The sequence below is a fragment of the Enterococcus sp. CWB-B31 genome (assembly GCF_020567645.1).
In the GTDB taxonomy this organism is placed as follows: domain Bacteria; phylum Bacillota; class Bacilli; order Lactobacillales; family Enterococcaceae; genus Enterococcus_L.
This window is the reverse complement of sequence record NZ_JAJDJW010000007.1, coordinates 1-163,220: the sequence shown is the minus strand read 5'-3', so window position 1 is coordinate 163,220 and position 163,220 is coordinate 1. Positions and strand designations below refer to the sequence as shown.

The following is a 163,220-nucleotide window of genomic DNA, read 5'->3' as shown; positions in this document are numbered from 1 at the left end:
AACCTCCAAATAATTTATAGTTATTTGGAGGTTTTTATGTTCATTGAATTTCGGTAATTATAGGTATCCAGCACATGTCGTTTTCGTTTTAGCGATACTTCTGTATAAATCTGAGTGGTTACGATGCTGGAGTGCCCCAGCAGCTCCTGTACTTCTCTTATGTTGGCGCCATTGTTTAATAGTTCGGTTGCAAAAGTGTGTCGTAGATAATGAGGTGTTGCGGTACTTTCGATATTTGCCAGCCTTAAGTATTTTGAAAAAATATCTTCAATGCCATAGATAGAAAGCTGCTTTCCATATTTATTGACGAAAAGACTGTTGTCTTTAGGATGGAACCTGTCTCTGATTTTTAAATAGGCTGCGATGGCTTCTGCTGCTTCGTTGCTGGAAAGGTAGATTAACCGCTCTTTTCGATTTTTTCCATGGATTAAAAGTGAGTGATCAGATTGATCGTAATCATTTAGCTGGATATTGCTAGCTTCGCTGATGCGAATACCTGTTGAAATCAGCAGTTCCAAGAGTGCAGTATCCCGTATGCAGTTCCCTTTTTGATAAGAGCTGACTGTCGGGTTATGTATTCGCTCATACATTGTTGATAAAAGATGATTGATTTCTGTAATTTTTAGAGTTTTTGGCATCTTTTTTGGAATAGGATAACTTAAACGTGCTCCTTCAAACTGCTGGTTTTTCACAACTACTTGATTATTTAACAAGTATCTATAGAACATGCGGTAAGTGATTAACTTCCTTTTTAAGGAGGTTGCTTTTAGTTTTTTCTTGTGATTGAGTTCGTTGATAAAGGGGAGGATACCGTCCGTCAATTCGATATTTTGCAGGGTACAGTAGTCATTTAAAAGATAAAGATCTGATTTATATGCTTTGATTGTTCGTGAAGACAAATTGTGATATGTTCCTTTGTATGTTAAAAATTTTGAAATCCATTGTTCCATAAAAAAACCTCCATAACTTTTTATTGATAAGTATAATCAAAAGTCATGGAGAAATACTGTATATGAAATGTGTCTTACCTTTATTTTTCAAATTAAAGGTGAAGGGTAGCATAATTTTAATTGTTTTGTCTAGGTTATGCCGCTTGGATATACTCTGTTAGAGCTTCCAATAAAGCATCAGCTACCTGCTGTTGATAGCTTTCTGTCATAAAGGTCCACTGATCGTAGTCATTGTTCATGTAACCCAGCTCTAAAAGCAGTGATGGACGGGTATTTTCACGTAGAACCTGATAATTTCCGACTTCAACGCCGCGATTTTCTAGTGGAAGTGTAGAAGCTAAGGCGTCATTTACTGTTTCCGCCAGTCCTTTATAGGTATTGTAATAGTAGTAGGTTGTAGTTCCAGAAGCATCATTCATATATTCCGTTGAATCATAGTGAAGACTGATAAAAAAATCAGCCTGATTATCAATACTGTCCGCACAAATATCATCCAGTGATTCGGTAATATCTGAATCTCTAGTCAAAATGACCGTAAATCCGGCAGTCTCAAGTGTTTCCTGAATCACCTGAGCGGTAGAAAGGGTAACGTCTTTTTCATAATAATACTCATCGTTACTAAGCGCACCAGTGTCCTCACCACCGTGGCCGGGATTCAGAACAACAACGGCATCTTCCAGAGAAGTAGGTGTGACTGGTACATCTATTGAACATTTTTCGCTGTATAAGCTGGAAACATAGCCTTCATATTCATTGTTGACAATCACGTGATACCAGTCGTTTTCAGTATTCAAGTATTCCATATACTCGCCTCGAGTAACTAGAGCAATTTCTTCACTGCTGCTGTCGGGCTGGCTGTATAATGGACTATCCTCAGGTCCCATCTGCACAGCGGTGATCATCGTTTGATTAGCAGAAGTTTTGGCAGCGGCCAGTTGAGTTTGTGTTACCTCAAAAGCTGTTTCCTGACTGGCAGCGCTGCTTTTTATTATCGGGGACTGTAATCTCAGATAGTAGAAAGCAGAACTGACACTCAATAAAACTACTAGTAAGAATAAGGTATTTAGGTATTTTTTCTTCATCGATGGAACCTCTTCATTCTGTGGGATAAATTAAAGATACTTGGTTAAGCTTAAAGATGACTTAAAATAATGGAGAACAACGCTTGAGGTTTAGCACTCATTTCGCTAAAGTAGACATAAAACAAATGAAAGTGGGGAAGATGAAATGGAAGCGACATTAGAGTATAAATTGATTTTAGCTGAAAATCAGCAGTTGGAAAGTAAACGGTTATTGTTGCGCCCGCTTTCCATGAGCGATGCGGGAGATATGCATGAATATGCGTCAGACGAAGAAAATACCAAGTATGTTTTTCCTACCCATAGAGATTTTACAGAAACAAAAGTAGTCATTGCAAATTATTTTATTGCTGATCCATTAGGCAAGTATGCGATTGAGTTGAAGAAAAATAGAAAAATGATCGGCTCAATTGATCTGCGGGTAGATATGCTGAACAAGAATGCGGAAATTGGTTATACATTAAATAAAAAGTTCTGGGGACAGGGACTGGTGCCGGAAGCTTGTATTCTTTTAATGGCATTTGGTTTTGAAAAACTGCAGCTTCAACGAATCTTTGCTAAATATGATGAAACAAATCACAACTCAGGGCGAGTGTTGGATAAAATCGGGATGAAAAAAGAAGGACGATTACCAAAATCCAGAATTGATAAAGATAAAATAGTGACGGATATTATTAAAGGATTAACAATTGAAGACTGGGAAAAGAACAAAGAATCAGGGAAATATTGATAGTAATAAATTGAAAATAGCTGTTTAAATGACAAAAAATATTTGTGGTTTTCAGCTCAGGAAGCCTGCTGACATTAAGAAAAGGACTGTTATAATAATAAAAGAAAAGTAAGCAATGTCGGAATAATCGGAGATGTAAAAATTCTGTTGATAGATGGATCATTAGTTTCTTTTTAGAAAAGTCAGAATAGAAAGGAAAACTTGTAAAACAGTGAAAATTGGGCAAAAAATCATTGAAAAAAGGTGAGAAAACTGCATAAATTCATTGACATTGCAGGGAATAGAAGGTATTATGTTAAATGGTATTGTTTGCCCCACAAGAGCCCCGGAAACTCAAGTGTATGTCAAACATCGAAACGAAAATTGGAGGAAAGAAACGTGCGTACAACATATATGGCCAAAGCTGGCGAAGTAGAACGTAAATGGTATGTAGTAGACGCAACTGATGTTCCTATGGGACGCCTTTCAACAGTTGTAGCATCTATACTACGTGGAAAAAATAAACCAACATTCACACCACATGTGGATACTGGAGATTTTGTAATTGTCATCAATGCTGACAAAATTAAATTAACTGGTAATAAAGCTTCTGATAAAATTTACTATCGTCACAGCCAATACCCAGGCGGTTTGAAATCTGTTACTGCTGGAGAACTGCGTGAGAAAAATTCTCGTCGCTTGATCGAAAATTCAGTAAAAGGCATGCTTCCTAAAAACACTTTAGGCCGCAAGCAACTTACTAAGTTACACGTATACGGCGAAGCTGAGCATCCACATGCTGCACAACAACCAGAAGTATTAGATATTACAAACCTAATTTAAGGAGGGAAATTCATTGGCACAAGTTCAATATATCGGCACTGGCCGTCGTAAAAATGCAGTTGCCCGCGTACGTTTAGTACCAGGAACTGGTAAAATTATTGTAAACAAAAAAGATGTTGAAGAATATATTCCACACGCTGACTTGCGTGAAGTAATCAATCAGCCATTCGGCGTTACTGAAACAAAAGGCGCTTACGATGTAATCGTAAACGTAAACGGTGGAGGATACGCTGGACAATCAGGTGCGATCCGTCACGGAATCGCTCGTGCATTGTTGGAGGTAGATCCTGACTTCCGTTCAGCTCTGAAACGCGCTGGGTTACTTACTCGTGACGCACGTATGGTTGAACGTAAGAAACCAGGTCTTAAGAAAGCTCGTAAAGCTTCACAATTCTCAAAACGTTAATATTCGCTTTATATCAACGATTTGGACGTTTCGCAACTTAGTTTGTGAAGCGTCTTTTTTCATTGTTGACACCATTTAGGGCAGTATCCTTTTGAATTAACTTACGATAGGCTATTTCCCCAACAGGCATTTTAATGACATTCGGTGTGTTCACATAAGTTTTTGTGATTGTAGTATCGCTATGGGTTAGGGCTTTTGAAATCAGTTCTAAAGAAGTGCCGGACTGTCTAGCTAAGGTTGCCCCAGTATGTCTTAATTTATGAGGTGTAGCATGAGCTAACTGTTGATGTCTACGCTTAACGGAATTGATACGATAATTGAGATAATCAATGTGAACAGGAACGTTGACATTGTCTTTTCTAAAAGAAATTTTAATTGAGTCTTTTGGAGAGCTACAATGTTTTGTAGATAAAAATTTTGAAGAATGTAAATTAGTAAGTTACCATTCTGGACTTTTTAAACTTCGGGATCTTATATCAGAAAGTGAAAATCTTCCTAGTATAGCTCTTAAAGGTCTAGATATTTTTGGGAGAGGATTAATAAGGATAGATAATAATTCTTTAGAGACAAACTCCTTTTCAAATGATATCGAAAAGCTTCTTAAAGAGGCTCGTATAAGAGAAGAAGTAAGGGGTCATGGACTTACTAAAAAAAAGCGCATAAAAAATATATCAATGAAGAATTTACAGAGAAAATTGTAAGTATTTATGGGACTTTATCGGATTCAATACCTGGTAAAGATGAAACTATTGCTAATCTATCTCAATATATTGAAAGTAGTTTAGCTTTTTCTGGTAATCAGGATGCAAAAATATTTAATGAGGTTATTGAAGTTGCTGACAAAGTAATCCAATCATTATTATCAATAGTCATTTTTATGAATTATAACAATCTAGATAATAGAATGAATACTTACAAATTAAATTTGATTATAGACTCACTAGGAGAACCCTTCAAGAGTTATAAATTCAAATATTTAAGTGATGTTATCTTAAATATTTGAAAATTTTCATAGCTCCATCTCTCTCACTATATTTTTTACCATCTTTTTAACTTTCTGGTTGTATATTTTTAATCCATCAAATAGAGAAGAACGTAAAGGAGAGTACCGGCAAAGAACATTCTCTATCTTGTATAGGTTAGTAATAAAGTTGAATACTATCAAGAAAAAATTATCCATTTTTTGAGGTTTTATCATGTTGCTGTTTATGGATACTGACTATTTTAATATGGACAATTTGATTTTTGGTATTATTTTTGATATGATGGTTGTGCGAAGCGATATTAATTTTTACAATGGAACACAAAAACCACTCTACTGCGAATAGAGTGGTTTTCTTTTACAATCGTTGCGACTTCGAATGTGTGGGTTAGAAGCAACTTGCTTTTAGTCTTTGTCTTTCTCATCTAACCAGTGAGAAATTAGTTGAATAACTAAACCTACAAAAATAGGCGCAATGACTAGCGATATTAATTTTTCCAATGGAATCACCCCCTTGGGGGCAAGTTGCCAAAATGAGTATAGCATATTATGTATTAGAAAGTGAATTTAAATTTTATGGGTGAGGAATGGTTATAGAAATAGTCGTGTTCTGATTCACGTGTATTCTTGGGTACGAGAGCTTTAAAATGTGTTGAAGTTCATTAAAACCCTACCTGTTGAAATATTGTTTAACTCATTGATATTAAAGGATTTTTCAACTGTTTCAAAATATCTGACATGCAACCAGGTCTTAAGAAAGCCCGTAAAACTTCTCAGTTCTCAAAACGTTAAAAATACCTATATATCAGTATTTTCAAGAGGTGCCAAGAAATTGGTGTCTCTTGTTTTTTTTGAAAATAGAGAACACTTTACAGAATTGTACTTCTTTAAAAGTGGAAGGAACGTTAAAATTAATTGGTTCCCTCCATAGTTTAGTGCTATTTTATTTAGCTTCTCGTGCTTCGTTTAGTCGTCTTTCGAATGTTTCATGAGTAGAAAGATTGACAACATTTGATGTGTTTCCATTGTAAAGCGTATGTTTCACTTTTGCGATCTCCTAAGTTAATTGTAAGAAGTAACAGTAAAATGTATTAAGTTCATATGATCAAAGTTTGAAAATAGTTGATCTACTTAGTGAAGAATTGACGAGGTATCCAACTTCTGGATTTTCTGGACGTGAATTTAATAATGAACGAATCACTATTTTTCAGTCTATGTGCTCCAAATTAATTGAATTGTATCAAAAACTAGATCAAGATGATTATTATGATTGGTTTGAAAAATAAATTTTAAAGAATTATATATATTATTTATTATTGTATATTAAGGATTAAAAGAATGTATAATAACCTATTTTGTTTTTTTGAAATGAACAAAAATTGGATATAAACAACTAATCGATAGGAAAATATTGGTTCTTGTTAATTAGTTATGATAAACTTATTTTAGTGTTGACATAACACAATTTTGAGTAAAGAGGTATTTATATGAATATCAAGTCTCAATCCATGAATGGTTATAGTAACACAGGTGTTGGTGCTGAAGCCATCAACTATGCTGCTGGATGTTGTTCATGCTCATGTTCAACATGTACATGTACGTGTTCCGCTTCAACTGCTACTGAAACAAAAGAATAGGGTTAGAAATGAAAGGGGATTCATTCCCCTTTTTTAATAGGTGGTGTATACAAATGGATTCCATTTTAACGATAAACAAATTGAAAATAGAAAAGAGCAACAAAGTAATATTGGATATAGATCAAGAAATAGCAATTCTACCTAAAGATAAAGTAGCAGTTTTAGGGGAAAACGGTGCTGGAAAAACAACGCTAATCAATGCTATTTTAGGAGAAATTAATTTTGAGGGAAAGATAGTAAAAAACTTTGATAAACTAAGTTGTGGAATTGTTTTTCAAGAAAACTCTTATAATGATTTACTAAAAGTTAATGAACTAATAAAGCTTGTTCTACCTTTTAAAAAAGAGGAATTATCTCATTTTTTAGAAAATTATGAGTTGGAGGACTTGAAGAAAAAGTATATTAAAGATCTTTCTGGTGGAGAAAGACAACGACTGACACTAAGCCTAGTGTTGGAAAGCAACAAGTCAATCTATTTTTTTGATGAGCTTACATCAGGCTTAGATTATAAAAAAAGACTTTCATTATTAGCTATGATGAAGAGAAAAGTAATTAATCGAACAGTTATAAATGTAACACATTATTTTGACGAAATTGAAAATTGGGCGACAAAAATTCTTATGCTAAAACAAGGACAGCTAATTTTTTTTGGATCCGTGGTAGATTTTTTCTCAAAATTCGCACATTATTCTATCGTGAAAATTGATTATAATGAATTTTCAAAATTGAACGAAACCACTATTAAAAGTGTAGATCACACTGATACTGGAGATGGTGAAGCATTTATTTGTTCAAGTCCTGACCTTCAAATAGATATAGAAAAAACTTTTGAAGAGAACAGCATAAGTTACACTGTCATTAAACAAAGTATATACACAACTTATTTAGTCGCCTATTCAATGACTGAAACTACAAGCAAATTAATTACGGAGGTGAGAAAATAATGAGGTATTTAGGGACGAGTATTAAGTTACAATTTCGTATTCCAGTATCCATCTTTTTTTCATTATTGTTTCCGTTAATTATGATGTTTGCGATGGTTACATCATATGGGAATTTTGATATAGGTAATGGGTTTCATTTTGTAGATAAATATTTTTTAATCAGTACAGGTATGGGAATGATGCCAATCTCTCTGATTAGTTTTCCTATATGGTTAGGTGAGAGTATTCAAAATCAAAGTTATAAACGTCTGGAGTATTTTGGATTAAGCACACACAATATGATTGTTTCAGATGTTTTCTCTTACGCGTTATTAACCTTGTTGAGCGTTGTCGTCAATATTTTATTTGGTTTTTTTATGTATGGATTGCATATTCCAAGCATCGGTTATTTCTTGTCGTATATCGTACAATGTTTATACTGTAACTTTGTTTTACTTATTTTTGGAGCAATAATTGCACTGCTGGTAAAAAACACGAGGATATTGATGCCAATAGGTATGGTTTTGTTATTTAGTTCTTATATTTTTACAGGTGCGTTTTCTTCGTTTTCAGATCTTCCAACGTCATTTCAATCAATTGGAAAATTTATCCCAATGAAATATGTTATGAATGACTTTTTTGATGTTTGGGCTGAAAAAAAAGTGTTTATTCAAGATTTTTTAGTGTTGAATACTATTTTAGGAGTAGGCTTAACATGTATTCTAATTGCTATTTTTGTTGTAACACAAAAGAAGAAAAATTAAATTGGTGAAAGGAGGAGATACATTAATGAAAAAGAAGTTTAACAATCCAACGACTCGTGTTATCGTATCTATTATTTTAGGAATTATTTTAGGAGTTTTCGTTTGCTTTATGGCAATTCGCTCTGGATATACTTATGTTAAAGGTTCTTCTTTAACTGAATATAGTGTAAACATCTTTGGTTTTACTATTTTTGATATTCAAAAAGTGGGGAACGAATTTAAAGGAACACCAAATAATAGTAATATGATGTTTATCGGGATTATATTTTCAATGGTGTTAGCCATCGTAACCGAAGTTGTTACAGCTTTGAAAAATAGAAAAAGGAAGGAGGACGACAAATGATTGATTTTGAGAAAAAAGTTTTTTCATTAAAAATATTTACTGATACACCATTTGTATTTATGATCTCTCTCGGTGACATGATTATACCTCCTGATTTTAAACCCGTCGAATTCGACGGGTTTAAAAAGATTACCCATACCTTGTGGATAGCTGGTTTAATTTTTAGTTCATATTGAAAGAAAGATACGAAAGCTAATCTTCAAACCCACACAATGTATAATTGGCTAAAGCTTCTGATTCATGCATAGAAATAACTGAATTTGCGTTCCTTAAGCCACGACAAGTGCTTGAATAGTGGTATTTTGTTCCAGATTCAGGAGCAACATAAACAAGATGCTCTGTGACTTGCTGAGCGGCTGTCTGAGCCTGTTCGTCGGCTATTCTTTGCTGTTCAGCCGTCGCAGCCTGAGCCTGCTCCTGAGCTATTCGTTCCTGTTCGGCTGTTATTCGCTGTTCCTCTGCTAATTTAGCAGCTTCGGCTGCCTGGGCTTCAGCACTGACGAGTATCTCATTGACAGCAATTAGTCTTTCCTCTAATGACTTCTCTCCACCTGCTTTTTCCAATGCACTTACTGCTTGATTGTAGTTATCACGTGTAGGATTTTGTTCAGCGTTCTCTACACCCTTTTGAGCTGCTTCTAGTAACGCTGTAGAATTGTCAGAAGAAGAGGGCTCGGTGCTTTCCTTTTCTTTTGACGTTGGTTTTGTTTTTTCTTCTTGTTTAGGACTATCTGAAACTGCTTCTTTCTCACTTTTAGGAGCCGTTACATTGACAAGTAAAAACGATATTACTAAAGCAATAATAGAGTAATTCCTAATTTTTTTGTTTGGTCTTTTCTTAATGAAATACCACACAGACACAGCACTAAGAACAAATATCAGACTAAATAAAGTTGCCACTTTTTACTAACCCCATTTCATGATATAATTAGTTGCTATCATGAAATGTATTTCATTTTTGACGCTCTTAACCGCCGCCAAGTGGGAAGAGCGTTTTTTCCATGGTATGAAAATTTTTAGGCAATTGGGCGGGGCAGAATATTTCCCGAAAATTAAAGATAGAGTGAAATCTTCTCCTGTTTTTTTAGTTGGTTTAGTACAAAATACCTGTAGAGACCATTGAGTATAAACCTTGAGGCTCCACTTCTTAGGAAATGGTGGAGAGACAGAGTAATCATCCTTTAGCTATAAGAAACCTCCTAACTTTCAATAGTTATCCTCCTAATATTTCGAGCTTACGTTCGATTTTATCGTATCTTGTATCTAATTATAACCAATTTTTGACTGGAGTTTCCATATTTTTATAAAATCTTTGATCGATGAGCTTTTTTAGTGTTCCATTCCATTTTGAAATAAGGTTCATTAATAGAAAGCCATTTTTTAATGTGTTCGCCTCCTGGGACTAATTTGAATAGTTTAAAATTATTTATCCGATTTGGTTAGTGTTTAAGTCAATTGTATTCATTTCAAACTAGTGTTGCATCTCGGAAATAAGTCGAACAATACTGAAAATATGAGCAGCTCCAGGGAGGTATCAATTCACAGCTATTCATTTTATGAATAGTGTTCCTTTTTAGTATGACAGGAAATAGCGTGTAGGTCGATGATTTTTTATTTTCATTCTGTTTGGTGAGGTGTTAGCCCTCATGTGTGTTTGTCACAACCTCTTTTTTTGAATCCTCACCCAAATCCCCGCCTATTCCCCACCGGTATTTTGCATCAGAGATAATTGTCGATCCAAATTCTGTTTTATGGTTGAAACTCGAATATAGCCAACTTTCATTTTATTCACCTAAACTTTTACATATTTATTTTATACGTATTATTTACAATGAAAACATTATATCGCAAGCATCATGGAGTGCCAGCACAAGGTATACCATAAATGAATAAAATCTATTGCTCTATACTTCAAAAGATGTATAATATAGTCTTACAACAAAAGATGTATGAAACGTCAGAACGGAGTTAGGGATGCAAGATATTCGAGAACTGGGTCTAATGACCTTTAGCCAGGCCAGTGAACGATGGGGGAAAGAAAGGAGCTATGTGCAGCAGCAGTACAATAAGTATCCAAAAAAATTTCTTGTTGGAACTGTTGATCTGTTGAAATCAGAAAAAAAAGATAGAGGTACATATGTTATTACTAGACAAGGTATGGAGTATCTGACTAGTAAAACTGAAGAAGAAGCAAATAGAGCTCTATGGATAGTTATTGTGCAGCATGGAACTAATATTATTGATGAACATGCTTGTTCTTCTGAAAGAGAGGCTGAGGAGCTAATGAAGAAGATTGCTATTTCAAAGGTTCAAGCAAGCAGTGCAGCTGAGACTATTCATTGGAATTATTTAGATCAACAGAAGAAAAATTACGGTGTGAAGATTCCAGGGGGACTAATGGTTTACTACAAAAAGAAAACATAAGGGTGAGAGAATGGAATGAACACTGGAAGAGATTCAATTGGATTTTGAAAAAAGAAAGGGTACTAAAGGACTAGCTGAGGAATTGGCAAATAATGAAGCTATGTCTTTGTATCGAGAAATTCCTGCGGCAAGAACGGATCATGATTAACTATAGTCGTAAATAAAATAGGCAAACGATCGGATTTCTAAGTGAACAACAGATTATTTTTCGCTCCAGATTTCACTAAAATGGATATAGAGGTGATAAAAATGTCAACATTGGAAGAAGCAATTCTAGAACTAGCAGATGCAAAGTGCACGAATCTGCAATTAGACCAGTTAGACCGATTTTTCTTTGACACACCTGAGATTGAGAAATTGTTGAAGGTAAGCAGAACACAAGCTAGCCGAGCAGCTAACCGACTTGTTGAAAATGGGTTGTTGGTTAAAGTGAATACAAGGCCGGTTTTGTTTTTAGCCAAAGAGACATTTGAGCAGCACTTTAAATTAAATTTGAATAAGGAATATGAACGAGTGCAGGAAATCGCCGAATTGATAAAAAAGGTGCCAGCTGAACGAGTTTTTGAACAAATGATAGGTTGGGATAAAAGCTTATCTGAAGCATTGGAACAATTACGAACAGCTGTCTATTATCCTGGGAATGGATTGCCAATCATGCTGGCAGGAGATACGGGAGTTGGAAAAAGCTATTTTGTACAAGTAATGTATGAATATATGATTAAAGCTGGCATACTACTATTTGATGCTCCTTTTAAAGTATTGAACTGTGCACAATATTACAATAATCCAGAATTATTGTCGGGATTTTTATTTGGTTACACAAAAGGAGCTTTTACCGGAGCTTATGAGAACCATATTGGATTGTTGGAGGAAGCTGATCAAGGATTACTTTTTTTAGATGAAGTCCATCGTTTAAATGCTGAAGGACAAGAGAAGCTTTTTACTTTTATGGATAAAGGAAGGTTTACACGAATTGGTGACATAAAACCGTATAAAGCTAAGGTGCGTTTAGCGTTTGCAACGACAGAAAAATTACAGGGATTTTTGCAAACGTTTTTAAGAAGAATTCCGATTCATATATACGTTCCAAATATGGAGGAACGGGGAGTTATGGAAAAGCGTCAAATGCTTGAGTACTTATTTGATAAAGAAAGTCGCAAGCTGAACCAACCGATTGAGGTTACACCACGAGTAATGAATATTTTAATGCAGACACACTATGAAGGAAATATTGGAGAAATTGAGAATACGATCAAATACTCCTGTGGTAGTGCCATTGCTCGTAATGAACAGACTCAGGTGAAAATTCAGTTTCGGGACTTACCTCAAAAAATCTATGCTCGTAATACCAAACAAGAGCAATGGTCGACCTTTGAAGGATCTAATCTTATTTTTTCCGGTTCTCATGAAAGGAGGCCGGTTTCCAGTCGAGCTAAAGAACTGACCAGTTTTATTTCTCAAGTGGTACTGCTATATGAACGTTATGATACTGGTGAAGAAACTTTTTATGAATTGAAAAAGCAATGGTCACAACAGGTGACACAATTTATGGATGAGCTAGTGTACCAGGATAACTATGCTAACCATATGTCATTGGAAAAATTCATTTCAACGACAATGCAAGAGATTTTTAGGGAACTAGATTACCAAACAAAATTTCGCTATGATGGAAATTTTGTACTGTTTTTCTCTCATTATATTTATCGGTATGTATTAAAGGGAGAAACTGATCAGTTAACTTTACCTGAGGGTTTAAAACAATTGGTTACTGAGAACTATCAATTAGAGAGAGGTGCAATAAATAAACTATTACCAGAAGTAGATAAGAGGCTCGATTTAATTTTTAATGAGGTAGATCGTTGTATGTTTGTCCTTTTTTTATCAACTCTAGAACAAGCCGAACAACAAGCTGATTTGAATGCCCTTATTTTGGCTCACGGATATGCGACTGCTAGTAGTATTGCCAATGTTTGCAATCGAATGCTGGGTAATGCAACATTTTCTTCCATTGACATGCCGATTGAGGCTGCCTTGAGTGACATTAGTGAAAAAGTTCGTTTATACATAGAAGAAAATTTGGTTAATCGTGGATTAATAATTTTAATTGATATGGGTTCTTTGAACATGATTTATGATCAGTTGAAGCAAGATATTGAAATTCCGATTCTGTTTATTGATCAGCTGGGAACCTTGCTGGCTTTGGAAATCGGCAATCTAATTCAGCAAGGCAAGGAGCTGTCGGAGATTGCAGATCGGATGAAAGAGGTTGCTGCACCGAACGTTCAGCTCTTTCAACCGCAACGCAGTAAACAGAAAGCAATTATTACTACCTGCTTTACTGGAATTGGGACAGCTGTGCAAATTCAAAAGCTATTGTATGACTGTTTAAAGGGTATAGTGGATATTGAAATTATCCCAACTGAATTTCATGAGCTTAAGGAGAACGGCATCAGTTCGGCTGTAATTGCCAAGTATGAGATTTTGGCAATTATAGGCACTGATGATCCACAAGTACCAAAAGCAAATTTTGTCTTTCTAGAAACCATTATTTCCGGTGAAGTTGCTAGTGAAATCGCAGAAATTTTCCAACGGACCTTGGCTGAGGAAGATATTCTAGAAATTAATAATCGTCTGGTGAAAAACTTCTCTTTAATTCGAGTGATTGATTATTTGACTATTCTGGATACTAAGAAAATTCTGGAACTCGTGGAAGGCTGTATTCGACAACTGGAAACGCGCTTGTTTTTGGAATTGTCCAATGCTCGCAAAGTTGCTATGTACGTGCATATTAGTTGTATGGTGGAACGTTTGATTCGTCATTCTGAAATTATGGACTTTCCTGATTTGGAGAAATTCTCTTATGAGCATCAAAAGGAAATTCAAGTGATTCAGGAAGTGTTTAGTGTGCTGGAGAAGATATATAGTGTGACAGTTCCTCTCACAGAGATCGGATATATACACAATATCCTTTATAATCCGTAGCGTGCCAATTAATGGCACGCTTTTTGCTTTGTAGATAGAAGTGAAGGAGGGATTTACTTGAAATATTTAATTGCGACACATGGTGAGTTTTCAAAAGGAATCATTGACAGTGTCCAACTAATTATCGGGGAAGATATAACGATTGATTATTTCTGCATGACAAAGTCGAAATCTTCTGAAGATGCTTTTCAGGAAGTAAAACAATATTTAAAAGGGATAGAGGAGGAACCGTTAATTGTTTTAGCGGATATGTTTGGCGGCAGCGTCGCAAATCTTTTTGCGGAATTTTTATTAGAGGGATATGATTTTCAATTGGTTACTGGAGTAAATTTACCAATGTTATTGAATCTGTTCTTGTCAGAAGGCCCAATAAAAGAACGAATCAACAATAGTTTGGAGGAAGCCAAAAAAGGAATTTTACATGTGAATGCATGTATCGAAAATAAAGGAGGCGTTGAGAGTGACAGTATCATTATTGAGGATTGATGACCGGCTGATTCACGGACAGGTTGCTTTTGGTTGGACCTCATCATTAGGGATTAACACTATTTTAGTTGTAAATGATGAAGCCAAGAATGACCAGATGAAGGCCATGGCATTAAATTTGGCAAAGCCGAGCAATGTAAACTTGTATATTCGCAGTATTGAGGAATCTGGTGAAATTATCGAAAAATTCAGTCACTCAAAAAAGAGCAATGTCTTAGTTTTAGTAAAAAATACAGTTGATGCCCGCAAGTTGATCGAAAATACTGGTAATGTCATCAAAGGAATTAATATTGGCGGTTTACGCTATTACGAAGGCAAACGGAAGCTGACGGACTTAGTGGCGGTTAATGAAGAAGATGTTGAAAATCTGAAAGCGATTCATGCATCTGGAGTGGAAGTTGAATTTCGAATGCTGCCAAGAGACAAACGTAAAACATTGGAGGATTTTGATTTATAAGAAAGGAGAAAGTAAATGGTAGCACAAGCATTAATGCTGGGGCTGATAGCAGGGGTCGGAATTTTGGATGGACGAATTTTTGGACAAATGATGTTTGATCGACCACTAGTGACTGGCTTTTTTGTTGGGCTGGTTTTAGGAGATGTAACACAAGGAATTATTATCGGTGCTCAACTAGAATTAATTTGGATGGGGATTGCGGGGATTGGTGCTGCAACACCACCTGATGTAGTAACTGGAGGCATATTGGGAACAGCATTCGCTATTCTTTCTGGAAGCGGTGTTGAAGTAGCGTTGGCGTTGGCAGTCCCAATAGCTGTGTTAGCACAGTCTTTAGGTGTTGCGGTAAGGATTGTCAATACTTATTTTGCCCACAAAGCAGATACGTATGCTAAAGAAGCAGATTATAGAGGATTGGCTATTTCTATATGGATTCCGGTCTGTCTGTTTTTCTTAAGTACTTTTTTACCAACTTTTTTAGCAATTCTTTTGGGTGCGGACCAAGTTACTAATCTCATAAACGCAGTTCCTGAGGTTATCTTAGATGGAATGAGTATCGCTGGTGCCCTATTACCGGCAATTGGTTTCGCTTTGTTGATGGATATGCTCTTTTCAAAGAAAATGGCACCATTCTTTTTCATCAGTTTCTTGGCTGCCGCATATGGCGGCTTGAATATTACTGCAATTGCTTTGTTTGCGGTCTGTTTAGCATTTATCTTGCATTTTTATATCGAACCGGAAAAAGAAACATCTGATTTGACTCAGGATAACTTAACGGAGGGAGAGATTGACTTTGACTAAGGTAACAAACAAAGAGCTTCGTAGTGTTTTCTGGCGTTCATTTGCCTTACAGGGCGCATTTAACTATGAGCGAATGCAAAATATTGGTTATTGCTATTCTATGATTCCAGTAATTAGGCGCTTATACGGCGAGAAAAAAGATCAATCAGAGGCACTAATTAGGCACCTTGAAATTTTTAATACCACGCCAGCCGTGGTTCCAGCCATCATGGGAATTACCACAGCGATGGAAGAAGAAAATTGTGACAATGCTAATTTTGATGAGCAATCTATCAATGCTGTTAAGGCGTCATTAATGGGGCCATTAGCTGGAATTGGAGATTCAATTTTTTGGGGAACTTTGCGAATTATTGCTGCCGGTATTGGTGTTTCAATTGCGAAAGACGGTAGTGTTTTTGGACCGATACTATTCCTTTTGATTTACAATTTCCCAAATTTTCTTGTTCGAATTTTTGGTCTGAAACTAGGGTATCAGGTTGGAGTCAGCTCACTGGAACGCCTTCAAAAAGAAGGGCTGATGGATAAGATCATGTCCATAGCAACCATTATTGGATTATCAGTTGTAGGCGGTATGGTAGCGACTATGTTATCGATATCTACACCATTAGAATTAAAAATCAGTGGAGCTGAAATTGTTGTTCAGGATATTTTGGATCAGATTTTACCTAATATGCTTCCGCTGATCTTTACCTTTGTGATTTATAGTTTGATTAAAAAGGTTAGTGTTACCTGGTTGACTATTGGAGTCATCGTTTTTGGAATTTTGATGCACGCTATTGGAATTTTATAAAAAAGGAGAATAGATAAATGGCAACAATTGAAAGCTACATGCTGGAAACACCTGATAGAATGGAAGCTATCATTGAGAATGCTCGGGAATTATTCTCAGAAGTAAAGAAAGCCCGTATTAAACGAGTCATCATTACTGGATCAGGCACAAGCTATCATTCAGGTTTGCAAATGAGTCAAAAAATGCGAGCTTTACTAAAAATGGATGTTTGTGCAATGTATCCATTTGAAATTACAGATACGACTTTTTTAGCAGACAATGAACAAACTTTAGTTGTTGGAATTTCTCAAGGGGGAAGCAGTTACTCAACCTATAACACAATGAAGCTGGCTAAACATCATGGCTGTATGACGGCTTCCATGGCAGGTGTAGATGAAGCCTTTATCGATGAAGTAGCGGATTATGTTTTAACTGTTTCTTGTGGCGAGGAGTTGGCAGGGGCTAAAACTAAAGGGTTCTATTGTACTAAATTGAATTTATTATTGTTCGCTTTGTACATTGGTTTAGAGAAGAGGACTGTCTCAGAAGAAATTTTCAATAGGGAAATTACTGAAGTAAGAGAAGCAATAAAACATTTTCGTGCTGTTTTTGATACATCTGAAATATGGATTGAGAATCACAAGGATTCATTAAAAGAAATTAGAGATATCCGTATCACTGGACCGGCTTCATTATATGGAGATATCTTGGAAAGTGCATTGAAGCTGCTGGAAACTATGCGTTGTCCAGTTACAGGGTATGAATTTGAAGAATTCATTCATGGGATTTATAATGCCATTGATAATGAATCAACTGTTTTCATTTTAGACATTGGTAATGAGTCCCGATCAGATGAAATGAAAAGAATATTATCTGGTTGGAGCAAAACAATATACTTATTTACTAATTATGAATCAGAGAATGCGGATCTAGTCTTACCAACTGTGAATAATAAAGAAATGCTAACCTTTAACTTTATAATACCATTGCAATTAATGTGTGCTAAGATTCCAGTTCTTCGAGGAATAGATCCGTCTATACCGAAAGATCCTCAATTTCATATGAAATTAGGTAGTAAGAAGTTTAATAAGTAGACAGAGCTATTTTTTAACTTTGTAAATGTCTGCTATTTACGATTTTACGTTGCTTAATCCTTCCAGTGTATGTTCTTTCATTGTCTACACCTTATTTTTCTGTCTATTTAATTGCCGCTTGTCTATCTGATGATTTCATGTAGTAGAAGAGAATTTCTGGGATCAATATAAGCCAACACCAAAAAGAGATGTTATATAAAATAATAAGTAAAAAGAGTAACAGACAACATAATATTCTACCCCTATCTAGGATAAAGAAATAATTCAATCCCAGATAGGGGTATTTGGGATTGAAAAAGAGGAATGAAGCTCAGCAAGGAAGAAGACTTAGAGTGTGCAGGAAGCTCCCTCAGATACAAAAATCAGTATACGGAATGCAGCAAGGTATTAGGAGGTACGTCAAAAAATGATATGCCAAGTATAAGACAGTGTTTATTATGCAGACATTTCTAATAAAAAATCAAAAAATCCGTTTCTCAAAAGGATATATTTTTGAGTTGTTATCCACAAGTATGAAGCCAATTATGTTACTGCTTCACTGGTCTGTAGGTTAAAAATATTTTTTATTATGAAATTTCTATAAAAATATTTCTTTGTTTTTTCTCATTCTATCTATTTTATTCTCACAGAAACTCTTTTTTTGTTAAAAAAATGAAAAAAATATATATAGACTTTCAATATTTGTTGTTTTAAAATGAATTTAATATAAAAATAAAAAATAAAAAGAACAGAATAGTATATTTGGGTATATATATTTTTTTGATTGGAAATAATATATTTTTCTATCTAAAAGAGTGTTTTATAGTCTTGGAGATGATAAAAAATATTTTTTTGTTTATTATAAATAGGGTTTTTAGTCTGTACTATTAAATTAGTTGTATTAGTTCGTCAGCGGTTTATTTGTTGGTCTATAGATTAAACATAAGTTTTTTCATTATAAACCCCCCATAAAATCAAGTGTTTTCGTTGTTCTTTTTCATTTTGTCCAATTTATTTTCGCGGATATTTTTTGTGGAAAAATAGTATATATACTTTAAATATCTATTGTATTAAATTCAAAAAAAGGAAAAGGAGGAATCAATTATGAATGTAGGTGTTATTAGTTTATCAATCAAACTTGAAGAATCCTATTCAGAAGAGCTAAAAAAGAATGATATTAATGTGGTTTCCTTGACGATAGAGGACTTTGAAAAAAGAGAGTCTGAATGCGATGGTCTGATTATTTGTGAAGATGCCGTAAAGGATATGGCTCGTACATGCAGTATTTTATTAAAATTAAAAAAGAAACCAAATGCACTTGTGTGGATATTTTCTCCCAATCTGCAGAAGTCCATGCGAAGTATTTATTTACAGTTGGGTGCTCTAGGTACGATGTCTGAAGATTATGAATCAGGGGAACTGCAATTGTTTATCGCCAATAATCTGAATAAACATAAAGTAAGTCGAGTTTATGGAATAGACTATTCGACATTGAGTGAGGAAACTACGGCAGCCACGAAAAAGATTCAGTTAATTCCTAGAAATCAGAGTGTAAAAATTAACGGAGAAAGAGAGATTCTTTTAACACGCTTGGAATACAAAACAATTGAGCTGCTTTACGAACGTAAGAACAACACAGTCACTTATAAAGAGTTATTCAAATTAATTTGGAATGAAGGATTCAATGACGAGAAGCATCAAGTGGCTAATAACGAGAAGCATCGAGTAGCTAATTTAGTTTTTCGTTTACGGGAAAAAATTGAGGCAGATGCAGTAAAACCAGAGATTATACTTACTGTACGTTCACAAGGCTACATGTTGAGTCTAAAAGAATAAGAATAGCTATTGAACAAAACACTTTGAAGAACATCGCGAAGTGTTGCACTTTGTATAGGATGGAAAAACGTCAGTTGGAGCTGGAAATACAGCTAGTATAATGGTGACGCTATCATTGAGCGTGCCGGAAACAATTAACATTTATCCGGTTCAATATACCACCACATTAACATAGAGTTTGGAAGCTGCACCAACAGAATAAAGCAGCGCTTAACATTCGGCAAATTGGAGTCATTCCATTTGTATATATATCACACAAAATCTAGGAGGAACAAAAATGAAATTAAGAAAATTATGTGCAATTGCTTTAGTGGCAACAATCGGAGCAGCAACAATCGGATCAGCAGCAGCAAGTGCTGACGAAAGATCTCTAGGATCAGAAGGTACTGTAACTGTAAGCGGCGGTATCATTGACCCGGAAGATCCAGGCAGCATCATTGACCCGGAAAATCCAGAAGGACCTGGAATCGATCCGGAAACACCAGAGGTAATACCAAACCCGGATATTGAAAGCAAAGGGATTATTGCAGTTTCTAATCTAAATTTTGGCAGTGTTGAAGTTGGGACAACCTCTGTAAATGCTAAATCTATCGCCTTAATTGATGAGGACGGTGTAGAAACGGGTGAAACACGTGGTAACATCGTATCCTTTGGTGATGTGACTGGTAACTACACAGGGTATACAATTACCGGTGAATTGACAAGCCAATTTACAAACGGCACAACAACACTTGATGGCGCATCAATCACATACACAAACCCACTATTGGCAACATCAGGAACAGGAACAATTGCAGCAGCAGTTCCGGCATCCGTTGTATTGAGCACAGAAGAAGGTGCACAAACATTTGTTTCTGCAGGAGAAGGCGAAGGAAGCGGTCTATGGACATTGGAATTTGGTCAAAGCGCAACTTCTGAAGCAGGTACTCCCGGAACAGCTGAAGACGCTGTTCAATTGGATATTCCTTTAAGTGTTGCATCTGCAATGACTGTAGGAACCTATACTGCAACAGTTACTTGGACAATGGGTGCTACTGCATAATAAAGAATCATTAGTCTTATGGGGGAAATATGAAAAAAATCACTAGACTATTAGGCGTAGTAACGTTTGTGCTGGCGATAGGATATATATATGGAGCAGAAACGCCAATTGAAGCTGAAAACAGCGGATTTTCTCCAATACCAATCGAATCAAAAGTACCAATTTCTATGGAACGAACAGCTATAGAACATGTCCAAGCTGATGAAGAAAGCAACCTATTTACTGGGGAGATGGCAATGGTTTCAACGATGGATGAGTTTAAAGAGGCTGTGAGCAGGTCTGAGGTTTCAATTATTTCAGTACAAGAGAATTTAGTTGGAAGTTCAGCAAGTAAAATGGCGATAAATCGTTCATTACTAATTCTAGGGAATGACCACACATTGGATTTTACAAATAATGACTTCTTTTTTCAGCTAGAAGAAGTAACAGAACCTTCTGTTTTTCGTATGGAAAATGCAACGATTACCAAAAATGGAATGTTTCTGTGGGTATTGTCTTCTGTAGAAGATAGCGAAAACTGGACACTTGAATTGGAAGATATTCAAGAAGCGGGTTGGTATGGTAAGCAATTAGCTAGTCTTCCTCAAGGAGTGGTTCGATTCACTGGAGGAGTTTCTAACTTTACGCAACCATCATCAACGACATTCATTGAGTCAAAGGAAATATTCGTTTCAAATAATGCAGAAGTTGTTATTAATCGAGATAGCACAATATTCTTCTCATCTGATGCAACGATAGCTTCTCCAAAAGTGATAATTGAGGAAGGTGCATTTGTATCAATTACAGCATCAGGCCCAGAGAATGTAATTGATTTGCGTGGGGATGATTCAGAGATATTAATACAAAATGATGCTTTTTTGACGATAAATTCTGCAGGAACGAATAGTGCTGCAGGAATGAAGAGTGCTATCGCATTAGTTGGAGCAAAACCAAAAGTTTCTGTCTTATCAGGAGGAAGTTTAGTAATATCCAGTACAAATAATAAACTAGGAATCTCTTTAGATGGTGAAGGACCAGAAATACAAGTTGATGATGGAAATATGTCTATAGATTCTACAGTGACATCAATTTATTTGAACGGTAAAGAGCCAAAAATAATTGCTCAAGATAGTAATATAATAGTTAAAAGTACAAGTAGCCATATTAAAGATAGTGGTATTTTTTTAACAGGAGATGATTCGCAGTTTCTATTAACTAATAGCATCCTTGATATGAAATTAGTTTCTTGTCAAGGAATTACCATGGGAGGTACTGCTCCTGAGATGAAATTGAACAATAGTGAAATAACAATAGATACAGATATAAGTATTTCTCTAGAATTTGGAGAAATAAACTTGGTGGGTAGTGATCCTGCCCTTTTGTTAGAAAATAAGAGTAAGATCAATATTGATTCAACAGGGAGTAATACGAATATTCTGGTTAAGGGTAATAATCCAACTTTGAAGCTATCAAATGAATCTGGGATAACTATTAATGCTGCAAGTGAATATGACAGGGGCAATAATGCTGCTGCGATTCGTGTATCCGGTCCATCACCATATCTAGATATTAGCGACAATTCAATATTTGATATCAACATTACATCTGGTAAGAAAAAAGGATTGGAAATCAGTGGAGCTGATTCAGACATTTCTATTGTTGCTAGTGAGCTTATAATTAAAACCGCTGAACAGCAATCAATGGCACTACACGTTGCTGGGCTTAGGGAGGTCATACTAGACAATGGGAATGCACTAATTAAAGATAGCAAAATCCATACTCCTACTGGGCATATATGGTTAGCTGTAGGTGAGACATTAGCTATAGATAATTCTGAAATCATTACACCTATGTTGACGTATACTTCCAAGGATACAACAATAAAAAATCATTCTTACCTCAAACTTCACCAAGATGATGCTAACAATGGTGACCCTTGGAACAGTTTTAATGCAGTTTTACTAAGCATTAAGGGTGGTGCTTTAAACATCCAAACCAATTCTGTTGTAGATATTCATAAAACCAGTAAGAGTATGGCGGGTACAGTGAATATGAATGCAGGAATATATTTCAATGAGCCTGGTATTGTGACTGTTGAATCAGGAGGGAAATTATCTGTTTACAATAAAGGACAGGGTGGTCCAAGAGATGCTTTTGGGAATGCAGGTGTAGTAATTAACCAAGTTGCTATTGATGTGCGCTGTGGTCTCATTGTAAAGGACCCAGATAGTGAGATAAAAATTTATTCAGAAAATGGTGCCGCAGTTAGTTATCTGCATGCGCACGATTCTCTTAATGTGGAAATAGAGGTATCTAACTATGGTTCTTTTGAAGCACGAGGAAATACAGCTACAGAGTACTCTGGCATTTTCGAATTTGGATATATGACCGTGATACTTGATAGCCCGTCATTTTTTGATTTTCGGAACGATAGTCAAGGTGGTGGACGAGTATTTTCTACAGGTACTAATTCACAACTGACTGGTATCAATAGTGATTTGGCTCTTTGGAAAAGTAGATCCGATTTAGACGGTGATCCATACTTGAGTTTTAATACTCTAGACTTTCAATTTAGTGGGCCTAATTTTAGTACGTTGGTATCCACTAGTAATGAAGAAGAGCTGAATACTTCAACTATTGGCACGACAGGCTTACAGGACTATGCCCGAGTAAGTTCAGGAAATGCAGTTGATATTGAAGAATCAGTTTTAACAGTGGCGTTTGTTAATGAGGAAAACCAGATGATGCCTGGATATACTTTGACAATTGGGGAAGGTCAAACCATTGATACTGCTTTAAATGTGGGGGATGTGATTGACTTAACCGGCAGTGAGTTCCAAGCAGTTCAGGATCAGCTGACAGCGCTGGAAACAGCAGGGTATGAGATCAGTATGCGACCGGAGAATGAAACCAATTTCTCTATTACAGAGACTGCACAGACAGTGACCTATAAAGTCACAGGGCAGCTGTTTCTAAAATCAGCCCCGTCAACCGTTGACTTTGGCAGCATCACGTACAATGCGAAGGTGCAGCGAGTAGACAATCCAAGTACGGATGGTGATTTGGTGGTTACAGATACTCGTGCCAATCAAGCCGCTGGCTGGACATTGTATGCCGCATTAACTACAAACATGAAAAATGATGAAACAGGTTCTGTAATGAACGAAGCGCTTTGGTATGTGGACAGTGCAGGAGAGGAAATCTCTCTAACATTGGATTCCGGCAATCAGCCTATTTATACCAATGCCTCTGGCGGTACCTTTGATGTCACTGGCACATGGGGCGATACGTCAGCAGATCCTGGATTGAAATTAGTTGCAGACCCAACCAAAACCACGGTATCAAGTATCGGCACCTATTCTGGTGTAGTGACTTGGACAATCATGGCTGAACAACCGTAGAAGGGAAGGAAAAAATGACTATAAGAAAAGCTTTCCTCCTGAGTCTTGCCCTGTTCCTGGTTGGTATAGCTGGGTTTTCGCCAACTGCATCGGCAACAATGGGTGCCGGAGGGCAAGTCAAGACTAAAGGACAAATTACATTTTATGAGGGGACTATTGAATCATCACTACCAGAACCATCGACCGCTGAACCAGCACAAACTTCCAGCAGCCGTGCAGCAACAGTAACAAAACCACAAGGAGGAGGAACCCTTCCCAGCACAGGTGAAATCGTACAAAAGTACAGCCTGATGGGAGCAGGTTTAATCGCGGCGTTGATCTCCTTCTTCCTCTTCCGTCGGAGAAAGAAGGAGGAGCTATGAAACTTATTACTTATTTCAAGTGTTCGCTTGCTCTGCTTCTTTTCGCCGGTATGACGGCAGCTGTTGGAGAACAGGCCTGCGCCTCCAGTCTGGACGGCAGAGGTTCTGTAAACGTGGAAGGAAAGGACATCAGTCTGCCTGTTGATCCGGAAAAGCCGGGGAACGAAGTCGATCCCGGTGAAGGATCATCCACCACCGGTGATCTCAGAATTGACTTTGTTTCCAGTCTGAATTTTGCGGCCGCTGAAATCACAGAGACTAATCGAACGTATGATTCATTGGCCCAGCTGTTTTACAGTGATACAGTTGCTCGCGGGTATTATATCCAAGTGAGTGATTTTCGTTCGGAACCCTCCGGCTGGTCGTTAACCTTGTCACAGGATACACCATTTACCAGCTCAATCATTCAAACACTTGAAGATCAGAGCTTAAAGGGAGCGGTCTTGTCTTTTGGCAATGGCTGGGCAAATTCAGATGGAAACAGTCAGATACCAACGGTTAGTCGAGATACTTTAATTATCAATGAAATGAACACAGCGTATACCGTGGCAGTTGCTGGAAGCGGTCAAGGGAAAGGGGTTTGGACGATTGCCTTTGGCGCATCGGGTGAAAATACTTCGAATCAGGAAAACACTCTGACTGCGTTGACGGATAAAAATGGCAATGCCATGATTGATCCACTCTTCAACAAGCCCAGCTACAGTAATTCAGCGGTATCACTAAGTGTACCGGAAACGATTAATATTTATCCGGTTCAATATACCACCACATTAACGTGGAGTTTGGAAGCTGCACCAACAGAATAAAGCAGCACTTAACATTCGGCAAATTGGAATCATTCCATTTGTATATATATATCACAAAATCTAGGAGGAACAAAAAATGAAATTAAGAAAATTATGTGCAGTAGCGTTAGTAGCAACAATCGGAGCAGCAACAATCGGAGCAGCAGCAGCAAGTGCTGACGAAAAATCTCTAGGATCAGAAGGTACTGTAACTGTAAGCGGCGGTATTATTGACCCGGAAGATCCAGGCAGCATTATTGACCCGGAAAATCCAGAGGGACCTGGAATCGATCCGGAAACACCAGGGATAATACCAAACCCGGATATTGAAAGCAAAGGGATTATTGCAGTTTCTAATCTAAAATTTGGCAGTGTTGAAGTTGGGACAACTTCTGTAAATGCTAGATCTATCGCCTTAATTGATGAGGAGGGCGAAGAAACAGGTGAAACACGTGGGAATATCGTATCATTTGGTGATGTGACTGGTTCGTATACTGGGTATACAATTACCGGTGAATTGACAAGCCAATTTACAAACGATACAACAACGCTTAATGGCGCATCAATCACATACACAAACCCACTATTGGCAACATCAGGAACAGGAACAATTGCAGCAGCAGTTCCGGCATCCGTTGTATTGAGCACAGAAGAAGGTGCACAAACATTTGTTTCTGCAGGAGAAGGCGAAGGAAGCGGTCTATGGACATTGGAATTTGGTCAAAGCGCGACTTCTGAAGCAGGTACTCCTGGAACAGCTGAAGATGCTGTTCAATTGGATATTCCTTTAAGTGTTGCATCTGCAATGACTGTAGGAACATATACTGCCACAGTTACTTGGACAATGGGTGCTACTGCATAATAAAGAACCATTAGTTTTATGTTTTATTGGGGTAAGCTGGTAATTATTTACCAGCTTGCTTTTTCAATCAATGTATATACATAGAACACATCTCTTGTTTTCACTATAAATAAAAATGATGAGGTTAATTATAATGAGGAAAGACTTTCAGAAAAAGAATGTAAATAATTTTTTTAAGGTGTTCATCAGTTTCTTTCTGCTGAGTTTCACAGTGACAGCAACGAACATAACTGCTTGGGGAGCAGAGGCAGAAGGGGAATCTTCTTCTATAGGGGGCTTTACTTATAGTCTTGAATTTCCGGAAAATCAACTAAACCCGAATCTGGGCTATTATCAGCTAATGATGACCCCTGGTCAGGAACAGAGCCTCGCTGTTATTCTTAGTAATCCAGGCTCAGAAGCAATCACTGTCAATCTGGCATTGAATGGCGCCAAAACCAATAAAACAGGGGTTATTGAATATGCCAATCGTGACATTGAAAATGATGCATCATTGGCTTTCGCTTTTGAGGACTTGGTAACGGGTCCTGAATCGGTGGAATTGGCAGCCGGTGAGACAAAGCAAGTGACGCTTACTGTTAAGATGCCTGAAACCAGCTTTGAAGGAGTCATTGCCGGTGGCCTGCAAATGATGAAGGCGGGGCAGACAGAGGACGCAGACTCTAGCGGAGGGTCTAAGGTTGTCAATCAGTATGCCTATGTGGTGTCCATTCTATTACAAGAGAGTGACACAGAGCTTGTCCCTGATCTTCAGTTTAACCGTGCCTATGGAGGACAGTTAAACTATCGCAACTCTGTGTACATTAATTTTTCTAATGTGATTGCGGCGTATTTAAATGATTTGACCGTGGAAGCACAGGTGATGAAAAAGGACAGCAATACCGTTTTGTATGAAGCGAAAAAGACCTCTATGCGAATGGCGCCAAACTCCTTTATGGAGTTTCCGGTTAGTATGAATGGGGAGCGAATGGAAGCCGGCTCTTACACGACTCATGTTCTGGCCACTTCTGGGGAACAGCGCTGGGAATGGACGGAAGACTTTGAGATTACAGAGGATGAAGCACAGAAATACAATGAGCGGGATGTCGGTCTGACGCAGGAAACAGGAATCAACTGGCAGCTGATTGCACTCATTGTGGGCGGCTTTGTCGCAGCAGTTGTGGTGATCTTTGGATTGATTACTCTTTTCCGCAAAAAGAAACAACGAGATATGCAGACCGCAAAAGGTACGCAGAAAAAACAACCGTCAAAGAATAGTCATACTGGAACACTCAAGAAGAAAAGACGTTAAAGAAGAGTAGGAGTACTGAAAATGACAATACTTGCTTGGATTATTATGGGAGCTGTGGCTGGAGCGATTATTTTCCTGCTGCTGACCCTTTACTTTTTAGCTCAGATCTTTTTTCAAAGTCAGAAGTTAAAACGATTGCCGAAACGACCGCCTAAGAATAAGAAAAAGCGAAGAAGATGGACGGCTGCCATCGCAAAGCTGAAACAACGACGCAAACGGGCGCTGCTTTTCGTCATTGTTCTATTAATATCGGCTGTTGCTTGTGGAGGCGGCGCAGGCTATGCCAGTTATTATCAGTCGATTAATTTGTCTTCTGGTGATTCTGCGTTAATTGTTCGCTCGTATTATTTACTTAGAGATTTCAAAGCAGAATTGACGAAAGCTGCCCAGCAGGAAGAGACAGAGGTAGCTTCACAGCAGAACATTCGCTATTTGGCGACCACCTTGGCGGCTTATTCTACCAAGAAGGCCAGTACTGTGAATACACCGGAGGGGCAATCGGCTCTAAACCGGTACTATGCCTCCTTGTCTGAGCTAGGGATGAATGCAACAATGATGAGCGGAAATTTTTACGGGAATGGTGAATTGGCGGAAGAGTTTTTGGCAGACATTGAGAAGACGATCACCTATGAGACAACTGCTTTTGAGTATTACAAGGTGAACCAGTCCGAGCTTGAGGAAGAAGGAGCCAGTGAGGATGAATGAGTCGAGAATTAAAGCAAAAGAATTCGCCTCATCAACGAAGACCCTCCTCCCCTCAAAACACCCCAAGCAATAAAAAAGGGGAAGTCGGGAAGCACTCGTCCGCCAAGAAGAAAAGAAAACGACCGGCACTTGCTTCTGCCAGCCAAAGCCGTTCAGGAAAAGCAAACAGCAGACCGCAGAAAAAGGCTGTTGCAATGACCGGCCAAAAGAAGCGTTCGAAACCGGTAACCAATGTGTCTTCTAATCAAAAGACATTGGCGAAACGACCGGCTTCAACGAGGAAAAAGAAGCTACGGGAGAGTAAAAGCGCCCCCAAAAGAGTCTTGCGTAAAAAGCGAACCCTGTTACACCGTATGAGAACAGGGGCAGGGGCGCTGTGGGCGGCATTCCTAGCTGCGGTGCTTCTTTTCCTGTTTGTCAGTTCGTTATTTGTTAAAATCACCAAAGTTTCCGGCTACAGCATGATGCCGACATTACAGGATAATCATACGGTTCTGGTTCAAAAGACGAAAGCAGTTAACCGGTTTGATCTGGTACTGTTTCGTCGGGGAGAGACGCAGCAGGTTCGCCGAATTATTGGTTTGCCGGAAGAACAGATCAAGTATTCAGAGGATTTTCTTTATGTGAATGGTGAGGTAGTGGATGAGAAATTTATCATTGATGAAATCAATGAAGCCCAAAAAAATGGGGGACAGTACACGGCTGATTTTGATCAGTATGATATCAGCCGGGAAGCGGTCATCCCCAAGAATTGTTATTTGGTTTTAGGAGACAACAGAGAATATGGGTATGACAGTCGAGATTATGGACTGATTGACAAGGAGCAGGTGATAGGGGTTGTTCGCATGCGTTTATTACCTTTGAATGACTTGACGGCTTTCTAAAAAAGAGACAAGAACAAAGTAAGTGATTGCGTATGGAGGCGAAAAGATGAAAAAAATTACTAAACTGCTGCTAGTAATAACATTCTTATTAACAATAGGGTATTTGTATAAACCAGCAATACCGATTGAAGCTAAAAAGGATGCCCCCCTTTCTATTCAAAGTGAGCCAGAGATACTAACGCTTAGGAATCAAGCAACTGTAGAAACTACACAAGTAGGCACTAATGGTCAAGCAGCTGAAGAAATTGATCCATTTACTGGTGAAATAGCAGAAGTTTCGACAATGGATGAATTTAAGGAAGCTGTGAGCAGGTCTGAGGTTTCAATTATTTCAGTACAAGAGAATTTAGTTGGAAATACAGGAAGTGAACTAGCGGTAAATCATTCACTGCTAATTCAAGGGAATGGACACACATTGAATTTTGCACATAATAATCTTTATTTTCAATTAGGAGAAGTAGCTGAATCGTCTGTTTTCCGTATGGAAAATGTAACGATTACAAAAAGCGTTATAATGCCATTGGTGAATGCTTCAGCAGAAGCGAGTGGAAATTGGACATTTGAATTGGAAGATATTCAAGAAGTAGATGCGAATACCATGCAATTAGCGGCTCTCCCTCAAGGCGTTGTCCACTTCACTGGAGGTAATTCCAGCTTCATACGGTCGCAATCGACGAGAACATTTATTGAAGCAAAAGAAATAATCGCATCAAATCATGCAGAAGTTGTTATTAGCCGTGGAAATACTGCAGTCTTTTTCTCAGCTGAAACGGTATCTTCTCCAAAAGTAACAATTGAGGACGGCGCATCTGTCTCAATTACAACAGCAGCACCAACAGCAGGTGTGGGGGCTACAGCTAATACAATCGATTTACGTGGCAATAATCCAGAGCTGTTAATACAAACAGCCGCTTCCTTGATGGTGAGTACCATAGGGACAACAACTTCTCCTACAAATACGAATGGTAATACTATCGCATTAGTTGGAGCGAACCCCAAACTCTCTGTTTTTTCGGGAGGAAACGTAACAATATCAAGTACCGCAGCTAAACGCGGAATTTTTTTATTTGGTGATCAGCCAAGCTTAGTAATGCAACTAGGTGAATTAAATGTTACAGCAACAACAGGTCAAGGAATTTGCTTATCTGGCAAGGAGCCAAAAATAATTGCTCAAGATAGTAAAGGAATAATTGAAAGTACTAGTGGACAACGGATTAACCTGCAAGGGGATGATTCACAGATACTGCTAACTAATAGTGTATTTGATATGAAAGCAACTAATGGTCAAGGTTTTTTCATGGGAGGTACGACTCCTGAGATGAGATTGAACAATAGTGAAATAATAATAACAGATAGAGACGATTCTAATGGAATAAACTTATCAGGCGCTGACGCCGTTCTTTTATTAGAAAATAAAAGTACGATTAATATTGTGGGTAGAGGAGCTGGGACTATTAACTCGGATATTAGAATTGGAAATGCTGAGTCTAATCCGATATTAAAGTTATCAAATGAGTCTAAAATATCTATTGAGAGCATGGGGCGTAGTGGGAATGCGATTTATTTATCGGGTGAAAAACCGCAGGTAGATATTAGTGATGGGTCAATACTTTCTATAGATATTGTATCTGGTAGTAAAGCAGGATTATTTGTCCAAGGAATGAACGGAGATATTTCTATTGTTGATAGTGAGATTATGGTTAAAACAGCTCGAGAGGCATCTGCAATAGAAAGTACTAAGTCAGAAACAGGGAATACTGTAATTAAAGATAGTAAAATACATATTCCAATGGGGAATTTATGGTTGATGACAGGAGAGACATTAACTATAGATAATTCTGAAATTGTTTCACCCCGGCTATTTTACAATGCCCTAGAGACAGTAATAAGAAATTATTCTTACCTCAAACTTTATCATGATGGCAGCACTTCATCCATTGGTAATAATCTCCTGGAGGGGATACATGAAGGCGTCATGGGATCTGACAGATTGTCAAATACTACTTTAAGCATTCAAACCAATGCTGTTGTGGATATTAGCAGGACCGATGGAAAAGTTAATAATAATAGTGGATTAAGAAATGCGACTGGTGCTGTGGTGACTATTGAATCAGGTGGGAAGTTATCTGTTTACAATAAAGGAGATGGTGTGCCTAGTGATAGTCAAAATGCGGCTCCTAATGCGGCTGTAGCGTTTAGAGGTAGTAATGGTAATGTGCAAAGTGGTTTCATTGTAAGGGATATGGGAAGTGAGGTAAGAATTCACGCAGAAAATGGTGCGGCAATCACTAACTCATGGTACCTCACTAAATTTGATATGATGCTGGAAGTATCGAATTATGGCTACTTTGAAGCACGAGGAAATACAGCTACAAATAATTCAGGTACTTTCAATATTGCAGCTGCGGACATTGTATTTGATAATCCATTGTTCCTGGATTTTCGGAATGATCGTCAAGGCGGCGGACGAGTGTTTTCTACAACTAGTAATTCACAACTAACTGGTATCAACAGTGACTTGGCTCTTTGGGAAGGCGGTTCAGATTTAGACGGTGATCCATATTTGAACTTTAGAAAGTTAGATTATCAATTTAGCGGGAGTAATTTAACTGAATTGGTGTCTACCAGCAATGAAGAAGAGCTGAATACGTCAACGATTGGTGCGACAGGCTTGCAGGAATATGCACGAGTAAGCTCAAATAATGGGCGCTGGGCAATCGCAGATGAATTACGTGTACCAACCAATGCAGATAAGCATATTTATGGACGTGTGAGTGTTCCTGTAGGACTGGAAGTAACTCGTCCAGCATGGACTGATGAAGCAGAAGTAATCGTAGAAGTGGAACGAAAGAATGGTTCACTGGAAGAATATACTGCTACCACTGTGGGGCATACTAAGGACGAAGTTGGACTCAGCGTTTACGGTGAAGAGCCAAGAGGAGGACTCTTTGACATTGAATTAGATGAATTCCTGAAAGCAGGCGATAAAGTTCGTATCAAGGAAGTAAAGCTGGTTTCAGACGAATTAACTCTGGGAATGGAAAATCTGATTCTTACAGATACGGTGGAGGTGTTCCCAATTGTACCACCAAAACCAGCAGAATTTTCCTCGAAAATGATTGGAAAAACGGCTGCCGGCATTCAGGGACATTCTGAAAATAAGGAAGTGGAAGTGACGGCTGCTCATAATGGGCAAGCCTTTGACACCTCTGGTGTAACAGTGGATGATGATGGGGATTTTACCATTGACTTAACGGCACTGACCTTGGAAGAAGACGATATAATACAAGTGTTTTTACGAGATAATGAAGGATTGGCAGGCAACGCTGGTGTAATTGCCCCGCCTGCAACCAATAATGAGCGTGGAAATATTAACCCGGCAGAATCCTTTGATTTTCATGATACTACATTTGAGCCTGCCGCAACCCTTATGGTTACCAGAGCATCCGTTTTAACAGCAGTGTTTGTTAATGAAGAAAATCAGGTGATGCCTGGCTATACTCTGACAATTGGGGAAGGTCAAGCCATTGATACCGCTTTAAATGTGGGGGATGTGATTGACTTAACCGGCAGTGAGTTTCAAGCGGTTCAGGATCAGCTGACAGCGTTGGAAACAGCAGGGTATGAGATCAGTGTGCGACCGGAGAATGAAACCAGTTTCTCTATTACAGAGACTGCACAAACGGTGACCTATAAAGTCACAGGGCAGCTGTTTCTAAAATCAGCCCCGTCAACCGTTGACTTTGGCAGCATCACGTACAATGCGAAGGTGCAGCGGGTAGACAATCCAAGCACGGATGGTGATTTGGTGGTTACAGATACTCGTGCCACTCAAGCTGCTGGCTGGACATTGTATGCCGCATTAACCACAAATATGAAAAATGATAAAACAGGTTCTATAATGAACGAAGCCCTTTGGTATGTGGACAGTGCAGGAGAGGAACTCTCTCTAACATTGGATTCCGGCAATCAGCCTATTTATACCAATGCTTCTGGGGGAACCTTTGATGTCACTGGTACATGGGGCGGTACGCCAACAGAGCCCGGATTGAAATTAATTGCAGACCCAACCAAAACCACGGTGTCAAGTATCGGTACCTATTCTGGTGTAGTGACTTGGACAATCATGGCTGGACAACCGTAGAAGGGAAAAATGAGCATAGGAAGAGCTTTCCTCTGGGGTCTTATCCACTAACACCATTAGTAATACAGATAAAATATACAAAAAGACAATTTGATAGATTTTGGGATAGTGGTATTACTTGTGTTTATCTTCTTTAATTGGAGAAAACCAGAGAATCAGATTTATAGTGGAAATTTAAGGAAGAATAGTACAAGTTAGAACTTATTAATGGGGAGGTATGAAAGAAATGAAAAGAAAGGTACTTTGTGCTCTTTTTTTGATGATAATTTATTTTTATTGTGGTCAAGGAGTTGCTGCAGCAGAGAAAGGTGCTGATAAGATCCCTAAAGGAGCTATCCAAATTGAGGGATTGTTTACTTCGCCTAATGGGAGTGGAATTCAGGTCAATAATATTAATGATCCTAGTCAAAACGGCGGCTTTCCATATACAGAACTTAAATTATCAGGAAGAAGTAATTGGGTGTCTGTTTGGTCAGAAAGTACATATCGTTTAGATTTTACTAAATCTTTCAACGGAAGAGCGTATGTGAATTTTGGTACAACGAAAGCAGATGGGTTTGCGTTTGTCATGCATAATGATCCCAATGGTAGAAGAGCCCTAACAACAGAGAATAATGAATCAACTGATGGTCAGAATTTAGGCGTGTATGGGGCTGCCAGAAGCTCTAAATCAGGTTTTTTGGGGACTACGCTTCATACACCAGAAGAAGGTGCAATAAAAAATTCTGTAGCTGTGGAATTTGATTTATATGCTAATAGAGGAGACACCTCTGTATATGATGTGAGAGAAAGTAATGGACCGCATGTGGCTTATTCTTTTCCTGGAAATTTAGAAAAAGGGTATCAAGCTGTAGGACCTGGATTAGCAGATGAAGGATGGTGGTTTACAGGTTTGTTAAAGGAAACCAGAAATGCACGAATAAAGCATTATCAGACCTATTCATTACCAGGTATTTTAGGAGATCGTATTCAAGATGGTACTTGGTATGAGTTTATTTATTCGTTTGAAACAGGGACAAAATCATTTTCTTATCAGTTAAGGAATCCTGTTACAGGAAAAGCAACACCAATTGTCAAAATTCCTTGGGCAGATTTGAACCAAGAGCTGAAGTTGGCTACGAATGGATATAAAGCATATTGGGGATTTTCAGCAGCAAATGGGATATTTCAAGGAGAAACAGCTTTTGTATTTACGCAAGTACCTGTTGAACTAAGTGGTGAAGTAAAGAGTGATGTGGTTCTAAAGGATGGAACTGGACAGGAGAGTTCTGTTGTAGTTGCTGAAACAGATGAATTGGGCTCGGTTTTTGTGTCATCTGATGATAGTGTTAGTTTAAAAAGCACATTTTCTGTAAGAGGGGAACTACCTTATGAGGTATCTCAATGGAATGGAATTGTAGAGGCAGGGATAGTTGAAAATGAAGGTGAGGAAGTATTAATTAGCTATATTAGGCGTAATGGAGCTGGAGCAGTCATAGGATCTACTCAACATAAGTCTGCAATACTGGATGTTGATGGACAGATAAAAGTGGCGTTTAATCCAGGTGAATTACGGCTGTTGTCAGGTGAAAGTGTAGAATTTTTTATTGATAATATAAAAATCAGAAGATTCGTAAACAATCATTTTAAGACCAATTTTATGAGTTATATCGAAGGGAGAGAACTGAGCAGTGTTTCTAATTTTCAGAGCTTCTTTAGTCTCCCTGCATATTTCTGGGTAAATGCGGAAGATCGACGTGCTGAACTTTCTTGGACTCCACAGAATTCAGTAAAAGAAAAAGAACTAATAACCAGTGGAACCGATGTTTTAACAATCCCGTTTTATTGGAAGGACCCTGACACAGGAGACTCGTTGAATTTTGTTTTGGCGAAAGAAGGAGGAGCTGTAATAGATACTTGGGGTGCTACTGCACTTGGTAGTGAGTCATTCGTTGCTGCAAGTTTAACAATTCCTCAGGAGCGGCTTGAGCAGGGACAAAATGTGTTTACGTTGGACGTATACAATAGTGAACTGTTGCCATCGTTCTCACAAGATCAAATTATTTTAATTGTGAATGTTCCTCAGTCAGCGCAAGTCAAGGTTGAATTTATAAATGAAGAAAACCAGGTGATGTCAGGCTATACCCTGACAATTGGGGAAGGTCAAACCATTGATACTGCTTTAAATGTGGGAGATGTGATTGATTTAACCAGCAGTGAGTTCCAAGCGATTCAGGATCAGCTGGCAGCACTGGAAACAGCAGGGTATGAGATCAACGTGCGACCGGAGCATGAGACCAATTTCGCTATTACAGAACCTGCACAGACGGTGACCTATAAAGTTGCCGGGCAGCTGTTTCTAAAATCAGCACCGTCAACTGTTGACTTTGGCAGCATCACGTACAATGCGAAGGTGCAGCGAGTAGACAATCCAAGCACGGATGGTGATTTGGTGATTACAGATACTCGTGCCAATCAAGCCGATGGCTGGACATTGTATGCCGCATTAACTACAAACATGAAAAATGAAAAAACAGGTTCTGTAATGAATGAAGCGCTTTGGTATGTGGATAGTGCAGGAGAGGAATTTGCCTTAACAGTGGAGTCTGGCAATCAACCTATTTATACCAATGCCTCTGGTGGTACCTTTGCTGTCACTGACACGTGGGGGGACACGCCAACAGAGCCTGGGTTGAAATTAATTGCAGACCCAACCAAAACCACGGTGTCAAGTATCGGTACCTATTCTGGTGTGGTGACTTGGACAATCATGGCTGGACAACCATAGAGGGGAAAATAGGGTACCTGCGTTACAGGATAATAATACGATTTTTCAAGAGACGAAAGCGATTGACCGGCTTGATCTGATACTATTTCGCTAGGGAGAGGGAGAGACACAGCAGGTTCACCGAATCGTTGGTCTGCTGGAAGAACAGATCAATGATTCAGGGAATTTTCTTTATGTGAATGGTGAGGTAGTGGATGAGAAATTTATCATTTGAATGACTTGACGGCTTTCTAAAAAAGAGACAAGAACAAAGTAATTAATTGCGCATGGAGGCGAAAAGATGAAAAAAATTACTAAACTGCTGCTAGTAATAACATTCTTATTAACAATAGGGTATTTGTATAAATCAGCAATGCCGATTGAAGCTAAAAAGGATGCTCCCCTGTCTATTCAGATTAAGCCAGAGGTACTGACTCTTAGGAATCAAGCAACTGTAGAACGTACACAAGTAGGCACTAATGTTCAATCAGCCGAAGAAATTAATTCATTTACTGGTGAGACGGTAATGGTTTCAACGATGGATGAATTTAAAGAAGCTGTGAGCAGGTCTGAGGTTTCGATTATTTCAGTACAAGAGAATTTAGTTGGAAGTTCAGCAAGTATGATAACGATAAATCGTTCCCTGCTAATTCTAGGGAACGACTACACGTTGAATTTTAATGGTCTTTATTTTCAATTAGGAGAAGTAGCTGAACCGTCTGTTTTCCGTATGAAAAATGCAATGATTGCCAAAAGTGGAACGACTCCACTGGTGAGCGCTTCAGCAGAAGCGAGTGGAAATTGGACACTTGAATTGGAAGATATTCAAGAAGTAGATGCGAATACCATGCAATTAGCTGCTCTTCCTCAAGGTGTTGTCCACTTCACTGGAGGTAATTCCAGCTTCATACGGTCGCAATCGACGAGAACATTTATTGAAGCAAAAGAAATAATCGCATCAAATCATGCAGAAGTTGTTATCAGTCGTGGAAATGCTGCAGTCTTTTTCTCATCTGCAGCGGTATCTTCTCCAAAAGTAACAATTGAGGACGGCGCATCTGTCTCAATTACAACAGCAGCACCAACAGCAGGGTGGGGGGCTACAGCTAATACAATCGATTTACGTGGCGACAATCCAGAGCTGTTAATACAAACGGCCGCTTCCTTGATGGTGAGTACTATAGGGACAACAACTTCTCCTATAAATACGAATGGTAATACTATCGCATTAGTTGGAGCGAACCCCAAAGTCTCTGTTTTTTCGGGAGGAGACGCAACAATATCAAGTACCGCAGCTAAACGCGGAATTTTTTTATCTGGTGAAGAGCCCAAAATACAAGTTGATGATGGAAAGATTTCTACAAGTTCTGCTACAAGGGAAGCAATTTTTTTATCAGGCAATCAACCAAGTGTAATGATGGAATTAGGCGAATTAAACGTTGTGTCAACAACAGGTAAAGGAATTAATTTATCTGGCGATCAACCAAGTATAGTGATAGAACTAGGTGAATTAAATGTTACAGCAACAACAGGTGAAGGAATTTACCTATATGGCAAGGAGCCAAAAATAATCGCTCAAGATAGTAAAGGAATAGTTGAAAGTACTAGTGGACAACGGGTCAACCTGCAAGGGGATAATTCTCAGGTATTGCTGACTAATAGTGTATTTAATATGAATGCAGCTGTAACTGGCGGTCGTACTTTTCTTATGAACGGTACGGCTCCTGAGATGAGGTTGAATAATAGCGATATAGTAATGACAGGTATGACGGGAATAGGCTTGTTAGGAACAGATGCTTCTCTTTTGTTGGAAAATAAAAGTAAGATTGATATTAATACGGGAGGTTCTGTGATTAATGTTGATGATATTAGCATTGGAAATCGTACTTCTAATCCGACATTGAAGCTATCAGGCGGGTCTGAAATATCTATTAATAATCCAGGTAGAGCTGGTCGTGCGATTTATGTCAATGGTGAAGGATCGCAGGTAGATATTAGTGGTGAATCAACAATTGATATTACAGCTGAGGATAAAGACGGAATACTTTTTTGGGGAGACAATGTAGATATGTCTATTGTCGATAGTGAGGTTATAGTTAAAGCAGCCCTAGATCATTCTGCCATAGGAGGTTCTTTAGGAGAAAAAGGGAGTACAGTAGTTAAAGATAGTAAAATACATGTTCTATCTGGACAGTTATGGTTTGTGGCAGGAGAGACGATAGTCATAGATAATTCTGAAATTAATTCACCTCGATTCCTTTACAATGCTCTAGAGACAGTGATAAAAAATCACTCTTACCTCGAACTTCATCATGATGGCACGCGTTCAGGCTCTGGTTCTCAGGTAACGCATCCGATTGAGGCTGAAATATTGCAAGGAGTCATGGGAAGTAGCAGATTGGAAGCTATAGAAGTAATCATTCAAACCAATGCTATTGTGGATATTCAAAGAACTGATTACAATACTTCTACTCAATCTGGAGGCTTGAGAAATCGGACTGGTACTATTGTGACTGTTGAATCAGGAGGGAAATTATCTATTTATACTGAAAAGCAGGGTACTACTACACACCGTGTCGATGCTGTGAGGTTTGTAGGTGATAATGGTAATTTGCGAAGTGGTTTCATTGTAAGAGATATGGGGAGTGAAGTAAGGATTCATGCAAAAGATGGTGCGGCAATCACTAATGTATTGGGTTTTACTAAATTTGATGTGGACTTGGAAGTATCTAATTATGGTTACTTTGAAGCACGAGGAAATACAGATTCCAATTTGGCTATTTTCGATATAGGAGCTGCGAACATTATATTTGATAATCCATTGTTCCTAGATTTTCGGAATGATCGTCAAGGCGGCGGACGAGTGTTTTCTACAACTGCTAATTCACAACTAACAGGTATCAACAGTGACTTGGCTCTTTGGGAAGGCGGTTCAGATTTAGACGGTGATCCATATTTGAATTTTAGAAAGTTAGATTATCAATTTAGCGGGGTTAATTTAAGGACACTGGTATCCACCAGCAGTGAAGAAGAGCTGAATACGTCAACGATTGGTGCGACAGGGTTGCAGGAATATGCACGAGTAAGCTCAAACAATGGGCGCTGGGCAATCGCAGATGAATTACGTGTACCAACCAATGCGGATAAGCATATTTATGGACGTGTGAGTGTTCCTGTAGGACTGGAAGCAACTCGTCCAGCATGGACTGATGAAGCAGAAGTAATCGTAGAAGTGGAACGAAAGAGCGGTTCACTAGAGGAATATACTGCTAAAACTGTAGGGCATACTAAGGACGAAGTTGGACTCAGCGTTTACGGTGAAGAGCCAAGAGGAGGACTCTTTGACATTGAATTAGATGAATTCCTGGAAGCAGGCGACAAAGTTCGTATCAAGGAAGTAAAGCTGGTTTCAGGCGAATTAACCCCGGGAATGGAAAATCTGATTCTTACAGATACGGTGGAGGTGTTCCCAATTGTACCGCCAAAACCAGCAGAATTTCCCTCGAAAATGATTGGAAAAACGGCTGCCGGCATTCAGGGACATTCTGAAAATAAGGAAGTGGAAGTGACGGCTGCTCATAATGGGCAAGCCTTTGACACCTCTGGTGTAACAGTGGATGATGATGGGGATTTTACCATTGATTTAACGGCACTGACCTTGGAAGAAGACGATATAATACAAGTGTTTTTACGAGATAATGAAGGGTTGGCAGGCAACGCTGGTGTAATTGACCCGCCTGCAACCAATAATGAGCGTGGAAATATCAACCCGGCAGAATCCTTTGATTTTCATGATACCGCATTTGAGCCTGCCGCAACCCTTATGGTTACCAGAGCATCCGTTTTAACAGCAGTGTTTGTTAATGAAGAAAATCAGGTGATGCCTGGCTATACTCTGACAATTGGGGAAGGTCAAACCATTGATACTGCTTTAAATGTGGGGGATGTGATTGACTTAACCGGCAGTGAGTTTCAAGCAGTTCAGGATCAGCTGACAGCGCTGGAAACAGCAGGGTATGAGATCAGTGTGCGACCGGAGAATGAAACCAGTTTCTCTATTACAGAGACTGCACAAACGGTGACCTATAAAGTCACAGGGCAGCTGTTTCTAAAATCAGCCCCGTCAACTGTTGATTTTGGCAGCATCACGTACAATGCGAAGGTGCAGCGGGTAGACAATCCAAGCACGGATGGTGATTTGGTGGTTACAGATACTCGTGCCAATCAAACCGCTGGCTGGACATTGTATGCCGCATTAACCACAAATATGAAAAATGATGAAACAGGATCTATAATGAACGAAGCCCTTTGGTATGTGGACCGTGCAGGAGAGGAACTCTCTCTAACATTGGATTCCGGCAGCCAGCCTATTTATACCAATGCCTCTGGGGGAACCTTTGATGTCACTGGTACATGGGGCGGTACGCCAACAGAGCCCGGATTGAAATTAATTGCAGACCCAACCAAAACTACGGTGTCAAGTACCGGTAACTATTCTGGTGTAGTGACTTGGACAATCATGGCTGGACAACCGTAGAAGGGAAAAATGAGCATAGGAAGAGCTTTCCTCTGGGGTCTTATCCACTAACACCATTAGTAATACAGACAAAATTATACAAAAAGACAATTTGATAGATTTTGGGATAGTGGTATTACTTGTGTTTATCTTCTTTAATCGAAGAAAACCAGAGGATTTGATTTATATAGATGTAATGTGAATAATTTGGTTTCACTTTTTCTGCTGTCATAAATTAGATCATCTTACTATAAGACTGGGACAAATAAATACTCCCATATACCAATATCAAATCGGATTTATTCTGGTAAAGAATAAGAGGTATGAGAGGAAGTTGTTCCAGTTGATTAGAAGGATAGGATTGGATAGTCAGAAAAATGAAATATAGTATGCCGTCTGACACAAAAAAATAGAAAAGGGGGGGAGTTGAAAAAATATGGAAATCAGAAAAAAAAGTTTGACAGCTGTTTTGTCTATTGTACTTACAGGTTTAGTATTCCAGTGGACCTTGAGTACTCCGATTAAGGCGAATGAAGAGGCCGTCAAAACTGAAATAAGCTCCAGCGGAACAGATTTACTGCAGCAGGATATAATACCTGCAGCAGACAGCAGCATGCTGAGAAATGAGGTGGAGAAAGAGCGGACAGAGACTTCTGAAGCTCAGGAAGAAGCTGAAAAAGAGACAGAAGAAAGTGCTGTTTTTCCGGTGGAGAAGAGAGGAGTAAATCTGTTTGCAGCCGATACGGCAGAAGTCACTGACTGGCAAACATTTGTTGAAGCCTTAGCTGATTCAAGTATCACAACGATTTTATTAGCAAATGATATCCAGCTTACAGGCACACTCAATAACTATGAGGGTCTGTTTGATAAAGATTCTGTGAATCTTGATACTGGTTACCAGTATCTGTTTGTCAGTAGGCCTGCGATTTCCAGATCACTGGTTATTGACGGAAATGGACATACCTTTGATTTTGGAAATCTAGCAATCGGCTTTATGAATGCAGCGACAAATACTTCTAGTTATTGGGATATTACGTTGCAAAATATCAATGTGAAATCTAATAATTATTACGCTCCGTTTTTCTATCCAGTTTTAGCTGAATCAAAAGGGATGACAAGTTATCTAAGTAATTCAAAACTGACTTATGGTGAAAAATACAAACATACTCGTTTCGTTGATACTTACGAAAAATTAAATGTAGCTTTAGCAACCATTAGTGTAACCAATATTCAATTTGTTGATGATATCGTTGTTCCTTTAGGTCGTAATGACACATCCAGACAAGTAGCGAATATAAATAATGCTGCAGAACGGTTTGCATATAGGAATTCGTCAAGCAATACTAATGGCGGTACAACCTTTATTTATTTTAATGCTTTAGGTATTGCAAGGGATGTTGTAATTGAAGGCGATGGTTATACATGGGATCAAGGATCAATAACCTGGTGTTTTACAAATAGAACGATGACTACTACGTCCAAAGCTTGGGGTATCACTTTACAAAATATGAACACCTTCCATGGTAATTATTGGGGAATAATGGAGTTTTGGGATTTATCCAATGCTTATCAGTCAAGAACGACAGTTAATTACATTGACTTTACCAATTTTGGTTCACAGCTAATTGAGTCTCAACGTTCAAAAGTGTCTTTTGGTGGAGATGTACATGTGCAGCAAGTTGCTACATATACTTCAGTTAGAAAAGATGGTTCTGTTATAAGAGATTTTGATGTCAATTATACTCATAATCAGACGATCAGTGTTGCTGCAGCAACTATTGCACCCAATTCTAATGCATATTTCTCTGCTTTAAGTGGAGTGCCAATCCATTTAAGAGAAAGCGGTAATCTTGAAATTGGTGAAAATGCTGTCGTAACAGCTGTTAGAGAAAGCGAAACAGGAAACCCTGAGAATTTTACCCAAGGGTACGCATCTGTAATAGATATCAGCTCGGGTAATTTTATTATAAGAAGTGGAGCAAAAGTAACAGCTGTCTCACATCATACTGTTCAACCTACTGTCGTTTATATGGAAAATAGAAATTCCAATTTACTTGTTGAAGAAGGGGCTGTTTTATCAGTGATTACTGATAGATACAGTGATTCTACTAATGGTGCCCGATATAATCCTTTTTATATGGCAGGCGGTAAAGTTTCAATTTCAGGAACGTTAAATATTACTGGTGAAAATATGGTGAGATCAGGTACACATTTATTTTATGCTAATGCAGCAGTAGATTTTGAAATTGCATCAAAAGGGATACTAAATATCATTAGTGATAGCACTTCTACAAGTCAAAATTTGATGTATTTAGGTAATACTTCATCAAGTTTTAAATTTTCTGATGCCGAAAGAGTTAATTTACAAAAAACAAAATCAATAAGCGGTTCTAATGGATTGATTTATATGAGGAATGGCGGTGTACTAAATGTTTCCGTTCAGAATGTATATCAATGGGCTGATGGAAACATGGCAACAGGAGTAGATGGTGACGAAGGTTATACTTACTCTTATATACCAATGTCAAGCATGCTTTTAACCTATAATGGCTATACTCCAACGATAACCTCTGCCAACTCTATGACAAATGCTACACTGAACAGCTTTAGGGCAAACTTTACAACTCGAAGACAACAGCGTGTGCTGTTTACCCGAATTCCAGATCCAAGTGTCTCCATTCATAGTATCTCGAATGATAATCCTGATGATCCGGGCTCGTATACAGTGTATGGGTATGCAGTTCCGGGCACCTACATTCGACTTTGGGAAGAAGCACTGAACGGGACGACTTCCGCAAAAGAAAAAGGGGTTAATGATACGATTGAATCAACCGTTGAAGATACCGGAATGGCGCAGGAAACGCGTGATAACTTTACTGTTCAGGCGGACAGTGACGGCAACTGGTCGTATACAATCAGCTCTGGAAATTATTTCACTGCTGGAAATGTCATCCATGCGTATGGGTTCGCCAATCTGAAATCAGAAGAACCGACACAGGTTGTTTTGGATAAGACGCCGCCTACAGCCACACCGGTGACTTTCTATATCAGTCAGGGAGATGATCTGCCTGATCCAAGTGCGTTCGTGAAGGATGCAGCGGATACCAGTCCAATCAATACCGGCTTTGATTATGCCTATACGGATGAAGCAGAAGCTGAGCTCCAACGAAACACTGTAGGCACACACACCATTAAAATCAATGTATCGGATCGGGCCACAGATGCAGACGGCAATGCTGCACCGAATACAGCGGTGATTGAAGCGACATTAATTGTTTATGAAAAAGCTTCAGGTGTTACTGCCGATGATTTAGAAGTAGCTTATGTCGATATTCGAGACCTGACGGATGCAGAATTAGCAGCATATATTCTGGCGAACAGTCAGCCGGAAGCATTTAATATTGCTAATGGTACGTTCACTGATTTAACAGAGTATGTTCAGGTTAGTGATTTTGGCGGTTTGAATGAGTACGGTAATTTACAACCGGATACGCCGTATGTGGTGACGTTAACGGTGCCGGCAAACGCAGCAACAGGGTTGTCTACGCCATTAACAACAACGATTCAGGTCGTTGTCATCAACATGGATGCCGTATTGACCGTTCAGTTTGAAGATGAGAGCGGAACAGTATTATCCGGCTATACCCTGACAATTGGGGAAGGTCAAACCATTGATACTGCTTTAAATGTGGGGGATGTGATTGACTTAACCAGCAGTGAGTTCCAAGCGGTTCAGGATCAGCTGACAGCGCTGGAAACAGCAGGGTATGAGATCAGTGTGCGACCGGAGAATGAAACCAATTTCTCTATTACAGAGACTGCACAAACGGTGACCTATAAAGTCACAGGGCAGCTGTTTCTAAAATCAGCCCCGTCAACCGTTGACTTTGGCAGCATCACGTACAATGCGAAGGTGCAGCGGGTAGACAACCCAAGTACAGATGGTGATTTGGTAGTTACAGATACTCGTGCCAATCAAGCTGATGGCTGGACATTGTATGCCGCATTAACTACAAACATGAAAAATGATGAAACAGGTTCTGTAATGAACGAAGCGCTTTTGTATGTGGACAGTGCAGGAGAGGAGATCTCTCTAACATTGGATTCCGGCGGCCAGCCTATTTATACCAATGCCTCTGGGGGTACCTTTGATGTCACTGGCACATGGGGCGGTACGTCAGCAGAGCCCGGATTGAAATTAGTTGCAGACCCAACTAAAACCACGATGTCAAGTATCGGTACCTATTCTGGTGTAGTGACTTGGACAATCATGGCTGGACAACCGTAGAAGGGAAAAATGAGCACAGGAAGAGTTTTCCTCTTAAGCCTTACCCAACAACACCATTATTAATATGGATAAAATTATACAAAAATATAATTTGATAGATTTTGGGATAGTAGTGTTGAGAGTGTTTGTCCTCTTTGATCAGAGAAAACTGGAAGCGTTGTAGAAATAATTACCTATATTAAGCTTTCATTTAACTGGGATCTGTTTTGAACAGAGAAAAATTATATTGACTAGGGTTTATGTACATAAATGTTTTAATTGAGGACATGTAGGGAGGATTTGCTTCTGTGATCTGGAACGTAGACATTTAGTGTTGTACAACTCTGTCAGACCGAAAGCAGAAAGGTTTTTTCTGTTAAATTTAGTGTCGCAATTCAATCTTATCTCAGAAAATAATATGTTTTTATCTAAAAATAACTATGGGGCTGAAAAAAGTATGTTTACTTTCATCAGTCTCATTTGTTATTTTTTTATGTTCAATTTAATCAAATAAAGATCATTATGTGAACAGATAGTGAAGGATTTGTAAATGAACAATTCTATTTGTTGGCAAAAAGTGAATTAAAAGAAAGTTTTGTGTATCTATAAATAAAATATAAATAATTACTTGTATGAAAAAGAATGCTGTTGTATACTTTATTCACAGGATGGATCATTCATTTTGTAAATAAAATTTAGGAGGATTTACTTATGACAAACGCAGGCAGCTGGACTATTCCGGAAACTCCAATGGTTAGTAACGAGGTAAAAGAAATTCTAGAAGAAGCAACAAGTAGTATACGTGGTTCAATTTTTGAACCATTTGCTTTAATAGGCACTCAAGTTGTTGCTGGTGTGAAGTATAAGATCCTTTGTAAAGTAACTCTTGTTGCTCCAAATTCTGAACCAAAGCTTTCAATCGTTACAATCTATAAACCATTAGATGGTAAGGCAGAGCTGGAAGAAATGACTGACATTTAAATTTTTCTTGTGTAGAACAAAAATAATTTTAAAGGTGGTAATTTAATATGGAAATCTTGACGAATAATATTCAATCAGAAGTAACTCTAGTTTCAAATGCAGATGGACGTTTAGAATTATTTGCTATAAACAAAGACGGCTCAATGTATCAAGCTTGGCAAACCAAAGTAAATGGGGGCACCAAGTGGGAATCTAAAACGATTGCTGGACCATTTGACGGAAATGTCTTTGCAACAACCAATCAAAATGGCGGACTCGTTATTTCTGTTTTAAAGAAAAATGGGGATCTTTTTATCTCGGAACAAGCAACACCAAATTTTGCTCCTTGGAAAAGTATCACTATCTCTGGTCCTTTCCAGAAAAATGCAATGATGAAGCAAAACAAAGATGGTCATTTAGACTTACTTGCAGTTAAGAAAAATGGAGATCTGTTCCAAGCTTGGCAATCAAGTCCTAATGGGAAATGGATTGTATAAAGGAAGGCTGCCATTCTTTGCTAAAAAGTACAGAGAATAGAGTTTAGATAAAAGGAGCTGCACAATAATCAGAATTATTTCTGGGATATTGTGCAGCTCCTCTTTGTACAATAGGGAGATTTTAAGATGAGCTTTATATACTTATAAAAGCAGCAGCTAAATAATCGGGTGTTCAGAAAATAATCATTTCTGATATAGTACTTAAATTCTACATGTAACTTTTTACCTGCTTTGATAGCAGTTTCATAGGGGACTTTAAAACTAGCATTCACTGTATCATTTTCTATTCTTGCAATAGTACTTTGAGGTTTACCAACTTTTTCAACCAATTATCAAAACGTTACTCTTTGTATTATCAAGGATTTCAAGATACTTTCCATATTCTGGAGGGTGTCTTTTTTTGAGTTTTTTTACTAATATCTTGACCGATTTAAAGCTAAGTTATGTTTCTAATTCAAGAAATGTGAAGTATATCCAATAGTATTACATATGAGACTGCTGGATACATGCCAATATAAATTAACAGCGATTGTCAGTTGTCTAGCATTTTGCTGGATCAAGAGGCAGACTCCGCTTAAAGCTTGAAAGATTCACATTCAAAGCTTGTTGTCTGCATACAACTATTTCTTTGTATATGGAACTGTGACATCCGTTTGTCGCATCCCAAAATTTTCCCTTACCAGACTGATCTTATTTAACAGTAATAGAGTAGATTAATATCCGGACATAACACTAATCGTCTATTTTAGATTTACTGTCTCAAATTCCTTTGATCAGCCACTGTCAAAATATGAGGCTTCGTTTAATAATAAAGCTGCTTTTTTACCAAGTGTTAGTAAAAGGGGCTTTAATTTTTAATTTTTGATTATCGTAGTAAGATAGAGGAAATCCATAGGGAAATGCACAATTTTGGTAATCCTGCTCTGCTTTAGTACATTATTAGTTTTCATTTTGAAATTAACAGAATTAATAATGAAATAGTTTTGTGTTGGCAGCGTTTGCATTACTTCCGTTTTAGTTGGAAGAAATCTCCACTTTTTAATTTATTGGCAAGGGCATATACTGAAATCAGAAAGGAACCTACTTCTATGAAAACAAGAACAGTTGAATTACTTCAAAGAATCAGCGCATCTGAATATCCAATCAAAGCAGAGGTATTGGCAGCTGATTTTAATGTAAGTCAGCGTACGATTCGGACAGAGATTCTTGAGGCTAATGAATGGCTGACCAGTAAAGAATTGCCTGAAATTCTGACCATCCGCAGTAAAGGGTTTTTGCTGAAGATGACTTCGGAGGAAGAGAAGGTACTGGAAGCGGCTCTGTTAAACCTAAATGGAGACCTGTTAAACCGGAATGAGAGGACCTTTGATATCGTCCTGTCTATCGCCTATGAAAAAAATCCTGTGTATTTGAACCGCAAAGAAGAGGAATTTCAAATTTCTAAAAGTACCATGGATGAAGATATGCGTCGGCTGAGAGCAGATTTATTGAAATACGGAATAGAAATTGTCAGCTATGGAAAGCAGGGGTTGTCCTATAAAGGTCCTGAACGCTCCATACGAACAATGATTTACGATTTGATTAATCAGAATTTGGGTATGATCGACTTCTCGAGGAGTAAAGATTCCAGCGTAACACCAGCACAAAAGGTTTTTAACAAGTATTTCAATATACAAGAAATCCAAAAGCTTGCCGAGATTTATTCTGGTGAACACCCTAGGCAGGAAAATGATATCTACAAAAATCAAATTCTTCTGTTCACTCTGATCTGGATTCAGCGGGTAAAAAAGCATGAGCTTATCTCAGCAGTAAGCTGGAAAAATGCGGAATTTGAAGATGATGTCTTCTCTGATTTTATTGATAAAATTATTAAAGGCTATCAACTGGAAGATGTGCCGCAAGTAGAACGTAATTATATTCGTTTTACAATTGAAACATTTAACACAAGAGACATATCAAATACGCTTGAATGGGTTCAAGCTCAGTTACTCACAATCCAACTGATTCAATTTGTAGAAAATGAGACACATATTCCTTTTAATTCAAAAGAAGAAATGCTGTGCGAGAATTTGTACAAGCATATAGCGGCTCTTATCGTCAGAATCAAAAATGATATTCAGGTTTTTAACCCGTTAAAGGATAACATCAAAGCTAACTATCACCCTATCTATCGTGCTGTGATGCAGTTTATTCCGACTCTTGAAGAAGTAGTTGGCGGGAAAGTCATTGAAGATGAGATCGCCTTTCTGGTCATTCATTTCTCCACTGTTGCCAGCGCAATCAATCGTGATCTGACATATATTTATAAATCTGTTGTGGTCTGTAACCACGGTATAGCTACAGGCAATCTGCTTGCAGAAAACCTGAAAGAGAAATTTCCTCAAATTGAGGTTGTTGCGGTGTTGAGCTCCAAAGAAGTGAAGCTGGTGGACAAGCTGGATGTGGATTTGGTGTTTACTACGTTTAATGTAGCTTATCAGAACAAGCCGGTTCTGGTCATTGATCCAATTCTTACGGATGCAAATATTCCGATAGTTGGAGAGTTTTTAAAGAAAAATAATGAGTTTCAGCGATTGGAGCCGCATGGAAATGAATCAACAGAGCTGTTTGCGAATATTCTAACGATCATTGAAGAAAGCGGTGGCCGGGTTAATCGGAACATCTACAGCAAGCTGGAGGCGATATTTGAGAGGAACAGCTTAGAAATAAATAAAAGGGAGATCCAACCAATGTTAAAAGACATCCTGACAGACAATCATATTATGATCAAGAAAAATGCATCGACGTGGCAAGATGCTATTGAGCTGGTTGCAAAACCACTGGTGAAAGACGACATTATTGAAAAACAGTACGTTGATGCCATGGTTCGTGCCGTGGAAGAATTCGGACCGTATATTGTGATTGGCAAGCATTTGGCTTTGGCACATGCAAGACCGGAAGACGGTGCCAAGAAGCTGGGTCTCAGTGTTGCTACGATTGAGCACCCGATTAATTTTGGAAATCCAGACATGGACCCGGTGAAGATCATCTTCTGTCTGGCAGCAGTTGATTCTTATTCACATCTAAATCTTATGAAAGAATTGATTGCCTTGATTAATGATGAATCGAAGCTGAATCAGCTGATCAACTGTACAAACATGACCCAGTTCAAGCAGCTGCTGTTTTCGGAAGCGGAAGAATAACAGGAAGGAGGAGGATCGTTTAAGCTTAAGTATTGGGCAGATAAAATCGATTCAAAGCCAATAACGATGGAAATGAAGTCAATAATCGGAAAAATATCAAGTCACCGGAATAAAGAAACTGTGAAGTTATCTGAGTAGTTTTTACAAATAAGAAAAGGGGCAGGAAAACATGAACAAATTAAATATTTTATTCGTATGCGGAGCAGGATTGGGCAGCAGCTTTGCGGCACAAATGTCAGCAGAGGATGTATTAAACAAACTGGGCGTAGAGGCAAAGCTGGATCACTGCGATATTTCATCGGCTGCTTCCATGAAGCCGGATGTGATTATTACAGCTGAGAATTTCCGTTCCCAATTTGAAAAATTTCAGGTAGATCCTAAAACGGCAATGATTTATCTGAAAAATATTGTTTCTAAAGATGAGATTGAGGAAAAAATTACTCCAGTCTTAAAAGACAAAGGGGTTATTTAAAAAAAGAAATGAGGGGAAAGAGAAATGGGGATTATCAATTTTATTATCGAAAACATTTTGACACAGGCATCGATCACCATTGCGTTAATAGCAATGCTGGGTTTGCTTCTGCAAAAGAAGTCGGCAGGTCAGGTGATTTCAGGTACATTGAAAACTCTTTTAGGCTTTCAGGTACTGAGTGCCGGCTCAAGTATCATTGTGGGCAGTCTGACATATTTTGGTGAGATATTTACTGAAGGCTTCCAGATGCAGGGGATTATTCCTTCAATTGAAGCGATCAATGGACAGGCAATGAATGATCTAGGGTTGGGCAGAGACATTGCGTTAACATTTCTGGCAATTTTTGTGTTTAATATTTTACTGGCCCGCTTCACGAAATGGAAATATATTTTCTTAACTGGACAGGCAATTTTATGGATGGCTACGATGACAACAGTGTTTGGGTATTTTGCCGGTTTACGGGGATTTGTTCTGATTCTGGTTGGCGGCTTTGTCGGCGGAGTGTTTGCCATTGCGATGCCGGCTGTTGCTCAACCGATTATCCGAAAAGTTACCGGGTCCAACGATATTGCTTTAGGACATTTTTGTACGATTGGTTATTTATTTGAAGCCGGGGTTGCCAAGATTTTTGGTGAAAAAGGAGAAAATAAAAAATCCATTGAAGATATCAAGCTGCCGTCACACTTTGAGTTCTTACAAGATACGTATTTGTCCGTGATGGTTGTTATGGTTCCGCTATACATTATTACAGCAGTTTTTGCAGGAGAGTCATTTGCTTCTGAATTATCTGGCAGTCAAAACTATATTATGTTTGCATTTCTTCAGGCAATTCAGTTTGTTGTTGGGGTTTATGTGCTGCTGGCGGGTGTTCGTCTGCTGCTGGGAGAAATTGTACCGGCATTCCGGGGGATTGCAATGAAGCTGGTTCCCGATGCTATTCCGGCATTGGATTGTCCGGTATTCTTCCCGTACAGCCCAAATGCAGTCATACTGGGATTTATCACTACAACGATTGGAACGATTATCGCGATGTTTACACTGCCGATGTTCGGACTTGCCATGATCCTTCCGGGAATGTTAACAAACTTCTTTGCAGGCGGAACTGCAGGGATTTTCGGAAATGCTGTAGGCGGACGAAGAGGAGCGATTATCGGCGGGATTGCGCACGGCTTCTTTATCACATTGCTGCCGGCACTGCTGGTTACCATTTTCAATTCAATGGGCTTTGTTAATGCAACAGCAACTGATGTGGATACTGTCGCAGCAGCTCTATTGTATGCATGGCTTTTGAGCCCGATTTTGAAAGCATTTTAAACTGAAAGCAGGGATATCCAATGTTCGGACTTTTTAAAAAGAAAGAAAAAAAAGAACCGGAGAAAGAAGTAGAAGTTCTGTCTCCGGAGGCAGCGGAAAAAATTCGATCAGAGATCAACCGATTGAATCAGGAAATTTCAACTACCCAAGATAATAATAAACTGGCAGAGCTTTTTGAGCAAGTGGGACTTAAACTGTCCGATTTGAATGAAAAAGATCAGGCAATCGAACAGCTTGAAAAAAGCTTGGAAAATAAAAAGAGTATCGGCGACGGATATAAGAAGCTGATGAGCCTGTATAACGAAAAGCGGGCGGAAGCAGCACGGGCCGGGGATGATCAGGGGATCGACTACTATATGGGAAAAATGGATGAGATGCGGCAAATTGCCAAACAAGTAACGATTAGCGGAAATCAATAATTATAAATAAGAGATAAGGCGGATTTGATTATGTATACAACTTTAAAGGAAGTCACTAAAACAGCAGAAGAACTGAATTTTACAGTCGGAGCGTTTAATACACATAATTTGGAGATGCTGCCGGATATGCTGAGAGCAGCAAAAGAAATGGGTGCACCCATTATTATTCAGACTAGTGTGGATACAGCAAAATATATTGGAATGAACGTATTGGTTAATGTCGTGAAAGCTATCGCTGATGAGGAGATGGTGGATGCGGTTCTTCATTTAGACCATGCCCGCAATTTTGATGATATTAAAGAGGCAATTGACAGCGGGTATACATCTGTAATGTATGACGGGTCTCATTTACCCTTTAAAGAAAATATTCTAAAAACGAAAGCAGTTGTTGAATATGCTCATGCAAAGGGTGTGTCTGTTGAGGGGGAACTGGGAACGATTGGCGGTACGGAGGAGGGAATCCACGTAGCAGAGGATGATAAAGTCTATACGAAGCCTGAGGATGCTGTAGAATTTGTAAAAGCAACAGGTGTGGATGCGCTGGCCATTGCCATAGGAACGAATCACGGTCAGTTTAAATCTAAAACAGAAGTAAACATTCCTTTGTTAAAAGAAATTAATGCAGTGGTAGATGTTCCTCTGGTGATTCATGGCGGAACAGGGGTTAAAGAGGAAGACTATCCTGAGCTGATCAATAACGGGATTCGTAAGTTTAATGTGGGCACGGAGCTGTTGGTAAATTGGACAAAAGCAGCGAAAGAGTCGTTCAGCCAAACCGAGGTCAATAAATCCCTTCGTCATAACGTGATTCCGGCAAATGGAACAGTGAAGGAAATTGTTTCTCATAAGATTGGTTTATTTATGAATCTGGAAAGTCCAACTAATTTGGGGAAGTAAGAAAAATGAAAAAGTATTTCATTCTTCTAGCCGGTAGTCCCGGCACAGGGAAAACATATCTTATGAACAAGCTTCGTGAACGATTTCCGGATATGTATGAAATCACATTAGACGAAATCAAGGAATATTATGCCGATTCAATTGGTTTTGATAATTTGGAAGAACGGGCTGAACAGGAACGAAGTAAGGTGTATCCATTCTATTATAAGGCTTTGGCTCTCTATATGGAGGCGGGAAAGAAAGTCGTTGTTTCCGAGTATCCGTTTAGCGACAAACAAAAGGGGCAGCTTCAAAAGATGGCAGAAACATATGGCTATGAAGTCGTTACAATCAGACTGACAGCAGATTTCGATGTGCTGTGGGAACGCCGTTATACGCGTGACCGTGAACATGAACGTCATCTGAGCTACATCATGGATCATTATCATTATGGAGATTCTCTGGACGATCGGAGACTGGCGACTAACCACATTACAAAAGAAGCCTTTAAAAAGATTATTTCAGACAGAAATTATGATGCATTTGAATTGGGGACATTGTACGAGTTTGACGTAACGGACTATGAAAAGGTAGACTATACGTCGTTGCTGGATAAATTAGAGCAGCAGATAGCGAATGACGAATAGGTGAAACTGAAAGCAGAGGATGACAACAGCAGGACTGTGTCATCCTCTGTTAATTTTATATTCAATCACATACTGCTATTTCACTGAAGCTCCAAGATTTTCCGCCAGCTCATTCAGAGCAGCAGCGTCACGAATCAGGTAATAGTTTTTATGCTTCTCCAATATATTTGCTTCACGAAAGCTGGTAATGGTTCTCAGAAGATGCCGGTAGCTTACGTTTAAGATAGCTGCGCAGGTTGTGAGCTGAAAAGAGAAGGTCTCATTCTTCTGGTGTGCTAAAATAAATTTGGCCAGGCGGATTTCGACAGATTCAGTCAGAGAATTTGCTAGATTGATGCCTGAGTTTAATCGGTAGCTGAGAAGCTGGCAGATATTTTGCAGGAAACGAACATCTTGCTGCAGTGCTGCTCGATAACGATTTAACGGGATACAGACGCAAATGCTTGGAGTAACAGCCTTTACACTGCTTTTTGGCAGAAGTTCCCACAAAGAGGAGGCCTCTCCCAGTGGAGTTGCCGGTGTGGCATAATCGATACAAATATTTTGTGCATCAGTAGAATAAGAATACACCATGACTGTTCCTTTAACTAAAAAATAAAGAAAATCAGAAACGGTTCCGGTATGTATAAGATGTTCGTCTTTTTCAAAAGAGTATAAAGAAGCCATCGCAAAAAGATCTGAATCCATGTAGGACTGAAGATCATGACTTTCGATATATGAAGACAATCGTTTCGCATCCTTAATTTTTTTCATGGAAAGTCTCTCCTGTGCTTTTTCTTTATTATAACGTAGAAAGGATTTAGTCTCAATGCGAACGATAATGATCTTTTTTTGTAAATTGTATGTAAAAATCGTGTAAATGTGACGTGTGTCACTTCAAAAAGTTTCATTTCTTGATATGATTTAGAGGTACTAGAAATCATTTTCCAACAGGAGGAGAAAAAATGCATTTTAAGAAATTGGCTAAGGTGTTTATGGGGATTATACTAGTAGCGGCTTTATCTGGGTGTAATTCAGGAAACAGCAACAGTTCAGATGAGTCAAAGAAGGACAAATTAACTGTTCAATTCGTGCCGACAAATAATGACGGCAGTATGGAAGCAAAAGCAAAACCATTTGCCGAATATTTATCAAAGAAACTGGATCGTGAAGTAGAGGTAACCTTGGCTACTGATTATTCAACAATTGTCGAAGCGATGGCTTCAGGACAGGTTGACATAGGAATTATGCCGCCTGCAGCTTATGTTCAGGCCAAAGATATGGATGCAGCAGAGGCTATTTTAACTTCACAGCTAGGGGATTATGATCAGGAAACCGGCTTGCCGTTAGAGGGGGAGCTGACAAATACCTTTAAAGGAGAAATTCTGGTTCGGGCAGACAGTGATATAAAGAAATTAACGGATTTAAAAGGGAAGAAAATTGCAGCATTGAGTCCTAACTCAGCCAGCGGATATATCTATCCAGTGGCGGAGCTGAAGGATGCAGGCGTTGATCCGACAACCGATGCAACGATCACAACAGTCAATGATATTCCAAGTGAGATTACGGCTGTATTAAATGGGCAAATGGATGCAGCATTTGTGTTTGAAGGCGCCAGAAATGTATTTGCATCAAGCTTTTCTGATAATGATTTGTTTAAGGACTTAAGCGTACTGTATCTGACAGAAGGGGATATCCCGAATGATGCTATTGCTGTTCAACCGGGAATGGATGAGACACTGAAGGCAGAAATTAAAGAAGTCTTTCTGGGGATGAAAGCTGATGAAGAAGGTGCTGAAGCGATGTCATTGTGGGGACATCAGGGCTATGAAGAAGCGGCAGATTCTGCTTATGATACGATTCGAGCATATACTGAAAAAGCAGCAGAATAAATGAGTAATTGGTCTGGGAAAGGCTGCGGATTCTCGGACACATGCGATAAGGAAAAATTAAATAACCGGCGGGGCAAACATTCATAAGTGTGTTTGTCCCGACCTCATTATAAAAGAGGAAAGTTCATGATTATTTTTGACAATGTTTCAAAGGTTTATCCAAACGGTGTGAAGGGTCTGCAAAAGATCAACCTGACAATAGAAGAAGGGGAATTTGTTTCAATTATCGGGTTAAGTGGTGCCGGCAAGAGTACGCTGCTGCGCTCCATCAACCGTCTGGTACCCATTACAGAAGGGGATATCCGTGTTAATGGAACCTCAATTACCAAAGCAGGCAAGAAAGAGCTGCGGCTGATTCGCCGACAAATCGGGCTGATTTCACAGAGCTTTAATCTGGTGAAACGAAGTACTGTCCAAAAGAATGTCCTGTCCGGAAGGCTGGGCTATTATTCTACGTTAAAAAGTATTTTTGGATTGTTTACAAAAGAAGACTATCAGCGGACAAAAGATGCGCTGGAAACAGTTGGTTTGTCAGATAAATTACATACACGCAGTGATGAGCTGAGCGGAGGTCAGCAGCAGCGGGTTTCCATTGCCCGTGCATTGGTACAGCAGGCACCTGTTATTTTGGCGGATGAACCAGTTTCGTCATTAGATCCGATTACGACACAAAAAGTAATGCAGGATCTGAAAAGTATTAATCAGACAATGAATAAAACCGTGATTGTCAATCTGCACTCAGTACCGCTGGCAAGAGAATTTTCCACACGCATTATTGCATTGAATGCAGGGCAGGTGGTTTTTGATGGGAATCCTGAGGAACTGACAGAAGCTCGTTTGGAAAAGATTTACGGCAAAGCTATTTTTGAAGAGGACAGGGAAAGCATATGAAATTGAAAGAGACTGTACATTTTAACTGGTATAAGCATTTACTGCTGCTTCTTTTTTTGCTACTCTGTTTTCAGGGAAGTGTCTGGATTACGGGAGCTGATTTTTCAAAAGTCATTTCAAATTCAAGCCAAATGACGGCTTTTTTGTCGCGATTTATTCACCCTGATTTTGGTTATTTGCCCAGGCTGATCAGTCCGATGCTCAAAACTCTGGCAATGTCGCTGCTAGGGACTGTTCTTGGTGTAGTTCTGGCTATACCAGTCAGTTTCGCAGCTACAACGGTAGCCACAGACAATCGCCTGATTTCAACGATTATTCGTTTTTTTCTTGGCTTGGTCCGTACGATTCCTACGCTGCTCTTAGCCGCTCTTTTTGTTGCGATCTTTGGGATAGGTGAAGCGACTGGTGTCTTGACGATTGCTGTTTTTACATTTGGAATGGTTTCCCAATTGATGTTTCAGGTGATTGAAACGATTGACTTTGGACCGCTGGAGGCAGCAGCAGCAGTTGGCGCCAATAAAATACAGACAGCTGTCTGGTCAGTAGTCCCGCAGGTAATCAATCAGTTTATCGGGTATGCTTTTTATGCATTTGAAGTGAATGTCCGTGCATCGACTATTCTAGGCTATGTTGGTGCGGGGGGAATCGGTGTGATTTTGAATTCTTCTCTGGCGTTGTTAAAATATGAGCGTGTTTCAATCATTATTCTTACGATTTTAGTAACTGTAACAATTGTCGACAAACTAAGTGAACGGGTTAGGAGGTCGTTCAAATGATGATTCGTGAAATGAGCAAAAAAACGATACTGTCAATCAGTGTTCTGATTGCTCTCGTTGTGATTTCAGCTGTGAGTATTGATTATTCTGGATTAAGTACTTTTTCGCTTTCGATGGGAATGGATGTATTAAAAGGACTGAGTCAGCCGGACTGGCGCTTTTTCTACGACGGCAGCGGGGAAGATTTGGTCAGTCTTTTGCTGCTGACAATCGGTATTGCCTGTCTGGGGACAATGATTGCCACTGTTCTGGCTATTCCGTTAACGTTGCTGAGTGCCGTCAATCTATGGTCTGCACATCCAATGGTTACAAGAGTCGGCAAGTTTGTCTGTAATGTGTTGCGTGCTTTTCCTGAGCTGGTTTTTGCAATTATTTTTGTAAAAGTGGTTGGACCGGGTCCGTTTGCCGGTGTTATGGCAATTGGTGTTCATCAAATCGGCATGCTGGGAAAACTGTTTACAGAAGAAATGGAAGCAATGGATGAACGGTCGGTGGAAGAAATGTATGCAGTTGGCGCCAATTTTTGGCAGACCTTGTTTTCTGTCCGTTTTTCTTATCTGCTGCCGATTTATAGCTCGCTGGCGCTGAATCATTTTGAAATCGCCGTTCGGAGTGCAGCAACGCTTGGGCTGGTCGGTGCCGGCGGAATTGGTGCGCCCTTAATCTTTGCGATTCAGACGCGCAGCTGGGAGAAAGTCAGTATTATTTTGATTGGAGTGGTTGTTACTGTGTTTATTTTGGATCAAATCACTGGAATTATTAGAAAGAAATTGAGATAACCATGAACATATTGCATATATCAGATATTCATTTTCGCAGAACCTACGAAGCATGTGAAGAAGGGTATAAAGGAATGCTCGCTAGTATGCAGAGTCCTTTGATCCCTTTAGCACAATGTTTGGAGCGTGTTCAGCAGCAGACTGTGCTGGATATTGTTATTATCAGCGGAGATCTGACAGAGGATGGAGAGGCAGAAGACTATCGTTTTTTTAAAGAATGGCTGTATGAAGCATTGGGGAATACGGATGTGATCGTTACTTTAGGAAATCATGATATCAAGAGACACTTCCGCTCAGGCTGGTGTGAGGAAGAAGCATCCGACTTACCTTATAATCAGGTTGTGGACTACCCTGATTTCACTGTTCTGGCTTTTGACAATTCATGTTATGCTCAGGCAGATGGTTGTGTAAATGAAGAGCAGTTTCAGTGGCTGGAAATGACGCTGAATAAACTAAAAGACCGACCAATTATTTTGGTGACACATCATCATCTTCTGTCGCAGCAAAGTGCTACACCAAAGTGGTCGGGAACCGACCGATTTCTTGAGCTAGTTGCACCCTATGATATTCGTTGTATATTAAATGGACATACTCATCATCCTTTTATAGGAAGAATTAACGGGATTCCATATTATACGGTTGCCGGCATGTCGTTTATCGGAGAAGATGAGGGTGCTGGAATTGTTCGCTTTGAAGAAGGATATGGCTATAATTTGTACCATTTCGAGCAGGGAGAGATGACAAGGCAGCTGTCAGAAAACTTCAAACCGGGTCATGTGCTGAAAACCCTTGATTTGAGTGTGTAAGCCATACAGCTTGTGCTGAAAGAGATTTTTTCGAGTGTCTCTAATTTTAGTTGTTGCAGAGCTGCAGACTTTTATGTGAATAAAAGCAAAAGATACAAACAGGAATCTGAAATACAAAGGTTCTTAGACTTATAGTATTTGGAAAACTCAAATAAACGACGGGACAGAAAAAACAATAAGCTTCAAGCTTTTGTCTCGAGGTTTGGAACGAAGTCCTTCAAAAACTTAACGGCTTTGCCATTTAGAAATTGATGAGATCGAAACGAAATGTAGTGTAGTGAAACTCATAGAGACAGCGCTGAACATTTCTGTTTCTGCGGTTATTCGAGACAAGCAAGAGGCTGTCTCGACTGTTTTTCTTTATCTATTTTAAAGGAGCGATTAAATGAAAATTACTTTTCTTGAAACAAGTGACATGCATGGGTATGTCTATCCAACTGATTATATAAGCAAGCAGGATTTGGCGATTGGCGCAGCAAAGGTTGCCGCTAAAATGAAAGAACTGCGTGAACAAGCTGAAGGACCGGTAATCATGATTGAAAATGGCGATTTTATTCAGGGGTCTCCTTTGAGCTACTATGTTGCAAAAAAAAGGTCTTCAGCAAGTGAATTGACAAGTGTTATAAATCATATGGGGTATGATGTTCAGCTGTTGGGCAATCATGAGTTCAACTATGGAAAAGCATACTTGAAGAAAACACTCAGCAGCTATACGGCGCCTATTTTGGCAGCCAATATCCTCAATGAACAGGGGGCGCCTTATTTTGGACAAGGGTATACGATCCTTGAAAAAGAGGGAATAAAAATTGCTGTCCTGGGACTGACAACACAATACATCCCCCACTGGGAACAACCAGAAACAATTCAGGGAATGCAGTTTGAGAGCATTATCCAAACGGCTAAAAAATATATTCCGAAGCTGAGACAAATGGCTGATCTTGTGATTGTTTGTTATCATGGAGGCTTTGAAAGAGATTTAGAGACTGGGGAAGCAACAGAAGTGCTGACCGGTGAAAATGAAGGCTATGCGGTGTTACAGGAAGTGGCGGGAATTGATGCTCTTTTTACAGGACATCAGCATCGACAAATCGCTGCGTTCTTAAATGGTGTACCTGTTGTTCAGCCAGGCTATCGAGGCAGTCATATCGGAGAGATTCAGTTAACGGTGGAGAAGAAGGGGGAGAAAGTGGTTGTTGTTGACAGCAGTGCGGCTCTGCACTCAGTTGAGAATACTGCGGCTGATCCAGAAATTCTTACTTTAGTCGAATCATTGGAAGATGATTTGGACAAGTGGCTGGATCAGCCTCTGGGACAGGTTGAAGGATCGATGCAGATTACAGATCCCATGCAGGCGCGTCTCGTTGAGCATCCTTATGTAGAATTTATCAATCATGTACAAATGGCTGCCAGCGGCGCTGAGATATCTGGAACAGCACTGTTCAACAATGAAGGAAAAGGCTTCAATCAGATAATCACCATGCGGGATGTTATTACTAACTATGTTTATCCTAATACTCTGGCGGTGATAAAGATTACCGGAGCCGAGTTGCGGGAAGCTTTGGAGCAAACGGCAAATTATTTGGCAGTTGAGGATGGGAAGATTATTTTTAATCCTGCATTTATCAAACCAAAGCCGCAGTATTATAACTATGACATGTATGAAGGTATTGATTATACGATTGATATGAGTGAGCCGCCGGGACAAAGAATTACTCAGCTCTTATTTTATGAAAAAGCAGTTACTCCGGAGCAGGAGCTTGAAGTAGTTGTGAATCAGTACCGTGCAGTTGGCGGAGGCAATTACAAGGTGTTTAATGCAGGAAAAATTGTGCGGGAGATTCAAATCGATATGACAGAATTGATTGCTGATTACTTAAAGCAGCACCCGATAATTAAAGCTGAAACAAATCAAAATTTTCAGGTGGTTTTAGGTAATTAAGAATCATTATACCGAACAGAGTGGTCACAGTCTCTTGAAGGACTCCGTTTTGGTTCTCAATACAAAGTGATACGCTCTCATAAGCTTTTTTGGCAATTTTCAGCTTGTCCTTTTTATGGTGTCGAATCACGAAGAAAGAAGTGATTCGATGTCTTCTCGCATAAATGCTTGGTACAGTTTAGAGCTTACAAGCGGTGAGCATCCCTGTTCTTAGTTCTCGGAGCTAAGTGCTTTTGTCATAACTTTTGTACGAAACAAGAAAACATACTGGATTGAGCGCAGGTAGGGCATCGAGCCTTGTTTGTCATTCATTTCAGTGTGTTTTTTTAATCCCGTTAATTCGAATGATTGAAGAGATGATATAATGAAGGGAGGACATGACAAAGTTATGGAATAAAAATCAGGAGAGTGGATTGGTTATTCATTCGAAAGCGTGAGGTGATTACATGGAAACAAGTGGTGAAAATGATTATTTAATTGTTGGAAAACAGCAGCCGTTTGAATCAATAAAGCAAGAGAATATGAATGCTTTAACATCAGTGAAAAGTTCAAATGTACTGCCATCGGAGCTTGTCTCACGTTTCGATCTTTATCCAGAGAATAAACGACGTCCTGTTAATAAGACGCTTTTTAAAAATGACTATTTTCAATTGACCTACAATGTAAGAGAGGATTCCATGGCGCTGTCTTCCAGAGGCGATCTTGTATATTCGGCGATTCCTTATGATACTGCCAGAAACTATATTCAGCGCGCAGCAATCCAGTATTTGCTTCATCCGGAAGAAGTACAGCGATATATTGAATCACATAAAACCAATCTGGAGAAATATTTAATGCTGAGTATTTTTCAGGTGATGAATAAGCGAGTAGACAAGGACTCTGCTGAAGTTGTTCAGGCCTATAACGCAATTTTTGAACAGCCCTTATTTATGATCCAAATTCTGGGGCGGTTGCTGCAGCATGATGAAACAGGTCCTCTTTCCGCAAATCTTCCCGGGAAATTTTTATTTACTGAAAATGTGAAAACGGGAATCTCCGGCTATATTTCAGAATTCCTAAATTTTGTTGTACAGCTGACGCACGCTTTGCCGATTACAACAGACGGGAAAAATATCCAGTTGCTGGAAACCGCTGTGCAGACACATCTTTTTGATGAGCACACGATGTATAAACGACTGACGTTTGATTCCGATATACAACCGGCGCTGGCGCTGCTGCCTCAGGAAGTGAAACAGACGATAGAAGAATCGATGCTTGTTACGAAAGAATCTGTGCCGGCAAATAATAAACCGCTGTTACGTTCAGAATATGGAAAAGAGCTGTCTGAGATACGAAAAAATTATGTTGCACATAGTACTGATCCAAATAAGCTGATGAAATACTTTGAAAATGTGCATTCAACGGAAAATACAAATCTTGTCAATGTGGTTTCTGACATGCATACAATTGACGGCAAGTTTCCATTTACGAACAATCACTTCAATATTCTGGTCGGAGATATTTCGGATTCTCATGTAGAAAATGAAGACATTCGGGGAATTTATGTTCTGGGAAACCATGAACTGGTGGATGTCTTGCCGGACAGTCGATACAAAAAAGGTGAACAGTGGGATAAATGGCGGCCGTTTTTCGAAGAGCACTGGTTCAAAGTACTTTTGGTCAATCCGGATGAGTCCTGGTATTTGCTGCCGCCGGGTGATCATGTTTATTATGAGGTGGTAAAAGGAGAAGTTGAGAAACGTTTTCCTCGAGTCAATCTGCTGAATAACAGCAGTCTTGTTCATAATGGCATTCGCTATATAGGGCTTACTATTCCTGTTGCACAGGTCAGACGAAAAAAACAGCAGCAACGCTTTATTCTCAAAACCTTAAAAGAATTGCTTGCTGAAGATTATGAGATACCCACTGTTATCGTTTCGCATGCGCCTCTGTTTAATGAGCTCAGCATGCTTTCGCCGAAAAGTAATGCATACAACAAGGAATATGTTTGCACAGAGCCGGAAATTGAACTCCTGTTTGAACAATACAATATCCTCGGGGCTGTCCATGGGCATCACCATATTCCTCCATCTTCGGGCAGGTTCAAGAAGGTGATATTTGCCGGAAAAGAATTATTTGTGGTGTGTTCCATCTACTCAAGTATGAACACAGGGTTTGATTTGATGAGCTTGATTGATTCGAGCAGGGGATACAATGGAAATTAGAAGATAAGATTAATAAAGGTTGTATGAGTGCTGCTCATAAATAACAGCCGCTGAATTTAGAACAGCAATTTTTCCGGGGAGTATTGTTTTGTGTGAGTTAGGGCTGCACTAAACTGGAGAGGAGATAGGCACTTAATCTGAAATTGTGCGTTTCAAGTGTTTATTATTTAGTTATAGAAACAGCAGAGCTTGGGAGGGGCAGGAAAGGTGTTCCAAGCTCTGCTGTTTAATTAGTATTACTGGTTTTTAAGTAAGATTAATACCTAGATTTTTCTAGTATCAACTCTTTAATAGGACACTCTCAATGATTCTTATTTAGCTAAATGATTCAGTTCAGGGACCATTTTTTTATTCTGATAATTTCTATAAAAATAGAATGCAATGATATGAAGGAGCAAATTCAGCAGTAATATTGCCCACCAGTAAGGTGTGATCAGTTCAAACATGTCTTTTGAAAAAAGAAAAACAGCAGCAAATCCGCCAAAAAAATTGACCAGTGTTGTTATTGTAATATTCACTGGTGCTGTCCAAGTACCATAGTTCCAAATGTAAGGATAAATGATACCGAAAATTGCAGCTATAATAATTGAAATTCCTATGATAGACCAAAAACTGCTCAACTTAACGGTGGAGTTCCCGTATACGAGTGTTGTAATTCCAAGTACCCAAATAGTTGTTAGAAAACTGGTTTGCATGAATTGATTTTTTAATTCTTTAAACATTGAAATTCCTCCTTGATTTGTTTTGCATAGTGACGGCTGACGATGTGTGTTTGTCCATTTTTTGTGTGAACTTCAAGTCGGGCATACTGCCCGTTGTTAAAGGCTGCAACTTCTGTTAAATTCAACATAACAGAGTTGTTGATTCGGATGATCCCATTGATAGATAGTGCCTCGAATTCCTTGAGACGTCCTTTTGCATAGAATATTTTCTCATCAATTGTATAAATTTTTGAAAGATGATCCATTGCCTCGATCAGGTAAATTTCAGAATAGTTGATTGTTGACTTTCGTTCATTCATAGGATTAATGACTTCAAGTTTAGGATATCCATTTAAATTTAAATCCAGTTTTGTGGTTAAGTGTTGATTTTGAGGATTTAATTGTATGCCAATTTCATTTAATGAATAATCTTTATCCCAAAAATAATTAATTTTCATTGTTTACCTCCTTTCATAATCAATATACCCTCTGAGCGCATTTATTACTTCTTATTTGTATTTAGTTGCAAAATTTAGATGTTTGTTGCAAAAAATCTTATATAAAAAAGCTGAGAGAATAGTAGATTTTAGGCAGTAGTAAAAGTATCATCTGTGCTCATTTCTGAAATAAAGTTGCAGATTCATTTTTTTCTGACCATGATTAGCTCAGTGGAAAAATGGGAGCTTTTTCATATTTGGCGCGACAATTGGCTTATTAAGTGAGTGTACTTTTTGCTGCAGCGGCTATTGTAACAATTATTTTTATTATTCTGAAACAGCAAGCAGAAGAAAACTAGATAGACCAAATAGAGCTGCAGGACTGTTCAACAAGTGAACCTTCCTGCAGCTTTCTAATAAAGTATGGAATAGGAGCTGCCACTCAATCCTGGAGAAAACTTAATTATTCAAGTTTAAGCGCTTTCCAAACATCAAAACTTTGTTTCATTCCTTTGACGTTGTGAACACGCACAATTTCCACTCCCTGATTGGCTGCGAATAGAGAGGCGGCAACAGAACCGAAATCCCGATCAGCCGGATTTTTTTCACCGGTTAATGCACCGATTGTTCTTTTTCGGGAGATACCGTACAGTAAAGGAAAATTCTGAAAGCGGAAAGCAGCGGGATTTCTCAGAATTTGCTGATTTTCTTCTGGTGTTTTATCAAAACCAAGTCCCGGATCAAAACAGATACGATTCTCTACAATTCCATGTTTTTGACACAATTCAAATTTTTCCTGATAGAAATCCTGAATATCCTCTTGAAGTGATACAGGTCTGCGTGGACGTGAATGCATGATTATCAGCCCGATTTCTGAAAAAGCCGCTGCAACTTCGACCATTCCCGGAGTATCCAGACCACGTACGTCATTAATGATTGTTGCACCGGCAATGACCGCTGCTTTAGCCACTTCGGGAAAATACGTATCGATTGAAATGGGAAGCTCTGTTTCTTTGCGGATTGCTTCAACTAGGGGAATGACTCGTTCAAGCTCAATCTCGGCTGGAACTTCCTGATAGTTCGGGCGGGTAGACTGACCGCCGATATCGATAATATCCACACCAGTTGCGATCATCTCCTGTGCGTGCTCCAAGGCGGTCTCTTTTTTATGGTAAAGCCCGCCATCTGAAAAAGAATCCGGTGTGGTGTTCAGAATACCCATGATTTGAAAAGGACGTGAAAAATCAGTCATTTAAAAACCTCCATTTCCAGTAATTTTTGAAATGCCTGTACCCGGGGACTCATCAAGAGACGTTCTTCCTGTGGAAGTTGGGCAAAGGTTTTCTGTTTTTTTGGTAAAAAAATGATGGAATCAAAGCCGTAACCGTCATCTCCGCGCGGTGTTGTGATTTCTCCTGATATTTCTGCCTCGGAAAAAACTTCTTCTGCCTCATCGTGATAGACTAAGCAAGCGTGCAGCGTACATTTTCTGGAAATATCAGGCTTGTCGGTAAATAAATTCAAGAGCTCAATATTTTGTTGAGCGGGATCATTACTGGTAAAAAAGCGCTGCGTTTTAACGCCTAAAATATCCGGAAAAGCAGATAGTTCAAGACCGCCGTCGTCTGCCAGGACAGGCAGATCAAGGTACTGAGCATAGCTGCGGGCCTTCAAACGGGCATTTTCAAGGTAGGTTGCTCCTGTTTCTTCCAGAGGAACATGCGTATCCCCAATATCTTCTAAAGAGAATAAATGTATTTTTTCTTCCAGCTGAAAAAGCCGTAAAGCCTGTCTCAATTCGGAAGCTTTTCCCTGATTATGTGTTGCATAAATGATGTTCATTTTTCGATTGCCCGCAGGAAATCATGCTTAGCTTCCAGTTCTTCTTTGAAAATGCCACGATAATGAAATGTTTTCGTCAAACTGTTGGGAGACTTAACGCCACGCATTGCCATACACATATGCTCCGCTTCAATTGCAACTGCGATTCCTTTTACCGGGATATGTTTCTCCAAATTTTCAGCAATCATCACGGTTAAATCTTCTTGAACACTTGGACGTTTGGCGCAATAATCTACCAGTCGGGGCAGTTTGCTCAGTCCAAGTACTTTTTGTCCATAGGGAATATAGGCAATATGAACCTTTCCAAAAAACGGCAGCAGATGATGCTCGCACATGGAGTAAAAATGAATGTCTTTGACCAGAACCATGTCCTCCTGATTGCGGCTGTCAAACAGCTTGTAGTCGGAAAATTCCGGTTCAGTTAATCCGCTGAAAATTTCCTGATACATCCGGGCTACACGAGCAGGTGTTTCTTTTAAACCTGGACGATCCGGATCTTCGCCTACCGCTCCCAAGATGTCGCGGACAGCTTTTTCGATGATTGCCTGCTGCTTATCATTTACCATTCCAAGTCACTTCCTCTCACTTTCTCTGCATTCCCGCTGATATTTATCCACTCGACCAAATCTTTTCCAAAAATTTTTTGATTATAAATATCTTTGAGCGGAACCAATACAAAAGAACGCTTTGTCAGTTCAGCATGAGGAATGGTTAAATTCTCTGCCTGAATCTGCAAATTATCAAATAATAAAATATCCAGATCAATGGTACGCGGTCCCCAGTGAATCAGCCGTTTACGCCCTAAATCTGCTTCGATCTGCTGGATACAAGCCAACAATTCCTGCGGTGATAAATCTGTTTCAATCTTAACTGCTGCATTCAAAAAATCATCCTGATCTACATTGCCGTAAGGCTCTGTTTCATAAATCTGAGAAGAATCCATGACGGTAATGCGGGGATGTTCTGCCAGTGCCTGACGGGCATTTTTTAGATTCGCCAATCTATCTCCAAGATTGCTGCCTAAAGCTATAAAAACGATACTCAAACACTAAACCTTCTTTCCATTTCAATCTCGATATTATCAAAAACACCGGGCATTGGGACACTGTATTTACGGACACGAACCATAGCACTATCTAATTGTGTTCCATAACCTGCTTCAATATCATCTAAAATTGCTGAAACTAGGGCTTCCATTAAATCGTAAGAAGAATTATTTACCCGAGAGGCAATCTTCTCATTTACTTCAGCGTAATTGACTGTATCAGCCACATCATCACTATGTCCGGCTTTACTCAAAGAAAGTCTCAGCTCAACATCGAATTCCAGTTGCTGGCCTAACACCCGTTCTTCAGGCAGTACCCCATTTTTGGCATAAAATTTTAAGTTATTGATTCGAATCTTATCCATTTCCTGTCCCTCCTTTTTGCTCGATTATATCATATGAGAAGGAATGAAGGTGAAATGAGAGCCAAGGTTTTTTTGATAAAAAGTAAGGAGGGTGTTTGCCTGGCTTTTATGTATTGTTAAAGAATTTCAAAATTTACTTTGCGAACTTTCCATTTTTATGTCATAATCAACTGATGTTTTCTTACTCGATAGAGAGTGAAGTTTGATTGACAAAGGTGGTGCAGAAAATGAATACAAAAGAGAAAATGCTGGAAATTATAAAGAAGAAGCAGGGCGGCGGCAGAGCAAAACAGATGGAGACGCCAAAGAATGACCGCAAGAATATGCGAAAAGGTCCGAAAATTTTTAATAAGTAAGCTGAATATTTGTTTAAGTTATAAGGTGAAGCAGCGAACCTATTCTTAATAATTTGCTTCGCAATTGAAAAAAAATGAAAATTTTTGATATGGAACTGATAGGCTGATTATAGCCGCTTTTAACAGCATACAAGTAACAAGCAGCACTTTCCAAACGATGGAAGGTGTTTTTTTTACAGTGATTGCTTTCCTAGATGAGCATGGTCTGCTGTTAAATTCAAAACGTTTTCTTGTGTATTCGGTAAAAAATCTAAGCAAAAATATTTTCTAAATATATACTTGCTGATAAGCTGTGGGTAAGTTGTTAACAGGGCATAAAAAAACGGGTTGTTGTGTACGTTTCTAGTGAGCGGACTATTTATTTACATTCGCCGGGTGGAAAGCTTTATTTTAAAAACAGATTTTATTATGCAGTAAATGAAGCTGTATTGTTGAATGAAATTACTTTTGATACAGTGTTTTTTGGAGCTGCGGGACTGGAAAACAGTATTATCAGTTCTGACGATCTGGGAGGTGTATACTTAAAAAAACGGTGTTAAAGAAAGCCCAAGATAAAATCTTTCTTGCAGAAAATAGCAAGCTTGAAAAGACAACGGCATATTCCTTTGGAAAGCTGAGTGATTTTGATTATTTTATAACAGATAGAAACTGGAAGGATCAACGCTGTCTCTCATTACTTCCGGGTTAGAAATTATTTATTAGAGGGTGACGATAATGGGAACAGGCGGTAGCAATATAAAGCTGGTTATGAGTGATATTGATGGTACAATTTTGGACTCTGCACATAGAGTGGATGATGGATTAAAGGAAACGCTGGAACAGTTAAAAGAGCAAAAGGTTCCTTTTATTCTGGCTTCTGCACGTTCACCCAAAGGAATGTATTCATTGGCAGAAGAGTTGGGTATCAGGACAAGTCCGCTTGCCTGCTATAATGGCGCATTGGTTTTGAAAGAAGCGGATAGCGAATCCCATCAGCCTATTCTCAGTCATGAGATGAATAAGACAGAGGTGGGTGTGATTGTTGATATCATTAAAGATAGGTTTCCGGAGATTACGATTAACTTGTATTCCGGAGAGGACTGGTATGTCGATAAATACACAAGATGGGCTGAGATTGAAGCAGGTATAACAAAGGAAACACCAATTGAAAAAAATGTGCAGCTGCTGATGTTGAGTGCAGAGATGCCTGTTCATAAACTTTTGTTGATTGGAACACCGCAGGAAATTGAGCGTCTGCAAGCGTATTGTCAGGCATTGAAATTGGAAAGCAGTTCCTTCTACCTTTCAAAGGAAAATTATTTAGAGGTGACACATTGCGATGTCTCAAAAGAGAGAGCTTTACTGGAGTTGGCGTCGTATTATCAGGTTGATTTGGAGGAAACAATGGCAATTGGCGATAACTTTAATGATATCCCAATGCTAAAGCTCGCAGGACTGGGAGTTTCAATGGCAAATGCTCCTATTGAAGTTCAGGAGGCTGCGGATATTAAAACCTTCAGCAATAATGAAAATGGCGTATCAAAGGCTTTGCAAAAGTATGTTCTGGGAACAAAATGAGTTGTACAGAAATTCGTTCCAAGTAACCCTCCAAGTACTTTGTACCCAATGTGCTCATAAAAAGTTTCTGTAAAAACTGGTTCAGTAGTGCTGTTCGAACTGGAGTTTTTTCAGCTGGATTTTTTGAGATAGGAATGCATTCAACAGTTGAAAAAATCAGTGATGATTTGTACGTTATTTCCCCTGCACTGATAGAGGAAGAAACCTTATCAGAGCTGAAAACATACCGTGTAAAAAGATAGGGTATCTTGTATTTTGCAGAATATAATGGGGAAGTTTAATAAGAATTAGAGGGTGTGGATTGAATAATGATAGCTCGAAACTATGTTATAATAATGCGGTAGGAAAGTTTGTGACGGTGGCTACTTCTTGAGGAGGTGGTGCTTATGAAAGTAAGTGCTAATTCTAGGAAAGGAGAACGCCTTTTGTCAGCATTAGAGACAATCCAGTTACTATTCAGCTTTAGCATGCTTGTTATTGTTTTAGTCAATCTGATTGTCAATCTGCTTAAAAATGACAAAAAAAATAACCGTCGTTAAACTTTAGCGAGTTTACGGTTATCTTTTTAACAAAAACCATGCTGCCGTCTTAAGTGGTTCTACGTTAAAGGGGATATGTTAGAGCATATCTCCTTTTTCATTGATATTATAGCACAATTTCGTATCTGAAACTACTTTTTATATCATCGAAAGAAAGTAGTGAAAGAATTGATAGCGACAGATCTGTTAATAATATTGCAAGTAGACTTCAGTTATTTAGATATCTCTGAAGTACTCCTGGAGGTTGATAATCAATTTTATCAGATAGCAGCTATTGAAGACAACAAAGAGTCAATAGTTCTAATTCCGGATACGAACAAATTCGGAACAGAAATAAAGTTGGAAAATTTTATAACTAAATTGATGTTAAACAAAGCTGGTGTTCTTTATAAAAAATATAAGTAATTGGAAAAAATTTACGGATATCGTGTACGCTGTAGAATACGGAACAGTATCAGAACAGAAATCGGCTTTTTTACTTTAGAAGGAATTCCCGATGTTTCTTACAGGTTTGAGTATGATGAACAGGGTACAGCTATACTTAAAGAAGAATTTTTTGCAAATGCTCAACCTGAATTTGCAAAAATTAAGATACTACAAAAAAATAGTAGCAGGTATAAAGACATTCAAAAGTTACTTAATGATTATCTTAAAAATAGTCAGTAACTGGAGCCGGCAGCTGAATCAGATTCAAAAAGGATAGTTCGAATTCCTAGCAAAAATTCTCCTGCAGTAGCTGAGGATTTACCAGGATATTTTTTCTATAGATGAACGGTAAAAATTCCTGAAGCTGAAAATAGTTCGGTTTCTAAAAAAAGATCAATTATGTAGTATTAGGAGATATATATTTTATTTGCATTTTTTTAGCTATGTAAATTAGAAAAGATATTTTTATTTAAAATTATCCATACTTATTGACACGTTTTTATGATATAATCAAAATGTAAAAAAATGAAGGGAAATTATATCATGAAAAAGAGAATTATTGGACTATTAATGTTTGGTTTCAGCTTAATCGTTAGTGTTTCATTTGTAGAAAGTGTGGAAGCAGCTAACTATAAAGAACCAGCTCCCACCGAAATACCTACGAATGATGTTGAAATCGTTACTTATGGACTGGAAGATTCAGATTCTATTGTTATGCTGTCCGACGGAGCGGTTATTCATGGTGAGGTAGAGATGCGTCCTAGTATTGATTCTAACATTGTAACAGTAGTTAATAGTGATACTGATCCACAGGCAATAACAGTTGAAGAATTCAAAGATGATCCTTCAAAATTAGTACCAAAACAAAAAAAATAGTTTGCTGAGAGGACCGGATACCCCTAACTATGTTTATGAATTAAAAGCTAATGCTTCTTACAGATCAAATAGTTTTAGTGGTAGTGGATGGATTTTTTCAGGATATTATTTTTATGCTGCTTCTGGTACCGGAGAATACTTATTATGGCAAACTTTTCGTGATTCTGCTCTAATTGGAGATCAGGATCAAGCAAAAATGACCTATCTTTATGGGGGAAATGGTATGGGGGAGTATGCTATTTACCCAGGGTATCAATACTATTGCAAAACTAGATCAGGTTTGATGGCTTATTACTCAAAATATCCAGTTAGTGGATCCTACTATTTAGTTTGTAATTGGTAAAAAATATATTGGTTTCAAAAAATAAAGATGGAGGGACTAGCATGAAAGGAAAACTCATTAAAAGAATACTTTTTTTAGCGGGTCTAATTGCTTCAATTAGTTTGACGTTTTTTTTAAGTAGATATGCGTTCTTTGCTGATGAGATATCAACAAATTCAGGAATTGTTGAAGTAGAGGAAGTGCAGGAAGTACAAGAAGTCAAAGTAGAATCTGAAACAAATGCAACCATTTTAGCTGCTGTTGAAGAGGCTAAAATATATGGTAAAGATGTTTGGTACACAGATTACTACAACCAGCTGGGAGAACAAGCTACCTTTCTTGTTATGCCGAATGGTGGTTTCTTAAATGGGGAAGGATCAGTCCGGGAAACTGGTGAAAGCTGGAATACTGATGTTGATCCTGATGCCGCAACACTTAAAGAAATTAGGGAAGCAATTGAGAATATTGATTATTAAATGACTATGAAAAACACGCTCTATGATAATTTAGGGCGTTTTTTTTATTTAGGATATAGATAGTCTGAAGTAAAAGATATTACAATAGGTTTGGTACTTAATAAATCTTTTCCATTTTATTCTGAGATGCAGGAGTTGACAGCCTATTGCTCAAAAATTTAGTTTATATAATCAGTAACTGAAGATGATCAATGGGACAGTAGCGTGATCTGGAATAATAATAGAATGAGTTCAAATGAAACAAGCTATGTGGACTGAAATTCTAGAAGAAAAAAGGAAAGCGTGATTTCTGATGGAAATATACAGCAGCTTATGGCCGTTTATACACGAGAAGATTTTAAAAGGTTCTACAGAAAAAGCATAACTCAAAATGTACTTGGGAAAGATTATCAGCTGTTAATTGAAGAGTATCTCAAAAAGAATGAAATTGAAAGGAGCAAGAAATGAATTTATTTGATTTAGCTCTAAGAATACTATTTATAGCAGTTGTGTTTACAGTTATTTTCACTATAAAAAACATTCAAGAGAATAAGGAAAAAATGATACTTCTTCAAAAGGATCAATAGTTGATAGTATAATTTGATTGGCTAGTGGATATCAACTAAAAACAAAGACTTTGCTAAGAAGGGGAGAAAGAAAAATAATGCGGAGAGAAACTCAACTAGAAAAGTTAGAAAATAGTATTATTTAAGGTAAAGATCAGGATTGTGACATAGTATGTTTTCATTTGAGAAACGTTTTATTTTTACCTTCTTTTTTATTCAGAATCAGTTTTGAAAAAGAATTTATCACCTAATTATTTAGAAATCAGCATATAAATAGTTGACAACCTTTTTCTAGTTTGCTACTATCCAACGGAGCAAAACGTAATCATTACGCTTTGTGCAAATAAAACGTAAGATATGAAGGAGTGTACAAATGAAACGCAAGCTTATTTTGGGATTATCTATTTTATTTTTAGCTGGATTTATGAGTGCCTGCTCAGTAAATGGGAAAGGCTCTTCTGAAGAGGAACAGAAAGAATTAAACATTCTGACGAGTTTTTATCCGATGTACGAGTTTACGAAAAATATTGTTGGGAATGAAGGAACTGTCGATATGCTTGTACCTGCTGGAACAGAAGCACATGATTATGAGCCCTCTGCCAAAGATTTGAAAAAATTACAGGATGCAGACGTCTTTGTTTATAACAATGAAAATATGGAATTCTGGGTGCCGTCAATGGAAACAACCTTTAATGACGGGGATGTTCATGTTATTAAAGCAACTGAAAATATGCTGCTGCTTTCAGGGGGAGAGGAAGAAGATCATGATCACTCTGAAGAAGACGGACATTCACATGAGTTGGATCCTCATGTCTGGCTGGCACCTAGTCTGGCAATAGAAGAGGTGAAAGAAATTCGGGACCAGTTGATTGAAATTTATCCGGAGAGAGAAGCAATCTTTACTGAAAATACAGAAGCGTATTTGAAAAGACTGACTGACTTAGATCATTCTTACAAGGATACTCTGGGAGCTGCCAGCCAAAAGAGCTTTGTTACACAACATGCAGCTTTCGGTTATTTGGCCGTAGAATACGGACTGACACAGGTTCCGATTTCCGGATTGTCTCCAAGTGAAGAGCCCTCAGCGACCAGACTGGCTGAGCTGAAAGATTTTGTAACAGAAAATGATATTCAGTACATTTATTTTGAGGCAAATGCAACCGACTCTATCGCACGTACGCTGGCTGAAGAAGCGGGTGTTGAGCTGCTGGTATTAAATCCCCTTGAAGGCTTGACGAATGAACAAATTGAAAATGGAGAAGACTATATCTCTGTTATGGCAGATAATCTGGAAGCACTAAGTAAAACAATAACAGGTGAAAATTCAGCACTGGATTCTGTATCTGCTAAAAAAGAAAAAACAGTTTACAATGGTTATTTTGAAGACAGTCAAATAAAAGATCGCCCATTGTCAGACTGGTCTGGAAGCTGGCAGTCTGTTTATCCATTTGTATCAGATGGAACCTTTGATCAGGTTTTTGACTATAAAGCAAAAATTAATAAGGATAAGACTGCAGAGGAATACAAAGCATATTATGAAGCCGGTTATGCGACAGATATTGAAAAAATTGAGATTACAAATAACAAGATGACATTCATCAATTCAAAAGGTGAACATTTTTCTTCTGAATATAAGTATGCGGGTTATGAAGTATTGAGCTACAAAGGTGGAAATCGAGGCGTGCGCTACTGCTTCGAAGCACTTGACCAGGACAATGGAGCATTCCGATATGTTCAGTTTAGTGATCACGCCATTGAACCGACTAAGGCAGAACATTTCCATATTTATTTTGGAAATGAAAGTCAGGAGGCTTTATCGTCAGAATTGGAAAACTGGCCGACTTACTATTCAGCTGATTTAAGCGGAAAAGAAATTGCACAGGAAATGCTGGCACATTGATCGCAGATTAGGAATTCAGCAAGATACTGTTGGAATTTTGAGAAGACATACGAATTTCTGCAGAAGTTGCAGAGATTAAAAGAATAAAAAAAGTTTGGTTAAAAGAGGTTGTGACAAACACTCATGAGGGCTGTCGCCCACATGAGTGTTTGTACCGACCTTTTTTGATGTGTCCATAAATGCAAGAGGAGGAACTGTGAATCAAGGATTTATAGAGAGCTGTTTGGCATTATTATTACAAGGGGAAGTTTATTTATTATTGCTTGCCGACAGCTATTCTTTTTCCTCTCCCATGATTTCTTTTGGAAATCTGTCAGTGATAAACAGAAGAGAAAACGACTGCTGACGGTAATCATCACATATTGTAGAGGCAGAGAGAAATCAAAATCAACGCAAAAAATTTTTTTTTAGATTATGGTACCATCAAAACTTTTAACGCTTCTCCGCTCATAGTCCAGTGGAATGCTTCTTCCCAGTTTTCCAGCGCTGTTATTTTTGAAACGAGCGGAGTCAGATCGTTCTGTTCTTGTTCCAGCCATTGAACAGCGAGCTGCCAGGAGCTGGGCTTCTGAGTTCGAGAGCCGATCAATTCAATTTCTTTGTGAATAAGAAGGTCCATACTAATGGGATTCATATTCTCGGCGAAAAGTCCTTCTTGAATGATCCGGCCTTTCTTTTTAACAATTTCCATTGCCTGATGAAGAGCATGAATATTTCCAGAACACTCGAAGACCTGATCTGCTCCATAGTCTTCAGTCAGGCTCATGATAGAATCTTCAAGAGGCTGATTTTGACTGTTGATTATATGAGGAATACCAAGTTCGTGAGCAATTTGCAGCCTTTTTTCGTCTTGATTGATTCCGATCAAAATCACCTCTGCACCTAATGATTTCAAAACCAGTGAAAGAATGATTCCGATTGGGCCGGGACCGAAGACGGCAATTTTTTCTTCAGAATAAACAACTGTTTTTTCTTTGACCGCATGCATACAGCAGGCGAGCGGTTCCAGCATTGCAGCTGAGTAGAGGTTGACCGCTTTGGGCACCTGATGACAACGGTCGGCTTTAACAATAATGTATTCAGCGAAGCTTCCATCTACCTGAGTACCCAAACCTTTGCGCCGGCTGCACAAGTTATAGTCCTGTTCATAACAGTAGCGGCATTTTTCACAAACTTCATATGTAGTCTCACTGACTACGATATCTTCGGGGTTGAATTTCCTGACATCACTTCCGACTTCTGTCACTTCACCAACGAATTCATGACCTAATGTCAGTGGTATCTTTTTGTTATATTCTCCTTTGAATGCATGAATATCTGAACCGCAGATACCTGTAAGCAGTACACGGATTTTTAGTTCATCTTTTTTTGGATAAGGCTCATTAACAGTGATATATTCCATGTTTCCATATCCTTCAGCAGTTTTTCTTAAGGCTTTCATTTTTTATGGACTCCCTTCTGGATATTCGAGGTGGGTGTTATTTTAATAGATAGAGAAGGGTGTTTTATTAGATGATAAAAGCTTATCATGGAAAAATTTTTTCTTCAAGATTATCACTGTCACAATTCTTTTGATAGCGATTCCAAAGGGATTGTGCTTGTGAAAAAATGTGAATGAAATATAATGAGCGTGTAGAGGTGAGAGGGATGAATAGAAGGATTAACAAGATTATATTAGATGCTTTACACGAGAAGAAAGAAACACTTCACAACTATGCAGAATTATTTAAAGTTTCCGATCAAACCATACGAAATGATATTAAAGAAATTAATTATTATCTGGAAAAAAGTAATCAGATAAAGATTATTTTCGATGAGGATGGCTATCTCCAAATGGCAGATGAAGTGGATTTGCAGGAATTGCTAAAGACCTATGCTTCGTTTCAAAACTATCATCTGTCACAGGATGAGCGGCGAACGATTCTTGCTATGCTGCTGGTAACGAGTTGTGACTATATAACGACTTATTATTTGTCAGAATATGTTTTGGTCAGCAGAAATACGCTGGTGAGCGATATTGAAGAATTGAAAATCTGGTTTAAACGAAATGGACTAGTATTGCATTCCTATGTCGGCAAAGGTTACAAGGTGCAGGGGAATGAAGCTAAAATCCGCCATGCCATGATGAAGCTGATTATTTTCAATGGTCTGTTTGACAATGATTATGATTATGCGCTTGGCTTTGAGAACAATATCTTTCAAAACCTGTTGCTGGATATCATTGATAAAGATACCCGATATCAGGAAATTGCCCAAATGCTGTTGGAAAGTGAGAAGGACCAGGGACTTCAGCTTTCGGATTTCTCTTATCAGGAGGTTGTCTGCTATCTGCTGATCATAGTTGAACGCCTTTCTTTGGGATTTACTATTCAAAATGCCGAAGAGTTGTCAGATGTAAAGGAGAGTTCGAAATCATCCTTTGCTGAAGCAATTGCAGAGAAGCTGAAGGAAATGTATTCCCTGGCTATTTCAGAAGACGAACGAAGCTATCTGATTTCCATTTTGAGAAGTAAAAGTTATATCAAAAACAACAGCAGAAAAATTGATTCAATTGAAACGCAGATACTGATCAATGAATTTATTTTTAATTTGTCGAAGGACTTGAATATTAAATACTATTTGAATAGTGATTTATTTGATTTGCTGGAAAACCATTTAAAGCTGCTTATTTATCGAATTAAATTGAAAAGTAATGTGAAAAATGGTTTGTTTGAGGAAGTTTATCAGGCGTACGCGGATATTTTTCCACTGGTAAAAAAACACGTCAAGCCGATTGAAGAATTTTTGGAAACAGAGATTACCCAGGATGAAATTTCATTTATTGTGATGTATGTTATGGCAATTTTAGAAAATAATATCAATAATACTTTTTTTAAAGAGACAATTCGTGTGAGAGTGATCTGTAATTCCGGCAGAGGAACAGCCCAGCTGATAGAGATTAAGCTTAAAAAGGCATTTCCGCAAATAGATATCGTTTCAGTGGATTCTTCTCATATACTGCAAAAAATCCAGCCGGAAAATCAGGATTTAATTATCACCACAGTCCCTCTTCAATTTGACAAATCACCTGTGCTGTTAGTCAACCCTCTGCTGACAGAGGATGATATTGTTGCTATTCAAAAAGTTATCTATCGGTTTACACCCCAGGAAGCAGAATATAATGCACTCCCATTAAAAGACAGACAGCTGCTTCAAAGCTGTTTGCCGATTATCGAAAAATATGTTGAAGAAGAGTACCATCAAAAATTTGTCAGCGAGTTGGAAGAACTGTATCGTCTAAATCAACGTAAAAGAAGAGTAGAAACAAAAGAAATCAGTCGATTGTCTGATGTACTTACGATAGATCGAGTGGTTTTGGACAAGTCAGCCGGAGACTGGCGGGAAGCTGTTGAATTAGCTGGAAAGATTTTGCTGGAAGATCAGCTGATAGAGCAGAGATACATTGAAAGTATGATCCAGATGATTGAGGAACATGACTCCTACATCGTTATTTCTCCGGGCGTTGCCATTCCTCATGGTGAAGCAGCAAATGGAGCGATTCAAATCGGAGCCAGCTTTCTTCGGCTAAAGGAGCCAGTCAGATTTAATCATAAGCAAAATGATCCGGTAAAATATGTAATCGCTCTCAGTATTCCGGAAGGGAAAACGATTGGAACCTGTTTATATTATTTTACAGAAATTTTGGCAACAGAAACATTCATTTTAAGAATGGATGCTTGTGAGCAGCCGGAAGAAGTACTGATTGAATTGAAAAATATGGAAGATAAAGTGATGGGGTTTTCAAATGAAAAAAATACTATGTGATGATAAGCAAAAATTTATGTATTGTATGTTCAATGAAACAGAAAAAGAGAAGCTGTTGGAGGCGATGAGTCAGGTGCTGTTTGAGTATGAGTTTGTAAAAGAAAGTTATTTTGAAGCAGTTGTTGAACGGGAAAAGCACTTTCCTACAGGACTGCCGACGAAAGGAATCAGTGTGGCGATTCCTCATACGGATTGTGTTCATGTGAAAAAAGAAGGCTTTTTGGTCGGAGTACTTAATCAGCCGATTTCTTTTGAAATTATGGCAAGTACACAGGAATATGTGGAAGTGGAGCTGGTTTTCATGCTTGCCATCAAAGATCCGAAAAAGCAGGTTGTTATGCTGCAGCGTTTGATTGCACTTTGCCAGGATGAAGAAAATTTACAGTTGTTGAAGTCAGGTGAGAATGTTGCGGAGATTGAAAAACTATTACAGACAGTCAATTAGAAGGAGATGAATTGAGTATGTTAGAAATTATCAAATCTGCTGTAAACTATGTACTGGATTTGGGTGCCACAGCGATGCTGCCGATCATTTTAACTATTTTCGGACTTATTTTGGGACAGTCATTAAGCAAATCTTTTAGAGCAGGGTTAACTGTTGGTATTGGGTTTACAGGATTGAATCTGGTAATCGGACTTCTTTCAGATTCTGTGGGGCTTGCTTCACAGGCAATGATTGAACGGCTGGGGCTGAATTTGGATATTCTGGATGTCGGCTGGCCGATTGGGGCGGCAATCACATTTGCCACACCGATTGCAGTACTGCTGATTCCGGTGATCTTCATTTTTAATATTGTGCTGCTGCGATTTAATCAGACAAAAACGATGGATGTTGACCTCTGGAATTACTGGCATCTGATCTTTCCGGGAGCCATGATTTATTATGCGACAGATTCAATCTGGATTGCAATTGTCTGTGCACTGATCAATGCATTTGTTGTCTTTAAGCTTGCGGATTGGACAGCACCAGCTGTAGAGCACTTTTTCGGACTGCCGGGGATTTCTCTGCCTCATGGGGAAACTGTCAATTTTGCGCCGGTGACATACGCATTGAATAAGGTTTGGGATAAAGTTCCGGGAATTAATAAAATTGATATTAATGCAGATAATTTAAAAAACAGACTAGGAATTTTTGGTGAACCCATGATGATCGGTCTGATACTTGGGATTGGGATGGGCTTTTTAGCAGGCTATGATTCACAGGCTATTATTCAACTGGGGATTCAAATGTCTGCTGTTATGATTTTGATGCCGAGAATGGTTGCATTGTTGATGGAAGGTCTTTCTCCAATTGCAGAAGCAGCTAAAACATTTATACAAAAACGCTTCCCGGGAAAAGAAGTCTATATCGGTTTAGATGCAGCGGTTGTTACTGCGCACCCGGCAATTATTACTGTTGCTTTACTGATGGTTCCAATTACTATTTTTCTGGCAGCGGTGTTACCGTACAACCGTTTATTGCCATTTGCCGATTTAGCTGTACTGCCGTTTACGATCATCTGGTCAATTGCGGCCTCTAAAGGGAACATCTTCCGAGGTCTGCTGAATTCGATTGTGTCTATTTGTCTGGTTTTGTTTATTGCTACAAATCTGGGAGAGTTGACAACGATAATGGCTCATGCGGTCGGATTCTCTTTTCCGGAAGGTGCAACAATGATTTCCGGTATTGACATGAGCAGCCACTTGACTCTTTGGATTATGCTGAAGCTGATTGATCCTTCAAATATTCCGGCCTTTATGGCAGGTGTTATCGGTCTGCTTTTATATGGAGGTCTGTGGTACTGGACCAGAAATGATATTAAGAAACAATTCGGACTGGATAAACCGAATGAAGCAGCTATAGAAAATCTGGAGGTAGAAGAAAATGAATAAGAAGCATGTATTAATTGCCTGCGGTACAGGCGTGGCAACATCTACAGTGGTCAGCATGAGAGTGAAGGAAGAACTGGAGAAGAACAATATTCCGGCAATCGTTGAACAATGCAAGGTCGCTGAGCTTCCTTCAAAAGTTGGGAACGCGGATTTGGTTGTTACCACAACAGCATACACAAATGAGGATATCCCTGTAATTCGTGCCCTGTCCTTTTTAACAGGAGTAGGTATTGAAGAGGATGTTCAAAAAATTGTCGAGATTCTTAAGTGAGGAAGTGTCAGCAGTGAAAACGATGCAGGGAAAAGTGGCGGTTGTTACAGGTGCTGCAAAAGGAATCGGGAAAGCGATTGCAAAAAGATTTGCTGAGGAAGGAGCTAATACCGTCATTGTTGATTTTGATGCTGAAGCAGGAAAACAGACTGCTCAGAAATTTTCGATAGACTATGCCGATTCATTGTTTGTTCAGGCAGATGTATCGAGCGCAGAAGATATGATGAAGGTACGAAATAAAGTTGTTTCTGTCTTTGGCAGGGTTGATATTCTTATTGTTAATGCGGGAATCAGCTATCGGCATACAGTTGATGATATTTCAATTGAGGAGTGGCAGCAGGTGCTGAGAATTAATCTGGATGGCTCTTTTTACACAATTAAAGCTTTTTATAAAGATTTTCAAACGAATCAGGGGAAAATTGTGTTTATTACTTCCGGATCTGCGATTACAGGCACAGGAGGGGGCGTACATTACGCCTCTTCGAAAGCCGGACAGCATGGGCTGATGAGAGGGATTTCCAAAGAGCTGGGGCCTAAAGGAGTTAATGTGAACGCAGTGGCACCACGAGTGGTTCAGACAGATATTTTAGATATTCTGTATCCTGACGAATTGAGCAGGAAGGAATTGATTAAAAAGATTCCGATCAGTCGTATTGGTCAGCCTGAGGATATCGCAAATGCTGCGTTCTTTTTAGCTGGACCGGAGAGTTCCTATATTCATGGACAAATTATTTTGGCAGACGGCGGGAGAACGTATTGAGGAAGGGTGTATATGAAAACTATTTTAGTAGCCGCAGGCACATCAGACAATAAACGTAATTTTGCTGTAACGTTCATTCAAAATTATTTAAATGAACAGGATGTAGAAGCAGCAGTAACAGGAAAAAGCATTTATAAAGTCTCTGAGCTTGATCTGGAGGTTTCCGCAATAGTTGTTATCGGTCAGCCGAATTTTCAGACGGATGTCCCGGTTATTGACGGGACAGCTTTTATTACAAAGTTTGGGATGGAAACCTGCTGCGAACAGATAATAAACGCACTTTAACGGATGAATCAGGTGAGGAGGAAAAAAAGAATGAATATGTCAATACCAAATGAAGCGCAGTTATCAGATGAACAGCTCAAAGAAATTTTTGAAACGATGTGGACGATTCGTTTTTTTGATGAAAAAGTTGATCAGCTTTTTGCTAAAGGAGTGATTCACGGAACGACCCATCTGGCAGTCGGACAGGAAGCAACTGCAGCTGGCAGCGGAGCTGTGCTGAGAAAAACAGATTGGATTACAGCCACGCACCGGGGACATGGACAAACGATTGCCAAGGGAACAGATATTCAGGCTATGATGGCTGAGCTTTTTGGACGTACAACGGGAACGAACAAAGGAAAGGGCGGCTCCATGCATATTGCTGATTTGGATACGGGAAACCTTGGTGCAAACGGAATTGTCGGCGGGGGCTTCCCAATTGCAACAGGAGCAGCACTGACTTGTAAAATGAAGGGACAGGATACGATTGCTCTGGCTTATGCAGGCGATGGCTCCACGAATGAGGGAAGCTTTCATGAATCACTGAACCTGGCCGCAATCTGGGATTTACCAGTTGTTTTTTTCATCGAAAATAATCAATATGGCATGAGTGGTTCAGTGAAAAAGATGACTCGAGTAGAACATCTTTCTGATCGGGCGACGGCTTATGGAATGGAAGGTGTGACGATTGACGGCAACGATCTGATTGAGGTGATAAATACAACCTGCAAAGCAGTTGAGAAAGCCCGCAGAGGAGAAGGGCCAACCTTGATTGAAGCATTGACCTATCGGTGGAAAGGACATTCTAAATCGGATGCCAAGAAATATCGAACAAAAGATGAAGAGGAAGATTGGCGAAAAAATAAAGACCCGATTCAGCTGGCAAAAGAACGATTTATTGAATCGGGAATTTTTACAGAGGAAGAAGCAGAAGCAATCCGTCTGCATGCGAAGCAGGCTATTGAAGAAGCCGTCGTATTTGCTGAAAAAAGTCCAATGCCGGCACTGGATACATTGTATGAAAATGTCTATGCGGATTAGGAGGGAAGGCCAATGAGAGAAATAACCTATGCTGAGGCGGTTAGAGAAGCCTTGTCTGAAGCAATGCGGGAGAGTGAAGATGTATTTATGCTGGGAGAAGATATCGGCATATATGGCGGTGCCTTTGGTGTCAGTCGAGGGATGGTCGAAGAGTTTGGCGAAGAGCGCATTCGTTCTACACCAATCTCGGAATCTGTGATTGCAGGAGCATCAGTTGGTGCTGCGATGACTGGAATGCGTCCAGTTTTCGAAATTCAATTTTCAGATTTTGTAACAATTGCACTGGACCAAATTGTCAATCAGGCAGCTAAAATTCGTTATATGTACGGCGGAAAGGCCAAGATTCCATTAGTCATGCGGACCCCCGGCGGTTCTGGGACAGGAGCAGCTGCACAGCATTCTCAGAGTTTGGAAAACTGGACGGCTCACGTGCCTGGATTGAAAGTGATTCAACCGGCAACGGCGTATGATGCCAAAGGACTGCTTCATGCGGCAATTGAAGATGATAATCCGGTGATGTTTTATGAACATAAGCTGTGCTATCGGACATCTTCTGATGTGCCGGAAGGAAAATATACAATTCCTATTGGGGTAGCGGATATTAAAAGAAGCGGTTCAGATATAACTATTGTTGCGACGGGAATTATGGTGCATAAAGCATTAGAAGCAGCGGAACAATTAGGAAAAGAAAATATTGAAGCAGAAGTTATCGATCCGCGCACGCTGGTTCCTTTGGATAAACAGACGATTATTGACTCAGTGATAAAAACCGGTAAAGCAGTTGTAGTGACAGAAGCAGTCAAGCGCAGCGGATTTAGTGCTGAATTGGCTAGTGTGATTGCGGAAAGTGAGAGCTTTGATTTTCTGGATGCGCCGATTATCCGACTTGCAGGTAAAGAAGTGCCTATTCCTTATCATCCGGAGCTGGAAAAACTGGCTGTTCCACAGGTAGAAGATATTGTCGCTGCCTGCCGTGCATTGAAGGAGGGAGTTTGATGGCACATGAAGTATTAATGCCTAAACTGAGCTCAACAATGGCTGAAGGAACGATTACCGTCTGGCTGAAGGAAGAAGGAGATTCCGTTGAGATTGGCGAAGCCATTTTTGAAGTCATGACTGATAAAATTGCCATTGAGGTGGAAGCGTATGAAGAAGGTACGTTGCTGAAGAGGTATATTGGCGACGGTGAAAGCGCACCTGTCAATGCGGTTATTGCCTATATTGGCGAAGCCGGAGAAAGCGTACCGGAGGAGATGCCGAGAGTGAGCGGAGGCGAAAGATCGGCTGAAGAGGAAGCGCCTTCTGCAGACACACCAAAAACTGATAGTGAAGCAATGAAATCAGAAACGAGCCAGCCAACTGAAAGCAAAATCCGTGCCACTCCGGCAGCCCGCAGAGCGGCCAGAGAAAAAGGGGTTGATCTTAAAAATGTGACAGGCTCAGGACCTAAAGGACGGATTCAGGCGCTGGACGTACAGAACTATCAGGTACAAGCGGAACCATTAAAAGAGTATGCAGGAACAGGCAGATTTTCGAAGGCAGCAGCAGTTTTGCCGTGGCAGGGAATGCGCAAAACTATTGCAGATCGGATGCTGATCAGTAAACAAACAGTACCGCATGTAACGATGAATGCAGCTGTTGATATGTCTGCAGCAGTTAAGCTGAGAGAGCAGCTGCTGCCAATGATAGAAAATCAGACGGGCTATCGCCTTTCTTATACAGAAATTATTATGAAGGCAGCCATGGTTGCGCTTAGAGAATTTCCAGTATTCAATGCACATGTAAAAGAAGATGGCATTCATCTATTTGAAACAGTGCAGTTAGGTATAGCTGTAGCTGTTACGGAAGGGCTTGTCGTTCCAGTTATTTCAAATGCTCATCAATTAGGCTTGGGACAATTGACGAAACAAACAAAAGAACTGACTCAAAAGGCACGTGATGGAAAATTAACCGGAGAAGACATGGAAGGCGGGACCTTTACCATTAGTTCTCTGGGAGCGTCCAAAGTTCAGACCTTCAATCCAATTATTAATGTTCCAGAAGCAGCTATTTTAGGTGTGGGCGGGATGAATGCAGCTTGGGAAATGAGGAGTGTAGATGGAATCGAACATCCGATAAAAGTACCTGCGCTCCATCTAAGTTTATCCTTTGATCATCGGGCGGCAGACGGTGCGCCTGCAGCAGCCTTTCTTTCCAGAATTGTTGAGCTGCTGGAAAATCCAATGGGACTGTTACTATAAGGAGGCTCATCCATGATAAAAGAAACAGAAACAGTAGTACTTGGTGCCGGACCAGGCGGTTATGTCGCAGCAATTCGAGCAGCTCAGCTGGGTCAAAAAGTAACAATTGTTGAAGCAGAGCATATTGGCGGTGTCTGCTTAAATGTGGGGTGTATACCCTCTAAAGCGCTGATTACAGCAGGACATCGCTATCAGGAAGCTCAAAAATCTGACTTTTTAGGAGTCAAAGTCAATAAAGCAACACTTGATTTTGCAAAGACCCAAAAATGGAAAAATGAGCAAGTTGTTAAAATATTGACAAATGGCATTCGTGCATTGTTGATGAAAAATAAAATTTCCATCATAGAGGGATATGGTATTTTTACAGGAAGCCATGAACTTTCAGTTACAACGGCGGCAGGGCAGGAAACCATTCGCTTTCAGCAGGCAATTATTGCAACAGGAAGCTGTCCGATTGAGATAGCAGGATTTTCTTTTTCTGAGAGAGTGATTGATTCGACTGGCGGCTTAAACTTAAAAGAAGTTCCTGAATCTTTAGTTGTAGTCGGAGGTGGATATATAGGTTGTGAATTGGCAGGTGCCTATGCAAACCTGGGTGCAAACGTAACGATTGTGGAGGGAAGTCCTCATCTATTACCATCATTTGAAGCAGATATTCAGCAAATCATTGAAAAGAGCTTTCAGCGAAAAGGCGTCAGGATTATCACAAATGCCAAAGCTAAACAAGCTGAATTGCAGGCTGATCAAGTTGAAACGGAGATCGACTATTCAGGGGAAATAGAAAGGCTTATCAGTGATTATGTTATGGTCACTGTCGGAAGAAAACCAAATACGGAGGGACTGGGACTGGAAAAGCTAGGTCTTCAGACAGACAGGTACGGACTGCTTCCTGTTAATGAGAGGTATCAAACAGAAGTGGCTCACATTTATGCAATAGGTGATATTGTCGAGGGCTTGGCTCTGGCACATAAAGCCAGCTATGAAGGTAAAGTTGCTGCTGAAGTGATTGCAGGGAAAAATGTGGTAAAAGATTATCGTGTCATCCCGGCAGTTTGTTTCACAGATCCTGAAGCAGCAACTGTCGGCCAGACTGTTGAGGAGGCAGCAGCAGCTGGAATAAAGGCTGAAACAGCAGTTTTTCCCATGCAGGCAAATGGCCGGGCCCTTTCTCTGAATGCCACAGAAGGCTTTATTCGATTAGTGTATGAATCTGAAACTCAGCTGCTTTTGGGAGCTCAAATAGTTGGCGTAAATGCCAGTGATTTGATTGCAGAAGTAACGCTGGCGATTGAATCCTATTTGACTTTGGAAGATATTGCACTGACCATCCATGGACATCCGACACTTTCAGAAACGATTATGGATGCTGCAGAGGTTGGATTAGGGGTGCCGATTCATAGATGACATACAATACTTGACAGAAAATAGTTAGTGATCATATAAGTTCTCCGGAAATGAATAAAAAATGTCTAAGGCTCATATAGTTACAAGAGGCAGAAATAGAAGATTCTCAGGCTTATCTGGGAGTCTTTTTTTAGCTTTACAAGAATCTTTTATACGGCTTGTTATAATGAGTAGGAAGAAATGAAGTAACAGCTAATTAGTAAAATGTAGGTTGAAGTGTGATGGAAACTTTTTCATTTCTGTGCAACCATTTCCTGTATTTCTTACTCTAATCAATATAGGTTAAAAGTTAAGGTTCTAGGTTTACAGATGAAGACATTGAGTTCTATAATATGAACTTTATACTTAAAAATGGTGATGGCAGTATTTTAGTAGATTTTTTCAGTGGATTGACGATAGAGACAGATAAACAGCTGTATTTGTTTTCTGTAATTACACCGAATTCACATTTTGATAAGAGTACGAACCTGTTGGAATTGACCTATCAACTGCACTCGGATTCCGGGAATGTACCGAAGCTTGAAAATGCAACAGTGGAAATCACAGGAATAAAAGCAGTTTATCAAACGAATGATGATGAACCTGGAGAATATCAAATGATAACAGAAGAAATTGAAGGATCATGGAAATTATCAATTGACACGGGAAAAATCAATACGTTTGAGGCCGTTGATTTTCTTCCAACAGACAGCAAAAAAGCAGCAGGTATTCGGGGAACAGCTTACCCAAGTTCATTTATACTGCTTAGTGAAATACCATTTACTGAGACAAACTATTTTGATGACATGCGAATCGTTACAGTGATGGATGGCGTAGAAGAAAGCTATCCGCTGACGCAGACTTCACTTGTTGAAGAAAACGGAAAAGAATATACTCAGTTTATATTTGATTATCCCAGATATGATGAGGCGAAGATATTGAAAGTTAACTATTTGGATACTGCCACAATGGAGGAAGTATCAATTGAACTTGAACAACGATAAGTTATCTATTTATTGGCATAGTAAAAATACAGCTGTTGTTGCTAAGCGATTTTATACCGTTTTAAAATATCTCAAAATTCTTCTGAAAAAGCTTGTTGTTTTTTTGAGATATAGTTGAAAGAAGCAGTTGGAGCCGAAAAAAGAATGACAGACTATTGCGAGTAACCAATCTGATCATTTTTTGAATCGAAAGTAAATGAATATGGATCGGGCTTTTCAATTCATGTCAGGGGTTCTATTCAGAGTTGCCCAATCTTTTTTATTTTTCCTTTTTGCAGGTTTGTCAGAGACAAACCAAAATCTGCTGTATTTGATATAATGGATCAGTAGAACTCTTAGGAGTGAGGTATCAACAGGTGAGTCTGCCGGATAACAGAACAGCCTTATGTATCTGTGCTATAAAATTAAAGAATATGACTGCTTAAGTTGGGACTGGCAGGTTTGCCTAATTCCTAAAAAGAGGTTCTCTTTATTATTCAAGCAACAAATAAACCTTAATAAAAATTAGGGCGTGTCTGAAAAGTTAGTGGTATTCGAATTTTTCAGTGATTTTTGTTGAAATCAAGGAAGAAAACACACCTTATGTGGTTCATAAGCGAGTATTATGGCGAGGAGTTCAATAAAAATCATCAAACTATTCGCCGCTTGAGTTTTCAGACACACCCTAGTATTCTGGAGGTGCAGTTTAATGAATATACTGGCAAAAATGGCTGGACTTGGAAGTTTAACAACGAATGAAAAAGTACTGGTTGATTTTATTCTGACAAATCCCAAAGAAGTTATCAATTGTCGACCTGCGGAACTGGCTGCGCAAGCCTTTGTTTCTGTTGCAACAATTTACAGGCTGATTAACAAGTTGGAACTAAACGGAATTGGTGAACTGAAAATTGAAGTTGCCTCAATTCTTAGAACATCCGCTCAAAAAGAGGAAATTGATTATGATTTTCCGATTTTGGAATCTGATACGCCTTTTCAAATTATGCAGAATCTTAGTAATATCTACGCCTATACGATTGATGAAACGGTAAGCTTTGCTGATCCGGAACAGCTGGCGGCTGTTGGTCAGGCTTTACTGAAGGCAAAGGTGATTGATGTGTACGCAGCTTCTGCAAATGTGTTTTTTGCAAAGAATTTTAAGTTTCAGATGCAGGAAATCGGGGTGCTGATTAATGTGCCGGAAGAGGATTACATTCAGCGGCTTTCAGCAGCCAATAGTAATAAAGACCATGCTGCAATTGTTGTTTCTTTTGGCGGAAGAGGTCAGACCGTGAAGGAGGTAGTGAAAATACTAAATAAAAATGATGTTGAAATCATTTTAATCACATCAACGCAGGATAACCCGCTGGCTGAATATGCGGCACATAAACTGTATTTGGCTTCAGCAGAAAATCACTACAATAAAGTTTCTTCATTTTCGACAAGGTTCTCATTGCTGAGTATTTTTGATATGCTGTATTCGATTTACTTTAATCATAACTATGATAGAAATATCCGTTATAAACTGAAAAACTATCAAAAAATGAACAGAAAACTGGAATAATTTTTCAAAAACAGAGCTGATTTTATTTAATCTGAAAAAAACTTTCAATCTTCTCAGATTCTGTCTTTTCAATGTTTTTGAGAGCTATAATCTTCCTAAAAGGAGGCTGGATTTATGAATATCGAAGCAATTATCTTGGACATAGATGGAACATTATTGAACGACCAGAAAGAAATTACAAAGAGAACAAAAGAGGTACTGATCTCCGCCCAGAAAAAGGGTGTGAAGCTGATTCTGGCTTCAGGCAGACCCACGACTGGAATGTTGACATATGCGGAGGCGCTGGATATGCCAAAATATCACGGCTTGCTGGTTTCATATAATGGGTCAAAAGTGATTGACTGTCATTCAATGAAAGAGCTGTTTAATCAGGCAATGTCTGTTGAAGAGGGAAAAGCGGTTCTTGAACATATGAAGCAGTTTGATGTTAAGGTAATGATTGATAAAGAAGATTACATGTATGTGAATGATGTGTATAATGAAAAACTCGTCTATCGCGGAGAAGAAATTAATATTATTCAATATGAAGCACGCGGAGGTAATTATAAACTTTGTGAGATATCTGATCTGGCAGCATTTTTGGACTATCCTATCAATAAAATACTGACAGCCGGTGATCCGGCTTATATGACTGCAAACTACAAAAAAATGATGGCACCATTTGAGAATATTTTGAACTGCATGTTTACAGCAGACTTCTATTTTGAATTTACAGCAAAGGGGATTGATAAAGCTAAAGCTTTAGATACAATATTGAAGCCACTGGGCATCCCTCATGACAAGATGATGGCTTTCGGAGATGGACATAACGATCTTTCCATGATTAATTATGTCGGGACTGGTATTGCAATGGAGAATGCTGTAGATGAACTGAAAAAAGCATCGCAGCAAGTGACATTGTCAAATAATGAGGAGGGGATTGCACACATCCTTGAATCTCTGATTTAAATGGTTTTTAAGTGAGTCCAGTTAAGTGGGCGGAAACATTAAAAATAGAGAAGGCGTACGCAAAAGCATGGCAGAGTAGGTACATTTAGTTGGCTAAATCTGCACTGAAAAGTGTATGTCTTCTTTTTAATAAGCTGGATCTTTTTATTTAGAAATGATTAAAGGCTCTTACGTGTAAGGTCTTTAAATGAGAGGAATTAGGAAGTGCTGATTAATTTTATAAAAAGGAAAATATAAAAAGATAAATTTCTTCTGAAAATAGCTTTTAGAAGAAACTCAGGTTATCTTTAAAAGGATGCAGCTCATTTGTGTTAGTGCGTTGACTGGATTAAAACTAAGATATGCTTCTTGTCAAAGAAACGTACATCAGGTACATCCCTAACTGGAGTCAAACTAGCTGTAAAGCAGTACAACACTTAACTGAGCTTGTTTCTTTCAAGGAATACTTATTGAAGCTGTGCATTGCAAACTTCTAATAAGGCTATATATTTAACCCCATTTATCCTCTATCCAGGCTTTGCATACCATCTCACTAGATGTTCCTGCAACAGTGGCAAATCCTTGTATCTACGAGCCTCACTACGCTACACTACACTTCGTTTCGATCTCATCAATCTCTAAATGGCAAAGCCACTAAGAATTGAAGGACTTTATACGATTCTCGATACAAACGCATCTACTTGGAAAAGTGTTGGCATGTCTTATATGTGCTTATAAGACATGCAACGAGCATTCGAAGAAGCGTAGAAGTATGTTTTTAATACAGGTTTAAAGCTGCTCCTTTTTGTCATTGAAGCATACAAATTAACATTTTCTATCTTTGAACATCATTTATAAACAATCTTTTATTATGACTTGGTCAGAACACAATTCAATTTTGTACTATTATATAGTAAATATATAGCAAATTAAAAGCGCTTTCGAACGGATCAGTTTATTTGAATCGGATCAATTTGGAAAGACATTTTCAATAGATATTGGAATGGATTGATAGAAATAAATAAATTTTGAAAATGAAGACTAGCGTAGTACTTTTTAGGTAAAGAGAAAGGAACTAATTTTTTAATCGCAAAGACTGGTTTCTATTTTTTTATATCATAGAAAAATTTTATTATCACTACTTTTAAAAGGTGTTTTTGATAAGATAAAGGTGTAAAAAAAGAACGGTTTGATGAAAATAAAATAGTAAAATGTTTAATATAGGGAGTTTGGTTAATAAAAAGCATAATACATGTTGTCCATTTTTTGATAGATATCAAATTTTTCGAAGGTTGAGAAGAGTATGTTTGAGGAAACGTTCGAAATAAAAAAACTTTTCTTTTTCTTGGAACTGCATATTCCAAGAAACGGAAAAGATATATTATATCGAATATATATAGATTATAGTATACGTATTTTTTAAAGTCTATCTCAAAAACGATAAAATATTTATCAGTTTTTTGTTTATAAAACGAAAAAAATGAGAAAACAAACAAAATCTAATGTATTACAAGACTTTTCCATACTGTCTGTTATCAAAAATATTGTATGAACCGTCAAACAAACCGTCAAACAGGGAGTGGAATTAATGGTCAAAAGAGGAGAAAACATTTATAAAAGGAAGGATGGCAGGTGGGAAGGAAGATATAGAAAAGCAAGAAATCAGAATGGAAGAATTATATATGGGTATATTTATGGGAAGAAGTACAGTGAGGTAAGAGAAAAACTGTCTCAAAAAAGAACAACTGTTTTGGACGAGCCCAGCACAGTATACGATGGAACAATCTCTGATTGGCTGGATTACTGGTTAAGTACGGCAGTTAGAGTTCGCGTGAAACCTTCAACTTGGACTAACTATGAATCCAAATCCAGAAATCATATCCGTCCATATCTAGGTAAAAAGAAGCTTTCTTCTATTGAACGAAAAGACATCATTGCATTTATTCAGCAGTTATCAGCGCTTAGATACTCTGAAAGCACCATAAAAAATATTCTGACAATACTGAAAAGTATGTTCAACTATGCTTTGGATTATGAATATATATCCGGCAATCCATGCTCAAACATCTCCATCTCCGCAAGGAAAGCAAAAAAAGTACGTGCTCTGTCTATTGACACTCAAAGGAGATTGGAGGCTCTTTCTTTTCAAGAGAGGGAATGCTCCGCTGTGATTATTGGATTGGCAACAGGGATGAGAATTGGAGAAATATCGGCTTTGAGATGGGAGGATATTGATTTTTACAGGGAAGTCATTACTGTTCAGCGAACATTGCAGAGAATTCCTGATCTTGAAAATACAAAGAAAACGAAAATAATTATCAGTAGTCCTAAAACCAGCAGCTCTCAACGTGATATTCCCCTGCCAAAATATTTAAAGGAATATTTGTTAAGCAAAAAAAGACTGGCAAGCTCAGAATATGTTATATCTGCAAATGGCAGCTTTGCAGAACCAAGAGTCATAAATTATCGTTTAAAGAAATTACTTGAAACAGCAGAGATGGAAGTGTTCAGCTTCCATGTGCTGAGACATACTTTTGCGACACGTTGTGTTGAAAGCGGAGTAGATGTGTCATCTTTGAGTAAATTGTTGGGGCACACCTCAACAAAGCTGACACTGGATACCTATACCGATTCAATGTGGGAAAAACGAAAAGAAGCAATGACCTTGATGGATCAAAAGCAATTTATTGAACGAATAAATTAAATAATGAATGATAGCCGTCAGAATGACCGTCATCATACTGAAAAAAGACTAGCTTTGATAGAAAAAAGCCAGTCTTTTTCTTTTATTATGCAGTTCCCGGAAACGACCATACATGTCTGTATCTTAATCAAATAATAACGTATAAAAAAGAATTTTTAAAAAAATTTGCCTGAAAAAAGTAAAAGAGACAAGGATTAAGGAGGAAGAGCTATGTACAACATAGGTGTGAATCAGTTGAGTGGAGACTTTGAACATACATACATAGGGACACTTGAGAAATCGAAATGTAATGTCTTCCAAGTTGACAAGGAAAATGTAGAAAAACTGGTCAGCAATCTTGATGGGGTGATCCTTAAAGAAGATGATACGCAAAATATGGGGGTTATCTGTGGATTGATAATGAAAATTAAGGAAAAATCAAATCCTCTGATTTGGGTCTTTTCTGATCAGCCGTCAGCCACTCAAAAAGTCCTTTATCTTCAATTAGGGGCCGACGGTACTTTTTCATCAGAAAGTGAACCTGAGGAGGTCAATTTAATCATTGAGAATTCGTTGAAAAGATATCAAAAATTGAAAAAGGAAGAGCACAGTAATGATTTGGAAAAGATCAAAGGGAAAAGTGATTCATTGGTTGAATTGATTCCTCATAACGTAAGCGTGAAGATGCATCCGGATGCAGAGGAGATACCGCTGACTAGGCTGGAGTTCCAGCTGATGAAGCTTCTTCATAAGAACCAGTCAAAAGGGGTCACATATAAGGAAATCTATGAAGTAGTCTGGAAAATACCTTACAAGGACAATAAATACAGAGTAGCAAATTTAGTATTTCATTTAAGAACGAAGCTGGAGAATGCTGGTGCAGAGCCGACAATTATTCGAACTGTCCGTTCCAAGGGTTATATGCTGGTCGTTTAGTCTGAGTTGATTAAGTATTAAATGTCTGGCTTAAAGATTTTTGGGAGAAGTCATACACCCATTGGCAGCTGTAAAAGGTTCGCTATGAGGTGATGACCATATAATTCACTTTAAAATAGCAAATGGGGAGGCGTTCGTTGGGAGAGGAAAATGATTGTTTCAATTGAATAAAGAAGATCGGTCATTCATTTGATGCAATTGAAGAGTTATTGATTTACAGAAGTTTTACTAAAGAAAGGGAGAAATATATGTTAGGAATTAAAAGAACAACCAGAGTCTTGTTAGTTTCACTTTTTGCAGTACTGTTCATTGTGGCTGGAGGCTTGAAAGCATCTGCAGCTTCTGTCTTAACGTCAGCAATAGATTTAAAAGGATATGATGCGACTGTTACAACTAAAGCAGATGGAACTAATATTTTGACCACTAAAAAGGGTGAATACGTTCTGAATGAGCGGTCTTCTCTTTATAGTTCAAAAACAATCACGATTACACTAAACAACACGGTTCCGGTTGATATGGGTGCCATTAATGTAAAAAGTACTCTGGAATTCAAAGGAAATGGAACATTGAATGTTACGACGACTGGAGAAACAGGTATTTATGTAGGGGCGCATTTAAGAGCATTTAAGAGCACTAAATATGGAAAAGGTCATGTTACAGCTATAGCTGCCGGCACAGGATTATTTGTTCATAATGAAATCCAAATGGAAGGCGGAACAGTAGAAGCATACGGGAAAAAATATGGTATCTACTGTGAAAATGATATTAAGCCATACTATGATGCTGTGTTGAAAGGAACGGCCAGCGAAGGAATCGGAATCTATGCATACAGAGATATCTATGCTTGGAAAGGTGCAACAGTTGTTGGGGAAGGTCATGTAGCCGGTGCCCGCTCAATTATTGCTCATATTCAGGCAGAAGATGCCGGAAGCTCAATCACTGGTATTTCTACAAATATTAACAGCCAATATTCAGCATTACATGCAGATAAACAAATGCTGCGTGCTTATTCAGGCGCAATTGTTCGTGAAGAATATAAGAAACCAACCTTCAAAATTACAGATGATGTTCCTGTCTTTGTTACAGACTTTACAAGTGTTGCCCGCAATATGAAAAACATGAAAAACTACAAATGGTATTCGGAGCCTGACAATGTATTTTTAAACAGCGATGGCGGACTGCTGGGAGACCTTTCTAAAGGTTCACCAAAACAGTTGAAAATTGTTGGCTATCGTCAAGACACTAAAGTGAACAAGAATGAAGTGACACAGCTGAAATCAAATGGGATACATGAAGTAATTTTCTCAGAGGCTCCAACTGATTTTACTGTTCCGGTAACTGTGAAGTACTGGGTGAATGAATATAGCGGCGATGATTTTTATCTATACAGTGAAGAAACAATTGATTATCCAATTGGGGAAGTATTTAACTATGAGAATCATTTAGTGGATTTTTCAGCATATGAACATACTTTTGTAGAAGTGGATGTTGAAACATTTGTTGTTGAAAAAACAGATTCAGGCTACGTAGTTAACTACTACTACAAAGTCGATTTCGATTAATAATAACTTTAGATAATTTTAGCAAAATACCTTAGCTTTTTACTGACAGATGATTTCTTTTTTCTCTGTTTCGTTTAACAGATTGATGAATCAGTGAGCGGAACAGAGAGAATTGAAATAGATGCGTTAATAAATGACGCACCAATTCTCGAAGAAAGGAGGAAAATAATGAAAAAAAATAAAAAGAAGTATTTTATCGGACTCTTTTTCATTTTAGTGAGTTTGGTTGCTGTTTTTTCCATTAAACAGTGGCAGACATCGCCTGTAAAAGGAGCTGAAAAGAGCATTGTTACACTGGAGCAGACAACTCTGGCAGATGATGAGAAAATGAACTACCTGAAAATGGAGATTACTGATTTCAGTCAGGATATTAGCTTGAAATCAAATAATGCAGTGTTGTATTCAGAAGCACTTCTTGATGCATTGCCGTCTGAGCTTTATGACGACGTGAAGGCTGAAGAAAATGCGGACAGCTCAGAATTAACGATTTCTTTTTCTGAAGACCTTTCTTTAAAAGAGCCGCTGGAACTGGTTATTGAAGTCTTGCCAAATGAAGTGAGCGTTGAATCTGGAAGGGTGGAAGCAGTTGTTGGCAAGCAGACGGTTGCTGAAACAACACTGGATTTTCAGCCTTCTGAAACAATTCAGAGAAATCCGACAGACATTCTGCCAACCGCTTTAGCAGTACCCTATGCAGTTAATCCTGTTTCAGTAACAACTTGGGCAGAGTTAGTAATAGAGTTGGGTAGTCCCGATGTTGATCAGATTAACCTTGCTGCAGATATCACAGCTACAAGTAATGTCAGCGTAAACCGTGAAGTCATTATAAATGGTCAAGGTCATTCATTAACGATGGGCAGATATTCATTTCAGCCGACAGCTGCTGCGCATATGATTATGCAGGATTTCTCCTACACGGCAACGAACTCTGTTGTCTCAGGTTTGGGTGCTTTAACAGTAACTGGCAAGGTTGAAAGTCTATCCGGAAATACTGGCTCCATTGCATTAATGGAAGGCGCAACAATTGTATTGGATGCTGTCGATTTGACAGTTGATGCCGGAAGCTCGTCAGAAGCAATTTTTGTTTCCAAATTTTTTACAGTCACCAACGCCTCTCAGGTTAAGAGTTATGCTGAAAAGTTTTTCGGAAACTATGATGATTCTGCCGTGGGTTCTCAGATTGTTGTTGAAAAGCAATCACAGGTTTATACCCACAGTATGAAAGGAACCACATCCAATGACCGTGGTCAGGCGTGGGACATTCGAGCACAGGCTGATTTTTATGTTAAGGATCAGGGAACGTATTTGTATGTTGAAGGAGATGGACAGCAGCAGGCTTCCAGAGGAGGCATTTTCCTGATGAACAGGGACAATTCCACTATTAATGTATTGGATGGTGCCATGTTTGATTTACATTCCATTCATACCTCTGCAGTTGTTTTGATGAGTCAAAATGGCGTATTTAATGTTAGGAATGATTCAGAGCTTAATATTATTCAGGATGACGACCATGGATATACTCTGGGAGCAGCTTTACGGTTCAGAGTTCGTGGTGCAATGACATTTAATATTGAAGAAAATTCTGGAATTAATATTGAGAAAAAAGCAGGGCGTGCTGCAGGAATTCGTATGTATGGTGCAGACAATAAGGTTTATGTTCGAACAGGCTCAGATTTTACTGTACTAAATAATGGAGATGGGACAGCAAGGAATCCGGGGTCAGACGGAGCCAATCAGGGGATACACTATGATAGTGCTTCTGGCGGCGGAAGTGAGTTTAACTTGTTTGATGAAGATTCCAATGTGGAAATCACTGCTCTTACAGGTGCTGCGATTGATGCACAAAACTATCCTATGCAAATCAGAGCAGAGGAGGGCACCTATTTCGTTGCCAGAGGACAAACGGCTTCAGCATCGTCAGGAAGCACCTCTGCTATCTTTAATTCAGGTGTAACAGACATTGAGTTTGGAACAATGAAGTATTTTGATTTCACCAATACACGTTCTGGTGGCGGCCAAATATTTAATAACAGCACAGGATCAATATTTACAGCTGCTGATACAGATGTAGCTTTCTGGATTAAAGGGAAAGATGTGACTGGAAATCCGGATAAATCATTTGTGAATGTGAATTTTACACTATCAACTACATCAGGCAGTACCAATGCTAACCTTGGTAATTTTGTTTCTGGCAGTGCAGAAGTTCAGCAATTTTTAGCTGAAAACTCAAAGCTGCAAAACATGACCAGAATGAATGGAAACAATCAACGACCGGTTGTTGATGAATTACGAGTTCCTACCAATGCAGATAAATATATTTGGGGGCATGCAGGAGTACCGGAAGGGAAACATGACGGGAATCGTTCTGCATTTACCAATGAAGTAATGGTGAAAGCGAACATCCTTGATTCAACTGGAACGACAATTATTCATGAAGGGCTTCAGGGAACGATTGTTGAAGGAATAGTAGGCTCGGGCACCGTCTCGGTTTATGGAGATGACGAACGTGCCGGGATTTTCAGAATTGCTGTACCGGATGATGCGTTTCTTCCTCAAGATTACAAGGTGGAAGTAACAGATGCCTGGCGTGGTGATCTGGAAAATAACAAAGCGCACATTAGTACTGCGGATGATATACAGACACCCCGGCGAACTGTTTTGGATGTGACACCGCCGGAACCAGCTGTACTGACAGATGAAAATCTGAATAATGCGACAAAGGTACTTTCCGGTGAAAATGCAGAAGCAGGGGCGACAGTCTATGTGTATTACGATACAGGTGACAAAGCGGTTGGAACACTGCTGGGAACTGCAGCTGTTGAAGCTGATGGCAAATGGTCATTCAATCTTCCTTTTTATTTAGATAAGACCAAACAATTAAGTGTTTATCTGGAAGATAAGGCTGGGAAGCATACAGCAGCAGAAGTTGTTTCTGAAGCAGGTGCGGTACCAGTTCTCTATGATCAGGTTGGTTTAATTAAACCGCCGGTAACGAATACGGTAAATGGGAATATTAATCCATATAACGATTTGGCTTACCATGATGCGGTATTTAAAGGTGTAGAAAAATATACAGTGGCGGATATTTTACCAGATCAGCCAAGTATTGAAAAAGCGGCTTCCGCTTATCGAAATAATGTGGAAGTGGCAAATACTCAGGTTGGAGATACCCTGCTTTACACTTTAACAATCAAGAATAATAAAGACAGCAGCTATGCAACCAACTGGAAAGCAGTTGTTGCAACAGACATCATTCCTGATACAGTGATATTTGATCCAGCTACTGCTGAAGTGACTGTGGATGGAATAGTTGTAACTTCGCCAAATGGGTATACCTATGATACAGATACACGTCTGTTGTCGGTTAATCTGGGCGATCTTGCCACACAGGAGAGTGTAGTTGTCACATTTAAAACAACGGTTGGATATTCAGCTACAGGAACAGAAATTGAGAACACAGCGAAAGCAGAAGGAGATTCTCCGAGAGAAACACCGTTTGTTGCAGGTCCTGTTAATCCGAATGCAGATCATGAAACCTATTGGGCAGAATCTGGTGTAGCGAAAAATCCGGGCGGCATCATTTATGGTGTGCTGGAGCTGAGTTCAGCACCGAATAAGATTGATTTCGGCTTGAAAGAGGCTCGCAGCTATGGTGAATTCCATGCGAAAAATCCAACGTACGATACGCCGCTGATTGTTAGTGACAGCCGTGCAGTATTTACGGACTGGACGTTAACGGCAACAGTGACTGAAGTGATGACTTCTCAAAATGATCCTTCTTATACATTGCCGAATGCGCTGATTTATAAGAGTGATAATGGGGAAGAGACTCTTGGTCTGAATCAGTCCAGAGTTATTCTGACACAGCATCATACGGCGAGCGGCGCATACAATGTTAGTGAAAACGAATGGGAAAATAAAGACAATGGGTTTGAGTTGAAGTTGAATGCAGCACAATACAGAGAAATGAGCGAGTATCGGGCAACAATCCTGTTCACGCTGAGTGAAACATATTAAAAGGAGGGAATAGTGATGAAAGTGAAAAAATTGATTTATCTGCTGTTTTCTTCCTTGGGATTGCTGCTTTTATCGGGTGCCTTTCTTCCTGTTGCCTACGCACAGGAAGAAATCGGAGGAGCTGTTCAGACGAATGGAGAGATTGGTTTTTATGAGGGAGATGCACCAATTGTTGATTCTTCAACTACTAATTCTTCAACAGCGGCATCTTCTTATCCGACCACTTCAGGGAGTACAGAACCTGCAGCAGCAAAGCCTGCCGGTAAGTATCCATCTACCGGTGAATTGGTTAAGAAAAGCTTGTCCTTCAGTGGAGCTGCTCTGATTTTAATTGCCTTATTCCTGTTTCTGATGAAGCGGAAGAAAAAGGAGGCAGAAGAATGAAAAAATCATGGTTAATGAGTACCGTTCTCCTGTTTTCTTTAGGGGTGAGCTCAGTCGGTCAGAAAACGGTTCATGCAGAAAACAGCAGACAAACGGATGGTCATATTACCTTTACCGGTGATTATGATGATGAGGGGATACAAGATCCTGAGCATCCGGAGAATGAAACGGATCCGGGAGAATCGCCAGGTACATCCGGCAAGCTGCGTATTGATTTTGTTCCTCAATTTAACTTTACCGGGCACAATAAAATCTCTGATACCGATACTGTCTATCCTGTAAATGCACAGCTGTTTCATGATGAAACAGCTGCAAGAGGAAACTTCATTCAAGTATCTGATTACCGTGGGGCAGCGCTAGGATGGACACTCCAGGTTCGTCAGGAAATGCAGTTTCAGAACGCCAATACAGCTAATAGCCAGTTGAATGGGGCTGTTTTATCGCTGGATAAATCTTGGACCAATTCTACTCAGGACAAGGCTGCGGCACCAACCGTTTCCAAAGAAGTCATTCGACTGGATAATATAGGCGCAACCTATAATTTGGCGGAAGCAGCTTCTGGAAAAGGCTATGGTACATGGTCAATCTCATTTGGTGCATCTAATGATAACCCATTGGGTTTGGACAGTACATTGACGCCTAAAGTTGATGCTGAGAGCCAGCCAATGCTGGACAGCAGCTTTGGAAACAAACAAATGCAGGAAAACAGTGCAATCACGTTGTCCGTACCGGGGGCAACCAAAAAGGACCCGGTCACTTACTCAACGGTGTTAACTTGGATATTAGCCGAGTTGCCATAAATAAAACACACAAACAAACTAGGAGGAAACACACATGAAATTATCACACAAATTATGCGGAGCAGCTTTAGTAGCTGCTGCAGGGGTTGCATTGGCAGCGCCAAATACAACGAAAGCGGTAGATAATGCTAAAACAGGAACTGGACATATCGAATTTACATTTGATACAGGCACTTCAGGAGTTATCCCAACTGATCCGGGAGTTACCGATGGAACAACAATTACAAATCTGCCTTCAGTTACCAATCCTGGAGAATTTGGTATCATTGCAATTACTCCATTGGAATTTGAATCTCATGATGTATTGACTGCCAATACAAAACGTGACTATGATGCTTCACTATTTAAAGCTAACCCAGGAAGTACTGAAGCTGGCACTGAAGAATTTGATGTACAAAACTTTGTGAAATACCAAGATCTGCGTACACAGGAAAACCATGCATATAAATTATCTGCAACATTGACACAACAATTTACAGACACTGCAAGCGGATATGCATTGAATGGATCAAGCATCACTTACAAAAATGCACACCTGACACAAACTGGTTCTCCTGAACTGACACCGGATGCAAGTGAATTGACAACTCAGGGAACAATCAGCGAAGCAACGCCAACATTTGATTTCCTTAGTAATACAGGTGTTGACGGAAAAGGTTATGGACAGTTCGAATTGAACTTTGGCGATAAAACAACTGGTAATGAATCTGTAACAATGAATATCCCTACTTCAACTGCAGTGGGTGCTGGTGATTACAACGCTGTAATTACTTGGACATTATCTGAAACTCTTTAATTCTAAATTAAAGAACCTATCAGCCAGTAAGGTTCGCCGGCGGTTTTATAAGTCGGCGACCTTCTTTTATGAGGAGAAAGAGAGGACTTTTAAAGCATGAAAAGACGAATTGGGTGGCTTATGATCATCGTTTTATACATAGCAGGAATTGGGTGTTTGGCGACACCGACATATGCAGAAGAAACCTCTGCAGAGCAGGCAAACGGGGCAAGTCCGCTGGGATTTACCTACAAAGTAATTCAACCGGAAAATCAGCAGAATTATGAAGTTGGCTACTTTGATTTGCGTATGACTCCCGGACAACAGCAGACAGTGGAGATTCAATTGACCAATGAAGGAGAAGAGCCTCTTGACATAGCTGTTTCACTAAATGGTACAAAAACAAACGGTAATGGTGTTATAGAATATGGTCCCAGCCCGATTGATAATGACAAATCGCTAAAATATGATTTTTCTGATCTGGTGAAAGCACCGGAAACAGTGACTGTTCCGGGAAAAAGTATGGTTCCTTTGCAACTTGAAATCACCATGCCGGAAGCAACCTATGATGGTGTGATTTCCGGAGGGATTCAGCTGAAAAAGGTTGTTGATGAAGAAGCGCGAAAAAAACAAAGCGGTGTTATTAATGAATATGCTTTTATGGTCGGTATGATATTAACTGAAACAGATACGGTAGTAGAGCCTAATTTGGAACTGAATGAGGTATACGCAGGGTTAAGCAATTATCGAAACAGTATATTTGTGAATTTTTCGAATGTTGAAGCAGCCTATTTGGAAAATCTGACGATGGAAGTACAGATTATGACGAAGGATTCAGATACAGTTCTATATGATACGAAGAAAGCGAATATGCGTGTGGCGCCAAATAGTATGGTGGATTTTGCTGTTTCCATGAACGGAGAAAAAATGGTTCCGGGGGAATATCGGGCGAAAGTAGTTGGAACTTCAGGTGAACGAAAATGGGAATGGGAAGAAGGCTTTACTATCACAGATGAAGATGCCGATAAATACAACAAACAGGATGTGGAGCTGACACAGGAAGAAGGCATTAACTGGCTGCTGGTAGGAGGAATTGCCGGCGGGATGCTGATTATTGCTGTCATTATTTTCTTCATTGTGCATATTATTCGTAAGCAAAAAGAAACGAAAAAGAAAGCCTTAAGAAAACAGAGAAAAGCAAAAAGAAAATAGAGGGAAAGAAAGGAAAAAGGAAGTATGAGTATATTAGACTGGTCATTTGTCATCCTGTTATCCGGCACCCTTCTTTTTTCCCTGTTTGGCTGTCTCCTTTTTATTGGTTTTTTGCGAACCAGTAGAAAGTGGAAACGACTGAAGCGAAAACAACCGCCTAAAAAGAAGAAAAAACGACGACAGTTTTTACGCGCCTGTAAACAACTGGAAAAAAAGCGGAAAGGGCAGAGACGTCGAAGTTTGATAGTTCTTGTTTTTGCCGGACTCTTTCTGGCCAGTGGTATGTATTCCCGCTATTATCAGCAGAATCATCTGCAGGCGGAAGATGCAGATGCATTGGTGCAAAGCTATTATTTACTGGATGATGCAGCATTGCAGATTACCAATATTCAAAATGGAGATAATCCGAAAAAATCCAGCAATAATCTGCACGAAATCACCGCCCAATTAGCTAGTTACGGCGCAAGAAAAGCCAATCTGACATTAACAGAAGATGGGCAAAAGCTGCTGAATCGGCATTTTACTTTATTAAGAGAGTTGGGTGTCAATTTAAACGGGCAGTCAGCTGAAAGCCTTCAGCAAGTCGGGAAAGCAGAAGAATATCTTGCTGATATTGTCAAAGTACAGGAAAGTCAGAGTACAGTATTCAAGCGTTTTAATGTAAATGAAGGTGCATTGAAGAAAAAACAGTAAAAGACGGTCAAGAGGTGCTGATGGTGAAAAAAAGAAAGCAGCGATTGTCTCATACGAAAACAAAAAGAAACTCAAAATCTGCTAAGAAAATAAATTTGCGGGAAAGTAAGAAAAGAAAATCGGGACACAGAAAGACTGTTGCCGTTTCAAAAAATGGGAAACAGCGCAAAACCAGCAACCGAAAACAGCCGAAGAGAAATTATACAAAACAAAAGAAACGAAGAGAGGGCGCATTTATTAAAGAATTGATGATTGCTCTCCTCATTGCGGCAGTACTCTTTGGTCTGCTATTCTGGGTTACTGTCAGAATACCCAAAATAGAAGGTTATTCTATGACACCGACGATTAATGATCAGGACCGTCTCTTTGTATATAAATGGGACTCTATTCAGCGTTTCAAGCTGCTGTATTTTGAAGTGCCGGAAATGGGTGAAGCAATGGTTCGGCGAGTTGTTGGACTACCTGGTGAGGAACTTTATTACAAGAACGGCAGTCTGTTTATTAATGGTGAAGAAATTCCAGAACGGTTTTTATCATCTGTTTTTTCAGAAGCTGCTGCTGAACCGATGACAGAAGATTTCACTTTGAAGGAAATCGCTGAAGTAATCAGGGTTCCGGACGACTGCTACTTTGTTCTGGGAGATAACCGACTTTATGCGACGGACAGCCGCTATTTTGGGTTTGTAAAAAAAGAGGACATTTTTGGATTGGTGAAGGCCAGAATCTTCCCTATCCATGCCATGCGTCAGTTTTAAGAAGAGTAGAGGGACAATAGGTATGCAACAAAAAAGGACTCAAATAAAGAAAAGAAAATCTCGGAATCAAAAGAGACAATCTGCTGTTCGGCGAAACAAAAAGCAGCAAAAGTTTTTAATCGGAATAAAAAGGCGGGTTCATTACTTAAAAAAAACAAAAACATGGAGAGAACTGCCTAAAAATCTCGTAAACTGGTTCAGGCAAAAAGAAACATGGGGCTTGTTGTTATTTTTGCTTCTTCTGCTCTTTTTTTTTCTGAGGTTTGGAACACATAAAGTAGATGGCCAATCAATGGCGCCGACATTTCAAACAGGTGATCGAATTATTGTTAAGAAGCAGCAGGTCATTCAACGATACGATATTGTTACTTTTGAACCTAAAGAGATCAAGGGGGAGTCCTACGTAAAAAGGATTATCGGGATGCCCGGTGATCAGATTCAACTGGATGGCACAACACTGTATCTGCTGCCGGAAGAAAGTGTGACAGCTGAAGGAGATACTCAAATTCTGCCGAGAGAACCAGGCAGTTTGGCAGATGGAACCCTAACAATTCAGGTTTCAGAATACACTGCATATATGCTGGGCAGTTATCAGACGATTCCGAAAGGACATTATTTTGTCGAAGGTGACAATCGGCTGCATTCTGATGACAGCCGGGTTTTTGGCTTAGTTGACTCGGCACAGATTGAAGGGGTTGTGCTGTACCGTTACTATCCATTGACAAATATGGGGGCTGTCCATTAAGAATACAGACAAGAAAGAGAGAACTAAACATGAAACGATTACAGAGATTTGTAAAGGAGCACTATCTGGCAATGATTCTCAGTTTCAGTATCCCTGTACTGCTGATGGTCGTTGCCTATTATTCTATTGAAATTTATCCGGGAAGTGAGAGAAGTATTCTGGCGACAGACTCCTTTGCACAATATGCGAACTTCCATGCCAGTTTCAACAATGTACTTCATGGAAAACAAAGTATTTTTTATACATGGTCGGGCTCTCTAGGGTTAAATTACTGGGCATTGGCTGCATACTATCTTAATGGTATTTTCACTCCTTTGGTCGGCTTCTTTGACAATGCCAATATGCCGGATACAATTTATTATCTGACACTGTTGAAATTTGGTGCAAGCGGTCTGGCATTCTGGTTTTTCGCCAAGCATACGTTTACGCTGAATCGGTGGCTGTCAGTTGGCTTAAGCATTTCTTACTCGCTGATGTCTTATGCTGTAGGCTACTCGGAAGTAATCATGTGGCTGGATACATTTGTCTATTTACCTTTAATTATCTGGGGAATTCACAGACTGATGGATCAAAGAAAGCCGACCTTATTGTTTACCAGTTATCTGCTGCTGTTCTTGTCCAATTTCTATATGGCGTTTATGGCAGGTGTCTTCACTTTTTTGTATACAGTCATACGAACATTGCTGAATCGGAAAAAATATAAGGGGCGATTTATTTCCTATCTGATTACTTCTTTACTTGCCGGCGGAGCATCCATGGTGACAATTTTACCTGCAATTCTTGATTTGAGAACAAATGGAGAAAGTCTAAGCGAAATTACTGACTTTTTCACAGCTGATACCGGACCATGGGATTTTATTGCTAAAAGTATGGCAGGTGTGTATGATACGTCAAAATACGAAAGTATGCCATTTATCTATATCGGACTGGTACCGCTGATTTTCTGTGTGTATTACTTTGTCTGCAGAAAGATTTCGTGGAAGGAAAAATTGGGATATGGGAGTCTGGGACTTTTACTTATCGCCAGTGTCTATATCTATCCTTTGAATCTTTTTTGGCATGGGCTGCATGCACCGAATATGTTTTTATTCCGATTTAGTTTTCTATTCTCTTTTCTGGTTATTTTGCTGGCCGGGTATGGAATGGAACAATTTGAAAAGGCAGACAGTAATCGTCTGATAAACAGTGTGCTGGGAATTGGCGGTGTCTTTTTACTGATGCTGTTTTTAGCCAATAAGAAGCGCTATGATGTGATTACAATGGAGTCTCTGGTTATTACGATTGGTCTGCTGATCATTTATTTAATGCTTTGGCTTTTATGGGTTTCTCCCTCAAAATGGTCAAAATGGGTTCCAGTGCTGCTGGTTCTGCTAATGGGGGTAGAAGCCTTATTCAATGCAAAAAATATGGTGACAGGAATTCTTTATGATTGGGGCTATCCTTCCAGAGTATTATATGCAGAATCCTACGATAATGTTAAAACACTGACTGACAGCACGAAACAGGAGGAACAAAACTTTTTCCGTTTGGAAAATCTGGATGTGGAGTCGTTGAATACCAGCTTCAATTTTGGCTCGCATGGCGTGTCCATGTTTTCTTCTATCCGCAACCGACATTCTTCTCAGTATTTGAATGCGTTGGGTTACCGTTCTCTGGGAACAAACTTGACGATTGATTACAAAAACAACACTTTACTGGCAGACACGCTGGTTGGAGTGAAATATAACGTGGCAAAAGGAGAGCTGTTAAAGTTCGGCTATACTAAGATCGGAAAATCCGGAGAGTATTCTTTATATGAAAATGAGTATGCTCTGCCGCTGGGAATATGGACTGACGAGGAGATTTACAAAAGCGGAGCCGTTGCCAATCAGACAGAGCTGTTTAATCATCTGTCTGGGATAAAGGGGGAGCTTTTCAGCTTTGGCGAAGCAACACTGGTTAATTCAATGAATGCTGTTGTAACAGAGGAAGAACAAACTATAAGTATCGCAGAGACTGAACCGAATCTTGCAAAGCAGGTAACCTGGCTGGTAACGGTGCCGGCCAAACAGCAGGCGTACCTTAGTTTGGTTGTGATAAATCTGGCTGATTCTGTAGGGATTGATGTGAAAACGACGGTTGGCGGAGTCACACGAAAATCCGGACTGGTTAACAGCGGTCAGTATTATAATTTAGGCTATTTTGAGGAGCCGACAACTGTTCAGGTGACAGCGGAAATATCCGGAGGACAACAAAAAGTGGAACTGTATCGCCCCGATGCAGTCTTTCTTGATACAGAGCATTTTGCTGAGGCAGCAGGAAGGATGCAGGAAAAAGGTGTTGATTTTCAGGTGGAGGGACGAAGAGCCCGGGCGGAGGTTTCATTGGAAAATGAACAGGTATTGTTAACAACTATTCCTTATGATAAAGGCTGGGAAGTTTACATTGACGGTGAGAAAGCAGAAGTAAAAACATTCAAAGATGCCTTTTTATCAGTTGCTGTACTACCAGGTGAGCATATAATTGAATTTGTCTTTCTGCCATCTGGTTTTGTGATGGGTGCTTCTTTATTTGTCGGTTGTATTCTGTTGTTTCTTTTGTATCTTTACTGGCAGAAAAGGAATGGGCGGATAGTAGCTGCACAACCAGTGGAAAATCAATCGGCTGAGGAGGAAGAAATTCAATGAAGCTATGGCTAAAAGGTGCATTGACAGGAATGCTTATTCTTTTGCTGTCCGGCTGTCAGGGGAATGAACTGGCAAAGGAAACCGAAGCTTTTACAATCAACGGCAGCGAGTATGAATTTCAGCTGCCCGCAGGCTGGGAGCCGGAAGAGGACTATCAAACAACATTTAATGAAGCAGCAGTTTTTGGTGCAGAAGATAGGAACAGTCGTGCTGTAATGTTTATTCGAGGGGAAGCGAGTGAGCCTTTTTCTGTTGAACAGCTGGCAGCGGAGACGGAAGAACAGGTCAGTAAGCATTATCTGCTGGAAACTGCTGAGATCGAGGAGTTTGAGGTGGCAGGTCGACCTGCTATTCATTATTTGATTCCCAGCGTCTATGAAAAAAAACGAGTCTGGCTGGACATCTATTATGTAGTAACAGATTCAAACCTTGTCAGTTTTCAGTATTACCGGCCAAAGGACAACAGTGCGAACAAACAGCAGGCAGTAATCCGTCAATCTGTTGAATCGCTGGAGCTGACCTATCTGGGAACTGCTTCAGCAAAAGACAAAACTGAAGAGGAAGCTGCTGTCCAGTTCACTGGTTATAAAATAGAAGAGGATCAGCTGATTATTCGTTATGTACTGACGAATAAGGGGACAGAGGTAATTATCCCCTCAGAAAAATGGGAGAGCCTGGTTACATTGGAACAAGGGGACCGTATGCTATTACAGGAAGAAAAAGCAGTTCAGGATAATCCGGATATTGCATTTTTGCAGCAGACAGGGAATCAGCCGTTATCCAATAATCAGTCAGCAGAAAGCGCAGCAGTCTATCAGCTGATAGGAAAAGAGGCAGTCATGCTTACATTTGATTCAGCTGTTTTTAATGGAAAAGAACCGCTGATTATTCCAGTATCAGAGTAAGGAGCTGAACGTATGTATGTAAAAAAAATAATAAGAGCTTGTCTAACAGCCGCCGCAGGGTTGGTTATATCAGGTTGTTCACAGACTCCAGTATCAACAGCAGATAAAACATTGCCGGAGAATGAAACAGCTTTTACCTGGTGGGCAGACCGCTCCGAGCCATTTGGTAATTACGAATATGCAGTGACGAATGAGTCCGAAGCGCTGACAGCTCTTGCTGACAAGTTTGAACTGGAGCTGCTCCCGTCTTTTGACAAGGCAAGAGAGATAATGATAGAAGATTTTCTAATCGAAGGTACAGAGCAGGAAGCAGAAGAATTTAGTTTTAATGCCTATAATTCAACACTGACTTTTTCCAGTAAAATTAAATTTAAAAATGAAGAAAAATATACTTCTTATGGAACCGTGGCAGCAAAATATCAGTATATTGAAACGCTGGGAAAAGTGAAGCTGGCCAGCCAGAAAATTGATATTTATAATGATTTGTCAGATGAAAAATTTTATGGAGCAGATTTGAATCATACACTGAGGCAACTGGGTGAGCTTATGGAGCTGAAAGAGTTAGATAGGCTGTTGGAAGAGTTCGCAATTCAAACAGCAGATACAGGTACTTTAAAGGGAAAAGATATTGTTATTTACGAAGATTATCAGGAAGGGCAGAAGGCCCGTTTGTTCGGAAAAAGCTTTGGTGTGAAATATGATATTGAAGGAACACTTGAAAAAATCTATGCGTATACGATGGACTACAGGCTATAAATAGCGTGTAGTATAAGTAATTAAAAGTGATCAGCTCCGAGAATTAAGAAGGAATATCCGAAAATTGTCAAGGAACACTATTCATTCTATGAATAGCGTCCTTGATACCTTCCTGGAGGTCCTCATATTTTCAGTATCGTTCGACTTAATTCCGAAGGAGCTGCTCCTGCGGTTACTCGTCGCAAAAAGAATTTTTGCTTTTGTACCGCCATGTATTCGAGTTTAGAGTATGAAGAGAGTTTGAAACTTTATTTCTGTCCCAAACTCTTTAGTTTTCTTTTTAGAGTCATGGATAATCAAAAGATTATTTTGAAGAGTAGGTGAATAATATGGAAGACTTTATTTAAAAAATTAAACGGTTCCCAGAATATATTCAAATTCCCCGAATGCTACTTCATCAATTCCGCCATTCATCTGCAGCAGTATCAGCTTCTCTTCATTTACAGCAGTCCAGGATTTATACTGAGGGTCCTCTGCTGACAGATTATCGTAGAAAGCTTTCACTTCCTGCAAATCAGCTAAATTAGTGTAAACAGTTACCCGTCCATTTAGGTACGAAGCAGTATATTCAGAATAATATACGCCAAAGATAGCACCAGAAGCGGCTTTCATAGGAGCCAATCCATAATCCTCCGGGGTCATATCTCTTTCTTCGTTAACCCCCAGTCCCGCTTCTTTAAACTTTTGAACAACCTCCATAGCAGTGATGGCTGCCTGAGGCTGGGCTTCTGGAGCTTGAGCTTCCGGAGTTTCAGTGGAAGCGGTTGTATTGTCAGTAAGAGCAGCTTCAGAGCTGGAACTGTTTGCTGATGTATCTTTTTGATCATCCGGCTTGCTGCAGGCACTCAGACTAAGAAAACCAATACTAAGCAATCCGAAAATAATTCTTTTATTCATACGATCTCTCCCTTTATCTAATATTCTTGTGATTTTTATTTTAATAGTGAGCCTAATTTCTTTAATTTTTATCAATGCAGCAGGAGCAGGGTAAACTATTTATGCTGACCTGCCAGTTCTATTTTGTCAGTTTCACTTGTGTAGGAATATCTAGTGAAATTGCCAGTTTCGCTAAGAGAAATAAACTAGTGAGATGGTGTGCAAAGCTCTGATTAGGAATAAAGGGGTTAAAATTTATTTCCTTAATTAGGAGTTTGCAATGCAAAGCCTCGATAAGTATTCCTTCAGCAAAGGTTAGTTTATCTGAGGGTATTAACGACAATTCTATGAACTCGCAAAATTCATTCATTGTAACCATAGGCAGCATAGCGTTACGTTCCTACATGCAAAAAGAATGTGCATCTACAGTTCTCGCTGCGTTGCGATCCTCGATGCATGAAAATAGCAGTGCATCTACGGTTCTCACAGTGTTGCGATCCTCGATGCATGAAAATAGCAGTGCATCTACGATTCTCACTGCGTTGCGATCCTCGATGCATGAAAATAGCAGTGCATCTACGGTTCTCACAGTGTTGTGATCCTCGATGCATGAAAATAGCAGTGCATCTACGATTCTCACTGCGTTGCGATCCTCGATGCATGAAAATAGCAGTGCATCTACGATTCTCACTGCGTTGCGATCCTCGATGCATAGCGTCACGTTCCTACATGCTATTCTACCATTTTTCATGAAACCAAATCCATAAGATTGTTTAAAAATCTCTCAGTGTTTTTTTGCGGGGCAAGATAGTTTGTCATATTTGATTTAAATGGTAAGGATAAGTAGAATTTACTTTAAGAAGAGTTCTTACTATTTTACTTTTTTAGTGCTTTTGCAGGGAAAAATTCGTGTGTTAAAATGAAAGTAGACTTTTTTACGTAGATTAGAATGAGAAGAGGAAAATTATGAAGGCAGAGATTATTGCTGTTGGCACAGAACTGCTGCTTGGTCAGGTAGTGAATACAAACGCTACATTTCTTTCAGAAGAGTTGGCGGACTTAGGGATTGAAGTTTATTTTCATACAGTTGTGGGAGACAATTTTCAACGGTTGACGGAGATTCTGGATCTGGCAGACAGTCGAAGCGATCTAGTCGTTTTGTGCGGCGGATTAGGACCTACTGACGATGATTTGACAAAAGATGCAGTTGCTGCTCATATTCAGCATCCGCTGATTCAGGATAAGGACGGAATGAAAAAGCTGCACTCATTTTTTGAATTTTCCCGCCGTCAGATGACTGAAAACAATTTGAAGCAAGCACTGATTATTGACGGAGGGACAGGAATTCCAAACCCAACTGGTCTTGCTGTCGGTTCCCTTGTGACAAAAAATGATACAAGCTATCTGCTGATGCCCGGACCTCCGGGTGAGTTAAAGCCGATGTTTGTTCAGTATGTTCGCCCGTTGCTGCAGAAATTGTTTCCAGCAAAAGAACAGCTGGTTTCGAGAGTTCTCCGTTTTTATGGTATTGGAGAATCTCAGCTGGTTACTGACCTGAAGGAGTTAATTGATAATCAAACCAATCCAACTTTGGCGCCTTATGCGAAACCAAATGAAGTAACTTTGCGACTGACTGCCAATGTATCCTTGGATGAAAACGGCGAAGCACTGCTTTCTGCAATGGAAAAGCAGATTATGGAAAAAGTTGGTGACTATTTTTATGGCTATGGAGATGAAAATACATTGGAAGAAACGACAGTCAAATTGCTGGCTGCTCACGGCAAAACAGTGGCGGCGGCAGAAAGTTTGACGGCAGGACTCTTTCAAAGCATGATAGGGAATGTTTCAGGAGCTTCCAATGTGCTTATAGGAGGATTTGTGACCTATTCTCCAACAATGAAAAGAGAGCTGCTGGGTATTCCTCAGGAGCTTCTTGACGAACATGGAGTGGTCAGCGAAGCATGTGCGAAGGCAATGGCTGAAAGTACTCTGAAACTGACAGATGCCGATTTGGCAGTTTCATTTACAGGAGTTGCAGGACCGGATGAGCTGGAGGGGCAGCCGGCCGGAACGGTCTGGATTGGGCTGGCAGGGAAGGACCGTGAGACAACTGCCGCTGTATATCATTTTAATCGGGATCGCCAATATATACGCTGCAGTGCGGCAATGAAGGGATTGGACCTGATTCGACGGGCAGTCTTAAATAAAAATTAGAAATACGAATGTTTGTTCGCTTTCTTCTTGATTTTTAAGAAAAAAGAAGTTAAGATAGTATTATCGAAAATAAATCATTTATTATATATAAGGAGGATTATCAATTGGCTGATGATCGCAAAGTGGCACTGGATGCTGCGTTAAAGAAAATAGAAAAGAACTTTGGTAAGGGTTCTATTATGAAGCTTGGAGAAAAAATTGATCAACAGATTTCAACAATCCCAAGCGGATCACTTGCATTGGATGTTGCTTTGGGAGTCGGCGGCTATCCCCGCGGACGAATTATTGAAGTTTATGGACCTGAAAGTTCAGGTAAAACAACAGTAGCATTGCATGCAATTGCTGAGGTACAGAAACAGGGTGGAACAGCTGCTTTTATCGATGCTGAGCATGCGCTGGATCCTCAATACGCACAAAAACTGGGTGTTAATATTGATGAACTGCTTCTTTCTCAACCAGATACGGGGGAGCAAGGTTTGGAGATTGCTGATGCTTTGGTTTCCAGCGGTGCTATTGATATTGTTGTTATTGACTCTGTGGCAGCATTGGTGCCTCGTGCAGAAATTGACGGCGAAATGGGTGCCAGCCACGTAGGTTTGCAGGCACGTTTGATGTCACAGGCACTGCGTAAATTATCCGGTTCTATTAACAAAACAAAGACAATCGCTATTTTCATTAACCAGATTCGTGAAAAAGTTGGTGTCATGTTTGGTAATCCTGAAACAACTCCCGGCGGACGTGCCTTGAAGTTCTATGCAACAGTCCGTCTGGAAGTCCGTCGTGCAGAACAATTAAAACAGGGAACGGACATTATCGGAAACCGTACTAAAATCAAAGTTGTTAAAAATAAAGTTGCTCCTCCATTCAAAGTGGCAGAGGTAGATATCATGTATGGTCAGGGAATTTCTCAGGAAGGTGAACTTCTTGATATGGCTGTAGAAAAGGAGCTAGTCGAAAAAAGCGGTGCTTGGTATAGCTACAAGGGAGAGCGGATCGGACAAGGACGTGAAAACGTGAAAGTCTATATGATTGAACATCCTGGAATGATCGAAGAACTTTCCCCAATTGTCCGAACAGCATATGGAATTGGAGATGGCTCAATCGTAATAGAAGAGGTGGAAGGTCAGGAAAAGCTTCCCTTAGATGATGAATAGAAAGCTCCGGTTCATTAACAAAAGCAAATGATGCTAGTGAAGAGAATTCAATAAAGTAATGTCGGGTCTAGAGGGGAAAAATCCCTCTAGACTTTTTTTGTTCGGTTAAAATAACGGTGTACCGAAATAAAAGCTGATTCTTAGTTTGAAGTTATAGAAACTGCGATGGCTGCTGTATCATTTTCATGTCGTAGATTTTTTAAATTTCTCTAATCTGGTATCGTTGTATTTCCGAATCTAACCCATCATAATCATTGTGAGAAAAAAAGTTCCTTTTGATGTTGATGCATACACTATGACAGCTGTTGATAACTTTTAAAATAATCATGTATTTTTTTCTACAAAATAATTATATTTTTTAGACATACAAAACTCTCTGTAAAATAGATTTGGAATTTTTGTTTTTTCCTTGTCTGCTTTAATAGAAAGCGTATCAATATATGACAACGTGCTCTTTTTTTTTACAGAAATAATAGGTTTTTCTGATTAGTGCAAGCTGTAGAAGAATGGTTATTTTAAGTTGACACACTCAGAGACAAACATTAGAATAAACTTATGTGCATTTAGCAATTTATGCACGTGAAACAGAGTATTAAAAATGGCATTCATATGTCAATAAAGTTGTATGATATTTTGAAAAAAATAACAGGATAGTATGGAGGTGGAAACAATGGGTTTAACAATTCCCCTCGCTATCGTCGGATTGATTGTCGGTCTTGGAATAGGCTTTTATATTGCAAAATCTCGTCACGAAAAGGCAGTAGATGGAGCAAAAAGCTCTGCTGCCGGAATTCTTGAAGAGGCACGTAAAGAAGCTGAGACTCTGAGAAAAGAAACTTTGTTGGAAGCAAAGGAAGAAAACCAAAAGTATCGATCAGAAATTGAAAGTGAGTTGAAAGAAAGCAAATTAGAGTTAAAAACACAGGAAAATCGTTTGTTACAAAGAGAACAAACATTAGACCGTAAAGATGATACTCTTGAAAAACGCGAAAGCTCACTGGAAGAAAAAGAAGATAAACTAGGTGCTAGACAGCAATTAATTGATGAGCGGGAAAAAGAAGTAGAACAACTGATAGAAAAACAACATCAAGAGATAGAACGTATTGCTTCCCTGTCTAAGGATGAAGCCAAGAGCATCATCATGAAATCAACAGAAGAGGAACTGAGTCATGAACTGGCTGTGCTGGTTAAAGAATCAGAACAGCGTGCGAAAGAAGAAGCAGATCGTAAAGCAAAGAATCTGCTGTCTCTGGCCATTCAGCGTTGTGCAGCAGATTCTATCTCAGAAACAACGGTTTCAGTGGTGAGCCTGCCTAACGATGAAATGAAGGGACGAATCATCGGTCGTGAAGGTCGAAATATTCGAACACTGGAAACATTAACCGGAATTGATTTAATCATTGATGATACTCCGGAAGCAGTGGTCCTTTCAGGTTTTGATCCTATCAGAAGAGAGATTGCTCGGATGACCCTTGAACGTCTGATTCAGGATGGACGAATTCACCCGGCAAGAATCGAAGAAACGGTTGAGAAATCTCGTAAAGAGATGGATGAACGTATTCGTGAGTATGGGGAACAAGCTGCTTTTGAAGTTGGAGCTCATACCTTGCATCCCGATTTGATTAAGATTTTAGGTCGTCTGCGTTTCCGTACCAGCTATGGTCAGAATGTATTGAATCACTCTATCGAAGTGGCGAAGTTGACAGGTGTACTGGCAGCTGAGCTTGGTGAAGATGTTCAACTGGCAAAACGGGCAGGACTGCTTCATGATATCGGTAAAGCACTGGATCATGAAATTGAAGGTTCGCACGTGGAAATCGGAGCAGAACTGGCAGCGAAGTATAAAGAAAATTCAGTGGTAATCAATGCAATCGCCTCTCACCATGGAGATATCGAAGCAACATCCGTTATTTCTGTCTTGGTGGCAGCTGCAGATGCTTTATCAGCAGCAAGACCGGGTGCCCGCAGCGAGTCACTGGAAAACTATATTCGCCGACTGGAAAATCTGGAAAATATCTCCAACGGATTTGCCGGAGTGGACTCAAGTTTTGCTGTACAGGCTGGACGGGAAGTTCGTGTAATGGTTAAACCGGAAGAAATTTCTGATTTGGAAGCCGTTCGATTAGTTCGAGACATTCGTAAGAAAATTGAAGATGATCTGGATTATCCGGGTCACATCAAAGTAACAGTTGTCCGTGAGACACGGGCAGTAGATTATGCAAAATAATTTTAAAATTTATGGAGAACAGACAGTGCCGGTTAAACCGCCTGTCTGTTTTTTTATTTATGTACACAGCAATTAAAAATGAATATTTTTAAAAATAAAAAAACTATTCTGAAGAAAATGAGAGGAGGAAAAGAGCGCAGGGTCTCTATTTTACAGGCTAGTTATTTTTCGAGGAATTTTTTTCGTATGTTTTGTTCTATAAAAATGAATTTTTCCTCATTTCTTTCTATTTAAAAATTTACTGATTGCTTACGGAAACACAGGGGTATTTCATTGCTAGGACAGCATATATTTGATATATTCTGAGTAGCTTTGAATAATGAGGAGGTATTTTATGGGATTCAAGAAAAAAGCTGTTTTGGGTTTTGCTGCAGCAGCTTTAGTGTTTGCATTTGCAGCATGTACAACTACTGGAAATAATACAAGTGACAGCGATGCTGCCGGAAGCGGCAACAATGCTTCGACTGGAGAACAGGTTTACACTTATGTTGAAAGACAGGAAATACCAAGCGCAGATCCGTCACTTGCAACGGACGAAGTTAGTTTTGTAGCTTTGAATAATGTTTATGAGGGTATTTATCGTTTGGATAAAGACAATCATCCTCAACCTGCTGGCGCAGCAGAAGAAGCAGAAGTCAGTGAAGATGGATTGATTTATAGAATTAAGCTACGTGAAGATGCAGTCTGGACAGACGGCGAACCTGTAACAGCAGAAAATTATGTTTATGGATGGCAAAGAACCGTTGATCCGGATACAGGATCAGAATATGCGCATATGTTTGCACCTGTGAAAAATGCAGAAAAAATTAGTGCAGGTGAAATGGATAAGAAAGAACTGGGAATCAAGGCAGTCAGCGATTATGAGCTGGAAATCACTTTGGAAAAAGCAACACCTTATTTTGATTATCTCTTGGCTTTCCCTTCATTCCTGCCTCAACGTCAGGATATTGTTGAAAAATATGGGAAAGACTACACAACAAATAGTGAAAGTGCTGTTTATAACGGGCCGTTTACACTAACTGATTTTGATGGACCGGGAACAGATACAAACTGGTCTTATACTAAAAATGATATGTATTGGGATAAAGATACAGTGAAATTAGATAAAATCGTTGTAGATGTAATAAAAGAAGCACCGACATCTTTGAATCTATATCAAGATGGACAGGCTGATTCTGTTCCGCTGTCTGGAGAGCTGGCAATGCAGATGAAAGAGGATCCCGATTATCTAGTACTTGAAGGAGCATCTACTTTTTATCTGGAACTAAACCAAATCGATGCAGATTCACCATATAAAAATGCAAACTTGCGTAAAGCATTATCTTACGCAATTAATCGTGATGCACTCGTTACACAAATTTTGGCCAATGGCTCAACAGCTGCTGAAGGACTTGTACCTAAAGGTCTGACAACAAATCCAGATACAAACGAAGATTTTTCTAAAGAAGCTGGAAACAGTGTCGTTTATGATGAGAAGAAAGCAAAAGACTATTGGACAAAAGCTAAAAAAGAATTGAAGATTGATTCTTTGGACATCGACCTGCTGGTAGACGATTCAGATGGTGGTAAGAAAATGGCTGAATATCTGCAAGGTTCTCTTGGTGAGGTGCTGGAGGGAATTAACATTACAGTTAGTCCAGTACCATTTTCTGTTCGGCTGGATCGTATGAGCAAAAGTGATTTTGACGTTGCGGTCAGCGGCTGGGGAGCAGATTATGCAGATCCAAGCAGCTTCCTGGATCTGTTTGTAACAGACAATTCTTACAACCGCGGACAATATTCAAATAAAAAATATGATGAGCTGGTTGACAAAGCAGCAACAACAGATTTGAGTACTGCTGAAGCACGCTGGCAAGATTATCTGGATGCAGAAAAAATAATTATGGATGATATGGGTGTTATCCCTATTTATCAAAAAGCAGAAGTATTTTTACGTACACCTAAAATTAAAGATTTGTATTACCACTCTACCGGAGCGAAATACGACTTTAAATGGGCATACATGGAAGAATAGAGGACTGTGACATTAGTATGTTCCATCTCTCTGCCGAGTAAACAGTGTTTCAGGTATTTCCCAGAGCGGAATGCCTCCCTGCGATTAATCACTTCTCTTTCTAAAATGGATTGTCGCTAATTTATTTGATTATCGGACGTACATCATTCCGCTGAAAAGTCTGATAAAAGTATGACTGACAACTTGAGACAAGCAAAAACTGTCATAAGTTCATCGAATATAGAAGCAACTGTGAGACCGGGAAACCAAAATCCCGGTCTGTTTGGTTTGCAGCAAGGTTTGTAGAAGCAGTTTCTAAATGCTGACTTATAGAAAATATCAAATTTGTTTAGAAGCAACAGCTTTTCCCAGTCTGCATATAAAGGTTTCAAAGAGAGAAACTTTCCATTCTGAAAAAAAACCTCTATAATAAGACAGTAAGAATAAAAGAGAAGAGGTAAAGGGTTTGCGTATATTATTTATAGGAGATGTTGTAGGTTCTCTTGGGAGAGAGACGCTTACAGAAGTTCTTCCTAAATTAAAAAAGAAATATCAGCCTCAAGTAACGATCGCTAATGGAGAAAATGCTGCTGCAGGCAGAGGAATCACCGGCAAAATATATAAAAAATTTTTACAGGATGGCGTGGATGTTGTTACGTTAGGCAATCACAGCTGGGATAATCGTGACATCTTTGAATTTATCAATGATGCCAAGAAAATGATTCGCCCTGCAAATTTTCCAGAAGGAACCCCCGGTCAGGGGATTGTCTATGTGAAAGTAAACCAGATTGAACTTGCTGTTATTAATTTACAAGCCCGTTCGTTTATGGTTGATTTGGATGATCCATTTAGAAAAGCAGAACAGCTGATTGAGGAAGCTCAAAAACGAACGCCTCTGATTTTTGTGGATTTCCATGGTGAAACAACCAGTGAAAAGCAGGCAATGGGCTGGTTTTTAGACGGAAGAGTCAGTGCTGTAATTGGAACACATACTCATGTCCAGACGAATGATGCGCGCATTTTACCAAAAGGAACAGCTTATTTGAGTGATGTCGGCATGACAGGCCCATATGATGGAATTTTGGGAATGAAGCGGGACAATATACTTGAAAAATTTTTGACGGCATTGCCTCAACGGTTTGAGGTAATTGATAAAGGTCGGAGTATTTTATCCGCCTGCTTTATTGAGCTGGATGATCAGACAGGTTTGGCTAAGGACATACAGCTGATTCAGGTCAGCGAAGATCGTCCATTCAGAGAGTAGAAAACAAGGGCGGGAGAAGATATATTCCCGCTCTTTTTCTTTTAAAACTACTTTAGAATAGAGCGAACGTCAATAACAAAACTTTTTATAAGCAAACCATTTGATTTGAGATCAATAATTAGAGTGCGGAAGGTCTTTTGCACAAAAAAACTGGATGAGTCATTATAATGAAACTAGAGAAAAATAGATAAGCTGTCCTTTTATATAGAAAACAGATTTTGGCAAAAGAACAGAATGTGTTAAAATAAACATACATATTTTGATAAAGTCAAATTGATAAAGGTGGATAATATGGACTACTCCATTGGAGACGAAAACATAGATGCAGAACTGGAAAAATTACTGGAGCTGCTTGAACAGAATGAAACAATTCAACAATATAAACGGATTGAACAGAGAGTGAAAAACAATGAAAAACTGTCTCAGCTGGTGGAAGAAATTAAACGAGCACAGAAAGATGCAGTTCAGTTTGCCCATTATGGAAAGCCCGTTGCAGAGCAGGAAGCATTGAAGCGCGCGGATGAACTAACTGCTCAGTTCGATGAACATCCGCTGGTAGTTGCCTACAGAGAACAGCTGAAAGAAGCGAATGATCTTCTACAGCACATCACAGCAATGATTCAGCGTGGGATAAATGATCAATTAGAGAAAGAAGGATAAATACATTGCCGCAAAAAACAAAAAATACACCAATGATGGACCAATATCTGACGATTAAAGGGCAATATCCGGATGCCTTTCTTTTTTACCGTCTTGGAGATTTCTATGAGATGTTTTATGAAGATGCAGAAAAAGCTACTCAACTGCTGGAACTGACTCTGACAAGCAGAAACCGGAATGCAGATGATCCAATACCAATGTGCGGGGTCCCTCATCATGCGGCGCAAGGCTATATTGATACACTGGTGGAAATGGGTTATAAAGTAGCAATCTGTGAACAGGTAGAAGATCCTAAAACAACCAAGGGAATGGTGAAGCGAGAAGTCGTACAGCTGGTTACACCGGGAACTGTAATGGAAAGTAAAGGGCTGGAAGCAAAAGATAACAACTACTTGACTGCAATTGTTTCTGAAGGCGGGAAATATGGTCTGGCTTATGTGGACCTGTCAACAGGCGAATTAAAAAGTGCAACGCTAACCGATGAAGAACAGGTGATTAATGAAGCAGCGGCCTTGCAGACAAAAGAGATTGTGTTGGGAAGTGAAATTCCTGATTCACTTGCGCATGCTTTGAGGGAGCGTTTAACAATCATTTTTTCCGAACAGTTAGAAAGTCAGGAGAATGCAGAGTTCAGCTTTTTGACCAGTACGTTGTCTGAACCGCTGGAAATTAATGTTACATTAAAGCTGCTGACTTATCTGGCTATTACTCAGAAACGCAGTCTGTCGCATATTCAGCAGGCGGTTGAGTATCAGCCAAATCATTTCTTGAAAATGGATTATTACTCAAAATTCAATTTAGAGCTGACCCGCTCGATTCGGTCAGGGAAAAAACAGGGTACTCTTTTATGGCTATTGGATGAGACGAAAACAGCGATGGGCGGTCGTTTGCTGAAGCAATGGCTGGATCGTCCGCTGATTCAGGAAAAGCAGATTGTTAAACGTCAGGAAATGGTTCAGGCCTTACTGACTGCTTATTTTGAACGGATAGATCTTCAGGCTGCATTGACAAAAGTCTATGATCTTGAGCGTTTAGCCGGACGAGTGGCGTTTGGGAGTATCAACGGACGGGATCTGATTCAGCTGAAAACATCATTGGAACAGGTACCGATGATTCGAGAGCTGATTGTCGGCATTAATCAGGGCGAGTGGAACGATCTTTTAGTGGAGCTGAATCCGGTGGAGGATCTTGTTGAACTGATTGATACATCAATCATGGAAGAAGCACCGTTGCAGATTACCGAAGGAAATGTGATCAAAGACGGTTACAATGAAAAACTAGATGAATATCGTGATGCAATGAAGCACGGTAAACAATGGCTGGCTGAACTGGAAGCCAAAGAGCGCAAAGAAACTGGAATTAAAACGCTGAAAGTCGGCTTTAACCGAGTATTTGGATATTACATTGAAGTAACCAGAGCCAATCTAGGCAATCTGGAAGAGGGGAAATATGAGCGAAAACAGACATTGGCAAATGCAGAACGCTTTATCACTCCGGAATTAAAGGAAATGGAAAAACTGATTTTGGAAGCAGAAGAGAAGTCAGTTGATTTAGAGTATCAGCTGTTTCTGGAAGTGCGGGAGAAGGTAAAAGGCAGTATTGATCGGCTGCAGCGTTTGGCAAAATCTCTCAGTACAGTAGATGTTCTTCAAGCTTTTGCTGCAGTCAGCGAGCGTTATCAGTATATCCGTCCGATATTGAAATCAGGAAATGGAAAACTGAATATTAAAGACGGCCGCCATCCCGTTGTTGAAAAGGTGTTGGGACATCAGGAATACATTCCAAACAGCATTCAAATGAATTCTGAAGACCTGATTCTGCTGATTACTGGTCCGAATATGTCCGGTAAAAGCACGTATATGCGTCAGCTTGCGTTAACTGTGGTTATGGCACAAATCGGCTGCTTTATTCCTGCTGAATCTGCAGAACTGCCGATCTTTGATCAGATTTTCACTCGTATCGGTGCATCGGATGATTTGATTGCCGGACAAAGTACGTTTATGGTAGAAATGATGGAAGCAAATCAAGCGTTACGCCATGCAACACCAGACAGCCTGATTCTATTTGATGAATTGGGACGAGGAACAGCAACCTATGATGGAATGGCCCTGGCACAGGCGATTATTGAGTATATTCATAAAAAAGTAAAAGCTAAGACACTTTTTTCGACTCATTACCATGAGTTAACTGCGCTGGATGATTCTCTGGACAGTTTAAAAAATATTCATGTAGGAGCAGTGGAAAAAAATGGAGAAGTCGTTTTTCTCCATAAAATGATGGAGGGGCCGGCAGACAAAAGCTATGGAATTCACGTGGCAAAAATTGCCGGATTGCCAATTGACCTCTTGGAAAGAGCTGCAACAATTCTTTCTGCACTTGAATCTCAGGAAGCCAGTAGCCCTACGGAAGCCAAGATTTCTGCAGTAGATGAAGAAACAGAACAGCTCTCCTTGTTTAAGGAAGTCTCCACGGATGAATTGAGTGTTATTGATACCTTGAAGAGAATGAATTTGTTGGAAATGACACCAATGGATGCATTAAACATTCTCTATGATTTACAGAAAAGAATTTAAATCTCCACAAAAAGGAGGCAACACAACAAATGGGAAAAATCAAAGAGCTATCGGAACAACTGGCCAATCAAATTGCTGCTGGTGAAGTGGTGGAACGTCCTGCTTCGGTTGTGAAAGAGCTGGTTGAAAATGCTATAGATGCCGGCAGCACACAGATTGATATTTTTATTGAAGAAGCTGGACTGAAGACTATCCAGGTGATTGATAACGGTGATGGTATTGCAAAAGATGACGTGATAAATGCGTTTAAACGCCATGCAACAAGTAAGATTCACACAAGAGATGATCTGTTTAGGATTCGAAGCCTTGGGTTTCGAGGGGAAGCCCTGCCGAGTATTGCCTCTGTTTCCGAGCTGACAATTGAAACAGCAGTCAGTGGGGAAGAAGAGGGAAGCTTCGCCAAATTTGTTGGTGGTAAACTGGAAGAGCACCGTCCGGGAGCCTTACGTAAAGGGACAAAGATTACAGTGGAAAACCTCTTTTTCAATACACCTGCCCGATTGAAATATGTAAAAACTATCCAGACAGAATTAGCTACGGTCGGTGACATTGTCAATCGTCTGGCATTAAGCCATCCTGATATCGCATTTCGCGTGGTTCATGACGGCAACAAAATGATGAGTACTGCTGGAACAGGAGATCTAAAACAAACGATTGCCGGAATTTACGGAATCGGTACAGCTAAAAAAATGCTGAAAATTCAGGGGAAAGACTTGGACTTTGAAGTAAATGGCTATATTTCACTGCCGGAAGTTACAAGAGCCGGCAGGAATTACCTTTCAACGATTATTAATGGCCGCTATATCAAAAATTTTATGCTGAATAAGGCAATTATTAATGGCTATGGCTCAAAGCTGATGGTCGGCCGCTTTCCGATCGCTGTTTTGGAAGTAACCATGGACCCGCTTCTGGTAGATGTAAATGTTCATCCGACAAAGCAGGAAGTTCGATTGAGTAAAGAGAAAGAATTAATGACATTGATCAGTGAAGCAATAGGAGAAGCACTGAGTCAGGAACAGCTGATTCCAAATGCTGCTGCAAATCTTAATTTTAAGAAAAAAGCAGAGCAGCAGGAGCGAGTCGAACAAATGGAAATCCCTTTGGTGGAAGAAACAGCTGATGTGAAGACAACACCTGAAGCTGTTCGCAAACCTGGAAGCCTGCAATATGATTCTGTAGAAGGTCGTTTTTTTGTAGAGGGTAAAAGCGAAGAGACGAGTCAGGCAGCACCGTCAGATTCAAATAATTCCTATCAAGAGCAAAAGCCTGTGCGCTGTGAACAGCCAGAATCAATCATTGAAGAAAAACAAGCTGATTATTCAACTAATCAACCTGCAGGAGGAGAATTTCTTGAACGTGAGCAGCATGAAACAGCACTGCCAGCCGAATCTTCAAATGGGCTGTCACAAGAGCCTGTAATAGATTTTTCTGCTCTTGAAGAGGAGGCTCGAAATCACCCTGATTTTGAGATGTCCAGCAAAGAGAATCTAAAAGAGCTGAATCGAACTGTTGAACGGCTTGAGCAGGAGAAGAAGACGGAGCGTTTTCCCGAGCTGGAGTATTTTGGACAGATGCATGGAACCTACCTCTTTGCGCAGAGCAAAGAAGGGCTGTATATCGTTGATCAGCACGCTGCTCAGGAACGAATTAAATACGAATACTTTCGGGAAAAAATCGGGGAAGTATCTGATGATCTTCAGGAACTTTTGGTGCCTATTGTGTTGGATTATCCCAACAGTGATGCAATTAAGATTAGTGAGCAAAAGGAAAAACTGGAGAGTGTCGGGATTTTTCTGGAAGAATTTGGACAAAACAGTTTTATTGTCAGAGCGCATCCTACCTGGTACCCAGGTGGAGAAGAGGAAGTGATTATTCGTGAAATGATCGATATGCTTCTGATTACCGGTCAGGTCAGTGTAAAAAAATTCCGTGAGGCTACTGCTATTATGATGAGCTGCAAACGTTCAATTAAAGCTAATCATTATCTAAACGATCAGCAGGCTCGGATTTTATTGGAGGATTTGGCGGAGTGTGCCAATCCCTTCAACTGCCCTCACGGACGTCCGGTGTTAATCCACTTTACTAATTCAGATATGGAAAAAATGTTTAAACGAATTCAAGATCCGCACTGATCTGGAAAGAAGGAAATACATGAAGATTATTTTAGCTTCCCAGTCTCCGCGCAGACAGGAACTGCTTAAGCGAATTGTAGATGAGTTCACTGTGCTGGCTGCTTATATCAATGAAGAAGTACCAAAAGGGATGACACCCGTTCAATATGTGGAAACAATGGCAGAAAAAAAAGCTCGGTATATTACTCAAGAGAATCCGGAAACGCTGGTTATCGGCTGCGATACAATTGTGACCATTGACGATGAAATTATTGGAAAACCAGTCTCTCGGGAGCATGGGTTCCAAGTATTGAGAAAGCTGAGCGGCAGAAAGCATCTTGTTTACACTTCTGTCTTTATCATGGCAGACAACCATGTTTCTTCACTTCTTGTACCTGCGGAAGTGGTGTTTTATGATTTATCAGATGAAGAAATTAATCGTTACCTAGATACAGATGAATATAAGGATAAAGCAGGAGCGTACGGAATTCAGGAGCAGGGAGCATTGTTTGTCAAAGAAATAAAAGGAGATTACTATTCAATCATGGGACTGCCGATTGCGGGTCTGGCTAGACTGCTGGAAACAGAGTTTAATTATCGTAAAGAGTGAAAACTGGAATTGTCCAAGCTGATATCTATCCATGATTGAGCTTTTACAGAATGTTCCTTAGGATGTAATAACTTCTTACCATTATTTATTCAGTAAAAATTGAACAGGTCTCTGAGAAAGAATGGTTTATCTTGCAGCAGCTTTCAATAAAGTTTGGAAGTGAGTAGGTCAAAACAGTTAAGTGAAAAAGAAGTTGCACTTCCTGTGTTTATATATGACATTAGGAAATTCATTTTATAAGCCTTCTTATTTTTTCAATCAAGGCAGGAGTGATACTATAAAAACAAAGAGAGGAGCAATCTGTATGAAACCATCTAAAGACGAACTTAGAGAGAAACTGACTGATATGCAGTATGCAGTGACACAGGAAAATGCGACTGAACGTCCGTTCAGCGGTGAATATGATGATTTCTACAAAGAAGGAATTTATGTGGATGTAGTCAGCGGGGAACCTCTATTCAGCTCCAAAGATAAATACGATGCCGGGTGCGGGTGGCCTGCGTTTACTCAACCGATAAAAAAGAGAGGCGTAAAAGAGAATGCCGATTTTTCACATGAAATGCATCGGGTGGAAGTGAGGAGTACAGAGGCTGATTCTCATTTAGGTCATGTATTTACTGATGGACCATTGGACAAGGGTGGTTTGCGCTACTGTATTAATTCAGCAGCTATGAAATTTATCCCTGTAGAAGATCTGGAAAAAGAAGGATATGGGGAATATAAGGATTTGTTCGTTTAACTATTCATTTAGAAAGATATGTGTATTATGTGCATTCCAAATAGAAAAGACACGTTTGTTCATTTTAGGATGATCACGTGTCTTTTCTCAGTTTTCATCCATAAATTGGGCTAAAAAGATTGCTTTGGCTTCCCTTTTTTAGTATTATATGAATATTCTAAAAATTATAAATTGGTAATAAAAATATGGTGCATTGGGGAGAAAACGATGAAAAAAAGCGGCGCAAAGAAAATAACAAGCATTCTTCTTTTATCTACACTGGTTTTAGCGGCCTGTGGTTCAAATAGCGGGGGAACAGATACAAGCGGAGGAAGTTCCAGTTCAGGATCTGCTTCCGGAGAACAACTGTTTAGAGTCGTTGTACAGCAGGAAATGCCAAGCGCAGATTTATCTGCAGCAACGGATACGATTAGCTTTTCTGCATTGAACAATGTTTATGAAGGGCTATATCGCTTAGATGAAAACAGCAAACCACAGCCGGCAGGAGCAGTGGAATTTGCAGAAATTAGTGATGATAATTTAACTTATACGTTAAATTTGCGTGAAGATGCAAAATGGTCAGACGGTGAGCCAGTTGTTGCAGCAGATTATGTTTTTGCTTGGCAAAGAACAGTAAATCCTGAAACAGCTTCAGAATACGCATATCTGTTTGAAGTAGTAAAAAATGGAGCGGCGATCAGTGCTGGAGAAAAAGAGCTGGATGAGTTAGGAATTAAGGCAACCAGCGATTATGAATTGGAAATTACATTGGAAAAACCAACAGCTTATTTTGATTATCTGCTGGCCTTCCCATCATTTTTCCCGCAAAGGCAATCTGTGGTTGAAGAGTTTGGTAAAGAATATGCATCAGACAGTGATAAAGCAGTTTACAACGGACCGTTTACCTTAACTGATTTTGACGGACCGGGAACAGATACAAATTGGTCTTATACAAAAAATGAAGAATATTGGGATAAAGATACTGTTCAATTGGATAAAATCAATGTGGATGTTGTAAAAGAAGCACCGACTTCATTGAATCTGTTTCAGGACGGTCAGGCAGATGACGTTATTTTGAATGGCGAGCTTGCACAGCAAATGTCCAATGACCCAGAGTTTGTCAGTCAAAAGGACGGACGCACAACTTACATGGAGCTGAATCAGCGTGATGCAGACTCTCCTTATCATAATGAAAATCTGCGTAAAGCAATTTCTTATGCTATTGACAGAGATGCTTTAGTGAATAAAATTCTAGGTGATGGCTCAGTAATTTCTAAAGGTCTGGTACCGGCAGAATTGTCATTCTCACCATCTGACAATAAAGACTTTGCAGAGGAAAATGAAAATGTTCTTACTCATGATGCAGATAAAGCCAAAGAGTACTGGGAAAAAGCGAAAAAAGAATTAGGTATTGAAACACTTGATATGGATATTGTGCATGACGATACTGACTCTACGAAGAAATTAACTGAATACATTCAAGGTGCTTTAAATGATACATTGGACGGCTTGAATGTAACAGTTACGCCTGTACCCTTCTCTGTTCGTTTGGACAGAGGGAACAATGGCGAATTTGAAGCAATCATGGGCGGCTGGGGTGCTGACTATGCAGACCCAAGTAGTTTCTTGGATCTGTTCGTAACAGGTAATTCTTACAACAGAGGACATTACTCTAATAAAGAATATGACAAGCTGATTGAAGCTGCCAGTGTGACGCATGCAGCAGATACTGAAGCGCGTTGGGATGATATGGTTGATGCTGAAAAAGTTCTGATGGATCACATGGGTGTGATTCCACTTTATCAAAAGGCAGAAGCACATATGCGCAGTGCGAAAGTCAAAGGTGTGGTCGCTCACGCAGCCGGTGCACAATATGACTACAAGTGGACATATATCGAAGAATAAGAAATAACCAAAGAACGAACATTCTCAAAAGCCGCTGGGGTTTAATACCAAATCCCAACGGCTTTTTTTGTTTAAAACAATGTATGTTTTGATCAGCAGGGATCGCTTTTTAAGCAGGTCGGATGATCTGTTTTACAGTTTGCGTAATGAATGATTAAAATGCAATGGTCAACAGGAAAGTATTTTTTAAGAAGAAACCTTATTTTTTTGAGATATGGTATAGTCAAAGTACGTTCAGTTTAAGCAACTGACCAGCTTTGTTCCCTTAATTATTTAAAGATTTTTATTATGATATGATTATTATTAAATAAAAGGGTGAGATACATCAAAAGAAGAGTTAATATAAGTGTTTCCCTGCCTTTAGCATAAGAAAACTACTGATTTTGCTCACTTTATGATAAACTAAAGGCAATTCCAATCAATTAGAAAAGGTGAAAACATGTACGAATATATTAGCGGAACTGTTACATATGTCAGTCCCTACTACATTGTTGTGGAAACAAACGGGATCGGCTATCAGATTTCTGTGGGAAATCCTTATCGGTATTCTGGCAAGGAAGAACCAGTAAAAATTTATCTTCATCAAGTTATTCGAGAGGATGCACATACCCTTTATGGCTTTGCAGATTTAGAGGAAAAGCAGCTGTTTTTGAAGCTGATTAGTGTTTCGGGGATCGGACCAAAAAGCGGGCTTGCGATTATGGCATCGGAAGATCATGGCGGATTAATTAACGCGATCGAAAGTGATGATGCAGCGTACCTGACAAAATTTCCGGGGGTTGGGAAGAAGACTGCTCAACAAATGATACTGGATTTGAAAGGTAAGCTGGGGGACCTTGAACGGTCGGAGGCGGCAGTAGAAGCGATGGCAACATCAGCCTTTGCCGGAAGCGGTAATCAGCCGTTGGAAGAAGCATTGGAGGCTCTTGGTGCGCTTGGCTACAGTGAAAAAGAGATCAAACGTATCACTCCTAAACTGGAGGAACTGGAACAGGGTCAGACAGATGAATATCTGAGAAATGCGTTGAAATTGATGATGAAGCGATAGAGGAGGACAGGCGAATGAATGAAGAGGAACGACTTCTTTCAGCGGAAAGCAGTGAAGAAGAGAATAATCTGGAAGTTTCTCTGCGTCCCAGATTGCTCCAGCAATTTATTGGTCAGCATAAAGTAAAACAGGAGCTGCAAATATATATCAATGCAGCTAAAAAAAGAGAAGAGTCTTTGGATCATACTCTTTTATATGGGCCTCCTGGACTTGGTAAAACGACGATGGCAATGGTTATTGCTAACGAAATGTCTGTGAATATTCGGACGACAAGCGGACCGGCGATCGAACGCCCGGGTGATCTGGTAGCTATTTTGAATGAGCTGGAACCAGGGGACGTTTTGTTTATTGATGAGATTCATCGGCTGCCTCGTGTTGTGGAAGAAATGCTGTATTCTGCAATGGAAGATTTTTTTGTGGATATTATGGTTGGACAGGGTACTACCGCACACCCTGTTCATTTTCCCCTACCTCCTTTCACACTCATTGGAGCGACAACAAGGGCTGGACTGCTTTCTGCACCTTTGAGAGATCGCTTTGGTATTGTTTCTCATATGGAATATTATGAAGAAAATGATTTAAAGGAAATTATTATTCGTTCGGCAGATATTTTTCTGACTGAAATTGTGGAAGAAGGAGCTTTTGAAATTGCACGACGTTCACGAGGTACGCCGAGAATTGCCAACCGTCTGCTAAAACGGGTGCGCGACTTTGCTCAGGTTCAGTCAGATGGAATCATTAACCAGTCAATCGCAGATCAAGCCTTGACGCTGCTTCAAGTAGATACTCAGGGATTGGACTATGTGGATCAGAAGCTGTTGCGTACGCTAATCGAGCTGTATGGCGGTGGTCCTGTTGGTTTAAGCACATTATCTGTCAACATCGGCGAGGAGACTGAGACGGTGGCGGATATGTATGAACCTTATCTTATTCAAAAGGGATTTATTAAGCGAACTCCCCGAGGAAGAATTGCTACTGCGCGGGCGTATGAACATTTCAATTATCCAGATTATACTCAAGAGTAAAAAAGCAGTACTGCAGTAAATAATAAGTTTTAGAAGTCAAATCAGCAAAGAAAAATCATCAAAAATAAATATCGTAATTTGATCTTTTTTATTACCATTCTGTTTGTTTTATGTGTCAAAAAAGCAATCAATAATGACGAATTTGCGATTTAGTATTGATTATTATTTTTGATTCGATATACAATATAAGTGAGGTAAGGAGGGATTACCGTGGACGTAAAAATTGAACTGGGTAAGAAGATTCGATTACTTAGAGAAAAGAATGGGCTTACCAGAGAAGCATTCTGTGATGATGAATTGGAACTGACTGTTCGTCAGTTGACTAGAATTGAGGCTGGCCAATCACTTCCAACCTTACCCAAAATAACATTTATCGCTCAACGTCTATTAATCCCGATTCATCATTTGATTGATGAAGAACATATTGAACTACCTAAAAGATATTTACAATTGAAATTTGGATTATATAAGCTTCCTACTTACAGAGAAGATGATCGAGTTGCTAAAAAGGAAAATTACTTTGAAGAAATCTATGAAGAATATTATGAAAATCTTCCGGAAGAAGAGCAGCTGGCAATTGATGTACAGCAAGCTTCTATGGATGTTCATTTAACTGAGAATGCAGATTTTGGTGAAGGACTTCTCAGTGATTACTTTTCTCAGATTCTCCAAAAGAAAGAATACTCAATCAATGACTTACTAATTATTAAGTTGTATTTTCAATGTATTTATTACAAGCACTATGATGAAAAGACATTTTTCTTTTTATTAGACAGGGTAATGGAACAAGTAGACTATTCAGTAGATGTTGAATTGTCGTTACTAAACAGAATCTTGGTAACGGCAGCATCTATAATAATCAAGTATGAAAAATATTCTAAATTAATTGATGTAGTAAAAGTTTCTAAAATTATCATGCAGACCAGTCAAGATTTTCAGAAAAAACCTATTATTGATATGGTAGAAGGTAAGTACTATTTATATTTTTTAGGAGATCGTGAACTAGCTGAACAGAAATACAAAGATGGGGCTCAATGTGCCAGACTGTTTGATGATCCAATGCTGGGAGAGAAAATCCTTCAGGAGTTGGAAGATGATTTGGCAATTGTGAATATTAATAAAAATTGAATGTATAAAGATACCTAAGGCTGAATTTATTTTTAGTCTTTTTTTGTTCAACAGGACATGTGTGTCCTGTTGGGAAAGCCGACAATTACCTATACTAAACGCATAAGAAACGACAAAGAAAATTAGATAAGGAGGAACTGAACTGTGTTGAGATTTTTTATGTTATTAAGTAATTGGTGGGTAGACTAAAGATTAGGGGGATAAGATTTGAGCAAAGTGGGATATTCTATAGAAACTGAGCAAGTTACTGTTCAAAATCTTATCATCTTTAATGAGGAAGAAAATGAAAAGCTCTTGAAAGTCACTTTAAACGATGAGTTATTTAAAATTGTTGTTTTAAAACAATGGGAAAAGAAAAAAATTTCTTTAAATAGCAACATGATCGATAAAGTGGAGATTTCAGAAATTGTGTGATGTGGTACTTTGGAGATGATAGATTACAAGGGTGTTTCAGACACCTCTTTTCTTATCGGTGGATAGCCGTTCTGAACTAATCACCGATAAGAAAAGGGTTTAGGGCAATGTAAACATTGTTCTTAATTGGGTCTGGTTAAATAATAGAGAAAGGAAGTCACTTCTAGCTAAAGTGTCTTTTTTTCTGCAGTCAATTTGAGTAAGATCATCGGAAATCAGTTCAGTACAGTTTTCCAATAATCATTTTTCTATTAACGTATCTTTTTTAATTAAGAAATAATTTTTCAGCAGAAGGAGAAAATTTATGCATTAGGACATTTGTGTCCTGTTGGAAAATGAAATGATTTACTATACTTTATCCTATATTAAGAAACAAAAAATTCTGAGGTATTGAGCAGGTTGGATAAAACTGAATGCTTATGTGCTTTGGACCTTGAAATGATTGATTGTGGTGTGTGACACCACTTTTCTTATTGATGACTGGAAGTAATGGGTTGATCATCAATAAGAAAAGGTTTAGAGCAATGAATGAATTGTTCTTAATGGATCTGGTTAAATAATAGAGAAGAGAGGTCACTTCTAGCTAAAGTGACTTTTTTTCTGTCCAAAAAAGAAGAGTTAAGTTATTAATTAATAAGTTATGTGATAGTGAGCGACTTGCTATTTGAACGGTGTTTGCTAGAATAAAAATACATGGAGAATGGCAGAATCGGGAGGAAAAACAGATGAGCGAATCACTGGTCACAAAAAAGGCAATTGCTCGTAGCTTAATTGAGCTGTGCGAAACAAAATTATTCAGTAAAATAAGTGTTCAGGATATTACGAAGCAGGCAGGGCTGAATCGACAAACTTTTTACTATCATTTCACAGATAAATATGATTTGCTGCGTTGGATTTATCAGGAAGAAGCCTTTATTTACCTGGATACAAAAGATGTCAATATTGGTAACTGGGAAGAGCAGTCATTGAAAATGCTCAAAGCTATTCAGTCGAATAAGGATTTCTATTATAATACAGTCAGTTCATATTCAGAGGTGATGATGACGGATTTTTCAGAAATCACAAAAAAACTGTTTATTAGTCTGTTTGAACAAATGGATACAGAGGGAGAGCTTTCAAAAGAAGACAAGCAGTTCTATGCGCGCTTTTTATCCTATGGCTGCAGCGGAGTATTGTCAAACTGGATTCTGGAAGGTTATAAAGAACCCCCTTTAACTATTGCTACACAATTGTTTCGTCTGGCCAAAGATATTGAATTTTTCTCTTACCGTCTGTATCAGAAAGAAGTGAATGATTTTTCCTGACAAATGGGCAGGACTGTCTAAAAAGACGACAATTCTGAGCAGCTGGTATGAGACTTTTTTGCACAATCAGTGTATGTAAAATTCAGTAAAATGAATCTGAGTGATTTTTGTGAAAAAGAAGAATATCGGAATACTATCAGCCAGTACGTTCGGCGGATTCTATTTGGCAGGAAATTTGACAGAGGAAAAGAAGCAGGCTGAGTAATTAAGACTGAAGAAGAGCTGAGCAGCTGTTATTATGGGAAGCATCAAGTGTATCTGATTGCTGGAGAGATAGGTATGCTGACAGCTGCAGTCTGCTATTTGATTATCAACACTCAGAAAAAAAGTTGCATAATGCATGCAAACAGATAAATAATCTGGCATACTTAAATGAAAAACAGGAGACTACTTATGGAAAAAATACTTTTTGTCTGTCTGGGCAACATCTGCCGATCTCCAATGGCGGAGGCAGTAATGAGAAATAAAATACAAGAAATCGGACTTGAAAAAGAACTGCTGACAGCATCGGCTGCAACGAGCAGCTGGGAAGCAGGGAATCGACCTCATATAGGCACACAAAAACTGCTAAAACAGAATGGCATCACGTTTGACGGCATTCGTTCAACTAAGATACAGCCAGAAGATTTTTACAATTATGGCTATATTATCGGAATGGATGAGAATAATCTGGAAGATTTACGAAGAATGGCACCGACTAACTGGGATGGAGAACTGCATTTATTTATGTCTGTTGTTGAAGGGCAGGAAACAGAAGAAGTACCAGACCCTTACTATACTGGAGATTTCCAGATGACCTACAAAATGATTGATAGTGGAACCGATGCTTGGCTGAATCTGATTAAAAACAACCGCAATAAGTGAATTTCAGACTTTTCCCTTAGATAATTCAGACCTAAGAAGGATGGATTTCGAAAGAGGAGCCTGTATAATAGAAGAGTAGGTTCGCAGGAGAAACAGTTTTAGAAGATAAAATCGTAAGAAATGGAGGGATAGAATATGCAGTCATATCAATCAATTGTATTTGAACTGACACTTTACTATTTGATCGCAGTTATCAGTCTGCCGTTAGTGTATGCTGTAACCTATCACTTGCCGTTTACAGGGATTTTTTCAGCAGAATGGCTGGGTGTGAGTATCATGTTGTATCCGATTGTATTCCTGCTTTCAGGTCTTCGATACAGCCTTCAGCGAATTCGAAGCAGGCAGAAAAACAGTCATTAAGAAATATATTAAAAAGGGGAGAATCAACTGTCTATATCGGACTAATGAGTTCTCCCCTTTTTTATTCAGTTTATTTCAGGCTTTAAGCGGTGCGCTGTTCCATTTGGAAAGCATTCAGCATTTTATCTGATGCTTCATCAATCGGCGTTATTGATTCGAGATCTCCCTGCACAGCGATCCGAGTGATTGCCTGAATATCACCGCATGTGATCAGTGTAATCATTTTTCTGTCGTCTACATCATCAATTAGTTCGATCCGATTTGGAGCGACTTTTTCTTTGAAATTAATTTTATAAGTGTAAATATTTGTCAAATCCGTTGTATAGATTAGTTGGCCGATTTCCACAAACTCCAGTGGAGAAAAAAGCGATACACCATCCAAAGTTCTGTGACTGGCTAGAGCATAATTGTTTTTTCCGCCCATTACCTGATCCGGCTTCATTGTTCCTGCGCCGGTTAAAAGCTCCACATTACCCAATCCTTTAAAAATAGGCAAGTTAATCTCCACGCTGGGAATAGCAATCCCACCGATAACTGGCAGGTTTTTATTTTCAAACTGTGCTTTAATTACTGCTTCTGTACTAATAGATTCAACAGCATCAAAGTCAAAAGAAGTATTGGCCTGCATGTTTGAGGCTACATCATCTTTGGTAAAGCTTTCGACATTGTAGGCTTTTCCATTTAACTGAATGATGAAGTTTCTGATTTGTGTATTAAAAATTAAGGCCAGCCCCACTACAAGAAGCAGGAACAATAAAATATTGATTAGCCAGTTTGTTTTCTTCTTTTTTCGTTTTTGAGGTCTTGAACCCCGCCCTTTTTTTGAACTCATAAGTCACTCTCCTGTTTTTTCTGGTGAATATCTGAAAGTTATGCAGGGCTATCTGTCGGTTCCGCCAATACAAGTAAACTAGCTGAATGACAGATGCAGCATTGTTAAGTATAATTTGGATTGGAAATGGGAAATAATGTATTTGTTTATGTAATAATAATGAAACTATTTAAGGACAAACTCTTCAGACATGTCTTAGTATAGCATGCTTTATTTGGAAACTATAGATTTTTAATCAAAACTTTAATAAAAAAGGTGCTTAAAATGAAAATCAGCAGAAATTGGTATAATCGCAAATGAAGGCAAATATGTCTGATTATATTAATTTTGTCATTGAATTTTAAACAAAAAGAAATAAGCATTTTCATGCCAAATCATGTAAAATGAAATAAGTAGAAATCTGTGAAGGGGTGAGATTGGTAAATGCTGGATTTAATTTATGTACATGTGGATGTTACAAGTAATGCTGTTTTGTCAAAAGGGATTACACATCATGATTTTGTCAGTTCAGTCGTACATAAGCCGAAGAATCTCCTTTTGCTGAACCCTTATGAAGAAGACGGCGAGTATGAACGGCATAGCGGATTGAAAATTATCAGAGAAGAAGCGGGTGTGGAACAGTTTTTTTCCAGTGCCAACCGCAGAAGAAATAATGGTGAAGTCAAATGGATGGATTTCACAGATGTCGCTATGTTGAAAGAACTGACACCTTTGGAGATTTCAGAATTACTGTATTTTGGTCATACAAAAACGAGTTTACATTCTCCATTCTTTTATAAATTGCAGAATAATTTTGTTTTTTTTGAATATGCAGATCAAATGACTCGAGTGTATTATCGCTATATTGATGAATTTTATCGGATTCTGGCTAATAAAATCAGTGCTGCTGTGTTGGAAAAGGTGAATGATAAGAAAAGCTTTTTCCGCAGAGGAGTTTCCATAGACAAAATGAGCAGCGATCTGTTAAAAGAGATGAAGCCTATCCTTCAAGAAGGAATTGTTTTTTGTTTTGAAGATATTGAGCAAAAAGGGAAAGACTATCGAATTCCGATTTATATGATAGAAGATTCATTGTGGAAGACCAAAAATTTGGTATATAAGGAAGATCCGCTGATTGCCTCACTGATCTATAATTCAGGGAAGCGTACATGGCATTTTGAGAATAATGAAGAAAGCTTCAATATACAGCTGCCGAAGCATGCATAAAAAGATGAGAAGAGGCATATTATCAGCCTGTCTCATCTTTTTTTATTTGATCATCTTTTATGGCATCTTCTATTTCTTTATGCAGGAAATAGGAAATGACCGTACGGATGACAACAAGGGAAGCCAGTTTGAAAAGATCCTGGAATGTAGGCTTGATAATAGACTCAATAATATCTGCAGCAATTAAAATTTCCAGACTTAGCAGAATATAGCTGCCTAAAAAATTCTTGATTAAATTGTTGTTTGTTGTAATCATCAGACGATCCTGCTTTTGAAACTCACTCTTGAAAAAATCTGCTGCTGCTAGTGCCACGCCCCAGATCAATACAATAATGGACAGAATATTCAGGCAAAGCACAAAGACTTCAAAAAAAGGAATCAGTCCATCCATCATGTTTTCAGCTAAATGTGTCATAGTTTACTCCTTTTCAGCCGTTCACTCACCAAGCTTACATTTTTTTGATTATGGCAAAAATTTCATAGGGTAATATTTTTGCTGAATTGGCAAGGTAATGTGTAAAATGAATTTAGATAAAAAAATGCCCGGCTTGTTTTAATACAGTCAACGTGTTCTCTTTGTCTGCATTTTTAATTAACAGATAATCTGTATTGTATGTAGACAAGGTAAAGATAGAGATGCCATTTTCAGCCAGAGGATTTGCCCAGCTGCGTCAGGATGCCGATCAAAGTAAAGTCAAGTTCACCGACAATCTGAATGATAAACCAGTTTGAGTCAGCAGCAATGGCTCGTCTGTTATCTATTGAATTGGTTGGAACAATGACTGAGCACTCATCGGCAGTATAGGTGATGCTTTTGAAGCCGGTCAGCTGACTGAATTCTTTTGGTATCAGGTGGTCAGCCGGAAATTTTATGACGGAGTAATCTACCGTATCATGAAGCTTTAAATCCATTGATTCTACTCCTTATTTATAGTGAACCATTCAATCATTGCGACTGCGCTGTTTATTGGAAGGGTTCGCTCTTTTCTTTCTATAGTTTAGTCTATCACAGATGAAATCGGGAGAACAGAAAACAGAGTTATTTACAACCTATTTTCTTTGTGCTAAACTAAGCCTGTCTTGTAAGGACATCAAAATTTAATAGAACACCATCACATAGGGGAGCTTCGTAGCTGAGAATGAGATTACTCTAAACCCTTGAACCTGTTGCGTTAGTACGTGCGTAGGAAGTTGTGATGGAGTAGATAGATAATTACTCCTCCTTTGTTGATTGGTTTGTTCTAAAACAAGGAGGATTTTTTATGTCAAAAAAAATGGATTTACGAGTTTGGATTGAAGGGACTGTGATTGCTGCTATGGCAATGGCTTTATCTTTTATTCCGCTGGAATCAGCCAATGCAGCATTTGATTTATCTCTGGGGATGATTCCTCTGGTACTTTATTCGTATCGTAGAGGGGCTTTGCCGGGGATTACAGCTGGGTTCATCTGGGGGCTGCTCAGTATTGTTCTGGGCTCTGCCATGAAAAACTTCATTTCGGTTCCGCAGATTATTTTTGAGTACCCATTTGCGTTTGCTTTTGGGGGAATGGGCGGCTTGTTTTCTTCCAAAATTCAAAAAGCAATATCTGACAGTCAGTCGAATAAGGCGGTCAGTTATATCTTAATTGGGAGCCTAACTGCAGTCGTCTCCCGCTGGTTTTGGCACTACTGGGCGGGGGTCTTTGTTTGGGGAGTCTATGCTCCGGAAGGGATGAGCCCATACTGGTATTCATTGCTGTTTAATGGAGGCAGTGCCATTGCAAATACAGTACTGGTCAGTGTAGTTTTAGTTATTATAGTCAAAGTGGCACCGAAGCTGTTTATTCCAAAAATGGCTCATTATATCAACAATTCAGCCAAAAATAAATAAATCAAAAAAGCCGAATACCCTGCTGTAAAACAGCGAGGTATTCGGCTTTGATAGTCATAATAATTTATTTTATTTGGCGTTTATCGGATATTCCCAATCTGCTGATTCGTTTAATATGGTCAACAGGAATCATGCGGATTTGCTGAGTGTCCTCCTGAGAACGAAGCATAATGGAGTCAGTAATATTTTTAGAAACAATCCAACCGGAGGCAGCTTCAAATTTTTGATCTGTCGGGCTTTCTTTGATTTGCAAGACAACAAGACTCTTCTGGGCTGCGGCTAACTGCAATTCTTTTAAAATTTCTTCCCGCTCTTTTGATTTTTCATTTTTAACCTTACTGTCATCTAAAAAGGCAGAGAAGAAACTATGGGAAGATTGTGTGATCAGTCTGGAAATACTTTTCATCGTTGATTTATGATCGTTATCCATTTTTCTACCCCCTTCAATATTAAGACAATCCGAATAATCATTATTTATCGTAGTTATTATCATTCTACCTAATTTTTAGTCAAAATTCAAGAAGATATGTTCCCATTTTTAATCAAAATGAGGTTGCTTTTTTTATTTGTTTGAGTAAGATTAGAGTATATAATTAATTAGTATTGTTGCAAATGGAACTGGTATTGAAGAAAAGAAAGAGTGATAGTATTGGCACAAAAGCAGAGACTGAAACTGAAGAAATGGATTATTGGATTGTTGGCAGCCGCTGCTTTAGGAGGAGCACTATTAGGGAAAATAGCACCTATGGAAGCTGGTTTTTCCAATTTATTTAAAAAGGAAAAAGAGGCTGTATTAGGAGAAGATTCTACAAATAAAACGTCAGAGAATGTTGGGAAAATTGTAACTTCTGAAACAGAAGAAGTACAGTTGAGTTATGCAGAGCAGGTAACTCAGGAGATTCAGCAGGATAAATTTAATGGACGGATAAATGTTCCACTGTTATTGCAGACAGAGGATTACTGGAAGACAATTCCTTACGGTACGGGAGAAAATAATACACTGGAAAAAAATGGCTGTGCGATTGTTTCACTGGCAATGGTTGCGTCCTATCTGGACAATGCGGAAGTTCTGCCTCAGGAAATTCTTGACTGGTCTAAAAATGATTATTTTATTGAAGGACAGGGAACAGGTTGGGGAATTTTTGCAGAGTTTGCTGCAGTAAAAGGATATGCCTATGAGAACTTGCCGAGTCTAAGTGCAGTGGAAGAGCAGCTGATACAAGGTCATCCGGTTATTATTTCTGTAAAGCCAGGGGCATTTACTCAAACGGGTCATATCATGGTTTTAACTGGCTATTCAGATGGTAAATTCTGGCTGAATGATCCGAACGACAACGAAGAAAAAGGGCATTCGAGAATGGCCTATACTCCTGAACAGCTGGAAACAGATGCCATGAATTACTGGGCGATCTATAAATAGAAGAATTAACGGACTGACAGATTCGAGGGCTCTTTGCTGAAGCAGAGCTTCACTCGACTCTGTTTTTTTAGATGCAGATTCAGGTAAAGGATTTCAGGAAATAAGGTGGATTAGTTTATTGTCAGGACTATCATTTATTTATACAATGAAAAAATGGGCTTCCAGAAGAATTCGATGAAACAGACAGATGATTTAAGTTAAACATATCAAGTAAAAGAAAAGGAGCAATTGATAGGAGAAAAATACTTAGCCTATTGCTGCTGCAATTTGGAACAGTTTCTGTAGGTACGAAGCAATCTATTTTGATTTAGATGTATTATTGCCAGAAAGCTTTCGGTCTATTTATCCCGGAGAACCGCTTTTGAAAAGCTTTGATTCTGGCATAGGGGAGTTTTCTTTTAAGAGCATTGGTCAAATCTTTGGAGGTATTTCTGATGAGAAAGAGATTGTCGGACTCAGTATTACTGAACATCTGCCTTGGAATGCGACTAACTTGCGACAAAGCGCTCAATTTTTCATGTTTGACTCTGAAGATAAGAGGCTTCAGCAGTAATGGATTTAGGTCTAATATGCAGTTTACGAACATTCGTTCTTGTGATATGCTGATTAAAATATATTATGAGGGGGAAAAAGATGGAACGAATAAGATGTGACTGGGCTAACAGCAATGAACTGGATAAGGTTTACCATGATGAAGAGTGGGGACAGCCTGTTCATGACGATCAGAAGTTATTTGAATATTTGCTTTTGGAAAGTATGCAGGCAGGTCTCAGCTGGTCAACAATTCTAAAGAAAAGAGAAACATTAACTGAAGCTTATGATCAGTTTGACTATAAAAAAATTGCTGAGTATACAGAGGATAAAAAAGAGAAGCTTTTGCAGAATCCAGGTATTATCCGGAATAAACTGAAAGTTGCAGCAGCTGTTACCAATGCTGTACAATTTATGGAGATTCAAAAAGAATTTGGGAGCTTTGATCAGTATATTTGGGCGTTTGTTGACCACAAGCCGCTTGTAAATCACTGGTCGTCTGTGAAAGAGGTACCGGCTTCCACAGAACTGTCAGATCAAATCAGCAAGGATCTAAAAAGAAGAGGGTTTAAGTTTTTAGGCACAACAACTATCTACGCATTTATGCAGGCTATGGGGCTGGTAGATGACCATTTGGTTCATTGTTTTAGAAGAATAGAAAAATAGTTTTTATTTCTTTCGCAGTAAATCTGGTTATATATTAAGAAAGTGATGTTTGGACTGAAAGCAAACATGTTCTGTTGATCAGAGCGGAACAGTACGGTAGTGATGCAGCTTTGGATCAGACAATTTTAATTAAAGAAGACACTACGGGTATCTTTAATCTTTGGATATACTATTGTTATTGAAGTATTGTTATTATTTTGATTGCTTCCGGTATTAAACGGTTTCTTGAGAAGGCGCGATCCAGATAAAGAGTAATGGCTGGAAGGATTTTTAGCAATAACTGTTTTGTCCGGAAACTTTTAAGTTATCGAATTTTTAGTGATAAATCTGTTGACTCTCTCCTCAACGTCATGGTTTATACTGAGCTTATGTAAGGAATTGATTGAGTAATTAAAGAAACAGGGACGGGGGAATTGGTAATGAAATACGAATGGCGAAAAGAGGAAAAGGAACAGTATTTGCCCAAGAAGCAACCAATGGAACTGAATATACCAGCGCAAAAGTTCTATACAATTTCAGGCAAAGGAGATCCGAACAAGGAGCCGTTTGCAGAAGATACAGCAGCACTTTATGCAATGTCCTATGGGATTCGGATGATGCATAAAAACGGACCTGTTCCTGATGGATTTTTTGAATATACTGTCTATCCTTTGGAAGGAATCTGGACTTTGGAGGTAGAGGATATTCGACCGGACGGCAGTTTTGAAAAAGCTGATTTGATCTATAAACTGATGATCCGACAGCCTGAATTTGTTACAAAAGAAATTGCTTTAGCAAATATTGACAAAGTAAGTCAAAAGAAACCCAACAGCAGTAACAGTAAAATATTGTTTGAAGAGCTGACTGACGGCAGGAGTCTCCAAATGCTCCATATAGGACCGTATGATGATGAGCATATGACATTTGATGTGATGAAGAAATACTGTGAAGAAAATGGATTAGTTCGACGAACAATGGCGCATAAGGAAATTTACTTATCAGATCCAAGAAAAAGTGATCCGGAAAAGATGAAGACAGTATTGAGGTATTTTTTGAAGTAAAAAAAGAAGAGGTCGGGACAAACACTCATGAGGGCTATCGCCCACACCAAACAGAATGAAAAGAAAAAAACGATCGACCCACACACTATTTCCCTGTCATACTAAAGAGGACAGAAGAGCTTGTAGATCGATCGCTTATTGAGGTTCTTCTCCAAGTTGATCTTGAGGGGCAAACTAGATCGTTCTGCTTATCTGCTCCTGCGGTTACTCGTCGCATGAAGACCTCTGCTTCTGTGATTACTCGTCGCATGAAGACCTTTGCTTCTGCGAAATCATTAGGTCATAGAACCTGCGTATAAAAATAAATCGTTTTTATATTCACAGTAATAAACTGTTTGATCTCTATGACTGCTGCAATTGACTGCTCAGCTATTGCGGCAGGATAATTATAAACGTAGAGCCTTCGCTTATTTTGGATTTAACAATAATTTTTCCATTATGTAAAGTCACGATTCTTTTTGCGATGGGCAGTCCCAGTCCGTTTCCCTGGGATTGATGAGAACTGTCTCCCTGGTAAAATTTATTGAAAATATGTCGACGTACCTTGTCTGACATACCAGCACCGGTATCTTTAATAGTCACTTTGACTTCTTTGCCCAACGTATAACAGTTTATTTCTATGGTATCTCCAATATCTGTAAAATTTATCGCATTTCCCAAAATATTCAGCCATACCTGCATAAGCAAATCTGAATCAGCAGTAACAGTAACCGGCTGCAGGGTCAGATTAATTACAAGGTCTTTTGTTTCCCAGTCCTTTTGTAGTAAGATCAGAGCCTGACGAAGCTGTTCGTCTAAGGAGTAGGGTGTCCTTTTTAACGTGATGCTTTCCTGATTCTCCACCTTTGAAAGTAAAAGAATATTTGAAGAAAGGGAACTGAGCCTCTCAGTTTCCTCTGTAATTATCTTTAAATATCGGACTCTGTCAGCTTCTGATATATCCGGCTTCTGCAGCTGTTTGGCAAACCCGTTGATTGAAACCAGCGGTGTTTTCATTTCATGGGAAAAGTCATTAATAAAATCTTTATGGACCAGCTCTACATTTTTTAGTTCACGGGCCATCAAATTGAAGTTTTGTATCAGATCTTCCAGATCGTTATTCATTTTAGTTGACTCAATTTGTACATCAAAGTTGCCGCCTGCGATTTCCCGTGTCCCTTCAACCACCTGATTTAAAGGGCGTAAAATTCGTTTACTGAAACCTGCTGCGATAATCGTTCCAACGACTGTGCAGGAAAGCAGTGTAATAATCAGTCGAATCAGCGGATAACCGAATAAGGTACTGATCAGTCCCAGCTTTAAAAGAAAAAATAAAAGGATTCCTGATATGATCGATGAAACCAGTAAAATACAAGCGATAATTAGTGAAAAATGAACATAGATGGACCGTCTATCTTGTCTCATTGGCAACTCCTTTATATCCGAGACCTCGAATCGTCGTAATGGAAAAATCTTTAGAGCCGGAAAATTTTTCTCTTAGACGTTTAATATGTACATCTACAGTCCGTTCATCTGTGAGTGAATCAATACCCCAAATGTCATCCAACAGCTGATCACGTGTAAAAATTTTATTTTGAAAAGAAAGCAGCTTATACAAAAGTAAAAATTCTTTTTTGGGAAGCTCTGTACACTCTGCTCCCTGATAAACACAGAAACTGTTGAGATCCAGCAATGTATGTCCGACTGTCAGACGGCCTTCCAAATTAATCTGGGCTCTGCGAAGAATTGCTTTAATTCTAAGCAGGAATTCATCAAAGTCAATGGGCTTAACCAGATAGTCGTCAACACCGGTGAGAAAACCATATTTTTTATCCTCTGCGGCTTCTTTTGCAGTAACCATAATGATCGGCAGCTGAGTATTTTCTTTTCGAATGGCTGAAACGACCTGATAGCCATCCAGCTCAGGCATCATAATATCAACAACAAGCAGATCGATCAGCTGTTCTTCCAATAGAATCAGAGCTTCTTTTCCATTTCCTGCCTCCAACACCTGATAGCCATCCTGTTTTAATACTGCAGCCATTAATGCTCGAATATTTTTATCATCTTCTGCAACAAGAACCGTAATCATGTCTTTCCTCCATTCTTTTATTCACTATATTATAAACTAAAAACCTGTTGAAGAGAATGTGAATGGAGTTGTCAAAATTATAAAAACAGGTTCTCTTTACTAAATTGCAGCGACTCTCCGGCAGAAACTGTTGATCGGTTGAAAGCAGTGATAGCTGTCTTTTCATTTATCTGTTTGTATCAAGAAGCAGCCTGTTATTGCGACCACAAACAATTCTTGATAACTAGCCTGTTAATGAACCGTTTAGTGTAGTAGAAACGTTATAATTGCCAAAAATCCCGATTAATTCTTAAGAAATGTATAAGAAAAATAACTGAAATCGTTTTCTGTATTTTGTTATCATTTCGTTCATATTCAGTACATATTCGAGTGATAATCTGACAATGAATAATTAAATGAACCAAATTGATTTTATTTTTAATGATACTGTTTGGTTAAATGAAGAAGGGGAGAAAAAGATGCTTCAGGTAAAAGATATAAAAAAGAGTTATACAACAGGTGAGTTTACCCAAGTAGCGCTGAATGGTGTCAATATTAATTTCCGTGAAAATGAATTTGTTGCCATCCTTGGTCAGAGCGGATCAGGTAAAACAACTTTACTGAATATTATTGGCGGGCTGGATCAATATGACAGCGGAGATTTAATCATTAATGGGAAATCTACCAAAAACTTTAAGCAGGGGGAGTGGGATGCCTACCGTAATAACAGTGTCGGTTTCATTTTTCAAAGCTATAATCTGATTACACATTTAAGTATTTTGGATAATGTGGAAATGGGAATGACGTTGAGTGGGGTTTCTGCTTCTGAAAAGAAAAAGCGTGCCTTGGAAGTTCTGGAAAAGGTAGGCTTGAAAGAGCATACGCATAAAAAACCGAATCAGTTATCCGGAGGTCAGATGCAGCGTGTGGCAATTGCCAGAGCATTAGCCAATGATCCTGATATTATTTTGGCGGACGAACCAACAGGGGCTCTGGATACAGAGACAAGTACTCAAATTATGGATTTGGTGAAAGAAATTGCGGATGATAAGCTGGTTATTATGGTGACTCATAATCCGGAATTGGCTGAGGAATATGCGGATCGGATTATTAATTTCCGTGACGGGCATGTGGTCAATGATTCTAATCCCTATGAGGAGTATGAAGAAGATCACAATTATCAGCTGAAAAAGACCAGTATGAGCTACTGGACCGCACTGAAGCTTTCCGGCAAGAATATCGCAACAAAAAAATGGCGGACAGGACTGACAGCATTTGCTGCAAGTATCGGGATTATTGGGATTGCTTTAATTTTGAGTCTGTCGAATGGATTCCAAAAGCAAATTGACTTATTCCAGAACGATGCATTGTCGGAATATCCTATCATTGTATCCAAACAAGCGATGAATATGGATGAAGAAGCGTTAAAGGAGATGCGGAGCAATTCTCCGACTAGCAGCAAAGAATATGCTGACACGGATGAAGTAGTGCTCTATAATCCAGAGGAATCAAATATTCGCCATACGAATAATATTACTCAGGACTATATTGATTATTTGAACAAAATTGATAAAGATCTGGCAAGCGGTATCGGCTATACCAGAGTTGTCGGAATGAACCTGTTAAGAGATGTTGACGGCAAAGTCCAGCTGGTTAACTTTAATGCAGATTCTTCCAGCAGCAGCGGAGCGATGGCAGGAGGGCTCTCAAGTATGAGCAATGCCGGGCTGTCTTCTTATCCTGTTTCAACAAGTGGCTCAATCAATGAATACTTGAAAAAGAATTATGATGTTTTATCTGGAAGTTATCCTGAAAGTACAGACGAACTTGTACTGGTAATCGATAATAAGAATCGTGTCGATCAAAGTATTTTGAAAAATCTTGGTTTTGATATTGCTGACAAAGATGGTATAGACTTTGATGAAATTGTCGGAACAGAATTAAAAATAATTGGCAATGATGATTACTATTCAGAAACAGAATTTGGGAATTTTGTTCCTAATAATGACTACGATGAAATGATCGGCAAAGCAGCGAAAACATTGAAAATCAGCGGAATTATTCGTCAAAAGGAAGACACTCAAGTGGCTACTCTAAGCAGCGGGATTGCATACAGTGACAAGCTGGTAGAGGAAATTATTGATCTGGAACAGGGTTCTGACATTGTCAAAGCACAAAAAGATTCTGATGTGAATGTGATGACGATGGAAAAACTGGATGATACTACAAAACAATCCGTTCTTTCTTATATTGGCGGAGATAGTATGCCTCAAATGATTTTTATCTATCCGACAAGCTTTGAATCGAAGGAGAAGATAGTTACGTATTTAGATGAATACAACGATGGAAAAGAAACAGCTGATAAAATTGTTTATACTGATCTAGCTCAAACTATGACAGATATGACTGGCGGGATTATGGACGGTATCACCATTGTTCTGGTTGCTTTTGCATCAATTTCGCTAGTGGTTTCTCTAATCATGGTAGGAATTATCACATATATTTCTGTGTTGGAAAGAACAAAAGAAATTGGTGTTTTGCGTGCATTGGGTGCCCGTAAGAAGGATATCACTCGCGTGTTTAATGCTGAAACGCTGATTATTGGTATGTGTTCAGGACTTCTGGGAATTGGGATTGCCTACCTGTTGACGCTTCCAACAAATATCATTTTGAAAGATATGACCGGCTTAAGCAATGTAGCACAGTTGAATCCGATTCACGCATTGGCTCTGATTACGATCAGTGTTGTACTGACGCTATTGGGCGGCGCACTGCCTGCGAAATGGGCGGCAAAGAAAGATCCGGTAGAAGCATTAAGAACTGAATAATAAAGTGAACCCCGCTCTTCTTACAAACAGGAAAAGAAGAGCGGGGTTTTTACGTAAAAAAGTATCGGCCGTTATGCAATTGCGGCTGATACTCTTTTATTTTCATTCTGTTTGGTGAGGATGACAGCCTTCATGAGTGTTTGTCCCCACCTCAATGTATCTGTTTTCAAGAGAAAGAGTCCTCTGTTCTTCGTGTGTTTCCAAATGTTTTAGCTTTTTGACTGCGCCGGTAAAGGAATAGATCAAAACTACAGTTGAACCGATCCAAGCCAGCGGCGCAGCTGAAACAGCACCTATGAAGCCGAAGGAAGCAGTTAATACAATTGCGGCGAATGAGCGCATGACCAGTTCCATAATCCCGGCAATTGTTGGAATTACTGATTTCCCGAGGCCCTGTAATGTATAACGTACAATCAACAGGATAGCCAGTACCCAGTAAAGACTTCCGTTAATGTTAAAGTAAATTTGAGACAGGCGGATCACCTCTGTCTCGCCGGCGCTTACGAATAGAGTCACCAGCTGTCTGCCAAACAGAATAACGATTGCTCCTGCGGCAAGACTGAACCCCAAACTGAGCAGCAACGCACTTTTAGCGCCCTCTAAAATACGTCCATATTTTTTTGCTCCATAATTTTGAGCAGTGAAGGTAGCCATTGTAATACCAAATGACATCATCGGCTGAATAGCAAACTGATCAATTTTTCCGGCTGCTGCCTGAGCAGCCACGACATCTGTTCCCAGACTATTTATGGCACCCTGCAGAACAATCGCGCCGATCGCAATAATGGATGTTTGAAAGGCCATGGGCAACGCTGCATTTAAATGCTCGCGAATCTCTTTTTTTTCGAAAGAAAAATCTTTTTTGCGTACTTGAAGATTAGGTATTCTTTTTTGGATATAAATCAGGCAGAGAAGGCTGGCAACCATCTGTGCGATTACTGTTGCCACCCCGGCTCCCGCAACACCCATGTTAAAATTGATGATGAGAACCAGATCAAGAACAACATTGACAACACTGGCAACAACAAGAAAGATTAGAGGTGTACGGCTGTCACCTAATGCTCGAATGACATTGGATAATAAATTAAATGCCATTGCAGAAAAAATCCCAATTAAAATAATTGAAATAAAAGTTTGAGCATCAGCCATAATTTCTGCTGGCGTCTGCATTACCAACAATAAAGGTCGAATAAAGAGCAAACTTATAATGGTTAAAATAACGGTTACAACAAAACTGATGAAAATACTTGCAGCAAAGCTTTTTTTAACTCCCCGATAATCTCTGGCTCCGAAACGCTGAGCAGTAATAATGGATAGACCGGAAGTGAGTCCTTGAGCGAAACCGATAATTAAAAAGATAATACTGCCTGTAGCACCAACTGCGGCTAATGCATTTTTTCCAAGTGTCTGACCAACAATAATCATATCTGCCATACTATAAAACTGCTGGAAAATATTTCCTATCAGTAATGGGATAGTAAATAGAAAAATCAGTTTTAGTGGTTTGTCTTCTGTTAATTCTCTCATGGTTCTCCTTCTTTTCAGATCAATAGTTTTTACTTTAGACTATGATACTCATTTTTCTGAAAAAGTCTATCCTTTTTTTGAAAATAAATTAGTTTTTTTCCTTTTTTTAATGTAGTCTAGTTTTCTGACAACAGAATCAGACGAAATGTGTGATTCATTACTTTTTTAGAATGCTATAGTTAGAGTTGTTGAACAGATAAAAAGTTTCTTGAAGTTTTTGTAAGCGAATTCTTAATGGCGTTTATTTTTGTTATAATAGATTAAATGCTTAGTGCAGACTAAACTGAAATGTTGAGAATCGGGAGGGAAAATTATGTATAAGACAACAATAACTGAAATAGGGGAGCTGGTTTCCGCGTTTGAAGAAGAACAACTGGTGATCTTGTTTGGACCACAAGCCACTTCAGAATTACGCTCTATTTGTATCATCCATGAAGCTTCTGAAGAAGAAAAAAATGTTCTTGAAATAGGTAAGAAAGTGCGCTTTGGCACACAGCAATACGAAATCATTGAGGTAGGATCGGCAGCTAATGACAATTTTAATGAATTGGGACATGTGTCTATCTACTTTAGAGAAGGCGTTAATGAAGTATTACCGGGGGCCATTATTGTCAGCCCGGGGAATTTTCCGAAGCTTGCAATCGGTGATACGATAGAAATAAAATGAGAGAATCGCTGAGCAGCAAAAGAGGGAGACCAAATTATGTCATATCCCCTAAAAACCGAATAAATGTGTATTTCGAGGATTGGAGCTGTGCAGGAACTGTAGATGCAGAAAAACGGATATGGTGTAATATTTTGTCTTGAGAATCGTTAGAATCGTAGGGACAGCGCTATGTAAGTAATTTTATATAGGCTTTACCTGTTTTTTTCAATTTTCTTTTATTACTACCTCTTTAAATTCGTACAGCATGATTAAATCAGCACAAAACAAAGTGAAACTGTTGTTATTCCATAAACTTTGTTAAAATAGGTGAAATAAGGCAATAAGAGATGGTGTGAATCAGCAGGTTTGTTATGTGTTCAAGCCTGAGAAAATCGGCGGGATACGAATAAAAAATGAATAAGGAGTACACATATGATTGAGGAATTGGTCAAGCCTTCGAAAGAGGAATTGAAAGAGCTGTCAGCTATATGGTTATCAGTAAACTTGGAAGCGCATCCTTTTATTCCAGAAGCTTACTGGCAGTCTAATTTGGAAATGGTAAAGTCGCAACTGGAAGAAGCAGGAATCTATGTTTATAGAATACAAGATCAGATTGTTGCATTTGCAGGGCTGCAGGGTGACTATATTGCTGGTATTTTTGTATGCCCCGACTATCGAGGGCAGGGAATCGGCAAATCGCTGCTGGAAGAAATCAAGCGCGAGTACCAGCAACTGGAATTAGCAGTCTACTCCAAAAATACAAAGGCTGTTGCATTTTATAAACGTGAAAATTTCTTTGTAGCTTCTGAGGAAGTGGATAAAGCTACAGGTGAATGGGAATATCATATGAAATGGCAAAAATAGACAGAAAATTCGAATAATGAGTGAGACAATCAAGCCTGTTGGGAAGAGAAGAACTACGAGCTCTTCTATAAATCGAAAATATAAATAGGAAAGAGTTGATGAGTGAATCAAGTTACACAGATGTTCACTCATCGGCTCTTTTTGCTATCAGTAAGGTATTTCAATGATGGTTTCCTGTCTTGATAAGTTAATTTCTTCATCACTGAGATATATTCATAACTACAGCTCAAGAATTTCCTGCCAAACTGTCTATTTTCTTCAAATATTTTCAAAAAGGGTGTTGTCAGTCCATCGTAGGTTCCTTCGTAAAGTGTAGATAGAGCTTTATAGGAAGGAAGAACACAGGAAGAAAATTATCTGTGTTCGGGAACCAGCCGATCAAGGGAAAATCTGATCTCCATCTCAATGTGACCTTCATCAATCTGTCCGGTCTCATCCATATTTTCAATGGATTACCTCATTCTCCATTTTCTTTATCATATAAAAGATCGAAGAAGATGAGAATAAGAGGCTGTTACTGGCTGATTTAGCTGCTGGAAGCTCATTGGAAATTATTAGCTGGTTGTTAGGACAAAGAATAAACTGGGAACAGTATAAGTGAGCGTGTCTGCGTATTCATGGAATTCTCTCTACTCATTTGATCGAAAGAAAAGATGCAGTTAGGAAGCATAAAAAAGGACTAGGCAGAACACCTCTAAGCCAGGAGGTGCTGCTGCGTAGTCTAATTTGCTTTTCTATTTAATCCATTGACCGATTATGACTGCGAATGGCATAGGCATCCAGTAAAATTCGGGCAATGACAGACAAAGGCAGCCGGGAACGAACTTCATAATCAGGAAAGTAAGAACCCTCTGATTTAAAGCCGATGAATGCGAGCTCCGAAAGATCAACCAGTGTGCTGGTACGGTTGGCGGAAATGGTCAGAGTACTGATTTCTTTGTCATAGCAGTTTTGAGCAGCAACCACCAGCTCAGGGGTTTCGCCGTTTAGTGAAACAAAAATGGCAAAATCATCGTGAGTCAGAGTTTTGCTGATGCTTTTTATGATGTTTGGATCTGTGTGCATTTGTGAGTATTTTCCAGCCAATTGAAACTTCACCATCATCTCTTCTGCAATCAATTCAGAAAAGCCTCTGGCAAAAATCACAATGCGTTTGGCTGAATATATCTTCTGTACAGCATCCTCGATAACACCGCTGTCAATCATATTAATGGAGCGAATCACTTCCTGTTCATTTTTCAAAATTGCTTTTTTGATTTCATTGTCAACCTTTTCAACTACGGAAAAATTAATTGTTGTATTTGCCTGATCTTTCAGAGAATGTTTAAAAGAGGTAAACCCTTCATAGCCTTTTTTCTTCATGGTTCTGACAATTGTTGCAGTTGAAACATTCGCTTCTTCGCTCAATTTAACAATGGAATAGTGCGGGATTTCTTCAATATTTTCCTGAATAAACTGCCAGAGATATTTCTCTGCTTCACTTAACTGACTGCTCATGGGATTCAGCTCCTTTAAATAAAAATAAATTTAGGACAACTTTGCTGCAGGTCATTTTATATCTGCGGTGAGTATTTATTTTCTTTTGTTCGCTATTCAGATCTTTATGCATCGTAAATCAAGGAGCAGCTGGTTTCTTTACACAGGTATTGTACCTTCTTTTTTTATTTTGTAAAAGTTTTCACCGTCAGCTCTTTCTTTAGAAAACATTTACAGGAATTTCTGTTGCATAATAAAGACAGAAAAAGAATAGGAGGTAGGTGATGGAATGGCAGCAATTTACACCTGCACGATGAATCTTGCAATTGATCTTTTTATTGAAACAGATGAATTAAAGCCGAATACTGTAAATCGCAGTATTGATGATGACATACAGGCAAATGGTAAGGGCGTAAATGTTTCTTTGATTTTGAAACAGTTAGGAGTAACGAGTACAGCACTTGGATTTAGCGGAGGCTTTACCGGCAGTTATATTGACGAATTTTTAGTGGATAAAAAGATTCAGACAGACTTTATTCATGTAAATGGAATGACACGTATCAACGTATTTACTCAAGTAAATCACCCGAAAAGCGAGTATAAACTGGTGAATAAAGGTCCGGTTATTTCTCAGGACCAAATCAGCCAATTGCTGCAACAAATCAGCGATATCCCCGAGGGCAGTTATTTATGTATTTCCGGCAGCTTGCCTCAGGGAGTGACACCGCAGATTTTTGAACAAATCAGTGAAATTGCTGAACGGAATCAAGTTCATTTGATTCTTGACACAAGCTACAAGGAAGTGCTGGATTGTTTGAAATACAAACCATTTTTGTTGAAGCCGAATGAGGATGAGCTGGCAGAATGGTTTGGTAAAGAGGCACTTTCTGTTCAGGAATGTATTGTGTACGGACAGGAGTTAGTCAGACAGGGCGCTGAGCATGTGCTGGTTTCGCTGGGAGGAGAAGGCGGCTTGTATATTACAGCTGATAGTGTACTATATGGAAATGCTCCAAAAGGAGAGGTTGTAAATACAGCTTGTGCCGGGGATACTTTGCTGGGCAGTTTTGTTGGCAATCAATTGCAGGGGAAACAATCGGAAGATAATTTGAAGTACAGTTTGGCTGCGGCAAGCTCTACTGCTTTTCGCAAAGGACTAACAGATTTTTCAGATGTAGAAGAACTAAGTCGGCAAATAGATATTCAACGATTATAAGGAGGAAACAACATGACGAAGTACCAAATTATTGCTGCAACAGGATGTCCGACGGGAATTGCGCACACGTATATGGCACAGGAGGCTTTGGAACAGGCGGCAAAAAATCACGGTGTTTCAATTAAAGTGGAAACACATGGACAGGTGGGAATTGAAAATACACTGACAAATAAGGAAATTGCCGATGCAGATGCAGTAATTATTGCAGCAGATAAAGATGTACAGGCAGAGCGCTTTGCAGGAAAACGTGTCATCGAAGTCTCTGTAAGTAAAGGAATTAAAGATGCGGATCAGCTCATTAAAGATGCTTTGGCAGGAGAAGGCTCTATTCGAAAAGGTGAGAATGTTAAGGCGGCAACAGGTAATGAGAAAACATCCAGCGGGATTGGGCACAATATTTACAAAAATCTGATGAACGGAGTCTCACATATGCTGCCGTTTGTTGTCAGCGGCGGTGTGCTTGTAGCCATTTCTTTCTTGTTTGGGATTTACTCAGCTGATCCAAGTAGTGACCAGTATAATGAATTTGCTGCTCAGCTGATGAATGTCGGTGGCCTGGCAATGGGGATGATGGTTCCGATTTTGTCTGCCTTTATTGCTGAAGGGATTGCTAAGAGACCCGGACTGGTTGTTGGTTTTGTCGGCGGTTTAGTTGCATCAAATGGCGGAACCGGATTTCTGGGTGGAATCATCTCTGGATTTCTAGCAGGATATATTGTATTAGGACTGATGAAATTATTCAGCTCATTGCCAAAATCACTGGATGGACTAAAAGCAATTTTCTTATATCCGGTTTTGGGCGTATTTATCACCGGGATAATTATGACGCTGGTTTCTGAACCGATGTCGGCAGTCAACCAGGCAATGATGGATTTTCTGTCAGGCTTCCAAGATTCAAACCCGCTGATTCTAGGTATTATTGTCGGCTGTATGAGTGCCTTTGATATGGGTGGTCCAGTAAATAAAGCAGCTTATGTGACAGGAACAGCCCTGCTGGCAGAAGGAAATACCACATTTATGGCAGGGGTATCAGCTGCGTGTATTGCACCACCGCTGATTACGGGTGTTGCTGTGATTCTGTTTAGAAAGTACTTTGACAGCAGTGACCGCAATGCCGGACTGGTAAATATTATTCTGGGAAGCACACATATCACAGAAGGAGCGATTCCTTTTGCTGCAAAAGATCCTCTGCGTGTTTTACCTACAATGATGCTGGGTTCTTCGATTGCAGCGGTGCTGACCTATATGTTCAAAGTACAGGTTCCTGCCCCGCATGGCGGATTTCTTGTTCTGCCGGTAGTTACTCATGGACTGCTATGGGTAGTGGCTATCTTGATTGGTTCGATTGTCGGCGGAGTCATTTTAGGAATGATTCAAAAACGCAGAGTTGAAAAAGCAGCAGCCTAGGGGGCGAAATAAGCAATGATTAGTAAAGATCATATATTCTTGGAAAGAACGTTTGCAGATCAAGAAGAAGTCTTTCAATTTTTAGCGGATAAAACAGAAGAATTGGCAATTACCGATTCTTCAGCCGCTGTTCTGGAAGCATTAAAGATAAGGGAGTCAGAGGGTACCACCGGAATGATGGACGGTTTTGCTATTCCTCATGCAAAAAGTGCAGCAATTACAAAGCCGAGTGTCATAATTACAACCTTTACAGAAGGAATCTATTGGGATAGTTTGGATGGAGAGCTGATATTTTATGCGATTGCACTGTTTATTCCTGATGGAGAAGCGGGCACCACTCACTTGCAGTTATTATCAAAAATTGCACGGATGCTGATGAAGCAGGAGTTTAAAGAAGCCTTTAAAGCTGCAAAAACGCCAGAGGACTTAAACGAACTATTAACGAATTATTTGGATGGAGAGTAGAGCATGAGAACAATTAGTCAGGAAAAATATGAAAAATTAAAGAACACAGGAAATGGTCAAGGTGTTATTGGCGCGTTGGCAATTGATCAGCGCGGTGCATTGAAGAAAATGTTTCAGGCACTGGGAAAAGAAGCAGGCCAGCAGGATATTGAAGTGTTTAAAGAATTAGTCTCAAAAGAACTGACACCATTTGCAACATCTATACTTTTAGATCCTGAATACGGCTTGCCGGCAGCACAGGCTCGTGCTGAAAACAGCGGTTTGCTGCTGGCCTATGAGAAAACCGGCTATGATACGACTGTTCCGGGACGTTTACCTGACAGTCTGAATGTCTGGTCTGTGAAACGAATGAAGGAAGCCGGAGCGGATGCCTGTAAGTTCTTACTGTATTATGACATTGATGAACCAGAAGAAATTAATAAACAAAAGCATGCGTACATGGAGCGGATTGGCTCAGAATGTGTTGCGGAGGGGCTGCCGTTTTTCCTGGAGTTAGTTTCGTATGATTCGACAATTTCAGACAGCAGCAGTTTGACATACGCAAAGGTTAAGCCTAAGAAGGTTATTCAAATGATGAAAGAATTTTCTGATCCACGCTATAATGTGGATGTTTTGAAAGTGGAGGTCCCTGTGACTATGAATTTTGTGGAAGGCTATGGAACAGAAAGCTGTTACACAAAAGAAGAAGCAATGGGATACTTTAAAGAACAAAGCAAAGCAACAGACCTGCCGTTTATTTTTCTAAGTGCCGGGGTCAGCTCACAGCTGTTCCAGGAAACTCTGCGCTTTGCAAAAGAAGCTGGTTCAATGTTTAATGGAGTTCTTTGCGGTCGGGCAACCTGGGCAAAAGGTGTGGAGCAGTTCGCAACAGCCGATGAAGCAGAGACAATTGCATGGTTGAAAAAGGAAGGTCGGCAAAATATTGAAGAGCTGAATGAAGTCTTGGCAGAAACAGCCTCTTCGTGGTTTGATAAATTGGCGTGCGAATAAGAAGAGTGCTTGAGAAGGACAGACAGGAAAGCGAGGGCAAGTTTTTTTCAGATACTCCACATTCATAGTAGGACCGCCTTTTCTTTTCACAGAAGAGTTATTTAGGCGGTATATAAAAGAAAAAGCCGAGAATTCAGCTTTTTCTTTTATGTACCTGGTTATGGGGATAAGTCTGTTATTGCTTTTCGTTTTCCAGTGATTGTTTAATAATAAATTTTTTTCCACTATCCGGATTATTTTCTGTATCAGAAAAATCAAAGAGCAGCTGTTCACCGTTCTCAGGATCTTCAACAATAACAAGACGACCTTTCATTTTTCGATTATCATGTTCAATCTGTGCCGTTCTAATTAGTTCCTTTTCATCTTTGCTTGAAGCGATAGCATTTCCCAAATTAAAAAAGATTGTTTCTTCCATGGTGAATCCCTCCTATGCATATCTTGTATCTTTATTTTACCACGTCAGCTCAAAAGTACCAGAAAATTGGCGGAGAAAGGTCGAAGATGTTAGAATGTGATTTTATTTTAAGCTTGATTCAAATAATAGAATGAATTGTTTGTAAAGTAACTGGAAAAATGAGCGTCATGGATAAACATTCGAGCAAGGTTCATTACTAGACTATTTCCCAATACAATTAAATCTGAAAACTGCTTGAAACCATTCTTAATACAGAAGGCTTTGATAAGGACCTCTTTTTCTGTGTTTACTATCAGACTGTTCATTCAAGGAAGCTCAATTTCTTTTTCAGCATTCAAAAAGGTGCTTCCTAAACCAGCTCCCTATCGTTCTGTAGAAATACAGTAGTCATAAATGTAGTATTCAAATCTTTTGATCCAAGGCTTTTTCATTCCAAAATAGAGGTCGATAACCCTGCCATTTTCAAGTGTGATAAAACTGATAGATGTATCCTCTAAAATGGAATTTGTGATAAATATTTTTACTTCAATAAAAATAAGGATACTATTTTACAGCTTTAAGAAAACTGGAAAATTTGTTGCATATGGCAGCTCTGGTTATGTTTTTGTATAATGTTGAAATGGAAACAAAAAACGAATATAATTAAGCTAATGTTGCAGGAGGGATGACTATGGACAAAGAAAACCAGCTTAAATTGAGTATCAGAGATTTATACAAAAAAATTGCCTGGATCAATAAAAAGATGGAAAAAAGCTTGGCAGGCTATACGTCATCTGAAGTTCACTGTATTGAATATATTGAAAGAACAGCAGATCCCAATGTGACAAAGCTGGCTGAATTTTTCTATATGACGCGAGGTGCCATAAGCAAGATGACGAAAAAGCTGATTAAAAAAGGCGTGATCGAAAGCTATCAAAAGCTGGAGAATAAGAAAGAAGTCTACTTTAGATTGACTGAAAAAGGAAAAGAAGTGTATCGAATTCATGAAGCGCTTCATCAGGAATTCGAAGAACGGGATAAAAAAGTGTTTGAGCAAATGACAGAAGAGCAATATGAAGCCATCTCCTATTTTGTAGAAATGTACAGCAGTCATTTGGATGAAGAAATAAAAAAGCAAGGCAAGAGCATTAAGGAATAACTGGAAATAACGAAATAAATAACAGTCGAACTCAAAATGAGAGGACTGTTTTTATTTTTGTGCATTTCTTTGTTGACAAGGAAACAAAACGGCGTTATTATTTATATGTTTCCTTGGAAACAAAAAAGAATGGCGATTATTATTGCTGAATCCTAAAAAAAGAGGGGGTTATAAAGTTTGACTAGTGTTGCTGTTCTCCATAGAAATACGTTTGACAATTGAAGGAACGCATTTAATCAAAATAAAAAAGGAATGATTAGTATGTTTAAAACGTACACGCACAAGACTAAATCAAAGGAGGCAATTGATAAACACGCGCTAATATTCGGCCTTATTTCTGTTTTTCTTATTGGGATAGGGTTCAGTATTATAACGCCGGTCATCCCATTTCTGGTTGAACCTTACATAAAAAATCCTGGGAATCAGGCGACGGTTGTTACGCTGCTGCTTTCTGTTTATGCAGTCTGTATGTTCTTTTCAGCCCCGGTTCTGGGTGCTTTAAGTGATAGATACGGGCGTCGTCCATTACTTTTGGTGAGTTTACTGGGTGCAGCTGTCGGGTTTCTGGTATTCGGACTGGGAGGCGCTTTATGGATTCTGTTTGCCGGACGAATTATAGAAGGGATAACCGGAGGGAGTATTAGTACAATCTTTGCTTATTTTGCAGACATCACACCGAAAGAGCAGCGTACTAAATATTTTGGTTGGGTTAGTGCTGTTACTGGTGCAGGTTCTGTAATGGGACCGACTCTGGGCGGACTGTTGGCAGCTAGATTTGGTTATGCAGCCCCATTGTATTTTGGAGCTGCCATCACATTCTTAAATGTCATTTATGGTTTCTTCTTTATGCCGGAAAGTCTTGAAAAGAAAAAGAAGCTGGGAAAAATTACTCCAGCAAGGCTGAATCCATTTGTTCAATTGTTCAGCATATTGTCGATGACCAAACTGAATCGACTACTTGTTTCAGCATTTTTACTGTGGATACCAAGCAGTTCGCTGCAGGCGGTTTTGTCACAGTTTACGATTGATAATTTTAACTGGAAACCGGCATTGATTGGACTGGTATTCTCAATTATGGGGATTCAGGATATTGTTTCTCAAGGCTTTATTATGCCCAGACTTTTAATGAAGTTTACTGATAAACAGATTGCGACGATTGGGATGCTCTCTGAAATGCTGGGGTATGTATGTATTGCGGCATCGGCTGTGGTTTCATTCTATCCGCTTTTTATCGTTGGAATGTTTGTCTTTGGTTTTGGCGATTCGATTTTTGGCCCATCGTTTAATGGGCTGGTTTCAAAAACAGTCGATGCAGAAGAGCAGGGCAGAGTTCAGGGCGGCAGCCAGTCGATTCAAGCGCTGGCAAGAATTATCGGTCCAATTATGGGCGGACAGCTCTATGTTTTTCTGGGACATGCTGCGCCTGCAGTGATGGGCGTCATTTTGATCACAGCCTCTATGACGGTTTTGACTAAGAGAACTCAGACAGCTGTATAGAAAATGAGGGAAAAACCTTTTCAATTGTTTGAAAGCATTGCCATTTCACTCTTCTAAATAATACAATTATCACTTACACAATAACACGTGTATGGAAGAAAGATACAGTAACACCATCAACTGGTGAATTCCAAGTAAGTCAAGTGTTATACCCATCTGAAAACTTTGCAACTTCAAAAGAAGCTGAATTGCACATGTATGACATTGCTGGAACAGGAGATGGTTATGTAGATGCCCGCAATATTCAAGTAGACATCAATGCAGAAAGCGGTGAAGAATCTTACTACGGGAAAGTCGTAGTATCTGCAGAAAACCAGTGTATCGACAATGTTAAAACTCATTCATGCTTCTAACCCAAGAAACGTGCAGCCTATCCAGTAGTATTACAATATGAGACTACTGGATATATGACGAGCAGTTGAAGAAGCGTAGTCGCAAGTTCTTGTATGACCTTAAGACATGGGTCGACATAAATGAACCGCTACTCCGTTTAAAGATTGAATGTTTACACATTCAAAGATTGTTGTCTGCATACAGCTGTCTTTTTGTATATGGAATAAATTTTAACAAATTTATCCCCATCAGAGCTGCGTATACCATTTTGCTAGCTGTTCCTGCAAGGCAATTCCACTAAAAGTTCCTGCATCAGCAGAAAAAGCTTGTATCTACCTGGAAAAGTGTTGGCAGCTGCTCGTTCTTTTTATTGAAGCATACAAGTTAAAATTTTCTATCATTGGCTATTATTTACAGGCTATCTTTTAATATAAATTATAATTTGGTCAGAGTGCTGGGAAGTAATGATACTTTAAAATAAATGGGAACTAAAATCACTCATGGGAATCTATTCATGGGTGATTTTTTTATGGTGAAACAACAAATTTTAGGAGGAAATGCAATGAAGAAATCCAAAGGTAAATAGTTCAGTAGTAAGCTTGTGAACGTCTTTATGTTGATAACGATCATAATGAATTCAGTGGGTATTCTAATTTCTGTGACGGTGGAATCGTTGATATTTTTTATTTCTGATTATTTACAAGTAGATTGTATATCTAATTTATAAAACGAGACGATCATAAATAACATGGTGCAATGCATTTTTTGAGCTTGAAGAATGTTTTTTTTTCATAGATTATTGTTATGTAAGATAATAATAGTTAGAAAGTAGGGAGTCTATTGACATTAGGTATTTCAATTTATCCAGAAAAAACAACCCAAGAAAAGGATCAGGCATATATTGATTTGGCGTACCAGTTAGGTTATCGCAGGATTTTTACTAGCTTGTTGGAATTAGCAGGAGATGAAGAGCAAGTAATTAATAACTTTAAGGAAACAGTTCAATATGCTAGTAATTTAGGTATGGAGGTTATGGTTGATATTAATCCTAAAATTTTTAGCCAAATTGGAGTAAGCTATGAAGATTTGTCCTTCTTCTCAGAGCTAGGGGCGTATGGTATTCGTTTAGATATGGGTTTTACTGGAAGAGAAGAAGCAGAAATGACTCGTAATGCATATAATTTAAAAATTGAAGTAAATATGAGTATTGGCACAAAATATATTGACAATATTATGTCATTTTCACCAAATAAGAAGAATTTAGTTGGTTCGCACAATTTTTATCCAATGGAATATTCAGGGTTGGATGAAGGATTCTATAAAGCCTGTTGTCAACAATTTAAAAACTATAGTCTTGAAACAGCTGCTTTTATCACAAGTAAGAATGCAATACTAGGACCATGGCCTTTACAAGACGGGTTATGTACATTGGAACAACACCGAAATCAGACGATCAGAAATCAAGCTCAATATTATGTGTTAGATGAAGCAATTGATACAATCATCATTGGCGATGCATATGCGAGTGAACAAGAGCTTGCCGAGGTTTCGGAAGTATATTTTGCCACACATCCTCAATTGCAAGTAGTACTGGAAAATAATATTCAGCCAATTGAAAAGAAAATAGTGTTGGAGGAAAAACATAGTTATCGTGGGGATCGTTCAGCATTTTTATTACGTTCAAGTTTGCCGCGTTTTAAATATAGGGAAGAATCAATTGCCGCAACAAATTGTCCGCCGTTAAAAAGAGGTGATATTGTGATTGGAAATAATAATTTTGGACAATACAAAGCGGAACTGCATATTGTTTTACAAGATATTCCTAATAATAAGCAAAGATGTAACCTAGTTGGTCATTTGACAGAGGAATCGTTAGACTTGCTGCCCAAATTAAAAGCCTGGTCAAAATTTAAATTAGTACAGTAAGGAGAACAGTCATGAATAATAAAGAATTAGCTCAAAAAATTTTAGAAGGAGTTGGAGGAAAAGAGAATATTAATGACGTCTTTCATTGTGCGACAAGACTACGCTTTCGTTTGAAAAATGAAGATATGGCCTCTACTTCAGAATTAAAAAAAATGTCTGAAATAATTCAAATTGTTCGAAGCGGCGGACAATATCAGATTGTAATCGGGAACGAGGTAAGTACTGTTTATGAAAGTTTATTAGATGTGATGGGCGGGAATGTTGCAGGCGATGAGACAACCGGTGAGAAACAAGGGCTGGTTGCCAAATTTATTGATATTGTTTCTTCTATTTTTACTCCCTTTTTAACAGTATTAGCTGGTACTGGGGTATTAAAAGGATTATTAAGTCTGGCGGTGTTTTTATCACCTGAATTTGCTGAAACAGGAACTTATACATTATTAAACGCTGCTGGGGACGCTTTCTTTCGTTTCCTACCTATTGCAATTGCATTTACAGCCGCTAAAAAGTTTAAAACAAATCAGTATATAGCAATGGCGTTAGCTATGGCTATGGTTTACCCAATTGAAAATACTGCCGATCTTACTTTTATAAGCTTACCGGTTATTTATGGCGCAGGCTATACGTCAACGGTTTTTCCAATTATTTTAGCAGTTCTTGTTCAGCGTTATGTAGAAGGGCTCTTTAAAAAAATAGTACCGAAATTTTTAATTTTTGGTGTTACGTTATTGACGCTAATAATCATGGTTCCGCTTACGTATCTATTAATTGGTCCTTTAGGCACAGTAATTGGTTCTATTTTAAGTAAGGGGGTAAATGGTCTTTATGAATTTAGTCCGTTAATTACTGGGGGAATATTGGGAGGCTTCTGGCAAATATTAGTTGTATTCGGTATGCATTGGGGCTTTGTTCCATTAACGCTGCTTAATTTTTCAACATTAGGCTATGATAGTTTATTGCCAATGTCAATTGCCGGAGTAATTGCCCAATCAGGTGCAGCGTTCGGTGTCTTCTTAAAATCAAAAGATAAAAACATGAGAAGTCTTGCTGCATCAAGCTCATTAACTGCTTTGTTTGGGATTACGGAGCCTGCGGTATATGGTGTCACATTACCGTTGAAAAAACCGTTCATTGCTGCTTCAATTGGTGGAGCAATTGGAGGGGGAGTCATTGCATTTTTTGGAGTTAAATCATTTGCATTCAATGCTAGTATTCTTGCTATACCAAATATGATTGGACGAGACGGTATTGAATCAAGTGCTATGATGGGTATCATTGGTTTATCAGCTGCCTTCGTAATAGCTGCTATATTAGCATTTATTTTAGGCTTCGATGAAGGTCAAGAGGATAAACGTATTAAGAAAGAGATAGCTGCCAATGAAGAAAAGCCGTCAGTGGTTAGCGAAAAAATTACTGTTTTTTCTCCAATGAGTGGTAAACTGCTCTCTTTAGAAAAGGTAGATGACCCTGTATTTTCTTCTGGTTCTATGGGACGAGGGGTAGCCATTTTGCCGAGTGAAGGAAGAGTAATAGCACCGGTAAGCGGTACAGTAACTCTTCTATTTCCTACAAATCATGCTATTGGTATTGTCTCAGAAGAAGGAGCCGAAATTTTAATTCATATTGGAATGGATACGGTTGAATTAAATGGTGAAGGGTTTACACCCTTGGTTAAACAGGGCGACAAGGTAGTGCTTGGACAAGAATTACTTTTATTTGATGAACAGTTTATCAAAGCACATAAAAAAAGTACAGTTACACCAATAGTGATAACTAATTCTACAGACTATCACAATATTGAAATTGTTGTTAACGGAGAGGTTCTAGCTGGTCAAAAATTACTGGAGAACTAAGAAAGTAGTTAATCCTGAAAAGGGTTTGGGGTATAAATAATTTCCAGACCAATACTATTTGGAAAATCCGAATAAATGGTGGAACAGAAGCAAAAAGCTCTTTTGTTGCCTGCTGTTACTCGGCACATTTAAGAACCTTCTAGTGCGACGAGTAACAGTAGGAGCACGTGTTACGCCCTCAACTGTGATGAGTAACAGCAGGAGCATGTGTATATTCTAAATTGCGACGAGTAATCGCAGGAGCATCTCTTAATTAAGAGTTACATTTGCCTCTACAGTTCTCACTTCACTCCGATCCTCGATACATACCGTCTAGTTCCTACAAGGTATCCTACCGGTTATCCTGCAAGTTTTTTTGTCATTTTGGTGAATGCCTTCTTATTGTCATAAATCACTACGATTGACTCGTTAGAGCGGATTTTTTATACCTTGAATAATCGCAAAGTCAGATGATGCATGATATCTATTTGGTGTTTGAAACTGAGCGCTTATGCCCCAGTCTCTTTTTCCATAGTGAGTTTTCTTATCTGATTGTTTAAGTCGTACCAATTGCGATCACTAAAATAATCAGAAAAACAAATAACATTTTTTATAGTTTTTGGTGTAGCAGCTACAGAGGTAACTAAAATTGCTGTATCAGGGATGGTAATTGGCTCATCATCCATCATTAAATGGCATTTAATATTGTAGCGACAGTGATTTTCTAATTCTTTTTTTATGAACAATGCATGTTCTAAGTCAGTATCAACAAAAATGTAAATATCGATACAGTGTTCAATTTTATGGAGACGATTGTAGAGCTCATACCAATGGGTAATTAGGATGTAGATTAATTCATTGACTTCAGATTGTGATGCATCAGGAGCCATAAGATTGACGACATAAGAAGAAAGATAATCTTTTATATGAGGGTACTTAGTTGATAAATGCTCTAGAAAAATCTCTCTGCGATTATAGAGAATGAAGGTTCGTGAGTTTCTAAATTGCAAGATATTCATGAAATCCAGTGTTAACATTTGTTTGGTAGAGTCTGGTAAATCAATTCTTAAATCAATTGATATATTATGTAAATTTGTTTTAATCGTTTGTACTTGGTGTTTTAATTCGCTTGATTGCGCTAACATTTTTTCTATCTGATTATAGGAATGGTAATAGTAATAATTATTTAGTTGATAAAACATGTCATTGATTATTTCTAAGGTTAGCGGAATACCAAATAGAGAGTGGAAGCTGTTTACAAATACTTCATCCGACAATAGTTTACTTGAGCTGAAGCGATAATTTTTAAGAGAAATTCGATGATTGTATTTAATACGTATGGAATTGAGATATATCCAGCGAATATATTTGTTCACTTGATTTTTATAAATTTTTATCCCTCTTTGATGAAATAAGTCATGAACTAATATATGTAAGTAGTGTTCTTGTTCCTTAGTCAAAAATTCCAGATTAAAATATTTTTCATCATAAAAATAATTTAAAAATTGTCTAATCTTCTCTTCGTCTCCTGTAATTGAGAGATTAGATCCGGAAATGATAATACCTTCCTTCTTTAAAACAGGTTTGATTCTTGAAATAGCTCGTTTAACTGTCGAAGTGCTGACAAAATTCTTTTCAGCTAATTCATCCAGAGACATGTTTTCAGCTAAAAATATTTGTTGAAGTACAGATAATTCTAAACTATTTTTAAAAATTACGCTGTAGATATATCGAAAAGAATGTTCTTTTGGAATTATTAGGCGTACTCCTCGGTTATCAGAAGAAATGTATATGGGGAGATTATACCCATTAAATTCTTGAATATATGTTGAGATAGTGCGGATAGGAATTGTTAGAGAGCTGCTGAGTTTCTTCAACGAATTCTTACCGCGATTTTTATTCAATTTTTCTAATAAGGTTAATAATTTTAAATCATGGTTAGACAGTAGCTGTCTCAAGGTCATCACTTCTTTTTTTTACTTTATTGTTAGTACTCTAATTGAGTAAATTCAAATAGATAGGGAGATTATATCACACTATCTGATAACAAAAAAATATTGTTAATTGAAGGTAAACTTTTTGTGCCCTTACCAGATGCATAACATTTTATTTGTCAAATTAAGTTGAGCAAACATCTTTATATACGTAATTCAAAAATACTCTTATTGGAATTTTTGAGTTCAATGATTTTTTCAGAGTATGTTTTTTTTGAGACAACCGAACGAGCAAAGGATTCAACCTCAGTAATAAAATTTATGGATTTTGCAAGTTCACCTTGTAATAATATTTAGTTGGAGATAACGAAGTTATTAATCAAATAAAAGAAGATGTTTTACAGCAATTACCAACTCCGAATCCGATAGCTAGACTTTCATGCAGAACTGTTATGATAGCTGTTGGGGTAATACATTCAGGTTCGTATTCTGTAGTTGCGTGGCTATCGGGAGTCACGGGCACTGCTGCTTTTGTTGTTTCATTATTAGTTTTTATAGCACACTACTTAGCATCACTATTGTCCTAGAAGAATGAATAGTTTGGGATTACTTAAGAACAATAATTATTTTCTTATCAACTTAAGTGTTAGTTTTTTGTTTGTACTCACTGTTTTTAAAGGCCAAAGTAATATATTGTTAACGGTTTTGTTTTATATTATTGTTAATTTGACCGGCTGGATTAATAGCTACCTTTCTTGTAAGTATTGTGAGAATACGCATAAACAGTTTAAACAAAAAATTTATGCTTTACTTCCAATTATTAGTTGTCTATACATTATTACTATTTTCTATATTTGAAGTTTGTATAGCTAATGTTTGAAAAAGGTCACCTTAATTGAATGACCTTTTTAGTATATGAAATTTATTAGAATTATAATAGTAGCTGTTAATAAAGCTATTAATAGACTGACAATTTTTTGATGTGATTATTTTTTATTTTGTAATTTGTTAATCACTTCATCAGTAGAATAGATCTTCAGTAATCGCTTTATTTCATTTTCAATATTAAGAGAGACTGTGACAAACACCCATGGCGGTTCCCGCCACCAAACAGAATGAAAACAAAAAAAGAATCGACCTACAGCCCATTTCCTGTCATACTGAAACTGACAGGAGTGGCTTGTAGGTCGATTACTTAT

141 protein-coding genes, 2 pseudogenes and 1 riboswitch are annotated in these 163,220 nt (G+C 39.0%); of the genes and pseudogenes, 116 read left to right on the top strand and 27 right to left on the bottom strand.

Annotated elements, in window-relative coordinates; all coding sequences use genetic code 11:
• Positions 1 to 20: 20 nt before the first annotated feature.
• Positions 21 to 950 (bottom strand): tyrosine-type recombinase/integrase, encoded by a 930-nt coding sequence (locus tag LI954_RS08775; RefSeq protein ID WP_229444247.1) that lies wholly within the window; start codon positions 948 to 950, stop codon positions 21 to 23.
• Between the two features lie 134 nt (positions 951 to 1,084).
• Positions 1,085 to 2,032 carry an N-acetylmuramoyl-L-alanine amidase gene (locus LI954_RS08770; protein WP_229444244.1) on the bottom strand — a complete coding sequence of 316 codons (948 nt, stop codon included), beginning with the start codon at positions 2,030 to 2,032 and terminating at the stop codon, positions 1,085 to 1,087.
• Between the two features lie 145 nt (positions 2,033 to 2,177).
• On the opposite strand from LI954_RS08770, the gene LI954_RS08765 reads away from it, so the two are divergent.
• From LI954_RS08765 to rpsI, 3 genes are all read left to right on the top strand, one after another.
• Entirely contained in the window at positions 2,178 to 2,759 is a 582-nt protein-coding gene (locus LI954_RS08765; RefSeq protein ID WP_202065276.1) for a GNAT family N-acetyltransferase, read from the top strand.
• A 393-nt stretch (positions 2,760 to 3,152) separates the two neighbouring features.
• Entirely contained in the window at positions 3,153 to 3,581 is a 429-nt protein-coding gene (gene rplM, locus LI954_RS08760; RefSeq protein ID WP_236671774.1) for a 50S ribosomal protein L13, read from the top strand.
• A 13-nt stretch (positions 3,582 to 3,594) separates the two neighbouring features.
• Positions 3,595 to 3,987 (top strand): 30S ribosomal protein S9, encoded by a 393-nt coding sequence (rpsI, locus tag LI954_RS08755; RefSeq protein WP_229444242.1) that lies wholly within the window; start codon positions 3,595 to 3,597, stop codon positions 3,985 to 3,987.
• On the opposite strand, the pseudogene LI954_RS08750 reads toward rpsI, so the two are convergent.
• Positions 3,976 to 4,345: pseudogene (locus tag LI954_RS08750) on the bottom strand (tyrosine-type recombinase/integrase); the annotation flags it as partial. The gene rpsI and the pseudogene LI954_RS08750 sit on opposite strands and share 12 nt — an antisense overlap.
• Between LI954_RS08750 and LI954_RS08745 the strand changes: the two are divergent.
• Both LI954_RS08745 and LI954_RS16075 read left to right on the top strand, forming a co-directional pair.
• Complete coding sequence (locus LI954_RS08745) at positions 4,338 to 4,688, top strand: hypothetical protein (RefSeq protein WP_229441287.1); 351 nt, start codon at positions 4,338 to 4,340, stop codon at positions 4,686 to 4,688. The pseudogene LI954_RS08750 and the gene LI954_RS08745 overlap by 8 nt on opposite strands.
• Positions 4,689 to 5,183: 495 nt before the next feature.
• Positions 5,184 to 5,315 (top strand): hypothetical protein, encoded by a 132-nt coding sequence (locus tag LI954_RS16075; protein ID WP_267491459.1) that lies wholly within the window; start codon positions 5,184 to 5,186, stop codon positions 5,313 to 5,315.
• 59 nt (positions 5,316 to 5,374) lie between these two features.
• Here LI954_RS16075 and LI954_RS08740 read toward each other — a convergent pair whose 3' ends face one another.
• Positions 5,375 to 5,479, bottom strand: coding sequence for a type I toxin-antitoxin system Fst family toxin (locus tag LI954_RS08740; RefSeq protein ID WP_420705910.1), 105 nt, complete (start codon positions 5,477 to 5,479; stop codon positions 5,375 to 5,377).
• A gap of 977 nt (positions 5,480 to 6,456) precedes the next feature.
• Here LI954_RS08740 and LI954_RS08735 point away from each other — a divergent pair.
• From LI954_RS08735 to LI954_RS08715, 5 genes are read left to right on the top strand one after another with little or no spacing between them, the layout of a single operon-like run.
• The gene (locus tag LI954_RS08735; RefSeq protein WP_229441285.1) at positions 6,457 to 6,606 is read left to right on the top strand and encodes a listeriolysin S family TOMM bacteriocin; all 150 of its coding nucleotides are present in this window, start codon (positions 6,457 to 6,459) and stop codon (positions 6,604 to 6,606) included.
• A gap of 53 nt (positions 6,607 to 6,659) precedes the next feature.
• Entirely contained in the window at positions 6,660 to 7,550 is an 891-nt protein-coding gene (locus LI954_RS08730; RefSeq protein ID WP_229444241.1) for an ATP-binding cassette domain-containing protein, read from the top strand.
• Positions 7,550 to 8,293, top strand: a complete 744-nt coding sequence (locus LI954_RS08725) for an ABC transporter permease (protein ID WP_229444239.1) — start codon at positions 7,550 to 7,552, stop codon at positions 8,291 to 8,293. The genes LI954_RS08730 and LI954_RS08725 overlap by 1 nt, the downstream gene beginning before the upstream one ends.
• Before the next feature lie 25 nt (positions 8,294 to 8,318).
• A complete protein-coding gene (locus tag LI954_RS08720) occupies positions 8,319 to 8,636 on the top strand; it encodes a DUF5963 family protein (RefSeq protein ID WP_229441519.1) in 318 nt (105 codons plus the stop codon).
• Positions 8,633 to 8,812, top strand: a complete 180-nt coding sequence (locus LI954_RS08715; protein WP_229441513.1) for a hypothetical protein — start codon at positions 8,633 to 8,635, stop codon at positions 8,810 to 8,812. Before LI954_RS08720 ends, LI954_RS08715 begins: the two co-directional genes overlap by 4 nt.
• A 16-nt stretch (positions 8,813 to 8,828) precedes the next feature.
• Here the strand turns inward: LI954_RS08715 and LI954_RS08710 are convergent, their stop codons facing one another.
• A complete protein-coding gene (locus LI954_RS08710; RefSeq protein ID WP_229441512.1) occupies positions 8,829 to 9,536 on the bottom strand; it encodes a hypothetical protein in 708 nt (235 codons plus the stop codon).
• 1,074 nt (positions 9,537 to 10,610) lie between these two features.
• On the opposite strand from LI954_RS08710, the gene LI954_RS08705 reads away from it, so the two are divergent.
• The 28 genes from LI954_RS08705 to LI954_RS08565 all read left to right on the top strand — a co-directional run bounded on the left by LI954_RS08705 (position 10,611) and on the right by LI954_RS08565 (position 52,815).
• Positions 10,611 to 11,060, top strand: coding sequence for a helix-turn-helix domain-containing protein (locus LI954_RS08705; RefSeq protein ID WP_202065180.1), 450 nt, complete (start codon positions 10,611 to 10,613; stop codon positions 11,058 to 11,060).
• Positions 11,061 to 11,309: 249 nt separating this feature from the next.
• Positions 11,310 to 14,042 (top strand): sigma 54-interacting transcriptional regulator, encoded by a 2,733-nt coding sequence (locus tag LI954_RS08700; protein WP_229444237.1) that lies wholly within the window; start codon positions 11,310 to 11,312, stop codon positions 14,040 to 14,042.
• Positions 14,043 to 14,099: 57 nt separating this feature from the next.
• A complete protein-coding gene (locus LI954_RS08695) occupies positions 14,100 to 14,528 on the top strand; it encodes a PTS sugar transporter subunit IIA (protein WP_229441509.1) in 429 nt (142 codons plus the stop codon).
• Entirely contained in the window at positions 14,503 to 14,985 is a 483-nt protein-coding gene (locus LI954_RS08690) for a PTS system mannose/fructose/N-acetylgalactosamine-transporter subunit IIB (protein ID WP_229441508.1), read from the top strand. The genes LI954_RS08695 and LI954_RS08690 overlap by 26 nt, the downstream gene beginning before the upstream one ends.
• Positions 14,986 to 15,000: 15 nt before the next feature.
• Complete coding sequence (locus tag LI954_RS08685) at positions 15,001 to 15,786, top strand: PTS mannose/fructose/sorbose/N-acetylgalactosamine transporter subunit IIC (protein WP_229441507.1); 786 nt, start codon at positions 15,001 to 15,003, stop codon at positions 15,784 to 15,786.
• A complete protein-coding gene (locus tag LI954_RS08680; RefSeq protein ID WP_229444235.1) occupies positions 15,773 to 16,576 on the top strand; it encodes a PTS system mannose/fructose/sorbose family transporter subunit IID in 804 nt (267 codons plus the stop codon). The genes LI954_RS08685 and LI954_RS08680 overlap by 14 nt, the downstream gene beginning before the upstream one ends.
• Before the next feature lie 17 nt (positions 16,577 to 16,593).
• A complete protein-coding gene (locus LI954_RS08675) occupies positions 16,594 to 17,649 on the top strand; it encodes an SIS domain-containing protein (protein WP_202065169.1) in 1,056 nt (351 codons plus the stop codon).
• A 1,083-nt stretch (positions 17,650 to 18,732) separates the two neighbouring features.
• Positions 18,733 to 19,464, top strand: coding sequence for a winged helix-turn-helix domain-containing protein (locus LI954_RS08670; RefSeq protein WP_229441505.1), 732 nt, complete (start codon positions 18,733 to 18,735; stop codon positions 19,462 to 19,464).
• Positions 19,465 to 19,741: 277 nt separating this feature from the next.
• Positions 19,742 to 20,506 (top strand): WxL domain-containing protein, encoded by a 765-nt coding sequence (locus LI954_RS08665; RefSeq protein ID WP_229441504.1) that lies wholly within the window; start codon positions 19,742 to 19,744, stop codon positions 20,504 to 20,506.
• A gap of 29 nt (positions 20,507 to 20,535) precedes the next feature.
• On the top strand, positions 20,536 to 23,886 hold the full coding sequence (locus LI954_RS08660; protein WP_229444233.1) for a pectate lyase-like adhesive domain-containing protein: 3,351 nt from the start codon (positions 20,536 to 20,538) through the stop codon (positions 23,884 to 23,886).
• A gap of 14 nt (positions 23,887 to 23,900) precedes the next feature.
• A complete protein-coding gene (locus LI954_RS08655) occupies positions 23,901 to 24,248 on the top strand; it encodes an LPXTG cell wall anchor domain-containing protein (RefSeq protein ID WP_229441502.1) in 348 nt (115 codons plus the stop codon).
• The gene (locus LI954_RS08650) at positions 24,245 to 25,054 is read left to right on the top strand and encodes a WxL domain-containing protein (protein ID WP_229441501.1); all 810 of its coding nucleotides are present in this window, start codon (positions 24,245 to 24,247) and stop codon (positions 25,052 to 25,054) included. The genes LI954_RS08655 and LI954_RS08650 overlap by 4 nt, the downstream gene beginning before the upstream one ends.
• Positions 25,055 to 25,130: 76 nt before the next feature.
• Complete coding sequence (locus LI954_RS08645; RefSeq protein ID WP_229441500.1) at positions 25,131 to 25,895, top strand: WxL domain-containing protein; 765 nt, start codon at positions 25,131 to 25,133, stop codon at positions 25,893 to 25,895.
• Between the two features lie 133 nt (positions 25,896 to 26,028).
• Complete coding sequence (locus LI954_RS08640; RefSeq protein ID WP_229441499.1) at positions 26,029 to 27,186, top strand: DUF916 and DUF3324 domain-containing protein; 1,158 nt, start codon at positions 26,029 to 26,031, stop codon at positions 27,184 to 27,186.
• Between the two features lie 21 nt (positions 27,187 to 27,207).
• Complete coding sequence (locus tag LI954_RS08635; protein WP_229441498.1) at positions 27,208 to 27,891, top strand: hypothetical protein; 684 nt, start codon at positions 27,208 to 27,210, stop codon at positions 27,889 to 27,891.
• The gene (gene lepB, locus LI954_RS08630) at positions 27,888 to 28,775 is read left to right on the top strand and encodes a signal peptidase I (protein ID WP_229444232.1); all 888 of its coding nucleotides are present in this window, start codon (positions 27,888 to 27,890) and stop codon (positions 28,773 to 28,775) included. Before LI954_RS08635 ends, lepB (LI954_RS08630) begins: the two co-directional genes overlap by 4 nt.
• A gap of 46 nt (positions 28,776 to 28,821) precedes the next feature.
• Entirely contained in the window at positions 28,822 to 32,919 is a 4,098-nt protein-coding gene (locus LI954_RS08625; RefSeq protein ID WP_229444229.1) for a pectate lyase-like adhesive domain-containing protein, read from the top strand.
• A gap of 226 nt (positions 32,920 to 33,145) precedes the next feature.
• On the top strand, positions 33,146 to 35,686 hold the full coding sequence (locus LI954_RS08620) for a lectin-like domain-containing protein (protein WP_229444227.1): 2,541 nt from the start codon (positions 33,146 to 33,148) through the stop codon (positions 35,684 to 35,686).
• A gap of 280 nt (positions 35,687 to 35,966) precedes the next feature.
• Positions 35,967 to 40,202, top strand: coding sequence for a pectate lyase-like adhesive domain-containing protein (locus tag LI954_RS08615; RefSeq protein WP_229444225.1), 4,236 nt, complete (start codon positions 35,967 to 35,969; stop codon positions 40,200 to 40,202).
• Between the two features lie 415 nt (positions 40,203 to 40,617).
• Entirely contained in the window at positions 40,618 to 44,469 is a 3,852-nt protein-coding gene (locus LI954_RS08610; RefSeq protein WP_229444223.1) for a pectate lyase-like adhesive domain-containing protein, read from the top strand.
• Between the two features lie 690 nt (positions 44,470 to 45,159).
• The gene (locus LI954_RS08605; protein WP_229441492.1) at positions 45,160 to 45,429 is read left to right on the top strand and encodes a hypothetical protein; all 270 of its coding nucleotides are present in this window, start codon (positions 45,160 to 45,162) and stop codon (positions 45,427 to 45,429) included.
• Positions 45,430 to 45,476: 47 nt separating this feature from the next.
• Positions 45,477 to 45,905, top strand: a complete 429-nt coding sequence (locus LI954_RS08600) for a hypothetical protein (protein WP_229444221.1) — start codon at positions 45,477 to 45,479, stop codon at positions 45,903 to 45,905.
• A gap of 1,088 nt (positions 45,906 to 46,993) precedes the next feature.
• Positions 46,994 to 49,087 carry a BglG family transcription antiterminator gene (locus LI954_RS08590; RefSeq protein WP_229444219.1) on the top strand — a complete coding sequence of 698 codons (2,094 nt, stop codon included), beginning with the start codon at positions 46,994 to 46,996 and terminating at the stop codon, positions 49,085 to 49,087.
• A gap of 169 nt (positions 49,088 to 49,256) precedes the next feature.
• On the top strand, positions 49,257 to 49,559 hold the full coding sequence (locus tag LI954_RS08585) for a PTS sugar transporter subunit IIB (RefSeq protein ID WP_202065131.1): 303 nt from the start codon (positions 49,257 to 49,259) through the stop codon (positions 49,557 to 49,559).
• A gap of 24 nt (positions 49,560 to 49,583) precedes the next feature.
• Positions 49,584 to 50,873 (top strand): PTS sugar transporter subunit IIC, encoded by a 1,290-nt coding sequence (locus tag LI954_RS08580; RefSeq protein ID WP_202065129.1) that lies wholly within the window; start codon positions 49,584 to 49,586, stop codon positions 50,871 to 50,873.
• A 20-nt stretch (positions 50,874 to 50,893) separates the two neighbouring features.
• Positions 50,894 to 51,292, top strand: coding sequence for a tetratricopeptide repeat protein (locus LI954_RS08575; protein ID WP_202065126.1), 399 nt, complete (start codon positions 50,894 to 50,896; stop codon positions 51,290 to 51,292).
• Positions 51,293 to 51,322: 30 nt separating this feature from the next.
• On the top strand, positions 51,323 to 52,189 hold the full coding sequence (locus LI954_RS08570; RefSeq protein WP_202065123.1) for a class II fructose-bisphosphate aldolase: 867 nt from the start codon (positions 51,323 to 51,325) through the stop codon (positions 52,187 to 52,189).
• A 5-nt stretch (positions 52,190 to 52,194) separates the two neighbouring features.
• Positions 52,195 to 52,815 (top strand): AAA family ATPase, encoded by a 621-nt coding sequence (locus LI954_RS08565; protein ID WP_202065121.1) that lies wholly within the window; start codon positions 52,195 to 52,197, stop codon positions 52,813 to 52,815.
• Positions 52,816 to 52,890: 75 nt separating this feature from the next.
• Here the strand turns inward: LI954_RS08565 and LI954_RS08560 are convergent, their stop codons facing one another.
• A complete protein-coding gene (locus LI954_RS08560; RefSeq protein ID WP_229444217.1) occupies positions 52,891 to 53,568 on the bottom strand; it encodes a cyclic nucleotide-binding domain-containing protein in 678 nt (225 codons plus the stop codon).
• Between the two features lie 191 nt (positions 53,569 to 53,759).
• Here LI954_RS08560 and LI954_RS08555 point away from each other — a divergent pair, with 191 nt between their 5' ends.
• From LI954_RS08555 to LI954_RS08525, 7 genes and pseudogenes are all read left to right on the top strand, one after another.
• Positions 53,760 to 54,686 carry a phosphate/phosphite/phosphonate ABC transporter substrate-binding protein gene (locus LI954_RS08555; protein WP_229444215.1) on the top strand — a complete coding sequence of 309 codons (927 nt, stop codon included), beginning with the start codon at positions 53,760 to 53,762 and terminating at the stop codon, positions 54,684 to 54,686.
• Between the two features lie 126 nt (positions 54,687 to 54,812).
• Positions 54,813 to 55,602, top strand: a pseudogene (gene phnC, locus LI954_RS08550) (phosphonate ABC transporter ATP-binding protein).
• Entirely contained in the window at positions 55,574 to 56,353 is a 780-nt protein-coding gene (gene phnE / locus LI954_RS08545) for a phosphonate ABC transporter, permease protein PhnE (RefSeq protein WP_229444213.1), read from the top strand. The pseudogene phnC and the gene phnE (LI954_RS08545) overlap by 29 nt, the downstream one beginning before the upstream one ends.
• Positions 56,350 to 57,132, top strand: coding sequence for a phosphonate ABC transporter, permease protein PhnE (phnE, locus tag LI954_RS08540; protein WP_202065115.1), 783 nt, complete (start codon positions 56,350 to 56,352; stop codon positions 57,130 to 57,132). Before phnE (LI954_RS08545) ends, phnE (LI954_RS08540) begins: the two co-directional genes overlap by 4 nt.
• Before the next feature lie 2 nt (positions 57,133 to 57,134).
• Positions 57,135 to 57,938 carry a metallophosphoesterase family protein gene (locus LI954_RS08535; protein ID WP_202065114.1) on the top strand — a complete coding sequence of 268 codons (804 nt, stop codon included), beginning with the start codon at positions 57,135 to 57,137 and terminating at the stop codon, positions 57,936 to 57,938.
• A 385-nt stretch (positions 57,939 to 58,323) separates the two neighbouring features.
• On the top strand, positions 58,324 to 59,877 hold the full coding sequence (locus LI954_RS08530; protein ID WP_229444212.1) for a bifunctional metallophosphatase/5'-nucleotidase: 1,554 nt from the start codon (positions 58,324 to 58,326) through the stop codon (positions 59,875 to 59,877).
• 521 nt (positions 59,878 to 60,398) lie between these two features.
• Positions 60,399 to 62,081, top strand: a complete 1,683-nt coding sequence (locus LI954_RS08525) for a metallophosphoesterase family protein (protein WP_229444250.1) — start codon at positions 60,399 to 60,401, stop codon at positions 62,079 to 62,081.
• 311 nt (positions 62,082 to 62,392) lie between these two features.
• On the opposite strand, the gene LI954_RS08520 is transcribed toward LI954_RS08525, so the two are convergent.
• The 7 genes from LI954_RS08520 to folB form a co-directional block, all read right to left on the bottom strand.
• On the bottom strand, positions 62,393 to 62,803 hold the full coding sequence (locus LI954_RS08520; RefSeq protein ID WP_229441484.1) for a hypothetical protein: 411 nt from the start codon (positions 62,801 to 62,803) through the stop codon (positions 62,393 to 62,395).
• Entirely contained in the window at positions 62,788 to 63,240 is a 453-nt protein-coding gene (locus LI954_RS08515; protein WP_229441483.1) for a LytTR family DNA-binding domain-containing protein, read from the bottom strand. The genes LI954_RS08520 and LI954_RS08515 overlap by 16 nt, the downstream gene beginning before the upstream one ends.
• A gap of 442 nt (positions 63,241 to 63,682) precedes the next feature.
• Positions 63,683 to 64,471 carry a dihydropteroate synthase gene (gene folP / locus LI954_RS08510; protein ID WP_202065102.1) on the bottom strand — a complete coding sequence of 263 codons (789 nt, stop codon included), beginning with the start codon at positions 64,469 to 64,471 and terminating at the stop codon, positions 63,683 to 63,685.
• Positions 64,468 to 65,061, bottom strand: a complete 594-nt coding sequence (locus LI954_RS08505; RefSeq protein ID WP_202065100.1) for a non-canonical purine NTP pyrophosphatase — start codon at positions 65,059 to 65,061, stop codon at positions 64,468 to 64,470. Before LI954_RS08505 ends, folP begins: the two co-directional genes overlap by 4 nt.
• Positions 65,058 to 65,627 carry a GTP cyclohydrolase I FolE gene (folE, locus tag LI954_RS08500; protein WP_229444210.1) on the bottom strand — a complete coding sequence of 190 codons (570 nt, stop codon included), beginning with the start codon at positions 65,625 to 65,627 and terminating at the stop codon, positions 65,058 to 65,060. The genes LI954_RS08505 and folE overlap by 4 nt, the downstream gene beginning before the upstream one ends.
• Positions 65,621 to 66,106 (bottom strand): 2-amino-4-hydroxy-6-hydroxymethyldihydropteridine diphosphokinase, encoded by a 486-nt coding sequence (folK, locus tag LI954_RS08495; protein ID WP_229444209.1) that lies wholly within the window; start codon positions 66,104 to 66,106, stop codon positions 65,621 to 65,623. Before folK ends, folE begins: the two co-directional genes overlap by 7 nt.
• On the bottom strand, positions 66,103 to 66,471 hold the full coding sequence (folB, locus tag LI954_RS08490; protein WP_202065097.1) for a dihydroneopterin aldolase: 369 nt from the start codon (positions 66,469 to 66,471) through the stop codon (positions 66,103 to 66,105). Before folB ends, folK begins: the two co-directional genes overlap by 4 nt.
• 227 nt (positions 66,472 to 66,698) lie before the next feature.
• On the opposite strand from folB, the gene LI954_RS16070 reads away from it, so the two are divergent.
• The 8 genes from LI954_RS16070 to LI954_RS08460 all read left to right on the top strand — a co-directional run bounded on the left by LI954_RS16070 (position 66,699) and on the right by LI954_RS08460 (position 73,468).
• Complete coding sequence (locus LI954_RS16070; protein ID WP_267491458.1) at positions 66,699 to 66,827, top strand: hypothetical protein; 129 nt, start codon at positions 66,699 to 66,701, stop codon at positions 66,825 to 66,827.
• A 532-nt stretch (positions 66,828 to 67,359) separates the two neighbouring features.
• Positions 67,360 to 67,515 carry a hypothetical protein gene (locus LI954_RS16335; RefSeq protein ID WP_420705917.1) on the top strand — a complete coding sequence of 52 codons (156 nt, stop codon included), beginning with the start codon at positions 67,360 to 67,362 and terminating at the stop codon, positions 67,513 to 67,515.
• A gap of 26 nt (positions 67,516 to 67,541) precedes the next feature.
• Positions 67,542 to 68,384, top strand: coding sequence for a Cof-type HAD-IIB family hydrolase (locus LI954_RS08485; RefSeq protein WP_229441479.1), 843 nt, complete (start codon positions 67,542 to 67,544; stop codon positions 68,382 to 68,384).
• A 386-nt stretch (positions 68,385 to 68,770) separates the two neighbouring features.
• Positions 68,771 to 68,923, top strand: coding sequence for a putative holin-like toxin (locus LI954_RS08480; RefSeq protein ID WP_229441478.1), 153 nt, complete (start codon positions 68,771 to 68,773; stop codon positions 68,921 to 68,923).
• 159 nt (positions 68,924 to 69,082) lie between these two features.
• Complete coding sequence (locus LI954_RS08475) at positions 69,083 to 69,328, top strand: hypothetical protein (RefSeq protein ID WP_229444207.1); 246 nt, start codon at positions 69,083 to 69,085, stop codon at positions 69,326 to 69,328.
• Positions 69,329 to 69,892: 564 nt separating this feature from the next.
• A complete protein-coding gene (locus LI954_RS08470) occupies positions 69,893 to 70,225 on the top strand; it encodes a hypothetical protein (RefSeq protein WP_229444206.1) in 333 nt (110 codons plus the stop codon).
• Between the two features lie 384 nt (positions 70,226 to 70,609).
• Positions 70,610 to 71,023, top strand: coding sequence for a hypothetical protein (locus LI954_RS08465; protein ID WP_229441476.1), 414 nt, complete (start codon positions 70,610 to 70,612; stop codon positions 71,021 to 71,023).
• A 918-nt stretch (positions 71,024 to 71,941) separates the two neighbouring features.
• Positions 71,942 to 73,468: a zinc ABC transporter substrate-binding protein AdcA gene (locus tag LI954_RS08460; protein WP_229444205.1), complete on the top strand. Its 1,527-nt coding sequence runs from the start codon at positions 71,942 to 71,944 to the stop codon at positions 73,466 to 73,468.
• Positions 73,469 to 73,880: 412 nt separating this feature from the next.
• Here the strand turns inward: LI954_RS08460 and LI954_RS08455 are convergent, their stop codons facing one another.
• The gene (locus LI954_RS08455) at positions 73,881 to 74,909 is read right to left on the bottom strand and encodes a zinc-binding dehydrogenase (RefSeq protein ID WP_229444203.1); all 1,029 of its coding nucleotides are present in this window, start codon (positions 74,907 to 74,909) and stop codon (positions 73,881 to 73,883) included.
• Between the two features lie 206 nt (positions 74,910 to 75,115).
• On the opposite strand from LI954_RS08455, the gene LI954_RS08450 reads away from it, so the two are divergent.
• The 27 genes from LI954_RS08450 (at position 75,116) to LI954_RS08320 (ending at position 107,463) form a co-directional block, all read left to right on the top strand.
• Positions 75,116 to 77,272, top strand: coding sequence for a BglG family transcription antiterminator (locus LI954_RS08450; RefSeq protein ID WP_229444201.1), 2,157 nt, complete (start codon positions 75,116 to 75,118; stop codon positions 77,270 to 77,272).
• On the top strand, positions 77,253 to 77,717 hold the full coding sequence (locus tag LI954_RS08445; RefSeq protein ID WP_229441472.1) for a PTS sugar transporter subunit IIA: 465 nt from the start codon (positions 77,253 to 77,255) through the stop codon (positions 77,715 to 77,717). Before LI954_RS08450 ends, LI954_RS08445 begins: the two co-directional genes overlap by 20 nt.
• A gap of 17 nt (positions 77,718 to 77,734) precedes the next feature.
• Entirely contained in the window at positions 77,735 to 79,144 is a 1,410-nt protein-coding gene (locus LI954_RS08440; RefSeq protein ID WP_229444199.1) for a PTS galactitol transporter subunit IIC, read from the top strand.
• Positions 79,137 to 79,415, top strand: coding sequence for a PTS sugar transporter subunit IIB (locus LI954_RS08435; RefSeq protein ID WP_202067840.1), 279 nt, complete (start codon positions 79,137 to 79,139; stop codon positions 79,413 to 79,415). Before LI954_RS08440 ends, LI954_RS08435 begins: the two co-directional genes overlap by 8 nt.
• Positions 79,416 to 79,437: 22 nt before the next feature.
• Complete coding sequence (locus LI954_RS08430) at positions 79,438 to 80,175, top strand: SDR family NAD(P)-dependent oxidoreductase (RefSeq protein WP_202067854.1); 738 nt, start codon at positions 79,438 to 79,440, stop codon at positions 80,173 to 80,175.
• Between the two features lie 12 nt (positions 80,176 to 80,187).
• Positions 80,188 to 80,460 carry a hypothetical protein gene (locus LI954_RS08425; protein WP_229444198.1) on the top strand — a complete coding sequence of 91 codons (273 nt, stop codon included), beginning with the start codon at positions 80,188 to 80,190 and terminating at the stop codon, positions 80,458 to 80,460.
• Positions 80,461 to 80,490: 30 nt separating this feature from the next.
• Positions 80,491 to 81,480, top strand: a complete 990-nt coding sequence (locus LI954_RS08420; protein WP_229444196.1) for a thiamine pyrophosphate-dependent dehydrogenase E1 component subunit alpha — start codon at positions 80,491 to 80,493, stop codon at positions 81,478 to 81,480.
• A gap of 12 nt (positions 81,481 to 81,492) precedes the next feature.
• A complete protein-coding gene (locus tag LI954_RS08415) occupies positions 81,493 to 82,476 on the top strand; it encodes an alpha-ketoacid dehydrogenase subunit beta (RefSeq protein ID WP_202067837.1) in 984 nt (327 codons plus the stop codon).
• Positions 82,476 to 83,720, top strand: a complete 1,245-nt coding sequence (locus LI954_RS08410) for a dihydrolipoamide acetyltransferase family protein (RefSeq protein ID WP_229444195.1) — start codon at positions 82,476 to 82,478, stop codon at positions 83,718 to 83,720. Before LI954_RS08415 ends, LI954_RS08410 begins: the two co-directional genes overlap by 1 nt.
• 12 nt (positions 83,721 to 83,732) lie before the next feature.
• Positions 83,733 to 85,124: a dihydrolipoyl dehydrogenase gene (lpdA, locus tag LI954_RS08405; RefSeq protein ID WP_229444193.1), complete on the top strand. Its 1,392-nt coding sequence runs from the start codon at positions 83,733 to 83,735 to the stop codon at positions 85,122 to 85,124.
• Between the two features lie 332 nt (positions 85,125 to 85,456).
• On the top strand, positions 85,457 to 86,107 hold the full coding sequence (locus LI954_RS08400; protein WP_229444190.1) for a hypothetical protein: 651 nt from the start codon (positions 85,457 to 85,459) through the stop codon (positions 86,105 to 86,107).
• Between the two features lie 688 nt (positions 86,108 to 86,795).
• A complete protein-coding gene (locus LI954_RS08395; protein ID WP_229444189.1) occupies positions 86,796 to 87,647 on the top strand; it encodes a MurR/RpiR family transcriptional regulator in 852 nt (283 codons plus the stop codon).
• 114 nt (positions 87,648 to 87,761) lie between these two features.
• Entirely contained in the window at positions 87,762 to 88,595 is an 834-nt protein-coding gene (locus tag LI954_RS08390; protein WP_202067831.1) for a Cof-type HAD-IIB family hydrolase, read from the top strand.
• A 1,567-nt stretch (positions 88,596 to 90,162) separates the two neighbouring features.
• Entirely contained in the window at positions 90,163 to 91,278 is a 1,116-nt protein-coding gene (locus tag LI954_RS08385) for a tyrosine-type recombinase/integrase (protein ID WP_229441466.1), read from the top strand.
• 210 nt (positions 91,279 to 91,488) lie between these two features.
• Positions 91,489 to 92,193, top strand: a complete 705-nt coding sequence (locus LI954_RS08380) for a winged helix-turn-helix domain-containing protein (protein ID WP_202067829.1) — start codon at positions 91,489 to 91,491, stop codon at positions 92,191 to 92,193.
• 248 nt (positions 92,194 to 92,441) lie between these two features.
• Positions 92,442 to 93,755, top strand: coding sequence for a carbohydrate-binding domain-containing protein (locus LI954_RS08375; RefSeq protein ID WP_229444188.1), 1,314 nt, complete (start codon positions 92,442 to 92,444; stop codon positions 93,753 to 93,755).
• 168 nt (positions 93,756 to 93,923) lie between these two features.
• Positions 93,924 to 97,772: a pectate lyase-like adhesive domain-containing protein gene (locus tag LI954_RS08370; protein WP_229441464.1), complete on the top strand. Its 3,849-nt coding sequence runs from the start codon at positions 93,924 to 93,926 to the stop codon at positions 97,770 to 97,772.
• Between the two features lie 15 nt (positions 97,773 to 97,787).
• Positions 97,788 to 98,156, top strand: coding sequence for an LPXTG cell wall anchor domain-containing protein (locus LI954_RS08365; protein WP_202067826.1), 369 nt, complete (start codon positions 97,788 to 97,790; stop codon positions 98,154 to 98,156).
• Entirely contained in the window at positions 98,153 to 98,956 is an 804-nt protein-coding gene (locus tag LI954_RS08360; protein ID WP_202067825.1) for a WxL domain-containing protein, read from the top strand. The genes LI954_RS08365 and LI954_RS08360 overlap by 4 nt, the downstream gene beginning before the upstream one ends.
• A gap of 34 nt (positions 98,957 to 98,990) precedes the next feature.
• On the top strand, positions 98,991 to 99,752 hold the full coding sequence (locus LI954_RS08355; RefSeq protein WP_202067824.1) for a WxL domain-containing protein: 762 nt from the start codon (positions 98,991 to 98,993) through the stop codon (positions 99,750 to 99,752).
• A gap of 96 nt (positions 99,753 to 99,848) precedes the next feature.
• A complete protein-coding gene (locus tag LI954_RS08350) occupies positions 99,849 to 100,943 on the top strand; it encodes a DUF916 and DUF3324 domain-containing protein (RefSeq protein ID WP_202067823.1) in 1,095 nt (364 codons plus the stop codon).
• A 24-nt stretch (positions 100,944 to 100,967) separates the two neighbouring features.
• Positions 100,968 to 101,636, top strand: a complete 669-nt coding sequence (locus LI954_RS08345) for a hypothetical protein (protein WP_229441463.1) — start codon at positions 100,968 to 100,970, stop codon at positions 101,634 to 101,636.
• Between the two features lie 20 nt (positions 101,637 to 101,656).
• Positions 101,657 to 102,391, top strand: a complete 735-nt coding sequence (gene lepB, locus LI954_RS08340) for a signal peptidase I (protein WP_229444186.1) — start codon at positions 101,657 to 101,659, stop codon at positions 102,389 to 102,391.
• A gap of 22 nt (positions 102,392 to 102,413) precedes the next feature.
• Positions 102,414 to 103,136 (top strand): signal peptidase I, encoded by a 723-nt coding sequence (lepB, locus tag LI954_RS08335; protein ID WP_202067820.1) that lies wholly within the window; start codon positions 102,414 to 102,416, stop codon positions 103,134 to 103,136.
• Positions 103,137 to 103,165: 29 nt separating this feature from the next.
• Positions 103,166 to 105,802 carry a YfhO family protein gene (locus LI954_RS08330; protein WP_229444184.1) on the top strand — a complete coding sequence of 879 codons (2,637 nt, stop codon included), beginning with the start codon at positions 103,166 to 103,168 and terminating at the stop codon, positions 105,800 to 105,802.
• Positions 105,799 to 106,707, top strand: a complete 909-nt coding sequence (locus LI954_RS08325) for a hypothetical protein (protein ID WP_229444182.1) — start codon at positions 105,799 to 105,801, stop codon at positions 106,705 to 106,707. Before LI954_RS08330 ends, LI954_RS08325 begins: the two co-directional genes overlap by 4 nt.
• Positions 106,708 to 106,719: 12 nt before the next feature.
• Positions 106,720 to 107,463: a hypothetical protein gene (locus LI954_RS08320; protein WP_229444180.1), complete on the top strand. Its 744-nt coding sequence runs from the start codon at positions 106,720 to 106,722 to the stop codon at positions 107,461 to 107,463.
• Between the two features lie 351 nt (positions 107,464 to 107,814).
• Here the strand turns inward: LI954_RS08320 and LI954_RS08315 are convergent, their stop codons facing one another.
• Positions 107,815 to 108,360 carry a hypothetical protein gene (locus LI954_RS08315; protein ID WP_202067816.1) on the bottom strand — a complete coding sequence of 182 codons (546 nt, stop codon included), beginning with the start codon at positions 108,358 to 108,360 and terminating at the stop codon, positions 107,815 to 107,817.
• Positions 108,361 to 109,305: 945 nt separating this feature from the next.
• On the opposite strand from LI954_RS08315, the gene LI954_RS08310 reads away from it, so the two are divergent.
• The 18 genes from LI954_RS08310 to LI954_RS08225 all read left to right on the top strand — a co-directional run bounded on the left by LI954_RS08310 (position 109,306) and on the right by LI954_RS08225 (position 131,911).
• A complete protein-coding gene (locus tag LI954_RS08310; RefSeq protein ID WP_229444178.1) occupies positions 109,306 to 110,553 on the top strand; it encodes a competence/damage-inducible protein A in 1,248 nt (415 codons plus the stop codon).
• A 104-nt stretch (positions 110,554 to 110,657) separates the two neighbouring features.
• Positions 110,658 to 111,707, top strand: a complete 1,050-nt coding sequence (gene recA, locus LI954_RS08305) for a recombinase RecA (protein WP_229441455.1) — start codon at positions 110,658 to 110,660, stop codon at positions 111,705 to 111,707.
• Positions 111,708 to 112,377: 670 nt separating this feature from the next.
• Positions 112,378 to 113,934, top strand: coding sequence for a ribonuclease Y (gene rny / locus LI954_RS08300; protein WP_202067813.1), 1,557 nt, complete (start codon positions 112,378 to 112,380; stop codon positions 113,932 to 113,934).
• A 334-nt stretch (positions 113,935 to 114,268) separates the two neighbouring features.
• Positions 114,269 to 115,948: a peptide ABC transporter substrate-binding protein gene (locus LI954_RS08295; protein ID WP_229444176.1), complete on the top strand. Its 1,680-nt coding sequence runs from the start codon at positions 114,269 to 114,271 to the stop codon at positions 115,946 to 115,948.
• A 445-nt stretch (positions 115,949 to 116,393) separates the two neighbouring features.
• Complete coding sequence (locus LI954_RS08290) at positions 116,394 to 117,191, top strand: TIGR00282 family metallophosphoesterase (protein WP_202067811.1); 798 nt, start codon at positions 116,394 to 116,396, stop codon at positions 117,189 to 117,191.
• A 291-nt stretch (positions 117,192 to 117,482) separates the two neighbouring features.
• Positions 117,483 to 117,851 carry a YlbF family regulator gene (locus LI954_RS08285; RefSeq protein ID WP_229444174.1) on the top strand — a complete coding sequence of 123 codons (369 nt, stop codon included), beginning with the start codon at positions 117,483 to 117,485 and terminating at the stop codon, positions 117,849 to 117,851.
• Between the two features lie 5 nt (positions 117,852 to 117,856).
• Positions 117,857 to 120,424: a DNA mismatch repair protein MutS gene (gene mutS / locus LI954_RS08280; protein ID WP_229444172.1), complete on the top strand. Its 2,568-nt coding sequence runs from the start codon at positions 117,857 to 117,859 to the stop codon at positions 120,422 to 120,424.
• Positions 120,425 to 120,453: 29 nt separating this feature from the next.
• A complete protein-coding gene (gene mutL / locus LI954_RS08275; RefSeq protein WP_229444170.1) occupies positions 120,454 to 122,556 on the top strand; it encodes a DNA mismatch repair endonuclease MutL in 2,103 nt (700 codons plus the stop codon).
• A gap of 19 nt (positions 122,557 to 122,575) precedes the next feature.
• A complete protein-coding gene (locus LI954_RS08270) occupies positions 122,576 to 123,145 on the top strand; it encodes a Maf family protein (protein ID WP_229444168.1) in 570 nt (189 codons plus the stop codon).
• Between the two features lie 304 nt (positions 123,146 to 123,449).
• The gene (msrB, locus tag LI954_RS08265) at positions 123,450 to 123,884 is read left to right on the top strand and encodes a peptide-methionine (R)-S-oxide reductase MsrB (protein WP_202067806.1); all 435 of its coding nucleotides are present in this window, start codon (positions 123,450 to 123,452) and stop codon (positions 123,882 to 123,884) included.
• A gap of 207 nt (positions 123,885 to 124,091) precedes the next feature.
• Entirely contained in the window at positions 124,092 to 125,768 is a 1,677-nt protein-coding gene (locus LI954_RS08260) for a peptide ABC transporter substrate-binding protein (protein WP_229444166.1), read from the top strand.
• Between the two features lie 439 nt (positions 125,769 to 126,207).
• Positions 126,208 to 126,816 (top strand): Holliday junction branch migration protein RuvA, encoded by a 609-nt coding sequence (gene ruvA / locus LI954_RS08255; protein WP_202067804.1) that lies wholly within the window; start codon positions 126,208 to 126,210, stop codon positions 126,814 to 126,816.
• Between the two features lie 14 nt (positions 126,817 to 126,830).
• Positions 126,831 to 127,841 carry a Holliday junction branch migration DNA helicase RuvB gene (ruvB, locus tag LI954_RS08250; RefSeq protein WP_202067803.1) on the top strand — a complete coding sequence of 337 codons (1,011 nt, stop codon included), beginning with the start codon at positions 126,831 to 126,833 and terminating at the stop codon, positions 127,839 to 127,841.
• 210 nt (positions 127,842 to 128,051) lie between these two features.
• Positions 128,052 to 128,969, top strand: coding sequence for a helix-turn-helix domain-containing protein (locus LI954_RS08245; RefSeq protein ID WP_202067802.1), 918 nt, complete (start codon positions 128,052 to 128,054; stop codon positions 128,967 to 128,969).
• Between the two features lie 207 nt (positions 128,970 to 129,176).
• Entirely contained in the window at positions 129,177 to 129,383 is a 207-nt protein-coding gene (locus LI954_RS08240) for a hypothetical protein (protein WP_202067801.1), read from the top strand.
• A gap of 725 nt (positions 129,384 to 130,108) precedes the next feature.
• Positions 130,109 to 130,687 carry a TetR/AcrR family transcriptional regulator gene (locus tag LI954_RS08235; protein ID WP_229444164.1) on the top strand — a complete coding sequence of 193 codons (579 nt, stop codon included), beginning with the start codon at positions 130,109 to 130,111 and terminating at the stop codon, positions 130,685 to 130,687.
• A gap of 393 nt (positions 130,688 to 131,080) precedes the next feature.
• Positions 131,081 to 131,551, top strand: a complete 471-nt coding sequence (locus tag LI954_RS08230) for a low molecular weight protein-tyrosine-phosphatase (protein ID WP_202067799.1) — start codon at positions 131,081 to 131,083, stop codon at positions 131,549 to 131,551.
• 135 nt (positions 131,552 to 131,686) lie between these two features.
• Positions 131,687 to 131,911 carry a hypothetical protein gene (locus LI954_RS08225; RefSeq protein ID WP_202067798.1) on the top strand — a complete coding sequence of 75 codons (225 nt, stop codon included), beginning with the start codon at positions 131,687 to 131,689 and terminating at the stop codon, positions 131,909 to 131,911.
• Between the two features lie 82 nt (positions 131,912 to 131,993).
• Here the strand turns inward: LI954_RS08225 and LI954_RS08220 are convergent, their stop codons facing one another.
• A complete protein-coding gene (locus LI954_RS08220) occupies positions 131,994 to 132,743 on the bottom strand; it encodes a class A sortase (protein WP_229444163.1) in 750 nt (249 codons plus the stop codon).
• Positions 132,744 to 133,166: 423 nt separating this feature from the next.
• Here LI954_RS08220 and LI954_RS08215 point away from each other — a divergent pair, with 423 nt between their 5' ends.
• A complete protein-coding gene (locus LI954_RS08215; protein ID WP_229441448.1) occupies positions 133,167 to 133,949 on the top strand; it encodes a hypothetical protein in 783 nt (260 codons plus the stop codon).
• A gap of 22 nt (positions 133,950 to 133,971) precedes the next feature.
• Here the strand turns inward: LI954_RS08215 and LI954_RS08210 are convergent, their stop codons facing one another.
• The 3 genes from LI954_RS08210 to LI954_RS08200 all read right to left on the bottom strand — a co-directional run bounded on the left by LI954_RS08210 (position 133,972) and on the right by LI954_RS08200 (position 134,861).
• Entirely contained in the window at positions 133,972 to 134,364 is a 393-nt protein-coding gene (locus LI954_RS08210) for a DUF1622 domain-containing protein (protein WP_229441447.1), read from the bottom strand.
• A gap of 112 nt (positions 134,365 to 134,476) precedes the next feature.
• Entirely contained in the window at positions 134,477 to 134,572 is a 96-nt protein-coding gene (locus tag LI954_RS08205) for a hypothetical protein (protein WP_229444161.1), read from the bottom strand.
• A 22-nt stretch (positions 134,573 to 134,594) separates the two neighbouring features.
• Positions 134,595 to 134,861: a hypothetical protein gene (locus tag LI954_RS08200; protein WP_229444159.1), complete on the bottom strand. Its 267-nt coding sequence runs from the start codon at positions 134,859 to 134,861 to the stop codon at positions 134,595 to 134,597.
• 196 nt (positions 134,862 to 135,057) lie between these two features.
• Positions 135,058 to 135,157: riboswitch (TPP riboswitch) on the top strand.
• A gap of 54 nt (positions 135,158 to 135,211) precedes the next feature.
• Between LI954_RS08200 and thiT the strand changes: the two genes are divergently transcribed.
• Complete coding sequence (thiT, locus tag LI954_RS08195) at positions 135,212 to 135,820, top strand: energy-coupled thiamine transporter ThiT (protein ID WP_202067794.1); 609 nt, start codon at positions 135,212 to 135,214, stop codon at positions 135,818 to 135,820.
• Between the two features lie 64 nt (positions 135,821 to 135,884).
• On the opposite strand, the gene LI954_RS08190 is transcribed toward thiT, so the two are convergent.
• Positions 135,885 to 136,250, bottom strand: a complete 366-nt coding sequence (locus LI954_RS08190; RefSeq protein WP_229441446.1) for a hypothetical protein — start codon at positions 136,248 to 136,250, stop codon at positions 135,885 to 135,887.
• 219 nt (positions 136,251 to 136,469) lie between these two features.
• Here LI954_RS08190 and LI954_RS08185 point away from each other — a divergent pair, with 219 nt between their 5' ends.
• The 4 genes from LI954_RS08185 to LI954_RS08170 all read left to right on the top strand — a co-directional run bounded on the left by LI954_RS08185 (position 136,470) and on the right by LI954_RS08170 (position 139,477).
• Positions 136,470 to 137,240 (top strand): peptidase C39 family protein, encoded by a 771-nt coding sequence (locus tag LI954_RS08185; protein ID WP_229444158.1) that lies wholly within the window; start codon positions 136,470 to 136,472, stop codon positions 137,238 to 137,240.
• Between the two features lie 361 nt (positions 137,241 to 137,601).
• Positions 137,602 to 137,793: a hypothetical protein gene (locus tag LI954_RS08180; RefSeq protein ID WP_229444156.1), complete on the top strand. Its 192-nt coding sequence runs from the start codon at positions 137,602 to 137,604 to the stop codon at positions 137,791 to 137,793.
• An 80-nt stretch (positions 137,794 to 137,873) separates the two neighbouring features.
• Positions 137,874 to 138,437 (top strand): DNA-3-methyladenine glycosylase I, encoded by a 564-nt coding sequence (locus LI954_RS08175; protein ID WP_229444154.1) that lies wholly within the window; start codon positions 137,874 to 137,876, stop codon positions 138,435 to 138,437.
• A gap of 419 nt (positions 138,438 to 138,856) precedes the next feature.
• Complete coding sequence (locus LI954_RS08170; RefSeq protein WP_229444152.1) at positions 138,857 to 139,477, top strand: GyrI-like domain-containing protein; 621 nt, start codon at positions 138,857 to 138,859, stop codon at positions 139,475 to 139,477.
• A gap of 369 nt (positions 139,478 to 139,846) precedes the next feature.
• On the opposite strand, the gene LI954_RS08165 is transcribed toward LI954_RS08170, so the two are convergent.
• Both LI954_RS08165 and LI954_RS08160 read right to left on the bottom strand, forming a co-directional pair.
• The gene (locus LI954_RS08165; protein ID WP_229444151.1) at positions 139,847 to 140,881 is read right to left on the bottom strand and encodes a HAMP domain-containing sensor histidine kinase; all 1,035 of its coding nucleotides are present in this window, start codon (positions 140,879 to 140,881) and stop codon (positions 139,847 to 139,849) included.
• Complete coding sequence (locus LI954_RS08160; protein WP_229444149.1) at positions 140,868 to 141,548, bottom strand: response regulator transcription factor; 681 nt, start codon at positions 141,546 to 141,548, stop codon at positions 140,868 to 140,870. The genes LI954_RS08165 and LI954_RS08160 overlap by 14 nt, the downstream gene beginning before the upstream one ends.
• Positions 141,549 to 142,006: 458 nt before the next feature.
• Between LI954_RS08160 and LI954_RS08155 the strand changes: the two genes are divergently transcribed.
• Positions 142,007 to 144,355: an ATP-binding cassette domain-containing protein gene (locus LI954_RS08155; RefSeq protein ID WP_229444249.1), complete on the top strand. Its 2,349-nt coding sequence runs from the start codon at positions 142,007 to 142,009 to the stop codon at positions 144,353 to 144,355.
• A 102-nt stretch (positions 144,356 to 144,457) separates the two neighbouring features.
• On the opposite strand, the gene LI954_RS08150 is transcribed toward LI954_RS08155, so the two are convergent.
• Positions 144,458 to 145,882: an MATE family efflux transporter gene (locus LI954_RS08150; RefSeq protein ID WP_202067787.1), complete on the bottom strand. Its 1,425-nt coding sequence runs from the start codon at positions 145,880 to 145,882 to the stop codon at positions 144,458 to 144,460.
• Positions 145,883 to 146,195: 313 nt separating this feature from the next.
• Between LI954_RS08150 and LI954_RS08145 the strand changes: the two genes are divergently transcribed.
• Both LI954_RS08145 and LI954_RS08140 read left to right on the top strand, forming a co-directional pair.
• Positions 146,196 to 146,549 (top strand): PTS glucitol/sorbitol transporter subunit IIA, encoded by a 354-nt coding sequence (locus LI954_RS08145; protein ID WP_202067786.1) that lies wholly within the window; start codon positions 146,196 to 146,198, stop codon positions 146,547 to 146,549.
• A 411-nt stretch (positions 146,550 to 146,960) separates the two neighbouring features.
• Positions 146,961 to 147,392, top strand: coding sequence for a GNAT family N-acetyltransferase (locus tag LI954_RS08140; protein WP_202067785.1), 432 nt, complete (start codon positions 146,961 to 146,963; stop codon positions 147,390 to 147,392).
• A gap of 738 nt (positions 147,393 to 148,130) precedes the next feature.
• On the opposite strand, the gene LI954_RS08135 is transcribed toward LI954_RS08140, so the two are convergent.
• On the bottom strand, positions 148,131 to 148,898 hold the full coding sequence (locus LI954_RS08135) for a MurR/RpiR family transcriptional regulator (RefSeq protein ID WP_267491460.1): 768 nt from the start codon (positions 148,896 to 148,898) through the stop codon (positions 148,131 to 148,133).
• 259 nt (positions 148,899 to 149,157) lie between these two features.
• Between LI954_RS08135 and pfkB the strand changes: the two genes are divergently transcribed.
• From pfkB to lacD, 4 genes are read left to right on the top strand one after another with little or no spacing between them, the layout of a single operon-like run.
• Positions 149,158 to 150,084, top strand: a complete 927-nt coding sequence (gene pfkB / locus LI954_RS08130; protein ID WP_202067783.1) for a 1-phosphofructokinase — start codon at positions 149,158 to 149,160, stop codon at positions 150,082 to 150,084.
• A gap of 12 nt (positions 150,085 to 150,096) precedes the next feature.
• Positions 150,097 to 151,491, top strand: coding sequence for a PTS fructose transporter subunit IIC (locus LI954_RS08125; protein WP_229444146.1), 1,395 nt, complete (start codon positions 150,097 to 150,099; stop codon positions 151,489 to 151,491).
• Between the two features lie 15 nt (positions 151,492 to 151,506).
• Positions 151,507 to 151,956 carry a fructose PTS transporter subunit IIA gene (locus tag LI954_RS08120; RefSeq protein ID WP_202067781.1) on the top strand — a complete coding sequence of 150 codons (450 nt, stop codon included), beginning with the start codon at positions 151,507 to 151,509 and terminating at the stop codon, positions 151,954 to 151,956.
• A gap of 3 nt (positions 151,957 to 151,959) precedes the next feature.
• On the top strand, positions 151,960 to 152,946 hold the full coding sequence (gene lacD, locus LI954_RS08115) for a tagatose-bisphosphate aldolase (RefSeq protein WP_229444145.1): 987 nt from the start codon (positions 151,960 to 151,962) through the stop codon (positions 152,944 to 152,946).
• Between the two features lie 175 nt (positions 152,947 to 153,121).
• Here the strand turns inward: lacD and LI954_RS08110 are convergent, their stop codons facing one another.
• Positions 153,122 to 153,361 (bottom strand): hypothetical protein, encoded by a 240-nt coding sequence (locus tag LI954_RS08110; protein WP_229444144.1) that lies wholly within the window; start codon positions 153,359 to 153,361, stop codon positions 153,122 to 153,124.
• A 670-nt stretch (positions 153,362 to 154,031) separates the two neighbouring features.
• Here LI954_RS08110 and LI954_RS08105 point away from each other — a divergent pair.
• The 5 genes from LI954_RS08105 (at position 154,032) to LI954_RS08085 (ending at position 160,108) form a co-directional block, all read left to right on the top strand.
• Complete coding sequence (locus LI954_RS08105) at positions 154,032 to 154,499, top strand: MarR family transcriptional regulator (RefSeq protein WP_229444143.1); 468 nt, start codon at positions 154,032 to 154,034, stop codon at positions 154,497 to 154,499.
• Between the two features lie 261 nt (positions 154,500 to 154,760).
• Positions 154,761 to 155,996 carry an MFS transporter gene (locus tag LI954_RS08100; protein ID WP_229444142.1) on the top strand — a complete coding sequence of 412 codons (1,236 nt, stop codon included), beginning with the start codon at positions 154,761 to 154,763 and terminating at the stop codon, positions 155,994 to 155,996.
• Positions 155,997 to 156,139: 143 nt separating this feature from the next.
• Positions 156,140 to 156,349, top strand: coding sequence for a hypothetical protein (locus LI954_RS08095; RefSeq protein ID WP_229444141.1), 210 nt, complete (start codon positions 156,140 to 156,142; stop codon positions 156,347 to 156,349).
• Between the two features lie 820 nt (positions 156,350 to 157,169).
• Entirely contained in the window at positions 157,170 to 158,255 is a 1,086-nt protein-coding gene (locus tag LI954_RS08090; RefSeq protein ID WP_202067778.1) for a DUF871 domain-containing protein, read from the top strand.
• 11 nt (positions 158,256 to 158,266) lie between these two features.
• Complete coding sequence (locus LI954_RS08085; protein ID WP_229444140.1) at positions 158,267 to 160,108, top strand: beta-glucoside-specific PTS transporter subunit IIABC; 1,842 nt, start codon at positions 158,267 to 158,269, stop codon at positions 160,106 to 160,108.
• Positions 160,109 to 160,596: 488 nt separating this feature from the next.
• On the opposite strand, the gene LI954_RS08080 is transcribed toward LI954_RS08085, so the two are convergent.
• Complete coding sequence (locus LI954_RS08080) at positions 160,597 to 162,045, bottom strand: helix-turn-helix domain-containing protein (RefSeq protein ID WP_229444139.1); 1,449 nt, start codon at positions 162,043 to 162,045, stop codon at positions 160,597 to 160,599.
• Positions 162,046 to 163,007: 962 nt separating this feature from the next.
• The coding region (locus LI954_RS08075) for a hypothetical protein (RefSeq protein WP_229444138.1) at positions 163,008 to 163,220 on the bottom strand (213 nt) is incomplete at its 5' end.

Excerpts from the sequence above, each read along its gene's own strand:
- LI954_RS08775 (WP_229444247.1), bottom strand. The coding sequence starts at position 950 with ATGGAACAATGGATTTCAAAATTTTTAACATACAAAGGAACATATCAC.
- LI954_RS08770 (WP_229444244.1), bottom strand. The coding sequence starts at position 2,032 with ATGAAGAAAAAATACCTAAATACCTTATTCTTACTAGTAGTTTTATTG.
- LI954_RS08765 (WP_202065276.1), top strand. The coding sequence starts at position 2,178 with ATGGAAGCGACATTAGAGTATAAATTGATTTTAGCTGAAAATCAGCAG.
- rplM (WP_236671774.1), top strand. The coding sequence starts at position 3,153 with ATGGCCAAAGCTGGCGAAGTAGAACGTAAATGGTATGTAGTAGACGCA.
- LI954_RS16075 (WP_267491459.1), top strand. The coding sequence starts at position 5,184 with ATGTTGCTGTTTATGGATACTGACTATTTTAATATGGACAATTTGATT.
- LI954_RS08735 (WP_229441285.1), top strand. The coding sequence starts at position 6,457 with ATGAATATCAAGTCTCAATCCATGAATGGTTATAGTAACACAGGTGTT.
- LI954_RS08730 (WP_229444241.1), top strand. The coding sequence starts at position 6,660 with ATGGATTCCATTTTAACGATAAACAAATTGAAAATAGAAAAGAGCAAC.
- LI954_RS08725 (WP_229444239.1), top strand. The coding sequence starts at position 7,550 with ATGAGGTATTTAGGGACGAGTATTAAGTTACAATTTCGTATTCCAGTA.
- LI954_RS08720 (WP_229441519.1), top strand. The coding sequence starts at position 8,319 with ATGAAAAAGAAGTTTAACAATCCAACGACTCGTGTTATCGTATCTATT.
- LI954_RS08715 (WP_229441513.1), top strand. The coding sequence starts at position 8,633 with ATGATTGATTTTGAGAAAAAAGTTTTTTCATTAAAAATATTTACTGAT.
- LI954_RS08705 (WP_202065180.1), top strand. The coding sequence starts at position 10,611 with ATGCAAGATATTCGAGAACTGGGTCTAATGACCTTTAGCCAGGCCAGT.
- LI954_RS08700 (WP_229444237.1), top strand. The coding sequence starts at position 11,310 with ATGTCAACATTGGAAGAAGCAATTCTAGAACTAGCAGATGCAAAGTGC.
- LI954_RS08685 (WP_229441507.1), top strand. The coding sequence starts at position 15,001 with ATGGTAGCACAAGCATTAATGCTGGGGCTGATAGCAGGGGTCGGAATT.
- LI954_RS08675 (WP_202065169.1), top strand. The coding sequence starts at position 16,594 with ATGGCAACAATTGAAAGCTACATGCTGGAAACACCTGATAGAATGGAA.
- LI954_RS08670 (WP_229441505.1), top strand. The coding sequence starts at position 18,733 with ATGAATGTAGGTGTTATTAGTTTATCAATCAAACTTGAAGAATCCTAT.
- LI954_RS08665 (WP_229441504.1), top strand. The coding sequence starts at position 19,742 with ATGAAATTAAGAAAATTATGTGCAATTGCTTTAGTGGCAACAATCGGA.
- LI954_RS08660 (WP_229444233.1), top strand. The coding sequence starts at position 20,536 with ATGAAAAAAATCACTAGACTATTAGGCGTAGTAACGTTTGTGCTGGCG.
- LI954_RS08655 (WP_229441502.1), top strand. The coding sequence starts at position 23,901 with ATGACTATAAGAAAAGCTTTCCTCCTGAGTCTTGCCCTGTTCCTGGTT.
- LI954_RS08650 (WP_229441501.1), top strand. The coding sequence starts at position 24,245 with ATGAAACTTATTACTTATTTCAAGTGTTCGCTTGCTCTGCTTCTTTTC.
- LI954_RS08645 (WP_229441500.1), top strand. The coding sequence starts at position 25,131 with ATGAAATTAAGAAAATTATGTGCAGTAGCGTTAGTAGCAACAATCGGA.
- LI954_RS08640 (WP_229441499.1), top strand. The coding sequence starts at position 26,029 with ATGAGGAAAGACTTTCAGAAAAAGAATGTAAATAATTTTTTTAAGGTG.
- LI954_RS08635 (WP_229441498.1), top strand. The coding sequence starts at position 27,208 with ATGACAATACTTGCTTGGATTATTATGGGAGCTGTGGCTGGAGCGATT.
- lepB (WP_229444232.1), top strand. The coding sequence starts at position 27,888 with ATGAGTCGAGAATTAAAGCAAAAGAATTCGCCTCATCAACGAAGACCC.
- LI954_RS08625 (WP_229444229.1), top strand. The coding sequence starts at position 28,822 with ATGAAAAAAATTACTAAACTGCTGCTAGTAATAACATTCTTATTAACA.
- LI954_RS08620 (WP_229444227.1), top strand. The coding sequence starts at position 33,146 with ATGAAAAGAAAGGTACTTTGTGCTCTTTTTTTGATGATAATTTATTTT.
- LI954_RS08615 (WP_229444225.1), top strand. The coding sequence starts at position 35,967 with ATGAAAAAAATTACTAAACTGCTGCTAGTAATAACATTCTTATTAACA.
- LI954_RS08610 (WP_229444223.1), top strand. The coding sequence starts at position 40,618 with ATGGAAATCAGAAAAAAAAGTTTGACAGCTGTTTTGTCTATTGTACTT.
- LI954_RS08605 (WP_229441492.1), top strand. The coding sequence starts at position 45,160 with ATGACAAACGCAGGCAGCTGGACTATTCCGGAAACTCCAATGGTTAGT.
- LI954_RS08600 (WP_229444221.1), top strand. The coding sequence starts at position 45,477 with ATGGAAATCTTGACGAATAATATTCAATCAGAAGTAACTCTAGTTTCA.
- LI954_RS08590 (WP_229444219.1), top strand. The coding sequence starts at position 46,994 with ATGAAAACAAGAACAGTTGAATTACTTCAAAGAATCAGCGCATCTGAA.
- LI954_RS08585 (WP_202065131.1), top strand. The coding sequence starts at position 49,257 with ATGAACAAATTAAATATTTTATTCGTATGCGGAGCAGGATTGGGCAGC.
- LI954_RS08580 (WP_202065129.1), top strand. The coding sequence starts at position 49,584 with ATGGGGATTATCAATTTTATTATCGAAAACATTTTGACACAGGCATCG.
- LI954_RS08575 (WP_202065126.1), top strand. The coding sequence starts at position 50,894 with ATGTTCGGACTTTTTAAAAAGAAAGAAAAAAAAGAACCGGAGAAAGAA.
- LI954_RS08570 (WP_202065123.1), top strand. The coding sequence starts at position 51,323 with ATGTATACAACTTTAAAGGAAGTCACTAAAACAGCAGAAGAACTGAAT.
- LI954_RS08565 (WP_202065121.1), top strand. The coding sequence starts at position 52,195 with ATGAAAAAGTATTTCATTCTTCTAGCCGGTAGTCCCGGCACAGGGAAA.
- LI954_RS08560 (WP_229444217.1), bottom strand. The coding sequence starts at position 53,568 with ATGAAAAAAATTAAGGATGCGAAACGATTGTCTTCATATATCGAAAGT.
- LI954_RS08555 (WP_229444215.1), top strand. The coding sequence starts at position 53,760 with ATGCATTTTAAGAAATTGGCTAAGGTGTTTATGGGGATTATACTAGTA.
- phnE (WP_229444213.1), top strand. The coding sequence starts at position 55,574 with ATGAAATTGAAAGAGACTGTACATTTTAACTGGTATAAGCATTTACTG.
- phnE (WP_202065115.1), top strand. The coding sequence starts at position 56,350 with ATGATGATTCGTGAAATGAGCAAAAAAACGATACTGTCAATCAGTGTT.
- LI954_RS08535 (WP_202065114.1), top strand. The coding sequence starts at position 57,135 with ATGAACATATTGCATATATCAGATATTCATTTTCGCAGAACCTACGAA.
- LI954_RS08530 (WP_229444212.1), top strand. The coding sequence starts at position 58,324 with ATGAAAATTACTTTTCTTGAAACAAGTGACATGCATGGGTATGTCTAT.
- LI954_RS08525 (WP_229444250.1), top strand. The coding sequence starts at position 60,399 with ATGAATGCTTTAACATCAGTGAAAAGTTCAAATGTACTGCCATCGGAG.
- LI954_RS08520 (WP_229441484.1), bottom strand. The coding sequence starts at position 62,803 with ATGTTTAAAGAATTAAAAAATCAATTCATGCAAACCAGTTTTCTAACA.
- LI954_RS08515 (WP_229441483.1), bottom strand. The coding sequence starts at position 63,240 with ATGAAAATTAATTATTTTTGGGATAAAGATTATTCATTAAATGAAATT.
- folP (WP_202065102.1), bottom strand. The coding sequence starts at position 64,471 with ATGACTGATTTTTCACGTCCTTTTCAAATCATGGGTATTCTGAACACC.
- LI954_RS08505 (WP_202065100.1), bottom strand. The coding sequence starts at position 65,061 with ATGAACATCATTTATGCAACACATAATCAGGGAAAAGCTTCCGAATTG.
- folE (WP_229444210.1), bottom strand. The coding sequence starts at position 65,627 with ATGGTAAATGATAAGCAGCAGGCAATCATCGAAAAAGCTGTCCGCGAC.
- folB (WP_202065097.1), bottom strand. The coding sequence starts at position 66,471 with ATGGATAAGATTCGAATCAATAACTTAAAATTTTATGCCAAAAATGGG.
- LI954_RS16070 (WP_267491458.1), top strand. The coding sequence starts at position 66,699 with ATGAATACAAAAGAGAAAATGCTGGAAATTATAAAGAAGAAGCAGGGC.
- LI954_RS08485 (WP_229441479.1), top strand. The coding sequence starts at position 67,542 with ATGGGAACAGGCGGTAGCAATATAAAGCTGGTTATGAGTGATATTGAT.
- LI954_RS08480 (WP_229441478.1), top strand. The coding sequence starts at position 68,771 with ATGAAAGTAAGTGCTAATTCTAGGAAAGGAGAACGCCTTTTGTCAGCA.
- LI954_RS08470 (WP_229444206.1), top strand. The coding sequence starts at position 69,893 with ATGAAAAAGAGAATTATTGGACTATTAATGTTTGGTTTCAGCTTAATC.
- LI954_RS08465 (WP_229441476.1), top strand. The coding sequence starts at position 70,610 with ATGAAAGGAAAACTCATTAAAAGAATACTTTTTTTAGCGGGTCTAATT.
- LI954_RS08460 (WP_229444205.1), top strand. The coding sequence starts at position 71,942 with ATGAAACGCAAGCTTATTTTGGGATTATCTATTTTATTTTTAGCTGGA.
- LI954_RS08455 (WP_229444203.1), bottom strand. The coding sequence starts at position 74,909 with ATGAAAGCCTTAAGAAAAACTGCTGAAGGATATGGAAACATGGAATAT.
- LI954_RS08450 (WP_229444201.1), top strand. The coding sequence starts at position 75,116 with ATGAATAGAAGGATTAACAAGATTATATTAGATGCTTTACACGAGAAG.
- LI954_RS08445 (WP_229441472.1), top strand. The coding sequence starts at position 77,253 with ATGAAAAAAATACTATGTGATGATAAGCAAAAATTTATGTATTGTATG.
- LI954_RS08440 (WP_229444199.1), top strand. The coding sequence starts at position 77,735 with ATGTTAGAAATTATCAAATCTGCTGTAAACTATGTACTGGATTTGGGT.
- LI954_RS08435 (WP_202067840.1), top strand. The coding sequence starts at position 79,137 with ATGAATAAGAAGCATGTATTAATTGCCTGCGGTACAGGCGTGGCAACA.
- LI954_RS08430 (WP_202067854.1), top strand. The coding sequence starts at position 79,438 with ATGCAGGGAAAAGTGGCGGTTGTTACAGGTGCTGCAAAAGGAATCGGG.
- LI954_RS08425 (WP_229444198.1), top strand. The coding sequence starts at position 80,188 with ATGAAAACTATTTTAGTAGCCGCAGGCACATCAGACAATAAACGTAAT.
- LI954_RS08420 (WP_229444196.1), top strand. The coding sequence starts at position 80,491 with ATGAATATGTCAATACCAAATGAAGCGCAGTTATCAGATGAACAGCTC.
- LI954_RS08415 (WP_202067837.1), top strand. The coding sequence starts at position 81,493 with ATGAGAGAAATAACCTATGCTGAGGCGGTTAGAGAAGCCTTGTCTGAA.
- LI954_RS08410 (WP_229444195.1), top strand. The coding sequence starts at position 82,476 with ATGGCACATGAAGTATTAATGCCTAAACTGAGCTCAACAATGGCTGAA.
- lpdA (WP_229444193.1), top strand. The coding sequence starts at position 83,733 with ATGATAAAAGAAACAGAAACAGTAGTACTTGGTGCCGGACCAGGCGGT.
- LI954_RS08400 (WP_229444190.1), top strand. The coding sequence starts at position 85,457 with ATGAACTTTATACTTAAAAATGGTGATGGCAGTATTTTAGTAGATTTT.
- LI954_RS08395 (WP_229444189.1), top strand. The coding sequence starts at position 86,796 with ATGAATATACTGGCAAAAATGGCTGGACTTGGAAGTTTAACAACGAAT.
- LI954_RS08390 (WP_202067831.1), top strand. The coding sequence starts at position 87,762 with ATGAATATCGAAGCAATTATCTTGGACATAGATGGAACATTATTGAAC.
- LI954_RS08385 (WP_229441466.1), top strand. The coding sequence starts at position 90,163 with ATGGTCAAAAGAGGAGAAAACATTTATAAAAGGAAGGATGGCAGGTGG.
- LI954_RS08380 (WP_202067829.1), top strand. The coding sequence starts at position 91,489 with ATGTACAACATAGGTGTGAATCAGTTGAGTGGAGACTTTGAACATACA.
- LI954_RS08375 (WP_229444188.1), top strand. The coding sequence starts at position 92,442 with ATGTTAGGAATTAAAAGAACAACCAGAGTCTTGTTAGTTTCACTTTTT.
- LI954_RS08370 (WP_229441464.1), top strand. The coding sequence starts at position 93,924 with ATGAAAAAAAATAAAAAGAAGTATTTTATCGGACTCTTTTTCATTTTA.
- LI954_RS08365 (WP_202067826.1), top strand. The coding sequence starts at position 97,788 with ATGAAAGTGAAAAAATTGATTTATCTGCTGTTTTCTTCCTTGGGATTG.
- LI954_RS08360 (WP_202067825.1), top strand. The coding sequence starts at position 98,153 with ATGAAAAAATCATGGTTAATGAGTACCGTTCTCCTGTTTTCTTTAGGG.
- LI954_RS08355 (WP_202067824.1), top strand. The coding sequence starts at position 98,991 with ATGAAATTATCACACAAATTATGCGGAGCAGCTTTAGTAGCTGCTGCA.
- LI954_RS08350 (WP_202067823.1), top strand. The coding sequence starts at position 99,849 with ATGAAAAGACGAATTGGGTGGCTTATGATCATCGTTTTATACATAGCA.
- LI954_RS08345 (WP_229441463.1), top strand. The coding sequence starts at position 100,968 with ATGAGTATATTAGACTGGTCATTTGTCATCCTGTTATCCGGCACCCTT.
- lepB (WP_229444186.1), top strand. The coding sequence starts at position 101,657 with ATGGTGAAAAAAAGAAAGCAGCGATTGTCTCATACGAAAACAAAAAGA.
- lepB (WP_202067820.1), top strand. The coding sequence starts at position 102,414 with ATGCAACAAAAAAGGACTCAAATAAAGAAAAGAAAATCTCGGAATCAA.
- LI954_RS08330 (WP_229444184.1), top strand. The coding sequence starts at position 103,166 with ATGAAACGATTACAGAGATTTGTAAAGGAGCACTATCTGGCAATGATT.
- LI954_RS08325 (WP_229444182.1), top strand. The coding sequence starts at position 105,799 with ATGAAGCTATGGCTAAAAGGTGCATTGACAGGAATGCTTATTCTTTTG.
- LI954_RS08320 (WP_229444180.1), top strand. The coding sequence starts at position 106,720 with ATGTATGTAAAAAAAATAATAAGAGCTTGTCTAACAGCCGCCGCAGGG.
- LI954_RS08315 (WP_202067816.1), bottom strand. The coding sequence starts at position 108,360 with ATGAATAAAAGAATTATTTTCGGATTGCTTAGTATTGGTTTTCTTAGT.
- LI954_RS08310 (WP_229444178.1), top strand. The coding sequence starts at position 109,306 with ATGAAGGCAGAGATTATTGCTGTTGGCACAGAACTGCTGCTTGGTCAG.
- rny (WP_202067813.1), top strand. The coding sequence starts at position 112,378 with ATGGGTTTAACAATTCCCCTCGCTATCGTCGGATTGATTGTCGGTCTT.
- LI954_RS08295 (WP_229444176.1), top strand. The coding sequence starts at position 114,269 with ATGGGATTCAAGAAAAAAGCTGTTTTGGGTTTTGCTGCAGCAGCTTTA.
- LI954_RS08285 (WP_229444174.1), top strand. The coding sequence starts at position 117,483 with ATGGACTACTCCATTGGAGACGAAAACATAGATGCAGAACTGGAAAAA.
- mutL (WP_229444170.1), top strand. The coding sequence starts at position 120,454 with ATGGGAAAAATCAAAGAGCTATCGGAACAACTGGCCAATCAAATTGCT.
- LI954_RS08270 (WP_229444168.1), top strand. The coding sequence starts at position 122,576 with ATGAAGATTATTTTAGCTTCCCAGTCTCCGCGCAGACAGGAACTGCTT.
- msrB (WP_202067806.1), top strand. The coding sequence starts at position 123,450 with ATGAAACCATCTAAAGACGAACTTAGAGAGAAACTGACTGATATGCAG.
- LI954_RS08260 (WP_229444166.1), top strand. The coding sequence starts at position 124,092 with ATGAAAAAAAGCGGCGCAAAGAAAATAACAAGCATTCTTCTTTTATCT.
- ruvA (WP_202067804.1), top strand. The coding sequence starts at position 126,208 with ATGTACGAATATATTAGCGGAACTGTTACATATGTCAGTCCCTACTAC.
- ruvB (WP_202067803.1), top strand. The coding sequence starts at position 126,831 with ATGAATGAAGAGGAACGACTTCTTTCAGCGGAAAGCAGTGAAGAAGAG.
- LI954_RS08235 (WP_229444164.1), top strand. The coding sequence starts at position 130,109 with ATGAGCGAATCACTGGTCACAAAAAAGGCAATTGCTCGTAGCTTAATT.
- LI954_RS08230 (WP_202067799.1), top strand. The coding sequence starts at position 131,081 with ATGGAAAAAATACTTTTTGTCTGTCTGGGCAACATCTGCCGATCTCCA.
- LI954_RS08225 (WP_202067798.1), top strand. The coding sequence starts at position 131,687 with ATGCAGTCATATCAATCAATTGTATTTGAACTGACACTTTACTATTTG.
- LI954_RS08220 (WP_229444163.1), bottom strand. The coding sequence starts at position 132,743 with ATGAGTTCAAAAAAAGGGCGGGGTTCAAGACCTCAAAAACGAAAAAAG.
- LI954_RS08215 (WP_229441448.1), top strand. The coding sequence starts at position 133,167 with ATGCTGGATTTAATTTATGTACATGTGGATGTTACAAGTAATGCTGTT.
- LI954_RS08210 (WP_229441447.1), bottom strand. The coding sequence starts at position 134,364 with ATGACACATTTAGCTGAAAACATGATGGATGGACTGATTCCTTTTTTT.
- LI954_RS08200 (WP_229444159.1), bottom strand. The coding sequence starts at position 134,861 with ATGGATTTAAAGCTTCATGATACGGTAGATTACTCCGTCATAAAATTT.
- thiT (WP_202067794.1), top strand. The coding sequence starts at position 135,212 with ATGTCAAAAAAAATGGATTTACGAGTTTGGATTGAAGGGACTGTGATT.
- LI954_RS08190 (WP_229441446.1), bottom strand. The coding sequence starts at position 136,250 with ATGGATAACGATCATAAATCAACGATGAAAAGTATTTCCAGACTGATC.
- LI954_RS08175 (WP_229444154.1), top strand. The coding sequence starts at position 137,874 with ATGGAACGAATAAGATGTGACTGGGCTAACAGCAATGAACTGGATAAG.
- LI954_RS08170 (WP_229444152.1), top strand. The coding sequence starts at position 138,857 with ATGAAATACGAATGGCGAAAAGAGGAAAAGGAACAGTATTTGCCCAAG.
- LI954_RS08165 (WP_229444151.1), bottom strand. The coding sequence starts at position 140,881 with ATGAGACAAGATAGACGGTCCATCTATGTTCATTTTTCACTAATTATC.
- LI954_RS08160 (WP_229444149.1), bottom strand. The coding sequence starts at position 141,548 with ATGATTACGGTTCTTGTTGCAGAAGATGATAAAAATATTCGAGCATTA.
- LI954_RS08155 (WP_229444249.1), top strand. The coding sequence starts at position 142,007 with ATGCTTCAGGTAAAAGATATAAAAAAGAGTTATACAACAGGTGAGTTT.
- LI954_RS08150 (WP_202067787.1), bottom strand. The coding sequence starts at position 145,882 with ATGAGAGAATTAACAGAAGACAAACCACTAAAACTGATTTTTCTATTT.
- LI954_RS08145 (WP_202067786.1), top strand. The coding sequence starts at position 146,196 with ATGTATAAGACAACAATAACTGAAATAGGGGAGCTGGTTTCCGCGTTT.
- LI954_RS08140 (WP_202067785.1), top strand. The coding sequence starts at position 146,961 with ATGATTGAGGAATTGGTCAAGCCTTCGAAAGAGGAATTGAAAGAGCTG.
- pfkB (WP_202067783.1), top strand. The coding sequence starts at position 149,158 with ATGGCAGCAATTTACACCTGCACGATGAATCTTGCAATTGATCTTTTT.
- LI954_RS08125 (WP_229444146.1), top strand. The coding sequence starts at position 150,097 with ATGACGAAGTACCAAATTATTGCTGCAACAGGATGTCCGACGGGAATT.
- LI954_RS08120 (WP_202067781.1), top strand. The coding sequence starts at position 151,507 with ATGATTAGTAAAGATCATATATTCTTGGAAAGAACGTTTGCAGATCAA.
- lacD (WP_229444145.1), top strand. The coding sequence starts at position 151,960 with ATGAGAACAATTAGTCAGGAAAAATATGAAAAATTAAAGAACACAGGA.
- LI954_RS08110 (WP_229444144.1), bottom strand. The coding sequence starts at position 153,361 with ATGGAAGAAACAATCTTTTTTAATTTGGGAAATGCTATCGCTTCAAGC.
- LI954_RS08105 (WP_229444143.1), top strand. The coding sequence starts at position 154,032 with ATGGACAAAGAAAACCAGCTTAAATTGAGTATCAGAGATTTATACAAA.
- LI954_RS08100 (WP_229444142.1), top strand. The coding sequence starts at position 154,761 with ATGTTTAAAACGTACACGCACAAGACTAAATCAAAGGAGGCAATTGAT.
- LI954_RS08085 (WP_229444140.1), top strand. The coding sequence starts at position 158,267 with ATGAATAATAAAGAATTAGCTCAAAAAATTTTAGAAGGAGTTGGAGGA.